The 215,164-nt window shown below is 73.7% G+C and carries 184 protein-coding genes, 5 tRNA genes and 1 riboswitch (1 of these 190 cut by a window edge); of the genes, 118 read left to right on the forward strand and 71 right to left on the reverse strand.

All coding sequences use genetic code 11. The features are described 5' to 3' along the window. From CLV35_RS11215 to CLV35_RS11225, 3 genes are all read right to left on the reverse strand, one after another. Positions 1-319, reverse strand: the 5' end (the start) of a protein-coding gene (locus CLV35_RS11215) for a glycoside hydrolase family 2 TIM barrel-domain containing protein (RefSeq protein ID WP_121193593.1). The gene continues 2,021 nt to the left of window position 1, outside the view; only the first 319 of its 2,340 coding nucleotides appear in the window; it begins with the start codon at positions 317-319; its stop codon lies beyond the left edge, outside the window. Between the two features lie 196 nt (positions 320-515). Further along, positions 516-3,584, reverse strand: coding sequence for a S8 family peptidase (locus tag CLV35_RS11220; protein WP_121193594.1), 3,069 nt, complete (start codon positions 3,582-3,584; stop codon positions 516-518). Between the two features lie 176 nt (positions 3,585-3,760). Continuing rightward, the gene (locus CLV35_RS11225; protein ID WP_121193595.1) at positions 3,761-7,543 is read right to left on the reverse strand and encodes a LamG-like jellyroll fold domain-containing protein; all 3,783 of its coding nucleotides are present in this window, start codon (positions 7,541-7,543) and stop codon (positions 3,761-3,763) included. 323 nt (positions 7,544-7,866) lie between these two features. Next, positions 7,867-7,988: riboswitch (cobalamin riboswitch) on the forward strand. Between the two features lie 57 nt (positions 7,989-8,045). Between CLV35_RS11225 and CLV35_RS11230 the strand changes: the two genes are divergently transcribed. The 12 genes from CLV35_RS11230 to cobC are packed head-to-tail and all read left to right on the forward strand — an operon-like array spanning position 8,046 to position 21,041. Beyond that, a complete protein-coding gene (locus CLV35_RS11230) occupies positions 8,046-10,112 on the forward strand; it encodes a putative cobaltochelatase (RefSeq protein WP_121193596.1) in 2,067 nt (688 codons plus the stop codon). After that, positions 10,112-10,726 carry a cob(I)yrinic acid a,c-diamide adenosyltransferase gene (gene cobO / locus CLV35_RS11235; protein ID WP_121193597.1) on the forward strand — a complete coding sequence of 205 codons (615 nt, stop codon included), beginning with the start codon at positions 10,112-10,114 and terminating at the stop codon, positions 10,724-10,726. The genes CLV35_RS11230 and cobO overlap by 1 nt, the downstream gene beginning before the upstream one ends. Next, the gene (locus CLV35_RS11240; RefSeq protein ID WP_121193598.1) at positions 10,720-12,084 is read left to right on the forward strand and encodes a cobyrinate a,c-diamide synthase; all 1,365 of its coding nucleotides are present in this window, start codon (positions 10,720-10,722) and stop codon (positions 12,082-12,084) included. The genes cobO and CLV35_RS11240 overlap by 7 nt, the downstream gene beginning before the upstream one ends. Then, a complete protein-coding gene (gene cobI / locus CLV35_RS11245; protein WP_121193599.1) occupies positions 12,081-12,812 on the forward strand; it encodes a precorrin-2 C(20)-methyltransferase in 732 nt (243 codons plus the stop codon). The genes CLV35_RS11240 and cobI overlap by 4 nt, the downstream gene beginning before the upstream one ends. Further along, positions 12,809-13,624, forward strand: a complete 816-nt coding sequence (cobM, locus tag CLV35_RS11250; protein ID WP_121193600.1) for a precorrin-4 C(11)-methyltransferase — start codon at positions 12,809-12,811, stop codon at positions 13,622-13,624. The genes cobI and cobM overlap by 4 nt, the downstream gene beginning before the upstream one ends. Continuing rightward, positions 13,621-14,763, forward strand: a complete 1,143-nt coding sequence (locus CLV35_RS11255) for a cobalt-precorrin-5B (C(1))-methyltransferase (RefSeq protein ID WP_121193601.1) — start codon at positions 13,621-13,623, stop codon at positions 14,761-14,763. Before cobM ends, CLV35_RS11255 begins: the two co-directional genes overlap by 4 nt. Beyond that, positions 14,760-15,944, forward strand: a complete 1,185-nt coding sequence (gene cbiE / locus CLV35_RS11260; RefSeq protein WP_231121719.1) for a precorrin-6y C5,15-methyltransferase (decarboxylating) subunit CbiE — start codon at positions 14,760-14,762, stop codon at positions 15,942-15,944. The genes CLV35_RS11255 and cbiE overlap by 4 nt, the downstream gene beginning before the upstream one ends. After that, on the forward strand, positions 15,941-17,611 hold the full coding sequence (gene cobJ, locus CLV35_RS11265; protein WP_121193603.1) for a precorrin-3B C(17)-methyltransferase: 1,671 nt from the start codon (positions 15,941-15,943) through the stop codon (positions 17,609-17,611). Before cbiE ends, cobJ begins: the two co-directional genes overlap by 4 nt. Then, positions 17,599-17,778: a 4Fe-4S dicluster domain-containing protein gene (locus tag CLV35_RS11270; RefSeq protein ID WP_231121720.1), complete on the forward strand. Its 180-nt coding sequence runs from the start codon at positions 17,599-17,601 to the stop codon at positions 17,776-17,778. The genes cobJ and CLV35_RS11270 overlap by 13 nt, the downstream gene beginning before the upstream one ends. After that, on the forward strand, positions 17,775-18,350 hold the full coding sequence (locus tag CLV35_RS11275) for a precorrin-8X methylmutase (RefSeq protein ID WP_121193604.1): 576 nt from the start codon (positions 17,775-17,777) through the stop codon (positions 18,348-18,350). Before CLV35_RS11270 ends, CLV35_RS11275 begins: the two co-directional genes overlap by 4 nt. Further along, positions 18,347-19,282 carry a sirohydrochlorin chelatase gene (locus CLV35_RS11280; RefSeq protein WP_121193605.1) on the forward strand — a complete coding sequence of 312 codons (936 nt, stop codon included), beginning with the start codon at positions 18,347-18,349 and terminating at the stop codon, positions 19,280-19,282. The genes CLV35_RS11275 and CLV35_RS11280 overlap by 4 nt, the downstream gene beginning before the upstream one ends. Beyond that, complete coding sequence (gene cobC, locus CLV35_RS20075; protein ID WP_183061931.1) at positions 19,275-21,041, forward strand: Rv2231c family pyridoxal phosphate-dependent protein CobC; 1,767 nt, start codon at positions 19,275-19,277, stop codon at positions 21,039-21,041. Before CLV35_RS11280 ends, cobC begins: the two co-directional genes overlap by 8 nt. A gap of 6 nt (positions 21,042-21,047) precedes the next feature. On the opposite strand, the gene CLV35_RS11290 is transcribed toward cobC, so the two are convergent. Continuing rightward, positions 21,048-22,070 (reverse strand): LacI family DNA-binding transcriptional regulator, encoded by a 1,023-nt coding sequence (locus CLV35_RS11290; RefSeq protein ID WP_231121721.1) that lies wholly within the window; start codon positions 22,068-22,070, stop codon positions 21,048-21,050. An 88-nt stretch (positions 22,071-22,158) separates the two neighbouring features. Here CLV35_RS11290 and CLV35_RS11295 point away from each other — a divergent pair, with 88 nt between their 5' ends. After that, on the forward strand, positions 22,159-23,337 hold the full coding sequence (locus CLV35_RS11295) for an MFS transporter (protein WP_121193607.1): 1,179 nt from the start codon (positions 22,159-22,161) through the stop codon (positions 23,335-23,337). A gap of 5 nt (positions 23,338-23,342) precedes the next feature. Here CLV35_RS11295 and CLV35_RS11300 read toward each other — a convergent pair whose 3' ends face one another. Next, positions 23,343-24,545 (reverse strand): aminotransferase-like domain-containing protein, encoded by a 1,203-nt coding sequence (locus CLV35_RS11300; RefSeq protein ID WP_121193608.1) that lies wholly within the window; start codon positions 24,543-24,545, stop codon positions 23,343-23,345. A gap of 101 nt (positions 24,546-24,646) precedes the next feature. Next, positions 24,647-27,031, reverse strand: coding sequence for a glycoside hydrolase family 3 N-terminal domain-containing protein (locus CLV35_RS11305; protein ID WP_231121722.1), 2,385 nt, complete (start codon positions 27,029-27,031; stop codon positions 24,647-24,649). 233 nt (positions 27,032-27,264) lie between these two features. Between CLV35_RS11305 and CLV35_RS11310 the strand changes: the two genes are divergently transcribed. From CLV35_RS11310 to CLV35_RS11325, 4 genes are all read left to right on the forward strand, one after another. Continuing rightward, positions 27,265-27,774: a single-stranded DNA-binding protein gene (locus CLV35_RS11310; RefSeq protein WP_121193609.1), complete on the forward strand. Its 510-nt coding sequence runs from the start codon at positions 27,265-27,267 to the stop codon at positions 27,772-27,774. Between the two features lie 91 nt (positions 27,775-27,865). Beyond that, positions 27,866-29,542, forward strand: coding sequence for an energy-dependent translational throttle protein EttA (ettA, locus tag CLV35_RS11315; protein WP_121193610.1), 1,677 nt, complete (start codon positions 27,866-27,868; stop codon positions 29,540-29,542). 39 nt (positions 29,543-29,581) lie between these two features. Next, entirely contained in the window at positions 29,582-29,992 is a 411-nt protein-coding gene (locus tag CLV35_RS11320; RefSeq protein WP_231121723.1) for an acyl-CoA thioesterase, read from the forward strand. 349 nt (positions 29,993-30,341) lie between these two features. Next, entirely contained in the window at positions 30,342-35,057 is a 4,716-nt protein-coding gene (locus tag CLV35_RS11325) for an endo-1,4-beta-xylanase (RefSeq protein WP_121193611.1), read from the forward strand. An 83-nt stretch (positions 35,058-35,140) separates the two neighbouring features. Here CLV35_RS11325 and CLV35_RS11330 read toward each other — a convergent pair whose 3' ends face one another. Genes CLV35_RS11330 through CLV35_RS11340 form a run of 3 tightly spaced genes read right to left on the reverse strand, consistent with a single transcriptional unit; the run spans position 35,141 to position 37,514 of the window. Then, complete coding sequence (locus tag CLV35_RS11330) at positions 35,141-35,431, reverse strand: hypothetical protein (RefSeq protein WP_121193612.1); 291 nt, start codon at positions 35,429-35,431, stop codon at positions 35,141-35,143. Positions 35,432-35,475: 44 nt separating this feature from the next. Continuing rightward, positions 35,476-37,080, reverse strand: coding sequence for a glycoside hydrolase family 13 protein (locus tag CLV35_RS11335; protein ID WP_121193613.1), 1,605 nt, complete (start codon positions 37,078-37,080; stop codon positions 35,476-35,478). Further along, the gene (locus CLV35_RS11340) at positions 37,077-37,514 is read right to left on the reverse strand and encodes a globin (RefSeq protein ID WP_231121724.1); all 438 of its coding nucleotides are present in this window, start codon (positions 37,512-37,514) and stop codon (positions 37,077-37,079) included. The genes CLV35_RS11335 and CLV35_RS11340 overlap by 4 nt, the downstream gene beginning before the upstream one ends. 136 nt (positions 37,515-37,650) lie before the next feature. Here CLV35_RS11340 and CLV35_RS11345 point away from each other — a divergent pair, with 136 nt between their 5' ends. Continuing rightward, a complete protein-coding gene (locus CLV35_RS11345) occupies positions 37,651-38,076 on the forward strand; it encodes an OsmC family protein (protein WP_121193615.1) in 426 nt (141 codons plus the stop codon). Between the two features lie 111 nt (positions 38,077-38,187). Here the strand turns inward: CLV35_RS11345 and CLV35_RS11350 are convergent, their stop codons facing one another. Continuing rightward, the gene (locus tag CLV35_RS11350; RefSeq protein WP_121193616.1) at positions 38,188-39,708 is read right to left on the reverse strand and encodes an SDR family oxidoreductase; all 1,521 of its coding nucleotides are present in this window, start codon (positions 39,706-39,708) and stop codon (positions 38,188-38,190) included. 103 nt (positions 39,709-39,811) lie between these two features. Between CLV35_RS11350 and CLV35_RS11355 the strand changes: the two genes are divergently transcribed. After that, positions 39,812-41,053 carry an MFS transporter gene (locus tag CLV35_RS11355; RefSeq protein WP_183061932.1) on the forward strand — a complete coding sequence of 414 codons (1,242 nt, stop codon included), beginning with the start codon at positions 39,812-39,814 and terminating at the stop codon, positions 41,051-41,053. Between the two features lie 35 nt (positions 41,054-41,088). After that, positions 41,089-41,655 (forward strand): GNAT family N-acetyltransferase, encoded by a 567-nt coding sequence (locus tag CLV35_RS11360; protein WP_231121725.1) that lies wholly within the window; start codon positions 41,089-41,091, stop codon positions 41,653-41,655. Here the strand turns inward: CLV35_RS11360 and CLV35_RS11365 are convergent. Beyond that, positions 41,652-42,500 (reverse strand): mechanosensitive ion channel family protein, encoded by an 849-nt coding sequence (locus CLV35_RS11365; protein WP_121193618.1) that lies wholly within the window; start codon positions 42,498-42,500, stop codon positions 41,652-41,654. The genes CLV35_RS11360 and CLV35_RS11365 overlap by 4 nt on opposite strands. 167 nt (positions 42,501-42,667) lie before the next feature. Further along, the gene (locus tag CLV35_RS11370; RefSeq protein WP_121193619.1) at positions 42,668-44,761 is read right to left on the reverse strand and encodes a prolyl oligopeptidase family serine peptidase; all 2,094 of its coding nucleotides are present in this window, start codon (positions 44,759-44,761) and stop codon (positions 42,668-42,670) included. A 185-nt stretch (positions 44,762-44,946) separates the two neighbouring features. On the opposite strand from CLV35_RS11370, the gene CLV35_RS11375 reads away from it, so the two are divergent. The 4 genes from CLV35_RS11375 (at position 44,947) to CLV35_RS11390 (ending at position 48,536) form a co-directional block, all read left to right on the forward strand. Then, complete coding sequence (locus tag CLV35_RS11375; protein WP_121193620.1) at positions 44,947-45,471, forward strand: HNH endonuclease; 525 nt, start codon at positions 44,947-44,949, stop codon at positions 45,469-45,471. A 113-nt stretch (positions 45,472-45,584) separates the two neighbouring features. Next, on the forward strand, positions 45,585-47,747 hold the full coding sequence (malQ, locus tag CLV35_RS11380) for a 4-alpha-glucanotransferase (RefSeq protein ID WP_121193621.1): 2,163 nt from the start codon (positions 45,585-45,587) through the stop codon (positions 47,745-47,747). Between the two features lie 29 nt (positions 47,748-47,776). Then, positions 47,777-48,181 carry an aa3-type cytochrome oxidase subunit CtaJ gene (gene ctaJ, locus CLV35_RS20505; RefSeq protein WP_231121726.1) on the forward strand — a complete coding sequence of 135 codons (405 nt, stop codon included), beginning with the start codon at positions 47,777-47,779 and terminating at the stop codon, positions 48,179-48,181. Further along, complete coding sequence (locus CLV35_RS11390) at positions 48,168-48,536, forward strand: DUF5130 family protein (RefSeq protein ID WP_183061933.1); 369 nt, start codon at positions 48,168-48,170, stop codon at positions 48,534-48,536. The genes ctaJ and CLV35_RS11390 overlap by 14 nt, the downstream gene beginning before the upstream one ends. A gap of 46 nt (positions 48,537-48,582) precedes the next feature. Here the strand turns inward: CLV35_RS11390 and pepN are convergent, their stop codons facing one another. Then, positions 48,583-51,129, reverse strand: a complete 2,547-nt coding sequence (pepN, locus tag CLV35_RS11395) for an aminopeptidase N (RefSeq protein ID WP_121193623.1) — start codon at positions 51,127-51,129, stop codon at positions 48,583-48,585. 109 nt (positions 51,130-51,238) lie between these two features. On the opposite strand from pepN, the gene CLV35_RS11400 reads away from it, so the two are divergent. The 4 genes from CLV35_RS11400 to CLV35_RS11415 are packed head-to-tail and all read left to right on the forward strand — an operon-like array spanning position 51,239 to position 53,687. Beyond that, positions 51,239-51,853, forward strand: a complete 615-nt coding sequence (locus tag CLV35_RS11400) for a mycothiol-dependent nitroreductase Rv2466c family protein (RefSeq protein ID WP_121193624.1) — start codon at positions 51,239-51,241, stop codon at positions 51,851-51,853. Positions 51,854-51,872: 19 nt separating this feature from the next. Beyond that, positions 51,873-52,349 carry a ribose-5-phosphate isomerase gene (locus CLV35_RS11405; protein ID WP_121193625.1) on the forward strand — a complete coding sequence of 159 codons (477 nt, stop codon included), beginning with the start codon at positions 51,873-51,875 and terminating at the stop codon, positions 52,347-52,349. A 32-nt stretch (positions 52,350-52,381) separates the two neighbouring features. Continuing rightward, positions 52,382-53,185, forward strand: a complete 804-nt coding sequence (locus CLV35_RS11410) for an Fpg/Nei family DNA glycosylase (RefSeq protein ID WP_121193626.1) — start codon at positions 52,382-52,384, stop codon at positions 53,183-53,185. A gap of 13 nt (positions 53,186-53,198) precedes the next feature. Further along, entirely contained in the window at positions 53,199-53,687 is a 489-nt protein-coding gene (locus tag CLV35_RS11415) for a glutathione peroxidase (RefSeq protein WP_121193903.1), read from the forward strand. A 7-nt stretch (positions 53,688-53,694) separates the two neighbouring features. Here the strand turns inward: CLV35_RS11415 and CLV35_RS11420 are convergent, their stop codons facing one another. The 5 genes from CLV35_RS11420 to CLV35_RS11440 all read right to left on the reverse strand — a co-directional run bounded on the left by CLV35_RS11420 (position 53,695) and on the right by CLV35_RS11440 (position 58,643). After that, positions 53,695-54,003: a hypothetical protein gene (locus CLV35_RS11420; RefSeq protein WP_121193627.1), complete on the reverse strand. Its 309-nt coding sequence runs from the start codon at positions 54,001-54,003 to the stop codon at positions 53,695-53,697. Between the two features lie 12 nt (positions 54,004-54,015). Then, positions 54,016-54,969: an SPFH domain-containing protein gene (locus tag CLV35_RS11425; RefSeq protein ID WP_231121727.1), complete on the reverse strand. Its 954-nt coding sequence runs from the start codon at positions 54,967-54,969 to the stop codon at positions 54,016-54,018. A gap of 141 nt (positions 54,970-55,110) precedes the next feature. After that, on the reverse strand, positions 55,111-56,466 hold the full coding sequence (locus CLV35_RS11430) for a DNA polymerase IV (protein ID WP_183061934.1): 1,356 nt from the start codon (positions 56,464-56,466) through the stop codon (positions 55,111-55,113). A 42-nt stretch (positions 56,467-56,508) separates the two neighbouring features. After that, positions 56,509-58,356: a CDP-glycerol glycerophosphotransferase family protein gene (locus tag CLV35_RS11435; protein ID WP_183061935.1), complete on the reverse strand. Its 1,848-nt coding sequence runs from the start codon at positions 58,354-58,356 to the stop codon at positions 56,509-56,511. Between the two features lie 213 nt (positions 58,357-58,569). Further along, positions 58,570-58,643 (reverse strand) — tRNA-Gly (locus CLV35_RS11440). A 113-nt stretch (positions 58,644-58,756) separates the two neighbouring features. Between CLV35_RS11440 and CLV35_RS11445 the strand changes: the two genes are divergently transcribed. The 7 genes from CLV35_RS11445 (at position 58,757) to CLV35_RS11475 (ending at position 67,742) form a co-directional block, all read left to right on the forward strand. Beyond that, positions 58,757-58,829 (forward strand) — tRNA-Pro (locus CLV35_RS11445). A 137-nt stretch (positions 58,830-58,966) separates the two neighbouring features. Then, complete coding sequence (tig, locus tag CLV35_RS11450; protein WP_121193631.1) at positions 58,967-60,445, forward strand: trigger factor; 1,479 nt, start codon at positions 58,967-58,969, stop codon at positions 60,443-60,445. Between the two features lie 222 nt (positions 60,446-60,667). Beyond that, on the forward strand, positions 60,668-61,276 hold the full coding sequence (locus CLV35_RS11455; protein WP_121193904.1) for an ATP-dependent Clp protease proteolytic subunit: 609 nt from the start codon (positions 60,668-60,670) through the stop codon (positions 61,274-61,276). A gap of 50 nt (positions 61,277-61,326) precedes the next feature. Next, a complete protein-coding gene (locus CLV35_RS11460) occupies positions 61,327-61,983 on the forward strand; it encodes an ATP-dependent Clp protease proteolytic subunit (protein ID WP_121193632.1) in 657 nt (218 codons plus the stop codon). Between the two features lie 321 nt (positions 61,984-62,304). Beyond that, complete coding sequence (gene clpX / locus CLV35_RS11465; protein ID WP_121193633.1) at positions 62,305-63,594, forward strand: ATP-dependent Clp protease ATP-binding subunit ClpX; 1,290 nt, start codon at positions 62,305-62,307, stop codon at positions 63,592-63,594. Positions 63,595-63,765: 171 nt separating this feature from the next. Beyond that, positions 63,766-66,384 (forward strand): valine--tRNA ligase, encoded by a 2,619-nt coding sequence (locus tag CLV35_RS11470; protein ID WP_121193634.1) that lies wholly within the window; start codon positions 63,766-63,768, stop codon positions 66,382-66,384. Then, positions 66,381-67,742, forward strand: coding sequence for a bifunctional folylpolyglutamate synthase/dihydrofolate synthase (locus CLV35_RS11475; RefSeq protein WP_183061936.1), 1,362 nt, complete (start codon positions 66,381-66,383; stop codon positions 67,740-67,742). Before CLV35_RS11470 ends, CLV35_RS11475 begins: the two co-directional genes overlap by 4 nt. Positions 67,743-67,779: 37 nt before the next feature. Here the strand turns inward: CLV35_RS11475 and CLV35_RS11480 are convergent, their stop codons facing one another. The 5 genes from CLV35_RS11480 to CLV35_RS11500 are packed head-to-tail and all read right to left on the reverse strand — an operon-like array spanning position 67,780 to position 72,480. Beyond that, positions 67,780-68,244 carry a hypothetical protein gene (locus CLV35_RS11480; protein ID WP_121193635.1) on the reverse strand — a complete coding sequence of 155 codons (465 nt, stop codon included), beginning with the start codon at positions 68,242-68,244 and terminating at the stop codon, positions 67,780-67,782. A gap of 32 nt (positions 68,245-68,276) precedes the next feature. Then, positions 68,277-68,933 carry a hypothetical protein gene (locus tag CLV35_RS11485; protein WP_147431947.1) on the reverse strand — a complete coding sequence of 219 codons (657 nt, stop codon included), beginning with the start codon at positions 68,931-68,933 and terminating at the stop codon, positions 68,277-68,279. A gap of 6 nt (positions 68,934-68,939) precedes the next feature. Continuing rightward, positions 68,940-70,214 carry an ABC transporter permease gene (locus CLV35_RS11490; protein WP_183061937.1) on the reverse strand — a complete coding sequence of 425 codons (1,275 nt, stop codon included), beginning with the start codon at positions 70,212-70,214 and terminating at the stop codon, positions 68,940-68,942. Continuing rightward, positions 70,211-70,918 (reverse strand): ABC transporter ATP-binding protein, encoded by a 708-nt coding sequence (locus CLV35_RS11495; protein WP_121193637.1) that lies wholly within the window; start codon positions 70,916-70,918, stop codon positions 70,211-70,213. Before CLV35_RS11495 ends, CLV35_RS11490 begins: the two co-directional genes overlap by 4 nt. Then, a complete protein-coding gene (locus CLV35_RS11500) occupies positions 70,915-72,480 on the reverse strand; it encodes an efflux RND transporter periplasmic adaptor subunit (RefSeq protein WP_147431948.1) in 1,566 nt (521 codons plus the stop codon). Before CLV35_RS11500 ends, CLV35_RS11495 begins: the two co-directional genes overlap by 4 nt. 301 nt (positions 72,481-72,781) lie before the next feature. Here CLV35_RS11500 and CLV35_RS11505 point away from each other — a divergent pair, with 301 nt between their 5' ends. The 8 genes from CLV35_RS11505 to rodA all read left to right on the forward strand — a co-directional run bounded on the left by CLV35_RS11505 (position 72,782) and on the right by rodA (position 80,243). Beyond that, a complete protein-coding gene (locus CLV35_RS11505; RefSeq protein ID WP_121193639.1) occupies positions 72,782-73,243 on the forward strand; it encodes an Hsp20/alpha crystallin family protein in 462 nt (153 codons plus the stop codon). 80 nt (positions 73,244-73,323) lie between these two features. Then, complete coding sequence (locus tag CLV35_RS11510) at positions 73,324-73,668, forward strand: DUF4233 domain-containing protein (RefSeq protein WP_147431949.1); 345 nt, start codon at positions 73,324-73,326, stop codon at positions 73,666-73,668. Between the two features lie 11 nt (positions 73,669-73,679). Then, a complete protein-coding gene (gene ndk / locus CLV35_RS11515; RefSeq protein ID WP_121193641.1) occupies positions 73,680-74,114 on the forward strand; it encodes a nucleoside-diphosphate kinase in 435 nt (144 codons plus the stop codon). 311 nt (positions 74,115-74,425) lie between these two features. Then, on the forward strand, positions 74,426-75,457 hold the full coding sequence (locus CLV35_RS11520; RefSeq protein ID WP_121193642.1) for a rod shape-determining protein: 1,032 nt from the start codon (positions 74,426-74,428) through the stop codon (positions 75,455-75,457). Positions 75,458-75,491: 34 nt separating this feature from the next. Further along, positions 75,492-76,376, forward strand: a complete 885-nt coding sequence (gene mreC, locus CLV35_RS11525) for a rod shape-determining protein MreC (protein WP_121193643.1) — start codon at positions 75,492-75,494, stop codon at positions 76,374-76,376. Next, entirely contained in the window at positions 76,373-76,897 is a 525-nt protein-coding gene (mreD, locus tag CLV35_RS11530) for a rod shape-determining protein MreD (RefSeq protein ID WP_121193644.1), read from the forward strand. Before mreC ends, mreD begins: the two co-directional genes overlap by 4 nt. Beyond that, a complete protein-coding gene (mrdA, locus tag CLV35_RS11535; protein WP_231121728.1) occupies positions 76,894-79,050 on the forward strand; it encodes a penicillin-binding protein 2 in 2,157 nt (718 codons plus the stop codon). Before mreD ends, mrdA begins: the two co-directional genes overlap by 4 nt. Next, positions 79,050-80,243, forward strand: a complete 1,194-nt coding sequence (gene rodA, locus CLV35_RS11540) for a rod shape-determining protein RodA (RefSeq protein ID WP_121193645.1) — start codon at positions 79,050-79,052, stop codon at positions 80,241-80,243. The genes mrdA and rodA overlap by 1 nt, the downstream gene beginning before the upstream one ends. A gap of 60 nt (positions 80,244-80,303) precedes the next feature. Here rodA and CLV35_RS11545 read toward each other — a convergent pair whose 3' ends face one another. Together CLV35_RS11545 and CLV35_RS11550 are read right to left on the reverse strand one after the other, a co-directional pair. Further along, positions 80,304-81,494 carry a Cache 3/Cache 2 fusion domain-containing protein gene (locus tag CLV35_RS11545; protein WP_121193646.1) on the reverse strand — a complete coding sequence of 397 codons (1,191 nt, stop codon included), beginning with the start codon at positions 81,492-81,494 and terminating at the stop codon, positions 80,304-80,306. A gap of 59 nt (positions 81,495-81,553) precedes the next feature. Further along, positions 81,554-83,599 carry a PQQ-dependent sugar dehydrogenase gene (locus CLV35_RS11550; RefSeq protein ID WP_231121729.1) on the reverse strand — a complete coding sequence of 682 codons (2,046 nt, stop codon included), beginning with the start codon at positions 83,597-83,599 and terminating at the stop codon, positions 81,554-81,556. An 85-nt stretch (positions 83,600-83,684) separates the two neighbouring features. On the opposite strand from CLV35_RS11550, the gene CLV35_RS11555 reads away from it, so the two are divergent. The 12 genes from CLV35_RS11555 (at position 83,685) to CLV35_RS11605 (ending at position 96,769) form a co-directional block, all read left to right on the forward strand. After that, the gene (locus CLV35_RS11555; protein ID WP_121193648.1) at positions 83,685-85,619 is read left to right on the forward strand and encodes a TIGR03960 family B12-binding radical SAM protein; all 1,935 of its coding nucleotides are present in this window, start codon (positions 83,685-83,687) and stop codon (positions 85,617-85,619) included. Next, positions 85,619-86,395 (forward strand): TIGR03936 family radical SAM-associated protein, encoded by a 777-nt coding sequence (locus tag CLV35_RS11560; protein WP_121193649.1) that lies wholly within the window; start codon positions 85,619-85,621, stop codon positions 86,393-86,395. Before CLV35_RS11555 ends, CLV35_RS11560 begins: the two co-directional genes overlap by 1 nt. Before the next feature lie 147 nt (positions 86,396-86,542). Beyond that, the gene (locus CLV35_RS11565) at positions 86,543-89,779 is read left to right on the forward strand and encodes an Rne/Rng family ribonuclease (RefSeq protein ID WP_121193650.1); all 3,237 of its coding nucleotides are present in this window, start codon (positions 86,543-86,545) and stop codon (positions 89,777-89,779) included. A 225-nt stretch (positions 89,780-90,004) separates the two neighbouring features. Further along, positions 90,005-90,337, forward strand: coding sequence for a 50S ribosomal protein L21 (gene rplU, locus CLV35_RS11570; RefSeq protein WP_121193651.1), 333 nt, complete (start codon positions 90,005-90,007; stop codon positions 90,335-90,337). Positions 90,338-90,348: 11 nt separating this feature from the next. Continuing rightward, positions 90,349-90,636 (forward strand): 50S ribosomal protein L27, encoded by a 288-nt coding sequence (gene rpmA, locus CLV35_RS11575; protein WP_121193652.1) that lies wholly within the window; start codon positions 90,349-90,351, stop codon positions 90,634-90,636. 123 nt (positions 90,637-90,759) lie between these two features. After that, the gene (gene obgE, locus CLV35_RS11580) at positions 90,760-92,127 is read left to right on the forward strand and encodes a GTPase ObgE (protein WP_121193653.1); all 1,368 of its coding nucleotides are present in this window, start codon (positions 90,760-90,762) and stop codon (positions 92,125-92,127) included. Then, positions 92,127-93,257 carry a glutamate 5-kinase gene (gene proB / locus CLV35_RS11585; protein ID WP_121193654.1) on the forward strand — a complete coding sequence of 377 codons (1,131 nt, stop codon included), beginning with the start codon at positions 92,127-92,129 and terminating at the stop codon, positions 93,255-93,257. Before obgE ends, proB begins: the two co-directional genes overlap by 1 nt. Before the next feature lie 103 nt (positions 93,258-93,360). Continuing rightward, positions 93,361-93,558, forward strand: a complete 198-nt coding sequence (locus tag CLV35_RS11590; protein ID WP_121193655.1) for a hypothetical protein — start codon at positions 93,361-93,363, stop codon at positions 93,556-93,558. Further along, positions 93,558-94,397 carry a class I SAM-dependent methyltransferase gene (locus CLV35_RS11595; protein ID WP_121193656.1) on the forward strand — a complete coding sequence of 280 codons (840 nt, stop codon included), beginning with the start codon at positions 93,558-93,560 and terminating at the stop codon, positions 94,395-94,397. Before CLV35_RS11590 ends, CLV35_RS11595 begins: the two co-directional genes overlap by 1 nt. A 10-nt stretch (positions 94,398-94,407) precedes the next feature. After that, the gene (locus CLV35_RS11600; protein ID WP_121193657.1) at positions 94,408-95,685 is read left to right on the forward strand and encodes a glutamate-5-semialdehyde dehydrogenase; all 1,278 of its coding nucleotides are present in this window, start codon (positions 94,408-94,410) and stop codon (positions 95,683-95,685) included. Between the two features lie 56 nt (positions 95,686-95,741). Then, positions 95,742-95,873, forward strand: coding sequence for a hypothetical protein (locus CLV35_RS20800; protein WP_269203913.1), 132 nt, complete (start codon positions 95,742-95,744; stop codon positions 95,871-95,873). 50 nt (positions 95,874-95,923) lie between these two features. Further along, a complete protein-coding gene (locus CLV35_RS11605) occupies positions 95,924-96,769 on the forward strand; it encodes an alpha/beta fold hydrolase (RefSeq protein ID WP_121193658.1) in 846 nt (281 codons plus the stop codon). 15 nt (positions 96,770-96,784) lie between these two features. On the opposite strand, the gene CLV35_RS11610 is transcribed toward CLV35_RS11605, so the two are convergent. Then, the gene (locus CLV35_RS11610) at positions 96,785-98,017 is read right to left on the reverse strand and encodes an EAL and HDOD domain-containing protein (protein ID WP_183061938.1); all 1,233 of its coding nucleotides are present in this window, start codon (positions 98,015-98,017) and stop codon (positions 96,785-96,787) included. Between the two features lie 129 nt (positions 98,018-98,146). On the opposite strand from CLV35_RS11610, the gene nadD reads away from it, so the two are divergent. From nadD to CLV35_RS11630, 4 genes are all read left to right on the forward strand, one after another. Then, positions 98,147-98,749, forward strand: coding sequence for a nicotinate-nucleotide adenylyltransferase (gene nadD / locus CLV35_RS11615; RefSeq protein ID WP_231121730.1), 603 nt, complete (start codon positions 98,147-98,149; stop codon positions 98,747-98,749). Between the two features lie 24 nt (positions 98,750-98,773). Next, positions 98,774-99,169 (forward strand): ribosome silencing factor, encoded by a 396-nt coding sequence (rsfS, locus tag CLV35_RS11620; RefSeq protein WP_121193660.1) that lies wholly within the window; start codon positions 98,774-98,776, stop codon positions 99,167-99,169. Beyond that, the gene (locus CLV35_RS11625; protein ID WP_121193661.1) at positions 99,166-99,834 is read left to right on the forward strand and encodes a histidine phosphatase family protein; all 669 of its coding nucleotides are present in this window, start codon (positions 99,166-99,168) and stop codon (positions 99,832-99,834) included. The genes rsfS and CLV35_RS11625 overlap by 4 nt, the downstream gene beginning before the upstream one ends. 57 nt (positions 99,835-99,891) lie before the next feature. Then, a tRNA-Ala gene (locus tag CLV35_RS11630) sits at positions 99,892-99,964 on the forward strand. Positions 99,965-99,998: 34 nt separating this feature from the next. Here CLV35_RS11630 and CLV35_RS11635 read toward each other — a convergent pair. Beyond that, the gene (locus CLV35_RS11635; RefSeq protein WP_121193662.1) at positions 99,999-100,532 is read right to left on the reverse strand and encodes a hypothetical protein; all 534 of its coding nucleotides are present in this window, start codon (positions 100,530-100,532) and stop codon (positions 99,999-100,001) included. A gap of 191 nt (positions 100,533-100,723) precedes the next feature. On the opposite strand from CLV35_RS11635, the gene CLV35_RS11640 reads away from it, so the two are divergent. Beyond that, positions 100,724-101,188, forward strand: coding sequence for a hypothetical protein (locus CLV35_RS11640; protein ID WP_121193663.1), 465 nt, complete (start codon positions 100,724-100,726; stop codon positions 101,186-101,188). A 3-nt stretch (positions 101,189-101,191) separates the two neighbouring features. On the opposite strand, the gene CLV35_RS11645 is transcribed toward CLV35_RS11640, so the two are convergent. Then, complete coding sequence (locus CLV35_RS11645) at positions 101,192-102,061, reverse strand: helix-turn-helix transcriptional regulator (protein WP_121193909.1); 870 nt, start codon at positions 102,059-102,061, stop codon at positions 101,192-101,194. A gap of 103 nt (positions 102,062-102,164) precedes the next feature. Between CLV35_RS11645 and CLV35_RS11650 the strand changes: the two genes are divergently transcribed. Together CLV35_RS11650 and CLV35_RS11655 are read left to right on the forward strand one after the other, a co-directional pair. Next, positions 102,165-103,601 (forward strand): MFS transporter, encoded by a 1,437-nt coding sequence (locus CLV35_RS11650; protein ID WP_183061939.1) that lies wholly within the window; start codon positions 102,165-102,167, stop codon positions 103,599-103,601. Positions 103,602-103,743: 142 nt separating this feature from the next. Further along, positions 103,744-107,412 carry a TIM-barrel domain-containing protein gene (locus tag CLV35_RS11655; protein ID WP_121193665.1) on the forward strand — a complete coding sequence of 1,223 codons (3,669 nt, stop codon included), beginning with the start codon at positions 103,744-103,746 and terminating at the stop codon, positions 107,410-107,412. Between the two features lie 87 nt (positions 107,413-107,499). On the opposite strand, the gene CLV35_RS11660 is transcribed toward CLV35_RS11655, so the two are convergent. Both CLV35_RS11660 and CLV35_RS11665 read right to left on the reverse strand, forming a co-directional pair. Further along, positions 107,500-107,913: a PPOX class F420-dependent oxidoreductase gene (locus CLV35_RS11660; protein ID WP_121193666.1), complete on the reverse strand. Its 414-nt coding sequence runs from the start codon at positions 107,911-107,913 to the stop codon at positions 107,500-107,502. A 70-nt stretch (positions 107,914-107,983) separates the two neighbouring features. Beyond that, the gene (locus CLV35_RS11665) at positions 107,984-108,532 is read right to left on the reverse strand and encodes a hypothetical protein (protein WP_183061940.1); all 549 of its coding nucleotides are present in this window, start codon (positions 108,530-108,532) and stop codon (positions 107,984-107,986) included. 204 nt (positions 108,533-108,736) lie between these two features. Here CLV35_RS11665 and CLV35_RS11670 point away from each other — a divergent pair, with 204 nt between their 5' ends. The 3 genes from CLV35_RS11670 to CLV35_RS11680 all read left to right on the forward strand — a co-directional run bounded on the left by CLV35_RS11670 (position 108,737) and on the right by CLV35_RS11680 (position 111,954). Beyond that, positions 108,737-109,798, forward strand: a complete 1,062-nt coding sequence (locus CLV35_RS11670; RefSeq protein ID WP_121193667.1) for a M4 family metallopeptidase — start codon at positions 108,737-108,739, stop codon at positions 109,796-109,798. A 10-nt stretch (positions 109,799-109,808) separates the two neighbouring features. Beyond that, entirely contained in the window at positions 109,809-110,129 is a 321-nt protein-coding gene (locus tag CLV35_RS11675) for a protealysin inhibitor emfourin (protein ID WP_121193668.1), read from the forward strand. A 424-nt stretch (positions 110,130-110,553) separates the two neighbouring features. Continuing rightward, positions 110,554-111,954, forward strand: a complete 1,401-nt coding sequence (locus tag CLV35_RS11680; protein WP_121193669.1) for a DUF2254 domain-containing protein — start codon at positions 110,554-110,556, stop codon at positions 111,952-111,954. Positions 111,955-111,985: 31 nt separating this feature from the next. Here CLV35_RS11680 and CLV35_RS11685 read toward each other — a convergent pair whose 3' ends face one another. Together CLV35_RS11685 and CLV35_RS11690 are read right to left on the reverse strand one after the other, a co-directional pair. Further along, complete coding sequence (locus CLV35_RS11685; protein WP_121193670.1) at positions 111,986-112,471, reverse strand: DUF421 domain-containing protein; 486 nt, start codon at positions 112,469-112,471, stop codon at positions 111,986-111,988. A gap of 83 nt (positions 112,472-112,554) precedes the next feature. After that, positions 112,555-113,028: a hypothetical protein gene (locus CLV35_RS11690; RefSeq protein WP_121193671.1), complete on the reverse strand. Its 474-nt coding sequence runs from the start codon at positions 113,026-113,028 to the stop codon at positions 112,555-112,557. A gap of 142 nt (positions 113,029-113,170) precedes the next feature. Between CLV35_RS11690 and CLV35_RS11695 the strand changes: the two genes are divergently transcribed. Then, complete coding sequence (locus CLV35_RS11695) at positions 113,171-114,151, forward strand: acetylxylan esterase (RefSeq protein WP_121193672.1); 981 nt, start codon at positions 113,171-113,173, stop codon at positions 114,149-114,151. A gap of 184 nt (positions 114,152-114,335) precedes the next feature. Here CLV35_RS11695 and CLV35_RS11705 read toward each other — a convergent pair whose 3' ends face one another. Continuing rightward, positions 114,336-115,919: a RecQ family ATP-dependent DNA helicase gene (locus tag CLV35_RS11705; RefSeq protein WP_231121732.1), complete on the reverse strand. Its 1,584-nt coding sequence runs from the start codon at positions 115,917-115,919 to the stop codon at positions 114,336-114,338. A 117-nt stretch (positions 115,920-116,036) separates the two neighbouring features. Here CLV35_RS11705 and CLV35_RS11710 point away from each other — a divergent pair, with 117 nt between their 5' ends. The 7 genes from CLV35_RS11710 to holA all read left to right on the forward strand — a co-directional run bounded on the left by CLV35_RS11710 (position 116,037) and on the right by holA (position 127,297). Next, positions 116,037-116,975, forward strand: coding sequence for a GGDEF domain-containing protein (locus tag CLV35_RS11710; protein WP_121193674.1), 939 nt, complete (start codon positions 116,037-116,039; stop codon positions 116,973-116,975). 197 nt (positions 116,976-117,172) lie between these two features. Next, positions 117,173-120,046: a leucine--tRNA ligase gene (gene leuS, locus CLV35_RS11715; RefSeq protein ID WP_121193675.1), complete on the forward strand. Its 2,874-nt coding sequence runs from the start codon at positions 117,173-117,175 to the stop codon at positions 120,044-120,046. Positions 120,047-120,072: 26 nt separating this feature from the next. After that, positions 120,073-120,900, forward strand: a complete 828-nt coding sequence (locus tag CLV35_RS11720) for a DegV family protein (protein WP_231121733.1) — start codon at positions 120,073-120,075, stop codon at positions 120,898-120,900. 102 nt (positions 120,901-121,002) lie between these two features. Then, entirely contained in the window at positions 121,003-121,968 is a 966-nt protein-coding gene (locus CLV35_RS11725) for a ComEA family DNA-binding protein (RefSeq protein WP_231121734.1), read from the forward strand. Then, positions 121,965-124,343, forward strand: coding sequence for a DNA internalization-related competence protein ComEC/Rec2 (locus CLV35_RS11730; protein WP_121193678.1), 2,379 nt, complete (start codon positions 121,965-121,967; stop codon positions 124,341-124,343). The genes CLV35_RS11725 and CLV35_RS11730 overlap by 4 nt, the downstream gene beginning before the upstream one ends. Before the next feature lie 42 nt (positions 124,344-124,385). After that, entirely contained in the window at positions 124,386-126,317 is a 1,932-nt protein-coding gene (locus CLV35_RS11735; RefSeq protein ID WP_407938204.1) for an alpha-amylase family protein, read from the forward strand. Further along, positions 126,314-127,297, forward strand: coding sequence for a DNA polymerase III subunit delta (holA, locus tag CLV35_RS11740; protein WP_121193680.1), 984 nt, complete (start codon positions 126,314-126,316; stop codon positions 127,295-127,297). Before CLV35_RS11735 ends, holA begins: the two co-directional genes overlap by 4 nt. A gap of 98 nt (positions 127,298-127,395) precedes the next feature. On the opposite strand, the gene rpsT is transcribed toward holA, so the two are convergent. Further along, on the reverse strand, positions 127,396-127,662 hold the full coding sequence (gene rpsT, locus CLV35_RS11745) for a 30S ribosomal protein S20 (protein WP_121193681.1): 267 nt from the start codon (positions 127,660-127,662) through the stop codon (positions 127,396-127,398). A 254-nt stretch (positions 127,663-127,916) separates the two neighbouring features. On the opposite strand from rpsT, the gene lepA reads away from it, so the two are divergent. Next, the gene (lepA, locus tag CLV35_RS11750; RefSeq protein ID WP_407938206.1) at positions 127,917-129,785 is read left to right on the forward strand and encodes a translation elongation factor 4; all 1,869 of its coding nucleotides are present in this window, start codon (positions 127,917-127,919) and stop codon (positions 129,783-129,785) included. 338 nt (positions 129,786-130,123) lie between these two features. Here lepA and CLV35_RS11755 read toward each other — a convergent pair whose 3' ends face one another. Then, complete coding sequence (locus tag CLV35_RS11755) at positions 130,124-132,622, reverse strand: putative bifunctional diguanylate cyclase/phosphodiesterase (RefSeq protein WP_121193683.1); 2,499 nt, start codon at positions 132,620-132,622, stop codon at positions 130,124-130,126. 7 nt (positions 132,623-132,629) lie between these two features. Beyond that, a complete protein-coding gene (locus CLV35_RS11760; RefSeq protein ID WP_147431950.1) occupies positions 132,630-134,168 on the reverse strand; it encodes a S8 family serine peptidase in 1,539 nt (512 codons plus the stop codon). 138 nt (positions 134,169-134,306) lie between these two features. Between CLV35_RS11760 and hemW the strand changes: the two genes are divergently transcribed. Beyond that, positions 134,307-135,524, forward strand: coding sequence for a radical SAM family heme chaperone HemW (gene hemW / locus CLV35_RS11765; protein ID WP_121193685.1), 1,218 nt, complete (start codon positions 134,307-134,309; stop codon positions 135,522-135,524). 27 nt (positions 135,525-135,551) lie between these two features. Here the strand turns inward: hemW and CLV35_RS11770 are convergent, their stop codons facing one another. Genes CLV35_RS11770 through CLV35_RS20080 form a run of 3 tightly spaced genes read right to left on the reverse strand, consistent with a single transcriptional unit; the run spans position 135,552 to position 137,039 of the window. Beyond that, complete coding sequence (locus CLV35_RS11770) at positions 135,552-136,043, reverse strand: DUF4870 domain-containing protein (protein WP_121193686.1); 492 nt, start codon at positions 136,041-136,043, stop codon at positions 135,552-135,554. Beyond that, positions 136,040-136,861: a DUF3097 domain-containing protein gene (locus CLV35_RS11775; RefSeq protein WP_121193687.1), complete on the reverse strand. Its 822-nt coding sequence runs from the start codon at positions 136,859-136,861 to the stop codon at positions 136,040-136,042. The genes CLV35_RS11770 and CLV35_RS11775 overlap by 4 nt, the downstream gene beginning before the upstream one ends. Before the next feature lie 10 nt (positions 136,862-136,871). Then, positions 136,872-137,039: a hypothetical protein gene (locus tag CLV35_RS20080; protein WP_183061941.1), complete on the reverse strand. Its 168-nt coding sequence runs from the start codon at positions 137,037-137,039 to the stop codon at positions 136,872-136,874. Between the two features lie 140 nt (positions 137,040-137,179). On the opposite strand from CLV35_RS20080, the gene hrcA reads away from it, so the two are divergent. The 5 genes from hrcA (at position 137,180) to CLV35_RS11800 (ending at position 142,700) form a co-directional block, all read left to right on the forward strand. Continuing rightward, on the forward strand, positions 137,180-138,196 hold the full coding sequence (gene hrcA / locus CLV35_RS11780; protein ID WP_121193688.1) for a heat-inducible transcriptional repressor HrcA: 1,017 nt from the start codon (positions 137,180-137,182) through the stop codon (positions 138,194-138,196). Positions 138,197-138,226: 30 nt separating this feature from the next. Continuing rightward, on the forward strand, positions 138,227-139,357 hold the full coding sequence (gene dnaJ / locus CLV35_RS11785; RefSeq protein WP_121193689.1) for a molecular chaperone DnaJ: 1,131 nt from the start codon (positions 138,227-138,229) through the stop codon (positions 139,355-139,357). Beyond that, a complete protein-coding gene (locus CLV35_RS11790; RefSeq protein ID WP_121193690.1) occupies positions 139,354-140,091 on the forward strand; it encodes a 16S rRNA (uracil(1498)-N(3))-methyltransferase in 738 nt (245 codons plus the stop codon). Before dnaJ ends, CLV35_RS11790 begins: the two co-directional genes overlap by 4 nt. A 270-nt stretch (positions 140,092-140,361) precedes the next feature. Further along, on the forward strand, positions 140,362-142,098 hold the full coding sequence (locus CLV35_RS11795; RefSeq protein ID WP_121193691.1) for a PHP domain-containing protein: 1,737 nt from the start codon (positions 140,362-140,364) through the stop codon (positions 142,096-142,098). Between the two features lie 20 nt (positions 142,099-142,118). After that, entirely contained in the window at positions 142,119-142,700 is a 582-nt protein-coding gene (locus CLV35_RS11800; RefSeq protein ID WP_121193692.1) for a hypothetical protein, read from the forward strand. Here CLV35_RS11800 and CLV35_RS11805 read toward each other — a convergent pair. Further along, complete coding sequence (locus CLV35_RS11805; protein ID WP_121193693.1) at positions 142,697-143,935, reverse strand: MFS transporter; 1,239 nt, start codon at positions 143,933-143,935, stop codon at positions 142,697-142,699. The two genes, CLV35_RS11800 and CLV35_RS11805, sit on opposite strands and share 4 nt — an antisense overlap. A 92-nt stretch (positions 143,936-144,027) precedes the next feature. Between CLV35_RS11805 and CLV35_RS11810 the strand changes: the two genes are divergently transcribed. Beyond that, entirely contained in the window at positions 144,028-144,519 is a 492-nt protein-coding gene (locus CLV35_RS11810; RefSeq protein ID WP_121193694.1) for a SigE family RNA polymerase sigma factor, read from the forward strand. After that, a complete protein-coding gene (locus CLV35_RS11815) occupies positions 144,516-145,316 on the forward strand; it encodes a DUF4232 domain-containing protein (protein ID WP_121193695.1) in 801 nt (266 codons plus the stop codon). Before CLV35_RS11810 ends, CLV35_RS11815 begins: the two co-directional genes overlap by 4 nt. A 10-nt stretch (positions 145,317-145,326) precedes the next feature. On the opposite strand, the gene CLV35_RS11820 is transcribed toward CLV35_RS11815, so the two are convergent. From CLV35_RS11820 to CLV35_RS11845, 5 genes are read right to left on the reverse strand one after another with little or no spacing between them, the layout of a single operon-like run. Then, on the reverse strand, positions 145,327-146,397 hold the full coding sequence (locus tag CLV35_RS11820) for an alpha/beta hydrolase family protein (protein ID WP_231121735.1): 1,071 nt from the start codon (positions 146,395-146,397) through the stop codon (positions 145,327-145,329). A 39-nt stretch (positions 146,398-146,436) separates the two neighbouring features. Next, on the reverse strand, positions 146,437-147,285 hold the full coding sequence (locus tag CLV35_RS11830) for a carbohydrate ABC transporter permease (protein ID WP_231121736.1): 849 nt from the start codon (positions 147,283-147,285) through the stop codon (positions 146,437-146,439). Then, complete coding sequence (locus CLV35_RS11835) at positions 147,282-148,241, reverse strand: carbohydrate ABC transporter permease (protein ID WP_231121737.1); 960 nt, start codon at positions 148,239-148,241, stop codon at positions 147,282-147,284. Before CLV35_RS11835 ends, CLV35_RS11830 begins: the two co-directional genes overlap by 4 nt. A gap of 26 nt (positions 148,242-148,267) precedes the next feature. Beyond that, positions 148,268-149,578, reverse strand: coding sequence for an ABC transporter substrate-binding protein (locus CLV35_RS11840; protein WP_121193697.1), 1,311 nt, complete (start codon positions 149,576-149,578; stop codon positions 148,268-148,270). Positions 149,579-149,580: 2 nt separating this feature from the next. Beyond that, positions 149,581-151,491: a glycoside hydrolase family 127 protein gene (locus CLV35_RS11845; RefSeq protein ID WP_121193698.1), complete on the reverse strand. Its 1,911-nt coding sequence runs from the start codon at positions 151,489-151,491 to the stop codon at positions 149,581-149,583. A 277-nt stretch (positions 151,492-151,768) separates the two neighbouring features. Between CLV35_RS11845 and CLV35_RS11850 the strand changes: the two genes are divergently transcribed. The 8 genes from CLV35_RS11850 (at position 151,769) to CLV35_RS11885 (ending at position 159,546) form a co-directional block, all read left to right on the forward strand. After that, positions 151,769-152,782 (forward strand): LacI family DNA-binding transcriptional regulator, encoded by a 1,014-nt coding sequence (locus CLV35_RS11850; RefSeq protein ID WP_121193699.1) that lies wholly within the window; start codon positions 151,769-151,771, stop codon positions 152,780-152,782. A gap of 37 nt (positions 152,783-152,819) precedes the next feature. Next, positions 152,820-153,158, forward strand: coding sequence for a histidine triad nucleotide-binding protein (locus tag CLV35_RS11855; RefSeq protein WP_121193700.1), 339 nt, complete (start codon positions 152,820-152,822; stop codon positions 153,156-153,158). A 22-nt stretch (positions 153,159-153,180) separates the two neighbouring features. Beyond that, positions 153,181-154,188 (forward strand): PhoH family protein, encoded by a 1,008-nt coding sequence (locus tag CLV35_RS11860; RefSeq protein ID WP_121193701.1) that lies wholly within the window; start codon positions 153,181-153,183, stop codon positions 154,186-154,188. A gap of 22 nt (positions 154,189-154,210) precedes the next feature. Continuing rightward, complete coding sequence (ybeY, locus tag CLV35_RS11865) at positions 154,211-154,684, forward strand: rRNA maturation RNase YbeY (RefSeq protein WP_121193702.1); 474 nt, start codon at positions 154,211-154,213, stop codon at positions 154,682-154,684. After that, positions 154,645-156,030: a hemolysin family protein gene (locus CLV35_RS11870; protein ID WP_407938207.1), complete on the forward strand. Its 1,386-nt coding sequence runs from the start codon at positions 154,645-154,647 to the stop codon at positions 156,028-156,030. The genes ybeY and CLV35_RS11870 overlap by 40 nt, the downstream gene beginning before the upstream one ends. After that, positions 156,027-156,383: a cytidine deaminase gene (locus tag CLV35_RS11875; RefSeq protein WP_121193704.1), complete on the forward strand. Its 357-nt coding sequence runs from the start codon at positions 156,027-156,029 to the stop codon at positions 156,381-156,383. The genes CLV35_RS11870 and CLV35_RS11875 overlap by 4 nt, the downstream gene beginning before the upstream one ends. Beyond that, on the forward strand, positions 156,380-157,297 hold the full coding sequence (gene era, locus CLV35_RS11880) for a GTPase Era (protein WP_121193705.1): 918 nt from the start codon (positions 156,380-156,382) through the stop codon (positions 157,295-157,297). Before CLV35_RS11875 ends, era begins: the two co-directional genes overlap by 4 nt. Before the next feature lie 167 nt (positions 157,298-157,464). Further along, entirely contained in the window at positions 157,465-159,546 is a 2,082-nt protein-coding gene (locus CLV35_RS11885) for a S8 family serine peptidase (protein WP_147431951.1), read from the forward strand. Here CLV35_RS11885 and CLV35_RS11890 read toward each other — a convergent pair. Next, positions 159,503-160,153 (reverse strand): pyridoxamine 5'-phosphate oxidase family protein, encoded by a 651-nt coding sequence (locus tag CLV35_RS11890; RefSeq protein ID WP_231121738.1) that lies wholly within the window; start codon positions 160,151-160,153, stop codon positions 159,503-159,505. The two genes, CLV35_RS11885 and CLV35_RS11890, sit on opposite strands and share 44 nt — an antisense overlap. 19 nt (positions 160,154-160,172) lie before the next feature. Between CLV35_RS11890 and CLV35_RS11895 the strand changes: the two genes are divergently transcribed. The 4 genes from CLV35_RS11895 (at position 160,173) to CLV35_RS11910 (ending at position 165,038) form a co-directional block, all read left to right on the forward strand. Beyond that, positions 160,173-161,510 carry an aminotransferase class I/II-fold pyridoxal phosphate-dependent enzyme gene (locus tag CLV35_RS11895; RefSeq protein WP_121193708.1) on the forward strand — a complete coding sequence of 446 codons (1,338 nt, stop codon included), beginning with the start codon at positions 160,173-160,175 and terminating at the stop codon, positions 161,508-161,510. A gap of 189 nt (positions 161,511-161,699) precedes the next feature. Then, a complete protein-coding gene (gene leuA / locus CLV35_RS11900) occupies positions 161,700-163,391 on the forward strand; it encodes a 2-isopropylmalate synthase (RefSeq protein ID WP_121193709.1) in 1,692 nt (563 codons plus the stop codon). Positions 163,392-163,515: 124 nt separating this feature from the next. Continuing rightward, positions 163,516-164,247 (forward strand): DNA repair protein RecO, encoded by a 732-nt coding sequence (gene recO, locus CLV35_RS11905; RefSeq protein WP_121193710.1) that lies wholly within the window; start codon positions 163,516-163,518, stop codon positions 164,245-164,247. Further along, entirely contained in the window at positions 164,244-165,038 is a 795-nt protein-coding gene (locus CLV35_RS11910) for an isoprenyl transferase (RefSeq protein ID WP_121193711.1), read from the forward strand. The genes recO and CLV35_RS11910 overlap by 4 nt, the downstream gene beginning before the upstream one ends. Before the next feature lie 3 nt (positions 165,039-165,041). Here the strand turns inward: CLV35_RS11910 and CLV35_RS11915 are convergent, their stop codons facing one another. After that, positions 165,042-165,770, reverse strand: coding sequence for a ZIP family metal transporter (locus CLV35_RS11915; protein WP_121193914.1), 729 nt, complete (start codon positions 165,768-165,770; stop codon positions 165,042-165,044). A gap of 31 nt (positions 165,771-165,801) precedes the next feature. On the opposite strand from CLV35_RS11915, the gene CLV35_RS11920 reads away from it, so the two are divergent. Beyond that, complete coding sequence (locus CLV35_RS11920; RefSeq protein ID WP_231121741.1) at positions 165,802-166,095, forward strand: antibiotic biosynthesis monooxygenase; 294 nt, start codon at positions 165,802-165,804, stop codon at positions 166,093-166,095. Positions 166,096-166,145: 50 nt separating this feature from the next. After that, positions 166,146-167,531 carry a glycine--tRNA ligase gene (locus tag CLV35_RS11925; RefSeq protein ID WP_121193712.1) on the forward strand — a complete coding sequence of 462 codons (1,386 nt, stop codon included), beginning with the start codon at positions 166,146-166,148 and terminating at the stop codon, positions 167,529-167,531. 91 nt (positions 167,532-167,622) lie between these two features. On the opposite strand, the gene CLV35_RS11930 is transcribed toward CLV35_RS11925, so the two are convergent. Further along, the gene (locus tag CLV35_RS11930; RefSeq protein WP_121193713.1) at positions 167,623-168,597 is read right to left on the reverse strand and encodes a hypothetical protein; all 975 of its coding nucleotides are present in this window, start codon (positions 168,595-168,597) and stop codon (positions 167,623-167,625) included. Between the two features lie 196 nt (positions 168,598-168,793). On the opposite strand from CLV35_RS11930, the gene dusB reads away from it, so the two are divergent. From dusB to CLV35_RS11955, 5 genes are all read left to right on the forward strand, one after another. Continuing rightward, positions 168,794-169,945, forward strand: a complete 1,152-nt coding sequence (gene dusB, locus CLV35_RS11935; RefSeq protein ID WP_183061942.1) for a tRNA dihydrouridine synthase DusB — start codon at positions 168,794-168,796, stop codon at positions 169,943-169,945. Next, entirely contained in the window at positions 169,942-171,195 is a 1,254-nt protein-coding gene (locus CLV35_RS11940) for a deoxyguanosinetriphosphate triphosphohydrolase (RefSeq protein ID WP_121193916.1), read from the forward strand. The genes dusB and CLV35_RS11940 overlap by 4 nt, the downstream gene beginning before the upstream one ends. 120 nt (positions 171,196-171,315) lie before the next feature. Further along, positions 171,316-172,503, forward strand: a complete 1,188-nt coding sequence (locus CLV35_RS20085) for a hypothetical protein (protein WP_183061943.1) — start codon at positions 171,316-171,318, stop codon at positions 172,501-172,503. Positions 172,504-172,574: 71 nt separating this feature from the next. After that, positions 172,575-174,416, forward strand: coding sequence for a DNA primase (dnaG, locus tag CLV35_RS11950; protein ID WP_121193714.1), 1,842 nt, complete (start codon positions 172,575-172,577; stop codon positions 174,414-174,416). Between the two features lie 102 nt (positions 174,417-174,518). Then, positions 174,519-175,634: an RNA polymerase sigma factor gene (locus CLV35_RS11955; protein ID WP_121193715.1), complete on the forward strand. Its 1,116-nt coding sequence runs from the start codon at positions 174,519-174,521 to the stop codon at positions 175,632-175,634. A 7-nt stretch (positions 175,635-175,641) separates the two neighbouring features. Here CLV35_RS11955 and CLV35_RS11960 read toward each other — a convergent pair whose 3' ends face one another. The 3 genes from CLV35_RS11960 to CLV35_RS20090 are packed head-to-tail and all read right to left on the reverse strand — an operon-like array spanning position 175,642 to position 177,571. Beyond that, positions 175,642-176,718: a DNA topoisomerase IB gene (locus tag CLV35_RS11960; RefSeq protein ID WP_121193716.1), complete on the reverse strand. Its 1,077-nt coding sequence runs from the start codon at positions 176,716-176,718 to the stop codon at positions 175,642-175,644. Between the two features lie 6 nt (positions 176,719-176,724). Continuing rightward, a complete protein-coding gene (locus tag CLV35_RS11965; protein WP_121193717.1) occupies positions 176,725-177,165 on the reverse strand; it encodes a DUF5709 domain-containing protein in 441 nt (146 codons plus the stop codon). 7 nt (positions 177,166-177,172) lie between these two features. Further along, on the reverse strand, positions 177,173-177,571 hold the full coding sequence (locus CLV35_RS20090; protein WP_183061944.1) for a YtxH domain-containing protein: 399 nt from the start codon (positions 177,569-177,571) through the stop codon (positions 177,173-177,175). Positions 177,572-177,729: 158 nt separating this feature from the next. Here CLV35_RS20090 and CLV35_RS11975 point away from each other — a divergent pair. Then, a tRNA-Asn gene (locus CLV35_RS11975) sits at positions 177,730-177,802 on the forward strand. Positions 177,803-177,813: 11 nt separating this feature from the next. Here CLV35_RS11975 and CLV35_RS19735 read toward each other — a convergent pair. Beyond that, the gene (locus CLV35_RS19735) at positions 177,814-178,128 is read right to left on the reverse strand and encodes a hypothetical protein (RefSeq protein WP_147431952.1); all 315 of its coding nucleotides are present in this window, start codon (positions 178,126-178,128) and stop codon (positions 177,814-177,816) included. 109 nt (positions 178,129-178,237) lie between these two features. Between CLV35_RS19735 and CLV35_RS11980 the strand changes: the two genes are divergently transcribed. Beyond that, a tRNA-Ile gene (locus CLV35_RS11980) sits at positions 178,238-178,311 on the forward strand. Between the two features lie 56 nt (positions 178,312-178,367). Further along, on the forward strand, positions 178,368-178,991 hold the full coding sequence (locus CLV35_RS11985) for an SMI1/KNR4 family protein (protein ID WP_147431953.1): 624 nt from the start codon (positions 178,368-178,370) through the stop codon (positions 178,989-178,991). 24 nt (positions 178,992-179,015) lie between these two features. Here CLV35_RS11985 and CLV35_RS11990 read toward each other — a convergent pair whose 3' ends face one another. After that, positions 179,016-180,908, reverse strand: a complete 1,893-nt coding sequence (locus CLV35_RS11990) for a PD40 domain-containing protein (protein WP_183061945.1) — start codon at positions 180,906-180,908, stop codon at positions 179,016-179,018. A gap of 2 nt (positions 180,909-180,910) precedes the next feature. Then, entirely contained in the window at positions 180,911-181,738 is an 828-nt protein-coding gene (locus tag CLV35_RS11995) for a hypothetical protein (RefSeq protein WP_121193720.1), read from the reverse strand. A gap of 104 nt (positions 181,739-181,842) precedes the next feature. Between CLV35_RS11995 and CLV35_RS12000 the strand changes: the two genes are divergently transcribed. Then, positions 181,843-183,786 (forward strand): putative bifunctional diguanylate cyclase/phosphodiesterase, encoded by a 1,944-nt coding sequence (locus CLV35_RS12000; RefSeq protein WP_121193721.1) that lies wholly within the window; start codon positions 181,843-181,845, stop codon positions 183,784-183,786. Positions 183,787-183,937: 151 nt separating this feature from the next. Here CLV35_RS12000 and CLV35_RS12005 read toward each other — a convergent pair whose 3' ends face one another. Next, positions 183,938-184,330, reverse strand: a complete 393-nt coding sequence (locus CLV35_RS12005; protein ID WP_121193722.1) for a universal stress protein — start codon at positions 184,328-184,330, stop codon at positions 183,938-183,940. Between the two features lie 95 nt (positions 184,331-184,425). On the opposite strand from CLV35_RS12005, the gene CLV35_RS12010 reads away from it, so the two are divergent. Next, positions 184,426-185,223 (forward strand): alpha/beta fold hydrolase, encoded by a 798-nt coding sequence (locus tag CLV35_RS12010; protein WP_121193723.1) that lies wholly within the window; start codon positions 184,426-184,428, stop codon positions 185,221-185,223. Further along, positions 185,216-186,379 (forward strand): SpoIIE family protein phosphatase, encoded by a 1,164-nt coding sequence (locus CLV35_RS12015; protein ID WP_121193724.1) that lies wholly within the window; start codon positions 185,216-185,218, stop codon positions 186,377-186,379. The genes CLV35_RS12010 and CLV35_RS12015 overlap by 8 nt, the downstream gene beginning before the upstream one ends. Here the strand turns inward: CLV35_RS12015 and CLV35_RS12020 are convergent. Beyond that, positions 186,357-187,193: an NAD-dependent protein deacetylase gene (locus CLV35_RS12020; RefSeq protein WP_407938208.1), complete on the reverse strand. Its 837-nt coding sequence runs from the start codon at positions 187,191-187,193 to the stop codon at positions 186,357-186,359. The genes CLV35_RS12015 and CLV35_RS12020 overlap by 23 nt on opposite strands. A gap of 137 nt (positions 187,194-187,330) precedes the next feature. On the opposite strand from CLV35_RS12020, the gene CLV35_RS20095 reads away from it, so the two are divergent. The 5 genes from CLV35_RS20095 to CLV35_RS12040 all read left to right on the forward strand — a co-directional run bounded on the left by CLV35_RS20095 (position 187,331) and on the right by CLV35_RS12040 (position 192,997). Continuing rightward, positions 187,331-187,753, forward strand: a complete 423-nt coding sequence (locus CLV35_RS20095; protein WP_183061946.1) for a hypothetical protein — start codon at positions 187,331-187,333, stop codon at positions 187,751-187,753. 80 nt (positions 187,754-187,833) lie between these two features. Beyond that, complete coding sequence (locus CLV35_RS20100; RefSeq protein WP_183061947.1) at positions 187,834-188,319, forward strand: metal-dependent hydrolase; 486 nt, start codon at positions 187,834-187,836, stop codon at positions 188,317-188,319. Positions 188,320-188,500: 181 nt separating this feature from the next. After that, positions 188,501-189,985, forward strand: a complete 1,485-nt coding sequence (locus tag CLV35_RS12030; protein ID WP_121193726.1) for a DUF4331 domain-containing protein — start codon at positions 188,501-188,503, stop codon at positions 189,983-189,985. Positions 189,986-190,094: 109 nt separating this feature from the next. After that, complete coding sequence (locus CLV35_RS12035) at positions 190,095-191,402, forward strand: tetratricopeptide repeat protein (protein ID WP_121193727.1); 1,308 nt, start codon at positions 190,095-190,097, stop codon at positions 191,400-191,402. After that, positions 191,399-192,997: a nickel/cobalt transporter gene (locus CLV35_RS12040; protein WP_121193728.1), complete on the forward strand. Its 1,599-nt coding sequence runs from the start codon at positions 191,399-191,401 to the stop codon at positions 192,995-192,997. The genes CLV35_RS12035 and CLV35_RS12040 overlap by 4 nt, the downstream gene beginning before the upstream one ends. Before the next feature lie 7 nt (positions 192,998-193,004). Here CLV35_RS12040 and CLV35_RS12045 read toward each other — a convergent pair whose 3' ends face one another. The 3 genes from CLV35_RS12045 to CLV35_RS12055 are packed head-to-tail and all read right to left on the reverse strand — an operon-like array spanning position 193,005 to position 195,493. Continuing rightward, positions 193,005-194,276 (reverse strand): sensor histidine kinase, encoded by a 1,272-nt coding sequence (locus CLV35_RS12045; protein WP_231121744.1) that lies wholly within the window; start codon positions 194,274-194,276, stop codon positions 193,005-193,007. Then, positions 194,273-194,977 (reverse strand): response regulator transcription factor, encoded by a 705-nt coding sequence (locus CLV35_RS12050; RefSeq protein WP_121193729.1) that lies wholly within the window; start codon positions 194,975-194,977, stop codon positions 194,273-194,275. Before CLV35_RS12050 ends, CLV35_RS12045 begins: the two co-directional genes overlap by 4 nt. 48 nt (positions 194,978-195,025) lie before the next feature. Further along, positions 195,026-195,493 (reverse strand): hypothetical protein, encoded by a 468-nt coding sequence (locus CLV35_RS12055; protein ID WP_147431954.1) that lies wholly within the window; start codon positions 195,491-195,493, stop codon positions 195,026-195,028. A 156-nt stretch (positions 195,494-195,649) separates the two neighbouring features. Between CLV35_RS12055 and CLV35_RS12060 the strand changes: the two genes are divergently transcribed. Beyond that, the gene (locus CLV35_RS12060; protein WP_121193731.1) at positions 195,650-196,177 is read left to right on the forward strand and encodes a DUF3145 domain-containing protein; all 528 of its coding nucleotides are present in this window, start codon (positions 195,650-195,652) and stop codon (positions 196,175-196,177) included. Positions 196,178-196,300: 123 nt separating this feature from the next. Here CLV35_RS12060 and fabF read toward each other — a convergent pair whose 3' ends face one another. The 4 genes from fabF to CLV35_RS12080 form a co-directional block, all read right to left on the reverse strand. Then, complete coding sequence (fabF, locus tag CLV35_RS12065; protein WP_121193732.1) at positions 196,301-197,554, reverse strand: beta-ketoacyl-ACP synthase II; 1,254 nt, start codon at positions 197,552-197,554, stop codon at positions 196,301-196,303. A 29-nt stretch (positions 197,555-197,583) separates the two neighbouring features. Next, entirely contained in the window at positions 197,584-197,829 is a 246-nt protein-coding gene (locus tag CLV35_RS12070; RefSeq protein ID WP_121193733.1) for an acyl carrier protein, read from the reverse strand. 79 nt (positions 197,830-197,908) lie between these two features. Beyond that, entirely contained in the window at positions 197,909-198,946 is a 1,038-nt protein-coding gene (locus CLV35_RS12075) for a beta-ketoacyl-ACP synthase III (RefSeq protein WP_231121745.1), read from the reverse strand. Next, the gene (locus tag CLV35_RS12080; RefSeq protein ID WP_121193734.1) at positions 198,943-199,869 is read right to left on the reverse strand and encodes an ACP S-malonyltransferase; all 927 of its coding nucleotides are present in this window, start codon (positions 199,867-199,869) and stop codon (positions 198,943-198,945) included. Before CLV35_RS12080 ends, CLV35_RS12075 begins: the two co-directional genes overlap by 4 nt. Before the next feature lie 142 nt (positions 199,870-200,011). Between CLV35_RS12080 and CLV35_RS12085 the strand changes: the two genes are divergently transcribed. Further along, positions 200,012-200,446, forward strand: coding sequence for a VOC family protein (locus CLV35_RS12085; RefSeq protein ID WP_121193735.1), 435 nt, complete (start codon positions 200,012-200,014; stop codon positions 200,444-200,446). Here CLV35_RS12085 and CLV35_RS12090 read toward each other — a convergent pair. Then, a complete protein-coding gene (locus CLV35_RS12090; RefSeq protein WP_231121746.1) occupies positions 200,433-201,611 on the reverse strand; it encodes a PucR family transcriptional regulator in 1,179 nt (392 codons plus the stop codon). The genes CLV35_RS12085 and CLV35_RS12090 overlap by 14 nt on opposite strands. Positions 201,612-201,670: 59 nt before the next feature. Between CLV35_RS12090 and CLV35_RS12095 the strand changes: the two genes are divergently transcribed. Then, positions 201,671-202,705, forward strand: a complete 1,035-nt coding sequence (locus tag CLV35_RS12095; protein WP_121193736.1) for a PHP domain-containing protein — start codon at positions 201,671-201,673, stop codon at positions 202,703-202,705. A 14-nt stretch (positions 202,706-202,719) separates the two neighbouring features. Here CLV35_RS12095 and CLV35_RS12100 read toward each other — a convergent pair whose 3' ends face one another. Together CLV35_RS12100 and CLV35_RS12105 are read right to left on the reverse strand one after the other, a co-directional pair. Next, the gene (locus tag CLV35_RS12100) at positions 202,720-203,580 is read right to left on the reverse strand and encodes a hypothetical protein (RefSeq protein WP_121193737.1); all 861 of its coding nucleotides are present in this window, start codon (positions 203,578-203,580) and stop codon (positions 202,720-202,722) included. Positions 203,581-203,620: 40 nt separating this feature from the next. Further along, on the reverse strand, positions 203,621-208,912 hold the full coding sequence (locus CLV35_RS12105; protein WP_121193738.1) for a nidogen-like domain-containing protein: 5,292 nt from the start codon (positions 208,910-208,912) through the stop codon (positions 203,621-203,623). A 116-nt stretch (positions 208,913-209,028) separates the two neighbouring features. Here CLV35_RS12105 and CLV35_RS12110 point away from each other — a divergent pair, with 116 nt between their 5' ends. Both CLV35_RS12110 and CLV35_RS12115 read left to right on the forward strand, forming a co-directional pair. After that, positions 209,029-209,430 carry a pilus assembly protein CpaE gene (locus CLV35_RS12110; protein WP_121193739.1) on the forward strand — a complete coding sequence of 134 codons (402 nt, stop codon included), beginning with the start codon at positions 209,029-209,031 and terminating at the stop codon, positions 209,428-209,430. Then, positions 209,417-210,007 carry a pirin family protein gene (locus tag CLV35_RS12115; protein WP_121193740.1) on the forward strand — a complete coding sequence of 197 codons (591 nt, stop codon included), beginning with the start codon at positions 209,417-209,419 and terminating at the stop codon, positions 210,005-210,007. The genes CLV35_RS12110 and CLV35_RS12115 overlap by 14 nt, the downstream gene beginning before the upstream one ends. On the opposite strand, the gene CLV35_RS12120 is transcribed toward CLV35_RS12115, so the two are convergent. From CLV35_RS12120 to CLV35_RS12135, 4 genes are read right to left on the reverse strand one after another with little or no spacing between them, the layout of a single operon-like run. Then, positions 210,004-210,624 (reverse strand): response regulator transcription factor, encoded by a 621-nt coding sequence (locus tag CLV35_RS12120; RefSeq protein WP_121193741.1) that lies wholly within the window; start codon positions 210,622-210,624, stop codon positions 210,004-210,006. The genes CLV35_RS12115 and CLV35_RS12120 overlap by 4 nt on opposite strands. Continuing rightward, positions 210,621-211,745: a sensor histidine kinase gene (locus tag CLV35_RS12125; RefSeq protein ID WP_121193742.1), complete on the reverse strand. Its 1,125-nt coding sequence runs from the start codon at positions 211,743-211,745 to the stop codon at positions 210,621-210,623. The genes CLV35_RS12120 and CLV35_RS12125 overlap by 4 nt, the downstream gene beginning before the upstream one ends. Beyond that, the gene (locus tag CLV35_RS12130) at positions 211,742-212,527 is read right to left on the reverse strand and encodes an ABC transporter permease (protein WP_121193743.1); all 786 of its coding nucleotides are present in this window, start codon (positions 212,525-212,527) and stop codon (positions 211,742-211,744) included. Before CLV35_RS12130 ends, CLV35_RS12125 begins: the two co-directional genes overlap by 4 nt. Beyond that, positions 212,524-213,417, reverse strand: a complete 894-nt coding sequence (locus tag CLV35_RS12135; protein ID WP_121193744.1) for an ABC transporter ATP-binding protein — start codon at positions 213,415-213,417, stop codon at positions 212,524-212,526. Before CLV35_RS12135 ends, CLV35_RS12130 begins: the two co-directional genes overlap by 4 nt. Positions 213,418-213,576: 159 nt before the next feature. On the opposite strand from CLV35_RS12135, the gene CLV35_RS20805 reads away from it, so the two are divergent. Next, positions 213,577-214,092 carry a type II secretion system protein gene (locus CLV35_RS20805; RefSeq protein ID WP_183061948.1) on the forward strand — a complete coding sequence of 172 codons (516 nt, stop codon included), beginning with the start codon at positions 213,577-213,579 and terminating at the stop codon, positions 214,090-214,092. Here the strand turns inward: CLV35_RS20805 and CLV35_RS12145 are convergent. After that, positions 214,079-215,050 (reverse strand): TIGR03557 family F420-dependent LLM class oxidoreductase, encoded by a 972-nt coding sequence (locus CLV35_RS12145; protein ID WP_121193746.1) that lies wholly within the window; start codon positions 215,048-215,050, stop codon positions 214,079-214,081. The genes CLV35_RS20805 and CLV35_RS12145 overlap by 14 nt on opposite strands. Positions 215,051-215,164: the final 114 nt, after the last annotated feature.

Consider the following 215,164-nt stretch of genomic DNA (forward strand, 5'->3'; position numbering starts at 1 on the left):
AGGCGAAGCCGCTGCCGCGGTGCCCGAGGTGGACGCCGTTGAGCCACACGTCGCTGCCGCGGTAGACACCGTCGAAGTGCACGAAGTGGCGGGTGCCGGGCTCAGGGACGAGCTCGAAGGCCACGCGGTACCACCCGATGCCTGCGGGCAGGAAGCCCGTGGCGCTGGCCAAGCCCCGGTCGTGCGGCCCCTCGATGCCCCAGTCGTGCGGCACTGCCTGCGCGCGCCACCCGCTGTCGTCGTGGTCGGGCGACTCAGCGCCCGGCGAGTCGCCCAGGGTGAAGCGCCAACCGGTCAGGAGCGGGGTCTCGCGGCGCACGGGCTGCCTCCTCGGGCTCGAGGGCTACAGCCAAGCACAGCCGGGCTCTCCCAGGGCGATGGGCGTCCACGACGTCGTGGGTTCCGGTGGTCGCTCCAGGGCGACGGCGGTCCACGACGTCGTGGGGGACGAGACAGGCGTCCCCCCGCACCGGCGAGCGGTGCGGAGGGACGCCTGGGTGGAGCGGTGTGCGTGCCTAGCGCAGGCGCACCGTGTCAGCCTGCTCGGAGCCGGACTTGTCCTCGAGCGAGACGACGAGCCAGCCCTTCGCCGGCACGCTGGCCAGGCGAGCCCGGTCGACCGCGGCCGGGATGGCGCCCTTGGCGCCGCCCGGGACGGTGGCGAACTGGCCGGTCTGCAGCGCCGGGTGGAAGGCGTCGAACGAGCCGATCTCGTCGACGATGTCGAACCCTGCTCCGAACAGCGAGAACGCCGTCGTGAAGAAGTCGACCCGCCCGTGGGCGGCCGTCAGGCCGACCGTGCTGAGCGAGAACGGCAACTCCACGACGGAGGTGTTGATCTCGCCGCCGAGGACGTAGCCGCCCACCAGCGCGCCGCTGGCGAGGTCGAGCGTGAACGAGCCGAAGACGCCGTCGGGCGTGCCCGTGGTGAGCAGGCCGTTGTCGACGCCGACGACCACGTAGTCGCCCGAGCCGTCACCGTCGGTGTCGAGGAGCACCTCGGTGTCGGCCGCCGCCGCGTTGGCCAGCCGGTCGTGCAGCGAGACCGCGAAGACGCCGAGGTCGGAGCTCGGGAACGACTGGACGCCGACCTCCCGCACGTCGGGGGCGTCGAACAGCAGCGGCTGGTCGGTCGAGTCGTCGTCGGCCGATGCCCACGAGTAGACGTCGGCCGAACCGGCCACCGGCGAGGAGTTCTTCACGCCGATGGCGACCGAGGAGGCGCCCTTCTTGAGCGACACCGAGTGGTCGGCGCGCACGGCCGAGGTGACCTTCGGGATCATCAGGTAGGGCACGCGCAGCGTCGGAGCACCGCTGGAGACCGGCGTCGCGACGATGTTGCCGGCGACCGCCTCGAGCTGGTTCGCCGAGGGCGAGCCCGCCGGGGTGGTCGTCACCGTGACCTTGACGCGGACCCAGCCGTGGGCGGGGACCGTGACCGTCGAGGGCGAGATCGACACGGTGGTCGCCCCCGAGGCGCGCAGCTCGGCCTCGTCGGTCAGCGCGTAGGTGGCCGCCGAGCCGCTGGTGTTGAGGATGCGCACGTTGTCCGAGCCGGTGAGCGTCTTGGCGCCCTCCTTGTAGCCGAGCGACACGCTGGTCGCCTTACCGTCGTAGGCGAGCACCGGGGTGGTGATCGCCTCGTCGGGGTCGACGAGGCCGGCGCCGGCGAGCACCGGGCTGTAGCCCTTGACGCCCGACGGGTCGGCGGTGTTGACCAGGGCGGCCTTGAGCTGCGCGACCGAGAGGCTCGGTCGGGCCTGCTTGACCAGCGCCGCTGCGCCGGCGACGAACGGCGCCGACATCGAGGTGCCGGACTCGGTCAGCGGCCCCTTGCCCGTGCCGACACCCGCAGAGACGACGGAGACGCCGGGGGCGGTGAGGTCCGGCTTGGCCGCGTCACCGACGAGGCCGGGGCCGGAGGAGGTGAAGCTGGCAGGGGCCAGGTAGTTCGGGTTCGGCAGCCCGGCGCCCTGGGTGAGGCTGGCGGTCTGGCCGTCGAGGCCCTGGAGCTGCACGCCCTGCTCCGGCGTGGCGCCGAGGAAGGGGATGGTGACGCCGGGGATCGGGCCCTCGATCGGCGGGTAGCCGGGCGAGGAGTTGACCATGATGACCGCGGCCGCACCGGCCTGCTGGCCGTACTGCGCGCGGGCCACGCGGTCGCAGTCGCCGCGCACCGTCACGACGATGTCGCCGGCGTAGGGCGTGTAGCTGGCCGGGTCGCAGCCCAGCGACTCGTCGGCCGCCGTCGCCGGGTCGTCCTGCAGCACGACGATCGGCGCGTTGACCGAGGAGACGTCGGCCTGGTTGGAGACCTGCAGGTCGAGGGTGGTGCCCCCGACCGCCAGCCGGGCGTTCGGCAGGACCGGCACGTTGTCGACTGCCGCGACGCTGATGGCGGCCTTAGAGGTGCTGGGTGCGCCCACGATGTAGGGGCTGTCGCCGTCGTTGCCGGCGCTGATGACCGAGACGGTGCCGGCCGCGGCGGCGTTCTCGATCGCCTCGTTCTCGGCGTCGTTGCCGACGCCGTAGGGCGAGCCGAGGCTCAGGTTGATGATGTCGAGGTGGTGCGCGACGGCCCAGTCGATCGCCGAGATCACGATGTCGTCGCCGACGGTGCCCTCGCAGCCGAAGACCTTCAGGCCGTAGAGGGTCGCCTTGGGCGCGACGCCCGGGGAGACGACGAAGTCGGTCGCGTCGTAGCCGGCCTGGGAGTAGGGCCCGGTGTAGGTGCCGTCGGCCGTCACGCCCTCGCCCGCGGCGATGCCGCCGACGTGGGAGCCGTGCCCGTCGCAGTCGAGCGGGTCGGGGTCGGGCTTCGGCACCGGGTTGGTGTCGGCGTCGTAGTCGTTGCCGACGAAGTCGTAGCCGCCCGCGACCTTGGCGGTCGGGAAGGTGCCCGGCTCGATGACGGTCGGGTCGTTCGACTGGTAGGCCGCGACCGTGCCCGGGCCGCCGAAGTCGGCGTGGGTGTAGTCGATGCCGGTGTCGATGATGCCGATCTTGACGCCCGAGCCGTCGTAGCCCAGCGCGTCCCAGACCTGGCTCGGCACGCCGAGCAGCGGCGAGGGCGCGGAGTCGGCCATCGGCTTGGCCGTGGTGACGGCCTGGACGCCGACGACGCCCGGCAGCTTCGCGGCCTTGGCCAGCGCGGAGCGGGTCAGCGACACGGAGACGCCGTTGTAGGCGGTGTGCACGCTGGTGCTGACGCGGCCGCCGAGCGCCTTGAGGCTCTTGATGGTCGTGGCCTGCTGGGCCGTGACGCCGGCGGCGACCGAGCGCTCCTGTGCGGCCGTCAGGGGGGTGCCGGCAGCCTGCGCCGCTGCGGCGGCGACGGCCACCGGGTCCTTGGACAGCTGGAGCAGGACCTGCACGCGGCTGGTGCCCTTGGCGCGCGCGAGGATCTTGTCGACCTCGGCCTTGTCGACCTTGGTGCCCTTCGGCAGCTGGTGGAGGGTCTTGCCGCCGACCTTGACGGTCTTGGTGGGCGGGAGGTGGCCCGGTTCGGCGGCTGCGGCCGCGACCGGCGTGGAGATGACGAGCAGGGCTGCCGCGGCGAGCGGGAGCCTTCGACGGATCTGCACTAGCTGGCCCTCCTGGTGCGAGGTGCGGACGGCGGCGGACCCCGTCCGGCGTGCTGGGTGCTCGGACCATAGCAACGCAACCCCGCCCGGGACAGTGCAGCGCGGAAAAGGGATGCGGACGCGGGAGGACCCGCACGGCGGCGTGCCGTGCGGGTCCTCCTGGGACGTGCGAGCCGCTAGAGCAGCGCGTCCACCAGCGGCAGCAGCGTGCTCTTGGCCGTGGCGCTCACCTTCGATGCCTTGGCCCCCGACACGGCGTCGCGCAGGGCGTGCGCCTTCTGCGTCGCCGTGGCCGAGTCACCGGCCGCCTGCGCCGACTCGATCGAGTCCACCAGCGACTGGAGGTCGTTGGCGGTGCTCTGCACGATGTCGCCGCTGCGGGTCAGCGTGCCGACCTGCTGGCGCACCGCCTGGACCGGCGTGCGCGCCGGGAGGAGGGCGTCGAGCAGGGCGGTCAGCTGCGTACGCGCCGCGACCGTGATGTTTGCCGGTGCCGCGTCGAGGGTGGCCCGGACCGACTGCAGCTTCGCACGCATCGCGCCGAAGTCGTGCGCCGCTTCCGCCGCCGAGGCGGCGGACAGGGTGCTGCGCAGGCTGCGCGCCGTGCTGGCCGGCACGCCGCCCGAGGCGGCGAGACGGTCGAGGGCGGTGCTGACGTCGCTGATGCGCGTCACGCTCGGCTCCCCGGCCGCCAGCGAGGCGATCTCGCTGTCGGAGAGGACCCGGTCGTAGGCGTGCACCGAGTCGATGGCGCCGGGGAAGAAGTCCACGGCACCGCCGTTGAACTTGCCGCGGCCGATGACCAGGTTGCCCGGGTCGTTCGCGCCGCCGCAGACCGACGCGCTGCCGGCGAGCTTGCCGTCGACGTAGATCCGGATCTCACCGGCGGCGAGGTCGCGGACACCGGTCAGGTGGTACCACCGGCCGACCTGCGGGGTGCCGACGCCGGTGGCGAGGGCGCGGGTCTGCGGGTAGCTGAACGCCCACACGTGGTCGGCACCGGAGTACTGCAGGAAGAAGTCGCTGGCCTGCGCCCCGTCCTGGCTCACCACCGTCGCGAAGCCGTCGGTGCGGTCGATCTTCGCCCACGCCGAGACGGTGTAGCTGCCGGAGGTGTCGAGCACCTGCGCGCCGGTGTCGACGAACTGGTTGCTGCCGTTGAACTGCAGCGCCTTGCCGCTCGTGCCGGCCGTCCACGTCGGGCCGTTGACCAGCGTGCCGTCGTGGGCGCCGCCGCTCAGGTCCTCGGTGACCGTGCCGGAGCCCTCGTCGAGCGGCCAGTAGCCGGTGCCGACGAGGCCGGGCTTGCCGGGCTTGACCACGACCGAGCCGGTGCTGGCCCCGGCCGCGATGACCTTCTCGTTGACGGCCTTGACCTGGGCCGGGTCGACCTTCTCGACACGGCGGTCGTAGGTCCACAGACCGTTGAGCTCGGTCTCGACGTCGGTGATCTGCGTGTAGACCGAACCGGACAGCCCGCAGCTCGCAGCACCGATCAGCTGGCTGGTGTTGGAGACGTAGGCGTTGGTCAGGTCAGCAGTGGTCTTGAGGTCGGTGCCGTAGTTGCTCAGCGAGCCGCCAGGCCACGTGTGGCCGGGGATGACCAGGCCGTAGCCGCCGTGCTCGCCGTCCATCGCTGCGCGGTTCGCGTCCGGTGACGGGAACGCCGGGCCGTTGTACATGTGCCAGTCGATGACGTCGCCGTGGCCCGAGTCGCCCTTCGAGGCGCAGCAGTTGACACCGCTGTGGGCGTCGACCAGGCGCGTCGGGTCCTGGGCCTTGACGGAGTCGGCGATCTGACCGGTGACCGTGCGGTCCCACTCGCCCCAGCCCTCGTTGAAGGGGATGAAGCCGATGACCGAGGTGTCGCTGTCGTGCTGGTCGACGATGCGGTGCAGCTGGGTCTGGAAGTTCGCGCGGGCGGTGTCGTTGGTGAAGAAGCCCGCGGGGATGTCCTGCCAGACCATGAGGCCCAGCCGGTCGGCCCAGTAGTACCAGCGGTCGGGCTCCACCTTGATGTGCTTGCGCACGGTGTTGAAGCCCATCTCCTTGTGCTGCACCAGGTCGAAGGCGAGCGCCTCGTCGGTCGGAGCGGTGTAGATGCCGTCCGGCCAGTAGCCCTGGTCCAGGGTGGAGAGCAGGAAGGTCGGCTTGCCGTTGAGCACGATGCGCTGCTTGCCGTTGATGACCTTGAGCCCGATGGAGCGCAGGCCCTGGTAGCTGCCCACGGTGTCGGTCGAGCCGCCGTCGGTCAGCGTGACCTTCAGGTCGTAGAGGTAGGGGTCGTCGGGCGACCACAGGTGCGGGTTGGCGATGGAGAGCGTCAGGGCGGTGTTCGCCGCGCCGGTCACCGAGCCGTACGTCTTGCCGTCCTTCGACGCGACGACCGTGACGCTCGCGCCGGCGGAGGCGCTGGCGGACTCGGCCGTGACCTTGAAGTCCGAGCCGGGCACGTCGGAGGTGATCTTCAGCGAGTCGACGTGGGCGGGCGCGACCGGCTCGAGCCAGACGGTCTGCCAGATGCCCGAGGCCGGCGTGTAGAAGATGCCGCCGGGGTTGTTGGTCTGCTTGCCGGTGGCCTGGTTGCCGGAGTCGGTCGTGTCGACGACGCCGACGATGACCTCCTGCGGGCCGCTGCCCGTGACGGCGTCGGTGATGTCGGCGCTGAACTGGTCGTAGCCGCCGGTGTGCTCGGCCACCTTGGTGCCGTTGACCCACACCGTCGCCGCGTAGTCCACGGCGCCGAAGTTCAGCTTGAGCCGAGCGCCGCTGCCGATGTTCCAGTCGGCCGGCACGGTGAAGGTGCGGCGGTAGAACATCCGGTCCTCGTGGCGCTGGACGCCCGACAGGACGGACTCGACCGGGTAGGGGACGAGGATCTTCTCGCCCAGGGTCTGGCCGACCGGGGGAGTGTCGACCGAGTCGGTCGCCGCGAACTGCCAGGTGCCGTTGAGGTTCTGCCACTTGGTGCGCGTCAGCTGCGGGCGCGGGTAGTCGGGCAGCGCGTTGCTCGGGCTGACCTGCGAGGCCCACGGCGTGGACAGCGTGTAGGTCGAGCCGTTGGTCGCCGCGACGTTGAACTCAGGCAGCGTCTTCTTCGTCGTCGCCAGGGTGCTCTTGCCGTCGTAGGTGATGCGGACCAGCGAGCCCTTGGTGATCGGCGTCGAGGTGGTCAGGATCAGCTTCGAGGCGTCCGACCCGTCGAGGGCCACGCTCGCCAGCGGGAACGCGATGTCGTCGACAGCGACGGTGACGTGCTGCGAGATGTCGGCAGGGAGGGGCTTGAAGTCGGTGTCGATGTCGAGGGTGGCGTGGGTCCCGCTCGCGTCGACCGCCGCGGTGCCGTTGACCGGGGGCTCGTAGCCCTCGGGCAGGTAGAACGCCGACGCGGGGATCGGCTCCGAGGGCGTGCTCGGGCTCGACCACGACAGGTGGAGGTTGGAGCCGCCGAAGTCCTCGAAGTACTCGACCTTGACGTCGTAGCGCTTCCCGGCCTCGAGCTGCACGGGAGCGCTGGTCTGCCGGTTGTCCCAGTCGTCGACCCAGTGGTCGATGACGAGCTGCCCGCCGATCCAGATGCGGAAGCCGTTGTCGCCGATCGCCGAGAACGTGTAGGCCTCGGAGTGGTCGGGCACCAGCTGGCCGGTCCACCGCACCGAGTCCTGGTCGGCCTGCCCGGTGGTGCTCGTGAGCACGCCCTCCAGGCTGCCGAAGTCGAGGTTCGGGTCGATCTGGGTCGTCCGGAACTCGTGGAAGTCGCCGATCCCGGCGCCGCTCGAGCGGTAGTAGTCGCCCTTGAGCCCGTGGAGGGGGTTCGGGTCGGCCTGGGCGGGCGCGGCGGTGGCGAAGGACCCGAGCAGGGCCAGCGCGGCGACGCCGAGCACGCCGCGGGAGAGCAGCGGGCGCCGGCGCCGGAGGGCGGATCGTGGTGGTTCGGGGTGCAGCTGGGCTGGACGCATCAGCGGTCGGCCTCCTGAGCCGTCGTGGGGCAGGGACGTTCGTCTAGCGGGTCGGACGTGGAGCGGATGACAGGGCCTGATCGTTCTGGACCGTTCGTGTCCGGACCCGGTCAACCTCACGGAGTCAAGCGCCTGTCACCGACCGGGGTCAACAGTGCAGAGCGACGAGACCAAATCGTGACCAGTTGCGAAATCGATCACCCGGCGCAGCCCGGGACACCGTCATCCCTGCACGTCGGTGACCGGTTGGGACCGGATCGCGTCGATGGGCGGTGCCCGACGCGCTGCCCGTAGGATGCGCAGGCAAAGCGACGGCAGTGGAGGAAGCCGGTGGGATTCCGGCGCGGTCCCGCCACTGTCACCGGGGAGCGAGGTCCCAGTGAGTGCCACTCCCGCGCGAGCGGGGGGAAGGCAGGGCCCGAGCACTGATCCGGAAGCCAGGATTTCCCTGCCGTCGCCCGACCGACCAGGGGCGTGGACACCCCGGGGAAGGAACCGCGCGGTGGACGTTCGCTACCCGTTCTCGGCCGTCGTCGGCCTCGACGAGCTGAGGCTGGCCCTCCTGCTCAACGCCGTCGACCCCGCGATCGGGGGCGTGCTCGTGCGCGGCGAGAAGGGCACGGCCAAGTCGACCATCGTGCGGGCGCTCGCGGCGCTGCTGCCCGAGCTCGCCGTCGTTCCCGGCTGCCGGTTCTCCTGCGACCCCGCAGCGCCCGACTCCTCCTGCCCCGACGGCCCGCACCCGCTCGACGGCCCGGTCGCCCTGCGCGAGGCGCGGCTGGTCGAGCTGCCGGTCGGCGCCTCCGAGGACCGCGTCGTCGGCTCCCTCGACCTCGAGCGCGCGCTCGCGCAGGGCGTGAAGGCCTACGAGCCCGGCCTGCTCGCCGACGCCCACCGCGGCGTGCTCTACGTCGACGAGGTCAACCTGCTCTCCGACCACCTGGTCGACCTGCTGCTCGACGCCGCCGCGATGGGCCGGGCCCACGTCGAGCGCGAGGGCGTCTCTGTCTCCCACGCCGCCCGCTTCCTGCTGGTCGGCACCATGAACCCCGAGGAGGGCGAGCTGCGCCCGCAGCTGCTCGACCGCTTCGGCCTGACGGTCGAGGTGCGCGCCAGCCGGGAGCCGCGGGAGCGGGCCGAGGTCGTACGCCGCCGGCTCGCCTTCGACGCCGACCCGGCGTCGTTCGCCGCCCGGTGGGCCGAGGGCGACGCCGCCCTCGCCGCCCGCATCGCGGCCGCCCGCGCCGCCCTCCCCGAGGTCGTGCTGTCGGACGCCGCGCTGCGCCAGGTCACCAGCGTGTGCGCGTCCTTCGAGGTCGACGGGCTGCGCGCCGACCTGGTCACCGCCCGCACCGCGGTCGCGCTGGCCGCGTGGCACGGCCGCACCGAGGTGGTGGCCGAGGACGTGCGCCAGGCCGCCCTGCTGGCGCTGCCGCACCGCCGGCGCCGCAATCCGTTCGACGCGCCCGGCCTCGACGAGTCGCAGCTCGACGACGCGCTCGCCGAGGGTGCCGAGCCCCCCGAGCAGGGCCCCGACGACGACGGCGGCCCCAGCGGTGGCGGCGCTCCCGAGCCGGGCCCCGGCGCCGACGCAGGCACGTCCGACACCTCTGGCACCCCCGACACCCCCGAGACCGAGATGATCATGGGGGACTCAGGAGGACACGCCGGCGAGTCGCGCGGAGAACCTCATGATCATCGCGAGGGGGGAGCGGCGGGGGAGCGGGGAGCGGTGGCGGCGTCGCAGCCGTACGCGGTGAAGCCGCTGCGCGTCGCCGGCCTCGGCGACGGGGCTGCGGGACGCCGCTCGCGCGCCCGCACCGCCGACGGGCGCACCGTGCGCTCCGAGGCGCCGCAGGGTCGCGTGAGCTCCCTGCACCTGTCGGCCACCCTGCGCGCGGCGGCCCCCCACCAGGTCGGCCGCGGGCGCCGGGGTGCCGGGCTGGAGCTGCGCCGCGACGACCTGCGCCAGTCGGTGCGCGAGGGGCGCGAGTCCAACCTGGTCGTCTTCTGCGTCGACGCGTCGGGCTCCATGGCCGCGCGCCAGCGGATGGGCGCGGTGAAGGGCGCCGTGCTCAGCCTGCTGCTCGACGCCTACCAGCGCCGCGACAAGGTCGCCGTGGTCACCTTCCGCGGCAGTGCTGCCGAGACCGTGCTGCCGCCGACCTGGTCGGTCGAGGCTGGTGCCGCCCGCCTCCAGCAGCTGCCGACCGGCGGGCGCACGCCGCTGCAGGCCGGGCTGCTCCAGGCGGCCGAGCTGCTGCGCCTCGAGCGGGTCCGCGACCCGCGCCGCCGCCCGCTGCTCGTCGTCGTGACCGACGGACGGCACACCTCGGGGGGCGACCCCTCGCGCGCGGCCGCCCTGCTGCGCCACGCGGGCGTGCACAGCGTGGTCGTCGACTGCGAGTCGGGCCCGGTGCGCCTGGGGCTGGCGGGCGCGCTCGCCGCGGCCCTCGGCGGCGAGGCGCTGCGGCTCGACGAGCTGGCAGCCGAGACACTGGTCTCCGTCGTCCAGTCGAGCACAGTCCGCTCGAGCACGGTCCGCTCGAGCACGAGGAGGGTCGCCTGATGCCGCAGGGCCAGCCGACGAGCGTGCCCGACGACGGGCTCACCACCCGCCAGCGCCGCAACCGCGCGCTGGTGGTCGTGCACACCGGCGAGATGAAGGGCAAGTCGACCGCCGCCTTCGGGCTCGCGCTGCGCGCGTGGCACCAGGGCTGGCCGATCGGCGTCTTCCAGTTCGTGAAGTCGGCCAAGTGGAAGGTGGGCGAGGAGTCCGCGCTGCGCGCGCTCGGCCGCGTCCACGAGCAGACCGGCGAGGGCGGGCCGGTCGCCTGGCACAAGATGGGCGAGGGCTGGTCGTGGATCCAGCGCCCCGGCTCCGAGGCCGACCACGCCGCGGACGCCCTCGAGGGCTGGGAGCAGGTCAAGCGCGACCTCGCGGCGCAGACGTACTCCTTCTACGTCCTCGACGAGTTCACCTACCCCGTGAAGTGGGGCTGGGTCGACGTCGACGACGTCGTCCGCACCCTGCAGGAGCGCCCCGGCACCCAGCACGTCGTCATCACCGGTCGTGACGCCGACCCGCGACTCGTCGAGGCCGCCGACCTCGTGGTCGAGATGACCAAGGTCAAGCACCCCATGGACGCGGGCCAGAAGGGCCAGCGGGGGATCGAGTGGTGAGCACCCCGCGCGTGGTCATCGCCGCTCCCGCCAGCGGGCACGGCAAGACCACCGTCACCACCGGCATCCTGGCCGCGCTCGCGCACCGGGGCCTGGCGGTCTCGCCCCACAAGGTCGGGCCCGACTACATCGACCCGGGCTACCACGCGCTCGCCGCCGGCCGGCTGGGCCGCAACCTCGACGCCTTCCTGTGCGGCGAGGAGCGGATCGTGCCGCTCTTCCTCCACGGTGCGGCCGGCGCCGACATCGCCGTCGTCGAAGGCGTCATGGGCCTCTACGACGGCGCCAGCGGCCACGGTGAGCTCGCCTCCACCGCGCAGGTCGCCAAGCTGCTGCGCGCGCCGGTCGTCCTGGTCGTCGACCCCTCGTCGCAGGGCCGGTCGGTCGCCGCGCTGGTGCACGGCTTCGCGACCTTCGACCCCGGTGTGCGCATCGGCGGCGTCATCCTCAACCGGGTCGCGTCCGAGCGGCACGAGCAGGTCGTGCGCGAGGCGCTCGACGAGATCGGTGTCCCCGTGCTCGGGGCGCTGCCCCGCTCCGACGCGATCGCCGCACCCTCGCGGCACCTGGGGCTGGTGCCCGTCGCCGAGCGCAGCGCCGCCTCAGTCGCCACGGTGCGCGCCCTGGGCGAGCTCGTCGACGCCTGCGTCGACCTCGACGCCGTGCTCGACATCGCCCGCACTGCCGGCAGTCTTCACGCTCCGGCGTGGGACGCTCGCGTCGAGGTCGGCGAGCGCGTCGAGGGACGACCGCGGGTGGCTCTCGCTTCCGGTGCCGCCTTCACCTTCTCCTACGCCGAGACCGCCGAGCTGCTCACCGCCGCGGGTGCCGAGGTCGTCCGCGTCGACCCGCTGCGCGACGAGGCGCTGCCCGAGGGCGTGCAGGCGCTGGTGGTCGGCGGTGGCTTCCCCGAGATGTACGCCGCCGAGCTGTCCGCCAACGTGCCACTGCGTACCTCCGTCCGTGAGCTCGCGGCGACCGGGGCGCCCATCGCCGCCGAGTGCGCGGGCCTGCTCTACCTCGCCCGCTCGCTCGACGGGCAGCAGATGTGCGGCGTGCTCGACGTCGACGCCCGCATGACCGGCCAGCTCTCGCTCGGCTACCGCGACGCGGTGGCCGTCACCGACAGCGTGCTGGCCTCGGAGGGCCAGCGCGTGCGCGGCCACGAGTTCCACCGCACGGCGTGCGACCCCACCCCCGTCGGCACCGCCGGTGCGCCGGCCTGGCGGTGGGCCGGTGGCTCGGGCGAGGGGTTCGTACGCGGTGGCGTGCACGCCTCCTACCTCCACCTGCACTGGGCCGGGGCGCCGCACGTCGCGCGCCGCTTCGTCGCCGCCGCAGCCGGGATCGCGTCGTGAGCCCGCTGCTGGTCGGCGTCGGCATGGGCCCCGGCGACCCGGAGCTGGTCACCGTCAAGGCGGTGCGTGTGCTCGAGTCGGCCGACCTCGTGATCGTGCCCGTGATGGGCGACGACGTCGGCCGCGCCGAGGCGACGGTGCGGGCGCACGTGACGCACGACCGCGTACGCCGCCTGCCCTTCGCCCTCAGCGACCGCGGCGGGGTCACCCAGGCGCGCACGCAGGCGTGGGACGAGGCAGGAAGCGCTGTGGCGCAAGCGTTCGCCGCCGGTGCCTCGGCCGTCGCGTTCGCCACCATCGGCGACCCCAACGTCTACTCGACCTTCTCCTACCTCGCCCAGACCGTGACCGCGCTGGTGCACGACCTCGAGGTGCAGACCGTGCCCGGCATCACGGCGATGCAGGACCTCGCCGCGCGCAGCGGCACCGTGCTCTGCGAGGGCACCGAGTCGCTCGCGCTGCTGCCGATCACGGCGGGTCTCTCGGCCTACGAGGCGGCGCTCGCGTCGTTCGACACGGTCGTCGCCTACAAGGGCGGGCGCCACCTGCGCGAGGTCCGCCACGTCCTCGCGGCCACCGGTCGCAGCGAGGGCGCGGTGTTCGGGTCGGCGCTCGGCCTCGCCGGCGAGGACATCCGTCCGCTCGCCGACGTGCCCGACGACGCCGCCCCCTACCTGTCAACAGTCATCTCCCCGGCGCGCCGGGTCTCGCGCGGAGGAAGCCTGTGAGCGTCGGCAGAGTCGTGTTCGTCGGAGCCGGCCCGGGCGCTGCCGACCTGCTCACGTTCCGGGCGGCGAGGGCGATCGCCTCGGCCGACGTCGTCATCTGGGCCTCCAGCCTGGTCGAGGCCGAGGTCCTCGAGCACGCCCGCGCCGATGCAGAGGTCGTCGACTCCGCGCAGCTGCCGATGGAGGGCGTGCTCCCCATCTACCAGCGCGCCGCGGCCGAGGGCCTGACCGTCGCGCGCGTGCACTCCGGCGACCCGTCGCTGTGGGGGGCCGTGCAGGAGCAGCTCGACCGCTGCCGCGAGCTCGGCCTCGAGACCGAGATCATCCCCGGCGTCAGTGCTTTCTCGGCCGTCGCGGCGATCGTCCAGCGCGAGCTGACGATCCCCGAGGTCGCCCAGTCGGTGATCCTCACGCGCCTCGGCGGCGGCAAGACCCCCATGCCGCCCGGCGAGGAGGTGCGTGACTTCGCCCGCCACGGCACGACGATGGCGGTGTTCCTCAGCGCGGCCCGCTCGGGCCAGCTCCAGGCCGAGCTGCTCGAGGGCGGCTACGCCCCGGAGACCCCCGTCGTCGTCGCCTACCAGGCGACCTGGGCCGACGAGCTCGTCGTGACGTGCACCGTCGAGACGATCGAGCAGACCGTGAAGGCCCACAAGCTGTGGAAGCACACGCTCTTCCTCGTCGGCCCCGCCCTCGGCGCGGCCGGCACTCGCTCGCACCTCTACCACCCCGGCCACTTCCACGGCTTCCGCAAGGCCGACCCCGAGGCGCGCCGCGCGCTGCGGTCGAGCCGCACCACGAGCCCGGGATGAGCGAGGGCCCCGAGCTGCGGGAGCCCGACCTGCCGCGCACGGCGAAGCAGCGGCCGCGCGCTCTCCGCACCGGCTGGACCACGGGCACCTGCGCGTCCGCGGCGGCGAAGGCGGCGGCCACGGCCCTGCGCGACCAGCGGCCGCTCGAGGTCGTCGAGGTGGCGCTGCCCAGCGGTGCGCGCGTCACCTTCGCCGTCGACTCCTGCACGGTGGAGCCGGCCCGCGCGCAGGCCGTCGTGGTCAAGGACGCCGGCGACGACCCCGACGTCACGCACGGGGCCCACCTGACCGCCACGGTGTCGTGGCTGCCCTCGCCCGGCCTCGAGCTCGACGGCGGGGTCGGCGTCGGTGTCGTCACCAAGCCGGGCCTCGGTCTCACCGTCGGCGGGCCGGCCATCAACGACATGCCCCGGGCCATGATCACGCAGGCGGTCCGCGAGGTGATCGACCCGGCCGACCACGGCGTGCGCGTCGTCGTCAGCGTGCCCGAGGGCGAGGTCATGGCGCGCAAGACCACCAACGCGCGCCTCGGCATCCTCGGCGGCATCTCCATCCTCGGCACCACCGGCATCGTGCGGCCGTTCTCGACGGCGTCGTGGCGCGCGAGCGTCGAGCAGGCCGTCTCGGTCATGGCGGCGCAGGGCGAGCAGACCCTCGTGCTCGTGACCGGCGGGCGCACGGAGAAGGGCGCGATGGCGCTGCTGCCCGAGCTGCCCGAGGTCTGCTTCGTCGAGGTCGGCGACTTCACCGGCGCCGCGATCCGACGCGCCCGTGCCGACGGCTTGCGTCGCGTGGTCTTCGTCGGGATGGTCGGCAAGCTGACGAAGCTGGCGGCCGGCGTGCTGATGACGCACTACACCCGCTCCAAGGTCGACCCGCAGGTCCTCGCCGACGTCACGCGAGCGGCCGGCGGCTCCGACGAGCTCGCCGCCTCTGTCGGCGCCGCCAACACCGCACGCCACGCCTACGAGCTGTGGGAGCAGGCCGGGCTGCTCCGCCCCGCCGGCGACGAGCTGTGCCGTCGGGTGGCCGACGTGCTCGTGCGCTTCTCCGAGCAGGAGCTGGCGGCCGAGGTCGCGATGGTCGACTTCACCGGTCGCCGCGTCGTCGCCGCCACCGTCGAGGGGTGGGCGGCGTGATCACCGTCATCGGCTGGGACGGCTCCGAGCTCTCGGCGGAGGCACTGCGTACGTTGGAGAAGGCGACGTTCGTCACCGGCGGATCGCGCCACCTCGACGCGCTCCCGGTGCCTCCTGGCGCGCGCACCGTCGTGATGGGCAACGTCGAGCGGGCGCTCGACGAGCTCGAGCGCCACGACGGCGACGCCGTCGTGCTGGCCAGCGGTGACCCCGGCTTCTTCGGCATCGTGCGCGCGCTGCAGCAGCGGAGCCTGAGGTACGCCGTGGTGCCCGCCGTCTCGTCGGTGGCCCTGGCGTTCGCGCGGGCGGGGCTGCCGTGGGACGACGCACTCGTCGTCAGCGCCCACGGCCGCGACCTCCGACCGGTGGTCAACGCCTGCCGGGCGTTCGGCAAGGTGGCCGTGCTGACGGGCCCGGGAGCCGGACCTTCGGAGCTCGCAGAGGCATTGTCTGGCCTGCCGAGGTCGCTGGTGGTCGGCGAACGGCTCGGCACGGCCGACGAGCGCGTCACGGAGTTCTCCGCTTCGCGCCCGGTCGCCCGCGACTGGGCCGAGCCCAACGTCGTGCTCGTGCTGGCGGTGAAGCCCGGACCGTCGGAGCGCGGCTGGCTGGCGGGTCCCGCCGCGGCCCCCTCCGGCTGGGCGCTGCCCGACGACGACTTCGCCCACCGCGACGGCATGATCACCAAGGCTGAGGTGCGCGCCCTGGTCCTGCCCCGGCTCGCACCGACCGTCGGGACGCTCGTCTGGGACGTCGGCGCCGGCAGTGGCAGCGTGGCCGTGGAGTGCGCCCGCTTCGGTGCCGCCGTGGTGGCCGTGGAGCGTGACGGGCAGCAGGTCGGGCGCATCCGCACCAACGCCGGCCGCCACGGCGTCGACGTGCAGGTCGTCACCGGCGCCGCGCCGGCGGCGCTCGTCGGGCTGCCCGACCCGGACGCCGTCTTCGTCGGTGGCGGCGGTGCTGAGGTGGTCGCCGCCGTCGTCGCCCGGCAGCCCGCACGCGTGGTCGTCGCGCTCGCCGCCCTGGACCGACTCGCCCCCGTCCGCGACCTGCTGCACGACAACGGCTACGACGTCGAAGGAACGCTCATCTCCGCTTCCCGCATCGCCCCCCTGCCCGACGGGTCCTCCCGGCTGGCCGCCACGAACCCCGTCCTCGTCGTGAGCGGGGTGCGGCCGTGATCGGCCTCGTCGCCGTCACGGCCGCCGGGCGTGCAGCGGCCGCGGAGCTCGCCGCCGCCTGGCCCGACGAGACCCGCACCTACGACACGCCCGCCCGTGAGGCGCTCGCCGCCGCCTGGGGCGAGTGCGAGTCGGTCGTGGCCTTCCTGGCGGTCGGTGCCGCGGTCCGGCTGGTGGCACCGCTGCTCGGCGCCAAGGACGAGGACCCCGGTTTGGTCTGCGTCGACGAGGGCCGTCGCTGGGCGGTCGCCGTCGTGGGGGGCCACGCCGGTGGGGCCAACGCCCTGGCCGAGCGAGTGTCCGGAGCCCTGTTGGCACAGCCCGTCGTCACCACCGCCACCGACTCCGCCCGCGTGCAGGCTCTCGACATGCTGGGCTGGCCGGTCGAGGGCGCGGTCGCGCGCGTGTCGCGCGCGCTGCTCGACGGGGAGGCCGTCCGCCTCGAGGCCGACGCTGTCTGGCCGCTGCCTGCCCTGCCGACGACCGTGGGCGACGCGGGGGAGGTCACCCTGCGGGTGACCGACCGGGTGGTGACGCTCGACGCCGCGACCGCGGTGCTGCGGCCGCCGTCGCTGGTCGTCGGGGCCGGTGCCAGCAGGGGAGTGACCGCCGACGAGGTGCTGTCGCTGGTCGACGCCTCGCTGGCTGCGGCCGGCCTCAGCCCGGCGAGCGTGCGCCACCTCGCGACCGTCGAGGCGAAGGCCGACGAGCAGGGCATCGTCGAAGCCGCCAGTACGCGCGGCTGGTCTCTCGTGGTCCACCCCGCCGACGTGCTCGCCGCCGTCGACGTGCCCAACCCGAGCGACGTCGTGCTCGCCGAGGTCGGCACGCCGAGCGTGGCGGAGGCCTCCGCGCTGGTCGAGCCGGGCGCCGAGCTGCTCGTGGCCAAGCAGAAGTCCGCGATGGCGACGGTGGCGGTGGCGAGACTGCGGCCCCGCGGCCGGCTGGCCGTCGTCGGCCTCGGCCCCGGCGCCCGCGACCTCATGGCTCCGCGCGCCGCCGCCGAGCTCGCCCGGGCCTCGGTCGTGGTCGGGCTCGACCAGTACCTCGACCAGGTGCGCGACCTGATCCGGCCCGGCACCCGCGTGCTGTCCTCCGGGCTGGGCGACGAGGAGGCCCGCGCGCTCAGTGCCGTCGCCGAGGCGCGCGCCGGGCACGCCGTGGCGCTGATCGGCTCGGGCGACGCGGGCGTCTACGCGATGGCCTCCCCGGCGCTGGTCGCCGCGGGCGACGACATCGACGTCGTCGGCGTGCCCGGCATCACCGCGGCGCTCGCCGCATCGGCGCTGCTCGGGGCGCCCCTCGGCCACGACGCCGCCTACGTCAGCCTGAGCGACCTCCACACGCCGTGGGACGCGATCGAGCGCCGGGTCCAGGCGTGCGCCGAGGGCGACTTCGTCACCGTCTTCTACAACCCGCGCAGCCGGCAGCGCGACTGGCAGCTGCCGAAGGCGCTGGGGATCCTTGCCGCGCACCGGCCGCCCACCACCCCGGTCGGCGTCGTGCGCAACGCCTCCCGGCCGGGGGAGCGCACGCTGGTCACGACGCTGACCGAGCTCGACCCGGCCGACGTCGACATGTTTTCCGTGGTCTTAGTCGGCTCCACCAACACGACCACGGTCGCCGGCCGCATCGTCACACCACGGGGCTACACGTGGCAGAGCTGAAGGCCGACGTGGGGCCGTGCCAAGGATGCGGCGCGTGCCTGCTCACCTGCCCCGAGCACGCGATCGTCCCGCGCGGCGGGACGCTGGTCGTGCTCGGCCGCTGCTCCGGCTGCGGCGAGTGCGTCGAGGTCTGCCCGGTCGACGCCATCGAGCTGGTGCCGGCATGACCCGCTCGGTCCACCCCATCGAGGTCGAGTCCTACGCGATCCTGCGCTCGCGGGTCGACACGTCGCACCTGCCGCCGCTCACACGGGCCGTCGTGGAGCGCGTGATCCACGCGAGCGCCGACACCGCGTACCTCTCGGAGCTCGTCACCGACGAGCAGTCGCTGCGCCGCGGCTGGGAGGCGCTGCGCGCCGGTGCTCCTGTCGTCGTCGACGCCGAGATGGTCGGCGCCGGCATCACCACCCGGTCCACCGTGTGCCACATACGCACCGCTGTGCCGCTCGAGGGCGAGACCCGCTCAGCCGCCGGCTTCCGGCAGGCGTTCGCGGAGGTCGGCCCGGGCGCGGTCTGGGTGGTCGGCAACGCGCCCACCGCGCTGTTCGCGCTGCTCGAGCTCGACGTCGCGCCCGCCCTCGTGGTCGGGCTGCCCGTCGGGTTCGTCGGAGCCGTCGAGTCCAAGGCAGCCCTGCGAGAGTCGGGACTGCCTGCTGTCAGCAACATCTCGGAGAAGGGCGGGTCCGCCGTCGCCTCGGCAGCGGTCAACGCCCTGCTCTACACGGAGGAGCCGTCGTGACACCCCCACCCCTGCTCATCGTCGGGCACGGGACCCGCAGCGACGACGGCGTCAAGCAGTTCGGGCTGCTGGTCGAGCGCGTGCGCCGCCGGCTCGCCGAGCGCGGCGTCGACGTCGAGGGCGGGTTCATCGAGCTGGCTCCGCCGCCGGTGCGCGAGGCGGTCGGCTCCCTGGTCGAGGCAGGCCACCGGCACGTGGTCGCCGTGCCGCTGGTGCTCGTCGCCGCGGGCCACGGCAAGGGCGACATCCCCGGCGCCATGCAGCGCGAGCAGGAGCGGCACCCCGGGCTGACCTACGCCTACGGCCGCCCGCTCGGCCCGCACCCCGCGCTGCAGCAGGTGATGGAGGCTCGCATCGACGCCGTGCTCGACGGAACCCCGCGCGAGTCGGTCGGCGTCGTGCTGGTAGGCCGAGGGTCCTCGGACCCCGACGCCAACGCCGAGATCGCCAAGGTGGCTCGGCTGCTCTACGAGGGCCGCGGCTACGCCTTCGTCGAGACGGCCTTCATCTCGCTGGCGCAGCCCTCGGTGCCCGAGGCGATGGAGCGCGCCCGCCGGCTGGGTGCGCAGACGGTCGTCGTGGCGCCCTACTTCCTCTTCGACGGCGTGCTGCCCGACCGCATCGTCGAGCAGTCGGTGGCCTACGCCGCCGAGCACCCCGAGCTCGACGTCCGGGTCACAGGGCTCATCGGCGACTGCCACGAGCTCGCCGGCCTGGTGGCCGAGAGGTACGACGAGGCCATCGTCGGCGACATCCGCATGAACTGCGACACCTGCATCTACCGCATCGCGATGCCCGGCAACGAACACCGGGTCGGGGCGGCCCAGGCGCCGCACGACCACCCCGACGACCCGTCGCACAGCCACGGCGACTCCCACGGCCACGGGCACGGGCACGCGCACGGGGAGGGGCACAGCCACTCCCATGGCTGAGGACCTGCGCCACCACGGCGACAGCGACGCGGTGCCGGGTCTGGTCGACCTCGCCGTCAACGTACGCAGCGGTGGCCCGCCGCCGTGGCTGCGCGACCGGCTCGTCGCCTCGCTCGCGTGCATCGACGCCTATCCCGATGCGGGCCCGGCGCGCGCGGCGGTCGCGCGACGCCACGGCCGGGCACCGGAGGAGGTGCTGCTGACAGCGGGCGCCGCCGAGGCGTTCGTGCTCCTGGCGCGGGCGCTGCGCCCCGCCCACGCCGTCGTCGTGCACCCGCAGTTCACCGAGCCGGAGGCAGCGCTGCTCGCCGCCGGTCACGAGGTGCACCGGGTCGTGCTCGAGCCGCCCTTCGTGCTCGACGCCGCGCTGGTGCCCGACGAGGCGGACCTCGTGGTCGTCGGCAACCCCACGAACCCGACCTCGGTGCTGCACCCCGCCGAGCTGCTCGAGCGGCTCTGCCGTCCCGGCCGCACCGTCGTCGTCGACGAGGCCTTCGCCGACGCGGTGCCGGGGGAGCCGGAGTCGCTGGCGGGGCGAGGCGACCTGCCCGGCCTCGTCGTCGTGCGCAGCCTGACCAAGACGTGGGCGCTCGCCGGACTGCGCGTGGGCTACCTGCTGGCCGACGCGTCCACGGTGCAGCGGCTCGCGGAGCTGCAGCCGCTGTGGGCGCTGAGCACCCCGGCCCTCGCCGCCGCCGTCGCGTGCAGCTCGCCCCGTGCGCTGGAGGAGGCCGACGGCTGGGCGCGCGGGCTCGCCGACTCCCGCGACGAGCTCTGCCGGGCGCTCGCCGGTGTGCCCGGCGTAGGGGTGGTGCCGGACGCCAGGGCGTCGTTCGTGCTGCTCCGCACGCCGGTCACCGACCTGCGCGCGCGGCTGGCCGCCGAGGGGTTCGCCGTACGCCGTGGCGAGACCTTTCCCGGCCTCGGTCCCGAGTGGGTGCGGGTCGCCGTGCGCGGCCCGGCCACGAACGCGTCGTTCGCGGCGGCGCTGCACCGGGCGGTGTCGGGCCAGCCGGCCGCCCCGCGGCCCACGCCGGTCGGAAGCGTGGCCCTGGTCGGCGGGGGACCGGGCGAGCGCGGCCTGCTGACCGTGAGAGGCGTGGAGCTGCTCGCCCGCGCCGACGTCGTGGTCGCCGACCGGCTCGCGCCCGACGTGTCGGCCCTGCTCCGTGACGGTGTCGAGGTCATCGACGCCTCCAAGACGCCCGGCGGTCGCAGCGTGCCGCAGGAGCAGACCACTGCAGTCCTCGTGGCGAAGGCGCTCGAGGGCAAGCGGGTCGTGCGCCTCAAGGGCGGCGACCCCTACGTCTTCGCCCGCGGGTTCGAGGAGCGCGCGGCGTGCCTCACGGCCGGCGTGCCGGTGGAGGTGGTGCCCGGGGTGACGAGCGCGCTGGCCGCGCCCGCGGCCGGCGGGGTGCCGGTGACCCACCTCGGCCTGGCGCAGGAGTTCACCGTCGTCTCCGGCCACGTCGCGCCGGGCGACCCGCGCTCGACCGTCGACTGGGACGCCCTCGCCCGGCTCAACGGCACGCTGGTGCTGCTCATGGCCGTCGACCGGCTCGCCGCCATCGCCGCCGCCCTCGTGGCGGGCGGGCGCGACCCGCTCACCCCGGCCGCGGTCGTGAGCCAGGGGACGCTGCCGGGGCAGCGCAGCGTACGCACCTCGCTCGCCGAGCTCGCCGCGACCGTCGAGCGCGAAGGCGTCCGGCCGCCCGCGGTCGTCGTCATCGGCGCGGTGGCGGGCCTACCCGAGGCGTGAGCCCGCTCAGCGCGCAGGCGGTGCGGTGCTCTCGCGCAGCGAGAGCGCGGTGGCCAGCTCGACGCGCGGGCTGACGATGTTCTCGCCCTGGATCATGCGCAGCAGGACGCGGGCGGCGTGCAGCCCCATCTCGGCCAGCGGCTGACGCACGGTCGTGAGCGGAGGGGACGCCCACCGCGCCTCCGGGAGGTCGTCGAACCCGACGACGCTGATCTCGGCGGGGACGTGCAGCCCGCGCTGCCGGACGGCCTCGTAGACGCCGAGGGCCATCTGGTCGCTCGAGGCGAAGATCGCCGTCGGCGGCTCCGGCATCGAGAGCAGCGACATCGCGCCCAGGAAGCCGGACTCGTGGTAGAAGTCGCCGTCGCGCACGAGCGACTCGTCGAACGCGACGCCCGCCGACTCGAGCGCTGCGCGGTGCCCGTCGAGCCGGGCCCGGCTGCACAGCAGGCGCTTGGGACCGGTGATGAAGCCGATGCGGCGGTGGCCCAGCTCGAGCAGGTGGGAGGTGGCCGACATGCCGCCCGACCAGTTCGTGGCGCCGACGGTGGGGACGTCGAGGGTCGGCACGCCCGCGGGGTCGACCACGACGGTCGGCACGTCGAGCTTGCGCAGCTCCTCGTGCAGCGGGGGCTCGATGTCGGAGGTCACCAGGATCACGCCGTCGGAGGCGCGGGCCCGCACCTCGAGCAGCCACGCGCGCGCCGAGGCCTGCCGGTGGTGCACCGCCGAGACGACCGTGCCGACACCTGCGCCGTGGGCGACGTCCTCGACGCCGCGGATGATCTCGACCGCCCAGGGGGAGTCGAGGTCGTTGAACACCAGGTCGATGAGGCCGGCTCCGGAGGGCCGGGTAGAGGGCCTGCGGCGGTAGCCGTGCTCGCGCAGGAGGTCCTCGACCCGCTTGCGCGTCTCGGGCGACACGTCGGCCCGGCCGTTGACGACGCGCGACACCGTCGGCACTGACACCCCTGCGGCGCGGGCGATCGAGGTGATCGTCACGCGCCCGCCGTCGGTCGCCCCGCTCACACCGCCTCCTCCGTCGCCTTCCTGCACTCTAGATCGTCTGGGTCGGCACTCCGGAGCACCGGGTGGGCACCGGTAGCCTGAGGCCATCATGAAAGCGCTTCCGGTCCGGGCGCGGGCCTCGGTCTCCCTGCTGTTCGCCCTGATGGGCTCGACGATGGGCAGCTGGGCCGCCCGCATCCCGACGGTCAAGGCGCACGTCGGGCTCGACGACCGGCACTGGGGCTACGCGAGCATCTCGAGCACCGCCGGCTCGCTGCTCGCGCTGGTGGTGGTCAGCTCGGTCATCGGCCGGCTCGGGCCGCGTCGGCTGGCCCTCACGGGCGCGGTCGTGCTGCTCGTCGACGCCCCGCTGGCCGCCCTCTCGCGCGGGCCGCTGCCCCTGGTGGCCGGCCTGCTCGTGCAGGGCTTCGCAGCGAACCTGCTCTCGACGCCGATGAACGCCCAGGCGGTCGAGGTGGAGAAGGCCTACGGCCGGCGCATCATGGCCAGCTTCCATGCCTGCTTCAGCGTCGGCATGCTCGCCGGCGGCCTCGCGGGTGCCGCCGCCGCGCGGGCGCACGTGTCGCCCAGCGCGCAGCTGGCGACGACGGGCACCGTGCTGGCGCTGCTCCTGGCGCGCAGCGCGGCGTGGCTGCCCGGCGACGTCGTCCGCGAGGCGCACGAGCGCCGCCCGCTGCGCGCCAGGCTCACCCCGCAGCTCGGCCTGCTCGGCGCCGTCGCCTTCGCGTCCTCGCTGGCCGAGGGCACGTGCGTGCAGTGGAGCGCGCTCTACAGCTCGGACGCGCTCGGGAGGGGGGCGGCGGCGGGTGCCACGACGTACGCCTGCTTCTCCGCGACCATGACGCTGACCCGCGCGTGCGGCGACCGCGTCGTGCACCGCGTCGGCCGCGCGCTCTACGTGCGGCTCTCGGCGTGCGTCGCGCTCGCAGGCATCCTGCTCGCGCTCGGGCCGGGCACGCTGCCGACGGCGTACGCAGGGTTCGCCCTCGCCGGCGTCGGCCTGGCCTGCATCGTGCCCACGGTCTACGGCATCGCCGGCAGCCAGCCGGGGATGACGCCGGGCGAGGGCATCTCGGTCGCGACGCTCGGCCAGTGGCCGGCGTTCCTCGTCGGACCGCTGGTCGTCGGTGGTCTCGCCGGGGCGGTCGGCCTGCGCCCGGCGCTGCTCCTGGTCGCCGTCGCTGCCGTCGCCGTCGCGGCGCTCTCGCTGCGGCTGCGGGAGCCGGGTACGCCTGTGGCGCAGTCCCGCGCCCTGCAGCGCGCCTGAGCTCGTCATGCCGCCAGCGCCGCCCCGAGCCGCTCCATGCCCTCCTCGATCTCGCCGGTGGTGTGCGTGGTGAACGACAGGCGCAGGGTGGCGCGGTCCGGTGTGCCGCAGAAGAACGGCGCTCCCGGCACGAAGGCCACGTCGCGCTCGAGCGCCCGGGGCAGCAGCGCTGCGGTGTCCACCTCGCCCGGCAGCCGCACCCACGCGAACATTCCGCCGTCGGGGTCGCTCCAGGTGGCCCCTTCCGGCAGGGTCGCGGGCAGCGCTCCCACCAGCGCGTCACGCCGCTCGCGGTAGGCCGCGCACAGGCGCGCGACGTGCGCGTCGAGGTCGTGGGAGGCGAGGTACGCAGCGGCCGCCGCCTGGTCGACCGTCGAGGTGTGCAGGTCGGCGGCCTGCTTGCCGACCACCAGCGCGGGCCGCACCCGCGCCGGCGCGCGCAGCCAGCCGAGCCGCATGCCGGGCGCCCCGATCTTGGAGAAGCTGCCCATGTGCAGCACGACGTCCTCTGCGCCGGCGTGCGACGCGAGCGCGGGCACCGGCTCGCCGCGGTAGCGCAGCTCGCCGTAGGGGTCGTCCTCGACGACCCACAGGCCCTCGCGCGCCGCGATCCCGGCGACCGCAGCCCGTCGTGCTGCCGGCAGCGTGCGGCCGGTCGGGTTGGCGAAGGTCGGCACGACGTAGAGCAACCTGGGCCGTTCGCGGCGCACCACCTCGGCGAGGGCGTCAGGGAGCAGGCCGTCCGCGTCCGAGGCGACCGGCACCACCCGGGCGCCGGCGAGCGAGAAGCACTGCAGGGCAGCGAGGTAGGTCGGCTCCTCGACCGCCACGGTGTCACCGGGGTCGAGGAGGGCGGCCGCGAGCAGCGTGAGCGCCTGCTGCGACCCGGTCGTGACGAGCAACTGGTCAGCAGTGGTCGGCAGGCCTCGGGCGGTCATCCTGGCCGCCACGAGCGCCCGGAGGTCGGGGTCGCCGTCGGTGGGCGCGTACTGCAGCGCCCGCCGCGCGCCCGGCCCTGAGAGCACCGAGTCGTAGGCCGCACGCATCCCCTCGGTGTCGAAGAGCTCGGGGGCCGGCAGCCCGCCGGCGAAGGAGATCACCCCTGGTCGCGCGACGAGTGCGAGCAGGTCGCGCACGGGCGAGCTGGCGACGCCGGCGAGGCGCCTCGCGAGGACGGGGGGCCGCGCAGCCGGGCTGGACTCGGACATGGTCCGGAGGCTAGGAGCGTGCCGCTGCCCGGCTCAACGGATAACCAGCCAGTGAGACGGCGCAGGTGCCGGGCGGCCGACGCCCGGCACCTGCTGGCGCCTCAGCGCAGGTGCAGGGTGGTGTGCAGCCCGCCGGTGGAGCTGTTGCCCACCCAGATGTCGAACTCGCCCGCCTCGACGCGCTTGCGAGCAGCGTTGTCGAAGAAGCCGAGGTCGCTCCCGCGCACGGTGAAGGTCACCCACCGCGACTGGCCCGGGGCGAGCTGCACCTTGTGGAACCCGGCGAGCCGGCGCACGGGCTGCGTGAGGCTGGCGACCTTGTCGCGGAAGTAGAGCTGCACGACCTCCGCCCCCGCGCTCGTGCCGGTGTTCTTGACCGCCGCGGTCACCGTGACCGACCCTCCCGAACCGATGGTCCGGCGCGAGAGGGAGAGGCGCGACAGCTCGAACGTCGTGTAGGACAGGCCGAACCCGAAGGGGAACTGCGGGCTGTTGTCCACGTCGAGGTAGCGAGACTGGTACTTCTGCGTCGGGTCCGTGAACGGGCGGCCGGTGCTGCGGTGGCTGTAGTAGAGCGGCAGCTGGCCCACCGCGCGCGGGAACTCCGCGGTCAGCTTGCCCGACGGGTTGACCTTGCCGAGCAGCACGTCGGCGATGCCGTTGCCCGCCTCGGTGCCGGGGTGCCACGCGACCAGCAGCGCCGGCGCGTGCTCCGCGATCCACGGGAGGGCGAGCGGGCGCCCTGTCACCAGCACCACGACGTACGGCTTCCCGACCGCCGCCACCGTCTCGACCAGCTGCTCCTGGTGACCGGGCAGCCCGATGTCGCTGCGTGCCGACGCCTCGCCGCTCAGGGCGGCCGGCTCGCCGACCACGAGCACGACGAGGTCCGCGGCGGCGGCGGCCGCCACGGCCGGCGCGAGGTCCGGAGCCGTGGTCGCGACCGGGTCGCAGCCCTGGGTGTAGGTCACGGTCGCCGACGGGTACGCGGCCTTCAGTCCCGCGAGCACGGTGACCGAGTCCTCGGCCCGGCCGTCGCCCGACCACGAGCCGATCATGTCGGCGCCGGAGTCGGCCAGCGGGCCGATGACCGCGATCTTCGCGATGCCCGGCGAGAGCGGCAGGGCGCCGCCCTCGTTGCGGAGCAGCACGACCGAGTCGGCGACCGCCCTGCGCGCCACGGCCCGGTTGGCGGCCGACAGCAGCACCGACTCGCGCGCCGGGGTGGCGAAGGGCCGGTCGAACATGCCGGTCAGGTGCTTCAGCGTCAGCACGCGGCGCACCGCGTCGTCCAGCTGCCTGCGCGTGATCTCCTTCGAGAGCAGCAGCTCGCGGCCGTTGTCGTGGTAGGTCGTGCTCACCATCTCGATGTCGGTGCCCGCGGTCAGCGCGAGGCGGGCGGCGTCGGCGGGGTCCGCCGCGTACCCGTGCGCCACGAGCTCGAGCACCGAGGTGTAGTCGCTGACGACGAGGCCGTCGAACGCCCACCGGCCGCGCAGGATGTCCTGCAGCAGCTCGGGGTTGCCGGTCGAGGGGACGCCGCTGATGTCGTTGAACGACGTCATCACCGTGGCGACCCCGGCGTTGACCGCCGCGTGGTAGGGCGGCAGGTAGGTGTTCCAGAGCCGCTCGACCGACACGTCGACGGTGTTGTACTCCCGGCCGGACTCGACGCCGCCGTAGGCCGCGAAGTGCTTGACGCACGCGGCCATGTTCTGCGGCGCGGAGATGTCGCTGCCCTGGAAGCCGCGCACCCGTGCGACGGCGAAGGCCGAGCCGAGGTACGGGTCCTCTCCCGCCCCCTCGACGATGCGCCCCCAGCGCGCGTCGTGCGTGACGTCCGCCATGGGTGCGAAGGTCCAGCGGATGCCCGCAGCCGTCGCCTCGACCGCGGCGACCCGGGCCGCCGCACGGGCCAGCGACGGGTCCCAGCTGGCCGACTCGCCGAGCGGTGTCGGGAAGATCGTGCGGTAGCCGTGGATGACGTCGAACGCGAACAGCAGCGGGATGCCGAGCCGTGACGCGAGCGCGGCCCGCTGGAGCTTGTTGACGTTCGCAGCTCCGCGCACGCCGAGGGTCGTGCCGACCATGCCGCGGCGCGCCAGCGAGACGAGGTCGTCGTTGGGCGCGCCGTCGACGTCGCCGCCCTGCATCTGGAGCTGCCCGAGCTTCTCCTGCAGGGTCATGCGCGCCAGCAGCGCGTCGACCTTGCGGCGGATCTCGGGGGTGACCGCCGTGGCGGTGCGGTCGACCGCCGTGCTGCCGAGCGCGTCGGCGAGGGCTGCGGAGCCCCCGCTCCCCGCTCCTGCGCTCGCGGTCGATGCTGCCGCCGCGGTGAGCGGGTCGACGAGGCCGGTCAGGCCGGCGCCGGCGAGGGTCGCCCCGCCCACCGTGCCCTTCAGCAGCGTCCGGCGCGAGACCCGCGGCCGGTCGTCGGGGTCGGTGGGCGGCTGTGCGCCGCCAGGGGGCGTGCTGCGTGGAGTCACGTGCTCCTCCTCGTCGAGGTGCGTGCGATCAGACGTTTCGTACCCTTCGCCACTTGCGACCGGCCGTCAAGATCTCCACAGGGGCGGCTCGGGCTGTCCACAGGCCGTCGCCGGGGCGAGGCGCAGAGGCGTACGCAGCGGCTTGGCTGGCGCCCTCGCCCGGGCGTCCGCCGCGGGCGTCACCACAGCGACCGCAGCGGTGCTCCCGCGCGGGCGCGGAGGAGGAGCACCAGATGAACGAGGTCCTCGTCACCGTCGTCGGCAACCTGACCGGTGACCCCGTGCTCAACGAGAACCCGGACGGCTCGAAGCGCGCGACGTTCGGCCTGGCCCACACGCCGCGGCGCCGGGAGCCCGACGGCACCTGGGGCAACGGTGACACCACCTACTACCAGGTGACGTGCTGGCGGGCGCTCGGCGAGAACGCTGCCCACTCCCTGCGCAAGGGCGACCCGGTGCTCGTGCGCGGCACGCTGAAGAACCGCAGCTGGAACACCGAGGGGCGCTCGGGCAGCACCCTCGAGCTGAGCGCCGACGCCGTCGGGCCCGACCTCAGCCGCGGCACGTCGATGTTCCGGCGCACGGCGCGGCAGCAGCCGGCCGGTGAGGCGGCTGCGCCGGGTGGGGAGGGAGCGCAGAGCTGGACCTCCGACGAGCAGGCCGGAGCCGCCGACCTGCCCGGCCAGCTCCGCGCGCCCGACACGGTCGAGTCCCTGACCGCGCTCGACGCGCCGGGGTTCTGAGGCTGCGTCCCGGGCCCGCCGGCGGGCGGGCGGCAGCGGGCGGGGGAGCGCGCCGGTCGGCGCACCCCCGCCCGCCAACTAGGCTGGAGGCATGGCGGAGTTCATCTACACGATGCGCAAGGCTCGCAAGGCGCACGGCGACAAGGTCATCCTCGACGACGTCACGCTCTCGTTCCTGCCCGGAGCGAAGATCGGCGTCGTCGGACCCAACGGCGCCGGCAAGTCGAGCGTGCTCAAGATCATGGCCGGGCTCGACCAGCCGTCCAACGGCGACGCGTTCCTGTCGCCGGGGTACTCCGTCGGCATCCTGCTCCAGGAGCCTCCGCTCAACGAGGAGAAGGACGTCCTCGGCAACGTGCAGGAGGGCGTCGCCGAGACGATGGCCCTGCTCGCGCGCTACAACGAGATCGGCGAGCAGATGGCGGTCGAGTACACCGACGCGCTCGGCGACGAGATGGCCAAGCTGCAGGAGCTCATCGACCACCGCAACGCGTGGGACCTCGACTCCCAGCTCGAGCAGGCCATGGACGCGCTGCGCTGCCCGCCCGGCGACGCCGACGTGACCGTGCTCTCCGGTGGTGAGCGCCGCCGCGTGGCGCTGTGCAAGCTGCTGCTGCAGGCGCCCGACCTGCTGCTGCTCGACGAGCCGACCAACCACCTCGACGCCGAGAGCGTCCTGTGGCTCGAGCAGCACCTCGCCGCCTACGCGGGCACCGTCGTCGCCGTCACCCACGACCGGTACTTCCTCGACAACGTCGCCCAGTGGATCCTCGAGCTCGACCGCGGCCGCGCCTACCCCTACGAGGGCAACTACTCCACCTACCTCGAGACCAAGGCCTCGCGCCTCAAGGTCGAGGGCCAGAAGGACGCCAAGCGCGCCAAGCGGCTCAAGGAGGAGCTGGAGTGGGTGCGCTCCAACGCCAAGGGCCGCCAGGCCAAGTCGAAGGCGCGCCTCGCCCGCTACGAGGAGATGGCGGCCGAGGCCGACCGCACGCGCAAGCTCGACTTCGAGGAGATCCAGATCCCGCCGGGCCCGCGCCTGGGCTCGGTGGTCATCGAGGTCGACGAGCTCGTGAAGGGCTTCGAGGACCGCACGCTCATCGACGGGCTGTCCTTCAGCCTGCCGCGCAACGGGATCGTCGGGGTCATCGGGCCCAACGGCGCCGGCAAGACCACGCTGTTCCGCATGCTGATCGGCGAGGAGACCCCCGACGCCGGCAGCGTGCGCGTCGGCGAGACCGTCAAGGTCTCCTACGTCGAGCAGTCGCGCGGCGGCATCGACCCCAAGAAGACGCTGTGGGAGGTCGTGTCCGACGGGCTCGACTACATCAACGTCGGCCAGGTCGAGATGCCCTCGCGCGCCTACGTCAGCGCGTTCGGCTTCAAGGGCCCCGACCAGCAGAAGCCGGCGGGCGTGCTCTCCGGCGGTGAGCGCAACCGGCTCAACCTCGCGCTCACCCTCAAGCAGGGCGGCAACCTGCTGCTGCTCGACGAGCCGACCAACGACCTCGACGTCGAGACCCTCGGCTCGCTCGAGAACGCGCTGCTCGAGTTCCCCGGGTGCGCCGTCGTGGTCAGCCACGACCGGTGGTTCCTCGACCGCGTGGCCACGCACATCCTCGCCTACGAGGGCACCGACGAGAACCCGGCCAACTGGTTCTGGTTCGAGGGCAACTTCGAGTCCTACGAGGCCAACAAGGTCGAGCGGCTCGGCGCCGACGCCGCCCGGCCGCACCGCATCACCCACCGCCGGCTGAGCCGGGACTAGTACGCCGGGTCGCTCGGCGCGCGGGCTACGGTGGCCCGCGTGCCGAGCCACCGCGTACGCGTCCCCATGCGCTGGGGCGACATGGACGCCTACCAGCACGTCAACAACGTCGCCTACCTCGGCTACCTCGAGGAGGCGCGCATCGACCTGCTGTTCCGGTTGGGTGCCGAGCGCGGCCTGGCCGCGCTGCGCGACGGCCTGGTCGTCGCGCGCCACGAGATCGACTACCTCGCGCCGCTGGTGTGGCACCCGCGCGGCATCGACGTCGAGGTGTGGGTCGAGAAGGTGGGCGGCTCGTCGTTCACGGTGGGCTACCGCGTCCACGACGACGGGCGCACCTACGCCCGCGCCCGCTCGACCCTGGTCTCCTACGACCTGGCCGCCGACCGGCAGCGCCGGCTCACCGCCGACGAGCGCGCCTTCTTCACCAGCTTCACCCTCGACGCCTGAGGCTCGCAGCTGGCGGGCTGCAGCCGGCCGGCCGACCCGGGGTGCCGGGTCTGAGCGGTAGCAACCGCGACCCGGCGGTAGCCCGTCCGCTACCGCCGGCCCACCGCCGCTACCGCCCAGCTCGGGTCTGCTCCCGCTGACCGCCGGTTGCCCCCGCTCGGCGTCGGTGAGCCGAGCGCCCGGATAACACTCTGGTAGCGGTCGCCGCGGATCCGTTGACTCCGCAGCGATCGCATGTTCTCCTGTGCGCGTTCCAGAGTCGTACCGGAAAGTTCCGGAAGGACCTGGAGCCACCGGTGCGCATGCATCGGTGAACCTGTCCACCGCTCGATGGAGAGAACGGCGACACATGAGACGACGCAGATCAGCAGGGCTAGCCCTGCTCGGGCTCACCACCTCGCTCGGGCTCGCGGCCAGTCCCGCAGCCTGGGCGGCGGGAGCGCAGACCGGCGCCGCTACCGGCACCCGCGCGGCCGCAGCGGCCGCGCCCACCACCGTCCTCAGCAGCGACTTCGAGGACGGCAGCTCCGCCCCCTGGACGCAGAACGGCGACGCGTCGCTCTCCGTCGTCGACCTGGGCGGCAACAAGGCGCTCAAGGTGAGCGGCCGGGCCCACGACTACGACGGCATCAAGACGCCGGCCAACCTGCTCAAGGGCGGGGTGGAGTACACCTTCTCGCTCAAGGTCCGGCTCGCCGACGGCACCACCGGCGGCCCCGCCGGCGTGCGCATGGTCGTCGAGCCCGCCTACACCTGGGTCGGCAACACGACGATGTCGACCGGCGCGTGGACGACGGTCACGGGCACCTACACCGCCCCGGCCGACGCCGACCCGGCTACGCTGCGCGCCTACATCGGCACCGCCGACCTGGCCGGGCCCTACGACTACCTCGTCGACGACGTCCTGATCACCGCGCCGCCCTCGGCGCCGCAGGACACCACAGTCGCGTCGGAGGACTTCGAGGACGGCAGCTTCGCCCCCTGGACCCAGAGCGGCGGCCCGAGCCTCTCGGTCGTCGACGTCGACGGCTCCAAGGCACTGCAGGTCGCCGGTCGCGCCAACGACTACGACGGCATCTCCTCGCCGACCGGCCTGCTCGTGCCCGGCGCGCAGTACACCTTCTCGATGAAGGCGCGCCTCGCCCCCGGCACCGCCGGCTCGGCGGGCGTCCGCTTCGTCGTCAAGCCCGACTACACCTGGGTCGGGGACACCACGATGACGGCCGACGCCTGGACCACGGTGACCGGCACCTTCACCGCCCCCGCAGGCGCCGACCCGGCCGCCCTGCAGGCCTACATCGGCACCGGCGACCTCGGCGCGCCCTACACCTACCTGGTCGACGACATCGTCATCACCGGGCAGGCCGCCGGGGGCGGCGACGTCCCGTGGACGCCGACGCCGGACCCGGACTTCGTCCCCGGCGGTGCGGTGAACCCGACGACCACCCCGCTGGCCGCCGCGCGCGGCACCGGCAACGTGGTCGCGATGACCCACGACGACGGCCCGAACCCCGGTGAGACCGAGGCGCTGCTCGACTTCTACAAGGCGCACGGCATCCACGCGACGTTCTGCGTCATCGGCCAGAACATCCAGGCGCCGGGCGGTGCGGAGATCCTCAAGCGGATCGTCGCCGAGGGCCACACCCTCTGCAACCACACCACGACCTACGACGACATGGGCAGCTGGACCCAGTCCCGCGTCGAGGCCGACCTCAAGGCGAACCTGAAGATCATCCGCGACGCGCTCGGCAACCCCAACCAGAAGGTGCCCTACTTCCGCGCACCCAACGGCAGCTGGGGCAAGACCGGCGAGGTCGCCGTGGCCCTCGGCGAGCAGCCGCTCAACCTGGGCAACGTCATCAGCGACTGGGACGGCAACGACCTGTCCGAGGCGACCCTCACCGCCAACCTGCGCAAGGCGATGCAGCCCGGCGCGGTCGTGCTCGTGCACGACGGCGGCGGCAACCGCGAGAACGGCATCAAGGCGGTCCAGACCGTCGTGACCGAGAAGCTCGCGCAGGGCTGGACGTTCACGCTGCCCCAGGGCGGCGTCCCCGGCGGCGAGACCGTGCTGAGCACCGACTTCGAGAACGGGCTCGGTGGCTGGGCACCGCGCGGCGACGCGCAGGGCGACCCGACCGTCGCGGTGACCGACACAGAGGCCCACGGTGGTACGCACGCGGCCCTGGTCAGCGGCCGCACCTCCCAGGGCGACGGCATCGGCCACGACGTGACCGGCCTGCTCACCCCGGGCGTGACCTACGAGATCAGCGCGTGGGTGAAGTTCGCGGCCGGCTCGCCCTCGGGCAACGTGTGGCTGAGCATGCAGCGCACGAACGCCGGCACCGACACCTACGACACCGTCGGGCAGTTCACCGGCGTCACCTCCGGCCAGTGGCAGCAGGTCACCGCGACCTACCAGATGCCGGCCGCCGACAGCGCGCGGCTCTACTTCGAGACCGCCTACCCCGACGGCTCGACCGCTCCGTTCCTCGTGGACGACGTGGTCGTGAAGTCGCAGGCCACCAAGGAGATCCAGAACCTCACGCCGCTCAAGAGCACCGTCGACTTCCCGGTCGGCGTCGCGATCGACAGCCGTGAGACGCAGGGCGCGGCGGGCCAGCTCAACACCCGTCACTTCGACCAGCTGACGCCCGAGAACCACATGAAGCCCGAGGCGTGGTACGACGCGGACCGCAACTTCCGCATCAACCCCGAGGCCAAGACACTGATGGACTTCGCGCAGAAGGAGCACATCCGCGTCTACGGCCACACCCTGGTGTGGCACAGCCAGACCCCGGCGTGGTTCTTCCAGCACGCGGACGGCACGCCCCTGACGACCAGCGCCGCTGACAAGCAGGTGCTGCGCGACCGCATGCGCACGCACATCGACAACGTCGCCAAGGCGTTGAGCACCGGCGGCGGCTACGGCCTGTTCGGCTCGTCCACCAACCCGGTGGTCGCGTTCGACGTGGTCAACGAGGTCGTCTCCGACAGCAGCGACTACGCCGACGGCCTGCGCCGCAGCGAGTGGTACCGCGTGCTCGGCGAGGAGTTCATCGACGACGCCTTCTCCTACGCGGACCAGGCGTTCAACTCCACCTACGCCGCACCCGGCACCACGCGGCCGGTGACCCTCGACATCAACGACTACAACACCGAGCAGGACGGCAAGCAGCAGCGCCTCCACGCGCTGGTCGCCCGCCTGATCGCCCGGGGTGTCAAGGTCGACAGCGTGGGCCACCAGTTCCACGTGAGCCTGGCGACGCCGGTGAGCTCGCTGGAGAAGGCGATCGTGGCCTTCGAGGACCTGCCCGTGAAGCAGGTCGTCAGCGAGTTCGACGTCACGACCGGCACGCCGGTCACCCAGGCGCGGCTGATCGACCAGGGCTACTACTACCGCGACGCGTTCCGGATGTTCCGCGCCCACGCGAAGAGCATCTTCTCTGTGACGGTGTGGGGCCTGACCGACGGTCGCAGCTGGCGCGTCGACAACGGCGCCCCGCTGCTGTTCGACGACGACCTGCAGGCCAAGCCCGCATTCTTCGGTGCCATCGACGGCGACCTGCCGGCGCAGCAGCGGGCGGCGGACGTGTTCCAGGGCAGCATCCCGCTCGGCGCGGCAGCGACCCGCTCGCCGCAGTGGGCACGCCTGCCCCTGCACCCGGTCGGCGCGAACGCGTCGTTCCAACTGCGCTGGGAGGCCGACCACCTCACCGCCTACGTCACGGTGAAGGACGCGAGCGTCCAGGCCGCCGACGGGCTCCGGTTCGTGGTGGGCGGCACGACCTACACCCTGGGTCGCAACGGCTCGGGCTCGGTCCAGGGCGTCGTCACGGAGGTCCCGGGCGGCTACGCGGTCGTGGCGCACCTGCCGGTGCGGGCGGCCCTGGGTGACCAGGTCCAGTTCGACGTCCAGGTCATCGACGGCACGTCGACCAGCGGCTGGAACTCGCCCGGCGCGCTGGGCACCCTGACGCTCGTCGAGCCGCTGTCGTACACCACCGTCGTCGAGGCCCCGACCGCTCCGGCGGTCGACGGCACCGTCGACGCCGCCTGGGCGAAGGCGACGTCGGTCTCGACCGACAAGCTGATCTCGGGCTCGGCGGGCGCGACCGCCAAGGTCCGCACGCTGTGGAAGGGCTCGACGCTCTACGTGCTGGCGGAGGTGAAGGACCCGGTGCTCGACGCGACGGGCTCGGACCCGTGGACGCAGGACTCGGTCGAGCTCTTCGTCGACTCGGGCAACGTCAAGAACGGTCCCTACCGCTACGACGACACCCAGATCCGCATCAACTACAACAACGTCGTGTCCTTCGGGACCGGCGACGAGGGCTTCCAGCGCGGCCGGCTGACCAGCGCCACGAAGGTGGTGCCGGGCGGCTACGTCGTCGAGGCGGCCGTCAGCCTGCTCGAGGCCGGCGGGCTCGGGACGTTCCAGGGCCTGGACTTCCAGGTCAACGACGCCTCGGGCGGTGCCCGTACCGGCATTCAGGCGTGGGCCGACCCGACCGGCCAGGGCTACCAGACGACGGCCCGCTGGGGCGTCGGGGAGCTCGTGCCCGCGCCGCTGCCCTCGGTGGCCACGCTGACCCCGGTCCTCGACCGGCTCGTCGGCACGGGCGACGTCAACAAGAGCACGGCGCGCGACCTGGCCGACCTGCTCGCGAAGGCGTCGGCCGCCGAGAAGGCGGGGAACACGGCTGGGATCCTCACGGCGCTGGGCGACCTGCGCACGGCGGTGACCGGTGCGAAGGCGTCGAAGATCAGCGCTGCGGGCAAGGCTGGGCTCCTCAGCGCGCTGGAGCCGTGGCTCTCGCCGCTGGCCGGGCTCTCGCAGCTCCGGTACTCGGTCAGCGTGCTGGCCGACTCGGGGCAGATCGTGAAGAGCACCGCTGACGACCTGCGCCAGCGGGTGGCGGCGGTGGCGGCAGCGCCCGCGGCCCAGCAGCACGCCCTGCTGCAGTCGCTGCGCACGGAGGTCTCCGGGCTGAAGGCGGCGAAGGCGAGCGCGACTGCTCGCCAGCAGCTGCTCGACTCGATCGACGTGCTGCTCGCCGGCTAGTCCGGCAGACGCACGGCGGCCCCGTCCCTCGCGAGAGCGAGGGGCGGGGCCGTCCGTCGTGCGGGGTTCCGGTCGTGGACCGTCTACTGCTGCTCCAGCCGGTCGGCCGTCTCGCCGTCGGCACCGCGGCCGAGGTTGTCGGTGTCGTCGATCGAGATGTACTCGCTGCGCGCGCCGGCGACCGGCGGGGTGTTGGCGTTGCCGCCGCGGTCGGATCCCGCGATCTCGGGGTCCTGCGGCGACTGGCCGACCGCGCTCGGGTCGACCTCCCGGGCGTAGCCGCCCTGCTCGTCGCCGTCCGGGTCGGCGGCGGTGAAGTCGGGGGCGGGGCCGATGGCGCCACCCATGTCGTGCAGGCTCGGGTCTTCGCTCATGCCCTAGACCTAGCCCGCACCCGGCCCCGCAAACCCGTGCGCGCTCAGCCGGTGGCGTACCAGACCGTCGTGTCGGCGGGCACGACGCCGTCCTCCTCGACCGGGCTGCTCGAGACGAGCACCCTGGCGCCGCGCGCCTGCGCGGGTACGGCAGCCGGCTGCGCGCCGGTGTTGGCGACGCACAGGAAGCCCGGCTCGCGCACGAAGGCCAGCACCTCGGGGGATCCTGTCTCGACCCACGCCAGGGTGCCCTCGCCGAGGGCGGGGGACGCCTTGCGCACGCGGAGCAGCCGGCGGTAGAGCTCGAGCGTCGAGCCCGGGTCGCCGTCCTGCGCCTCGACGGTGAGCGAGCCCCATGACGCCGGCTGCGGCAGCCAGGGGGTCGAGCCGGCCGGCCCGAAGCCGAACGGCGCCTCGGCGCCGGACCACGGGATCGGTACGCGGCACCCGTCGCGCCCCTTCTCCTCGCCGTGGGTGCGGGCGAAGGTCGGGTCCTGGCGGGCCTCGTCCGGCAGGTCCAGGACCTCCTCCAGCCCCAGCTCCTCGCCCTGGTAGACGTAGGCGCCGCCGGGCAGGGCCAGCATCAGCGCGCTCGCGGCGCGAGCCCGCCGGACACCGACCGCGCCGCCGCCGAAGCGGGTCGCGTGGCGTACGACGTCGTGGTTCGAGAGCACCCAGGTGGCCGGTGCGCCGACCTCGCGCAGGGCGTCGAGGGTCTCGTCGATGACGCGCACGAGCTCGGGCGCCGACCACGGCGCGAGCAGGTAGGGGAAGTTGAAGGCGGTGTGCAGCTCGTCGGGACGCAGGTAGAGCGCGAGCCGCTCGGCCGTCGCGACCCACGCCTCGGCGACGAACGTGCGGTCGCCGTCGTAGCGGTCGAGCACCCCCCGCCAGCCGCGGTAGACCTCGTGGACCTCGTCCTGGTCCCAGTGCGGGTGGCCGTGCTCGGCCGGTCCCGAGGTGGCGAACCGGCCGTCGATGTCGGGCATGTCCTGGTCCTTGGCCAGCCCGTGCGCGACGTCGATGCGGAAGCCGTCGACGCCGCGCTCGAGCCAGAACCGCAGGACGTCGTGGAACTCCTCGACCACCTCGGAGTTGGTCCAGTCGAGATCGGGCTGCGTCGCGTCGAACAGGTGGAGGTACCACTGGCCGGGGCGCCCGTCGGGCTCGGTCACCCGCGACCACGCCGGACCACCGAAGACCGAGACCCAGTCGTTGGGCGGCACCGAGCCGTCGTCGCCCCGCCCGTCGCGGAACAGGTAGCGCGAACGCTCGCGGGAGCCCCTCGGCGCGGCCAGCGCCGCGCGGAACCAGACGTGCTCGCTCGAGGTGTGGTTGGGCACGAGGTCGACGATGACGCGCAGCCCGCGCTCGTGGGCCTCAGTGACCAGCGCGTCGGCGTCGGCCAGCGTGCCGAAGCGCGGCTCCACGTCGCGGTAGTCGGAGACGTCGTAGCCCGCGTCGTTCTGGGGCGAGGGGTAGAACGGGTTGAGCCACAGGGCGTCGACGCCGAGGTCGCGCAGGTGGTCGAGGTGCGCCCGCACGCCCGGCAGGTCGCCGAGGCCGTCGCCGTCGGAGTCGGCGAAGCTGCGCACGTAGACCTGGTAGATGACCGCGTCGCGCCACCAGGGCGCGGAGGGAGAGCTCACGAGCCCGATCCTGGCACCACCGGCAGCGGTGCTCCCTCGGGCGCCTCGTTGACCAGGCTGTAGGCCGCCATGACGAGGTAGTCCCAGAGCTCCTTCTCGTCGGCGGGGTCCAGGTGCAGCTCGTCGACGCCGGCGCGCATGTGCGAGAGCCAGGCCTCGCGCTCGCGCTCGCCGATGCGCCAGCCGCCGTGGCGCATCCGCAGCCGCGGGTGGCCGCGCTGCTCGCTGTAGGCGCGGGGCCCGCCCCAGTACTGTTCGAGGAACATCTGCAGGCGGCGGCGCGCCGGCTCGAGGTCCTCCTCAGCGTAGAGCGGGCGCAGCACCGGGTCGTCGGACACGCCGGCGTAGAAGACCTCGGTGAGGCGGCGGAAGGTTTCGGTGCCCCCCACACGTTCGAAGAAGGCAGGAGGGGTGCCGTCGGACGGAGTGCTCACGCGGCCTATCGTCGCAAGCGCCCGCCGGCGGGGCGCCACCGCCCGAGCAGCACCCCGCCCCACCCCCGGCCGACGACGGCCGGGGCACCGCGGTCGGCCCTGAGCCGACCACGTACGTCGACCCTGGAGGTCCAGCATGGCAACCGTCCGCACGGCCAACGCCCACTGGGAAGGCTCGCTGATGGAGGGCAAGGGCACCGTGTCCCTCGACTCCTCGGGCATCGGGTCCTACCCGGTCACCTGGGCTGCGCGCTCGGCCGAGCCGAACGGCGTGACGAGCCCCGAGGAGCTCATCGCCGCGGCCCACTCGACCTGCTTCTCGATGGCGCTCTCGCACGCGCTCGCGGGTGCCGGCACGCCGCCGGAGAAGGTCGACACCAAGGCCGACGTCACCTTCGTGCCCGGCAAGGGCATCACCGGCATCGTCCTGACGGTGCGCGCGGTCGTCCCCGGCCTCGACGCCGACGGCTTCGCCGCCCAGGCCCAGGCCGCCAAGGAGAACTGCCCGGTCTCGCAGGCCCTCGCTGGCACGACGATCACGCTCGACGCCGCCCTGGCCTAGCCCCTCCCCGCCCCGCCTCGTTTGGCACGATGTGCCTTCTTGCCAATCCGATTGGCAAGAAGGCACATCGTGCCAATCAGAGGGGGGCCGCCGAGCGGCGCCGCCGCGCGGTCAGAGGGCGCGGAGCTGCTCGGTGGTGACGCTGCCCGGGTCGACGTGCGTACGCTCCAGCGCCTCCGCGGCGCGGGCGATGTTGCGCTGCATCTCGCCGAACACCACCCCGTGGAACGGGAACACCGACCACCAGTAGGCCCGGCCGGTCAGCCCGTGCGGGTGGAACGTGGCCCGCTGCCGGAACAGCGTGCGGCCCTGCTCGTCCGTGAGGACCTGCAGCTCCAGCCAGGCCAGCCCCGGTAGCCGCATCTCGGCGCGCAGCCGCAGCAGCCGCCCGTCGGACACCTCCTCCACGCGCCAGAAGTCGAGCGCGTCGCCGGTCGACAGGTCGTCCGGGTCGCGCCTCCCGCGCCGCAGCCCCGGGCCGCCGCTGATGCGGTCGAGCACCCCGCGGGCCCGCCAGGCCAGCGGGAAGGAGTACCACCCGTGCTCGCCGCCGATGCCCTCGATCACCCGCCACAGCGCCGCCGGTGACGCCTCGACGACGCGCTCGCGCTCGTCGAGGTAGAGGTCGCCGCCGGCCCAGTCGGGGTCGGTCGGCAGCGGGTCGCTCGGCGCGCCCACCGTCGTCGCCGAGGTCCAGGCGGTCGGCACCTCCTGGTCGCGGATGCGCGCCAGCGCCAGGCGCACCGCCTGGTCGAACCCGAGCAGCCCCTCCGGAGGGTCCGGGACGTACGCCGCGATGTCGTGCTCGCGGCACACCACCGTGTTGCGCAGCGACTCGACCAGCGGGCGGGCGATCGAGCTCGGGACGGGGGTGATGACGCCGACCCAGTGGCTGGACAGCGACGGGCTGAGCACCGGTGTCTTGACGATGCGCCGCCGGGGGAGCCCCTCCACCTCGGCGAAGCGGTGCATCATCTCGGCGTAGGTCAGCACGTCGGGGCCGCCGATGTCGAAGGTGCGGTTGACCTCGGGCGGGAGCTGGGCCGCGCCGACCAGGTAGCGCAGCACGTCGCGCACAGCGATCGGCTGGATCCGCGAGTCGACCCACTTCGGGGTCACCATGGCCGGCAGCCGCTCGGTCAGGTGGCGCAGCATCTCGAACGACGCCGAGCCCGACCCGATGATGACGGCGGCCTGGAGCACGGCGGTGGGCACGCCGGACGCGAGCAGGATCCAGCCCACCTCGGCCCGGGAGCGCAGGTGCGGGGAGAGGTCCTCGTCCTCCGGCAGGAGCCCGCCGAGGTAGACGATGCGCCCGACGCCCTGCTCGCGGGCGGTCTTGCCGAAGCTCAGCGCGTACTTCCGGTCGGTCGCCTCGAAGTGCCCGCCCGTCGCCAGGCTGTGCACGAGGTAGTAGGCGACGTCGACCCCCGCGAGCGCCTTCGCCAGCGACTCGGCGTCGCCGATCTCGCCACGGGCGACCTCCACGCGGTCCGACCACGGGTGGTCCTGGACCTTGCGCGGGTCGCGGGCGAGCACGCGCACCCGGTGACCCGCTGCGAGCAGCTCGGGCACCAGCCGGCCGCCGATGTAGCCGGTGGCGCCGGTGACGAGGCACAGCTTCTCGGTCATGGCGCCATCGTCCACCCGTGCGGTGCCCTGCGCGAGCCGTGCCGAGCCGGCCGACGACGGGGCGAAAGCGGTTCCGGTGCTCGGTGTGCAAGGCTGTCGGACCGTGGCTGCTGGACTCTCCGGATACGTACGAGTGCTGCGCCACCGCCAGGCCGCCGTCCCCTTCGCCGCCTCCCTGATCGCGCGGCTGTCGTTCTCGCTGGCCCCGCTGAGCATGGTGCTGCTCGTCTCTCACGTGCGCGACTCCTACGGCGACGCGGGCCTGGTCACCGGCGCCTACGGCATCGGCACGGCGCTCGGCTCGCCCACGCTGGGCCGCGCCCTCGACCGCTTCGGCCAGCCGCGCGTCGTGGTCCCGGCCGGCGTGCTCTGCGGCGCCCTGCTCGTGGTGCTCGCGCTGCTCGCCGCGGCCGACGCGCCGCTCGCGGTCCTGGTCGCTCTCGCCGCCGTGGCGGGTGCGTCGTTCCCGCCGCTCGGCCCGGCGATGCGTACGGCGTGGCGCGTGATCTTCCCCGACCAGACGCTGCGGCGCGCGGGCTACGCGCTCGACGCGGTCGCCGTCGAGACGATCTTCATCGTCGGGCCGCTGCTGCTCTCCCTGCTCGTCACCCGCACCCCGGCCGCGGTGCCGCTCGTGCTCACGGGCACGCTGCTGGCGGCGGGCTGCGTCGGCTACGCGTCGTGCGCGGCCCCCCGCCAGGTGGTGCCGCACGAGCAGTCGCCGAAGAGCGAGCGAGGGGGCTCGGCCGCCCGGATCGGCGGGATGCCGGCGCTGCTCGTCGTCGTGCTGGGACTGGCGGTCGCGTTCGGCTCGATCGACACCTCGCTCGCCGCCACCGCCCGCGAGGTGCTGCACGACCAGTCGAAGCTGGGCTGGCTGTTCACCGCGATCGCGGGCGGCAGCGCGGTCGGCGGGCTGACCTACGGCGCCCGCGCCAGTCACGCGCCCGGCACCGAGCAGCGCCGCATCCCGTTGCCGCTGCTCACCTTCAGCCTGGCGCTGGTGCCGGTGAGCCTGCTGCTGCACGCGGGCCGGCCACCGCTCGGCGTGCTGCTCCCGATCCTGTTCGTGGCGGGCCTGTCGATCTCGCCGACGATCATCATGTGCCAGAACCTCATCGACGTGCTCTCCCCGCCCGAGCGGGTCAACGAGGCGCAGGCGTGGATGTCCTCGAGCATCACGACGGGGGCCGCCTGCGGCACCGCGGTGGCCGGCGTCGTCATCGACGCGGTCGGCGTGCCCGGCTCGTTCGGCAACGCCGCCGGCGCCACCGCGCTCGCAGCCCTGGCCGCCCTCGCCGCGCAGCGGGTCTGGCGCCGACGCGTCGCCGTCCTCGCCCAATGACGCGGCCTGCCGGCGGGCACGCCACGATGGGGCCCGTGCCTGCGATCCCGCCGACCACCCTGCGCACCGACCGCCTGCTGCTGCGAGCCTTCACCTCCGACGACGAGGACGCGGTGCTCGCCGCGTGCGAGGACGCCGAGATCCAGCGGTGGACGACCGTGCCGTCGCCCTACCGCCGCGCGCACGCCCGCGCCTTCGTGCGCGAGCTGGTGCCGTCGTGGTGGGCGGAGGGCTCCGCCGCCGTCTTCGCGGTCGAGCGCAGGGGCGAGCTCGCCGCCTGCGTCGGGCTGCACCGCCGCCGGCCCGACCCGGCGGTCGCCGAGATCGGCTTCTGGTGCGCGCCGGGCCACCGCGGCCGGGGCGTCGTCACCGAGGCCGTCGCCGAGGTCGCGGCGTGGGGCTTCGACCAGCTCGGCCTCGCCCGGCTCGAGTGGTACGCAGAGGTCGGCAACCTCGCCTCGCGCCGCGTCGCAGACAAGCTCGGGTTCGCGCCCGAGGGCGTGGCACGCGGGCTGATCGCGCACCGCGGCGTACGCGTCGACGTCTGGTGCGCCGCGCTGCTCGCCGGCGAGCTGGTGCGGCCCGGGCCCCCCAGCGACTAGGCCTCGGGCACTGTCGAGGGCGGTGCGCCCGCGGCCGCCGCGCCGGCCCAGAGCCCCGTGCCGGAGCCGGCCGCCGCGGCGTCGGCCGAGAGCGCCTCTCGTACGCGTTGGCGCAGCTCCCGCGCGACCGCCCACTGCTGGAGCGGCTGGGTCTTGACGACCAGGCGCACCACCACCGAGTCGAGCGACATCGTCTCGACGCCCCACACCTCGGGCTCCTCGAGGACGAAGGACGAGAGCTCGGGGTCGGCGGCGACCGAGCTCGCCGCGGCGGCGAGCAGCGCCTTCACCCGCGCCACGTCGCTGTCGGGGGCGACCGGCACGTCGATGACGGCCCGCGCCCAGCCCTGGCTCATGTTGCCGACGCGCAGGATCTCGCCGTTGCGGACGTACCAGACGGTGCCGTTGACGTCGCGGATGCGGGTCACGCGCAGTCCCACCGCTTCGACCACCCCGGTGGCCGGGCCCAGGTCGACGACGTCGCCGACGCCGAACTGGTCCTCGACGATGATGAAGACGCCGGAGAGGAAGTCCTTGACCAGCGACTGGGCGCCGAAGCCGAGCGCGACGCCCACGATCGAGACGCTGGCGAGCAGCGGGGCGATGTCGAGGCCCACCTCGCTGAGCACCATCAGCACGGCGATGCTGACGACGATGCCGGTGACGATGCTGCGCAGCACCGAGCCCATCGTCTGCACGCGCTGGCTGCGCCGCTCCGAGAGCAGCGGGCTGCTCTCGAAGATGCTGGCGCGAGAGGCCTTGGCCAGCACGCCGGGCACGGTGCCCTCGGCCGCGCGGGCGACGAGGCCCGAGATCAGGCGGTGCAGCACCAGGCGCACGAGCACCGCGGCGGCGACGATGACGACGATCTTGAGCGGCTTGGCCAGCAGCCACTCGGCGAGCTGGCCGAGCCACTCGTGACCGGTCCAGCCCGAGACCGAGTCGCAGACGCCGTCGCAGGTGGTGTCGACGTAGGTGACCGGCGAGGGGGACGGGGAGGCGGCTGCGAGGATCAGAGCTGCAACCCCGTCCAGTGCGCGAGGAAGACCGTGGTGTCGACGCTCAGGTCGATCGAGCGCGACAGCGAGCGGGCGCCGTGGCCGACGTCCTTCTCGCGGCGCACGAGCACCGGCCGCTCGCCCGAGGTCGCGTGCTGCAGGGCCGCCGCCAGCTTGCGTGCGTGCAGCGGGTCGACGCGGGTGTCGCTGTCGAACACGGTGAACAGCGTGGCCGGGTAGTCGACGCCGTCGACGACGTGGTGGTAGGGCGAGTAGGACAGCAGCCAGCCCAGCTGCTCGGGGTCGGCGGCCGAGCCGTACTCGACCGCCCACGTGGCGCCGAGGCCGAACTTCTCGAAGCGCACCATGTCGAGCAGCGGCGCGGAGCAGACCACCGCGCCGTAGAGCTCGGGCCGCTGGGTCAGCGCCGCGCCGACCAGCAGGCCGCCGTTGGAGCCGCCGCTGATGCCGAGCTGGGCCGGTGTGGTCCATCCCTCGGCCACGAGCGTCTCGGCGGCCGCGTGGAAGTCGTCGAAGACGTTCTGCTTGTGCCCGAGCATGCCGTCGCGGTGCCACTGCTCGCCCTCCTCGCCACCCCCGCGCAGGCACGCCACGGCGTAGACGCCGCCGGCCTCGACCCACTGGAGGATGCCGGAGGAGTAGCCCGGCGACATGGGGATGCCGAAGCCGCCGTAGCCGTAGAGCACCGTCGGCCGCGGGCGGTCGGGCGCCTCGGTCGGCGAGACGACGAACATCCGGACGGTCGTGCCGTCCTTGGAGGTGTAGGGCACCAGCCGCACCGAGACCTGCGGCACCTCGACCGACCCGGGCGGCGAGGCGTGCAGGGACACCGAGCCGTCGGTCGCGTCGTAGCGGTAGACCGACGAGGGGGTCACGTGGTCGGTGTAGCCGAAGAAGGCCTCGTGGCCGCCCTCGGGATGGGTCGAGAGCCCGCCGAGCGACCCGACCCCGGCCAGCTGCACCGGCCGGGCACCGCCGCCGTCGGCGAGCCGGTGGGCGGTGAGCTCGGAGACCGCGTGCCGGGTCCACGAGCAGAGCAGCACGGGCTCGTCGAGCTCGTCGCCGTCGAGCAGGGCGTAGCCGTCGAGCACGGCCTCGGGGTCCTCGGGCACGAGGTCGGTCCAGCCCGAGACCTGCAGCTCGCCCGGGTCGGCGACGCAGAGCCGGCCGCGGGGCGCGTCGAGGTCGGTGAACACGTAGGCCCGCCCGTCGCGCGCGAAGTGCACGCCGGTCTGGGCGTCGACACCGACCTGCACCTCCTGCAGCGCCGGCGCCTCGAGGCTCGAGGCTCCCAGGTCGGCCACCCAGAGGTCGTTGCGCGGGGCGGTGCCCTCCGAGGCCGAGACCGTGAGCCAGCGGCCGTCCATCGACACCGAGACGCCGTAGTAGTTGGTCTTCTCGAGGCCCTCGCCGAAGACCAGCACGTCGTCCGCAGGGTCGGCGCCCAGCCGGTGGAGCCACACGCGCCGGTGGTACTGCTGCTCCTCGGCCGGCAGCCCCGCAGGGTCGACGCGGCGCACGTAGTAGAACGCCTCGCCGCCCGGCAGCCAGGCCACGGGGGAGTAGCGGGCGCGGTCGATCGGCCCGTCGACGAGCTCGCCGGTGCCCGCGTCGAGCACCCGCAGGACCGACTCCTCGGTGCCGCCCTCGGAGAGCTGGTAGGCGAGCAGGCGGCCCTCCTTGCTGGGCTGCCAGCTGTCGATGGTCGTCTTCCCGCTCGGGTCCACCGCCATCGGGTCGAGCAGCACGCGCTCGCTGCCGTCGGCCTCCTGCACCAGCAGCACGGCGTGCTCCTGCTCGGCGGTGCGCCGCATGAAGAAGCGCCGGTCGCCGCGCAGCGCGGGCGACCCTACGGAGCCGGCCGCGAGGAGCGCGCGCAGGCGCTCGGCGACGTGCTCGCGGCCGGGCAGCGCGTCGAGGTGCTCGCGCACCAGCACGTCCTGGGCGCTCGACCAGGCCTCGACCGCGGGGTCGGCGGGGTCCTCGAGCCAGCGGTAGGGGTCGGCGACCGAGTGGGCCGGCGCGCTCTCGGGCAGCTGCTCCACCAGGTCGAGGCGGGGCGCGGCGGGGTAGTCCGGACGGCTCATGGGGCCGACCCTACGGCCGGGGTCCGACGACGACGCTGGCGGTCGCCCCCGTCGCGCCGGACGACGCACCGCGGGTGAACGCTGCGTGACGCGCTGCCCAAACGTGTGGTGCAACGCGCGGGCGAGGCGCACACTGACCGCAGGACCGACGCGAGCCACGCGCCGGCCGCGGTGCTGGAGGCGACATGGCGCACGCGCTCGTCCTGAACGCCAGCTACGAGCCGCTCTGCGTGGTGCCACTGCGCCGGGCGGTCGTGCTGGTCCTCGCGCAGAAGGCCGTCGTGGTCGAGACGGCCGGCGACCGCGTGCTGCACTCCGAACGCACCAGCATGGACGCCCCGGCGGTGGTCCGGCTCCAGCACTACGTGCGCGTGCCCTACCGCCGCAGCGTGCCGCTGACCCGCCGGGCGGTGCTCGAGCGCGACGCGCACCGCTGCGCCTACTGCCCCAAGCGCGCCGACACCGTCGACCACGTCGTGCCGCGCTCCCGGGGCGGCCAGCACGCCTGGACCAACGTCGTGGCCGCGTGCTGCCGCTGCAACCACCGCAAGGGCAGCACGCTGCTCGCCGAGCTCGGCTGGGAGCTGCCGTTCACCCCCGCCGAGCCGCCGGCGAGCGTGGCGCTGGTCATCGGCTGGGTGCGCCGGCAGCCCGAGTGGGAGGCCTACCTCTCCCTGCCCGCCCCGGTGCAGGAGGCCGTCGCGGGCTGACGGTTACCGGTCGGCCGCAGCGGGGACACGCCCGGCGTGACCGCTGTCCCCGCTGACCCAGCCCGCCGCGACCGCCCGACCGCAGCCGTACGCTGCGGTCGAGGAGGTGCGCGATGAGCGCCCTGAGCGCCGAGCTGTCCGAGCTCGCCGACGCCTACGGCGTCGCGACCGACTTCCACGACTGGCAGGGCGAGCAGCGCCGGCCGAGCGCCGAGACGATCACCGCCGTGCTGGCGGCCCTCGGGGTCGACGCTGCCACGCCCGAGGCGGCGCGGACGGCGTTGGAGCGCGTACGCAGCGCTGCCTGGCGCCGCGTGCTCCCTGCCTGCGTCATCGTCCGGCAGGGAGCCGGTCACGCGAGCGTGGGTGTGCACGTGCCGCACCGGAGCGCCGTGCTGGTGGAGGTCGAGCTCGAAGAGGGCGGCACCCGTCCGCTCGAGCAGGCCGACCGCTGGGTGGACCCGCAGGACGTCGACGGCGTGCTCACCGGCGAGGCGACCTTCACCGTGCCCGACGACCTGCCGCTCGGCTACCACCGGCTGCGCGCCAGCGGCGAGGTGTCGGGCGAGGCGCTGCTGGTGGTCACGCCGCACTCGCTGGGCCTGCCGCCCTCGGTGCGCGGGAGCAGCACCGGGCGGGTGTGGGGCTTCGCCACCCAGCTCTACTCGACGCGCTCGCGCAGCTCCTGGGCGCTGGGCGACCTCGCCGACCTCTCGACGCTGGCTGCGTGGAGCGGGCGCGAGCACGGCGCCGGCTTCGTGCTGGTCAACCCGCTGCACGCTGCCGAGCCGGTGCCGCCGATGGAGCCCTCGCCCTACCTCCCGGCGACACGGCGCTTCTTCAACCCGGTCTACCTGCGGGTGGAGGACGTCGCGGAGCTCGCCGGCGCCCCGGACGACGTGCGCTCGCGCGTCGAGGAGCTCGCCGCCGCCCAGCAGGCGGTCTCGCTCACGCCCGACCCGATCGACCGCGACGCCGTGTGGGCCGCCAAGCGCGAGGCGCTCGAGCTGGTCCACGCGCTCGCGCGCTCGCCCGAGCGCCAGGCCGCCTACGACGCCTTCCGCGAGCGCGAGGGCGACGGGCTCGTCGACTTCGCCACCTGGTGCGCGCTGTCCGCAGAGCTCGACGCGCCCTGGCAGGAGTGGCCGGAGGGCCTGCGCGACCCGGCCTCTGCCGAGGTGGCGGCCGCGCGCGAGCGGCTCGCCGACCAGGTCGACTTCTGGAGCTGGCTGCAGTGGCTGCTCGACGAGCAGCTGACCGCGGCCCAGGCGGCGGCGACCGGCTCGGGCATGGCGCTGGGCATCATGCACGACCTCGCCGTCGGCGTGCACCCGTCGAGCGCCGACGCGTGGGCTCTGCAGTCGGCACTCGCCCAGGGCGTGAGCGTCGGCGCCCCGCCGGACGCCTACAACCAGCAGGGCCAGGACTGGTCGCAGCCCCCGTGGCGTCCCAACGTGCTGGCCGAGACCGGCTACGCCGCCTACCGGGCGATGATCCGCACGATCCTGCGCCACTCCGGCGGCATCCGCGTCGACCACGTGCTCGGGCTGTTCCGCCTGTGGTGGGTGCCCACCGGCTCGGCGCCGACCGAGGGCACCTACGTGCGCTACGACGCCGACGCGCTGGTCGGCATCCTGGCGCTCGAGGCGTCGCGGGCCGGTGCGGTCGTCGTCGGTGAGGACCTCGGCACCGTCGAGCCCGGCGTGCGCGACTTCCTCAAGGACCGCGGCATCCTCGGCACCTCGATCCTGTGGTTCGAGCGCGACTGGGACCGCGGCGTACCCCTGCGCCCCGAGCAGTGGCGCGAGCTCTCGCTCGCGTCCGTCACCACGCACGACCTGCCGCCGACCGCCGGCTACCTCGCCGGCGAGCACATCCGCCTGCGCGACGAGCTCGGCCTGCTCACCCGCCCGGTCGAGGAGGAGCGCGCCGCCGACGCGGAGGAGCAGCGGTCGTGGATCGACGCGCTGCTCTCCGAGGGCTTCCTGCGTGCGGAGGACCGCGACGACGAGCAGGCCGTCGTGGAGGCCCTGCACCGCCTGGTCGTCGCCACACCGGCGCTGCTCGTGGGGGTGGCCCTGCCCGACGCGGTGGGGGAGCGGCGCGCCATCAACCAGCCGGGCACCTTCCGCGAGTACCCCAACTGGAAGCTGCCGCTGTGCGACGGGTCCGGGGAGCCGGTGCTGCTCGAGGACCTCGTCGCCGACGCCCGCGCCAACTCCCTGGCCCGGGTCGTCGACGAGGGGCTGCGCCACGGCGTGGGGCACCGCTCGTGAGCGGGTCCCGGCTCGCTAGGCTGGCGCGCGTGACCCACCGAGCACACGCCTCCGCCCCGGGTTCCGCCGCCATCCTGCGCCGGAGCTTCCGGCGCCGGCTCGGTGCCGCGTACGCCGCGGTGCTGCCGCTGCTGGCGTTGGCGACCGCCTCGCCGGCCTTCGCCGAGACCCACCGCTCCGACGGTGACGACCCCGGCTCCGGCATCGGCGTGCTGCAGACCATCGGCGTCTACATCGGCATCCCGCTCGCGGTCTACCTCGTCGTCGCGCTGCTCACCTTCGCGCCGTCGACGACGCGCGGCCCCCGCTACCGCCCGGGCGCCGGCTGGGACGCCGACGCCACCTGGCTGGGCGGCCCGACCGGCAAGCACGCCGCCCCCGACGCGGACACTCCGCGGGCCCAGGGCTCGGGTGGCGCCAGTGGCTCCTGGTGAGCCCTTCCGCGACCGGCACCGCCAGCAGATAGAGCGCGCCCGCGCCGAGGCAGCCGACCGCTACGGCCTGCCCGTCGCGGTCTTCGTCGGCACGGTGCACTCGCGCGCCTCGGCCGAGGCGATGCTGGCCCGGCTGGGCCCCGAGGCCGCCGAGACCGTGCTGGTCGCGGTCGACCCCGCCTCCCGGCGGGTGGAGGTCGTCACCGGTGCAGCCGCCCGCAGCCGCGTCGACGACCGCGTCGCCGCGCTGGTCACCCTCAGCATGACCGCGTCGTTCGCCGTCGGCGACCTGGCCGGCGGCATCGCCCTGGGCGTGCGCATGCTCGGCGAGCACGCCGGCCGCGCCCGCCGCTGACCCCGTCGCACCCGAGGTCGGGCGCGACGGAGCTGGCGGGCGGGTGTCAGCCCCGGTCGCGCGCCTGGGCGCGCAGGGCGCGGGCGACGCCGTCGCGCGACTCGAGCACCAGCCGGCGCAGCGAGGCGGGCGCGGAGCCGGCCTCGGCGAGCCAGCGGTCGGTGCGGGCGAGCAGCTCCTCGGAGGCGAGCAGCGTCGGGTAGAGCCCGACCACGATGGTCTGCGCGGTCTCGTTGGTGCGCGAGGCCCAGGTCGGCTCGAGCGCCTCGAAGTAGCGCTCGACGTAGGGCGCGACCAGCTGCTCCTGCCCTGCCTGCGCGAAGCCGCCGACGGTCGCGACCAGCAGGGAGTTCGGCAGGTCGGCGTCCTCGAAGATGGCCTTCCACGCCGACGCCTTGGCCTCGGCGGTGGGCCGGGCGGCCCGGGCCGCGGCCGCGTGGCGCTCGCCGGTGGCGGTCTTGTCGCGCTCCAGCTCGGCCTCGACGGCCTCGTCGCCGAGCCGCCCGCCGGCCACGAGGGCGTGCAGCAGGTCCCAGCGCAGGTCGGTGTCGACCTCGAGGCCCTCCCACGCCAGCTCGCCGGTGTAGAGCGCGTGGACGACCTCGAGCTGCTCCTCGCTGCGCGCGGCCGCGGCGAACGCCCGCACGAGCTGGAGCTGGGCGTCGCTGCCCGGCTGCGCGGCCTCGGCCAGCGAGCGGGTGCCGGAGGCGAGCTGGTCGGCCGCCTGCTCCTTGAACGCCGGGTCGACGTAGAGCCGTGACACGACCTCGGCCTGGCGCAGCACCGAGCGCAGCATGGCGCTGTCGTCCTCGGTCTGCGCGCCCTCGAGCGCCAGGGCGAGGTAGTCGCGGGCGCGGATCTCGGTGTCGCGGCACATGTCCCACGCCGCGCCCCAGCACAGCGCGCGGGGCAGCGAGTCGCGGACCTGCGCGAGCGAGGACACCAGCGTGGCGACCGAGCGCTCGTCGAGGCGGATCTTGGCGAAGGCCAGGTCGTCGTCGTTGAGCAGCAGCAGGTCGGGCTGGCGCTCGCCGACGAGCTCTGGCACCTCGGTCGAGGGGCCGTCGACGTCGACCTCGACGTAGCGGCGGCGGGCGAGCCCGCCCTCGGCGAGGTCGTAGAGGCCGATGCCCAGCCGGTACGGGCGCAGCGTCGGCCACTCGGCCGGCGCCTCCTGGAGCACGGCGAAGCGGGAGTAGGTGCCCTCGCCGGCCACCTCGATCGAGGGCCGCAGCGTGTTGACGCCGGCGGTCTCGAGCCAGGTGCCCGACCACGCCGACAGGTCACGCCCGCTGCTGCGCTCGAGCTCGACCAGCAGGTCGCCGAGGGTCGTGTTGGCGTAGGCGTGCTTGGCGAAGTAGGTGCGGATGCCGGCGAAGAACGCGTCGCGCCCGACGTAGGCCACCAGCTGCTTGAGCACCGAGGCGCCCTTGGCGTAGGTGATGCCGTCGAAGTTGACCTCGACGTCCTCGAGGTCGTTGATCTCGGCGACGATCGGGTGGGTGCTCGGCAGCTGGTCCTGGCGGTAGGCCCAGGTCTTCTCCGTGGTGGCGAAGGTGGTCCAGGCCTCGGTGTACTTCGTGGCCTCAGCGGCGGCGACGTGGCTCACGAACTCCGCGAAGGACTCGTTGAGCCACAGGTCGTTCCACCACTTCATGGTCACGAGGTCGCCGAACCACATGTGCGCCAGCTCGTGCAGCACGGTGATGGCGCGGCGCTCGACGGCGGCCTCGCTCACGCGCGAGCGGAAGACGTAGTCCTCGAGGATCGTCACGCAGCCGACGTTCTCCATCGCGCCGGCGTTGAACTCGGGGACGAAGAGCTGGTCGTACTTCTCGAACGGGTAGGCGAGGTCGAACGCCTCCTCGTAGAAGTCGAAGCCCTGCTGGGTCAGGAGCAGGATCTCGTCGGCGTCGAGGTGCTCGGCGAGCGTGCGCCGGCAGAAGACGGCGGCCGGCACGCTGCCCTTGCGGGAGGTGAGCGAGCTGCGCACCACCGCGTACGGCCCGGCGACCAGCGCCGTCACGTAGGACGAGAGCCGCGGTGTCGGCGCGAAGCGCCAGGTCGCGACGCCGTCGCCGGTGGGCTCGGACTCGGGCGTGGCGGAGACCGAGACGACCTGCCAGTGAGCCGGCGCGGTGACCGTGAGCGTGAAGGTGGCCTTGAGGTCGGGCTGCTCGAAGACGGCGAACATCCGGCGCGAGTCGGCCACCTCGAACTGGGAGTAGAGGTAGGTCTCGCCGTCGACCGGGTCGACGAAGCGGTGCAGGCCCTCACCGGTACGCATGTAGGTGCAGTTCGCGACGACCCGCAGCTCGTTCTCGGCGGCCAGGCCGTCGAGGGCGATGCGGGTGCCGTCGAAGACGGTCGCCGGGTCGAGGGCGGTGCCGTTGAGCTCGACGAGCTCGACGCTGTCGGCGACCAGGTCGACGAAGGTCGAGGTGCCCGGAGCGGAGCAGCGGAACCGTGCGGTGGTGCTCGAGCGGAAGGTCGGTCCGCTGCCGGTGACGTCGAGGTCGATCGAGTAGGACTCGGTGGAGAGCACGTCGGCGCGTGCGCTGGCCTCGTCGCGGGTGAGGTTCATGCCGGGCATGCGGGGCATCTTCCCATGCGCCCGCCGCCGGTCCGCCAGCCGGGAATGCGCGTGGCGCGCGCGGTGCTGCCGCTGGTTGGCAACGCCCCCATCAGGAAGGGACTCGTCGATGAGCGAGCGCACCACGGCACACTTCTGGTTCGACCCCCTCTGCCCCTGGGCGTGGATGAGCTCGCGCTGGGTGCGCGAGGTCGAGGAGGTGCGCGAGATCGACGTCGAGTGGCACGTCATGTCGCTCGCCTACCTCAACGAGGGCCGCGAGCTGCCCGAGCAGTACGTCGAGATGATGAAGAAGGCCTGGGGGCCGGTGCGGGTGGTCATCGCCGCCGAGCAGGCCCACGGCAACGAGGTCGTCCTCCCGCTCTACGAGGCGATGGGCCGGCGCATCCACAACGACGGCCGCGGCTCCGACGACTTCGCCGCGATCATCGACGAGGCCCTCGCCGAGGTCGGCCTGCCCGCCGAGCTGGCCTCGGCCGCCACCTCCACCGACTACGACGAGGCCCTGAAGAAGAGCCACCACTCCGGCATGGACCAGGTCGGCATGGACGTCGGCACCCCGGTGATCAGCGTCGACGGCGTCGCCTTCTTCGGCCCGGTGGTCTCGCCGGCACCCAAGGGCGAGGCGGCCGGCCGGCTGTGGGACGGCGTGGTGCTCGTGGCCGGCACCGACGGCTTCTTCGAGCTCAAGCGCACCCGCACCCGCGACCCGATCTTCGACTAGCCAGTGGTTGGATGCGCCTATGCGCGTCCACCTCGGCAGCGACCACGCAGGCTTCGAGCTCAAGCAGGCGGTGGCGGCGTGGCTCACGGCCAACGGCCACGAGCCCGTCGACCACGGCCCGGCAGAGCTCGACCCGCAGGACGACTACCCCCCGTTCGTCCTGCGGGCGGCGGAGGCCGTGGTCGCCGACCCGGGCAGCCTCGGGGCGGTCTTCGGCGGCTCGGGCAACGGCGAGCAGATCGCGGCCAACAAGGTGCGCGGCGTGCGCGCGATCCTCGCGTGGAACTCCGACACCGCGGAGCTGGGCCGGCGCCACAACGACGCCAACGTCATCTCGATGGCGGGCCGGCTCACCTCGGTCGAGGACGCCACCGCGTTCGTGAAGCTGTTCCTCGAGACCGGGTTCGAGGGCGGGCGCCATGCCCGCCGGCTCGAGATGCTCTCGGCCTACGAGGCCGGCGAGGGCCTGCCGCCGCTCCCGGATGCGCTGGGCTGAGCTCTCTGGTGGACTCTGCCGGGTGAGCAGCCGTGCCTGAAGGCCACACGATCCACCGCGCGGCCCGCCACCTGCGCGAGCTGCTGTCGGGTCCGCCCGTGCACGCGACGAGCCCGCAGGGGCGCTTCGCCACCGGAGCCGCGTCGATCGACGGGCTCGAGCTGACCTCGAGCGAGGCCGTCGGCAAGCACCTCCTGCTCGGCTTCGGCGAGCCCCGCGAGCGCCTGCTCCACGTGCACCTCGGTCTCTACGGCAAGTGGCAGACCGGGCACGGCGAGCCGCCCGAGCCGAAGGGCGCCCTGCGGCTGCGGCTCCAGACGCCCGAGGCGTGGGCCGACCTGCGCGGGCCGACGGCGTGCGAGATCTACGACCCGGAGCAGCGGCGCCTGCTCGTGGCCCGGCTGGGCCCCGACCCGCTGCGCCGCGACGCCGACCCCGAGCGCGCCTGGGCGCGCATCTCGCGCACGACGACCTCGATCGGCGCCCTGCTCATGGACCAGTCGACGCTCGCCGGCGTCGGCAACGTCTACCGCGCCGAGGTCCTCTTCCGCGCGCGCATCGACCCGCTGCGCCCGGGCAAGGCGGTGACCCGCGACGAGTGGCTCGCGATGTGGGCCGACCTCGTGACGCTGCTGCGGGCCGGCGTGCGCGCCGGACGCATCGTCACGACCCTGCCGGAGCACCGCGCCCGTCGCTCGGGCCGGGCCCGTCAGGAGGACGCGCACTACGTCTACCGGCGCACCGGGCTGCCCTGCCGCATCTGCGGCACGCCCGTGCTCACCGCGCCGCTGCTGGCGCGCAACCTCTACTGGTGCGCGGTCTGCCAGGCAGCGTGATGGGATGACGGGCATGAGCATCTTCGACATCCCGCTGCACCGGCTCGACGGCACCGAGACCACCTTGGCCGAGCACGCCGGCAAGGCTCTCCTGCTGGTGAACGTCGCCTCGAAGTGCGGCCTGACGCCGCAGTACTCCGCGCTCGAGGCGATGCACGAGGAGCTCGCGCCGCGCGGGTTCGCCGTCCTCGGCTTCCCGTGCAACCAGTTCGGCGGCCAGGAGCCCGGCACCTCCGACGAGATCGCGGAGTTCTGCTCGGCGACCTACGGCGTCAGCTTCCCGATGTACGAGAAGCTCGAGGTCAACGGCCCCGAGCAGCACCCGCTCTACGCCGAGCTCACGGCCGTCGCCGACGACGCCGGTGAGGCGGGCGACGTGCAGTGGAACTTCGAGAAGTTCCTCGTCGCGCCCGACGGCCGCGTCGTTCGCCGCTTCCGTCCGCGCACGGTGCCCGACGCGCCCGAGGTCGTCTCGGCGGTCGAGGACGTGCTGCCGGCGTAGTCGCGGCTCAGTCCTCCTCCGAGGCGAACAGCGCCGCCCGCGCACGCGCCGCGGCCATCGCTGCGAGGAAGCGCTCGTCGTGGTCCGGTGCGCCGCTCGGGATCGCCTCGACGTAGCGCTCCTCCAGCACCTGCCGGGTCTCGAGGGCGATTCGGCGCACCAGCACCACGGTGGTCCCGTCCCGGTCGATGTGCGCCGGCACCCACTGCGAGGGCCCGGGGTCCAGCTCGGCGCGCCTGCGCGGCAGGGCGCCGAGCACGACGGCGAGCAGGACGAGGACGACGAGAAGCGGGAGCAGCACGCGTACGAGTCCCATGCCGCTCCCTCGTCAGCGCGGCGTGGACGGGGTGACGGCGAAGCCGGCGCCGGGCGCGAACGTCGTGATGGTCGGCGGGATCGCCTTGTACTCGTCGATCAGCGCGCACGCGGGGCAGGTGGCGTACCCCCGCTGGCGCTGCTCGTTGGCTTGCGCGTCGGCCTTGGCCTGCGCCACCCGGGCCTGCGCCTCGGTGACCCCGGCGAACGCGGCCTGCGCCTTGTTGATGGCGTCCTGGACCTGCTGCGGCAGGGTGATCTTGGCGAGGTTGAACCGGACGCCGGTGATGAACGGTCCGCCGAGTGTGCTGTTCAGGTCGGCCTGCAGGGAGGCGTTGATCGACTCCTGGATCTTGCTGATGTTGGTGTTGCTCGCCGTGGCGGTGGCCGAGCTTGCACCCGAGCCGGCGTTCTGCACCAGCGAGCAGGAGGCCTGGAGCTCGGCGCAGCGGAAGTCACCGATCTCCTGGCGCAGGTCGTTGCTGATGACCGGTCGCACGATCTGGTCGAGGAACGTCGTCCACCCCGAGTCGCCGTCCCACGCGTACCGGTAGGCGCCGGTGAGCCCGCGGTACTTGCGAGTGCCGTACTTGTCGTCGAAGGACTCCAGCGCCGACGGGTCGCTCGTGAGCGTGAAGTAGACGGTCGCCTCGATGCCCACCTCGACGCCGTCGGCGGTGGGGTCGTTCTCCACGTCGACGCCCTCGCGGTCACCCCGCTTGCTATCGGCTGTGATCGTGTAGAACCGCTGCTGAGCCGGGTACTTGTGCGCCGTCGACCCGATGCCGATCCAGGTGCGCGCGCTGGCCGGAGGCAGGACCTGCCGCACCCTGTTGTTGTCGAGCGGCCCTCCGTTGCGGATCACCGCCACCTCGCCGCCGGCCGTGCGGTCGTAGCCGCTGGCGACGACCGAGCCCGCGATCAGCAGCGCCACGACCAGCGCCGTCCCGGCGACGACAGCGAGCACGACCCGACGGGTCCGCGCTGGCCTGCCAGGCTCCCGGTGCACCGGGAACCGCTCTGACGCACTCCCTGACATGCGCAGTCTCCCCACCCCGGGCGGCTGGCCCGCCGCCGCTTCGACGGGCAGGACGCTACCCGTCGCAGCTCAGGCGTCGGGCTCGGGGCGCGGCGGCTCGGGGGAGGTGTGGCGCAGTGCGTCGCCGAGGGGCACGCCACGCGTACGCGCCGGTGCGGACGTCGAGGTCTCGAACCGTACGCTCGCGACCCCGTGCCCGGCGCCCACCAGCCAGCCGCGCCCGAGCGACTCGTGCAGGACGTCGGCGCCTGGTGCGGAGTCCTCCGCGACGATCGCGCCGGCCGACTGCTCGACCTCGTCGGGGTCCTCGGCCGGCTCGGCGAGGTCGTGCACCACCCGCTCCGGCGCGTCGAGCGTCAGCTGGGTGACCTCGTCGAGCGAGCTGAACGCCACGCCCAGCAGCCGGATGCCGAGCGCACCGGGCCGTGCCGCGCCGGAGGCCACCAGCGAGCGCTGGGCAGCGTCGTGCAGGAGCCGCTCGTCGTCGCTCGGGGCGGCCAGCGAGGTGGCCCTCGTCTCGCCCGTGAAGTCGGCGTAGCGCAGCTTGACCGTCACGGTGCGCGCGGCGCTGCCGCTGCGCACGAGCCTGGAGTACGCGTCGGCGAACACCGGGCCGAGGGCTGCGCGCACCTCGTCGAGGCCGTGCAGGTCGCGGGCGTAGGTGCGCTCGGAGCCCACCGACTTGCGCACCCGCTCGTGCTCGACGGGACGGGTGTCGCGGCCGTGGGCGAGATCCCACATGGCGGTGCCGTGGGCGCTCCCGAGCAGGCCGACCAGCGTGTGCTCGCCGGCCGATCGCAGGTCGCCGACCGTGCGGATGCCGGCGGAGCCGAGCTTCTGGGCGCTCACCGGGCCGATGCCGGGCAGCGCCTTCGCCGGCAGCGCGGCCAGGAAGGCGTCCTCCTCGTCGGCGGCGAGCACCGCGGTGCCGGCCGGCTTGGCGGTCTCGCTGGTGAGCTTCGCGCCCAGCTTGTGGCGCGCGACCCCGACCGAGCAGGTGAGCCCGACTGCCCGGAGCACCGCGCGCTGCAGAGCCCGGGCCGCGCCCGCCGGGTCGCCGGTCCAGTCGTGGCGCAGCTCGGCGCCGGCGCGGGCGGAGGTCAGGTCGATGTAGACCTCGTCGGAGGCGATCTGCTCGATGCGCTCGAACGTGGCGTAGAGCGGGGCGAGCGCGGCGGCCGAGTGCTCGGAGTAGGCCTGCATGCGCGGTGAGATCCACGCCGCGGTCGGCGCCAGCGCCCGCCCCTGCCACGAGGGCATGGCCGAGTGGACGCCCAGCTCGCGCGCCTTGTAGTTGGCGGTCGCGACCACTCCGCGCCCGCCGCGCCCGGCGATCACGACGGCCCGGCCGCGCAGGCTGGGCTTCTGCCGCTCCTCGACCGCGGCGTAGAACGCGTCGAGGTCGAGGTGGGCGACCGGGAGCACGCCGTCCACCTTCCCAGACGCCACCGACAGCGCGAGGTCGTGCTAGCTGCCCGGTCGCTCCCAGGGGACCCACTCGACCGCGTCGGCGCGACGCAGGTCCTCCTCGAAGTCGACCTCCACCGCAGGGAACTGGGAGATGTCGACCGCCAGGACGCGCAGCCCGTCCAGCTCGACCGCGAGCTCGATGCCACGCTCGAAGTAGTCCTGCGGCCCGCACTGCTCGAGCCGCTCGACGAGCAGGTGCTTGTCGTCGGAGGAGACGTAGTTGATGCCGATCGCCTCGCCGAGCCCGCCCGCGACCGCCTTGCTCAGCTCAGCGACGTAGCCGTCGTCGTCGAGGGTGTACTTGACCTCCTCGTCGGCCACCCGCTCGGTGTTGACGCACACGAACGACACGTCCTTCTCCACCAGCGGGAGCACGTGCTGCACGATGCGCGGGTCGAAGACCACGTCGCCGTTGAGCCACAGGACTCCGCCGGCTCGGCTCCCGCGCAGGGCCCGCAGCAGGCTCTTCGACGTGTTGGTCGTCGCGAAGTCGGCGTTGTAGACGAACGAGAGCTGCGGGCCCGCCGCCATGACGTCCTCGGCCATGAAGCCCACCACAGCGGTGATGGAGGTGTCGCGCCCGAGCACCTCGCGCAGGTTCTCGACCTGCTGCTGCAGGATCGAGCGCCCGTCCTTGAGCACCGTCAGTGGCTTGGGGTGCGGGCGGCCGAGGCGCGACCCGAGGCCCGCGGCCAGGACGACCACCTGGACGTCGTGGGCAGCGGCCGCCGGAAGGGCCGGCAGGCCGGCCGCGGCCTCCAGCTCGCGGGCGAGCGGGAGGACGACGGCCTCGAGCACCCGCTCGGAAGCCCGGCCGTCCTCGAGGTGCGAGAACCGCTCGCGGAACGCTGCGTACGCGTCGGCGTGCTCCGCCACCACGGCGTCGAGGCCCTCGAGGGCGCCCAGGACCTCGTCGCTGGTGCGCAGCAGCGGCCCGGGTGCGATCGCGGCGAAGTCGAAGTAGAAGCCGCGCAGCCGGTCGCGGTAGTCCTCGAGGTCGTAGGTGAAGCAGAGGATCGGGCGGCCGGTGACCGCGAAGTCGAACATCGTCGAGGAGTAGTCGGTGATCAGCACGTCGGCTGCGAGGTAGAGCTCGTTGATGTCCGGGTGGTAGGAGACGTCGACGACCCCTGGGCGCTGCTCGTCGCGCAGCCGGGCCGAGAGCATGTAGTGCATCCGCAGCAGCAGGACGTGGTCGTCGCCCAGCCGGCGGGAGAACTCCTCGGCGTCCAGGTGCAGCGAGAAGTCGAGGCGGCCCTCGCCGTCGAGGAGGTCGTCGCGCCAGGTCGGCGTGTAGAGCACGGCGGTCGTGCCCGGCGCGATGCCGAGCTGCGCGCGCACCCGCTCGCGCACCTCTGCGCCGCGCTCGTCCACCAGCACGTCGTTGCGCGGGTAGCCGGTCTCCAGCACCGGCCCGTGGAAGTCGAACGCGTTGCGCAGGTTCTCGGTGCTCGCGACGTTCGGGGACAGCAGGACGTCCCAGCGGCGTACGTCGCGGGTGAGCTCGTCGAGGCGGCCCTCGGGCGCCCAGTAGACGTCGAAGTGGATGTGCTTGAGCGGCGTGCCGTGCCAGGTCTGGAGGTAGCGGGCGCGGGGCGCCTTGGTCCAGTCCAGCTCGATGTGGGTGTTGGAGACGACCAGGTCGGCCGACTCGAGCGCCGCGACGCTCTCGGGCGAGCCGTGGGCCACCTGGGGCGTGCCCTCGGGGAACCCGCCAGCGTGCAGCGGGTCGCTCAGCCAGGTGTGCCGGAAGCCGGCCGCCCCGGGGTGCGCGAGCAGCGCCTCGTAGAGCGCTCGCGGGTTGTCCGAGTAGCGGCCGCCGAAGCTGTTCCAGACGATCTGCACGTGCCGCTCCTCATCAGGAGCCGCGGCGGGGAGGTGGCGGTGCGAGCCAGAGCCCCCCGGCGCGGCGTCGTCGAACGATGCCTTGCCGGCCTGAGGCTCCAGCCGGTGGACCCGGTGCCAACCCCGCGACGGCTCTGCCCACGCGCCCGCCCGCGACGGACCCCTGCGGAGAGGGCCGTGGCACCTGCTGGGGCAGGTGCGGGCAGGGTGCGGTGGAGCGGGTGACGGGAATCGAACCCGCATGGCCAGCTTGGAAGGCTGGAGCTCTACCATTGAGCTACACCCGCAGCGGTCGTCCACGCGCGCCTCGCCGGCGCGCGACGACCGGGGCCCATGCTAGCGGCGGCTGCGCGCACGTCCGCCCACGGGCGGGGCAGGGCTTAGACTCTCGTGCGCGCCGCGGGGCGTAGCGTAGTGGCCAGCGCGCCTGCTTTGGGGGCAGGAGATCGGGAGTTCGACTCTCCCCGCCCCGACTCGCGCGGAGGAGGCCCCGGCCCCTTCCGCGTCCCAGGTGCGCCCGCTGCGCGGCCTGGCTCCGCAGCAGCCGCTCAGCACCGCACCGACCCGCACCGCCCGCCCTGTACGCAGATCCCGAGGAGAGCACCCAGCCGTGAAGACCGACGTCGAGACCCTCAGCCCGACGCGGGTCAAGCTCATCGTCGAGGTGGACTTCGACGAGCTCTCCGCGAGCCTGGACTCCGCCTACAAGAAGATCGCCGGCCAGGTGTCGATCCCGGGCTTCCGCAAGGGCAAGATCCCCAACCGGCTGATCGACCAGCGCTTCGGCCGCGCCGCGGTGCTCGAGGAGGCCGTCAACGAGGCGCTGCCGCGCTTCTACGGCCAGGCCGTCGAGTCCAGCGAGGTCGACGTGCTCGGCCAGCCCGACGTCGACGTCACCGAGTTCGCCGACGGCCAGCCGCTCAAGTTCACCGCCGAGGTCGACGTGCGCCCGCAGGTGGAGCTGCCTGACCTCTCGGGCATCGAGGTCACCGTCGACGACGTCGTCGTCAGCGAGGACGACGTCGAGGAGCAGCTGACCGCGCTGCGCGCCCGCTTCGGCACGCTGACCGGCGTCGACCGCGCCGCCGCCGAGGGCGACTTCGTGGTGCTCGACCTCTCGGCCACCGTCGGCGGCGAGCCGATCGAGGGCGGCACCCTGACCGGCCAGTCCTACGAGCTGGGCTCCGGCGGGCTGCTCGAGGGTCTCGACGAGGCCGTGACCGGCCTGTCGGCCGGGGAGTCCGCCACCTTCACCACCAAGATCGCCGGCGGGCCGCAGGTCGGCCAGGACGCCGAGGTCACCGTGACCGTCCAGTCGGTCAAGGAGCGCGAGCTGCCCGAGGCCGACGACGAGTTCGCGCAGATGGCGAGCGAGTTCGACACCCTCGAGGAGCTCAAGGCCGACGTGCGCACCCGCGTCGAGCGGGCCCGCCGCCTGGAGCAGGGCGCCGAGGCGCGCGACAAGGCGCTCGAGGCGCTGCTCGAGGTCGTCGACGTCCCGCTGCCCGAGGGCATCGTCAAGTCCGAGGTCGACGCGCGCAACCACGACCTGCACCACCAGCTCGAGAACAACGGGCTGACCCGCGAGAGCTACCTCGCGCAGGAGGGCCAGTCCGAGGAGGAGTTCACCGCCGAGCTCGAGGACAACGCCCGCACCGCCGTCAAGGCCCAGTTCGTCCTCGACGCGATCGCCAAGCGCGAGCAGGTCGACGTGTCGCAGGAGGAGCTCACCGAGCACCTCGTGCGCCGCGCCCAGCAGTTCGGCATCCCGCCGGAGCAGCTCGCCCAGCAGGTCATGCAGGCCGGCCAGATCCCCGTGCTGGTCAGCGAGGTCGTCCGCGGCAAGGCGCTCGCCGCGCTGCTCGGCCAGGTCACGATCAAGGACCAGTCGGGCAACGTCGTCGACCTGGAGGAGCTCAGCCCGCAGCTGGCCGCCGAGGCGGCCCTGGGCGACGAGGTGCTCGAGGACGACCACTCGGGCCACGACCACTCGGGCCACGACCACTCGGGCCACGACCACGAGGGCCACGACCACGAGGGCCACGACCACGAGGGCCACGACCACGAGGGCCACACCCACTCGCACTAGCGGTCGGGCGGGATCCATAAGCCGCTGGCGAACACCGGGCGTCCCCGGGATCAGCAGCGCCCGCCACCTGGTTAGTGTCGGTGCCGGCCCCCTTCGCGGGGGCCGGCCCGAACTGCCCACTGCACGTCGTCCAAGGGAGCCGCAGTGACCGCTGGAACCACCCCCGCAGGCACCGGGCTGCACATCGCCAGCCCGGCCCTCGAAGTCCCGCGCCACCAGGGAGTGGCGCACACCTACGCGTCGGCGGGCCAGGCTGAGGCCGGGCTCGACACGCGCGTCTACGACCGGCTGCTGCGCGAGCGCATCATCTTCCTCGGCTCCGTGGTCGAGGACTCCAACGCCAACGCCATCTGCGCGCAGATGCTGCTGCTGGCCGCTGAGGACCCGACGCGCGACATCTGGCTCTACATCAACTCGCCCGGCGGCTCGGTCTCGGCCGGCATGGCGATCTACGACACCATGCAGTTCATCCAGAACGACGTGGCCACCGTCGCCATGGGCCTGGCTGCCTCGATGGGTCAGTTCCTGCTCTCGGGCGGCGCGCCCGGCAAGCGCTACGCCACGCCGCACGCGCGCATCATGATGCACCAGCCCTCGGGCGGGTTCGGCGGCACGGCCTCCGACATCAAGATCCAGGCCGAGCAGATGCTCTACACCAAGCGCAAGATGGCAGAGCTGATCGCCCAGCACACCGGGCAGACGCCCGAGACGATCGAGCGCGACTCCGACCGCGACCGCTGGTTCACGGCCGAGGAGGCCAAGGACTACGGCTTCGTCGACCAGGTCGTGCGCAGCGCCGGCCAGGTCGAGGGCAGCGGGGGCACGGCATGAGCTCGCCGTTCGCCTCGCCCGTCCCCTCTCACGACAGGATGACGACCCCCATGGGGAACCTGCACCTCCCCGCCGGCTACGCGGCGCAGTCCGCGCTCGGCGCCGCCGCGCCCAGCTCCCGCTACGTCCTCCCGCAGATCGAGGAGCGCACCTCCTACGGCTTCAAGCGGCAGGACCCCTACACCAAGCTGTTCGAGGAGCGCATCATCTTCCTCGGGCAGGCGATCGACGACACGATCGCCAACGACGTGATCAGCCAGCTGATCGTGCTCGAGTCGGCCGACCCCGACCGCGACATCGTGCTCTACATCAACTCGCCCGGCGGCTCGTTCACCGCGCTGACGGCGATCTACGACACGATGCAGTTCGTCCGACCGGACGTCCAGACGTTCTGCCTGGGCCAGGCCGCCAGCGCTGCGGCCGTGCTGCTCGCGGCGGGCACCGCCGGCAAGCGCTTCGCGCTGTCGAACTCCCGCGTGCTCATCCACCAGCCCTACAGCGAGGGCGGCGGCCAGGGCTCCGACATCGAGATCCAGGCGCGCGAGATCCTGCGCATGCGCGAGTGGCTCGAGGAGACGCTGGCCAAGCACAGCAACAAGCCGATCGAGGAGATCCGCCGCGACATCGAGCGCGACAAGATCCTCCAGGCGCCCGAGGCGCTCGACTACGGCCTGATCGACCAGGTCCTCACGACCCGCTCGGCCTGACCCGCTCCGCAGCGGTCCCGCCCTCAGGTCCGCGGCCGGCCGGCCGATCAGCTGGTCGTCCAAAGGGCTTGACGGCGGGGCCCGCGTGGCGAAGCGTGGGGTGCGCCAGGGCCGGGTCCCCACCCGGCTCGGCGAGCTCCTCCGAGGCGCCACGTGCGGGCAAGTCGCCGCGGAGCCGACGCCACGACCACCGGTCGGGGTACCGTCGGTCACGTGCAGCCCGGAGCCTCCGGTCCCGGCGCACGCCAGCAGGTCCGGCGCACCGCAGCACGCGGGGCGCAGCAGCAAGCAGTTGGTCCAGCAGAGGGAGTGAGGCACCGCGTGGCACGCATCGGTGACGGCGGCGACCTGCTCAAGTGCTCCTTCTGCGGGAAGAGCCAGAAGCAGGTCAAGAAGCTCATCGCCGGCCCCGGCGTCTACATCTGCGACGAGTGCATCGACCTCTGCAACGAGATCATCGAGGAGGAGCTCTCCGAGTCCTCCGAGGTCAACTGGGACGAGCTGCCCAAGCCGCGCGAGATCTTCGACTACCTCGACCAGTACGTCATCGGCCAGGACACGGCCAAGAAGGCGCTCTCGGTCGCGGTCTACAACCACTACAAGCGCGTGCAGGCGGGCGACAACGGCCCGAAGCACGGCCGCGACGAGTCCGTCGAGCTGGCCAAGTCCAACATCCTGCTGCTCGGCCCCACCGGCTGCGGCAAGACGCTGCTCGCCCAGACGCTGGCCCGCATGCTCAACGTGCCCTTCGCGATCGCGGACGCCACGGCGCTGACCGAGGCCGGCTACGTCGGCGAGGACGTCGAGAACATCCTGCTCAAGCTCATCCAGGCCGCCGACTACGACGTCAAGAAGGCCGAGACGGGCATCATCTACATCGACGAGATCGACAAGATCGCCCGCAAGAGCGAGAACCCCTCGATCACGCGCGACGTCTCCGGCGAGGGCGTGCAGCAGGCGCTGCTCAAGATCCTCGAGGGCACCACCGCCTCGGTGCCGCCGCAGGGCGGGCGCAAGCACCCGCACCAGGAGTTCATCCAGATCGACACCACCAACGTGCTGTTCATCGTGGGTGGTGCCTTCGCCGGCCTCGAGAAGCTGATCGAGGGCCGGGCCGGCAAGAAGGGCCTCGGCTTCGGCGCGCAGCTGCGCTCGACCGACGCCGCAGCGGTCGGCGCCTCGTTCGCCGAGGTCATGCCCGAGGACCTGCTCAAGTTCGGCATGATCCCCGAGTTCATCGGCCGCCTGCCGGTCCTCACGAGCGTCAACCCGCTCGACCGCGAGGCGCTCATCCGCATCCTGACCGAGCCGCGCAACGCGCTGGTCAAGCAGTACTCCAAGCTGTTCGAGCTCGACGGCGTCGAGCTCGAGCTCACCGACGACGCCCTCGAGGCGATCGCCGACCAGGCCATCCTGCGCGGCACGGGGGCCCGCGGCCTCCGCGCCATCATGGAGGAGGTCCTGATGTCGGTGATGTACGACGTGCCGAGCCGCAAGGACATCGCCCGCGTGGTCATCGACCGCGACGTCGTCCTCTCGGGCGTCAACCCCACGCTCGTGCCGCGCGAGGCGACCCCGCCCAAGCGCGAGCGCCGCGAGAAGTCGGCCTGAGCCAGCCGCTCCGGCCCGCCGGCGGGCCCGGCCCACGCCCCCCGCGATGATCATGGGGTTGTCAGGCGACACGCCCGCGCGTCGTGCGGAGATCCTCATGATCGTCGCGCGCGGTGGGGGTGGGGCCGTGGACGCCGCAGCCCTGTCGGCGGCGCTCACTAGACTTGGCGCGTGACCGCAGACCCCACCGCCGCCAGCGCCCGCGACCTCCCGCCGCAGTACGCGCCGGCGCAGGTGGAGGGCCCGCTCTACGAGCGCTGGGTCGAGCGCGGCTACTTCGCCGCCGACCCCAAGAGCGACAAGCAGCCCTACACGATCGTCATCCCGCCGCCCAACGTCACGGGCTCGCTGCACCTCGGGCACGCGTTCCAGCACACGCTCATGGACGCGCTCACGCGCCGCAAGCGCATGCAGGGGTTCGAGGCCCTGTGGCTGCCCGGCATGGACCACGCGGGCATCGCCACCCAGACCCTGGTCGAGCGCCAGCTCATGGAGACCGAGGGGAAGTCCAAGCACGACCTGTCGCGGGAGGAGTTCGTCGAGCGCGTCTGGCGCTGGAAGGAGGACTTCGGCGGTCGCATCCTCGGCCAGATGCGCCGGCTCGGCGACGGCGTCGACTGGTCGCGCGAGCGGTTCACCATGGACGAGGGGCTCTCCCACGCCGTCCAGACCATCTTCAAGCGGCTCTACGACGACGGCCTCGTCTACCGCGCCGAGCGCATCATCAACTGGTGCCCGCAGGACCTCACCGCGCTGTCCGACATCGAGGTCGACCACTCCGACGACGCCGGTGAGCTGGTCTCGATCCGCTACGGCGACGGCGACGCCTCGATCGTCGTGGCCACGACGCGGGCCGAGACGATGCTCGGCGACACCGCGGTCGCGGTCCACCCCGACGACCCGCGCTACGCCCACCTGGTCGGCACCGAGGTCGAGCTCCCGCTGACCGGGCGGCGCATCCCGGTCGTGGCCGACCTGCACGTCGACCCCGACTTCGGCAGCGGTGCGGTCAAGGTCACGCCGGCCCACGACCCCAACGACTTCGAGATCGGCCAGCGCCACGACCTGCCGAGCATGACGGTGCTCGACGAGCGCGGCCGCGTGACCGCGCCGGGTCCCTTCGAGGGGCTCGACCGGTTCGACGCCCGCGCCGCCGTGGTCGCGGCGCTGCGCGAGGAGGGGCGCGTCGTCGACGAGAAGCGCCCCTACGTCCACTCGGTCGGCCACTGCTCCCGGTGCAGCGCGACGGTCGAGCCGCGCCTCTCGCTGCAGTGGTTCGTCAAGGTCGCCCCGCTGGCGCAGGCGGCCGGCGACGCCGTGCGCGACGGCCGCGTCGTGATCTCTCCCGCGTCGATGAGCCAGCGCTACTTCGACTGGGTCGACGACATGCACGACTGGTGCATCAGCCGCCAGCTGCTGTGGGGCCACCGCATCCCGGTCTTCTACGGCCCCGACGGCGAGGTCCGCTGCCTCGGCCCGGGCGAGGAGCCGCCGGGCGAGGGGTGGACGCAGGACCCCGACGTCCTCGACACCTGGTTCTCGAGCGGGCTGTGGCCGTTCTCCACCCTGGGCTGGCCGGAGCAGACCGCCGACCTGGCGAAGTTCTACCCGACCAGCGTCCTGGTCACGGGCTACGACATCATCTTCTTCTGGGTCGCGCGGATGATGATGTTCGGCCTCTACGCGATGGACGGCGTGCCGCCGTTCCACACGATCGCCCTCACCGGGCTGGTGCGCGACGAGCGCGGGCGCAAGATGTCGAAGTCCAAGGGCAACGCGGTCGACCCGCTCACCTGGATGGACGCCTACGGCTCCGACGCGCTGCGCTTCACGCTGGCCCGCGGCGCCAACCCGGGCACCGACGTCCCCATCAGCGAGGAGTGGGTGCAGGGCGGCGGCCGCTTCTGCAACAAGCTCTGGAACGCGACCCGCCTGGCGCTGCTCAACGGCGCCAGCGTCGGAGAGCTGCCCGAGTCCGGTGCGCTCACGGTCGCCGACCGCTGGATCCTCTCGCGGCTGCACGCCACCGTCGCCGAGGTCGACGCGGCCTACGACAGCTACCAGTTCGCCAAGGCGACCGACGCGCTCTACCACTTCACGTGGGACGAGTTCTGCGACTGGTACCTCGAGCTGGCCAAGGTCTCGCTGGCGCAGGGCGGCGAGGAGGCCGACGGCACCCGCCTGGTCCTCGGCCACGTGCTCGACGTGCTGCTCCGCCTGCTGCACCCGATCGTCCCGTTCGTCACCGAGGCGCTGTGGACCGCGCTCACCGGCGGCGAGTCCGTCGTGGTCGCCGAGTGGCCGCAGGCGCTGCCCGAGCGCGCCGACGGCGTCGCCGAGGCCGAGGTCGAGGCGGTGCAGCGCCTGGTGACCGAGGTCCGCCGCTTCCGCAGCGACCAGGGGGTCAAGCCCGGTCAGCGGGTGCCCGCGAAGGTCACCGGGCTCGGAGTGCTCAGCGCGCACGAGGAGGCGATCCGTACGCTGCTGCGGCTCTCCGAGCCGGGCGCGGAGTTCTCCGCCACCGCGAGCCTGCCGATCGGGAAGGTCGTGGTCGAGCTCGACCTCTCCGGCACCATCGACGTGCCCGCGGAGCGCCGCCGCCTCGAGAAGGACCTCGCTGCGGCCCAGGCCGACAACGCGCGGGCGGTGGCCAAGCTGGGCAACGAGGCCTTCCTCGCGAAGGCTCCGGACGCGGTCGTCGACAAGGTGAAGGCCCAGCTGGCGGCGGTCGAGGCCGACATCGCCCGCATCACCCAGCAGCTGCGCGACCTGCCGGGCAGCGGCACGTGAGCGAGCAGACCGGCTCGCCCGCGGAGCTCGCCGCCCGGCTGGCCGAGGTCGAGCTCGCGATCCTGGCGCGCGCGCCCGAGCACGACATCGTGCCCTCGCTCGACCGCATCCGTGCCGTCGTCGAGCTGCTCGGCGACCCGCAGCGGGCCTACCCGGTCGTGCACCTCACCGGCACCAACGGCAAGACCTCGACGACGCGGATGGTCGACGAGCTGCTGCGCGCGTTCGGGATGCGCACCGGGCGGTTCACCAGCCCGCACCTGCACAGCCCGCGCGAGCGCATCAGCATCGAGGGCAAGCCCATCAGCGCTGAGAAGTTCGTCGCCGCCTACGACGACGTGGCGCCCTACCTCGAGCTGGTCGACGCCCGCGGCGGGCACCGCCTGACGTTCTTCGAGACCTTCGTGGCCATGGCCTACGCAGCCTTCGCCGACGCGCCGGTCGACGTCGCGGTCGTCGAGGTGGGCATGGGCGGCGCCTGGGACGCGACCAACGTCGCCGACGGGCAGGTCGCGGTCATCACGCCGGTGGCGATCGACCACACCCGCTACCTCGGCGAGACCGAGGTCGAGATCGCGGCCGAGAAGTCGGGCATCATCAAGCCGGGCGCTCTGGCAGTCCTCGCGCAGCAGGACCTCGACGTCGCAGAAGTGCTGATGCGCAAGGCTTCTGAGGTCGGTGCGACGGTCGCGCGCGAGGGCCTCGAGTTCGGCGTCCTGTCGCGCCAGCCGGCGGTCGGCGGCCAGCTGGTCTCCTTGCGCGGCCTCGGCGGCGACTACGAGGACCTCTTCCTGCCGCTGTTCGGCGCCCACCAGGCGCAGAACGCCGCAGTGGCGCTGGCCGCGGTCGAGGGCTTCCTCGGCGGTGGTCAGGGACAGCTCGACATCGAGGCGGTCCGCGCCGGCTTCGCGGCCGTCACGTCGCCGGGTCGGCTCGAGGTGGCCCGCCGCTCGCCGACGGTGCTGCTCGACGCCGCCCACAACCCGGCCGGCGCGCTCGCGACGGCCGAGGCGCTGCGCGACTCGTTCACGTTCAGCCGCTTGATCGGCGTGCTCGGCGTCATGGGCGACAAGGACGCCCGCGGACTGCTCGAGGCCTTCGAGCCGGTGCTCGACGAGGTCGTCGTCACGGCGGCCCGCACGGAGCGCGCGATGCCCGTCGACGAGCTGGCCGCGCTCGCCGTCGACGTCTTCGGCGCCGACCGGGTCGAGGTGACCCCGGAGCTCGACGCGGCGATCGACACCGCGGTCGCGCTGGCCGAGCAGGACACCGAGCTCGGCGGCGTCGGAGTCCTCGTCACCGGGAGCATCGTCACGGTCGCGCAGGCACGGGGCCTGCTGGGTCGGACCTCCGCCTAGCGGACGTCCGCCCCCGCAGCAGGGCCGCCGCGTACGCCTAGGGCTGGGTGCTCGACGCCGGCGCCTCGCCGCCGGGCGCGCGTCGCGCGCCGAACTGGGGCACCGTCAGCCCGCACGCCGTGATGGCGGCCTGCGCGGCCGCGGTCCGGAGGATGGCGAAGTCCCCGCCGCCACCGCCGAAGCCGCTGCGGGGCATGCCGGTCGGCCGAGCCGTGGGACGGGCCGTGGGCCGGGCACCCGGTGTGGAGCCCCGCCGGGCGGTCGGCGTCGGCAGCGAGATGCCGGCGGCCGAGAGGCACTGCCGGATCTTCGCGAACTCGGCGCCGAACTGGCCGCCCTGCCCGCCGCCCTCCTGGCTCGCGGACGTCGCGCTGGACGACGGCGCCGGAGCCGAGGCAGCCGTCGTGCCGGAGGCGGAGCTCCCGCCGCACGCGGCGAGGCAGGCGAGCGCGGCAGCGCTGAGGACGGCTCCGGCGGGAGCGGCGAGACGGCGCGAGTGCATGGAGGTTCCTCGGGTTCGGGGGGAGGTCGAGCTCATGAGGCGGGCTTGGACGTGGTGATTCCCGACGCGGTCACCGTGCCGTCGGACGCGGTGGTGCCCGACACGACGACCGAGGCGCCTGCCTTCAGCGAGGACAGCGGCGTGGTGGTCGTGGAGGTGACCGACGTGCCGGAGGGCACCGTCACCGTCACCGTCTTGCCGGCGAAGTTCTTGATGGTCAGCGTGCCGCCCTTCACCGAGACGACGGAGCCGATTGCGGCCGGAGCATCGGCCGTGCCGCCGGCGGACTGCGCGGACCCCGCGCCTCGCTGTGCGCCGCCGGGGACAGTGCCTCCCTGTGCGCCGGCGAAGCCGCCGTAGCCGCCGAACGCGCGGCCACCTCCCTGGGCCGGCCCGCCCGGCACGGCGCCGGCCGTCGTCGACCCGCCCGCGCCGCGCTCTACCAGCGCGCCGCCGGCGAAGGCGCCGGTCAGCAGCAGCGCGCCGATCAGCCCGAGGGTCACCGTGGACAGCCGGGGACCGGAGTGCTCGGCCAGCAGCGATCGGAGGTCGTCGTCGCCGCTGGTCTCGTCGACCGGCGTCTCGGCGGCGGGGAGCCGCTCGGTCGCGGGCCCGATGTCATCCCGCGGGGTCACGCCGAGCAGCTCGTCGATGTCGCTCTCTCGCAAGGGGTTCTCCGGTGTGGTCATAGGTGGTCACTCATAGCGGAGCGCATCGATGGGTCGAAGGGACGCCGCCCGGTTGGCGGGGTAGAGACCGAAGACGAGGCCCGTCGCGACGGCGACGCCGAACGCGAGCGCCACGCTGTAGGGCGCGACGACCGGGTGCACGCCGACGATGGTGAAGCGCGACCCCAGCAGTCCGACGGCCACGCCGGCGATCGCACCGAACAGCGAGAGCAGCACCGCCTCGATGAGGAACTGCCCGACGATGTCGCCGCGCCGGGCACCGGTCGCCTTGCGGATGCCGATCTCCCGGGTCCGCTCGGTGACCGTCACCAGCATGATGTTCATGACGCCGATGCCGCCGACGAGCAGGCTGATCGCGGCGACCGAGGCGAGCAGGACCGTGAAGGTCTTGTTGCTCGAGGTGGCCGCGGTGAGGATCGAGGACGACGAGCGGATCGTGAAGTCGGCGTTCGTCGAGCTCACGTGGTGCCGGCCGCGGAGGATCTCGGTGACCTCGGACTCCGCCTCGTCGACGGAGTCGGCCGAGGCGGCCTTGACCGAGATGCTGCTCAGCGAGCCATAGCCGGACAGCGTGTCCTGCACCGCGGGCAGCGGCGCGATGACGCGGTCGTCGAGGCTCGTCGGGCCGGTGCTGCCCTTGTCGGTGAGGATGCCGACCACCGTCCACTGGGCACCGTCGAACTCCACCGTCTTGCCGACCGCGTCGAGCCCGGTGCCTCCCACGAGGTCCTTCGCGACGTCGGTGCCGAGCAGGGCGACGCGACGCCGCTGGGTGAAGTCGGAGTCGGAGAAGGCCGACCCCGCCTGCACGCTGTCGTTGTCGTTGCGCAGGTAGCTCGGCGAGGTACCGATGAAGCTGCTCACGCTGTGCGTCGCGCCGTCGTAGGTCGCGGTGACCGACGACGCGGTCACGACCGGCGCCACCGACAGGACGTCGGGCGCCTCGGTGGCGTCGGTGAGCGCCGCAGCGTCCTCGAGGGTCAGCGTGGCCGTACGCGTCTGGCTGCCCGTGCTCACCCGCGTCCCGCCGCCGAAGCCGCCGAAGCCGCCGAACCCGCCGGCCCGCCCGCCGGTACCCCCCTGCGAGGGGGACACCGAGAGCACGTTGCTGCCCAGCGCGCTGATCGAGTCGGCGACCGACTTGCTGGAGCCGGTGCCGACGGCCACCAGGACGATGACCGCCGCGACGCCGATGAGGATGCCGAGCGTCGTCAGCATCGAGCGCAGCTTGTTGGCGGAGACGCCGCGCACGGCGAACCGCGCGCTCTGACGGACGCTCACGGCGCGAGCTCGCGGGCGGCGCTCCGCACGTCGGTCTGGATCTCGCCGTCGCGCATGCGGACGACCCGGCGCGCACGGGCGGCCACCTCGTCCTCGTGCGTGATGATGACGAGCGTGCGCCCTGACGCGTTGAGCGTGTCGAACAGGTCGAGCATGTCGGCCGTGCTGCGCGAGTCCAGCGCGCCGGTCGGCTCGTCGGCGAGCAGCAGGACCGGCTCGTTGACGATCGCCCGGGCTACCGCCACGCGCTGCTGCTGGCCGCCGGAGAGCTCGTTGGGGTGGTGCCCGACCCGCCCGGCGAGTCCCACCCGGTCGAGCGCGGCGAGCGCACGACGGCGCCGCTCGGCGGGCCGCACCCCCGCGTACGCCAGTGGCAGCTCGACGTTCTCGACCGCCGAGGTGCGCGCCAGCAGGTTGAACGACTGGAAGACGAAGCCGATCTTGCGGTTGCGCACCAGGGAGAGCTGGCGCTCCTGCAGCCGGCCCACGTCGACGCCGTCGAGCAGGTAGCGGCCCGAGCTCGGGGCGTCCAGGCAGCCGACGATGTTCATCAGCGTGGACTTGCCGGAGCCGGAGGCGCCCATCACCGCGACGTAGTCGCCGCGCTCGACCACCAGGTCGACGCCGGCCACGGCGTGGACCGCGGTGTCGCCTGCTCCGTAGGTCTTGGTGACCTGGCGGAGGTCGAGGACCGGACGCCTCACCGTCCGCCGCCCGGTGCGCCGCCGAAGCCGCCGGTCAGCCCGCCGGCACCCGCACCGGGGAAGCCGGTCCGGGTGCTGGTGCCCGTCGAGGTGGTCGCCGTCGGGAGCACCAGCTCGTCGCCGGCTGACACCCCGCTGGTGATCTGGGTGCTCGTGCCGCCCACCAGGCCGAGCTCGACCGGCACCACCGTGCGATGGCCGCCCTTGAGGACCGTCACGGTGCTGCGGTTCCCCAGCGTGGTGACCGCACTGCTCTGCACCGACAGGGCGTCCTGCGCGGTGCCCGTGGTGATCGTGATGCTGCCGGTCGCACCCGGGTGCACGCCCGTCGGCACCTCGTCGACGGCGACGGTGACCGGGTAGCTCACGACGTTGTTGCTCGTCGTGCCGACGAGGCTGACCTCGGTGACGGTGCCCGAGGCGGTCGTGCCGGTCGCCGGGAAGGTGACGGTCGCGGTCTGGCCGACCTTCACCTTGACGGCGTCGGCCTCGGCGACGGTCGCCGCGATCTCGAGCGCGTCGAGGTCGTTGAGCACGATGAAGGCGCTGCTGCTCGAGCTGGTGCTGGTCGTGGTGCCCGTCCCTGAGCCGCCGGTGCCCGACCCGCCGCTGCCGGAGCCGCTGCTGCTCGACCCGACGGTGTCGCCGACGGAGCCGGCCAGAGACATGACGGTGCCGGCGAACGGCGCGGTCAGCGTCGTGCCCGCCCGTGCCGTCTCGGCGTCGGTCAGCGACTCGCGCGCGGTGGTCACGGCCGCCTTCGCCTGGGCGAGCGCGGCGGCGGTGGGCCCGGCGGTGTTGGCGGCGATGGTCGCGCGCTGGCTGGCGAGGGAGTTCTGCGCCTCGGCGAGCGACTGCCGGGCGTTCTGCACCGAGTCTGCATCGCTCAGGGCGACCTGGGCCTGCTGCTGCTCGGCCGCGGTCACCGCGTCGACGGCCGAGCTGCTCGACGAGCCCGAGCCGGTGGCGGCCGATCCGCTGCTGCTGGACCCGCTCGTTGGAGCCGACCCGGCGGGCAGGGTCCCGGCCAGGGCCTTGGCCGCCTCCTGCGCGGCGGCGACGTCCTGGGCCTGCTGCGTCGCGTCGAGCTCCTGCTTGGCGAGCGCCTGGCTCAGCGCCGTCTGCGCCTTGGTGACCGACAGCTTCGCGCTGGCGAGGGACACGGCGTCCTTCGCCGCGTCCGAGCTCGACTGGCCGGCCTCGGTCTGTTCGAGCGAGCTCTGCGCCGACTCGAGCTGCGCGTGCGCGGACGCCACCGCGGCATCCGCGGCGGCCGTGTCGATGGTGGCGAGGACCGCGCCCTCGCGCACCTTCTGGCCGACCCTGACGTCCACCGTCGTGACCTTGCCGCTGCTGGAGAAGCTCAGGTCGGCGATGCTCTGGCTGGTCGCGTTGCCGCTTGCCGACACCGTCTGCGTGACGGTGCCCTGCCGCACGACCGCCGTCCGCGCCGTCGTCGAGCTCGCGGTCGCCGGCTCCTCGACGAGCAGGTAGGCAGCGGCCATCGCCGCGACCAGCACCACCGCGAGGGCGGTGTTGACCGCCATCACCCGGCGCCTCATGCGCCGGTCCCTGTGCGTACGCAGGTGTGCCCGAGCCTCATCGCGTCCCTTCCGGCGTGCCTCCACGCACGGCGGTCCGGGCGCGGTCCACACCGTGCCGGGGGCTTCTGTGCGGACGCTGTGGATCGCCTATGAACCGACTGGGAGAGCCAGAACTGCTGACAGGCATGGAAAACAAGTCCCGCGGGTACTTGGCACTCGTGCCTCGAGAGTGCTAGAACAGAGGCATGGCCGGTGGCACCTACCACCCCGGCGGTGCGGACCGGCTGACGGCACCAGTCCTTCGTTGGGAGGAGTTGTGATGGCTACCCGATTCGACCCGTTCCGCGACATCGACCGGCTCACCGAGCGGCTCTTCGCCTCGGTGGGGGAGGCGCAGCAGGCGATGCGGGCGATGCCCGTCGACCTCTACCGCTCCGGCGACCACTTCGTCCTGCGCTGCGACCTGCCGGGCGTGGACCCCGGCTCGATCGACGTCGGCGTCGACGGCCGCATGCTGACGATCCGCGGCCAGCGCAGCGAGGCCAGCAACGACGTCGAGTGGCTGACCCAGGAGCGCGCCACCGGCACGTTCGCCCGCCAGCTCACGCTCGGCCCGGGCGTCGACCTCGAGCGCATCGAGGCGACCTACACCGACGGCGTCCTGACGCTCACGCTGCCTGTCGCCGAGGCGGCCAAGCCGCGCCGCATCGAGGTCGTCCACGGCACCAGCGGCGCCGTCACCGGCTCGGCGAGCTCCGACTCGCCCGCTCTCTCGAGCTGACGACCGCTGCTCGCACCACGGGCAGGCCCGCGGCGCTCCGCGGGCCTGCGCCACCGCGTACCCGCGCCTAGACTCGGTGCGTGCGCCGCCAACTCGCAGCCAGCTGCCTCGTGCTCGAGGCGATGGTCGTCTTCTTCGCGATCCTGGTGGCCAAGGACCTCTCCGACCTCTCCACCGGGTGGCTGACCGTGCTCGGCGGGGGGCTCGCGCTCGCGTGCCTGCTGCTCAGCGGGCTGCTGCGGCACGAGTGGGCGTTCGTCGCCGGCTCGGTGCTGCAGGTCGTGCTCGTGCTGTGCGGGCTCGTCGTGCCGGTGATGTGGTTCGTCGGGGCGCTGTTCGCCGCGATGTGGTTCGGCTTCCTGTGGCTGTCGGCGAAGGCCGCGCGCCAGGTGGCCGAGATGGAGCGCGCGGCCGCTGGTCGGTAGGGTCGCGGTCTGTGACCGACACCCCGCAGGCCGAACGCACCCTCATCCTCGTCAAGCCCGACGGCGTCGAGCGCGGACTCACCGGCGAGGTGCTGCGCCGAGTGGAGGCCAAGGGCTACACCCTGGTGGCCCTCGAGCTGCGCACCCTCGACCGCGAGACCGCTGCCCGCCACTACGCCGAGCACAAGGGCAAGCCGTTCTTCGAGCCGCTGCTCGAGTTCATCACCAGCGGCCCGCTCGTCGCCGCGGTGTTCGAGGGCCAGCGCGTCATCGAGGGCTTCCGCTCGCTCGCCGGCGCCACCGACCCCACCGTCGCCGCGCCCGGCTCCATCCGCGGCGACCTCGCCCGCGACTGGGGCAAGAAGGTCATCGCCAACATCGTGCACGGCTCCGACTCGCCCGAGTCCGCGGCCCGCGAGATCGCCATCTACTTCCCGGGCCTCTAGCGCCCCCCGTCAGGACGATGTTGATCGCCCAGGGCGATCAACCTCGTGCCAGGCCCATGCAAGTTGGTCGGCCCGGCACGAGGTTCGTGGGCCCGGCCCCCGCATGGAGTTGTTGATCACGTAGGTAGATCAACAGGGCACCAGCCGCAGCAACGCACGTACGGCTGGTGCCCTGTTGATCGTCGTACGTGATCAACGTCCGGGCGGGGGAGACGGGCCGAGGACTCGGTAGAGTGACGGCGTCGACCGCGGGGGCTCGACCTCTGCCCGGCCGCCCCTGACCGAACCACCCCAGGAAGGCCGCCCGCTCGATGGCGAACCACTTCTCCTTCATCGGCCGTGACATGGCCGTCGACCTCGGCACCGCCAACACGCTGGTCTACGTGCGCGGCCGCGGCATCGTGCTGAACGAGCCGAGCGTGGTGGCGATCAACACCACGAGCGGCGGCATCGTGGCGGTCGGGGCCGAGGCGAAGAAGATGATCGGGCGCACGCCGGGCAGCATCGTGGCGATCCGGCCGCTCAAGGACGGCGTCATCGCCGACTTCGACGTGACCGAGAAGATGCTGCGCTACTTCATCCAGAAGGTGCACCGCCGCAGCCGGTTCTCGCACCCGCGGCTCGTCGTGTGCGTGCCCAGCGGCATCACCGGGGTCGAGCAGCGCGCGGTCAAGGAGGCCGGCTACGGCGCGGGCGCGCGCAAGGTCTTCATCATCGAGGAGCCGATGGCCGCTGCGATCGGCGCGGGCCTGCCCGTCTCGGAGCCGACCGGCAACATGATCGTCGACATCGGCGGCGGCACGACCGAGGTCGCGGTCATCTCCCTCGGCGGCATCGTGACGAGCCAGTCGATCCGCACGGGCGGCGACGAGCTCGACACCTCGATCATCCAGTACGTCAAGAAGGAGTACAGCCTGATGCTCGGCGAGCGCACCGCCGAGGAGATCAAGATGACGATCGGCTCGGCGTTCCCGACGCCGGAGGAGCCGAACGCCGAGATCCGCGGGCGCGACCTCGTCAGCGGGCTGCCCAAGACCATCGTGGTGAGCGCCGAGGAGATCCGCCGCGCGATCGAGGAGCCGGTCAACGCCATCGTCGACGCGGTGAAGTCGACGCTCGACAAGTGCCCGCCCGAGCTCTCGGGCGACATCATGGACCGCGGCATCGTGCTGGCCGGCGGCGGCGCGATGCTGCTCGGGCTCGACGAGCGCCTGCGCCACGAGACCGGCATGCCCATCCACATCGCCGACCGGCCGCTCGACTCGGTGGCGCTCGGCTCGGGACGCTGCGTCGAGGACTTCGAGCAGCTCCAGCAGGTGCTCCTGCCCGAACCGCGGCACTAGAGCCCCGCGCTCGCCATGAACAGCGAAGCCCTTCGTGGGACGTGACAGCCGCCGGACCCGGCTCGTCCTCACCCTGCTGCTCCTGACCTCGCTGACCCTGCTGCTGCTCGACGGCCGCTCGGGCGGCTCGTCGCCCGCGTCGAAGGCGCGCGACGCCGCCGGCACCGTGCTCGGCCCGGTCGAGCGCGCCGCCTCCGCCGTGACCCGCGGGCCGCGCAACGTGCTCGGCGGCCTGTCCGACCTCGGCACCAAGGACGCGACGATCCGCGACCTGCGCGCCGAGAACGACCGGCTGCGCCAGGCCCAGGCGCTGCAGGACGACACGGCGCGCCGGCTGCGCGAGTGGGAGCAGCTGACCCGCAGCCCGACGGTCGCCACGTTCCCGGTGGAGCCGGCGCGCGTCATCGCGCTTTCCTCGGCGCAGGGCTTCTCCACGACGGCCACCATCGACGCGGGCTCGGCGGACGGCGTACGCGTCGACACCACCGTCGTCGGCCCGGGCAGCAGCGGGCGTGGGCTCGTCGGCCGGGTGGTCGCGGTGCAGGCGCGTACGTCCACGGTGCTGCTCGCGACCGACCCGGACTGCTACGTCGGCATCCGGCGCGCCAAGGGCGGCGGGCTCTTCGGCGGCGTCGCCGGCACCGGCGGCGGGCGCGACCTCGAGCTGACCGGCTTCGAGCCCGACCCGCCGAAGGTCGGGGAGGCGCTGGTGAGCGCCGGCTCGCCCGGCGACGCACCGTTCGTCAAGGACGTGCTGGTCGGCACGGTGACGGTCGTGCGCACCGCGCCCGGCACCTCCACCACCCGCGCGACGGTCAGGCCCGCCGTCGACTTCGCCCACCTCGACCTCGTCGGCGTCGTCGTCCCGCCCACCGGCGCCGTGCCGCGCGCCAGCGTCCCGCGCTCGAGCCCGCGGTGACGACGCTGCGCGTGCCGCTCGCGGCCCTGCTGCTGCTGAGCGCGGCGGTGCTCCAGGTCTCGGTGCTGGCGCCGCTGCGGCTCCCGGGCGCGACGCCGGACCCGACGCTGCTGGTGGTGGTCGGGCTCGCGCTGCGGTGGGGACCCCTGCCGGGCGCGGTCGCCGGCTTCGCCGGCGGGCTGGTGCTCGACCTGCTGCCCCCGGCGGGGGGCTCGGCAGGGCGCTGGGCGGCAGTGCTGGTCGTGGTCGGGTACGCCGTCGGCCGGGTCTTCGAGACCGTCCGGGACTCGCCCGTCGCAGCGCTGGTGGCGGTCTCGTGCGCCGCCGCCGGCAGCGTCGCGGGCAGCGCGGCCCTCGGCGCGCTGGTGGGCGATCCCGCCGTCTACTGGCCCAGCGTGCCCCGGCTCTGCGCCAGCGCGGTCATCTACGATGTGCTCCTGACCCCGCTCCTGGTGCCGGCCGTGACCTACCTCGCCCGCCGTGCAGATGCCGAACCGGCGGAGAGGAGGGCCCGCAGGTGAACTCGCGCTCGGCGATGCGGCTCGTCGTGCTCCAGGTGCTCGTGATGTCGCTGCTGCTCACCCTCGGCGGCCGGCTGTGGTGGCTGCAGGTCCGCAGCGGCGCGACCTACGAGTCGGCGGCGACGAGCAACCGCGTACGCACCGTCAGCACCGCGCCGACCCGCGGGCTCGTGCTCGACTCCCAGGGACGGGTGCTGGCCGGCAACATCACCAAGATCGTCGTGACGGTCAGCCGCACGGAGCTGCTCTCGTCGCCGCACTCCGGACGCGACCTGCTGACCCGGCTGGCGAAGGTCCTCGGCACCACGTACGCCGAGATGAAGGCCCGCACGACGCTGTGCTCGGAGCCGGGCCGGGTGAAGGGCGTGTGCTGGAACGGCTCGCCGTTCCAGCCGATCCCGGTGTCGGACTTCGGCGACCTGAGCCTCGAGCAGCAGATGCAGGTGGCGCAGCCGATCGCCGAGCGCCCCGAGGACTTCCCGGGCGTCGAGGCGCAGCCGCAGTCGATCCGCAGCTACTCCGGCGGCGGCGTCGGGGCGAACGCGGCCCACGTGCTCGGCTACCTCGGCCCCGTCACCCAGGACGAGATCGACGCGGCCGCGGCCGGCGGCTCGCAGCTCGAAGGCGGCGATCTCGTCGGGCGCTCGGGGCTCGAGAAGGAGTACGACTCTTACCTGCGCGGCGTCCCCGGCTCGAAGAAGCTGGCCGTCGACCACCGGGGCGGGGTCACGGGCACGATCTCGCAGACCGACCCGACGCCGGGCGACTACCTCGTGACCACGATCGACGCCAAGGTGCAGAAGGCCGCCGAGGACGCCCTGGCCGGCGCGATCCGCGGCGCCCGCACCCACGGGGACCCCAACAAGCACGGCCAGAAGTTCAAGGCCGACTCCGGCGCCGTCGTGGTCATGGACGTGAACACCGGCGGGGTGGTGGCGGCGGCGAGCTACCCGACCTACGACCCGAACGTCTGGGTCAACGGCATCTCGACCAAGGAGTACGCGCAGATCACCGGCGCGGCCGGCAACCACCAGATCCTCAACCGGGCGATCCAGGGCCAGTACGCCGCCGGCTCGATCTTCAAGGCGGTGTCGACGCCAGGCGCGGTGAAGGCCGGCTTCTCGGTGCACGCGTCCTACGACTGCCCCGCCTCCTACCCGGTCGGCGGCCACCCGAAGAAGAACTACGAGTCCGAGGCCTACGGCAGGATCACCTTCGAGCGCGCGATCGAGGTCTCGTGCGACACGAACTGGTACCAGTTCGCCGACAAGACTTGGGGCAAGCTCGGCGGCTACCGCGCGACCTCCGACGCCAAGGACCCGTTCATCTCCGTGGCCAAGGGCTACCGCCTCGGCCAGCAGACCGGCATCGACCTGCCGGGCGAGCTGCCGGGCCGCATCCCCGGACGGGAGTGGAAGCGGGCCTACTGGGAGCAGACCAAGGCCGCCAACTGCCTGCGTGCCAAGAAGGGCTACCCCGAGCTCACCGACCGCACCCGGGCCGCGTTCCTGCTCAAGCTCGCCCGCGAGAACTGCACCGACGGCTGGCGCTACGGCCCCGGCGACGAGGCCAACTTCGTCATCGGCCAGGGCGACGTCCTGGTCACCCCGCTGCAGATGGCCCGGGTCTACTCCGCGGTCGCCAACGGCGGGAAGCTCGTCGTCCCGCACCTGGCCAAGGCGGTCGTGACGCCGGCGGGCGAGGTGGTGAAGACCTTCGCGCCGAAGCCGCAGGGCAAGATCCCGGCCAACGACGACACGCTGAGGTTCCTGCACACCGCGCTGCACAACGTGACGATCAGCGGCACGGGCGCCGGCGTCTTCCGGGGCTGGCCCAGCGCCCAGCTGCCGATGGCGGCCAAGACCGGCACCGCCGAGGTCTACGGCAAGCAGTCGACGTCGTGGTTCGCCACCTTCGCGCCCAGCACGAAGCCGCGGTACGCGGTGGTCATGATGGTCTCGCAGGGCGGCACCGGCTCGGGCACCTCCGGGCCCGCGGTGCGCAAGATCTACGAGTCGCTGTTCGGCGTCGCGGGCGGCAAGGTCGTGCCCGGCACGGCGGTCCCGCCGGCGGCCGAGCCGCCCGTCCGCCTGCCCCGCATCAGCGCCGACGGCCGCATCCTGCCGCCGCTGGTCGCCCGGAAGCGCGACTGATGGCCTACTCGCCGACCTACGGGTCGCGCGGCGGCTCGGGCGGGGCGAGGTCGGCCGGCGGCCGCGTGCTCGACCGCGACGCGCCGCTGCGCCGGGTCGACTGGCTGCTGCTGCTGGGCGTGGGCGGGCTGCTCGCGATCGGCTGCGTCCTGGTCTGGTCGGTGACCAGCGGCGGCACCTCCGCCGGCGGCCACGGCTACCTCGACCGCCAGCTGGTCAACACGTCCATCGGCGCCGTGCTCGGCCTGTGCGTCGCGCTCTTCGACTACCGCCGCCTGCGGATGTACGCGCCGGTGGTCTACGGCCTGGCCATCCTCGGCCTGCTCGTGGTGCTCTCCCCGCTCGGTGCGACGATCCGCGGCTCGCACTCGTGGATCCGGCTGCCCGCCGGCTTCTCGCTGCAGCCCTCGGAGCTGGCGAAGGTCGCCCTGGTGGTCGGGCTGGCGATGCTGCTGTCGGAGAAGCGCGACGTCGAGACCGTGCCGCGCGACGGCGACGTCGTGCTCGTGCTGCTCGGCGCCGGCGTGCCGCTAGGGCTGATCATGCTCCAGCCCGACCTCGGCACCGCGCTGATCATCTCGGCCCTGGTGGTCGGCATGATCGCCGTCTCGGGGGCCCGGCTGCGCTGGGTGGTCCTGCTCGTGGGTCTGGCGGTGGTCGCGGGCACCGTGGCCGTCACCGTGCCCGGAGTGCTCGACCCCTACCAGCTCGAGCGGCTCACCAGCTTCACCGACCCGCACGCCGACCTCGGCGGGGCGGCCTACAACGTGCACCAGGGCGTCATCGCCATCGGCGGCGGCGGGCTCGACGGCTACGGGCTGTTCTCCGGCCCGCAGACCCAGGGCGGCTTCGTCCCCGAGCAGGAGACCGATTTCATCTTCACGGCTGCGGGCGAGGAGCTCGGCTTCCGCGGCGGCCTGGCCATCATCGTGCTGCTCGGCCTCGTGCTGTGGCGGGCCTGCCGCATCGCCTGGGACGCCGAGGACCTCTTCGGCCGGCTCGTCGCCACCGGGGTCGTCGTGTGGTTCTCGTTCCAGGCGTTCGAGAACATCGGGATGACGCTGGGGATCATGCCGGTGACCGGTGTCCCGCTGCCCTTCGTCTCCTACGGCGGGTCCTCGATGTTCGCCAACCTGGTGGCGGTCGGGCTGCTCGAGAACGTCCACCTGCGTACCTCCGCCGCGCCCGACTGAGGTGTGTCCGAACGCGCCGCGCCGTCGCCGCAGGCCGGCGCGCCGCGCGTTCGGACACACCTAGCCCTCCTTGGGCACCCCGACGTAGAGCGCGCCGACGACGCGCCCGTCCTGGTGCAGCGGCGTGTACGCCGTGACGAACGTGCGCCCGACGACGACCGCCTCGCCGTAGTACGTCTCGCCGCGCAGGAGCTGGGTGACCACCACGTTGGCGCCGCCGTCGGCGCCGCAGCGGGGGAGCGCCGTGCCGATGTTGCGGCGGCCGCGCTCGTTGACGATGGTGGTCGCGATCCGGACGAACGAGTCGTCCGCGTCGTTGCGCTGGAACAGCGTGCAGGTGCCGCCCACCCGCTCGACGATGGCGTCGACGACCGGCGTGCGCACCCGGGGGTCCGCGTTCGCGCCGAGCGGGGTCCCGCCGACCAGCAGCGTGGGCAGCTCCGCGCGCGAGGTGGCGCCGCTGAACTGGTCCGTGACGGTCCACGCCTCCGACCCGTCGGCGAAGCTCACGCCTCCGGCCTCGAGCACCATGGTGAGCGCCGAGCGGATCGCCGAGCTCACGTAGGCCAGCTGCTGGGCGGAGACCAGGCGCTCGACGGAGCCGTTGATGGCGGAGGCCGCGGACGAGGCCTCCGAGAAAGTGCTCGCGATGGTCGCGACCTGCGTGCTCTGCTCCTCCATGGCCGCTGCGGTGGCCGACTGCATCTCGCTCATCTGCGCCACGTTGCCGCGGATCTCGTCGATGGCGCGCGCTGCGTGGGCCGTCTCCTCCTGCACGGCGCCCACCTGCTGGGCGATGCGCCCGGCAGCCTCGGCGGTGCGGCGGGCCAGGCCCTTGACCTCGTCGGCCACGACCGCGAAGCCGCGGCCGGCGTCGCCGACCCGCGCCGCCTCGATCGTCGCGTTGAGGGCCAGCATGTGGCTCTGCTGGGTGATCGAGGAGATCACGGAGACGACCTCGCCGATCTCCGCCGCCGCCCGCTGCAGCCGGGTCACGCGGTCGCTGGTCGCCTCGGCGTTCTCCACCGCGGTGCTGGCGACCGCGAGACCCTGCTGGGCCGTGCGCGAGATCGCCTCGATCGACTCGTGCATCTCGCGGACCTCCGAGACGATCGCCGCGAAGCTCGCGGACACCTGTCCGCTGGCAGCGCTGAGGGCGACGGTCTCGGCGATGACCTGCTCGCGGGCGCGGTCGGACTGCGGGTCGTCACGGAGCAGGGTGGGCACACCGGTGGTGCTGAGTGAGCTCATGGTCGCTGCATCGGTGCTCAGGGACACCGACCTGAGGTCACCGACCCGAGGCGGGCGGGTCAGCCGCCCAGCGCCACGTGCAGGACGCGTTCGTCGCTGTTGCCGGCCGTGCTGTCCTTGTCGCCGAGGTTGGTCGTGGTCAGCCAGAGCCCGCCGTCGGCCGCCGGCTCCACCGTACGCAGCCGGCCGTAGGTGCCGACGAGCAGCTGCTGGCGGTCGGTGAGGCTCGTGCCGCTGATGACCTCGCGGTAGAGGCGCTGGCCGCGCGCGCACGCGACGTAGAGGGCGCCGCGCACCACCGCGATCCCGCTGCACGAGCCCTCGGCGACCGGGTAGGTCTGCTTCGGCGCGACCAGCCCGGCGTCGGAGCACCCGGCGCCCGTGGTGCCCTCGCACTGCGGCCAGCCGTAGTTGCCGCCGCGGGCGATCAGGTTGGTCTCGTCCATGACGTTGTTGCCGAACTCCTGCTCCCACAGCCGGCCCTGCGCGTCGAACGCGAGCCCCTGGGGATTGCGGTGGCCGTAGCTCCAGACGTAGCTGCCGAACGGGTTGTCGGCCGGCACGCCGCCGGTCGGCGTCAGGCGCAGCACCTTGCCGTTGAGCGAGCCGGTGCCGGTCAGCCGCTGGGCGTAGGCGCCGTTCTGGGCGTCGCCGGTCGAGGCGTAGAGCATGCCGTCGGGGCCGAACCGCAGCCGGCCGCCGTTGTGGTACTTGTTGCGCAGGATCCCGGTGAGCAGCACCTGCTCGCCGGCGACGTCGAGCTTCCCGCCGGTGTAGGGCACCCGCACGATGCGGTTGTCGGTCGCCGTCGAGTGCATGACGTAGAGCCAGTGGTCGCTGGCGAAGCTGGGCGAGACCGCGAGGCCGAGCAGGCCGCCCTCGCCGCCGGTCGACTCGACCCCTGGGAGCGTCCCGAGCGAGGTCGTCGTGCCCGTGGCCGGGTCGAGGCGGACGACCTGGTGGGCGTCGCGCCGCGCGTAGAGCACCGAGCCGTCGGGCAGCGTGACCAGCCCCCACGGGATGTCGCTGTCGCGGGCCACCTCGGTGACCCCGCAGATCGCGCTGCTGCACGCGCGCCCGGTCGTCGCCGTGACGGCGGCGGACGCGGCCGACACGTTGCCCGCCGCGTCCCTCGCCCGGACCGTCCACGAGTAGCGCTGGAGCGGCGCCAGCCCGCTGTCGGTGTACGCGGTGGTGCCTCCCGGCACGGTGGCGACCGTCGCGCCGTCGCGAGCCACGACGTACGCCGTCACGCCGACGTCGTCGCTGGACGCGCGCCACCCGAGCGTCACGGAGGTGCCGTCGACGGTCGCGGTCAGCGAGGTGGGAGCACTGGGCGGCGTGGTGTCGCTGCCGCAGCGCGGCGGCGTGACGGTCAGCGTCGGGCTGGCCTGCGAGACGTTGCCGGCAGCATCTCGGGCGTCGACGTACCAGCCGTAGGCGACCCCCGGCGTGACCGCCACCGTCACGGGTGCTGCGGCCACGCTGGTGACGAGCTGGCCGTCGTGGAAGACGTCGTAGGCGGTGACCGCGACGTCGTCGGAGGCGGCCGACCAGTCGAGCGTGACCGCGGAGCAGCTGAGCCCCGAGGCGCGCAGGGCGGTGGGGGAGGTGGGCGGCGTGGTGTCGGGGCCGCGCCGCCAGGTCTGGTTGCCGCGCCCGTGGCAGGTCCACACGCCGACCGCCGAGCCCGCGGCGGTGCGCGCCTGGAGCACGTCGAGGCAGAGGCTCGCGGCGGCGTTGACGAGCGTGCCGCCCGAGGTCAGCGTCCAGCGCTGGGCGGGCGACCCCGTGCAGGCCGCGACCTCGACCGCCACGCCGCGGGCCGTCGACCCGCCGGCCGGCTGTGCGCAGCGGCTGCCGGCGAAGACGCGCAGCGTGCCGTCGGACGGCAGGGTCCACCGCTGGTTGGCGGTGCCGTGGCAGTCCCAGACGATGAGCGGCGTGCCGGCCGTCGTCGAGCCGCGGTAGACGTCGAGGCAGCGCCCCGACGCCGCGCCGACCAGGGTGGTGCCGGGAGTCGCGGCGTCGGCCACCCCCGCCCAGGTGAGGCCGCTGACGAGCACGGCGAGCAGGGCGGTGATCACGGTCCCACGACGGCGCACAGGACACCTCCAGTCGGGGACGAGTATGCACCGGTCTGAACTACCCTGGACCCGCACGCCCGCAGTCGAGGAGAAGGCCCACACCATGCCCGTCGCGTCCGTCTTCCCGCAGCTCGAGCAGCTGCTCACACGGGTGCAGAAGCCGGTGCAGTACGTCGGTGGCGAGCTCAACGCGCAGGTCAAGGACTGGGACGCCGCCACGGTCCGCTGGGCGCTGATGTACCCCGACGCCTACGAGGTCGGCCTGCCCAACCAGGGCCTGCAGATCCTCTACGAGGTGCTCAACGAGCAGCCCGACGTCCTCGCCGAGCGCACCTACAGCGTGTGGCCCGACCTCGAGGCGCTGATGCGCGAGCACGCCGTCCCGCAGTTCACCGTCGACGCCCACCGCCCGGTCGGCGCGTTCGACCTGTTCGGCATCTCGTTCGCGACCGAGCTCGGCTACACCAACATGCTGGCCGCGCTCGACCTCGCCGGCATCCCGCTCTCCGCGGCCGACCGCGACGAGTCGCACCCCGTCGTGGTCGCAGGTGGTCACGCCGCCTTCAACCCGGAGCCCATCGCCGAGTTCATCGACGCGGCGGTCCTGGGTGACGGCGAGGAGGCCGTGCTCCTGATCTCCGCGATCGTGCGCGACTGGAAGGCCGAGGGCCGCCCCGGCGGTCGCGAGGAGCTGCTCTTCCGCCTGGCGCAGACGGGCAACCTCTACGTACCACGCTTCTACGACGTCGACTACCTCCCCGACGGCCGCATCCAGCGCGTGGTGCCCAACCGCTCCGGCGTGCCGTGGCGCGTCAGCAAGCACACGGTCATGGACCTCGACTCGTGGCCCTACCCCAAGCAGCCCCTGGTGCCGCTGGCCGAGACCGTGCACGAGCGCATGAGCGTCGAGGTGTTCCGCGGCTGCACGCGGGGTTGCCGCTTCTGCCAGGCCGGCATGATCACGCGCCCGGTGCGCGAGCGCAGCATCACCACGATCGGCGAGATGGTCGACGCCGGGCTGAAGGCGACCGGCTTCCAGGAGGTCGGCCTGCTCTCGCTCTCGAGCGCCGACCACACCGAGATCGCCGAGGTGACCAAGGGCCTCGCCGACCGCTACGAGGGCACCAACACCTCGCTCTCGCTGCCGAGCACCCGCGTCGACGCCTTCAACATCGACCTGGCCAACGAGCTGACCCGCAACGGGCGGCGCTCGGGGCTGACCTTCGCCCCCGAGGGCGGCACCGACCGCATGCGCCAGGTCATCAACAAGATGGTGACCGAGGACGACCTGATCGCGACGGTCGCCGCGGCCTACGGCGCCGGCTGGCGCCAGGTCAAGCTCTACTTCATGTGCGGGCTGCCGACCGAGACCGACGAGGACGTCGTCGCCATCGCCCGGGTCGCCAAGCGCGTGATCGAGACCGGGCGCCAGGTGAGCGGCACCCGCGACATCCGGTGCACCGTCTCGATCGGCGGGTTCGTGCCCAAGCCGCACACGCCGTTCCAGTGGGCGGGGCAGCTCGACCACGAGACCACCGACGCCCGCCTGCTCAAGCTGCGCGACGCGATCCGCGCCGACCGCAACTACGCCAAGGCCATCGGCTTCCGCTACCACGACGGCAAGCCGGGCATCGTCGAGGGCCTGCTCTCGCGCGGCGACCGCCGCGTCGGTGCGGTCATCCGCCGGGTCTACGAGCTCGGCGGGCGGTTCGACGGCTGGAGCGAGCACTTCTCCTACGACCGGTGGATGGGCGCCGCGGCCGAGGTCCTCGCAGACGGCCCCGTCGACGTCGACTGGTTCACCCTGCGCGAGCGCGAGCAGCTCGAGGTCCTGCCCTGGGACCACCTCGACTCGGGGCTCGACAAGGAGTGGCTCTGGCAGGACTGGCAGGACGCGATCGACCCCGACGGCGGCGTCGAGGTCGACGACTGCCGCTGGAACCCGTGCTTCGACTGCGGCGTGTGCCCGCAGATGGGGACCGAGATCCAGGTCGGCCCGACCGGCCAGAAGCTGCTGCCGCTCACCGTGGTCGGCTGATGCCCCGGCAGCCCGAGGGGCCGCCGCCCCCTCCCGCGGTGCAGAAGCTGCGCATCCGGTGGGCCAAGCGCGGCCGGCTGCGCTTCACCAGCCACCGCGACTTCCAGCGCGCCTTCGAGCGGGCGGTGCGCCGCGCCGGGCTGCCGGTCGCCTACTCCGCCGGCTTCAACCCGCACCCCAAGATCTCCTACGCCAACGCCGCGCCGACCGGCACGGCGAGCGAGGCCGAGTACGTCGAGGTCTCGGTCGCCGAGCGCGTCGACCCCGAGGCGGTGCGCCTGGCGGTCGACACCGCGCTGCCGCCCGGTCTCGACGTGCTCGAGGTCGTCGAGGCCGGGCCCGGCTCGCTCGCCGACCGGCTCGAGGCCTCCGTCTGGCAGATCACGCTGCCGGGCGTCGACCTGGCCGCGGCGCAGGCCGCCGCGACCGCCTTCCTCGCTGCGCCCGAGGTGCTGGTCGAGAGGCTGACGAAGGACGGCGTACGCAGCTTCGACGCCCGCGGCGCGGTGGCGCGGCTCGCCGTCGGTCCCGGTCCGGAGGCCGGTGGCGACCCGTGTGCGATACTCGGCGTGGTCGTACGGCACGGGACGCCGACCGTTCGACCCGACGATGTCCTCTCCGGACTCCGCCGAGTGGCTGAGCTCGTGCCGCCTGCGCCGCCGATCGCGGTGCGGCTGGCGCAGGGGCCGTTCGACGAGCAGTCCGGCGCGGTGGGCGACCCGCTCTCCGTCGACAGGGACCTCGCCGGCGCACCCGGACTCGCTCGAGGAGCCTGACAGCGGCAGCGTGCCGCCAGCTCCGACCTGCGGTGCACCGGTGCGCGTCCCCACAGGCTTCCGCTCGGTCCGACACCCGGTCCGGGCGGCACGACATGCTCCTGCGCGGCGTCCAGACGCCCGGGAGCCGAAGACGGAGCGGCCCTCATGGTCGAGAACGACAGCACCACCGACACCACGGGTACGCCTGTGGCCGGCGACGAGCCGGCCGCGGCCGCCCGACCCGCGCCCCGGCGCCGCCGGGCGGCCAGCCGCCCGGCCGGTCCGCCGGCCGAGACCAGCGGCGAGCAGCCTGCTGCGGCTGCCGAGCCTGCAGCGGCTGCTGAGCCGGCTGCGGCTGCTGAGCCGGCTGCTGCCGAGGCGCCGACGGGTGACGCGCCCGCCGCCGCGGAGCAGCCCGCCCCGCGCACCCGTGCCCCCCGCAAGGCGGCGACGAAGACAGCGACCAAGCGCGCCAGCAAGAAGGCCGTGGCGCCCACCGAGCTGCAGCCGCTCGCCGAGGAGGCGTCCGCCGAGCTGCCGGCGACGGTCGCCGAGGTCGTGACGGCGGAGCCGGCCGCGCCCGCCGCGCCCGCCGTGGAGCCGGCCGCCGAGGAGGCGCCCGCCCCTCGCGCCCGCCGCACCCGGAAGACGGCCGCCAAGAAGGCGGCCCCCTCGACCCCGCCGGCCGCCGACGAGTCGCCCGCTGACGACTCCGCCGTCGAGCCGGCCGCCGAGCTGCGCCCGGAGCCTGCCGTCGAGCTCCCCGCCACCGAGCTCTCTGCCGACGCCCTGCCCGCCGACGCCCTGCCCGCCGACGAGGACACCGCCGAGGAGGACACCGCCGGGGAGGGGACTGGCGCTCCGGCGCCCGCCGCCGAGCCGGTCGTGCCCGCGGTGCTCTTCCAGCCCCCGGTCGACCCCGAGGTCCCGGAGCCCGCGCGTCCGCGCCGCCGCCGCCGGGCCACCGCCGAGGCCGGCCCCGCCCGCGAGGCCGCCCCCGCAGTGGCGGACGCCGCGGCGGCCGACGGGACGGCTGCGGCCGCGCAGGCCCCAGCCGCTGAGGCGCCCGACGCCGGCGACGCGGCCGATGCGGCCGACGCGGCCGATGCGGCCGACGCGGCCGTCGCCGGGGAGGCTGCACCGCGCACCCGTGGTGGCCGTCGCCGCCGCGCCACGCGCGGCCAGGGCGCCGCCGAGCTCGGCACCACGATCGACCCGGTCGCCGAGCAGGCGGTCGCCGCCGCCGAGGTGCTCCTCGACGCTGCGGGCGACGACACCGCCGCGACCGGTGCCGCGGGCGACGCGACCAGCGCCGACGAGCTGGTCGACGCGCTGCTCACCGGGGACGCACCGGCCGAGGGCACGTCCGACGCGGACACCGCCGAGGGCGAGCAGGACGACGACGAGCAGCCCGACGGCGGCCGGCGACGCCGCCGCCGCGGCGGCCGCGGCCGGCGCAGCCGCAACCGCGGCGAGGGCGAGCAGGACGAGGCGGCCGACGAGGACGGCACCGAGCGCACCTCCCCGACGGCCGCGTTCGTCGCGCCGGAAGCGGCCGAGCCGGCCGAGGGCGACGCCGGCGAGGGCGCGGAGGCCGACGCGGACACCGACTCGGACGACGAGGGCGCCGGTGGCTCGCGCCGTCGCCGCCGTCGTCGCCGCAGGGGCGGGTCCGACGACACCGAGGCCGCGGTCGAGGAGACCGAGCGCCCGGCGCGCTCGCGCGAGTCGCGCCGCTCGCGCTCGCGCGACGACGGCGACGAGGTGCAGTCGCTGCGCGGCTCCACGCGCCTCGAGGCCAAGAAGCAGCGCCGCCGCGAGGGGCGCGAGCTCGGCCGCAGGCGTACCCCGCTGCTCACCGAGGCCGAGTTCCTGGCGCGCCGCGAGGCCGTCGAGCGGACCATGGTCGTGCGCCAGCGCGGCAAGCGCACGCAGATCGCGGTGCTCGAGGACGGCATGCTCGTCGAGCACTACATCGACAACGGCGACAGCGGCAGCCTGGTCGGCAACGTGTTCCTCGGCCGGGTGCAGAACGTGCTCCCGAGCATGGAGGCCGCGTTCCTCGACCTCGGCAAGGGCCGCAACGCGGTGCTCTACGCCGGCGAGGTCAACTGGGACGCCGTCGGCATGGAGGGCCAGCCCAAGCGCATCGAGCTCGCTCTCAAGAGCGGCGACCCGGTGCTGGTGCAGGTCACCAAGGACCCGATCGGCCACAAGGGCGCCCGGCTCACCAGCCAGATCTCGCTGCCTGGCCGCTTCCTGGTCTACGTGCCCGGGGGCTCCATGACCGGCATCAGCCGCAAGCTGCCCGAGAACGAGCGCACGCGGCTCAAGTCGATCCTGCGCCGGGTCGTGCCCGAGGACGCGGGCGTCATCGTGCGCACCGCGGCCGAGGGGGCCAGCGAGGAGGACATCGCGGCCGACGTCGCGCGCCTGCAGGAGCAGTGGGAGCAGATCCAGAAGGCCGCCTCCACCGCCTCGGCGCCCGCGCTGCTCCACGGCGAGCCCGACCTCACCGTGCGCGTGCTGCGCGACGTCTTCAACGAGGACTTCCGCAAGGTGGTCGTCTCGGGCGACGGCGCGTGGAGCACGGTCGAGCCCTACATCCGCTCGGTCGCTCCTGAGCTCGCCGACCGCGTCGAGAGGTGGACCGGCTCCGGCGACGCCTTCGCCGCCCACCGCATCGACGAGCAGCTGGTCAAGGCGCTCGACCGCAAGGTGTTCCTGCCCTCGGGCGGCTCGCTGGTCATCGACCGCACCGAGGCGATGGTCGTGGTCGACGTCAACACGGGCCGGTTCACCGGCAAGGGCGGCGGCAACCTCGAGGAGACCGTCACCAAGAACAACCTCGAGGCCGCCGAGGAGATCGTCCGCCAGCTCCGGCTGCGCGACATGGGCGGGATCATCGTGATCGACTTCATCGACATGGTGCTCGAGAGCAACCGCGACCTCGTGATGCGACGCCTGCTCGAGTGCCTCGGCCGCGACCGCACCAAGCACCAGGTCGCCGAGGTCACCTCGCTCGGGCTGGTGCAGATGACGCGCAAGCGGGTCGGCACCGGGCTGCTCGAGGCCTTCTCCGAGCCCTGCGAGCACTGCAAGGGCCGCGGCGTCATCGTCCACCTCGACGGCGGCGCAGAGGCACACGAGCAGGAGCAGCGGCGCCGCCCGATGGTCGTGCCCGGGGCGCCGCCGTCGCCCGCGCTGCTCGCGCCGGTGCCGCCCCCCGCTGCGGCCGGTGCGCAGGCGCCCGACGTCGCCTCCGACCCCGTCGCTGCGGAGGACCCGGTGTCGGAGGTCCAGCCCGAGACCGCGCCGGAGCCCGAGACGGCGCCTGCGGCCGAACAGGCCGTCGACGAGGGCCGGCCGCAGCGCCGGCGCCGGCGCGCGACGCGTCCTTAGCCGGCGGCTGGGCAGCCAGCACGAGCGGAGGCGGGACGCCGCCCCCCGGGTTTGACCCCGGGCGGCGGCGTTCCGTACTCTGAGCAGACGGTGCGCCTGTGGCGCGCCACCCCGCGCCTGCGCTGCGCCGGGTTCCCGAGCGACACCCGACCTCGTCGGACGCTGGTGGAGCACGGCCGTGCGTGTCCCGCCGCGGGGCCGTCAGATGTGAGAGTGAGTCCCAGGGTGTACGCGATCGTTCGCGCCGGTGGCCGCCAGGAGAAGGTCGCTGTCGGCGACCTCGTCGTCCTCGACCGTGTGGCCGGCGAGCCCGGGTCGTCGCTGCAGCTGCAGCCGCTCCTGCTCGTCGACGGTGAGACCATCACCTCCGACGCTGCGGCTCTGTCCGGCGTCACCGTGACCGCCGAGGTGGTCGACCACCGCAAGGGTGTCAAGATCGACATCCTGCGCTACAAGAACAAGACCGGCTACCGCCGCCGCCAGGGCTACCGCAGCTCGCTGACGGCGGTCAAGGTCACCGGCATCGAGACCGCTGCATCCGTCGAGACTGCGAACTAGGGGCTGGCGACATGGCACACAAGAAGGGCGCGTCCTCGACCCGCAACGGTCGTGACTCCAACGCGCAGTACCTCGGCGTCAAGCGCTACGGCGGCCAGCTCGTCAACGCCGGCGAGATCCTCGTCCGCCAGCGCGGCACGCACTTCCACCCCGGCCTCGGCGTCGGCCGCGGCAAGGACGACACGCTGTTCGCGCTCGTCCCGGGCCACGTGAAGTTCGGCCAGCGCCGCGAGCGCCGGGTGATCGACATCGTCCCCGCGGTCGAGGTCACCAACCTCGTCGACCCGCTGGCGAAGTAGCTCCCCAGCGCACGAGTTCACAGCGAGGGGCGGACCGGGGCATCCCCGGTCCGCCCTTCTGCGTTCCACCCGGTGGACGCGGCACCAGCCGCCCCTCCACCACCCCACTGAGAGGTCACCCGCATGACGACGTTCGTCGACCGCGTGGTCCTGCACGCGAGCGCCGGTGACGGCGGGCACGGGTGCGCGTCCATCCACCGCGAGAAGTTCAAGCCGCTCGGCGGCCCCGACGGCGGCAACGGGGGCGACGGCGGCGACATCACCCTCGTCGTCGACCCGCAGGTGACGACGCTGCTCGACTACCACCACGGCCCCCACCGCCGCGCCGACAGCGGCAAGCAGGGCGCCGGCAGCAACCGCGACGGCGCCAACGGCACCGACCTGGTGCTCCCCGTGCCCGACGGCACCGTCGTGAAGTCGCTCGACGGCGAGGTGCTCGCCGACCTCGTGGGCGCCGGTGCGTCCTTCGTCGTCGCCGCCGGCGGCCGCGGCGGGCTCGGCAACGCCGCGCTGGCCTCCACCAAGCGCAAGGCGCCGGGCTTCGCTCTGCTCGGCGAGCCCGGCGACGCCCGCGACGTCGTCCTCGAGCTCAAGATCGTCGCCGACGTCGCCCTGGTCGGCTTCCCCAGCGCCGGGAAGTCCTCGCTGGTCGGTGCCCTCTCCGCGGCCAAGCCGAAGATCGCCGACTACCCCTTCACCACCCTGGTGCCCAACCTCGGCGTCGTGATGGCCGGCGAGGCCCGCTTCACCGTGGCCGACGTGCCCGGCCTGATCCCGGGCGCCAGCGAGGGCAAGGGGCTGGGCCTGGAGTTCCTGCGCCACGTCGAGCGCTGCCTCGCCCTCGTCCACGTGCTCGACTGCGCGACGCTCGAGCCCGGCCGCGACCCGCTCAGCGACCTCGACACCATCGAGGCCGAGCTCGCCGCCTACGGCGGACTCGCCGACCGCCCCCGCATGGTGGCGCTCAACAAGGTCGACGTCCCCGAGGCGCGCGAGCTGGCCGAGATGGTGCGCGGCGACCTCGAGGCCCGGGGCCTGGAAGTGCACATCGTCTCGGCGGCCAGTCGCGAGGGCCTGCGCGAGCTGACCTTCGCCATGGCCAAGGTCGTCGCCGAGGCGCGGGCCGCGCTGCCCGAGCCCGAGGCGCAGCGCATCGTGCTGCGGCCGCGGGGCCACAAGGCGGTCGAGTTCACCGTCACGAGCGAGGGCGACAGCTACCGCGTGCGCGGCGACAAGCCGTGGCGCTGGGTGCGCCAGACCGACTTCTCCAACGACGAGGCCGTCGGCTTCCTCGCCGACCGGCTGGCCAAGCTCGGCGTGGAGGCCGCCCTCGTCGAGCAGGGCGCCCAGCCCGGCGACGAGGTCATCATCGGCGAGGGCGACGGCGCCGTCGTCTTCGACTGGGAGCCCAGCATCGAGGCCGGCGCCGAGCTGCTGCACGGCCGCCGCGGGCACGACCTGCGCCTCGAGGGCGAGAGCCGGCGCCGCTGATGCAGCCCGAGCTCGCCGGACGCGGCGCGGTGGCCTCCGCCGCCCGCGTCGTCGTCAAGGTGGGCTCGTCGTCGCTGACCACCACCGACGGCGAGCTCGACGACCTGCGCATCCGCGCCCTGGCCGACGCGCTCGCCGCCCGCCGGCTGGCCGGCTGCGACGTGGTGCTGGTGAGCTCGGGCGCGATCGCGGCGGGGATGCGCCCGCTGGGGCTCACCCGGCGCCCCGGCGACCTGGCCACCAAGCAGGCGGCGGCCAGCGTGGGGCAGGGGCTGCTCGTCCACCGCTACACCGAAGCGTTCGCCCGCCACGGCGTACCGGTGGGGCAGGTGCTGCTGACCGTCGAGGACGTGATCCGCCGCGCGCACTACCGCAACGCGCACCGTACGCTGACCCGCCTGTTCGCCCTGGGCGCGGTCCCGGTGGTCAACGAGAACGACACGGTCGCGACCGCGGAGATCCGCTTCGGCGAGAACGACCGGCTCGCCGCCCTCGTGGCGCAGCTGGTGCAGGCCGACGCGCTGGTGCTGCTCAGCGACGTCGACGCGCTCTACGACACCGACCCGCGCAAGCCCGGCGCCCGCCGCGTCGACTCCGTGACCGACTGGTCGCAGCTCGACGGGCTCGACCTCGGCGGCGTCGGCTCGGGCGTCGGGTCCGGCGGCATGGTCACCAAGGTCGAGTCGGCCCGCATGGCCACCGCCTCGGGCATCCCCACGCTGCTGACCTCCGCTGCGCAGGCCGCCGAGGCGCTCTCGGGCGGCCCCGTCGGCACGCTGTTCGCCGCGGTCGGGCCCCGGCGCCCGGCCCGCCTGCTGTGGCTGGAGCACGCGACTGCGACCCGCGGGCGGCTGGTCCTCGACGCCGGCGCCGTGCGCGCGGTGGTCGAGCGCCAGGCCTCGCTGCTCCCGGCCGGCGTGGTCGGGCTCGCCGGCGACTTCGCCGCCGGCGACCCGGTCGAGCTGGTCGACGAGGCCGGCGCGGTGGTGGCCCGCGGCCTGGTCAACTTCGACGCCTCCGAGCTGCCCGCGCTGCTCGGCCGCACGACCCACGAGCTCGCCGCCGAGCTCGGCCCGGCCTACGAGCGCGAGCTGGTGCACCGCGACGACCTCGTGGTGCTGCGGCCCTAGCCCCGCGGCCCGGTCGGCCCGTCCACGAGCAGGTTTCGCCCGCGGCACCCGGAGCAGGATCCGGGGGACCGACGAGCAGGACGAGAGCTCTGGAGGACCCCGCATGACGAGCGCACCGGACGAACCCACGCTGGGCGACGTGCTGGAGCCCACCGAGGGCGCCTACCGCGACCGCCACGAGCACGGCAAGGCGCCGGCCCACCCGAACGACGACGCCCTGGCCCACCGCACAGAGCAGGAGCGGGTCGAGGCCGGCATCGAGGACTACGACCCCGACCAGGTGCCGCCCGCGGCCGAGTAGTGGCTGACGACGGCGAGGCCGCGCCGCCCGGCGCCGCCGGGCTGTTCGACCGCGTCGCCGACACCTACGACCAGGTCGGCGTCCCGTGGTTCGGCCCGATCGCCGAAGGGCTGGTCGAGCAGCTCGCGCCCCGGTCCGGCGAGCACGCCCTCGACGTCGGCTGCGGTCGCGGGGCGGTCCTGCTCCCGCTCGCCCGGGCCGTGGGAGCGGACGGCTCCGCGGTAGGCATCGACCTCGCCCCCCGCATGGTCGCTGCGGCCGCGCAGGCGGCGCGCGCGGAGCAGCTGCACCACGTCGACGTGCGCGTCGGCGACGCCTCCGCGCCCGAGGTCCCGGCGCGCTCGTTCGACCTGGTCGCCTCCTCGCTCGTGCTCTTCTTCCTCCCGGACCCGCTCGCCGCCGTGCGCGCGTGGGTGCAGCTGCTCCGCCCGGGCGGCCGGCTCGGCGTCTCGACCTTCGGCCCGAACGACCCGCTCTGGGACCGGGTCGACGCCGTCTTCGCGCCCTACCTGCCGCCGGGCCTGCGCGACGCCCGCACCAGCGGGACGCGCGGACCGTTCGGCTCCGACGAGGGCATGGAGCAGCTGCTCGCTGCGGCGGGACTGCGTGCCGTGCGCACCGTCGGCACGACGTGCCCGGTCGTCCTCGCCGGAGCGGACCACTGGTACGAGTTCAGCTGGTCGCACGGCCAGCGCGCGATGTGGGAGGCGGTGCCGCCCGAGCGGCGCGAGGAGGTGCGCGCCGCCGCGTACGCCGTGCTGGAGGAGGGCCGGCGCGCCGACGGCAGCATCCGCTTCGAGCAGCACGTCCGCTACACCCTGGGCTCAGCGCCCCCGTAGGCTGGACGCCATGACCGCGGTCGATGAGCGCACTGACGTCCTCGAGGCAGCCCGACGCGCCAAGGAGGCGAGCGTCGCGCTCGCGCCGCTGGCCCGCGCCCCCAAGGACGCCGCGCTGCACGCCATGGCCGACGCGCTCGAGGCGCGGCTCGACGAGATCCTCGCGGCCAACGCCGACGACGTCGCCCGGGCGCAAGCGAACGGCACGCCGGCCAACCTGGTCGACCGGCTGACCCTGACCGCGAGCCGCGTCGCCGACATGGCGGCCGGCCTGCGCGCCGCCGCGGCGCTGCCCGACCCGGTCGGCGAGGTCGTGCGCGGCTACACCCTGCCCAACGGGCTCGAGGTCCGCCAGGTGCGCGTGCCGCTCGGCGTGGTCGGGATCATCTACGAAGCTCGCCCCAACGTCACCGTCGACGCCGCCGGCCTGTGCCTCAAGTCGGGCAACGCGGCGCTGCTGCGCGGCTCCTCGAGCGCCTACGCCTCCAACACCGCCCTGGTCGCGGTCCTGCGCGACGCGGTCGAGGCCTCGGGGCTGCCGGCCGACTCGGTCGTGCTGGTGCCGGGGGAGTCGCGCGAGTCGGTCAAGCACCTCATGCGCGCCCGCGGCCTGGTCGACGTGCTGATCCCGCGCGGCGGGGCCGACCTGATCCGCTCGGTCGTCGAGGAGTCGACCGTGCCCGTGATCGAGACCGGCGCCGGCAACTGCCACGTCTACGTCGACGCCGAGACCGACGTCGCGATGGCCGTCTCGATCCTGCTCAACTCCAAGACCCAGCGCACCAGCGTGTGCAACGCGGCCGAGACGCTGCTGGTGCACCGCGACGCGGTCGAGGCGTTCCTGCCGGCCGGCATCACCGCGATGACCGGCGCGGGCGTGACCCTGCACGGCGACGAGGCCGTGGTCGCGGCCGCCGCGGAGCTGGGCGTCGAGGCGGTGCCGGCGACCGAGGACGACTGGTACGCCGAGTACTACTCGCTCGACATCGCCGTCCGCGTCGTCGACTCCCTCGACGACGCCGTCGACCACATCCGCCGCTACGGAAGCAGCCACACCGAGGCCATCGTCACCACCTCGCAGGCGGCGGCCAAGCGCTTCGTCGCCCGCGTCGACTCGGCGGCGGTCATGGTCAACGCCTCCACCCGCTTCACCGACGGCGGCGAGTTCGGCTTCGGCGCCGAGATCGGCATCTCGACCCAGAAGCTGCACGCCCGCGGCCCGATGGGCCTGCCCGAGATGACCTCGACGAAGTACGTCGTGGTGGGCGAGGGGCACGTACGCGCCTGATCGCGCCCCTGTGGCACCATGCGGAGGGTTCGAGTCACCGGGTTGAGGAGCAGGGCATGGCAGGCACGTACTTCGCGGCTGAAGAGGTCAACTCCCTGCCGGCGCCGCCCATCGTGCTGGCCCTGATCGCGTTCGGCATCCTGTGCGCACTGCTGCTCGTGACCTGGAGCTTCAACCGCAACCGCTGACGTCCTCGCGCGGCCGACGAGCTGGTCCCGGTCGTCTCGTCACGACCTGCATGCAGCGTCTGCAGCTGGACGACGTCGAGATCTGCGCCGAGGCGTTCGGCGACCCCGCCCTGCCCACGCTCGTCCTGCTCAGCGGGGCGAGCAGCTCGATGGACGCGTGGCCGCCCGACCTCTGTAGGCAGCTCGCCGCGGCCGGGCGCCACGTCGTGCGCTTCGACCCGCGCGACACCGGCGCGTCGACCACGGGGCCGCCCGGGGAGCCCGACTACGACGGTGCGGCTCTCTCGCGGGACGCCCTGGAGGTGGTGAGGCAGCTCGGTCGCGGGCCCGCGCACCTCGTGGGCGTCTCGATGGGCGGCGGGATCGCGCAGGACCTGGCCCTCCGGCACCCGGAGCTCGTCGCGAGCGTGACGCTGGTCGCCACCACCGCCGTCGGCGGAGTCGACGCGGCCGGCCCGCCGCCGGAGCCGGCGCTGCAGGCGCGCTTCGCCGCCCCGCCGCCGGACCCGGACTGGCACGACCGCGAGGCGGTCGTGGAGCACCTGCTCGAGGGGGCGCGCGCCTACGCCGGCCCGCTGGGGACCGACGAGGACGACGTACGCGCCGGTGCCGTCGCGACGTTCGGGCGCAGTCCCGACATGGCGGCGGCCGGCAACCACTGGCGGGTCTCCGGCACGGGCGACGGGCCGGAGCTGGACGTGCACGACATCCGGGTGCCCACGCTCGTCGTCCACGGGACGCACGACCCGCTGTTCCCGCTGCCGCACGGGCGGTCGCTCGCCGCAGCGGTGCCAGGAGCGCGGCTGCTGGTCCTCGAGGGCATGGGGCACCAGGTGCCGCCGCGCAGCACCTGGCCGGAGTTCGTGCCCGCGGTGCTCGAGGTCACGGGACGCTGAGGGCGTCCCGCGGGCTCAGAGCGAGCCGACCTCGACCTTGACCGGACCGATGACGCTCTCCGTCGTGTCCATGGCCCAGCCCATCGCCCCGAGGTAGCAGCGCGTCACCTCGTCGGCGTCGACGGGCAGCTCGTCCAGGGCGGCGGTCAGGGCGTCGTCGTCCCGGTCCTCGAGGGCCAGCACGGTCCGCAGCACGGTGCCCAGCGGGCCGGTGCGGCGGGTCAGGGCCTCGCGCAGCTCGTCGGAGAGCGGCAGCTTCTCGACGACCAGCTCCATGCGCAGGCCGAGCACCGTGTCGAGGCTGCTGAGCAGGCCGACGATGAAGGCCGACTCGGGCCTCACGTCGCCGCACGACTTCGCGACCAGCTCGCACGTGCGGGCGCGGGTCATGGCCGAGGTGAGCTGCTCGGAGTCGGGCTCGGTCGCGTCGGAGAGCACCATCAGCAGCATCCAGGAGCGCAGCGTCTGCATGCCGAGCATGACCAGCGCGTCGCGGATCGACTCGATGCGGCGCACGGTGCCCGACGAGGCGGCGTTGGCGGCTCGCAGCACCCGGTAGTTGAGGCCGAGGTCGGCGCGCACGACGGTCTCGATCTCCCCGAGGTCGATGTCGGGGTCGGCGAGCCGGCCGAGCAGCTGCAGGCAGGCGAGGTGGGCCGGAGCCACGGTCCGCGCGGTGACGACGTCGGGGCGCAGCAGGAAGTAGCCCTGGAACCAGTCGAAGCCTAGCCGGTGGCACAGGTCCATCTCGGCGGCGGTCTCGATGCGCTCGGCGACCAGGGTGAGGTCGTGGCTGCTGCGCAGGCTGCGCACCCGGCGCTCGAGCTCGGTGGCGTCGCAGCTGGAGATGTCGATCTTCACGACGTCGACCAGGGGCAGCAGCGACCGGCGGTCGGGCTCGTCCTCCCAGTCGTCGAGGGCGAGGCTGTAGCCCTGCTCCTTGAGGTTGCGGGCGCCGTCGAGCACCTCCTGGTCGGTGGGGATCGTCTCGAGCACCTCGAGGATCGCCTTGCCGGGCAGGAAGGGCACCGGCAGCTGGCCGACGACGAACGGGCGGGTGAGGTTGACGAAGGCGAGCCGGCGCCCGACCAGGCGCTCGAGGCCGAACTCCATGAACGTGTTGACGATGACCCGCGTGGTGGCCAGGTCGTCGGTGCGCTCCGCCGAGGTCGCGGTGGGGTGGCCGCGGAACAGCAGCTCGTAGCCCACGACGTCGAGAGCCCGGTCGTAGACGGGCTGTCGTCCCACGTGAACTGCCGGCATCGGTGGCGCTCCCCTCGGTCCACGCACCGGGCGCCCCGGGGGAGTGCCCCCGGACCCGTACGCTGCCTTCCTGATCGGGACGAACGGCCCGGTCCTTGAGCGGAGAGGGCCGACGTGGCACGCATCGGAGTCATGGGTGGCACGTTCGACCCCGTGCACCACGGCCACCTCGTCGCCGCCAGCGAGGTCGCCTCCCGCTTCGAGCTCGACGAGGTCGTCTTCGTGCCCACCGGCGAGCCGTGGCAGAAGCCCGAGCGCGCGGTGACGCCGGCCGAGCACCGCTACCTCATGACGGTGATCGCCACGGCGTCGAACCCCCGCTTCACGGTCAGCCGGGTCGACATCGACCGCGCCGGACCGACCTACACGATCGACACGCTGCGCGACCTGCGCACCCAGCGCGACCCCGGTGACGACTTCTACTTCATCACCGGCGCCGACGCCCTGGCGCAGATCCTGTCGTGGAAGGACGCCGACGAGCTGTTCGCGCTCGCCCACTTCGTCGGCGTGACGCGCCCGGGGCACCACCTCAGCGGCGACGGCCTGCCCGTCGGCCGGGTCAGCCTGCTCGAGGTGCCGGCCCTCGCGATCTCCTCGACCGACTGTCGCGCACGGGTACGCGGTGGTGACCCCGTGTGGTACCTCGTCCCCGACGGGGTGGTGCAGTACATCGCCAAGCACGCGCTCTACGCGGGAAGTGACATGCTGGAGGCCTGAGACGTCCCGAACGTGAGGAGCTCCGTGCCTGCCAGCCCCCGAGCCGTCGAGCTCATCCGCGCCGCCGCGGTCGCCGCTGCCGACAAGCTCGCCGACGAGCTGGTCGCCGTCGACGTCAGCGACCAGCTGGTCATCACCGACGCCTTCCTGCTCTGCTCCGGCACCAACGACCGCCAGGTCGCGGCGATCGTCGACGCCGTGCAGGAGGAGCTCCTGAAGCACGGTGCCAAGCCCGTGCGCCGCGAGGGCGAGCGCGAGGGCCGCTGGGTCCTGCTCGACTACCTCGACGTGATCGTCCACGTGCAGCACGCCGAGGAGCGCGTCTACTACGCGCTCGAGCGGCTCTGGCGCGACTGCCCGCTGATCGAGCTGCCCGAGGAGGCGCGGCAGGGCCGCTCCGGCGTCTCCGCCGGTTCGTGACCACCGTCCCGCGTCCCGGCGGCCGCCGGATCGTGCTCTGGCGCCACGGCCGCACCGAGTGGAACGCCGACGAGCGATTCCAGGGCCAGACCGACGTGCCGCTCGACGGCACCGGCCGCGAGCAGGCCCGCACGGCCGCGCGGCTGCTCACCGGCCTGCGACCGAGCGTGATCGTCTCCTCCGACCTCGTCCGCGCCCGTGACACCGCGGCCGCGCTCGCCGAGCTGACAGGGGTGCCGGTCGACACTGATCCCGGGCTGCGCGAGACCTTCGCCGGCAGCTGGCAGGGGCTGACGGGCGCCGAGATCGCCGCGGTCGACGCGGAGAGCTGGGAGGCCTGGGTCGCCGGCGTGCCGGACGCACGGCCTGGCGGCGGCGAGACCCGCTGGGAGGTCGCAGAGCGCACGTCCGAGGCCCTGCAGAAGGCGCTCGCGCGCGTCGAGCCCGGCGGCACCCTCGTCGCGGTCACCCACGGGGGAGCGGCGCGCACCGCGCTCGCGATGCTGCTCGCCCTGCCGCCCGAGCTGTGGGGCTGCCTCGGCGGGCTGTCGAACTGCTGCTGGTCGGTGCTCCACGAGGACCCGCGGCGCGGGCCGGACGCCTGGCGGCTCGAGGAGCACAACGCGGGCTCCCTGCCGCAGCCGGTGCTCTCCGAGGAGGGCTGAGCGGGGGCGTCGCCCCCGATGCACTATGCTTCTGCGAGTGCCGCGGCGACGCGGTGCGGGGCTGTAGCGCAGCTGGTAGCGCACCTCCATGGCATGGAGGGGGTCAGGGGTTCGAGTCCCCTCAGCTCCACCTGGTTCCCGCCGCTCTGGCGGGTCTTTCCCGCTCACCGAGCGTCCGTGAACTCCGCGAGCAGCGTGCCGGAGCGCTTCACCACCGACTTGGACGTGTGCGACTGCTGCACTCGCAGCAGGGTGACCAGCCGGCGGCCGGAGAACTCGCCCCTGCGCGTGAACTCCGCCAGCGTGTCCAGGGCGTTGGCGGCCACGATCCAGTCGACGTCGGCGGTCGCCACGAGCTGCTCGAGCCACGCGGCCGCCACCGCCCGCTGTGCCGCTGTCAGCCGGACCTGCCGGTAGACCTGCGCCAGGTGCCACTGCAGGGACGCCTGACGGCTCGCGCCCAGGTCGCGCGCCCACCTGTCGACGAACGGCTCGAGCCAGTCGGGGTGCTCCCGGCACACCTTCTCCAGGGCGTCGGCCGCGCGCATCCGCAGCCAGGCGTCCTGCTCGAACAGGCAGTCGTAGAGCTCCTCGAGCCGGGACCTGTCCGCGAGCACCGCGCGGACGACCTCAGCCGTCCTGCCGAGCGAGTTCGTCCTGCCCCCGACCGCGAGCATCGTGCGGAACGGCTCGTGCACCCGCTCACCGTACGTCCAGACCCGTGCGCGGCCCTGGGCGATCCGCGGCGGCCGGCTGCACGGACGGGCGGGCCTGCAGCAGGCTCTTGACGGCCCCGGCGCGGGGGAGCATGTTGATCATCACGCACCCGGGCCGCGCGCTGCTCCCGCAGCGCCGGTCGCTCCGGGAGCCGGACCGAGGGGGATCCGCTGTGCGCAAGTCTGTGCTGTCCACCGTCCTTGCTGCTGTCCTCGTGCTCGCCATGGCCGGGCCCGCGAGCGCCTCGCCGCACGCGCCGACCCTGCACCTGAAGGGCAAGACGAGCGCGATCTACGGCTTCGACGGCAGCGTCGAAGGCACCGGACCGGTGCTGCCGGCCGCGAACGTCGTCGCCGAGGTGAAGAACTGCCCGCAGGGCGACTGGATGCTCGACGCGACGCTGGTGCAGGACGGCGTCTCCTACTCGTGGGCGACCACAGCACTGGGCGCCGGCTACGGCGAGTGCGGGGTCGACGAGGCGCCCTTCACCGTCGCCATGGGGTTCTACGGCACCGCACTGCACTCGGGACGCGCGACCGCGCACTTCGCCATCTACCACTACGTCTGCAGCGAGGGGATCTGCAGCCCGGAGGCGACCACCACCATGGAGGACACCCGGGTCGTCCGGATCCCCTGACGGCTAGCCGGTCGGGTCGTCGAGCCGGCGCAGCCCGTCGCGGGTCGCGTCGTCGGTCGCCGCGTAGGCGACGACGCGGCAGCCGGGCATCTCGACGACCGCGAGGCTCGTCGTCACGAAGCTGAGCAGGCCGACCTGCGGGTGCACGAACCGCTTCTCGCGCATGCCCGGGCTGGCGACCTCGTGGCGCTGCCACAGCCGCGCGAACTCGGCGCTGCGCCCGCAGAGCTCGGCGACGAAGCGGTCCCAGGTCGGGTCGCCCAGGTTCTCGACGTACGCGCCGCGCAGCGTCGCGACCATGCGGGCCGACTCGTCGTCCCAGCCGAGGAAGCGCGAACGGATCTCGGGCTCGGTGAAGCAGCACCACATCACGTTGTAGTGGTCGCTGGCCACCGTGTGGAAGCGGCGGAACAGCCTGTCGTAGGCCGCGTTGGTCAGCAGGATGTCGTAGCGCGAGTTGAGCAGCGCCGCCGGCATCTCGCCCAGCGCCGCCACGACCTGGGCGACGTGCGGTGAGACGCGCGGGCGGCGCTCGGAGCGCGGCGCCGCGCTGGGCAGCCCGGCGAGGCGGTAGAGGTGGGCGTGCTCGGTCGTGTCGAGCTGCAGCACGCGCGCCACCGCGTCGAGCACCTGGGTGCTCGCGTTGATGGGTCGGCTCTGCTCGAGCCAGGTGTACCAGGTGACGCCCACGCCCGCGAGCTGCGCGACCTCCTCGCGGCGGAGTCCGGGCGTGCGTCTCCGGTTGCCCTGGGGGAGCCCCACCTCGAGCGGCGAGACGCGCGAGCGGCACGCCCGCAGGAAGCTCGCGAGCTCGCTGCGCCGCTGCCCGGCGACCGGCGGCGCAGTGGCGGGAGCGACGGCCAGTGCGGTCATGCGTACCAGCATGGACCGGCCTCGCTGGCGGTGCCAGCTGCTGCCACTACCAGGATCCGCAGGCTCCTGGCACCAGGCTGCGGGGCGGGTGACGGTGGGCGCCATGACCACCCTCTCCACCTCCACCCGCCGACCGGACGCGGCGCCGGAGCGCGCTGCGTCCTCCGGCCTCGTCCTCGGCCTGCTCGTCACCGGCCTGTTCATGGCGCTGCTCGACGCGACCATCGTCAACGTCGCGCTGCCCGACATCCAGCGCGACCTGCACGCCTCAGGCGCCTCGCTCGAGCTCGTGGTGAGCGGCTACACCGTCGCCTACGCCATGCTGCTCGTCACGGGCGCCCGGCTCGGCGACCTGCTGGGAGCGCGCCGGATGTTCCTCACCGGACTGGCGCTCTTCACGGCCGCCTCCCTGCTCTGCGGGCTGGCACCGGGCTCCACCACGCTCGTCCTCGCCCGCTTCCTGCAGGGCGGCGGCGCGGCGGCGATGGTGCCGCAGATCCTCTCGGTCATCCAGCAGCGCTTCGAGGGGCCGGCGCGGGTGCGCGCGATCAGCACCTACGGCGCCGTCATCGCCGCCGGAGCGGTGTGCGGCCAGGTGCTCGGCGGGCTGCTCGTGAGCGCCGACCTGCTGGGCACGGGCTGGCGGCCGGCGTTCCTCGTCAACGTGCCCGTCGGGATCGTGCTCGGCGTCCTCGTGCCGCGCTACGTGCCGGCCGACGTCGTGAAGCCGGGCCGCCGGCTCGACCTGCCGGGGCTCCTCACCGCGAGCGCCGGCGTCCTGCTCGTCGTGCTCCCGCTCGTGCTCGGCCGTCAGGAGGGCTGGCCGGCGTGGACCTGGGTCTCGCTCGTCGCAGGAGCGGTCACGCTGGCGGGGTTCGTGGCGGTCGAGCGCCGGGTAGCCGCGCGCGGCGGCGACCCGCTGCTCGACCTCCAGGTGGTGCGCGCGCGGGGCCTCGCCGGCGGGGTCGCCGCGCTCGCGGCAGGGATGCTGGCGTACGGCGCCTTCCTGTTCGCGACGACGCTGCACCTGCAGGGCGGCCTGGGCGACAGCCCGCTGCGCTCCGGGCTCACCTTCGCCCCTGCGGCGCTCGCCTTCGGCGCGTCCGGCTACTGGTGGCGGCGGACGCCGACCTCGTGGCACCCGTGGCTCGCGGTGGTCGGGCTGCCGGTCTCCGCCATCGGCTACCTCTTGCTGGCGCTCGCCCTGCGCGGCGGCGGCCAGGACCCGTGGCTGCTCGTGCCGGTGCTCGCCCTCACGGGGGTCGGCATGGGCCTCGCCTTCAGCCCGCTGCTCACCCTGAGCCTCGTCGCCGTGCCGCCGGCGCGGGCGGCCGACGCGAGCGGCCTGCTGACCACCGTCTTCCAGCTCTCGATGGTGCTCGGCGTGACCCTGCTGGGCGGTCGCTACCTCGACCGCGCGCCGTCGGGGTCCGCGCACGCTCTGAGCGCCGTGCTCGTCGTCGTCGCTGCGGTGTCGCTGCTCGGGACGGCCGGTGCGTACGCAGTGGCTCGTGTGGTCCGCGCCGCGCGGTCGGCGTGACCGCGTACGCGGACGACAGGTCTGCAACGTTTACCGCGGCACTGTTGACAGGCGCCTGCGGCGGGCCGGAGAGTGGCCCGGCGTGTGATTGCTCAGACACACGGACACCCGGCAAGGCACGGCAACAGAGAGGTCGTCGTAGATGCTCTACCCCCGGAACCCGCGCCACCGGCGCAGGGTGACGCTGCTCGCCACAGCAGCCGCCGCCTCCGCGGCACTCGTGGCACTCCCCTCCGCGGCCGACGCCGCACCCGTCCCGGCCGCAGCGAAGTCGGCCGTCGTCTCCGGGCAGGCCCGGTTCGAGGTGCTGTCGCCGACGCTGGTGCGCACCGAGTACGCCGGTGACTCGCGCTTCGTCGACGCGGCGACCTTCAACGCCATCGGCCGTGATGCGTTCGCCAAGACCTCGTTCACCACGACCCAGCGCGACGGGTGGCTGCAGATCGACACCGCGGCGATGTCGCTGCGCTACCGGGTCGGCTCGGGCAGCTTCTCCTCCGACAACCTGGTCGTCCGGCTGAAGGCCGGGGCGCAGGACGTCGAGGGCCGCCCCTGGGTCGTCAGCGACGTGGCGCCCTGCGCCGCCGGCGCGCTGTGCGAGGCCGAGGACCTCACCCTCAACGGGGTCGGCGTCGCCACGGACCACGGCGGCTTCACCGGCAGCGGGTTCGCGGCCGGCTTCGAGGGCACCGGCAACAGCCTGTCGTTCACCGTCGACGCGGCGGCGGCCGCGACGTACTCGCTCGACCTGCGCTACGCCGACGGCTTGGCCGAGGCGCGCACCCTGAGCCTCAGCGTCGACGGCGGCGCCGCCCGCCAGGTGACGCTGCCCTCGACGGGCAGCTGGGACACCTGGTCGGTGCTGCCGCTCGACCTCGCGCTGACGGCCGGCCACCACACGGTGGCCCTGACGCGCGGGGCGGCCGACACTGGCCAGCTCAACATCGACAGCCTCGCCGTCCTCCCGCAGGGTGCGACCTACCCGGAGCCCCAGGCGGTCTGCGCGTGGGCCAGCCTGTGCGAGGCAGAGGCGCTCGGCCTGCACGGCCGCATGCACCTGGCCACCGACCACGGCGGCTACACCGGCAAGGGCTTCGCTGCCGGCTTCGAGGGCGTCGGCGACGACATCACCTTCACCGTGACCGCGCCGTCAGCGGGCGACTACGAGCTGACCGCGCGCTACGCGAACGGCTTCGGCACCCCGGGCGACGTCTCACTCGCCGTCGACGGCGGGGCCACCACCAGGCTCGCGCTGCCGCCGAGCGGCAGCTGGGACACCTGGGCGCTCGCGACGGCTTCCCTGCACCTGAGCGCCGGCGCGAACCGCGTGCACGTCGTTCGGCAGGCCTCCGACCCGGGCAACGTCAACATCGACAGCCTGGCCGTCGGCCCGGTCGGCACCGGTCTGCCGGCGCCGCGGGCGACGAACGGCGTCGACTGCAGCTTCGGCGCCACCTGCGAGGCGGAGTCGGTCGGCCTGGCCGGCGGCGCCCGCGTGGCGAAGGACCACAACGGCTGGTCCGGCAAGGGCTTCGTCTCGGGTCTCGACGCCCGCGGGGCGGCCACGACGGTCCACGTCGTCGGAGTCCCCAGGGCCGGAACCTACGCGCTGCAGTTGCGCTACGCGGCGAACGCCGGTGCCACGAGCGCCTCGGTCGTCGCGCCGGGCGGTACGAGCTCGACGCTCGCCCTGCCCGCCACCAGCAGCTGGGACAGCTGGCGCACGGTCAGCACGCCGGTGACCCTGCCGGCAGGCGCGTCCGACGTCGCGCTCGCGTGCCCGGCCGACGGCGGGTGCCTCGCCAACATCGACACCGTCGCGGTCGTGGCCCAGGGCTCGCCGCTGCTCGCGCCGCACGCGCCGCTCGGCGGCTACCGCCGCGGGCTCGACGGCTTCAACGGCGACTCGACCCACGGCAACCCGACGCTGAGCCCCGGCATCCTCTACCAGGACGGCTGGTCGCTGCTCGACGACACGACCTCGGCGGTCTACGACACCGCGAGCCGCAAGGTCACCCAGCGCTCGGCGCACGCCGGCGGCTACCAGGACGGCTACGTCTTCGGCTACGGCCAGCAGTACACGAAGGCGCTCGGCGACCTCGCGACCCTGACCGGCCCGTCGAAGCTGCTGCCGCGCTGGACCTACGGCGTCTGGTTCTCCGAGTACCTCGACCGCACGGCAGCCGACTACCAGTCGCTGGTGCAGAAGTTCCGCAGCGAGAGCGTGCCCCTCGACGTGCTCGTCGTCGACACTGACTTCAAGGCGCTCAACGACTGGGACGGCTGGGAGATCGACAGGTCGAAGTTCCCGGACCCTGAGGCGTTCTTCGCGTGGGCGAAGTCGCAGGGGCTGAAGACCACGCTCAACGTCCACCCGGAGATCGCCGAGACCGACCCCCAGTTCCCGGCGGCCATGGCGACGGCGAAGGGCAAGCTCGCCCGGCAGACCTCCTGCAACGGCGGCGCCCCGGTCTGCTACACCTTCGACTTCGGCGACCCCGACCAGCTGAAGGCGTTCTTCGGCCTGCACGACCAGATGAACTCGCAGGGCACCGACTTCTGGTGGCTCGACTGGTGCTGCGACCCCAGCGAGAGCAACCTCGCCGGCGTCACGGGCGACGCGTGGATCAACCAGCAGTACGCCGACTACACCGCGCCGCACGTCGGCCGCGGGTTCGCGTTCTCGCGGGCGTTCGGGTCCCTGCAGGCCGGCGGCTACGGCAACCCGCAGCCGGTCCCGACCGGGCCGTGGGCCGACAAGCGCACGACCCTGCCGTTCACGGGTGACACCACCTCCACGTGGGGGACCCTCGCGGCAGAGGTCGGCTTCACCTCCGGCGAGTCGGCTTCGACCGGCCTGTCGCCGGTGAGCCACGACATCGGCGGCCACAACGGCGGGCAGTACGGCATCCCGGGCTCCGACGTCGTCGACGGCTCGCGCACCGACAAGCTGCCCGACGACCTGTACGCACGCTGGGTGCAGTTCGGCACGTTCCAGCCGATCGACCGGCTGCACAGCAACCACGGCGACCGGCTGCCCTGGCAGTACCCCGGCGCCGCTGGTGCGTCGGCGAACGAGTTCCTGAACCTGCGTGAGGCGCTGGTGCCCTACACCTACACGCTCGCGCAGCAGGCGGAGGCGACCGGCGTGCCGGTCGTGCGACCGACCTACCTCGACCACCCGGGCGAGCAGGAGGCGTACGCGACCGCCGGCAGCGAGTACCTCTACGGTCCCGACGTCCTCGTCGCCCCGGTCACCACGCCCGGGACCACGGCGACGACGCGCGTGTGGTTCCCGAGCGGCAGCTCGTGGACCGACTGGTTCACCGGCAAGACCTACGCCGGGGGCACCAGCGCCGACGTCACGACCGGGCTCGACACGATGCCCGTGTTCGTGAAGGCCGGCGGGATCGTGGCGACCCGCACGGGCAGCGTGACCAACGACCTCCAGAACCCGCTGACCGCCGTGACCCTCACGGTGGCGCCGGGTGCGAAGGCGACGACCACGCTGTTCGAGGACGACGGCACGACCAACGACCGCAAGCAGAGCTCGACCACCGAGTTCCGCTACTCCGAGAGCGCCCACCACGGCACTCTGCAGGTGCGGCCGGTCGACGGCAGCTTCCCCGGCCAGGTCACCAGCCGGGCCTGGACCGTGCGCTTCCTCGACGCCGACAAGCCGGCGTCGGTCACCGTCGACGGCGTTGCGGTCCCCGCGTCGGCGTGGACGTGGGACGCGCAGACCCGCGCGCTCACCGTCACCACGGCGGCGCGGCCGACCAGCTCGCGGCTCGACGTGAGCTACCGCTAGTCCCGCTCGGCCACGACGGCGCCGGCACCCCTCGTGGGTGCCGGCGCCGTCGTGCGTGCGGGGGAGGGCTCGTCCGGCAGTGGACCCTCAGGCGCGGGGCGTCAGCCGGATGACGACCCACTCCTCGGGCGGCTTGCGGCGCAGGCGCTGCACGGTGTGCTCGATGACGAAGAAGAGGCGGAGCTGCACGCCGTACTTCGCTCTGAGCAGGCCGAAGCGCTGGTGCTCCGCCTCGACGCTGCCCAGCACCTCGGCGCTCGCGTCGAAGCGCGGGGCGCCCGGCGCCACCTTCCCCGAGGCGCTGCACGCGGCGACCCTCACGTGCGGGTCGTTGCGGATCCGCTTGGCCTTGCCGCTGCCGAGCGTGGTCATGACGACCAAGGCGTCACCGTCGCGGGCGACCCACACCGGCGTCGAGACCGCCTCGCCGGATCGGCGGAAGGTCGTCAGCGAGATGTAGCGCGAGGCGCCCAGGTCGAGCAGCCCGGCCGGTGTCTCCACGGGTCCTCCTCCAGTGCAGGGAGGGCCAGTCAACCCGAGCCGAGAGCTGCGGTCCACGCCCCGCGCCGCGTCACCCCTCGGGCGGCCGTCTCGGCCGGGTCGGCCGGGTGGTGCGGGCGCGGCTGCGCAAGGCGCCGAGCACCAGCCGCACGATGTGGTTCCAGAAGTGCACCGCGGTCAGGTAGGTCCCCAGGACGCCGATCACACCGAGCGCGACGTCGACGCTGACGCGTCCCTGGCGGCTCCAGTAGACGTCGCTGAGGTTGAGCAGCAGCGCGTACTCGTCGATCACCAGCGCGCAGCCGACGCCGTAGGCCGCGCCGAGCCAGGTGTTGTAGTGCGGGGTGTCGACGATGAGCGACACCAGCTCGACCCCCATGAGCACGCCGATGCCCCAGACGTAGTGGTGCAGGTGCGCGCCGCCGACGGCGACGTCGCCGAAGGGCCCGACGTGCTCGTGGATCGCGAAGTTCAGCAGCCGCAGGAGCCCGAACGTCGCCGAGAAGGTCACCCACGCCGCCAGCAGCGAGCGCCGCGTGCGGTCGACCTCCTGGGCGTAGGCCGCCGACACCTGGCGCGGCAGACCGGTCGCCTCGGCCGGCTCGAGGTGCGCACCCACGGGCCCGACGCTAGAGGACGTCGGAGCCGCGACGGCTGTCGGCTGCGGACACTGCCGACTGTGGACACTGTCGGCTGTGGACACTGCCGACTGTGGACACTGTCGGCTGTGGACCGGTCGGCTGTGGACACTGTCGGACCCGACCGGTAGAACGGCAGTGCCTGCGGACGACCGTCGCAGGGACGCTCGACCGCGGAGGACCGTATGGGCCACCGGACCACCGGGACCTCCACCCGAGGTGCCTGCCAGGGCATCGTCCCTCCCTACCTGCTGGAAGCCCTGGCCCGCAGCGGGTCCCTCGACCCCGAGCGCGTCGACCGCACGCTGCAGGTCGACGCCCGCAACCGGGCGCGGCGGGCCGCGGCGCTCGCGGCCGCACCCTCCCGGCCGTCGCCGCGGGCGGCGCGCGCCGCCGAGGCACGGCCGCAGCGCACGGTCCTCGACGCCAGCTCGGGCGAGCCGCAGCCGGCGCGCGCCGAGGGCGACCCCCCGGTCGGCGACGCCACCGTCAACCGGGCCTACGACGGGCTGGGCGAGACCTTCGCCTTCTACCGCGACGTCTTCGAGCGCGACTCCCTCGACGGCGCCGGCCTGCCGCTGCGCGCGCAGGTGCACGTCGGACGCCGCTGGGACAACGCCGAGTGGGACGGCGAGCAGATGCTGTTCGGCGACGGTGACGGCGAGGTCTTCGGCGACTTCACCGCCTCGCTCGACGTCATCGGCCACGAGCTGACCCACGGCGTGACCCAGTACGAGTCGCAGTTCGTCTACCAGGACCAGTCCGGCGCCCTCAACGAGTCGATGTCCGACGTGTTCGGCTCGATGGTGCGGCAGTACTCCGCGGGCCAGACCGTCGAGCGGGCCGACTGGCTGATCGGTGCCGAGCTGCTCCTCCCGGGCGTGCACGGCGTGGCGCTGCGCTCGATGAAGGCGCCCGGCACCGCCTACGACGACCCGCGGCTGGGCGGCAAGGACCCCCAGCCGGCGCACATGCGCGACTACGTGCGCACCGCCGACGACGAGGGCGGGGTCCACCTCAACTCCGGCATCCCCAACCTCGCCTTCTACCTCGCGGCGAGCGCCCTGGGCGGGCACAGCTGGGAGGGCGCCGGCCGGGTCTGGTACGCCGCGCTGACCGACCCTGCCACCTCGTCCACCTCCACCTTCGCCCAGTTCGCCGCCGCCACCGTGCGGCTGGCCGGCGAGGCGGCCGACGCCGTCGGCTCGGCGTGGACGAAGGTCGGCGTCACGCCGGCCGCGACGTGACGGAGGGGTCGTGGACGAGGAGGCGTTCGGGGCGCTGTCGGTGACGGTGCGCCGCAGCGGCGGGTTCGCGGGCGTCACCCGCGCCTGGGCGCTGAGCCTGGCCGACGCCGACGACGAGGTGGCCGGCCGGCTGCGGTCGCTGGCCTCCAGCGCGGCGGGTGCGCCCGCCGCGGCCCCGGCGCCCGGGCCCGCCGACGGCTTCTCCTACGAGGTGCTGCTCGAGTCCGAGGGCGGATCGTCGGCCCTGCGGGGGAGCGAGCGGACGCTGCCGCCCCCGCTGGCCGAGCTGGTCGAGCTGGTGCGCGCGCACGGGTCGCCGGTCCAGCCCTGACGGTTCGGCCTTGAGCCAGCCGGGGCTCCTCGTGATCCGCAGAGGTACTCGGCGCCCTCTCTCGATGCAACTGGCGGCAACGCGGACCTTCGAGACGCCAGGCTCGGCCGTGGCCGAGGGGCTGGCCAGCCCATGGCTGTCGGCCCCTCGCTGGTGGTCGTCAGCCTCACACTGTGCAGCCGTACCACTCCCGCGGTCAGCGGCGCAGTGAAAGCTCTGAGAGGCACGTCGAGCAGGACGAGCTCGCTGCTTGCGGCAGCAACTGGGCGCGGGCGACCATCAGAGAATGATCGGGCGGCAACGCCACACCACCCCTGACGAGGACGCCGGAGCCGCTGGTCGGGCGGAGGAGTGTCCTTGACTCGACAGCGGCGTGGGAGGGTGGTGCACGGCCGTGCCTCTAGGGACGGCCGCACCTGAGGAGATGGACGTGACGCCGTTGACGGCCTTGACCGCGCGCCTGGGCGGGCTCCGGGAGGCGGTGCGCACGCAGCTGTGGCCGTTGCCCGCGTTGGGTGTGTTGCTGGCCGTTGGCCTCGGCGTGGCGCTCCCGCGGCTGGACGCTCGCCTCGACGACGACCTGCCGTCGGTGGTCACAGCTTACCTCTTCGGAGGCGGTCCGGGGGCGGCGCGCACGGTGCTGGATGCGATCGCCAGCTCGCTGATCACGGTGACGTCACTGACCTTCTCGCTCACGGTGGTGACGCTGCAGCTGGCGAGCAGTCAGTTCTCACCTCGCCTGCTGCGCACGTTCATGCGTGACCGGTTCGTCCACGTGACGCTGGCGCTGTTCCTGGCGACGTTCACCTTCGCTCTTACGGCGTTGCGGACGGTGCGCTCGCCCGAGGAGGGCGCAGTGTTCGTGCCGCAGCTGTCGGTCACCTTGGCGTTTCTGCTCACCCTGGCGAGCGTCGTCGGCCTGGTGCTGTTCCTCGCACACCTAGCCACAGAGATCCGGGTGGAGACGATGCTGCGCAACGTGCACTCCGACGCCAGCGCCACGCTGGGGCGGGTGCTCGGGTCCCCGACCACAGGGGGCTCGGAAGACTCCCAGGACCAGTGGGTGCAGCCCACAGGCGCGTCGCTCTCGGTGACCGCCCGGTCCTCTGGGTTCCTCGTCCGGGTTGACGAGCAGGCTGTGCTGGCCGCAGCGGTGCACGCCGAGGTCGTGGTGGTGCTCGAGCGCACCCCGGGCAGCTGGCTCGTGGCGGGCACCCCCGTCGCCGACGCTTGGCCGTGTGCGGGGACTTCAAGCGGTCCGGCGCGCTCCAGCCGCCCGGACGACGACGAGAAGCTGGCCAACCGCCTGGCCGACGCCCTGTCCACCGGGCCGGAGCGGACGTCCGAGCAGGACATTGGCTACGGCCTGCGGCAGCTCGCCGACGTGACCGCCAAGGCCTTGTCGCCGGGGACGAACGACCCGACGACGGCCGTCCACACGCTGGGTCACACCTCTGCGTTGCTGTGCGAGATGACGGCATACGACCTCAGACCGCATCTGCTGCGTGATGAGCAGGGCAGGGTGCGTGTGGTTGTCCGGCGACCGTCGTTCGTCGACCTGCTTGACCTTGCGGTCACACAGCCCCGCCGCTACGGCGCGGGTGACCCGTTCGTCGTCGCCCGGCTGTTCGCGCTGCTGCAGGAGGTGGCCTGGTCGGCGCGCGAGCCCGAGCAGCGGACCGCCGTCCGCGAGCAACTCGCACGGTTGCGTGCCACCACAGATGGCCAGGATTTCGATGCGTCTGAGCAGGGGCAGCTCGCACTGCTGGCCGAGCAGGTGGACTACGCGTTGGGCGGGCGCTGGGAAACCGCCGGCGGCTTGTGAACCGACCGGTCGACAGACAGGCACTGCGCCGCTACGGGGTGGCGGGAAGTCGTGGCGCCGCACGAAGCACGCTGAAGCTGCCGTCCGTCTCCAGAACTACGGCTGCCACGTCGCTCAGGTCGGAGTGGCTCTGCTCGCGGGCGGCCTGCAGGACCTCTTGGCGGGTCACCCGCTGCCGGCGCAGCGCGTTGTCGAGGAAGCCGTCGCGGTACAGCAGGGTCGGCTCAGACGCCACGACCCGGCGCACTGCGGGCACCCGTACCTGCGTCCATGCCACGACGTACTGCAGACCGACAAGCAGCAGCATGCCCAGCACCCCCTCCGTGATGCTGACGGTCGAGGACAGCAGCACGCTGGCTAGCGTCGAGCCCAACGCGACCGTTACCACCAGGTCAAAGGCGTTCAACTTGGCCAGGGTCCGCTTGCCGCTGATGCGCAGCAGCAGGACCAGGCTGACGTACGCCACCGGCCCTACCACCAAGAGCCGGCCCAGGTCGTACCAGGAGTCGAACCACATGCCGCACCTCTACCCATCGCGGCCGCGGCCGCCCGCGGAAGCCAGACAAACAGCTTATTTCGCCAGGCATCTGATGGAGGCTCTCACTCGCGGTCGAGCGCCCGCAGGACCGCGGTGGTCACCACCGCGTACCCGGCGTGGGGCACCACGTCCGAGACCCAGTCGCCCGCCGACCACTCGCGCGGGTCGGTGACCCCGAGGGTCGTCATCGGCCCGTTGCTGGCGACCAGCACCGTGCCCGTGGCGAGCAGGCTGCCGGCCACGGGACCCGGGCGCACCCCGAGTGCGCGCAGCACGCCCAGCAGCGCGCCGGTCGAGACGCCAGCCGCGATGCCGGTCAGCGGACCGAGGCCGGCGACGCGCGCCTGGCGCTGGTCGTCGTCGCCCGGGACGGTGACGCCGAGCCGGTCGGCCAGCGCCTCGACCGTCTTCTCGGGCGTGCTGCTCGCCGGCCGGGCGCGCACCACCATGTCGAGGTAGGTGATGGCGTTGAGCGCGGTCGTGCCCGCCGCGCCCGCGGCGGCGCCGGCGAGGACCCGGCTCATCAGACGTGTCATGCCGCGCTCCTGCCCGCGCGGCCGCACGACGGAAACGTCCGGGCGGAGCGGCGCGGACGTCGTCGGGACGTCTGCCTAGACTGCGGCCCGATCCCAGCGCTGCCCCCGCACCAGCCTGGCCAGACACCCGGAGGACGTCGCCATGCCGTGGTTCGACCTGCCCGAAGCCGAGCTCCGCACCTACCGCACCGACACCGTCGAGCCCGACGGCCTCGACGCCTGGTGGGCCGCGCGGCTGGGCGAGGCGCAGTCGGCGGCGCGCGAGACGACGCTCACGCGCTACAAGCCCGAGGTCTACGGCGACACCGAGGTCTACGACGTCGAGTTCTCGGGGGCGCGCGGCGACCGCGTACGCGCCTGGTACCTCCGCCCGGCCGGCGCCGGCGACGGCCCGCACCCGGTGCTGGTGACCTACATCGGCTACGGCGGCGGACGCAGCCTGCCGCTCGACCACCTCGTGTGGCCGGGCGTGGGCATCGCCACGCTGGTGATGGACACCCGCGGGCAGGGCGGGCGCTGGTCGGTCGGCGCCACCCCCGACGGCGAGGGCACCTCCTCGGAGCGCTCCGAGGTGATGACGCGCGGCATCGCGAGCCCGGAGACCTACTACTACACGCGCCTCTACGTCGACGCCGCCCGCGCGGTCGAGGTGGCCAAGGGCCTGCCGGGCGCCGACCCCTCGCGCATCGGCGTGACCGGCGGCAGCCAGGGCGGGGCCCTCTCGCTGGCGGCAGCGGCGCTCAAGCCCGCCGACGTGCGGGTCTGCGCGGCCGACGTGCCGTTCCTCTGCGACATCCAGCGGGGCATCACGCTCACCGCCGCGACCCCCTACCGCGAGGTCGCCGACTTCCTCGCGGTGAACGCCGCGCTCGTCGACGCGGCCCGCAACACCCTGCGCTACGTCGACAACGCGCTGCTCGCGTCCCGCATCACGGCCGACACCTACGTCAGCGTCGGGCTCATGGACGAGATCTGCCCACCGTCGACGGTCTTCGCCGCCTACAACGCGGTGGGCGCGCCGAAGCAGATCGAGGTCAACCCGTTCGGCGTCCACCAGCACAGCCGCGTCCACGACGAGGTGAAGGTGGCCTTCGTCCGCGAGCGGCTGCTCGCCGGGAGGTGACGACAGGAAGACGGCAGGGGTGACGCAGCCCACACCGCCGAACTAGGCTGGACCCCGTGAACGGGTCGAGCTGCAGCGGCGGTGCGGTGCTGGCGGTGATCGCCGCCGCGCCGGTGGCCGAGGCGCTGTGCACCGCCCGGCCCGACGACGCGCGGGCGCCCCGGCCGGGCGAGCGCGACGCCGGTCAGCCCGTGACCGGCTCCAGCAGGCCGTGCTCGCGCACCGCCTCGAGCCCGAGGACCTTGTAGCCCTCCTGCTCGAAGAGCACGACGACCTTGTCCTCCTCGTAGCTCATCACCAGCCCGTCGCCGAACGTCGGGTGGCGCACGGTCGACTGCACCGCGTACGGCGCGTCGACCGGGGTCTCGGCGGCGACCTCGGCCGCCTTGCCCGACTCGCAGGTGTCGCAGTAGCCGCACGGCTCGGGCAGGTCCTCGCCGAAGTAGCCCAGCACGAACTGGCGCCGGCAGCCCGAGGTCTCGGCGTAGCCGCGCATCATCTCGATGCGCGAGCGCTCCATCCGGTGGCGGGCCTCGTCCTCCTCGAGCGCTGCCTCGACGCTGCCGGCGCCCTCGAGGGCGTTGATCAGCCGGGGGAGCTTGCGGGGGCCGAAGCCGGTGCGCTCGGCCAGCGCCTCGCGGTCGAGCCCGGCGGCCAGGCCCTTGGCGACGGCCCGCAGGTCGGCCTCCTTGAGCCGGCCGGAGGCGAAGAACGTGCGCAGGCCGAGGTCCTCGGGCCGGTAGAACAGCACGACCTCGGCGGGCTCGCCGTCGCGCCCGGCGCGCCCGACCTCCTGGTAGTACTCGTCGAGCGAGCCCGGCACCGAGGCGTGCAGCACCGTGCGCACGTCGGCCTTGTCGACGCCCATGCCGAACGCGCTGGTCGCCACCATGACGTCGGTGCCGCCCGTCATGAAGTCCTCCTGGACCTGCTCGCGCAGCGACGTGCGCAGGCCGGCGTGGTACGCGGTCGCGCGCAACCCGAGCTCGGCCAGCGAGCCCGCGACCTCCTCGGCCTCGCGCCGGGTCGCGACGTAGACGATCTCGGGCTTCGGCGAGGAGGCCGCGCGCAGCAGCACCTGCTCGCGCTGCTCGGCGGCGTCGGCGCAGCGCACGACCTCGAGGTGCAGGTTGGGCCGGGCGAAGCCCTGGACCAGCAGGAACGGGTCGCGCAGCCGGAGCCGCTCGACGATGTCGTCGCGGACCGGCGGCGAGGCCGTCGCGGTGAGCGCGATGACGGGCGGGTGGCCCAACGCGTCGACGAACTCGCCCAGGCGCAGGTAGTCGGGGCGGAAGTCGTGCCCCCACGACGAGACGCAGTGCGCCTCGTCGACCGCGACCAGCGAGGGCTTGACGCGCACCACGTCCTCGAGCACCTCGGGGTTGGCGAGCTGCTCGGGCGCGAGGAACAGGAACTCGACCTCCCCGGAGGCGAGGTCGGCGAACGCCCGCTCGCGCTCGGCCGCGCCCACCGACGCGCTGACCGTCACCGCCCGCGAGCTGGCGCCCAGCCGGTCGAGCGTGTCGGCCTGGTCCTGCTGCAGCGCGATCAACGGGGACACGACCAGCGTCGGGCCGTCGATCAGCAGCGCCGGCAGCTGGTAGGTCGCCGACTTCCCGCCTCCGGTGGGCATCACGACGAGCGCGTCGCGCCCCTCGAGCACCGCCGCGACCGCCTCCGCCTGGCCCGGCCGCAGCTCGTCCCAGCCGAACACCTCCCGCGCGGTCTCGCGCACCTTCTCGCTCAGCTCCTGCTGCCCTGTGCTCACGAGGGCAGCCTGTGCCCGGGCCGGGCGCCCGGCAACCGCAAGCCGTCGGGGCCGCTCGCGGGGGTTCGCCCGAACAGGCGCTTCAGTTCCTCGGGTCGAGGGCCGAGAATGGCGGGTGTGAGCGGTATCTGGAGCGACGAGCTCGTACGTCTGCGCACGGGTGCGCACGACGCCGTACGCCGTGTGCCGGGAGGCGCGGTCGCCGTCCTGTGCGCGGCGCTGACCCTGGTCACGGTCGTGGCCGGCGGCCTGGCGGTCGCCGTGCCGTCCGCGGCGCCGCTGGTGGTCGTGCCGGTCGCGGTCGCCGCCAGCGCGCTGCTGCCGCCCTCGCGGCCGCGCGTCCTGCTCGCCCTGCTGTGCGGCCTGGCGGCCGCGACAGCGCTGGCCGAGCTGGGCCTCTGGCTCCGCGACGCGCGCACCGTCGGCGGCACGCTCGCGCTGGCCGCTGCGTACGCCATGGCCGGCGCCCTCTCGCTCGTGCTCGGCGCGCGCGAGCGCACCCTGCGCCTCGCGCTCGAGGTGTCGCGGGCAGCGGTCGACGCGGTCAGCGTGAAGGACCCGCTCACCGGCGTCGCCAACCGCCACGGCCTCGACCTGCTGGGCCGCCAGGTCGTCGAGACCGCGCGCCGCCAGGGCGACGCGGCGCACTGCACGTTCGTCGAGATCGGCGGGCTCGCCGAGGCCCGGGTCTCCCACGGCCCGGAGGCCGTGGCCGACGTGCTCGTCGCGCTGGCCGAGGCGATCAAGGGCGTCACCCGCACCACCGACGTCGTCGCCCGCTGGAAGGACCCGGTCTTCTGCGTCGTCGGCCAGGGCGCCGGCATGGACCCGGCCGAGCTCGAGCGCCGGGTGCGCAAGCAGCTCGGCGCCGACGCGGCCCTCGACCGCAGCGTGTGGTCCGGGCGCATCACCGTCGGCGGCGCCATGCTGCCGCCGTGGGACGCCGGCACCCTCGAGACCCTCGTCGTCCGCGCGGCCGAGGAGCTGCGCGCCCGCACCAGCGTGCGCCGCCCCGCCGTGGGCTCGCCCGTCCCGCGCCACGACCCCGCCACCTGACGCCCCGACGCTGCTCCTCGGCGGCTGCTCCCGCTGCGTTAGAGTCGTCCCCATGAGCACCCGGCTCCTCCTCGTCGTGCCGCGCTGAGGCTCGACGCACGACAGGCGAGAGCAGCGCGGCGAGCCCCTCGGTCCTCCGGGGGGCTCTCGCATAGGGGGCCGGTGAGAGCGGACGACACGGAGCGGCAGGCAGCGGGATGACGGCGGAGACAGCGGCAGGCGCGGCAGCGGCACAGGCCCGGCCGGGTGCGCACGGTTCGGGCGCCGAGGGCGTCCCCGCCCACCGCTACACCGCGGCGGTGGCGACCGGCATCGAGGCCCGCTGGCAGGAGCGGTGGGCGCGGGAGGGCACCTTCGAGGCGCCCAACCCGGTCGGTGCCCTGGCCGGGGAGGTCGGCGACCGCCCGCGCCGGTTCGTGATGGACATGTTCCCCTACCCCTCGGGCTCGGGGCTCCACGTCGGCCACCCGCTGGGCTACATCGCCACCGACGTCTACGGCCGCTTCTCGCGCATGGCGGGCTTCAACGTCCTGCACACCCTGGGCTACGACGCGTTCGGGCTGCCCGCCGAGCAGTACGCCGTCCAGACCGGGCAGCACCCGCGCATCACGACCGAGCAGAACATCGCGACCATGCGCGAGCAGCTGCGCAAGCTGGGCCTGGCCCACGACCCGCGCCGCTCGATCTCCACCATCGATCCCGACTACTACCGCTGGACGCAGTGGATCTTCCTGCAGGTCTACGGCGCGTGGTTCGACGAGGTGGCGGGCAGGGCCCGCCCGATCACCGAGCTGGAGGCCGAGTACGCGTCCGGCGAGCGGCCGACCCCCACTGGTGCACCGTGGTCGTCGCTGTCGCCGGCCGAGCGGGCCGACCTGCTCGACGCGCGCCGGCTGGCCTACTCCGCCGAGGCGCCGGTCAACTGGTGCCCCGGCCTGGGCACGGTGCTGGCCAACGAGGAGGTCACCGCCGAGGGCCGCAGCGAGCGCGGCAACTTCCCCGTCTTCAAGCGCAACCTGCGCCAGTGGATGATGCGGATCACCGCCTACGCCGACGCCCTCGTCGACGACCTGGACCAGCTCGACTGGCCTGAGCCGGTCAAGCTCATGCAGCGCAACTGGATCGGGCGGTCGCGCGGTGCGCACGTCGACTTCGCGTTCTCGCCGTCGGTGTCCGTACGCGTGTTCACCACCCGTCCCGACACGCTGTTCGGCGCCACCTACGTCGTGCTGGCGCCCGAGCACGAGCTCGTGGGTGCGCTGACCGCCGCCGAGTGGCCTGCAGAGGTCGACCCGCGGTGGACCGGCGGTGCCGCGACGCCGGCGGAGGCGGTGGCCGCGTACCAAGCCCGTGCCGCCGCCGAGACCGAGGAGGAGCGCACCTCCGAGGCCCGCGAGAAGACCGGTGTCTTCACCGGCTCCTACGTCACCAACCCGCTCTCCGGCGCGCAGCTGCCGGTCTTCATCGCCGACTACGTGCTGGCCGGCTACGGCACCGGCGCGATCATGGCCGTGCCCGCCGAGGACCAGCGCGACTGGGACTTCGCCGCCGTCTTCGGCCTGCCGCACGTGCGCACGGTGCAGCCGCCCGAGGGCTGGGAGGGCGGGGCCTACACCGGCGAGGGCGAGACCATCCACTCCGGCTTCCTCGACGGGCTGTCGCGGACGGAGGCCAAGGCCGCGGCCATCGCGAGGCTCGAGGAGCTGGGCGCCGGGCAGGGCACCACCACCTACAAGCTGCGCGACTGGCTGTTTAGCCGCCAGCGCTACTGGGGCGAGCCGTTCCCCGTCGTCTACGACGAGGACGGCCGCGTCGTGCCGCTGCCCGAGTCGATGCTGCCCGTCACGCTGCCCGAGGTCTCGGACTACTCGCCCCGCACCTACGCCCCCGACGACGCGCAGAGCTCTCCGGAGGCGCCGCTCGGCCGCAACCGGGAGTGGGTCGAGGTCGTGCTCGACCTCGGTGACGGGCCGAAGACCTACCGCCGCGACACCAACACGATGCCCAACTGGGCAGGCTCGTGCTGGTACCACCTGCGCTACATCGACCCCCTCGACTCGGAGCGGCTGGTCGAGCCCGAGAACGAGAGGTACTGGATGGGCCCTGCGGGGTCCGACAGCGTGGGCGGCGTCGACCTCTACGTCGGCGGCGTCGAGCACGCCGTGCTCCACCTGCTCTACAGCAGGTTCTGGCACAAGGTTCTGCACGACCTGGGCCACGTGTCGAGCTCCGAGCCTTACCACAAGCTCTTCAACCAGGGCTACATCCAGGCCTACGCCTACACCGACTCGCGCGGCGTCTACGTGCCCGCGGCCGAGGTCGAGGAGGTCGACGGCGGCTACGTGCACGACGGCCAGCCGGTCACCCGCGAGTACGGCAAGATGGGCAAGTCGCTGAAGAACAGCGTCACGCCCGACGAGATGGCGGCCGACTACGGCGCCGACACGCTGCGCCTCTACGAGATGGGCATGGGCCCGCTCGAGGTGTCGCGGCCGTGGGAGACGCGGGCGGTCGTCGGCTCCTTCCGCTTCCTGCAGCGGCTGTGGCGCGTCGTGGTCGACGAGGAGACCGGCGAGACCGTCGTCTCCGACGAGGCCGCGCCCGACGACCTGCGGCGCGTGCTGCACCGCACGATCGACGGCGTGCGCGCCGACTACGAAGGCCTGCGCTTCAACACCGCCGGCGCCAAGCTCATCGAGCTCAACAACGCCATCACCAAGCGCGGCGGCTCCGCGCCGCGGGAGGTGGTCGAGCCGCTCGTGCTCATGCTGGCCCCGCTCGCGCCGCACATCGCCGAGGAGCTGTGGTCGCGGCTGGGGCACACCGAGACGCTGGCCTACGCGCCGTTCCCCGTCGCCGACCCGGCCTACCTGGTCGAGGACACCGTCACCTGCGTCGTGCAGGTGGGCGGCAAGGTCCGCGACCGGCTCGAGGTGTCGCCGTCGGTGTCCGACGACGAGCTCCGCGCGCTGGCCCTGGCGGCCGAGGGCGCGCGCCGGGCGCTGGGCGACCGCGGCGTACGCACCGTCATCGTGCGCGCGCCGAAGCTCGTCAACATCGTGCCCGCCTGACGCGGGCTCGGGTCCCCGTGGGCGGCGTGGCGGTGGTCACCGACTCGACCGCCTGCCTGCCCGCCGCCCGGGCGGCGGCGGCCGGCGTCACCGTCGTGCCGCTGCGCGTCGTCCTCGGTCCCCGCGAGGGCGCGGAGGACGAGATCGCGCCGGCCGAGGTGGCCGAGGCGCTGCGCCGACGCGTACGCGTGACGACCTCCGCCCCGTCGCCGCGGGCGCTGCGGGCCGCCTACGCCGCGGCGATGTCCGCCGGTGCCACCGGGGTCGTCTCGGTGCACCTGTCGACGTCGTGGTCGGGCACCCTGGCGGCCGCGCAGTCCGCCGCAGCCGAGGCGCCGCTCCCCGTGACGGTCGTCGACGCCGGCACGCTGGCCGGCCCGCTCGCCTGGGCCGCGCTCGACGCCGCCGCCGCTGCCACGGCGGGCGGCTCGCTCGACGAGGTCGCGGCTGCCGCCGGGCGGTCGGCCGAGCGGTCGTCGATGTGGTTCCTGGTGCCGACGCTCGAGCACCTGCGGCGCGGCGGGCGCATCCGCACCGGCTCGGCGCTGCTCGGCACGGCGCTTGCGGTCAAGCCGATCCTGCGGGTGCACGGCGGCGCCCTCGAGACCGTGGACCGGGTGCGCACGCTGGCCCGCGCGCTCGACCGGCTGGTCGAGGTGACCTCCGGGCCGGTGGCCGGCTCGTCGCGGGTGACGGTGCACCACCTGGGCGACGCCGACCGGGCGGCGGAGCTGGTCGCCCGGCTCGCGCCGCTGACCGCCGCGACCGTCGAGGTCGTCGAGGTCGGCGCCGTCATCGGTGCGCACGTCGGCCCGGGCGTGCTCGCGGTGGCCGTCGACGGGGTCGCTCCTTAGCCCTCTCCACTCGCTAGCGCTGTCCACAGGGTGCGCGGGCGCCGTCCCCAGGCCCGCTCGTGCCCGTGGTCCCCGGCTCGTGCGCTGCCTAGCGTCGGGCGGGTGCCAGCACGTACGCGCCGCGACCCCGGCCCCGACGCGGCAGTCCGCCTGCGGCAGGTGCTGGGGCTCGAGGACGACGCCGGTGAGCCCGACGAGCCCTTCGAGGACGCGCCGGTCCCCGAGGACTGGGCGCTCGGCGGTGCGCGGGGGCCGGGTGCGCACCGGGCGCGGCGGCCAGCCCGCTCGACCGGTCGGCTGCGGGCGGCGCTCACCGACCGGCTCCCGGTGACGATCCGCGCCGGGCTGGTCGCCGTGCCTCCAGCAGCGGCCGTGACCCTGGTCGTGGTGGTGGCAGTCGCCGGTCTCGCCGTCGCGGGGCTGTGGGCGCTGCACCGGCCGAGCGTCACCGCAGCGCCGCCGAGGGTCGTCGCGGGCGCGTCCGCTCCGGCGGGCGTCGCGGCGGCGCCTGCTGGCTCCGGACCGTCGGCCTCCGGGGCGGCTCCGCAGCTGTCGTCCGGGACGGCCGCGCAGCCGTCGCCCGGCGCCGCTGCCGGGGCGCCGATCGTGGTGGACGTCGCGGGCCGGGTACGGCGTCCCGGCGTGGTCGACCTGCCCCCCGGCTCGCGGGTCGTCGACGCGATCGACGCCGCAGGCGGCGCGCTGCCGGGTGCCGACCTGCGCCCGCTCAACCTGGCCCGCAAGCTCAGCGACGGCGAGCAGGTGCTCGTGCTGGCCGGGGGAGAGGTGCCTCCGGTGGCAGCGGCGCCCACGGGTGGGGGAGCGTCCGGCTCTGCCGGGGGCGTGCCGTCCGGCGCGACGGGCACCAGCCCCGGGTCGCCGCTCGACCTCAACGCCGCGACGGTGCAGCAGTTCGACGGCCTGCCGGGCGTCGGGCCCGTGCTGGCGCAGCGGATCGTGGACTGGCGCACGGCGCACGGCCGGTTCACCGCTGTCACCGAGCTGCAGGAGGTCACCGGTATCGGCGCCTCCCGCTTCGAGGACCTCAAGGACCTGGTGCGGGTGTGAGCGGGTCGGAGGCGCTCGGGTCGAGCCGGCGCACGGGCCCGCCCGTCGCGTCCGAGCCGGCGGAGCCGCCGGACCTCCGGCTGGTGGGCCCGGCGCTCACCGCGTGGGCGGGGGCCGCGGCCGGGGTGCGCCTGCCGCTCGTCCTCACGGCCTCGCTCGCGGTGGTGCTCGCGGTGACGGGCGTGCCGGCGGTCGTGCGCGGCCGGACCACCCTGGTGCGCGGTGCGGCCCTCTGCGCCGTGGTCGGGGCGGTCGCGCTCGCCGTGGGCGGGCTGCGGCTCGCGCCGGTGCGCTCCGGTCCGGTGGTCCGGCTCGCCCAGGAGTCGGCGAGCGCCTCGGCCGAGCTCGTGGTCACCGGCGACCCCGTGCGCCACGCCGGGCGCACCCACGGCCAGCAGCGCAGCGCCGACCTGGTGGTCGTGCCGGCCCGCGTCGAGCGGGTCGTCTCTCGGGGCCGCGTGGCCGTCGTCCGGCTGCCCCTCACCGTGCTCGCCACCGGCCCGGGGTGGGAGGCGCTCCTGCCCGGCACCCGGGTCGCCGCCGACGGCCGGCTCGGGACGCCGCAGCGCGGGGAGCCGGTCGCCGGAGTCCTCTCCGTCCACACGGCCCCCCGGGTGCTGCGCGGGCCAGGTGCCGCCCAGCGCGCCGCCGGCCGCCTGCGCGCAGGACTTCGCCGGGCCGTCGAGGGGCTGCCTGCACCCGAGCGCGGGCTGGTGCCCGGACTCGTCGACGGCGACACCTCCCAGCTGCCTGACGACGTCGCCCAGGACTTCACGACCGCGGGGCTCACCCACCTCACCGCCGTCTCCGGCGCCAACGTCGCCTTCGTCGTCGGCGCTGCGCTCCTCCTGGCCCGCCGGCTGCGCGTACGCGGTGCAGCCCTCCCGCTCGTCGGCCTCCTCGCGCTCGCAGGCTTCGTCGAGCTGGCGCGCCCGCAGCCCAGCGTCCTGCGGGCCGCCGTCATGGGCGTGGTCGCCCTGGTGGCGCTCGCCTCCGGGCGCGCACGGTCGGGCATCCCCGCCCTGGCGTGCGCGGTGCTGGTGCTGGTGCTGCTCGACCCCTGGCAGTCGGTGTCGTTCGGGTTCGCGCTCTCGGTGGTCGCCACCGCCGCTCTGCTGGTCGTCGCACCTCCGGTCACCGACGCGCTGACTCGCCGCCGCGTACCCCTGCCGGTGGCCGCCGCGCTCGCCGTGCCGGTCGCAGCGGCCCTGCTCACCGCACCGATCACGGTGCTGCTCTCCGGCGGGGTCAGTCTCGCCTCGGTGCCGGCCAACCTGCTGGTCGCGCCCGCCGTGGCGCCCGCGACGCTGCTCGGCGTCGCCGCGGCGGTCGTGTCGGTGCCGCTGCCCCCGGTGGCCGCGGTGCTCGGCAGCCTCGCGGGAGTGCCGGCTGCGGAGATCGTGACGGTCGCCCGGGTCGCGGCCTCCGTGCCGGGCGGCACGATCGCCTGGGCGCCCACCGCCGCGGGTGCCGCGGTGCTCGCCCTGCTGCTGCTCGCCGGGGTGCTCGTCCTGCCGGCGGTGCTGTCGCGACGCCTGCCGCGCGCTGTCGCGGTCGCCGGCGCGTGCGCCCTGCTCGCCCAGCCGGTGGTCGCGCCGCACTGGCCGCCGGGCGACTGGCTGCTGGTGGCCTGCGACGTCGGGCAGGGCGACGCCCTGGTGCTGCGCGGCGACCGCTCGGGAGCGGTCGTGGTCGATGCCGGCCCCGACCCGCGGGCGGTCGACGCCTGCCTGCGCGACCTCGGCGTCCGGCGGGTGGCCGAGGTCGTGCTCACCCACTTCCACGCCGACCACGTCGAGGGCTTGCCGGGCGTGCTGCGCCACCGCAGCGTGGCCGAGGTGACGGTCACGACGCTGCCCGACCCCTCAGCCGAAGTGGCCCGCGTCCGCGGGTGGGCGCGGGCGGCCGGGGTCCCGCTGCGCACGGTGCAGGTCGGCGAGGTCCGCTCGGTCGGTGGCGCCCGGTGGCGGGTGCTGGCCCCGCTGCACGCCGCGGCCGAAGCAGGGCCCAACAACGCCAGCATCGTGCTGCTGGTGCAGGTGGCCGGCCTCCGCGTGCTGCTGACCGGCGACGTCGAGCCGCCCGCTCAGCAGGCTTTGATGGCCCGCGCCGCCGAGACCCTCGGCGGGCCCGTCGACGTGCTCAAGGTGCCGCACCACGGGTCGGCCAACCAGGACCCGGCGTTCCTCTCCTACCTGCACCCGCGCATCTCGCTGGTCAGCGTCGGGCTGGGCAACGACTACGGCCACCCGGCGCCCGCCACAGTGGCGTCGCTGACCCGGCTGGGCTCGCTGGTCGGACGCACCGACCGCGACGGCGACCTCGCCGTGGTCGTCCGCCACGGCTCGCCCGCCCTCGTCCGGCGGGGCACGTAGCCTGTGCACGTCCCCAGCCCGCTCGCCCACGGAGGCAGGACCATGCGCATGGCGCCGCGCTCGGCCCTCGACGTCGCCGAGCGGGTGCTCGCCGACGAGCCGGAGCACCGGCGCGCCACCTTCGGCCTGCGCCTCGACCGCTGGTGGGGCGACCTCGCCGACGGGCTGCGGGCGCCCTACGGCGAGGCCGCCGACGCACTGGCCCTGCGGCTGGTCGAGCTCGCCGCGGGCGCCTTCGCCCGTCGTGACCCCGAGCTGGCCCGCCTCGACGAGGTGCGCACGCTGGCGCCCGACTGGTTCCAGGAGTCCTCGATGCTGGGCTACGCGGCCTACGCCGACCGGTTCGCCGGTGACCTGGCCGGGGTGCGTGCGAAGGTGCCCTACCTGCGCGAGCTCGGTGTCACCTACCTGCACCTGATGCCGCTGCTGCAGCCGCGCGAGGGCGACAGCGACGGTGGCTACGCCGTGGCCGACTACCGCACGGTGCGCCCCGACCTCGGGTCGCTCGCCGACCTGTCGGCGCTCGCCGCCGACCTGCGGGCCGAGGGCGTCAGCCTCGTGCTCGACCTGGTGCTCAACCACGTCGCCCGTGAGCACGAGTGGGCCGAGGCGGCCCGCGCCGGCGATCCCCGCTACCGCGCTTACTTCCGCGTGTTCCCCGACCGCACCGAGCCCGACGAGTTCGAGCGCACGCTGCCCGAGGTCTTCCCCGACTTCGCGCCCGGCAACTTCACCTGGGACGACGGGCTCGACGCGTGGACGTGGACGACGTTCAACGCCTTCCAGTGGGACCTCGACTGGTCCAACCCCGACGTCTTCGCCGAGTACGCCGACATCGTGCTGTTCCTCGCCAACGCCGGCGTCGAGGTGCTCCGCCTCGACGCGATCGCCTTCCTGTGGAAGCGGCTCGGCACCAGCTGCCAGAACCAGCACGAGGTCCACGCCATCACCCAGGCGCTGCGCGCGGTCGTGCGCATCGCCTGCCCCGCCGTGGTGTTCAAGGCCGAAGCGATCGTCGGGCCGGGCGACCTCGTGCACTACCTGGGCACCGGCCAGCACCACGGCAAGGTGAGCGACCTCGCCTACCACAACAGCCTGATGGTGCAGTTCTGGTCGATGCTGGCGGCGCGCGACGTGACGCTGGCGGCGCACGCGCTGAGGGCGCTCCCGCCGGTGCCGAGCACCACTGCCTGGGTCACCTACGTGCGCTGCCACGACGACATCGGCTGGGCGGTCGACGACGCCGACGCCGCAGCGGTCGGGCTCTCGGGGCCCGGCCACCGGGCGTTCCTGTCCGACTGGTACAGCGGGGCGTTCCCCGGCTCGTGGGCACGCGGGCTCGTCTTCCAGGCCAACGAGGCCACCGGTGACCGACGCATCAGCGGCACGGCGGCGAGCCTGCTGGGCGTCGAGGCCGGCGAGCCGGAGCGGGCCGTCGACCGGCTGCTCCTCGGGCACGCGCTCGTGCTCGGGTGGGGCGGTGTGCCCGTCGTCTGGATGGGCGACGAGCTCGCCCTGCCCAACGACCCGGCGTGGGCCGATGAGCCGGGCCACGAGACGGACAACCGGTGGGTGCACCGCCCGCGGATGGACTGGGAGGCGGCGCAGCGGCGCAGCGAGCCGGGCGCGCGAGAGCAGCGGATGTTCGACGGGCTGGCGCGGATGGCGCGGGCGCGCGCCGGTCTCCCGCACCTGCACGCGTCGGTGGCCGCCGAGGTGCTCGAGCCGGCCGACCCGGGCGTGCTGCCCGTCCTGCGCCGTCACCCGGAGGGCCCGATGCTCGGGCTCTACAACGTCACCGACGAGTGGCGCCCGTGGCCGGTCGACCGGCTGGTCGAGCTCGGGCTGCACCGAGACCTGCTCGACGCGCTCGCCGGAGCTGCCGTCGAGCCCTCGCCGGACGGTGCCGTGTGGCTCGCGCCCTACGCAGCGCTCTGGGTGGTGTCGGCACCGGCTCGTACGCTGTCGCCGTGACCCCGCCCGCCGCCCCTCCCAGCGCTCCTCCGGCCGTGACGCTCGTGCTGGGTCCCGATGAGCTGCTGGTCGAGCGCGCGGTCGACGCGGTGGTCCGCCGTGCCCGCGACCTCGACCCCGGCACCGAGCTGCACACGTTCCAGGCCTCCGAGCTGGAGGGCGGCACGCTCGCCGCGGCGGTCAGCCCGTCGCTGTTCGAGGAGCGCCGGGTCGTCGTGGTGCACGGGCTGGCCGAGGCGGGGGAGGCCGCCGTCGCCGAGGTGCTGGCGGCGCTGCGCGACCCGGCCGACGACGTGGCCCTCGTGCTGACGCACCGCGGCGGCGCGCGGGGCAAGAAGGTCGTCGACGCTGCCAAGGCGGTCGGCGCCGCTGTCGTGGCCTGCGACGAGGTGCGCAAGCGCGGCGACAAGCTCGCGTTCGTGCGCGACGAGTTCCGGCGGGCCGGCGGCGGGTCGCGCAGCCGCATCGCCGAGGACGCCGCCGAGGCGCTGCTCGAGTCGGTGGGCGGCGACCTGCGCTCGCTCGCAGCGGCGTGCAGCCAGCTCGCCAGCGACGTGGACGGTCCGGTGACGCTCGCCGCGGTGCGCCGCTACTACGACGGGCGCGCGGAGGTCAGCGGGTTCACGGTCGCCGACGCCGCGGTCGAGGGGCGCACGGGCGACGCGCTGGTCGCGCTGCGCTGGGCGCTGCAGACCGGCACCGACCCCGTGCTCGTGACCGCGGCCGTCGCCGGCGCGCTGCGCAGCATCGTGCGGGTCGGCAGCGCCGGCCGGGGGGCACGCGCGGCCGACGTGGGTCTACCGCCGTGGAAGCTCGAGACCGTGCGCCGACAGGCCCGTGCGTGGAGCCCCGAGGCGCTCGCCGCCGCGATCCGTGAGGTCGCGCGAGCCGATGTGCAGGTCAAGGGCGGCGAGGCCGAGCCGGGGTTCGCCATCGAGCGGGCCGTCGTGGCCGTCGCCCGCCTGCGCGACGCGGGCTGAGCCCAGCGCGACCGCTGCTGAGCCCACCGCTCGGGGACGCCGAAGACCGCCCGGGGGTCCCTGGCGGTCTGGACGTGCAGAGCGGGAGGGTGAGCGCCCTAGGCGCTCAGCGACTCCGAGCGCTTGCTGATCGCGGACTTGCGGTTCGCGGCCTGGTTCTTGTGGATGACGCCCTTGCTGGCCGCCTTGTCGAGCAGGCGGTTGGCCGAGCGGGCCAGCGTCGACGCCTCGGCGGTGTTGCCGGCGTCGGCGGCCTCGCGGAACTTGCGGATCGCCGTCTTGAGGGACGACTTGACGGCCTTGTTGCGCAGGCGCGCCGCTTCGTTCTGCCGGTTGCGCTTGATCTGGGACTTGATGTTCGCCACGGAGTAGTGCCTCGCCGGTGTCGAGCGGACGTCTGGTGTGTCGCAGGAGGGCTCCGGCCCAGGAGGCCGGGTCCATCGGTGCGACTGCTCAGGCTACCAGCCGGCCGCTCCGCCGCCCAAATCCCGGCTGCGCCCCGGGCAGCGCGCCAGCCGGACCCCGCTCGCGGGCGCCCAGCGTGCGACCATGGACGTGCTCGCGCCCGCGCGACCCGCCGGGCGTGGCCCGTTGCGCCCGACTCCCCGAGAGGCCCTGCATCCCCGTGCCGCCGACCGCCCGCAGAGCGACCGATGCGACCCCGCAGCCAGGGCGCACCGATCCTTCGGTGATCCGCAACTTCTGCATCATCGCCCACATCGACCACGGCAAGTCCACGCTGGCCGACCGCATGCTGCAGGTGACCGGGGTCGTCGACGACCGCTCGATGCGGGCGCAGTACCTCGACCGCATGGACATCGAGCGCGAGCGCGGCATCACGATCAAGTCCCAGGCCGTACGCCTGCCGTTCGCGAGCGCCGACGGCACCGACTACGTACTGAACCTCATCGACACCCCCGGCCACGTCGACTTCACCTACGAGGTGTCGCGGTCGCTCGCCGCGTGCGAGGGCTGCATCCTGCTCGTCGACGCCGCGCAGGGCATCGAGGCCCAGACGCTGGCCAACCTCTACCTGGCGCTCGAGAACGACCTGACGATCATCCCGGTCCTCAACAAGATCGACCTGCCGGCCGCGCAGCCGGAGAAGTACGCCGCCGAGCTGGCCCACATCATCGGCTGCGACCCCGGCGACGTGCTCCGGGTCAGCGCCAAGACCGGCGTCGGCGTGAGCGAGCTGCTCGAGGAGGTCGTGCGCCAGGTCCCGGCCCCCACCGGCCGCGCCGAGGGCCCCGCCCGCGCGCTGATCTTCGACTCGGTCTACGACGCCTACCGCGGCGTGGTCACCTACGTCCGCGTCGTCGACGGGCACCTGTCCAAGCGCGAGCGCATCCTCATGCTCTCGACGAAGGCGACCCACGAGATGCTCGAGGTCGGGGTCATCTCGCCCGAGCCGGTGCCGGGCGACGGGCTGGGCGTCGGCGAGGTCGGCTACCTCATCACCGGCGTGAAGGACGTGCGCCAGAGCAAGGTCGGCGACACCGTCACGTCGGTCTCGAAGCCGGCCACCGAGATGCTCGGGGGCTACAAGGATCCGCGCCCGATGGTCTTCTCGGGGCTCTACCCGCTCGACGGCGACGACTTCTCGAACCTGCGCGAGGCGCTCGAGAAGCTCCAGCTCAACGACGCCGCGCTGGTGTGGGAGCCCGAGACCTCCGCGGCCCTGGGCTTCGGCTTCCGCTGCGGCTTCCTCGGACTGCTCCACCTCGAGATCGTGCGCGAGCGGCTCGAGCGCGAGTTCAAGCTCGACCTCATCTCGACCGCTCCGAACGTGGTCTACCGCGTCGTGATGGACGACGGCAGCGAGCGCATAGTCACCAACCCGAGCGAGTTCCCGGGCGGGAAGATCGCCGAGATCCACGAGCCGGTCGTCCGCTCCACGATCCTGGCGCCCACCGAGTTCGTGGGCGCGATCATGGAGCTCTGCCAGACCCGGCGCGGCACGCTGCTCGGCATGGACTACCTGTCCGAGGACCGGGTGGAGATCAAGTACACCCTGCCGCTGGCGGAGATCGTCTTCGACTTCTTCGACCAGCTGAAGTCGCGCACGCGCGGCTATGCCAGCCTCGACTACGAGCCCACCGGCGAGCAGGTGTCGCAGCTGGTCAAGGTCGACATCCTGCTGCAGGGCGAGGCGGTCGACGCCTTCAGCGCGATCGTCCACACCGACAAGGCGTACGCGTACGGCGTCGACATGACGAAGAAGCTGCGCGAGCTCATCCCGCGCCAGCAGTTCGAGGTGCCGATCCAGGCCGCCGTCGGTGCCCGGGTGATCGCCCGCGAGAACATCCGCGCCATCCGCAAGGACGTGCTCGCCAAGTGCTACGGCGGCGACATCACCCGCAAGCGCAAGCTGCTGGAGAAGCAGAAGGAGGGCAAGAAGCGGATGAAGATGGTCGGCCGGGTCGAGGTGCCCCAGGAGGCCTTCATCGCCGCGCTGTCCACCGACGCCGCGCCTGCGAAGAAGTAGCCCGCCCCGCTCGACCCGTCCGCGGCGCGACCAGCGCGTACGAGCGGTGGCAAGGACGCCCCAGCGGTAGCGCAGCTGCCACCGCCGGCCCGCAGCTGCTACCGCTGAGGTCGAGGTTCCTACCTCTGCTAGCACGGCGTACGCCGTGAGGCGGCGTGCCAGCCCTGACGAGCGCGCTGGCGGGTGGGCGGTAGCGGAGCCGGCCCAGCGGTAGCCCTCCCGCTACCGCCGGCCCGCAGCTGCTACCGCCGAAGTCGAGCCTCCAACCGCCGGCCCGCATCTGCTACCGCCGAGGTCGACGTCGCGACCGCCGACCCAGGGCAGAGCGCGGTACGCGGTCAGGCCGTGGGCGCCTGCTGCGCCGTGCCGCCCGCGACGCTGAGCCGGCGGCGGCCGCGCTCGCTGGCGAGCAGGTCGATGTAGCGGTGCGGCGCTCCGAGCCAGCCGGGCACCAGCTCGGGGTCGAGCGGGCGGGAGAGCCAGTAGCCCTGGGCGGTGTCGCAGCCGATCTGGCGCAGCCGCTGCCAGGTGCGCTCGTCCTCGACCCCCTCGGCGACGACCGCCAGGCGCAGCGTGTGCACGAGGTTGACCAGCGCGCAGACGATGGCATCGTCGTCGGCGACCTCCGACATGCCCATGACGAAGGACTTGTCGATCTTGACCTCGTCGACGGGCAGCTGGCGCAGGTAGGTCAGCGAGGACTGGCCGGCGCCGAGGTCGTCGATCGACAGGCGCACCCCCAGCGCCCGCAGGTCGTGGAGCACGCGCAGCGCGTGCGCCGGGTCGCGCATGACCGCGCCCTCGGTGATCTCGAGCGTGAGCCGGTGCGGCGGGATGCCGGCGAGCTCGAGGTGGCGGCGCACGCCCTGCACGAAGTCGGTGTCGTGCAGCGTCGGGGGCGAGACGTTGACGGCGACGGAGACGTAGCTGCCCTGGTCCTGCCACGCGCGGCACTGGCGCAGGCTCGTGGCGAGCACCCAGTCGGTGAGGTCGCTGATGAGCCCGACCTGCTCCGCGACCGGGATGAACGTGTCGGGCCCGACGACCCCGCGCACCGGGTCGTGCCAGCGGATGAGCGCCTCGAGGCTGGTGACCCGGCCCTCGACGATGCTGACCTTGGGCTGGTACTGCAGCCGGAACTCCTCGTTGAGCAGTGCCCAGCGCAGGTCGCTCACCAGGGCCAGGCGGGCGGCGCTGTTGACGTCGGCGCGCGGGGTGTAGACCTGCGCGGGCGTGCGGGTCGACTTGGCGTAGTACATCGCCACGTCGGCGCAGCGCAGCAGCGCCTCGGAGGTCGTGCCGTGCTGCGGGCTCACGGCGATGCCGGTGCTCGCCTCCATCCGGAACGAGATGCCCGACATCGGCAGCGGCGCCATGAGCGCGTCGCGCACCTGCCCGGCGTGCACGAGCGCCTCGTTGGCGCCGGCGCCGCGCAGCAGCACCGCGAACTCGTCGCCGCCGAGGCGCGAGACGCAGGTGTCGGGCGCCGCCATCGCCCGCAGCCGGCGGGCCACCTCGCGCAGCAGGTCGTCGCCGGCGGCGTGGCCGAGGGTGTCGTTGACCTCCTTGAAGCGGTTCAGGTCGAGCAGCAGCACGGCTGCGGTCCCGCGCCCGCACGCGTCGTCGACCGCGCGCGTGAAGAGCACCCGGTTGGGCAGCCCGGTCAGCGGGTCGTGCAGTGCCCGGTAGTCGCTCGCGGCAGCCTGCTCTCGCAGCAGGTCGGCCAGCCGGCTGTTGTGCAGCCAGCTCGCCGCCTGCCCGGCGATCGCCTCGAGCAGCGCCGCGTCCTCGGTGCCGAAGCCGCCGACGTCGCCGAGCCGGTCGTGGACGCTCAGCACGCCGATGCGCCCGTCCGGTCCGTCGAGCGCGCTCTCGAGCTCGTCGGCCGACTCGGGGACCTGCGGGGTGCCGGGGTGGTGCTCGGTGAGCTCCCGCACGCCGGACGCGTCGCAGGCGAAGGTGCGCGAGGTGCCCTCGGCGCCCACGAAGCCGGGGGACAGGACCAGAGCGGCGGAGTCGGCGACGAGCAGCTCGCGGGTGCGCTCGAGCACGTACGCGACGGTCGCCTCGAGCTCGAGCTGCTCGCCGACGCCGTGGCTGAAGCGGTTGAGGCTCTCCACCAGGCGGTGCCGGCGCTGGAGCTTCACGTGCGCACGGGTCGCGGACCAGACGGCGGCGCCCACCACCAGCAGCACCCAGGCGTTGCGCCAGCTCGTGCGCAGCAGGTCGAAGGCCACGAGCCCGAAGCTGACGTTGGTGAGCGAGACGAGCTGGCCCTCGAGCAGCCCGCGGACGGCGAGGCCGGTCGGGACCGCCCCCTCGCGCACCCAGATCGCGGCGAGGATCGCACCGGTGGAGACGAGCTCCGCGACCGCGACGGCGACTATCGCCGCCACCCAGGCGCGCGGGGAGGTCGCGAGGCCGGGGCCGTCGCCGGCGAGCGCGCGCCAGATCGCGACCGCGAGCAGGGTGTCGAGCCACCACTGGGCGCAGTTGAACAGCAGCTTCTCGGCCGGCTGGCGGCGCAGGGCGAGCGCTGCGGCCCCGCCCAGCAGCCGTGCGACGACCACGTGGGTCGGGCTCAGCGTGAACAGCCCGATGACGAGCGGGATCTCCGACAGCGCGAACGAGTGCGCCTCGCGCCCGAACTGCACGTGGACGACGCACAGCTCGGCGAGCACGAAGGCGGGCACGAGCTCCCACCAGTGCCACGACGACGCGACCGCCGCTCCCGCCACCGACCGGGTCACGACGACGTGGAGCACGGCTGAGCAGCCGGCGACCGCCAGGACCAGCGGCCAGGTGCCGCCCCGGCGCGCGAGCTGCGCCCGGGTCATGCGACCGTCACCGCCCCGGCCAGGAGGCGCCGCTCCAGCTCTGGCTGGACCAGCTCTGGCTCGACCAGCTCTGGCTGTGCCAGCCCTCGCCGCTCCAGCTCTGGCTCGACCAGCTCTGGCTCGACCAGTCGTGCCCGGCGAAGTCGTCGCCGGCCCACGACGGCGACCAGGCCGCCCGCGCCCACGCGGTGCCGGCCCACGAGGTGTCGCACCAGCAGTCGCCCGCCCAGCGCGCGCCGCGCCACTGCCCGTCCGACCACGCCGTGCCTGCGCGCGAGTCCGGAGCCCAGTCCGCCGGGGTCCAGGCGTGCCCGAAGATGTCGCGCTCGCCGACCAGCGGGCTGTCGCCGTCGACCACGTGCACGCTGCCGCGCGCGGCCTCGAGCGAGCCGAGCCCCGTGGAGGCGGGCCAGGCCTGCTGGAGCACCGGGACAGGGGCGGCGGCGGCCGCCGCCACGTCGAGCAGACCCGTGCCCGAGGCCCGCGCGCCGGCGAGGAGCAGCGGGCGCGAGGTGCCCATCAGCAGCGCCTTGACCTGGTCGGGGCGCAGCTCCGGACGGGCCTGCAGCAGCAGCGCGGCCGCTCCTGCGGTGACGGCCGCGGCCTGGGAGGTGCCGCTGCCCTTGAAGAACCGGTCGCCGACCCGCGCTCCGGGGTAGGCGGTGTCGACGTACGAGCCGGGGTCGCGCAGCGAGACGATCGACTGGCCCGGCGCGAGCAGGTCGACGTGCCGGCCGGACGAGCCCCGGCTGGAGAACTGCGGCACCGAGTCGTCCAGCGTCGACCGGGTGCCGTGGGTGTCGTCGGCCCCGACGGCGATCACGTAGGGGTCGCTCGCCGGGCTGTCGAGGCGCGGCTGCTCCGAGCCCTTGTTGCCGCCGGCGGAGACGACGGTGATGCCGGCGCGCCATGCGCTCTCGAGCGCGTGGGCGAGCGGGTCCACCGCGTACGCCTGCGTGGAGTCGGTGCCGAACGCGAGGCACAGCACGCGTACGTGGAGGCCGGGGTCGTTCTTGTGCGTCACGACCCAGTCGACGGCGGCGATCACCTGCGAGACGTCGACCGCGCCGTCGGAGGCGCCGACCCGCATGTCGAGCAGCGTCGCGCCGGGCGCGACGCCCGCGAACCCCGTGCTGTCGTCACGACCGGCGATGATCCCGGCCAGGTGCGTACCGTGCCCGAAGGCGTCGAGGTGGCGCAGCTGCGGGTGCGCGCTGTCGAGCGAGAGGTCCGGCCCGCTGACGACGTTGCCCGAGCTCAGGCCCGGCACCGGGACGACGCCGGTGTCGACGAGGGCGACGCCGATGCCGGAGCCGTCGATGCCGCGAGAGCGCAGCACGTCGGCCCCGACCGCCGCCGAGACCTGGTCCAGCGGGGTCTGGGCGGGGGAGTAGCCCCACGCGGCGCCGCGCAGCAGGCCGGCCGTGGTGTCCAGCGCGTCGGTGACCGGGCTGAGCACGGTGCCGAGCAGCGGGTCGAGCAGGCCGGCGTGAGCAGGAGAAGCGGGGGCGAGGGTGAGCGCGCCCGCAACCGCGGACACCGCCACGGCCGAGCACCCGCGCCGCAGAGCTCTCCTCAGCGAGACCATCGAACCCCCCGCACCCTGTGCGTGACCAAGCGTGGTGAAGCAATCACTTCGTGCATGCCTGCCGGGGCATCCGCTCAAACCTGGGAGACTGGGCAGGTGCCCTCGACGCTTCCTGACGGAGCTCCTGCTCCTGCCGACGGCACCCTGCCCCCGGCCTCGCTCGCGCGGCTGGGCAGCTCGCCGCTCGGCGCCTACGTCCACGTGCCCTACTGCGCCACGCGCTGCGGCTACTGCGACTTCAACACCTACACCGCCGCGGAGCTCGGGCCGGGCGTCAGCCGCGCCACGTGGGCGGACTCCCTGACGCAGGAGGTCGCGCTCGCCCGGCGGGTGCTGGGCGCGCCGGCGCCGCCGCTGGAGACCGTGTTCTACGGCGGCGGGACGCCCACGCTGCTCGAGCCGGCCGCCCTGGTCTCCGTGCTCGCCGCGCTGCGCGACGCCTTCGGACTGGCCGAGGGCGCCGAGGTGACGACAGAGGCCAACCCCGACTCGGTCGGTCCCGAAGCCCTGAGCGAGCTGCGCCGCGGCGGGTTCACCCGGGTGTCGTTCGGCATGCAGTCGGCGGTGCCGCACGTGCTGGCGACCCTCGACCGCGTGCACACGCCGGGGCGCGCCGGTGCCGCGGTCGCCGAGGCGCGGGCGGCCGGCTTCGAGCACCTCAGCGTGGACCTGATCTACGGCGCGCCCGGCGAGACGCTCGCCGACTGGGCGGTGTCGCTGGAGGCGGCGCTCGCGTGCGAGCCCGACCACGTCTCGGCCTACGCGCTGATCGTCGAGGACGGCACCCGGCTCGCCGCACGCGTACGCCGTGGCGAGCTCGCCGCGCCCGACGACGACTACATGGCCGACGCCTACGCCCTCGCCGACGCCACGCTCACGGCTGCGGGCTACGAGTGCTACGAGCTGTCGAACTGGGCACGGCCGGGCGGCCGCTGCCGGCACAACGAGCTCTACTGGCGCGGCGCCGACTGGTGGGGCTTCGGGCCGGGCGCGCACAGCCACGTGGGCGGCACCCGGTGGTGGAACGTCAAGCACCCCGCCGCCTGGGCCGGCCGGCTCGAGTCCGGGCAGAGCCCGGCGGCCGCCCGCGAGCTGCTCAGCGCCGAGGACCAGCGGGTCGAGCGCATCCTGCTCGAGACCCGGCTCTCGGCGGGGCTGCCGCTCGAGGTGCTGGCGCCGCAGGGTGCCCGGGCGGCGCGCGGGTTCGTCGACGAGGGGCTGCTGCGCAGCGACGCGTGGCACGACGGCCGGGCCGCACTCACCCTGCGCGGCCGGCTCCTCGCCGACGCGGTCGTGCGCGACCTCGTCGACTGACCCGTTGCCTGGTCAGAGCGTGGGCGGCTACTTCACGAGGCGCAGGTTGACCGGGTAGCGGTAGGCCTGGCCGTTGTTGGCGGCCACCGACGCCAGGACGATGAGCACCAGCGCCACGACAGCGACGACGCCGGCCAGCGGGACGACGACGATCAGGCCGAGCCCGAGGGTCACGACGCTGGCGATGACGGCGACGATGCTCAGGAAGAGCAGCATCAGCTGGAAGTTGAGCGCCTCGACGGCGTGCCCGCGCACGAACGGCGAGCTCGGCCCCTTGACCAGCAGCACGACCAGCGGGCCGAGGAACCCCAGGGCGACGAACGAGGCCAGGATCCCCGACAGGTGCGCGGCGAGGCCCCACAGCCGGTCGTCCTGGGTGGGCTGTCCGTAGCCCGTGCCGAACCCGGGCCCCGGCGGCGGACCCCACCCCGGCGGCGGACCCCACCCCGGCGGCGGTCCTCCGGGCGGCGGGCCCCAGCCGGGCGGCGGTCCCTGCGGCGGGCCGGGAGGCAGGCTCATGGCTCCAGTGTGGCAGTGACGAAGTCGATCAGCTCCTCAACGCGCCCGAGCAGGCTGGGCTCGAGGTCGGCGTAGGTGCGCACGCTGCCGAGGATGCGCCGCCAGGCCGCGGGCGGGTCGACGGGCCAGCCGAGCGCCTCGCAGACGCCCTCCTTCCACGGCACGCCGCGCGGGACGACGGGCCACACCCCGATGCCCAGCACCGACGGGCGCACGGCCTGCCAGACGTCGACGTAGGGGTGTCCCAGGACGAGCACGTGCGGGCCGGCCGCCTGTGCGGCGATCCGCGACTCCTTCGAGCCCGGCACGAGGTGGTCGACGAGCACGCCGAGGCGGGAGTCGGGCCCCGGGTCGAAGGCGCGCGCCCGCTCGGGCAGGTCGTCGACGCCGTCGAGCATCTCGACGACGACGCCCTCGACGCGCAGGTCGTCGCCCCAGACCTTCTCGACGAGCTCGGCGTCGTGCTTGCCCTCGACCCAGATGCGGCTGCCGCGGGCGACGCGCGCGCGGGCGCCGTGGACGGCGACCGAGCCCGAGGCCGTACGCGTGGGTGCCGCGGGCGCCGCCGCGACCGGGCGCACCAGGCGCACGGGCCTGCCCTCGACCAGGAAGCCGGGGCCGGCCGGGAAGGAGCGCCGCTTGCCGTGGCGGTCCTCGAGGACGACGAGCGTGCCGGCCGGCTGCTTCTCGACGACGACCACGGCGCCGCACCACCCGGTCTGGACGTCCTCGACGACCAGGCCGATCTCCGCCGGCACCTCCGGCGGCGGCACCTTGCGGGGCTTGGCGGGCAGGGCGGAGGGACCGTACGGCAGCACCCGCCGGATGCTAGCTGCCGGGAGGCTGCTGGCCCTTGCGACCCGCGCGCACCTTGGCGGCGAGCTGCTGGACCTGGGCGCGGGTGGCGGGGTCCTTGGCCTTGCGCTGGGCCTCGGTGATCAGCTGCTGGCCGGCGGGCGACTTGGCGAAGGCGACGATGCGGGTGAACAGCGGCATGGTGGGGACCTCTCGGTGGGTGGCGCGCGTGCTCTAGGAGTACCCAGACGCCGCAGGGTAGGTAAACTTGGCACTTGCCCGGGCCGAGTGCCAACTCCGCTGCCCGCCCGGGCGCCGTCGACCGCGAGGGAGGGTGCGCCGTGACCGAGGACCGCAAGCTCGCCGTCCTGCGCGCCATCGTGGAGGACTACGTCCGCACCCAGGAGCCGGTGGGCTCCAAGGCGCTGGTCGACCGCCACAACCTGGGCGTCTCGCCGGCGACGATCCGCAACGACATGGCGACGCTGGAGGAGGAGGGCTACATCGCCCAGCCCCACACCAGCGCCGGCCGGGTGCCGACCGACAAGGGCTACCGGCTGTTCGTCGACCGGCTCTCGAGCATCAAGCCGCTCTCGCCCGCCGAGCGCAGGGCGATCCAGGCGTTCCTCGACGGCTCGCTCGACCTCGACGACGTCGTGGCGCGTACGGTCCGGCTGCTCGCCCAGCTCACCCGCCAGGTCGCCGTGGTGCAGTACCCCTCGCTCACGCGCTCGTCGGTGCGCCACGTCGAGCTGGTCGCGCTCGGGCCGGCCCGCGTCATGGTCGTGCTGATCACCGACACCGGACGGGTCGAGCAGCGCATGGTCGACACCGGCGCCACCGCGTCCGAGACGCTGCTCGCCGACCTGCGCTCGAGGCTCAACACCGCCCTCGCCGGCGTGCGGCTTGCCGACGCGCCCGGCCGGGTCGAGCAGCTGGCCGACGCCTTCGGCGCGGACGACCGCACCGTCGTCACGGCCGTCGTGTCGACGCTGCTCGAGACGCTGGTCGAGACCCGCGAGGAGCGGGTCGTCATGGCCGGCACGGCCAACCTGGCGCGCTTCGGACAGGACTTCCCGCTCACCATCCAGCCGGTGCTCGAGGCGCTGGAGGAGCAGGTGGTGCTGATGCGCCTGGTCGGCGAGGCCACCAGCACCTCCTCGCTCACCGTGCGCATCGGCGCCGAGAACCCCGAGGGGCTGACCTCGACCTCGGTGGTGTCGTTGGGCTACGGCAGCGGCGACCAGGCGCTCGCGGGCATCGGCGTGCTCGGCCCCATGCGCATGGACTACGCCTCGACCATGGGCGCCGTGCGGGCCGTCGCGCGCTACGTCAGCCACATCCTCACCGAGTCATGACCCCGTCCTGCAGATTTGGAGCGTTGCCCGGTGGCTTCTGACCACTACGCCGTCCTCGGTGTCTCGAGGGACGCGTCCGCGGACGAGATCAAGCGGGCCTACCGCAAGATGGCCCGCGAGCTCCACCCGGACGTCAACCCCGACCCGGCCACCCAGGACCGGTTCAAGGAGGTGACGCACGCCTACGAGGTGCTCTCCGACCCGGCCAAGCGCGAGCGCTACGACCTGGGCGGCGACCCCAACGGCGCCGGCGGGGGCTTCGGCCAGGGCTTCGGCTTCAACGACATCATGGACGCGTTCTTCGGCGCGGCCTCCGGCGCCGGCCCGGGCGGCCGCGGCCCCCGGCCGCGCCAGCGCCGCGGCCAGGACGCGCTCATCGGCATCGAGCTCGACCTGCGCGAGGCCGCGTTCGGCGCCACCCGCGAGATCCAGGTCGACACGGCCGTCCGCTGCCCCACCTGCGACGGCGCCGGCACCGCACCCGGCACCACGACCCAGACCTGCCAGATCTGCCACGGCCGCGGCGAGACCCAGCACGTGACCCGCAGCTTCCTCGGCCAGGTCATGACCTCGCGGCCGTGCGTCGCCTGCCAGGGCTACGGCACGGTCATCCCCTCGCCCTGCCACGAGTGCGACGGCGAGGGCCGCATACGCACCCGCCGCTCGCTCACCATCAAGATCCCCGCCGGCGTCGACACCGGCACCCGCATCCAGCTGGCCGGCGAGGGCGAGATCGGCCAGGGCGGCGGCCCGGCGGGCGACCTCTACGTCGAGGTCGTCGAGAAGCCCGACGACCTGTTCACCCGCAACGGCGACGACCTCCACGTCACGCTCACGCTGCCCATGACGGCCGCCGCGCTCGGCACCAAGGTCTCCCTCGACACGCTCGACGGGCCCGAGATGATCGAGATCCGCCCGGGCACGCAGCCGGGCCAGACGATCCCGCTCACTGGCCGAGGCATCACGCACCTGCGCGGCGGGGGGCGGGGCGACCTGCTGCTGCACGTCGACGTCGCGACGCCGACCCGCCTCGACGCCGAGCAGGAGGAGCTGCTGCGCCGCCTGGCCGAGCTGCGCGGCGAGGAGCGGCCCGAGGGCGCCTTCCGCGCCGGCCAGTCGGGCTTCTTCTCCCGGCTGCGCGACGCCTTCAACGGGCGGTGACCGCCCCGGTCTTCGTCCTCGCGCCGCTGCCGGCCGTCGTCGGCGGGCGCGTCGAGCTGGCCGGGTCCGAGGGCCGGCACGCCGCACGCGTACGCCGTGTCGAGCCGGGCGAGCACGTCGACCTCGTCGACGGGCGGGGGAGACGGGCCTCGTGCACCGTGGAGTCGGTCGCCGGTGACACCGTGGCACTGGCCGTCGGCTCGCTGGTCGAGGAGCCGGCGCCCGCGCCCCGGGTCGTCGTCGTCCAGGCGCTGCCCAAGGGCGAGCGCGGCGAGCTGGCGGTCGAGCTGATGAGCGAGGTCGGCGTCGACGTCGTCGTCCCGTGGTCGGCCGCGCGCTGCGTGGCGCAGTGGAAGGGCGAGCGCGGCGCGAAGTCGCTCGAGCGTTGGCGCTCGACGGCGCGCGAGGCGGGCAAGCAGTCACGGCGTGCCCGCTTCGCCGAGGTCGCCGACCTCGCGACCACCCGCCAGGTCGCGGCGCTGCTCTCCGGTGCTGCCGTCGCCGCCGTGCTCTCCGAGGAGTCCGCCGCTCCTCTCTCGGGACTCGAGCCGCCCGCGTCGGGCGACGTCGTCCTCGTCGTCGGCCCCGAGGGCGGCATCACGCCCGAGGAGCTGGCCACCTTCGCCGCAGCAGGCGCCACCGCGATGCGCCTCGGCCCGTCGGTGCTCCGCACCTCCACCGCCGGCGCCGCCGCAGCCGCCGTCGTCCTCAGCCGCACCCCCCGCTGGCGCTGACCTCTCGGCTCCCGCCGCGGCGATGTTGATCGGCCAGGGCGATCAACCTCGCGCCAGGCCTATGCGAATTGCTCGGCCCGGCGCGAGGTTCGTGGGCCTCGCCGCCCGCGGACCCGTCCGAGAGGCGCCGGCCGCACGCGTACGCCGCGTGCCGTTCACCGACGCGTCAGGTCGACGTCGGCTGCCCGACCCCTGCCCCTCCTAGCGTCCGGGGTGCTTGCGCACGCGAGCTCTTCCAGCACGCTTGACGGACGTCGAGGAGACGCAGCCATGGGCCACGGCCACCACCACGGGGACCACACGCACGACCACCCGCACGACCACTCGCACGAGTCTTCCGGCCTGGCCGGCGACATCGCCGACCTGAGCATCCCGGACTCGGCGCTCAGCCCGCGCGACCGCTCGCGCCGCGACCTGCTGCGCGGGGCCGGTGTCCTCGGTGCCGGTGCCGCCGCCCTGACGGTCTTCGGCTCGACCGGTGTCGCCGTCGCCGCCGAGACGGGCCACGGCAAGTCCAAGCCGGTCGACGACGACGAGTACACCTACCTCGCCGGTGACCACCACATCCACACCCAGTTCAGCTCGGACGCGCTCTACAAGCCGGAACAGCAGGCCCGCCGCGGCGCGGAGTACGGCCTCGACTGGCTGGTCATCACCGACCACGGCAGCGTCGCGCACGCCAAGCTCGGCGTCGAGAACGTCAACCCGCACGTCAAGAACGCGCGCGTCGAGACGCCCCGCACACTGGTCTTCCAAGGTCTGGAGTGGAACATCCCGGCCGCCGAGCACGGCACCGTGTTCGTCGCCCCCGGCGCGAACGAGGTCGCGGTCCTCAAGGAGTTCGAGAACACCTTCGACGGCGCGGTGACCGGCACGACCGACGGGACCCCCGGCGGCCCGGTGACGCCGGCCAACGAGGCCCTGGCCATCAAGGGCATCGAGTGGATGACCGCGCAGAAGAAGGCCGGCCGTGTCGCCGACGCGATCATGTTCGCGAACCACCCGGCGCGCAAGGGCATCGACTCGCCGCACGAGCTGCGCGCCTGGCGCGACGCTGCTCCCGGCACGTTCGTCGGCTTCGAGGGTGCTCCGGGCCACCAGGCCTCGCAGCTCTCCGGCGGCGCGCGCGGCGAGTACGGCTTCGCGCCCGGCTCGTCGAGCTTCCCGGGCTACCCGATCGAGTCCTACCGCACCCACGGCGGCTTCGACTGGATGACCGCGACCGTCGGAGGTCTCTGGGACTCGCTGCTGGCCGAGGGCAAGCCGTGGTGGATCACCGCGAACTCCGACAGCCACCAGGTCTTCGGCGACACCCTCGTGCGCCCGACCGGGCAGGACGACCAGGCGTGGTTCGACGCCCACGGCCAGTACCCCGACCCGGTCGACAGCGGCACCGCCCAGACCAACCGCGCCGACTTCTTCCCCGGCTACTACAGCCGCACCCACGTCGGCGTGACGAGCTTCGGCTACCTGCCCGTCATGGCCGGCCTGCGCGCCGGCAACGTCTGGGTCGACCACGGCCAGCTCATCGACGGCATCGCCGCAAAGGTCCGCCACCGCGGTCCGGGCGCGCAGACGACCGCCACGCTCGGCGGCGTGCTCACCGCCCGGCGGGGCGACCGGGTGGACCTCGAGGTGACCATCGACCTCGCCAGCCGCCCCAACAACAACGGCGACTGGCCGCTGCTCAAGCGCGTCGACGTCATCCGCGGATTCCTCACCGGCGCGGCGACCGACAAGGACACCTTCCACGCTCCGAGCGCGGCGGTGGTCGAGTCGTTCGACATCACGCAGAAGGCCGGCCGGGTCACGCTCTCGCTGCGCTTCAAGAGCGTCGAGCGCTCGTTCTACCTGCGCCTGCGCGGCACGGACGCACGGCGTACGGCGACCGGCCTGCTCGGCGCGAAGGTCGACCCCGAGGGTCCGGCCATGGACGTCCCCGGTGTCGGGTCGCCGTGGGAGGACCTCTGGTTCTACACGAACCCGATCTGGGTCGCGGTCGCCTGAGCAGCAGGGACCCTGCCGCCATGGGCAACGAGGTGTACGTGGGGGCCAGCAGGTGCGACCGCGAGCTCCACGACGCGGAGCACCTGCTGGGCGGGCTCGTCGCCGCCCTGCGCCCGCTGGGCGAGGTGTCGCTCGCCTGCACGCACGTGGTGACGGTGCCGTGGCGTCACGAAGCCGTTTCCGTGGCGGTGTCGAATGCAGACGACGAGGCGGTCCTCGCCGCGGCGACGGCGGCAGTAGGAGCGGGGGCGACCGTCGTGGTGCTGTCGGGGTCGGCGCGGTCCAGCGCCGGCCCCGACAACGCCGGCGCCGCCGCGGCCGCCGAGTCGCTGCGCGACCGCTCCGGCGGTCGCGCAGTGGTCTTCGCTGGTCAGGAGAGGCTCCTGGGCGAGCTCCCGTTGTCCGAGGCGGTCCAGGTCTCCGACCTCGACGGCGTGCTCAGCATGGCGGGGGAGCCGGCGCCCGACGCGGTGCTCGTCACCCGCGACCACGTGCGTCCCGAGCTCGTCGGCGGGAGGCTGCTGCTGCGTACGCAGCACGAGGACCCGTCGCGCCTGGTCCCGTGGGAGCCGCCGGTCGTCCACCAGTGCGGCGGCCACTAGGACAGCTCGTCGACCTCCCGGGCGCGGCCGACCACGGCCGCGACCGGCAGGCACGACAGGCACATCAGGCCCGCGGCCACCCACAGCGTGGTCCGGGCGCCGACGAGCGACCCCAGCACGCCGCCGAGCAGCGCGCCGAGCGGGAACAGCCCCATGATGAGGAACCGGCTCGTCGCCGACACCCGCGAGAGCAGGTGCTCCGGCACCAGCCGCTGGCGCAGGCTGACGCTGGTCACCGCGTAGACGATCTGGCCCGCCTCGCCGGCAGCGGCGCTCACGACGAGCAGGGCGATCGACGCGGCGCCGGAGTCCCAGGCGAACGGCCCCAGCAACGTCAGCGGTGCGCTCACCGCGACGGACAGCCAGGTCAACCGTGCGGACCCGAACCAACGGCCGAGCGACGGGATGCAGGCGGCCCCCACCATCACGGCCACCGAACCGGCTGCCATGACGGCGCCGATCGCCGCGGGCGAGAGGCCCAGCGTGTGGGCCATGAAGACCACGGTCACCGCGGAGGCGACCGCGAAGGAGAAGTTGCCCAGCGCGCTGCACAGCGCCAGCGCGCGCAGCACGCGGCTGCCGAGCACGAAGCGCAGGCCCTCCTCGACCTCGGCGCGCAGCCGGGTCCGCGCCACCCGGGCGGGCGGGGGAGCCTCCTGCGCACGGATCGCGAGCAGCGACACCGCTGACACCGCGAACGTCGCCGCCTGCACGGCGACGACGTCCGCCGCCCCCAGCACCCCGACCAGCCACCCGCCGAGCCCCGGCCCGGCAACCTGGCCGGTGGCGCGCACGGCCTCGAGCGCCGAGTTGCCGGCCAGCACCCGGTCGCGGCCGACCAGCCCGGGCAGGTAGCTCTGGTAGCCCACGTCGAAGAACACGCGTGCGAAGCCCACCAGCAGCGACACGACCACCAGCTGCCCGATGCCGAGGACGCCTGCTGCGGCGGCGACCGGGATGCTCGCGAGCAGCACCGCCCGCACGAGGTCGCAGGCGACGAGGACCGGGCGGCGGCGTACGCGGTCGAGCCACGCGCCCGCCGGCAGCCCGACCAGCGCGAACGACACGGTCGCCGACGCGCTGACGAGACCGAGCTCGAACGGCGAGGCGTCGAGGACGAGCACGGCGAGCAGGGGGACCGCTACGCCGCTGACCTGCGTGCCGAGCTGGCTCGTGGTCTGGCCCAGCAGGAGCAGCCTGAAGTCGCGGTCGGCGAGCAGCAAGTCCTCGGGCATCGGTCCCGACGCTAGCCGACTGGTAGACCTGAGGGAGGGATGCAACCGGAGCGGCGGGAGGGGCGTACATCCCGGTGACAGGGAGGTGGGGCATGCGCGACAGCGCACGGTTCGACGCGTTCTACGCGGCGACCAGCTCGCGGCTCGTCCGCGACATCTACCTCGCGACGGGCGACCTGGGCCGGGCCCAGGACTGCGCGGCCGAGGCCTACCTCAAGGCCTGGCAGCGCTGGGACTCGCTCGACGACGACCGCGACCCGGTCGCGTGGGTGCACACGGTGGCGTGGAGGTACGCGGTGAGCGACTGGCGCCGCGCGGTCCGGCAGGTGCGCCTGCTCGTCCGCCACGGCCCGCCGCCCGACGTGCCCCCGCCCACCGAGGACGTCGTCGCCGTGCGCGACGCGCTCGCGAAGCTGCCGGAGGCGCAGCGCGTAGCGATCGTCCTGCACCACCTGGAGGACCGCTCCGTCGCGGAGATCGCCGAGCTGCTCGGCGTCCCGACCGGCACGGTCAAGGCGCGCCTCTCCCGGGGCCGCGCCGCCCTGTCGCTCCTGCTCGACGACTCGGAGGAGTCCCTGCCATGACCGACGACCCGAACGACGACCTCTCCGCCCGGCTCCAGCGCGTCCGCGGCGACGGCTGGCCCCCCGCGGGCGCCGGCGCGGCACTGCGCACCCGCGGCGACTCCCGGCGCAGGCGACGCGCCGCGTACGCCGGTGGCGGGCTCGTCGTCGCCGCCGCCGCGGCGGTCGGCCTGACCGCCGCGCTGGGCGACGGCGGCTCCTCGACCTCGGGGCTGCCCGGCGGGACGCTGGTCACGACGAGCGCACAGGCCAGCGGTACCCCGACCTCGAGCGGCACCATCGCGGTCCTGCCCCCGCCGACGAGCGCAGGCACGACCGCCGGGTCGTCGTCCTCGTCGCCGAGCCCGTCGTCGTCCGGCTCCGCGTCCTCGACCGCCGCGTCCACGCCTCGCTGCGTGACGACGCAGCTGTCGGCGAGCATCACCCGCGGCGACCCCGGGGCGGGACAGCGCTACGCCTTCCTCGAGCTCACGAACACCGGCGCCGCCTGCCGCATCCAGGGCTTCGGCGGGGTCGAGCTGCGCGACGCGGCGGGCACCGTGCTCGCCGAGCAGTCGCGCGACCGCAGCGCACCCTCGCCGCTCACCGAGCTCGCGCCCGGTGCTGCCGTGTCCTCGCGCCTGCACTGGGGCGTCGTGCCCGGCACCGGCGACCCCCAGAACGGCGCCTGCTCGCCGGGCGCCAGCGTCCTGGTCGTCACCCCGCCCGACGAGACGCACCCGCTCCAGCTGGCGTGGACCCTCGGACCGGTGTGCGGCATGCGGATCGACCAGCAGCCGTACGTGCCAGTGCAGTGAGGACGCGCGCTCAGGCGTGCAGGGTGCGCTCGAAGAACGCGACCGTGCGCTGCATCGAGCGGGTCCACGACTCGCCGTAGAACGCGTGGTCCTGGCCGGGGTAGGTGAACAGCTGCACGTCGGCGCCCGCGCGGCGCAGACCCGCCACGGTGTCCCTGGACCACTGCGGCGGGCAGGTGCGGTCGACCTCGCCGTGGTGCACGAGCACCGGCACCTGCACGCGGTCGAAGTAGGTCGCGGGGGAGACCTCGCGCCAGAAGCGCGGGTCGGTCTGCGGTGTCCCGTGCGCCGCCAGCACCGGGTCACCGTCGGGGGAGCGGGCGGTCCACCGCTGGAAGTTCTGCCAGGTGGTCGAGCTGACGGAGTCGTAGAGCACGGCGGAGTCGACGAGCCCGGGCTGCGCGACGATCGTGTCGAGCACGACCCCGCCGCCCATCGAGCGCCCGAGCAGCCCGATGCGGTCGGGGTCGACGGCCGCGAGCCCTGAGGCGCGCAGAGCGAGCACGGCGTTGACCACGTCGACCGCGTAGCCGAGCCGCAGGTCGCGCTCGGCGTCCGGGTCCTTGGACGAGGAGGCGTGGTTGCGGTAGTCCGTGTGCAGGACGACGAAGCCCCTGCGCGCCAGGTAGTCCTGCTCCCGCGCGAGGCCGCGCCCGCTGGTGTAGATCGACAGGTCGATGTGCCCGTGCGCCAGCACCACCGTGCGGAACGGCCCCTTGCCGGTCGGCACGTCCATGACGCCGGAGATGCGCAGCCGGCCGCTGAGGTAGGTCACCGCATACCGGGTGTAGGCCGACTGGCGGGACAGCACCCTGCCGAGCCGGAGGTCGCGCCCGTCGTAGCGCCTGGCCATCAGCGCCGGGAGCGACACCGGGTCGTTGACGGCGGGCAGTGCCGCACGGGGTGCAGGGGACGCGGGCGCCGTCGCCGTCGGGGACGAGGAGGGGGCGGGTGCCGGCGTCGTGGTCGCCGCTGCTGGGGGCCGGGAGAGGCTCGCGGCGGGCGCCGACCCGGAGGTGCAGCCGCCCGACGCCAGAGCGGCCGCCGCGCACAGCGCGACGGCCGCGAGGGTACGTCGCATGCATCCCATCGTGCAGGGCGACTCCCCGAGGCGCTACCGCTACTTGACCGCCCCGGCGACCAGGCCGCTCACGTAGTAGCGCTGCAGCAGGAGGTAGAGCACGACGCACGGGATCACCGTGACCGCGACGCCGGCCTGCATGACCCCCCAGTTCAGGGTGCCGAAGCTGTTGGACGACAGGGTGGTGAGCGTGACCGGCAGGGTGAACTTGTCCTCGTCGGTCACGAGGATCAGGGCCGCGAAGAACTCGTTCCAGCAGGTGAAGAACGTGAACAGCGCGGTGCTGATCAGGCCCGGCACGGCGACCGGCAGCAGGACGCGGTACATCGCCCGCAGGGTGCTGCAGCCGTCGATCAGGGCCGCCTCTTCGATGCTCGCCGGCAGCGACGCGAACGAGTTCCGCATGAGGAAGACGCCGAAGGGCAGCTGGAAGGTCATGTAGACGAGCGCCAGGCCGAGCAGGGAGTTCTGCAGGTGCAGGTCGTGCAGGATCGAGAACAGCGGGGTGATGATCGCCTGGAACGGGATCATGAAGGTCGCGAGGATCGCGAAGAAGAGCAGGCCGCTGCCCTTGAAGCGCAGCTTGGCGAACGCGTACCCCGCGAGCGTCGCGAGCACCGCCGTGCCGATCGTCGCGCCGATCGAGACCTGGACGCTGTTCATGACGTGGTGGGTGAAGCTGACGTTGCCGGTGTGCCCGAGCGAGCGGTAGTTCTCCAGCGAGAGCCCGTGCGGGTAGAGCGTCGGCGGCGCCTCAGCAGCCTCCTTGGGCGACTTGAGCGACTGCGCGACCATCACGTAGAGCGGGTAGGCGAACAGCACCGCCAGGCACAGGCAGGCTCCCCACCAGGCCGCGCGGGGGAGGGTTCGCCGGATGTCGGTGATCACGAGTGGTCCGATCCACGCAGGAGCAGCATCTGGACGGCGCTGACGGCGGCGAGCACGAGCATGAGCAGCGCGGAGAGCGCGGCGCCGTAGCCGAGCGAGAAGTTGATGAACGACTGGCGGTAGATCTCGTAGACCGCCGTGATCGTCCCGTTCGACGGGCCGCCGGAGGTCATGATGTAGAACTGGTCGAAGGCCAGCAGCGACCCGGCGACCGAGAACACCAGCACCAGCGCGAGGGTCGGGCGCAGCAGCGGCAGGACGACGAGCCTGAAGGCCTGCCAGCGCGACGCGCCGTCGATCCGGGCCGCCTCCTCCAGCTCACCGGGGATCGACTGCAGGCCCGACATCAGCAGCAGCATCTGCAGCCCGGTGACCTTCCACGTCACGAAGCCGGTGACCACCAGCAGGGCGCTCGTCGCCGTCGAGAACCAGTTGCTCTCGTGGGTGCCGAGTCCGACGTGCGTCGCCAGGTCGGTGAGCGGGCCGAGCCCGGGCTGCGCCAGGTAGAGGAAGAGGTAGGCACCGGAGGCGAAGCCGATGACCACCGGCAGGAAGAACAGCGACTGGAACGCCCGGGCCGGGCGCCCCCCGCGTCGCACGAGGAGCGCCAGGCCGAGGCCGGCGAAGAAGAGCACCGGGGTGATGAGCACGGTGTACTTGACGGTGAAGAGCACCGCGTGGCGCCACTCGGCGTCCTTGAAGGCGCGGGTGTAGTTGTCGAGGCCGATGAACCTGTGGCTGCCGAGGATCGGCCAGTCGTTCAGCGACATCCACAGCATCAGCACGAGCGGCACGAAGAAGAACACGGTGATGACGAGCATCGCCGGTGCCACCAGTGCCATGCCCAGCAGCCTGCGCCGCTGCTGCAGCGTGCGCCGCCGCCGCGGGCGGCCGCCGGGCGCCGCGTCGTGGGTCGTCGCACCCCGCACCCTGGTCAGCATGGATGTCCCTGCCATCGTCGGCCTCCTCGCCACCCGCTGGGTCAGTTGCCCTGGTCGATGATCTGCTGCGCGGCCTTCTGGGCGGTCGCCTGAGCGCCCTTGACGTCGTTGCCGAACACCGCGGTGTTCAGCAGCTTCGCCCACGGGCCGTTGTTGTCGTTGATGATCGCGTTCTCGACCACGCTGTAGGGCGTGCGGCCCTTCGACATCGCGTCGCCGAGCACCTTGTAGCGCGGGTCCAGCGGCGCGTAGATCTTGTCGGTCAGGTCCGTGCGCACCGGCACGATCGCGTTCTTGGCGAGGATCGTCTGAGCCTCCTCGTCGGTGGCCCACTTGACGAACTCCGCCGCCGCCGCCTTGTTCTTGGCGCCCTTGGTCACGGCGATCTCGTCGCCGCCGGCGAAGGAGGCGGTGCCGCCGGTCTTTCCGACGATCGGCGTGGCGCCGAAGTCCACCTTCTTGTCGGCGTTCAGCGTCTGCACGAAGAAGGCGCCGAGGTTGACCATGCCGACCTTGCCCGACTGGAACGCCGCGGCCTGCGCGGTCCCGTTGTCGGTCTTGGCGGCCGGCGGCATGACGCCCGCCGCCGCCATGTCGTGGTAGAACGTCAGCGCGTCGGTGACCTCGGGAGAGTCGAGCTTCGCGGTCTTGCCGTCCTCGCTGAGGATGTCGCCACCGCTGGCCCACACGTGCGGGGCGAACTCGAAGACGTTGCAGCCGCCGCACTGGCCGGCCATGGTGAAGCCGTAGGTGTCGCCGCCCAGCGCACGGATCGCCTTGGCGTCGGCCAGCATCTCGGCGTAGTTGGTCGGGGGCTTCTCGGGGTCGAGGCCGGCCTTCTTGAAGAGGTCCTTGTTCCAGAAGGTCACCGACGCCTCCGCCGTGAAGGGCAGCGCATAGGTCTTGCCCTGGTAGGTCGCGAGCTTGCGGTGCGCCGGGCTCAGCGAGTCCTTGTAGGGCAGGCTGTTCTGGACGTCGGTGATGTCCTCGAGGACGCCCTTCGACGCGAAGTAGGGCAGGTAGACGAGGTCGATGCTGGCGATGTCCGGGCCGGAGCCCGACGCCGACGCCGTGCCGAACTTCTGCACGAAGTTGGCGGCCGGGACGACCGTCACCTTCACCTGCGCCTTGTGGCTCTTGTTGTAGGCGTCGGCGAGCAGGTTGATGAAGCCCTTCTCGTTGTCGCGCGCCCACATCGTGACCGTGCCGCTCGCGCCGCCGGCCGAGGCGCTGCTGCCGCCGCCCGAGCTGGCGGCCGTGCTGTCGCCGCCGCCGCTGCTGCCGCCGCAGGCGGTGAGCACCAGTGCGAGCGAGGCGAGGCCGGCGACGCCGGCGACCTTCGTCCTAGTCATCGTCAGACTGCCTTCTCTGTCGTGGGGATCCAGACGCGCATCGCGTTCGGGCCGCGGTTGGCCCATCGGTAGTAGGGGATCGCGGTGATGTCCACCGGCTGCGGGCTCGTGGTGCGGGGAGCGGCACCCGGGACGTAGAGCTCGTCGACCTCGGGGGCCACGGCCACGCCGGAGCCCGTGAGGACGACGTCGGGGCCGTCGACGTCGCGCGGCTGGGGCAGCTCGCCGGGCACGAGCCGGATGTCCTCGACGACCGCGTCGTGGTCCGCCTGCTCGAGGCAGTAGACGACAGGGCCGCGGGCGAGGGCGAGGCAGCCGCGTACGGCGTCGACCCTCGGGTGCGGGGCGATCGCCCGCACCTGCATCGGGAGGACGAGCGACACCCGCGCGCCGGCGCTCCAGTCTCGCGTGATCCGAAGGTAGGAGTCGCTGCCCACGGCCTCCTCGACCGGGGTGCCGTCGACCGCGACCTGCACCTCGCTCGCCCAGGCCGGGATGCGGACGGCGAGCTCCCACGGAGCCGTGCCACCAGAGACCTCGATGCCGAGTTCGCCGTCCCACGGGTAGCCGCCGGAGACGCGGAGCTCGACGGGGGAGCCGTCGGGAGCAGTCGTACGCACGGCCCCGGCGGTCAGCAGCTGCAGCTGGACGCCGGCCTCCGACGTCGTGGCCACGTAGGCCTGCAGCGATGCCACCAGGCGGGCGAGGTTCGGCGGGCAGCAGGCACAGGCGTACCACGAGAGCCGCTGGTCGGGGCTGTCCTCGGTCGACCCGTCGTGGCCGGTGCGCAGCTGCAGGGGGTTGGAGTAGAAGAACTCCGTGCCGCTCTGCGAGGTCGACGCGGCGATCGCGTTGTAGAGCGCCCGCTCCATCTCCTCGGCGTACTGCGCGTCGCCGGTGGCGAGCAGCATGCGCCAGCCCCACTGGAAGGCGGCGATCGACGCGCAGGTCTCGGCGTAGGCGCGGTCCGGCGGCAGCTCGTACGGGTCGCCGTAGGCCTCGTCGCGGTGGCGTGAGCCGTGGGCGCCGGTGACGTAGACCTTGGTGGCGAAAGCGCTGTGCCACAGCTTCTTCATCACCTCGAGCAGCTCCGTGTCGCCGGTCTCGACGGCGACGTCGGTGGCTCCGGCGGCGAGGTAGAGGTGGCGCACCGAGTGCCCGATGGCCTCGGTGGTCTCACGCACGGGCGCGTGGTCCTGGAAGTACTGCGGCCCGAAGCGGTCCTCGCCCAGCAGTCCCTGCCCGCGCAGGTCGATCTGGCGCTTGGCCAGCTGGAGGTACGGCTCGTGGCCCGTCTCCCGGTAGAGCTCGACGAGCGCGGTCTCCACCTCGGGGTGGCCGTCGTAGAGGTCGCGCGCGCCCTCGCCGAACGTCGCGACCAGCAGGTCGGCGACGCGACGGGCGATGGCGAGCAGGCGATCGTCGCCGGAGCCGCGGTGCACCGCCACGGCTGCCTGGATCAGGTGGCCGGCCACGTACATCTCGTGGCTCCACTTCAGGTTGTCCCAGCGCACCGCGTCAGGCGTGCCCTGCACGTAGCTGTCGAGGTAGCCGTCGTCGGCCTGCGCGCGCTCCATCAGGTCCGCGGCGGTGTCGAGGAACGACTTCCAGCTGGGGTCGCCGCTGCGCCCCGTCTCCCAGCCGACCGCCTCGAGGGTCTTGCCGAGGTCGGAGTCGGCGAACCAGAACCCGGTGAAGGGCTTGTCGGACTCGCCGAGCAGGCGGCGGAAGTTGTCGAGGACGCCCGAGCTCTCGAGGTTGGTCACGCAGTGCGGGATCGTCGCCGAGCGGTTGAGCTGCTGCCAGCGGCCCAGCTGCGACTCGGGCGAGAGCTCCACCTCGTCGAGGCGGAGCGGACGCAGAGGGGTCGGACGCAGCGGTGCCGCGGGTCCTGACCTGGGGATGGCCGTCATGGGTCTCCTCGGACGCGAGGTCGGTGGTGGTCGAGCCGGTCGCACGAGCGGGTGTCGCGGTGCCGTCCAGAGGCGGCGGGGCGAAGCACGTGAGCGTTAACACGGAACGCGGGCGAGAGGCTGCGGCGGGGAGGGAAAATGTCGCGCAACCGTTTTCTCGTCACGGACACTAGGACGGTCGCTCCAGCTCGTCAAGCCCCTGCGTGGGTCTCGTTTCGATCACGGGAAACCGGTTGCGTGCCCTACTCTGTGCGCGGGGACGGGGTGAGGAGAAGCCATGGTCGGGTCAGGACGACGCGTCGGCATCGCCGACGTGGCCGCCCTCGCAGGGGTCTCCGTCGGCACGGTGTCGAAGGCGCTCAACGGGCGCGGCGCGATGCGCGACGAGACGCGCGCCCGGGTGCGGGCCGCCGCCGACGAGCTGGGCTTCGCGCCCAGCGCGGTGGCGCGCAGCCTGCTCAGCGGCCGCACGTTCACGGTTGGCGTCATCACGACCGACAGCTACGGCCGCTTCAGCATCCCGGTCATGCGCGGCGCCGAGGACGCGCTGGGCGTCGGCGAGATGGCGGCGTTCCTGTGCGACAGTCGCGACGACCCGATCCGGGAGCAGCACTACGTGCGCACCCTGCTCGCCCGACGCGTGGACGGGATCATCGTCGCGGGCCGGCGCACCGAGCCGCGCACGCCGATCGGCCACGACCTCCCGGTGCCGGTCGTCTACGCGTTCGCGCGCTCCGCCGACCCCGACGACTGCAGCGTCGTCAGCGACGAGGCGGAGGGCACGCGCAGCGCCGTCGAGCACCTGCTGAAGACCGGGCGCCGGCGCATCGCCCACGTGACCGGCCCGCAGTCGCACGCGTCCGCCGCACTGCGCGCCAGCAGCGCGGTGGAGGCCCTGGAGGAGGCGGGCACCCCGCTGGTCGGCGACGTGTGGTTCGGCGGGTGGAGCGAGGCGTGGGGGCGCTACGCCGTGCGCGCGATGCTGAAGGCCCATCCCGACGTCGACGCCGTCTTCTGCGGCAGCGACACGGTCGCCCGCGGCGTCACCGACGCCCTGCGCGAGGAGGGCCGCTCGGTGCCTCACGACGTGGCCGTCGTGGGCGTGGACAACTGGTCGCTGGTCGCCGAGGCCTGCCGGCCGCCGCTCACCTCCGTCGACCTCAACCTCGAGGCGGTCGGGCGCCGGGCCGGCGAGCTGCTGCTCGCGGCGATCGACGGGCGGCCCTCCCCGGGAGTGCACTCGCTGCCCTGCCGGCTCGTGGTCCGGGACTCCTCCGCCCCGCCGAACTAGCCGCCCGCTCCCGCTCGCCCGCACTAGCCTGCCCCGCATGACCGACTGCCTGTTCTGCCGGATCGTCGCGCGCGAGGTGCCCGCCACCGTCGTGGCGGAGGACGAGCTGGCGCTGGCGTTCCGCGACATCGACCCGCAGGCCCCGACGCACGTGCTCGTCGTGCCCAAGGTGCACGCCCCGGACCTCGCCGCGCTGGCCGAGATCGACCCGGCGGCGCTCGCCGCGGTGGGCCGGATGGTGGCCGCCGTGGCCGCGCAGGAGGGCGCCGAGTCCTACCGGACGGTGTTCAACACCGGCGCCGGTGCGGGCCAGACGGTCTGGCACGCCCACGCCCACGTGCTCGCGGGCCGCTCGATGCAGTGGCCTCCGGGCTGAGCGTGGGTAGCATCGAAGCCATATGAACCACACGTCATCGATCGTCGTGCCGGCCAGCCAGCCCATGGTGGCCCTGCTCGGCCCCGCCGACGAGCTGCTGCGCGTCGTCGAACGGGCCTTCCCCGCGGTCGACATCCTCGTCCGCGGCAACGAGATCACTCTCACCGGTGACCCGGCGGAGTGCGCGCTCGTCGAGCGCCTGCTCGCCGAGCTCGTCGCCGTGCTGCGCACCGGGCAGGGGCTCAGCGCCGACGCGATCGAGCGCAGCGTACGCATGCTGCGCGACGAGACCGAGGAGCGCCCGGCCGAGGTCCTGACGCTCTCGATCCTGTCCAACCGCGGCAAGACGATCCGGCCCAAGACGCTCAACCAGAAGCGCTACGTCGACGCGATCGACCGCCACACGATCACGTTCGGCATCGGCCCGGCGGGCACCGGCAAGACCTACCTCGCCGTCGCCAAGGCGGTGCAGGCGCTCCAGGCCAAGCAGGTCACCCGCATCGTCCTGACCCGGCCGGCGGTCGAGGCGGGGGAGCGGCTCGGCTTCCTGCCGGGCACGCTGAGCGAGAAGATCGACCCCTACCTGCGCCCGCTCTACGACGCGCTGCAGGACATGCTCGACCCGGCGACGATCCCGCGGCTGATGACCGAGGGCGTGATCGAGGTGGCGCCGCTGGCCTACATGCGCGGCCGCACGCTGAACGACGCCTTCATCATCCTCGACGAGGCGCAGAACACCTCCGCCGAGCAGATGAAGATGTTCCTCACCCGGCTCGGGTTCGGCTCCCACATGGTCGTGACCGGCGACGTGACGCAGGTCGACCTGCCCAGCGGGACCCAGAGCGGGCTGCGCGTCGTCCAGGACATCCTCGAGGGCGTCGACGACGTCGCCTTCTGCCGGCTGACCGGCCACGACGTCGTGCGCCACCGGCTGGTCAGCGAGATCGTGTCCGCCTACGAGCGGCACGACGCCACCTCGGCCGCGACGCCCGCCCCGGGCGACCACGGCAGACGAGGTCGTCGGGCGTGAGCACGACGACGGGACTCAGCGCGTGACGATCGAGATCAACAACGAGTCGGGCCACCCCGTCGACGAGGTGGCCCTCTCGGCGCTGGCGCGCCACGTGCTCGACGTGCTCGGCATCCACCCGCAGGCCGAGCTCTCGGTCGTGCTGGTCGACGTGGAGACGATGGAGCGCCACCACATCCAGTGGATGGACGAGCCCGGCCCCACCGACGTGCTCTCGTTCCCCATGGACGAGCTGCGCCCGACGCGCGACGACGAGGAGCCCGAGCCGGGGCTGCTCGGCGACGTCGTGCTCTGCCCGGTGGTCGCCGAGGCGCAGGCGAAGACGGCGGGCCACTCCACCGAGGACGAGCTCCACCTGCTCCTCACCCACGGGATCCTTCACCTGCTCGGCTTCGACCACGCCGAGCCCGACGAGGAGCGCGAGATGTTCGGCCGCCAGCGCGAGCTGCTCGAGTCCTGGCAGGAGGAGCGCCGGCGCACCGGCGGCCGGTTGTGACCACGCTCTGGCTGCTCGTCCTCGCAGCCGTCCTGGTCGTCTCGGCCTTCTCCTTCGCCATGGTCGAGGCGGCCCTCTCGCGGGTCAGCCGGGTCCACGTCGAGGAGGCGGTGCGCGAGTCGCGCCCCGGCGCCCGGTCCCTGCAGGCGATCGAGCAGGACGCCGCGCGCTACCTCAACGTCATCACCTTCCTGCGCATCTGCGCGGAGGTGGTCTCGGCCGCCGTCGTCACCTACGCCTCGCTGCGCGCCTTCGGGACCAGCGTGTGGAGCGTCCTGCTCGCCGCCGCGGTCATGGTCGTCGTGTCGTACGTCGTGGTCGGTGTCTCCCCGCGCACGCTCGGCCGCCAGCACGCCGACTCGGTGGCGCTCTGGGCAGCGCCCGCCGTCCGCCGCACCGCCCTCCTGCTCGCCCCGCTGACCACGGCGCTGATCCTGCTGGGCAACGCGATCACCCCCGGCAAGGGCTTCGCCGAGGGCCCGTTCGCCTCCGAGGCCGAGCTCCGCGACCTCGTCGACCTGGCCGAGGAGAACGCGGTCATCGAGGAGGACGAGCGGGCCATGATCCACGGCGTCTTCGAGCTCGGGGACACCGTGGTCCGCGAGATCATGGTGCCGCGCAACGACATGGTCTGGATCGAGCGCGGCAAGACCCTGCGACAGGGGCTCAGCCTCGCGCTGCGCAGCGGCTTCTCGCGCATCCCGGTCGTGGGCGAGGGCGGGCTCGACGACGTCGTGGGCGTGATCTACCTCAAGGACCTCGTGCGCCGCACGCACGACTACCACGAGGGCGAGTCGACCGAGAAGGTCGACTCGATCATGCGGCCGCCCGCCTTCGTGCCGGAGAGCAAGCCCGTCGACTCGCTGCTGCGCGAGATGCAGGCCGACCGCACCCACCTCGCGGTGGTGATCGACGAGTACGGCGGCGTCGCAGGCCTCGTGACCATCGAGGACGTGCTCGAGGAGATCGTCGGCGACATCGCCGACGAGTACGACCGCGGCGTGCCCGAGGTCCAGCGCCTCGACGACCAGCGGCTGCGAGTCAGCGCGCGGCTCAACCTGGGCGACCTGAGTGAGATCATCGACCTCGACCTCGAGGACGAGGACGTCGACACCGTGGGCGGCCTGCTGGCCAAGCACCTCGGCCGCGTCCCCATCCCTGGGGCTGAGGTGGAGGTCGAGGGCGTACGGCTGACCGCCGAGGCCTCGCTCGGCCGGCGCAACCGCGTCGGCACCGTGCTCGTCGACCTGCCGGTCCCGGCCGAGGCCGCCACCGCCACGGACGGCACGGCGGGCGTCGACGCTCCGCCGTCCTCGCACGACTCCCAGGAACAGGTGCACTCGTGAGCGCAACTCCCACCCTCGAGCCCGAGGACGCCAAGCTCGTGACCCTCGCCCGGTCCACGCGGGCCCGGCTCGGCCGCCCCGAGGGCGCGGCCGTCCGCGACGGCGACGGGCGCACCTACGCCGCCGCGACCGTGGCGCTGCCCAGCCTGCGCCTCAGCGCCCTGCAGGCCGCCGTGGCGGCCGCCGTGTCGAGCGGCGCCGGGGTGCTCGAGGCCGCGGTCGTGGTCACGGAGGCCGAGGCGCTCGGCGCCGAGGACCTGGCCGCGGTCGGCGACCTCGCCGGCCCGGGCTCCGTCGTCCACCGCGTCGGCCCTGACGCCGCTGTGCGAGAGACCGTGGCGGCCGGCCGGTGAGCGCCCACCACTCGGGCTTCGCCTGCTTCGTCGGGCGCCCGAACGCCGGCAAGTCGACCCTGACCAACGCGCTGGTCGGCGAGAAGGTCGCGATCACCTCGAGCCGCCCGCAGACGACCCGCCACGCGGTGCGCGGCGTCGTGCACCGCCCCGACGCCCAGCTGGTGCTCGTCGACACCCCCGGGCTGCACCGGCCGCGCACCCTGCTCGGCCAGCGGCTCAACGACGTCGTCATGACCACGCTGTCGGAGGTCGACATCGTCGGGCTGTGCATCCCGGCCGACGAGAAGATCGGCCCCGGTGACCGCTGGATCGCCACCGAGCTCGCGAAGGCCTCGCGCACCACCAAGGTGGCCGTCATCACCAAGACCGACGCGGCGCCCAAGAAGCGGATCGCCGAGCAGCTGCTCGACGTGGTGCGCCTGGGCCAGGACGTGGGCATCGAGTGGGCCCACGTCGTGCCCGTCTCCGCCGTCGCCGACGACCAGGTCGGCCTGCTCGCCGACCTGCTGGTCGAGCTGCTGCCCGAGGGCCCGCCCTACTACCCCGAGGGCGAGCTCACCGACGAGCCCGAGATCGTCATGGTCGCCGAGCTCATCCGCGAGGCGACGCTCGAAGGCGTCCGCGACGAGCTGCCCCACTCCATCGCGGTCGTCGTCGAGGAGATGGCCTACCGCGAGGACCGCCCGGAGGACCGCCCCCTGATCGACATCGCGGCCACCGTCTTCGTCGAGCGCCCGAGCCAGAAGGCGATCGTCATCGGCACCAAGGGCGCGCGCCTGCGCGAGGTCGGGAGCGCGGCCCGCGCCCAGATCGAGGCGCTCTTCGGCAGCGCCGTCTACCTCGACCTCAGGGTGAAGGTCGCCAAGGACTGGCAGCGCGACCCGCGCCAGCTCGCACGCCTGGGTTTCTGACCCACGGGCGAACGGGGGCAGAACGGTGCACGACTCGGCGCGCCGGGTGCGTGCTCTCCGGGGCCTCGTCTGGAACACTGGGGCCCGACCGTCCTCTGGCCCGAGGCGACGACGCCCCACCGGCGAGACCGAAGCGCCTCGACGCGCCACTGATCCTGGAGTTCTGCATGCCTTTGCGGCCCACCCGCCGTGCGCACCTGCTCGTCGCCGGTCCGTCGGTGGTGGCCCTGGGGCTCCTCGCCGCGGCGCTCCCCGCGCCCGCCGCCTCCGCCCGCCCGGCAGCGGCGAGCGCCGCCGCGGCCTCGAGCGCGCACTCGGTCTTCGTCTGGTACGACCGCGGCGCCACTGCGCAGGAGCGCTCGCTCGCGCTCGGGGCCGTGCGTGCGAGCGCACCCTCGGGCGCCTCCTCCTCGGTGCCCGTGACGGAGTCCGTGCCGGTGCCCGCCGGCAGCTCGGCCGAAGCGGTCGCCGAGTCGCTGCGCGGGGAGCCGGGCGTCCGCTTCGCGATCCCCGACCTGCCGATCCACCGGGAGGCGCTCGCGCCCGACGCGCTGACGGCCGGGCTCCAGTGGGGCCTGCGCAACGACGGCCAGGTGGTCCGCGACGACGACCTCGGCATCGCGCTGCGCGGCGTGCCCAACACCGACATCGACGGCCCCGAGGCGTGGAAGACCACGACCGGCACCCGCTCGACGCTGGTCGGCGTCATCGACTCCGGCATCGACATCACCCACCCCGACCTCGCGCCGGCGATCTGGACCAACCCGAGGCCGGTGGCGCTCGACCCGTCGAAGCCGAAGGAGAAGGACCTCCACGGCTGGGACTTCTGCCACTCGGACGGCTCGGTCTACGACCCGACCGAGTACTTCGACGACGGCGGCACCCGCGAGCTCAACGACCTGCACGGCACCCACGTCGCCGGCACGATCGCCGCCGCGAACGACGGCTCCGGCTCGGTCGGCGCGGCGCCCGGTGTCACGATCGTGCCGCTGAAGGTCTTCGGCGTGAAGGCCGACGGCTCCGACTGCACCTCCGACGGCATCTTCCAGGCGCTCGTCTACGCCGCCCTCCACGGCGTCGACGTGGTCAACGCCAGCTGGAGCATCGAGGCGGCCGACGCCTCCGACCGCGCAGAGATCGACGACCTGTTCACCGCGCTCGGCACCGAGTACGGCATGGTCATCGTCGCGGCGGCCGGCAACGGCGTCGTCGACTCCCACGGGGTCGACGTGCCCGTCGACATCGACCAGGCGCTCGCCGACGAGGCGGCCGGCCGGCGCGGCGTCGAGGTGCCCTACCCCGCGGCGTCCCGTGCCCCCAACGTCATCACCGTCGGCGCGGTCGACAGCCGCGGACGGCTGGCGCCGTTCTCCAACTACGGCCACCACACGGTCGACGTGCTGGCCCCCGGGGTCTCGATCTGGAGCACGGTCCCAGGCGCGCTGAGCAAGGGCGACTACTCGAAGGCCTACGGCTTCCTCTCGGGCACCTCGATGGCGACGCCGCACGTCACGGCCGAGGCCGCGCTGCTGCGCAGCTCGGGCACGCTGCCGGCCGACGAGATCGTGCGCCGCATCGAGACCAACGGCAAGCCGCTGCGCGCGCTCCCGCCGCTGGTCACGCTGACCAACGACATGGCAGACCCCTACCGCGCGCTGCGCCCGGCGAGCGCCATCCGCGTGACCGTCGCGCCGCCCTCGGTGCGCACGTCGGGCCAGTCGCTGGTGACCGCGACGCTGAGCGACGGCGTGAGCTGGAAGCCACGCGCCCGCCAGCTCGTCACCCCCTGCTTCCGCATCCGCGGCACGAGCACCTGGAGCTGCGCGCGGGCCGTGCGCACCGACGCGTCGGGCCGCGCAGCCGTACGCGTGCGCCCCGGTTCCACGCTCGACGTCCAGTGGCGCTTCCGCGGCGTCACGGGCGCGCCGGCGGTCAGCAGCGACGTGGTCGTCGTCGGCGTCACCCGCGGGGTCTCGCTGAGCATCAAGCCCTCGTCGGTGCGCCAGGGCCAGCCCCTTCGTGCGACCGGCCGGGTCACCGACACCGGCTCGGGCGCCCAGGTGCTGCTGCAGCGCTTCGAGGGCGAGCGCTGGCGGACCCTGCTCATCGGCACCACCCGCAGCGACGGCAGCTTCGGCTTCACCGCCCGCCTCTCGCTGCAGGGCACCTGGAAGCTGCGGGCCTACGTGCCGGCGGGCGACGGGTTCACCCACTCGGCCAGCAGCCCGCGGGCGCTGCGCGTCCGCTGACGCCGGCGTCGGGCTGCGGCTCGCCGGCGACCACGGCGAGCGGCACGACCCCGGCCCAGAAGGGCAGGGCCAGGTCCTCGGCGTCGTCGACGACGCCGTGGAGCCGGGCCTTGTGGTCGACCTGGTCCATCGAGAGCGCCAGCACCGCGGTGGACGCGAGCTCCTTGCTGCTGGCCGGCCGGCACTGCGCCGACCGGCCGGCGGCCACCGCGTCGACGAGCACGTCGAACGCCACCCGCTTGGCGTGCTCGTCGGTCACGGTGCTGAGCTCGCCGTGCACCACGACCGAGCGGAACTGCAGGCTGTGGTGCACCGCCGCGCGGGCCAGCACCAGTCCCTCGACCGAGGTGACGCTGAACGACGCCGGCAGCGGCCCGCCGCGGGTGCGCAGCGCCGTGCCCGCACCGGTCGAGCCGTGCAGGTAGACCACGTCGCCCACCCGCGCGTACATCATCGGCACCGCGTGCGGCCGCCCGCCCGCGCTGACGTAGGCCAGGTGGCCGACCAGCTGCGAGTCGAGGAAGGCGCGGGCCTCGTCGTCCGGGCGGTAGCGGTCGAGCTTGCGGTGCGGCCGGGGAGTGTCTGCACTAGTGCAATGAGCGGTCATGGCTAGTACGATAGGGCCCATGACTGTCGACGTCGACCGCATTGCCGAGCTGCTGCGTGCGCCCGGCGCGGCCGGCATCGCCGAGCGTCTCGAGCAGGCGGTGCGCGAAGGCTCGCTCGCCGCCGGGCAGCAGCTGCCCCCGATCCGGACGCTGGCCGGCCTGGTCGGGGTAGACGCCAACACTGTCGCGGCCGCCTACCGCGCGGCGCGCGAGCGCGGCCTCGTCGAGACCGCCGGGCGGGCCGGCACCCGGGTGCGTGCGCGCCCGCCCGTGGCGTCCCGCGGCTCCCTCGGGCTCGGCGCGCTGCCCCCCGGGGTGGTCGACCTGACCCAGGGCGGCCCCGACCCGGCGCTGCTCCCGCCGCTCGAGCTGCCTGCTAGGGGCACAGTGTCCGAGGGCTACCCGCACGGACGGTCGTCCCGGCTGCTGACTGCGCTCGAGCAGGTCGCGCGCCGGCGGTTAGACGCCGTGGGCGTGCCGGCGGACCACCTGGTGGCGGCCTCCGGCGCCCTCGACGGGATCGAGCGCGTCCTGCTCGCCCACCTGCGCCCGGGCGACCGGCTGGCCGTCGAGGACCCCGGCTGGGCGAACGTGCTCGACCTGGCCGGCGCGCTCGGGCTAGTCGCCGAGCCGCTCGAGTGCGACGACGACGGGCCCGTGCCGGGCTCGCTCGCGGCCGCCCTGGCCACTGGCGCCCGCGGCGTCGTGGTCACGGCCCGCGCCCACAACCCGACCGGAGCGGCCGTCAGCGCCGAGCGGGCGGGGGAGCTGCGTACCCTGCTCGCCGGCCGGCCCGGCACGCTGGTCGTCGAGGACGACCACGGCGCCGACCTGACGGCGCTGCCGCTCGCGACGCTGGCCGGCGCGACCGAGCACTGGGCCCACCTGCGGTCCGCGTCCAAGGCCTACGGGCCCGACCTGCGCTGCGCGGTCATGGCCGCCGACGAGACGACCGCCGCACGCGTCGAGGGGCGCTTCCGGCTCGGGCAGGGCTGGGTCAGCCTGCTGCTGCAGGGTGCGACCGCCGCCGCGTGGGAGCGCCACGCCGACGCGGCGCACGCCGCCGGCCGGGTCTACGACGAGCGCCGCGAGGCACTCCGGTCGGCGCTGCGCGAGCGAGGCGTCGCGTCGCACGGCCGCACGGGCCTCAACGTCTGGGTGCCGGTGCGCGACGAGGCCACGGCGCTCGCCGGCACGCTCGCCGGCGGCTACGCAGTGGCGCCCGGCGCCCGCTACCGCCAGCGCAGCGCGCCGGCGGTCCGCATCACCACCGCGTGCCTGCCCGTCGAGCGGGCCCCCGACGTGGCGGCGGCGCTGGCGTCCGCGCTCGAGGGCTCCGGCGCGTACGGCGTGTGAACCGCACCTGCTGGCGCCGGGACGGAGCGGTGGCCTAGGCTGGCTCCGTGCTGGGCACCCTCCTCCTTATCTGCCGCGACGAGGCCGCATAGCGGTCGGGCTCTCGTCGCGGAGTCGTGCATGCCGGCCGCCCGGCGCTCCGACACAGACGAGGAACTCCCCGTGAAGAACCAGCAACAGCCCAGCCCGATGCGCTGGGACCGCTACACCTCCTTCATCCCGGTCGACCTGCCCGACCGCACCTGGCCCTCGAAGCAGATCACCCGGGCCCCGCAGTGGTGCTCGGTCGACCTGCGCGACGGCAACCAGGCCCTGATCGACCCGATGAGCCCCGCCCGCAAGCGCGCGATGTTCGAGCTGCTGGTGCGGATGGGCTACAAGGAGATCGAGGTCGGCTTCCCCTCGGCGAGCCAGACGGACTTCGACTTCGTCCGCCAGCTCATCGAGGAGGACCTCATCCCCGACGACGTGGTCATCCAGGTGCTGACGCAATGCCGCGAGCACCTCATCGAGCGGACCTTCGAGTCGATCCGGGGCGCCAAGCAGGCGATCGTCCACTTCTACAACTCGACCTCGACGCTGCAGCGCCGGGTGGTCTTCGAGCAGGACATGGACGGCATCCAGGCCATCGCGACGCAGGGCGCCGCCCTGTGCCGCAAGTACGCCGAGGAGCTGACCGGCACCGACGTCTACTTCGAGTACTCGCCGGAGTCCTACACCGGCACCGAGCTCGACTACGCGCTGCGCGTGTGCGACGCCGTCAACGACGTGCTGCAGCCGAGCCCCGACCGCAAGACGATCCTCAACCTGCCGGCCACCGTCGAGATGGCGACGCCCAACGTCTACGCCGACTCGATCGAGTGGATGCACCGCAACCTGGCCTACCGCGACTCGGTGACGCTGAGCCTGCACCCGCACAACGACCGGGGCACGGGTGTCGCCGCCGCCGAGCTCGGCTACCTGGCCGGCGCCGACCGCATCGAGGGCACGCTGTTCGGCAACGGCGAGCGCACGGGCAACGTCTGCCTGGTCACCCTCGGCATGAACCTCGTCGCCCACGGCGTCGACCCCATGATCGACTTCCGCGGCATCGACGAGATCCGCCGCACGGTCGAGTACTGCAACCAGCTGCCCGTCGGCGAGCGCCACCCCTACGGCGGCGACCTGGTCTTCACCGCGTTCAGCGGCTCCCACCAGGACGCGATCAACAAGGGCCTGGCCTGGATGGAGCGCGACGCGGCGGCCGCCGGGGTGCCGGTCGACGAGTTCCGCTGGGAGGTGCCCTACCTGCCGGTCGACCCGAAGGACCTCGGCCGCACCTACGAGGCCGTCATCCGGGTCAACTCGCAGTCGGGCAAGGGCGGCGTCGCCTACGTCATGAAGACGGAGCACAAGCTCGAGATGCCGCGCCGCCTGCAGATCGAGTTCAGCCAGGTCGTGCAGCGCCACACCGACGCCGAGGGCGGCGAGGTCAGCCCGAAGCAGATCTGGGACATCTTCACCGACGAGTACCTCCCCAACCCGGCGGCGCCGTGGGGCCGGCTGGCGCTGCGCAGCCACCACGCCTCCTCGGCCGACGGCGAGAAGGACGAGCTGCGCGCCGAGGTCGTGCTCGACGGGGCCGAGGTGACGCTGACGGGGCACGGCAACGGCCCGATCGCCGCCTTCGTCGAGGCGCTCTCGCAGGTCGGCGTCGACGTGCGCGTCCTGGACTACAACGAGCACGCGCTGTCCTCCGGCGGTGACGCGCGCGCCGCCGCCTACCTCGAGTGCGCGGTCGGCGACCGGGTGCTGTGGGGCGTCGGCATCGACGCCAACATCGTCACCGCGTCGCTCAAGGCGGTCGTGAGCGCCGTCAACCGGGCCACCACCCCCCGCTAGCCCACGACATCGTGGTGCCTGGTCGTCGCTATGGGGCAACCAGGCACCACGACGCCGTGGAGGACCGTGTGACGCGCGGCGGTTCGGACACAACGGCTCCGGTTGGGCGTGACAGCATGGGGGTGTGGGTCTCTACCGTGACGAGGGCGTCGTGCTGCGCACCCAGAAGCTGGGCGAGGCCGACCGCATCGTCACGATCCTGACCCGCGGCACCGGCCGCATCCGCGCGGTGGCCAAGGGCGTGCGCCGCACCAGCTCGAAGTTCGGCGCGCGGCTCGAGCCCTTCATGCACGTCGACCTGCAGCTGCACACGGGCCGTACGTTCGACATCGTCACGCAGGTCGAGACCCTCACGCCGTTCGCCAGCGCGGTGAGCGGCGACTACGGCCGCTACACAGCCGGCACCGCGATGCTCGAGGCGGTCGAGCGGCTCACCGACGCCGAGCGCGAGCCCTCGGTGCAGCACTACCTGCTGCTCGTCGGCGCCCTGCGCGCGCTCGCCGCCGGGGAGCACGACCCCGGTCTCGTGCTCGACGCGTTCCTGCTGCGCGCGCTCTCGGTCGCCGGCTGGGCGCCGAGCTTCGAGGCGTGCGCGCGCTGCGGCGAGGTCGGGCCGCACGGCGCGTTCGCCGTCGCCGCAGGCGGCTCGGTGTGCCCCGACTGCCGCCCGGTCGGCGCGGCGTCGCCGTCGCCCGCGACCCTCGAACTGCTCGGCGCGCTGCTCACGGGCGACTGGGCGGTCGCCGACTCCGCCGACGACCGCAGCCGGCGCGAGGGGCACGGGCTGACCGCCGCGTACCTCAACTGGCACCTCGAGCGCGGCCTGCGCTCGCTGCCGCTCGTGGAGCGGGTGTGAGGCGTACGCCGTCGCCGCCCCCGCCGCACCCGTCGGGAGCCCGGCCCCCTGCCGTCCCGCGTGAGTTCGTGCCGCGCCACGTCGCCGTGGTGATGGACGGCAACGGGCGCTGGGCCAAGCAGCGCGGGCTGCCCCGCACCAAGGGCCACGAGGCGGGCGAGGCGAGCCTGTTCGACGTCGTCTGCGGCGCGATCGAGATCGGCGTGACGCACGTGTCGGCCTACGCCTTCTCGACCGAGAACTGGCGGCGCAGCCCCGACGAGGTGCGCTTCCTCATGCAGTTCAACCGCGACGTGATCCGCCGGCGGCGCGACGAGATGGACGCCATGGGCGTCCGGGTCCGGTGGGCCGGGCGGCGCCCGCGGCTGTGGAAGAGCGTGATCTCCGAGCTGGAGGTCGCCGAGGCGCAGACCGCGTCCAACACGACGCTGACGTTGACGATGTGCGTCAACTACGGCGGCCGGGCCGAGATCGCCGACGCGGCCAAGGCCCTGGCGCTCGAGGTCGCGGCCGGGCGGGTCGACCCGCGCAAGATCGACGAGAAGGTGCTGGCGCGCTACCTCGACGAGCCCGACATGCCCGACGTCGACCTGTTCGTGCGCTCGAGCGGCGAGCAGCGCACGTCGAACTTCCTGATCTGGCAGTCGGCCTACGCCGAGCTGGTGTTCGCCGACACGCTGTGGCCCGACTTCGACCGTCGCCACCTGTGGGCGGCGATCGAGGAGTACGCGCGTCGTGACCGCCGCTACGGCGGTGCACTGCCCAACGCGCTGCCGGGGTCGGCGTCCTAGGGCTCAGCTGAGCCCGACCACGAGCCACATGAGGCCCAGGCCGGCGACGGTGCTCATCAGCGTCAGGCGCGAGGGATGGCCGGCGTGCGCCTCCGGCAGGATGTCCGAGGTCGCGAGGTAGACCAGGAAGCCGATGAAGAAGCCGAGGTAGGCCTTCAGCCAGCCCTCCGGCAGCGTGAACAGCAGCGTCGAGGCGGCCCCCAGCAGCGGTGCCGTCGCGTCGGCCACCAGCAGGGCGCGGGCCCGCCCAGGCGTGTTGCCGTGCGCGCGCACGATCGCGACGGTGTTGAGGCCGTCGGCGAAGTCGTGGGCGACGACCGCCACCGCGACCGTGATGCCGACAGCCTCGCCGGCCTGGAAGCCCAGGCCGATGCCGATGCCGTCGAGGAACGAGTGCGTCACCAGCGCCCCGGCGGAGACGAGCCCGATGGTGTGGTCGTGGTGTGCGTGCAGGTCGTACTCGTGCTCGTGCCCCGAGTGGATCGCGAGGCTGCGCTCGGTGACGTGGAGCGCGAGGAAGCCGCCTGCGGCGGTGAGCATCGGCACGGGTACGCCGCCGAACTGCGCCAGGTCGCCGGAGAAGACCTCGGGCAGCAGGTCGAAGAGCACCAGCCCGAGCAGCACTCCGGCCGTCAGGCCGAGGATCAGGTGCAGACGGTCGGGGTTGCGCAGCGCCACCACGCCGCCGAGCGCGGTGCTGAGCACCGAGGCGATGGTGAACACGATAACCATGACGACATCGTAGGGGTAGCGGTGTGCGAGCATGATCGGCGTGCTGTTCGTGACGCGCCACCGCGTACCCGTGTCCGAGGCGGCGGCGTTCGCCGACGCCGCCCAGGTCGCGGTCGACGCGCTCGCCGCGCGCCCGGGGTTCGTCTCCGCGCAGGTCGGCCGCTGCCTCGACGACGCCGAGCTCTGGGTGCTGACCAGCACCTGGGCCACCATCGGGGCCGGGCGTCGGGCGATGAGCTCGGGCGAGACCCGGGTGGCGCTGATGCCGGTCATGGTCAGCGCGCTCGACGAGCCCTCTGCCTTCGACATCGCGGTGCCGCGCTAGCCTGCTTGCTTCCCACCCGCCGACCGCCAGCCGGACTGGAGCACCTCCCTGTGGCCACCGACGCCAAGATCGACACCATCGTCAGCCTCGCCAAGCGCCGGGGGTTCGTCTACCCGAGCAGCGAGATCTACGGCGGCAGCCGCTCCGCGTGGGACTACGGCCCCCTGGGCGTGGAGCTCAAGGAGAACATCCGCCGGCAGTGGTGGAAGACGATGGTGCAGGCGCGCGAGGACGTCGTCGGCATCGACTCCGCGGTCATCCTCAACCGCGAGGTGTGGACGGCGTCCGGCCACATCAGCGCGTTCGTCGACCCGCTGACCGAGTGCCAGTCCTGCCACAAGCGGTTCCGCGCCGACCACCTCGAGGAGTCCTACGAGGCCAAGCACGGCCGGGCTCCCGAGAACGGGCTCAAGGACGTCAACTGCCCCAACTGCGGCACCAACGGCGCGTTCACCGAGCCCCGCATGTTCAACGGGCTGCTCAAGACCTACCTCGGCCCGGTGGAGGACGAGGAGGGCCTGCACTACCTGCGGCCCGAGACCGCCCAGGGCATCTTCGTCAACTTCGCCAACGTCATGCAGTCGGCGCGCAAGAAGCCGCCGTTCGGCATCGCGCAGACCGGCAAGTCGTTCCGCAACGAGATCACGCCCGGCAACTTCATCTTCCGCACGCGTGAGTTCGAGCAGATGGAGATGGAGTTCTTCGTCGAGCCCGGCACCGACGAGACCTGGCACGAGTACTGGCTGCAGCAGCGCTGGGACTGGTACGTCGGGCTCGGCCTCAACGCCGACAACATGCGCTTCTTCGAGCACCCGAAGGAGAAGCTGTCGCACTACTCGAAGCGCACGGTCGACATCGAGTACCGCTTCCGCTTCGGCGGCACCGAGTTCGCCGAGCTCGAGGGCATCGCCAACCGCACCGACTTCGACCTCAGCACCCACTCGCAGCACTCGGGCGCCGACCTGTCGTTCTTCGACCAGGAGAAGGGCGAGCGCTGGGTGCCCTACGTCATCGAGCCCGCCGCCGGCCTGACCCGCGCGACTCTGGCCTTCCTGCTCGACGCCTACGGCGAGGACGAGGCGCCCAACGCCAAGGGCGTCATGGAGAAGCGCACCGTGATGCGGCTCGACCCGCGGCTCGCGCCGGTCAAGGCCGCCGTGCTCCCGCTCTCGCGCAACGCCGACCTCTCGCCCAAGGCCCGCGACCTCGCGGCCACGCTGCGCCGCAGCTGGAACGTCGAGTTCGACGACGCCGGCGCGATCGGCCGGCGCTACCGCCGCCAGGACGAGATCGGCACCCCCTTCTGCATCACCGTCGACTTCGACACCCTCGAGGACGACGCGGTCACCATCCGCTCGCGCGACACCATGGCCCAGGAGCGGGTCGCCATCGGCCAGGTCGAGGCCTGGCTCGCCACCCGCCTGCTCGGCTGCTGACCTTCGGGCTCCGCCGCCCCTGTTTGGCACGATGTGACTTCTTGCCAATGTGATTGGCAAGAAGTCACATCGTGCCAAACGAAGTACGCGTTCAGGCTGCTGCGGGGGAGCGTGTGACCACGATCGGGGGCCGCGGACGGGCAGCGCCTCGCAGGAGGGTCGCCCTCATCGTCGCGACGAAGGCGTCCGGGTCACGGTCGAGGTCGCTAGGGGCCACGGGCACCACCAGCACGCCCGCGGCGGCCATGAGCTTCTGACGGCGTTGGGTGCGCTTGTAGTCCTCGGGGCTGAGGTGCCACTCCATGGAGTCCGACTCGAAGGCGACGGCTTCTGCGTCGAACCACCCGTCGGGCCGGGCGATGAAGTTGCCCTTCTCGTCCCACAGCGAGACGTTCCACTCGCACCGCCCAAGTCCCGCCCGCAGCAGCACCTTGCGAGCACGGGCCTCCGAGACCGAGCGGACGCCCGCGGCGACTTCTCGGACGACAGCCCGGGGTATGCCGCTGCCGCGCCTCTGGCACTCGACCAGCTCCGACTTCAGGTCTGTCACGGTGCAGTGCCCGGCCTGGACCACGGCGGCGACGAGGCTGCGCGTGTCGTCAAGGGGCCGACCTTGCCGGCACTCGTCGATGAGCGCCCGAGCGACGGGCGCGCACGGGATGCCACCCAAGAGCCGCGGTTCCGGAACCCGGTACGAGCGTTCGACGAGCACCTCGGGTCTCGACTGCCGACGCACGGACGCTGCCACGATCACGCGCAAGGCAGCAGGGTGCGGCACTCGGTGAACCCCGGAACGCCTCAGCGCTGCAGCCCCCGTCAGCACCGCACCCTCACCGGCGTACTTCACTGCGGCGATCTCACGCTGGTGCGGCGTCGGCGTGCCTGAATGGGCGATGATCACGCCCGGCAGGTGAGCCTGCCAAGGCCCGCCCACCCGGCAGTGGTAGGTGGCGGTGGACAGCGGGAACCTGAGCGTACGCAGTTCCGAGTGGGTCACCACCCGGTCGTCCCGGGCGAGCAGCATGTCGAGGGCGACGGGGTCGTAGCGGAGCGAGCGACGGGGCATGCCGCATGCTCAGCAGCCGTACGCCGCTCTGCCAACTGGACGACTCGGGCCTGTGGACGCCGAGCCGCCTTCGCGCTCGTCGTCCACAGGCCTTGCGTTGGCACGATGTGACTTCTTGCCAATCCGACTGGCAAGAAGTCACATCGTGCCAACCAAGGAGGCGCTCAGAGGCGGGGGAGGGCGCGGCCCTGGCAGAATGGGTGGCGTGACGGTGACGGCGGAGCGGGCGCAGCTCGCGCTCGGGGGCCTCACCGTCGACCCGCCGGTCGTGCTCGCGCCGATGGCGGGGATCACCAACCCGCCCTACCGCCAGCTGTGCCGCGAGGCGGCGGGGGGACGCGGGCTGTTCGTCAGCGAGATGATCACCAGCCGCGGCCTGGTCGAGGGTGACGCCGAGACGCTGCACCTGCTCGAGCCCGCGCCCGGGGAGTGGCCGCGCAGCGTCCAGCTCTACGGTGTCGACCCCTACTACGTCGGCGAGGCCGTCCGCATCCTCGTCGACGGCCACGGCGTCGACCACGTCGACCTCAACTTCGGCTGCCCCGTGCCCAAGGTGACCAAGCGCGGCGGCGGAGCGGCCCTGCCCTGGAAGCGCACGCTGCTGCGCGACATCCTGCGCGCGGCGGTGAGCGGGGCGGGCGGCCGCGTACCCGTCACCATGAAGACCCGCAAGGGGCTCGACGACGACCACCTCACCTACCTCGACGCCGGCCGCATCGCCGCGGAGGAAGGGGCGGCGGCCATCGCGCTGCACGGGCGCACCGCGATCCAGGGCTACAGCGGCGAGGCCGACTGGGAGTCGGTCGCACGGCTCAAGGAGTCGACCGGCATCCCGGTGCTCGGCAACGGCGACGTGTGGGAGGCCGACGACGCGCTGCGCATGCTGCGCGAGACCGGCTGCGACGGCGTCGTCGTGGGCCGCGGCTGCCTGGGCCGGCCGTGGCTGTTCGGCCACCTCGCGGCGGCGTTCGACGGCCAGCCGCCGCCTGCGCAGCCGACCCTCGGCGAGGTCGCGGCGACCGTGCGCCGGCACGCCGAGCTGCTCGCGGAGTGGACCGGCGAGGACCGCGGTCTGCGCGAGCTGCGCAAGTTCATGGCGTGGTACTTCAAGGGCTTCCCCGTCGGCTCGGAGACGCGCCAGCAGCTCGGCATGGTGTCGAGCTTCGCCGAGCTCGACGCGCTGCTCGCCCGGCTCGACCCCGACGAGCCGTTCCCCGTCGCCGAGCTCGGCCGCCCGCGCGGGCGCACCAGCCCGCAGAAGCGGCTCGCGTTGCCGGACGGCTGGCTCGACAGCGAGTGGAGCGGCCTGCCGTCGGCCGACGCCGAGCTGTCCGTCTCCGGCGGCTGAGCCGGGTGCTGCCGGGCTACCTCGCGCACGACGCCGAGCGCTGGGTCGACGACCCGCCCCGCGATCCCGGCCGGTCGCCGTTCGCCCGGGACCGCGCACGGGTCGTGCACGCGAGCGGACTGCGCCGGCTCGGCGCCAAGACCCAGGTAGTGCACCCGTGGAGCGACGACTTCGTCCGCAACCGGCTCACCCACTCGCTCGAGGTCGCCCAAGTGGGTCGTGAGCTGGGCCGGGCCTTGGGCTGCGACCCCGACGTCGTCGAGACCGCCTGCCTGGCCCACGACCTCGGTCACCCGCCGTTCGGCCACAACGGCGAGCGCGCGCTCGACGAGGTCGCGGCGGGCATCGGCGGGTTCGAGGGCAACGCCCAGACCCTGCGCATGCTGACGCGCCTCGAGCCCAAGGTCTTCGCTCCCGACGGCCGCAGCGTCGGGCTCAACCTCACGCGAGCCAGCCTCGACGCGGCGACCAAGTACCCGTGGTTCGCCACCGACTCCTACGCCGCGCGGGGCAAGTACGGCGCCTACGCCGACGACGCCGACGTCTTCGCCTGGCTGCGGCAGGGCGCGCCCCACCGCGCGCGCTGCATCGAGGCGCAGGTCATGGACTGGGCCGACGACGTGGCCTACTCGGTCCACGACCTCGAGGACGGCCTGCAGGGCGGGCGCATCGACTTCCGGGCGCTCGCCGACGCCGACGAGGTGGCGCAGGTCGCGCGGGTGGCGTGCGACGCGTACGCCCCTGGCTCCGACCCCGCGGCCGTGGCCGCAGCGCTGGGCCGCCTCACCGCCCTGCCCGAGTGGCCGGCCTCCTGCGACGGCAGCCGTCGCGACCTCGCGGCGCTCAAGCGCCTGACCAGCGCGCTCATCGGCCGCTTCTGCCTCGCTGCCGAGCGCGCGACGCGCGCGCAGGCGGGCGACGGCCCGCTGACCCGGTACGCCTGCGACCTCCACGTCCCCGACCCCACCGTCCTGGAGGTGGCGGCGCTCAAGGCCGTCGCCGCGACCTACGTCATGCGCGCCGAGGGCCGCGCGGCCTCGCTCGAGCGCCAGCGCACGGTGCTCGCGGAGATCGCCGCAGCCTGGCTGGAGCGCCCGGAGCTGCTCGCTCGTTCGGCACAGGAGGACTGGGCCGCCAGTGCCGACGACGCTGCCCGGACCCGGGTCGTCGTCGACGCCGTCGCGTCGCTGACCGACACCTCGGCGATCCAGATTTCTGCCTCGCTGCGCGGGTCGGAACCGCAGAAGTAGGCGCAGAGCAGGAAAATTCAGCTCGGGAGACAACCCGGGCACGACCCCGGCGTCTCCCTCCGTGTGTCAGTCGAAATTCCCCTGCGCGTCCTCCCAGACGTGCTTCGAAGGAGGAGCCCCGTGCATCTCGGACGCAAGGCCATGCTGGCCGCCATCCCGACCCTCGCGGTCGCCGCGACCCCGCTGCTGGTCGGCTCGGGCAGCGCTGCTGCCGGTACCCCCGCCCCGGCGCCCGCGCACACCTCGGCCGTCATCCCGGGCATCCCGCGCACGCTCTACGTGACCACGGCCGACAACCGGGTCGAGGTCGCGCCGCTGCTCTACCCGGGCCGCTACCTCGTGCAGCTGCGCACGCGCGACACCAAGCCCAGCCGCCTGCAGGTCGTGCAGCCGCTGACCCCGGCCTACACCAAGACCCGCTTCGTGCTCGACTGGGCGCGCTACGAGGCCGACGTCAAGGCCGGCCAGACCGCCGCAGCGCAGGCCGAGCTCGACAACCTCAACCGGCAGGTGCGCTTCCTGGGCGGCACCTCCGTCGCCCCGGGCGGCCTCGGCGCGTTCGGCGACTACTTCTCGCGCGGCGACTACTGGTTCTTCGAGGACCGCTACGAGGGTCCGACCCACGCCAACCGCATCGTCACGATGAAGGTCAAGGGCGGCGTCGCGTCGGTCAACCACTTCGCTGCGCCCGCGGCGACGCTCGCCTACCGCGGCGAGGCCCTGACGCTCACCCAGACGACGCTGCCGCGCAACGGCTGGCTGATGTCGTCCAACGTGGCGGGCGGCACCCGTGGCTGGACCGTCTGGAAGCTGCCGACGACCGGCATGTCCGAGGCAGCGGTGGCCGAGTGCATCGGCGCTCCCGCTCCCGCGGCGACACCCACGCCGACGCCGACCCACACGACCACGCCGACGCCCACCCCCACGCCGACGCCGACCCCGACGCCGACCCCCACCCCGACGCCGACGCCGACCCCCACCACGACGGCAACGGCCCACGCCGCGGCGGTGGCTGCCGACGTGACGCCGACGCCGACCCCCACCCCGACGCCGACCCCCACGCCGACGCCGACGCCGACGCCGACCCCCACCCCGACCCCGACGGTGACGCCCACCCCGACGCCTGCCGGCCCGGGCAACTGCGAGCCGCAGTTCGTCTCGGCCACGGGCCTCGACAGCGTCGGAGTCGGTACGCCGTTCTACTTCTCGCTGACCGCCGGTGACTACGTCGTCGCCGACAACCGCAGCGACAAGGCCGGCTCCTCGCCGGTGCTCCGCGGCCTCTACGCCCGGTTCACCGTCAAGTAGCTCGACCAGCTCGTCCACAGCAGGGACGGTGCCGCCTCGGCACCGGCCCTCGCTGCGCCTAGACTTCGGGCGTGGCGGGCCGGATTCGTGACGAGGACGTGGCCCTCGTCAAGGAGCGCGTCAACATCGCCGACGTGATCGGCGAGCGGGTCACCCTCCGCAACGCGGGCGGGGGCAACTTCAAGGGGCTCTGCCCCTTCCACGACGAGAAGACGCCCTCGATGTCGGTGCGGCCGAGCCTCGGCACGTTCCACTGCTTCGGCTGCGGCGTCGGCGGCGACGTCATCTCCTTCGTCACGCAGCTCGACTCGCTCTCGTTCGCCGAGGCGGTCGAGCAGCTCGCCGGCCGGGTGGGCATCGCGCTGCGCTACACCGACGGCGAGACGGCCGACCCCCGCCTCGCCGGCCAGCGCAGCCGCCTGATGGAGGCCAACAAGGCCGCCGCCGAGTTCTACGCCGAGCGGCTGCTGCTGGCCGACGCGCTGCCCGGGCGCCGGTTCCTCTCCGAGCGCGGCTTCGACCGTGCGGCGGCAGAGATGTTCGGGGTCGGCTTCGCGCCGCGCGACGGCGAGGCGCTGGTGCGGCACCTGCGCGGCCGCGGCGCGCGCGACGACGACCTGGTCGCCGCCGGCCTGGCCGGCACCGGGTCGCGCGGCCTCTACGACCGCTTCCGCGGCCGGCTGCTCTGGCCGATCCGCGACTCCGCCGGGGCCGTGCTGGGCTTCGGCGCGCGACGCATCTTCGACGACGACCGCATCGAGGCGAAGTACCTCAACACCTCCGAGACGCCGGTCTACAAGAAGTCCTCGGTGCTCTACGGCCTCGACCTCGCCCGCCGCGAGATCGCCAAGCGCTCGCAGGCCGTCGTCGTCGAGGGCTACACCGACGTCATGGCCGCGCACCTGTCGGGGGTGCCGACCGCGGTGGCCACCTGCGGCACCGCCTTCGGCGAGGACCACGCCCGGGTGCTGCGCCGGCTGCTGCTCGTCGACAACGAGCTGCGCGGCGAGGTCGTGTTCACCTTCGACGGCGACGAGGCCGGCCGGCGCGCCGCGCTCAAGGCGTTCGAGCTCGAGGAGAGCTTCGCGACCCAGACCTTCGTGGCCGTCGAGCCCGACGGGCTCGACCCGTGCGACGTCCGCCTCCGCAAGGGCCCGGAGGCCGTGCGCGAGCTGGTCAGCCGCCGCGTACCCCTCTTCGAGTTCGCGATCCGCTCCGCGGTCGCGCGCTACGACGTCGACAGCGCCGAGGGCCGCACCGCCGCGGCGCGCGCCGGCATGGAGGTCGTGCGCCAGATCCGCACCGTCGCGCTGCGCACCGAGTACGCCCGGCGCCTCGCCGGCCTCATCGGCCTGAGCAACCCCGACGAGCTCGTCGCCCGCGCGGGCGGCACGCTGGGCAACGCCCGGCGCCACGTCGCCGCTCCTGCACCGGGCGGCGGCCCGACCGTGTTCGTGCAGCGCGAGGCGCTCAAGCTGCTGCTGCAGTCGCCGCAGGCCGTCGGCAGCGTGCTCGACGGGCTCGACCTCGACGCCTTCGACGACCCTGCCTACGCCGCGGTGGCCGCTGCGGTCTCGACCGCCCGCGCGGGCGGGGCGCCGGCCGGCGGGCCGGTCTGGGTCTCGGCGGTCACGGAGGCCGCCGGCGACGACGAGACGGTGCGCGGTCTGGTCGCCGCGCTGGCCGTCGAGGCGCCGTTCGCCGACGCGACGCAGCTGGCGCGCTACGCGACCGAGGTGTTCGCCAAGCTGGAGATGTACGCGGTGGAGCGTTCGCTCGCCGACGTCTTCCGCCGCATGCAGCAGCTGGAGTCCTCGGGCGACACCGCCCGCCTGCCCGAGGTGTCGAGCGAGTACCTCCGGCTGGAGACGCGGCGCAGGACGCTGCGTGAGCGGTCGATGGGCGAAGCGTGACCTCGATGGTCCACTTGTGCAGTTGTGGCCGTGTCGTGACCTGACGGCGCGCCCATTTCCCCTCCGCCGCGAGCGGCCCGGTAGCAGACTGAGTCCGTGCCGATGAGCGCGCAGCGCAGCGCCCACCCCCAGGAGCCCGCCCCTGTCGTGCCGGCAGTGGTAGCCCCCCGCGAGCCCAGCGACGGCGAGGAGCTCGTCGCCCTCGCCGACATCGAGGTCCCGAACTCGCCCGCCGAGCTCGAGGCGCTGGTCGGTGCCGACGTCGTCGACGACTCCGACGTCACGATCCCCGCGCAGCTCGACGCCACGACCGGCAGCGTCACCGACCTCGTGCGGCTCTACCTGCGCGAGATCGGCCGGGTCAAGCTGCTGACGGCCGAGGACGAGGTCAGCCTCGCCCGCTCGATCGAGGCGGGCCTGTTCGCCGAGGAGCGGCTCTCCCAGGGCGTAGACGACGTGGTGCTGCGCATCGACCTGCAGACCGTCGCCCGCGAGGGCCGGCGCGCCAAGGACCACCTCGTGGCGGCGAACCTGCGCCTGGTCGTGTCGGTGGCCAAGCGCTACGCCGGCCGCGGCCTCCCGTTGCTCGACCTGATCCAGGAGGGCAACCTCGGGCTGATCCGCGCGGTCGAGAAGTTCGACTACGCCCGCGGCTACAAGTTCTCGACCTACGCCTCGTGGTGGATCCGCCAGTCGGTCAGCCGCGCACTGGCCGACCAGGGACGCACGATCCGCGTCCCGGTCCACATGGCCGAGAACATCAACCGCGTCCTGCGCGCCCAGCGCACCCTCGCCCAGGACCTCGGCCGCGAGCCGACGCCGGAGGAGATCGGCGAGCACGTGCAGATCGCCGCGGAGCGGGTGGTGGAGGCGCTGCGTACGGCTGTGGAGCCCGTCTCTCTGCACCTCGCCGTCGGCGAGGACGGCGGCTCGGAGCTCGGCGACCTCATCGAGGACTCGGAGGCGGCGGCGCCCATCGACTCGGTGTGCGCGCAGTTGCTCACCGACCACCTCGAGCAGGTGCTGCAGAAGCTGGGGGAGCGCGAGCGCCAGGTGGTGCGGCTGCGCTACGGGCTCGCCGACGGCGAGGTCCACACCCTGGAGGAGGTCGGCCGGCAGTTCGGCGTGACCCGAGAGCGGGTGCGCCAGATCGAGGCCAAGACGCTGGCAAAGCTGCGCCAGCCGGCCTACGCGGTGCAGCTGCGCGACTACCTCTGAGCGGAGTTCACGCGGCCTTCGTGTGCGAGCTGCGCAGGCGCCGCTGCGACGCGTCGACCTGGCCCGTGAGCAGCGTCAGCACGGCCGCCTCGATCTGACCGTGGGTGGCGGGCTCGCCGAAGACCGCCTCCTCGCCGAGCCGCTCGAGCGCCGGCGCGACCGTGACGCCGTCGTCGAACAGGTCGATGACGCGCGGGTCGATGTAGGACTTGCGGCACACCGCGGGAGTGTTGCCGAGGTAGGTGCTCACCTCCGTCACCCCCCGCGAGACCGCTCGCTTGCGCGCCGACGGGCTCGCCGCCGCGTTCGACGACACCGCGAGCGCCACGGCCATCAGGACGGTGGCGTGCCAGGTGCGGAAGTCCTTGGCGCTCACCTCGCAGCCGGTGACCTGCTTGACGTAGTCGTTGATGTCGACGGACTTCACGTCGCACCACTCGCCGGCGCCGTCGTCGGTGCGGAAGGCCAGCAGCTCGGGGTTCGCGTCGTCGCGGTCCAGCAGCTCCTGCACGACGGCGAGCACGTCGTCGTCGACGATCGACTGCACCCGGTGCTTGGAGCTCTTGGCGGTGTACTCGAACACCACCTCGCGACCGGTGACCGTGACGTGCTCGCGGCGCATGGTGGCGAGGCCGTAGGTGCCGTTCTCCTCGGCGTACTCCTCGCTGCCGACCCGGAAGAACCCGAGGTCGAGCAGCCGGAAGGCGCAGGCGAGCGCGCGCGCGCGGCTCATGGAGGTGCCCGACAGGTCGGCGGCGACGCGGTCGCGCGCCTCGGGCAGGCTCTGGGCGAAGGTGAGCACCCGGTCGTGCTTCGCGCGGTCGCGCTCGATGCGCCACTGCTCGTGGTAGCGGTACTGCCGGCGGCCGGCTGCGTCGGTGCCGAGAGCCTGGATGTGGCCGTTGGGCCACGGGCAGATCCACACGTCCTTCCACGCCGGCGGCAGGACGAGCGCGTCGAGGCGGGCCTTGACCGCGGGGTCGATGATCTTGGACCCGTCGGGGCCGTAGTAGGCCCACCCCTTGCCGGCGCGCCGCCGCCGGATGCCTGGCTTCGAGCAGTCGGCGCGCCGGAGTCGGGGCATCAGGACCTAGGCCTCGCGGACGTGCATGGCGAGCTCCTCGGGAGACGCGTCGGTCTCGCCGTGGAGGTAGGCAGAGGCGACCTCGTCGTCCTCGTCGTCGGAGTGAGCGCCCTCGTCGGGCTGGACCAGCCGCCCGGCGTAGACGTCGCCGGCCTCGAGGGTGTCGGGGTCGCCCGACTCGTCGACGTAGCCCTCGGCCTCGCGGGGCCGGTCGTCGCGCGGGTCGGCGATCGTGTCGGGCACCTCGCGGGCGACCTTCTGGTCGAGCGACTCGCCCTCGATCTCCTCCTCCACGGTCGTGCCCACGGCGTCGACGCCGATGTAGCGGTCGCCGGGGAGCGCGGGCTCCTCCGGGTCGACCAGGCGCTCGCGCTCGGGGTAGGCGTCGTCGACGACGTCGGGGAAGGCCGCGTCGTTGGCCCAGTTCTCAGGGTTCGGGATGCTCACGTGCGGGTCAGAGCCCCATTCGGTCGTTGGTGCCGGTCGGCCCGGTGCCGGTGCCGACGTGGTCGTTGAGGTCGACGACGAAGACGCTGTCGTCGGCCGCGCCGGTGGGCATCGTGCTCGGGGACGTGCTGCTGCCGGACATGCTGCCCGACGAGTCGTCGCCGCCCGAGCGGCGCTCCTCGATCTTGTCGTGGACCCGGGTCTTGGCCGTGTCGGCCAGGCCGGCAGCCTGCGACTTCGCCGTCTCGGCGAGGTCGGCGGCCTGGTGCTTGGCCATGTCGGTGGTCTGCTGCACCTTCGGGTTGCTCATCAGCGTGCGACCGGCGCTGGCGATCTGCTCGTAGCGCTCGCGGCCCGCTCGCGCACCGACGACGTAGCCGGCGGCGAAGCCGGCGAGGAACGTCATCCTTCGCATCATGGGCGTCTCCCTGGCTCGGGTCCGGCCTCGGTGACCGTCCTGTTCCCAGGAGGCATCCCCGCCGCCGGTGCCCGTGACACCTGGCGCCGCGCGCGACTGCCATGCGCTAGTCTGAGTGCCGCGCTGCGGGAGTCTCGGAGCGCTGATCCCGCATAGCTCAATTGGCAGAGCAGCCGGCTGTTAACCGGCAGGTTTTTGGTTCGAGTCCAAATGCGGGAGCCTCCTGCGGCTCACCGGCCGCCCTGCGGCGGCACGCTCACGGCCCGCTCGAACTCCGCCAGGATCCCGCGCCGCTCGAGCTCGAACAGCACCCCGTAGGCGTCGGCGCCCATCGCGTCGAGCTCCTCGTCGCTCGCCAGCCCCCGCCGTGCGGCGAACGAGCACGCGGCCCACGCGTGGAAGGCCAGCGGCGGCAAGGCGGCGTGCGCCTGCACGAACAGCTCGGTCATCTCCGCGTCGTGCTGAGGTGCCTGCATGGGCGCTGCGACGGCGAGCCGGCGCTCGAGGGTGAGCAGCTGCTGTCGGGTCTCGTCGGTGTGGGCCATGCTCGAGCATGCCCCGCCGCGCGGCCACCCGTGCCGTCGTTCACAGGAACGTTACGAGCCGGGTACGTCGGGGTCGCACGCCGCGCCCGTGGGAGCATTGCCCGGCTCCGGGGCGGTAGCTCAGCCGGTCAGAGCAGGGGACTCATAATCCCTCGGTCGTGGGTTCGAGCCCCACCCGCCCCACTGGCTCACATCCCCGACGTCGGGGGATCGAGGAGCTGGCTGCGAAGGAGTGGACCGTGTCCCATGACCCTGTACAGGCGTGGGCTTCGGTCGAAGCCTGGCTGGGCGCTCATGCACCACGAAGCGCGGGCGTGCTGAGTCCTCCTGCCGATCCGGCATCCATCGCTCACGCGGAGGGCGTGACCGGCGTGCCGTGGCCTGACGCCTTGAAGACGCTGCTGCTCGCGCACGACGGCGTGGACGATCCGTACGACGACGCGTCTGGCATCTTCTTCGGCGCTCCACTGTTGAGCGTGCAGGGAATCCTCATTGCCCTGGAGCAGTTGGTGGTCGTCGCGGGGGTCATGGACGACTTCGGCATCCCGGCAGCGATGGACCCAGCGGCTGGAGGACCTGTCGGTCACTACGTCCCCTGGCTGCTGCCCTTCGCTGGGCTGGAGGGCTCCTTCTGGGTGCTCGACCTTCGGCCGGGGGAACAGTCCGGCTGTGTCTGCTACTACTCGCCTGTGGAGCAGTTGGTAGCTCCTGCAGCAGCCGCGAGCCGCGTCGAGTTCACCGCGCAGTTGGCCCTGTGCCTGAGCACGTCGGCACCCTGGAACGGCGTCCTGCGCCCCTTCGTGACCGATGGAGCGCTGGACTGGGCGGAGCTCGACGCGGCGGAGGTCGTCGACCTCAGGTGACGTCCGCTGCCACCTGCCGCATCGTCACGGCGTGACCGTGATGCCGTCGACGGCGAAGGCGGCGTACCTGCCGACGGCGGTGGTGCGCAGGGTCAGCACGTGGCGGCCGCGGCGCAGCGTACGGCTGGTCCACAGCTCCTCGCCGGTGCTCGAGTACGCCGCGTGCGCCACCGCTCGCCCGACCTGCTTGCCGTCGACGAGGACGACGGCTGCGCCGCTGCGCGGTCCGCGGCTGCCCAGGACGCTGACCCGCGTGCCGGTGAAGGCGACGCTCGCCGCGCGCCCGACCGACGACGTGGTGGTCAGCGTGCCGCGCCACGCGTGGCTGGCGCGGAGCCGGCTCCAGCCGCGTGACACGCGCAGCGCCCGGTCGTCGAGCGGGGCCAGGTAGGGGCCGGAGGTGCGCGGCAGCGTCAGGTTGCCGAACTCGTCGGCCCCGCGGGCGCGAACCACGTAGGCGTGGCCGGGGGTCACGACGACCGGCTCGAAGGTGCTCCATCGGCCGTCGGGCGTCCCGGCGACCGCCGTCCACGGCCCCCGCCTCCTGGTGCGCGGGTCGAGCACCGCGTAGTCCAGGGTGCCGACGTCGGACGCGCAGAGCACCGTGCAGGAGACGTACTGCGGCCGGAACTGGCCGTCGGGCGCCTGGGCGCCGAGGTCGCGCAGCGAGACGTCCACCGGCGCGTCGACCGCCTGCACCGGCAGCAGGACCGGTGTGCCGGCGACGCCGCTGACCGTCGCGGTGAGGACGTAGGTGTAGGTGCCGCCCGGCTGGACGCTCGCGTCCGTGGCGGAGCTCCCGCTGACAGCGACCGGAGTGCCAGCACCGGTGCCGAAGGGGCCGTCGGTGCGGGCGACGGTGACGGTCGCGTCGGCCGGGGCGTTCCAGGACAGCGAGATGCGACCGCTGCTGGTGCTGACACCCGCCCCGGTCACCTGCGGCCCGGTGGGAGCGGAGGGGACCGCGGCGACCAGTGAGCCGGTGAGCCGCGCAGGCAGAGCGAGGGCCACGGCCGCGGCTCCGTCGACAGGCGCGCGCCACACCGTCCCTGTGCGCTGCACCTGCTGGCCGGAGTCGCGGCTCTCGACGAGCACCGCACTGCCGTCCGGTGCCCATACGGGTGCCTCCAGGTCAGGGGCGGGCGGCACGGGGAGCACATGGGCGCCTGCGCCGTCGGCGCCGCCGACGACCAGCTCGCTCAGGGAGCTCGTGACCTTGCCGGCGGCGTCCCGCTGCTCGACCGAGCGCAGCCACGCCAGCCTGGACCCGTCGGGCGAGAACGCTGGCTGCCGGACGGCTCCGGTCGCGAGCGGGTCGGACAGCAGCGCAGGAGAGCCCGACGCCGGGAGCGGCACGAGCCCGCCGCCGGAGTCCAGCCACGTCGGACGCACGGCCACCACGTGGGCCGGGTCGCGCGGGTCCACGGTGGGCTGTCCGGTCGGTCCGCTGCCGACGAGCGGAGCGGCGCTGGGAGGCGCCAGCCCTAGGACGGTGATCGCATCGGGGGCGGAGTCCGCGCCCACGTCCTCCGTGGCTGCCAGCAGGCTGGACGGTCCCGACCAGGTGAGGTCCGACGGCGCCCCCCGGCCGTCCGCGTCGGTCCGCGCGACGATGCTCACCGGGCCGCCGCGTACGCCTTGCACGTGGACCTCGGCGAGGGCGTCCCCGGCGGTGAGGTAGGCGAGCCTGGTGCGGTCGGGCGACAGCTCGACCGCCCTGCGCGTCGCGCCGGTCGGGTCGACGGCCGACGCGAGCAGCGTGCGACGGCTGCCGTCCGCCGACACCTGCCAGACCTCTCCGCCCACCGATGTCACGACGAGGTCCTCGAGCGTCGGAGCCTCGTCGGCCGCGGCGACCGGTGCGCACAGCGGCAGCAGGGTCGTGGCGGCCAGCGCGCCCGCCAGCAGCCGCCGCATCATCAGGCACCGGCCGAGGCGTACAGGGCGGTCTGCAACGAGGTGCCGGTCGGGCCGTAGGTCACGCAGACTCCCGAGTCGATGGCGAACGCCGACGTCGAGACGACGGTGGAGAAGGTCCCCGCCCGGCTGGTCCGGACCCGCCGGAGCACCCCGCCGGGACCCTCGATGTCGCCGCAGGTCAGCGCTCGGACCTGCAGGACGATGCCGGCTGCCGGCCGCCGCCCGACTCGCGCGGTCCCGGTGACGCGCAGCGTGTTCTTCCGCACGAGCCGAGCCCGGGCAGTGAGCAGGAGCGGTGCGCGTCCGGTGACCCGCAGCGCGGGCGGCTGCGCCGTGCCCACGTCGCTGAGGCGGACCCACCCGGTGCCACTGGGGAACCCCTGGGCGCGGGTGTCGATCGTCCCGGCGATGAGCGACCGGACCAGCCAGGTGCCGGCGTCCTGGGCCGACACGGGGAAGGTGCCCGACCACGTGCCGTCCTGCGCCGTGCCGCCGGTCAGCCGCAGGACGACCGTGCGCGCGGCGCGGCCGCCCGAGGCACCGCCGAACGGCTGCTCGACCCTGACGCACGGGCAGGAGGTCGAGCGCTCCTCGTCGGTCGAGGCCGGGTGCCGCTGCACGCCCGCCGGGTCGACGAGGTGGACGGAGACGGGCACCAGGCGTACGCGGGCGCCGGTGAGCGAGACCCGCGCGCTCCCGAGCGCGACGCTAGAGACGGTCGTCGCCGGACCGGGTCCGGGCGTCAGCGCCCGGGCCTGCGCGACGCCCACGAGGGCGAGGGGTACGGCGAGGGCGAGGCCGAGCCCCGCGCGACGGAGGTGTGTCACGCCCTAGGGAGCACCTGCGACCACTGCCTGGTTCAGGTGCAGGGGCGAGATGTCACGCTTTCGGGCCCTCCCCGGACCCACTCCGCGCGACTACCCTTCGCAGCGTGGACGCGCCGCGCCGCGAGACCGACACCTCGGGACTCGTCAGCGTGCCGAGCGCGCGAGAGATGTTCCGTTCGCTGGGCGTGCTCTACGTCGTCGGGGGACTGGTCGCGCTCGTCTGGCTGACGCTCCCGCACGGCTCCGACGAGGGCAACGCGGTCATCACCGGCACCGCCGTCCTGGCGGTCACCCTGGGCGCGGTGCTGGCCGTCGGTCTGCTCGACCGGGCGCCGCGCTGGGTCCTGCACGCGGTGCTGGCCGTCGTCCAGGTGCTGATCGCGGCCGGCTACGTCGCGAGCGACGATGCGACCGGCGACCTGCGGTGGTTCTGGGTCTGGGCCACGCCGTACGCCGCGTTCTTCTTCTCGCGCCGCGCGGCCGCAGCGCACACCGCCTGGGTGGCGGTGCTCAACGCGGTGTCGCTCGCGCTGCTGCCCGTCTCTGCGGGCCGGGCGCTGGCCCTGTGGCTGTTCAGCACCGCCACGGTCACCGTCACGGCGATGCTGGTGGGCTGGTCGGCGCACATCGTCCGCACCAGCGAGGGCCGGCTGCGCGACCTGGCCCTCCACGACCCGCTCACCGGGCTGGCCAACCGCCGGCTCTACGCGATGCGCGCGGAGGAGGCGCTCGCCGCGCGCGACCGGTGCGGCGGCTCGGTGGTGGTGACGCTGCTCGACCTCGACGACTTCAAGCTGGTGAACGACACCTACGGCCACGAGACGGGCGACGAGCTGCTCGCCGCGCTGGCCCGGCGCATGCAGGCCGCCCTCCAGCCCGGAGAGGTCGCCGTGCGCCTCGGAGGCGACGAGTTCGCCGTCATCAGCAGGTGCGCCGACGGCGACCCGGACGTCGGGGCGTTCGCCCAGCGGCTCTCGAGCGCCTGGCGCTCGGCCTTCGAGCTGCCCGACGGCGAGGTCTGGGTCTCGGGGAGCATGGGGATCTCGTGCACCTGCGACGCCGGGTCGAGCGCCACTGCGCTGCTCCGGGAGGCCGACGCCGCGATGTACCGCGCCAAGAGCCTCGGCGGGGGAGTCCACGTCGTCTACGACGAGCTGATGCGCGCCGGCGCGCACTACCGCATGGGTCTCGACGCGGCGCTGCGCAAGGGCCTCGACGACCGCCAGCTCCGGCTCTACTACCAGCCGGTGGTCGACGTGGCCGAGCGGCGCTGGCGCGGCGCCGAGGCGCTGCTGCGCTGGCAGCACCCGGAGCTCGGCCTGCTCGAGCCCTCGACCTTCGTCCCGCTGGCGGAGGAGACCCGGCTGGTGGTGCCGATCGGCGACTGGGTGCTGCGCGAGGCGCTCTTCCAGCTCCTCGACTGGCGGCGGGCCGGCGTGGTGCCGGAGACCTTCGTCATGTCGGTGAACGTCTCGCCCCGCCAGCTGCGCTCGGACTTCCCGGCGCAGGTGCGCTCAGCGCTCTCGGACGTGGGGCTGCCGGGCACGTGCCTCGCCTTCGAGCTCACGGAGAACGTGCTGCTCGCCGACTCGGCGCAGACCAGCAAGGTGCTGGGCGACCTGCGCGCGCTCGGCATCGCCCTGCACCTCGACGACTTCGGCACGGGCTGGACCTCGCTGGCCTCGCTCGAGCGCGTGCCCGTAGACGCCATCAAGGTCGACCGCGGCGTCGTCGGCTCCGCGGCCGGCTCGGAGCACGCGGCCGCTGCGATCTCGGCCATCTGCGCGATGGCCGAGACGCTGCGGGTGCCCGTGGTGGCCGAGGGCGTCGAGACCGAGTCGCAGCTCGCGCTGCTCGTGCGCAACCGGTGCAGGTACGCGCAGGGCCGGCTGTTCGCCGCGCCCGCGCCGGGCGACGAGACCGAGCAGGTCCTGGCGCTCGCACCTCCGGCGCCCGCGACGCTGGAGCTGCGGCGCAGCACGCTGGACCTACGACGCCCGGCCCAGCGCAGCGACAGCGGCCCGGCTCAGCGCAACGAGAGCAGCTGACCGGCGACGCCCGGGGCGAGCAGCAGGGCAGCCATGAGCGTGACGGGCAGCAGGCGTACGCCCGAACGGATCGTCCTCATGCGGGCGGATCGGTCGGCCCGGCCGCCCGCTTGAGCGCCGGCGCCCGTGCTCACCCGTCCGGCTCAACCGCTCAGAGCGGCGCCTTCACGGCGAGCACGGGGCACGAGGCCTCGAGCAGGAGGCGCTGGGCGGTGCTGCCCATGACGAGCTTGGCCACGGCCGAGCGGCGTCGCAGGCCGATGACGAGCAGCTCGATGCCCGCTTCCTCCGAGGCGCTCAGCAGCGCGTCGGCCGGGTTGGCGTCGGGGAGCTGGCGCACCGTCACCGAGACGCCCTCCTCCTCGATGGCCGCGACGACCGAGTCGATGTCCTTCTCGTCGGCGAAGGTGCCCGCGGCGAAGTTGCCGCCGGTCGCGGTGTTGACGAGCAGCAGGCCGGTGGAGCGCAGCTTGGCCTCGCTCACCGCCGTGCTCAGCGCCGCGTTCCCGGCGTCGGTCGGGACGTAGCCGACGAGGATGGTCATCCGTGCTCTCCTTCGGTGGGGTTGCTCGGGCGCCATTCAAGGCCACTTCGCACCGCGTGCACAATCGAGGCGCGCGACAGGACTAGCCTTCGTGCATGAAGGCCGTGTCGCGCCACAACGTACGCGTCAGCGGGCCCCCCGGCGCCCAGCCGATGGTCTTCGCGCACGGCTTCGGCTGCGACCAGAACATGTGGCGGTTCGTGGCCCCGCGCTTCGCCGACCGCTACCGCGTCGTGCTGTTCGACCACGTGGGCTGCGGCGGGTCCGACCCCACCGCCTACGACCCCGCACGCTACTCGAGCCTGGAGGCCTACTCCGAGGACCTGCTCGAGATCTGCCGCGAGCTGGAGCTCACCGACGTGGTGCTCGTCGGGCACTCGGTCTCGGCGATGATCGCCGCGCTGGCCGTCAAGGCCGACCCCGAGCGCTTCGCCAAGCTGGTCATGGTGGGCCCGTCGCCCCGCTACGTCGACGACGACGGCTACGTCGGCGGCTTCGCCGACGAGGACATCACCGAGCTGCTCGACTCCCTCGAGAGCAACTACCTCGGCTGGTCCAGCGTCATGGCGCCGGCCATCATGGGCAACCCCGAGCGGCCCGAGCTGGGCGCCGAGCTCACAGCGAGCTTCTGCCGCAGCGACCCGGCCGTCGCGCGCCGCTTCGCCGAGGTGACCTTCCGCTCGGACAACCGGGCCGACCTCGCCGACGTGCGCACCCCGACGCTGGTCCTGCAGTGCAGCGAGGACGTCATCGCACCCGTCGCGGTGGGCGAGTACGTCCGCGACGCCATCCCCGGGGCGCGCCTGGTGGTGCTCGACGCCCGAGGCCACTGCCCGAACCTCAGCGCGCCCGAGCAGACCACCAGCGCCATCGCCGAGTTCGTCGATGCCTGAGGGGCTCGCGGTGGTGCTCGACACCGTGGGAGAGCTCGACGACCTCGCGCCCTGCGGCTACCTCACGACCCGGCCCGACGGCACGCTGCTCTCCGTCAACTCGACCTTCGCCTCGCTGACGGGCTACGCCCGTGGGGAGCTGGTCGGGCGCAAGCGGTTCACCGACCTGCTCACCGGCGGCGGCCGCATCTTCCACGAGACCCACTACGCACCACTGCTGCAGATGAGCGGCAGCGCCAGGGAGATCGCGCTCGACCTGGTGCGTGCCGACGGCACGCGGGTGCCGGTGCTCGTCAACTCGGTGCTGGAGCGCGACGCCGCCGGCGCGCCCGTCGTGGTGCGCACGGCGGTCTTCGACGCCACCGAGCGGCGCAGCTACGAGCGCGAGCTCCTGGCGGCCAAGCAGCGGGCCGAGGAGTCCGAGGCGCGGGCCCGCCAGCTGGCCCGGACGCTGCAGACCACGCTGATCCCCCCGGCGCCGCCGCACGTGCCCGGGCTCGACATCGCGGCGGCCTACCGGCCGGCCGGCTCCGGCGAGGAGGTGGGCGGCGACTTCTACGACGTCTTCGAGCTGAGCGCCGGCTCCTGGGTCGTCGTGGTCGGCGACGTGTGCGGCAAGGGGGTGGAGGCCGCCGTCGTCACCTCGCTGGCGCGCCACACCGTACGAGCCGCGTCGGTCGGCCGCCCCGAGCCCTCGCAGACCCTGCACCTGCTCAACGAGGTGCTCCTGCGCACGGGTGACGAGCGCTTCTGCACCGTGGCGGTGCTGCGCCTGACCCAGGACGACGAGGGCTGGTCGGTGGCGGTCTCCTCCGGCGGGCACCCCCTGCCCCTCCTGCTCAGCCCCGGGGAGGAGCCGCGGCGCGTGGGGAAGCCCGGCTCGCTGGTCGGCGTGCTGCCGGACCCGCGCTTCCGCGACGTCGAGCTGCGCCTGCGGCCGGGGCAGGCGCTGGTGGTGCACACCGACGGGGTCACCGAGGGTCGCCGCGGCGCCGAGTTCTACGGCGAGGACCGCCTCGACGCAGCGCTCCTGCGCTTCGCAGGCAGCGCCGACTCCCTCGTGCACGGGCTGCTCGACGACGTGCTGCTCTTCCAGCAGGGCAACGCCCGCGACGACATCGCGGTCGTCGCCCTCAGCGTGCCGCCAGCCGGCTGAGCACGGCGCCCAGCGGCGCCTCGAGCTTCGCCACCGCGTACGCGTCGCCGCGCGTCGGCCCCTCGTTGACGATCGCGACGGGGATCGGCCGCTTCGCGGCCTGGAGGACGAAGCGGAAGCCCGACATGACGGTCAGCGACGAGCCGAGGACCAGCAGGCTGCGGGCCCCGGCCACCAGCTCGGTCGAGGCGGCGACGCGCTCGGGCGGCACCCGCTCGCCGAAGAACACGACGTCGGGCTTGAGCACCCCGCCGCAGGAGGTGCACGCCACGACCGTGAAGGAGTCGAGGGTGGCGTCGTCGATGTCGGCGTCGCCGTCGGCGTGCACGCCGCGCACCTCCGCGGCCCAGCCGCGGTTGGCCGCGGCCAGCCGGCCGGTCAGCTCCTGACGAGGAGTCACGGCCCCGCAGCCGAGGCAGACCACCCGGCCGAGGTTGCCGTGCAGCTCGACCACGTCGGCCGTGCCGGCCGCCGTGTGGAGGCCGTCGACGTTCTGCGTGACGACGCCGGCCAGGGCGCCGGCGCGCTGCAGCGAGGTCACCGCGAGGTGGCCGGTGTTGGGCGCCGCACCGCCGATGACCTGCCAGCCGACGAAGCTGCGCGCCCAGTAGCGCCGCCGGGCCTGCTCGCTGCCGGTGAACACCTGGTAGGTCATCGGCGTCGACGGGCGCGCCCGGCCCGTCGCGCCTCGGTAGTCGGGGATGCCGGACTCCGTCGAGAGCCCGGCGCCGCTGAGCACGGCGACGCCGCCCTCGGCCACCAGGCTGCCAAGGACGTCGAGCCGGTCGAGGAGTGCTGCGCCCACCCCTCCGATGGTGCCTGACGATCGTCGCGCGTGCACGCTGCGTGAGAGTTGCCGACACGGGCTCCGGATGTCGCACGATCGGCTGTTGCGCAGGCAGCGACCTGGGTACTGTGTGCCCGCACGGGGTGGGCGAGAAGGGGTGCGAGATGCGCAGAGCTGTTGCTGCAGGGGCCGTCCTCGCGGCTGTCGGCCTCGGGCTGCCGGCCGCCACCGCGGCAGAGGCGGCGCCGACCGCCAAGCAGGGCCTCACGGTCGTCAAGTTCGACAACCGCGGCACCCTCAAGGTCCACCTCGACGCGAGCGCGCCGGGTCCGGTGACCGTGACGCTGCTGGCCTACCAGCGCCTGGCCCCGCCGTCGCAGTGGCCGCAGGTGCTCACCGCTGCCCGGACCAAGACGCTGCAGCCCGGAGCGACCGCCACGCTGCACGTGACCGCGCCCGACTGCCCGCAGGTCGACGGCATCGTCGGCACCGCCTACCCCTCGCGCCTCGACCGCGCGATGCTGCAGAAGGTGCTCATCCCGGGCGCCTACACCCACGTCACGGCGTCCTGCACCCCCGAGAGCTGACCTCGCGCCGCTCGCTCGCGCCGCTGCTGCTCGGCGTCGTCCTGATCGACGACGCCGTCATCGAGGCGCGCAGCTGGCCGGTGCCGCTGCTCGGCCCGCTCGACTGGGTGGGGCACCTGGCCACGACCGGCGTGTGCCTCGCCGCGCTCGCTCCCGAGGTGCTGCGCCGGCGACAGCGCCTGCTGGCGCTCACGGCGGCGTGCTCGGTCGCGATCGACGTCGACCACGCGCCCTACTACCTGCACCTGACCGCCCTCGGCGGCGGTGGGCGGCCGGTGACGCACAGCCTCTTCACGCCCGTGGCGCTCGGCGTCGCGGCCCTGCTCGTCCCCCGCTGGCGCGACCTGCTCCTCGCCGCGGCCGCTGGCGTGTGCCTGCACTTCGTGCGCGACGTCGCCACCGGCCCGGGGCTCGCCCTGCTCGCGCCGCTCGACCGGCACCGGACCCTGCTGCCCTACGCGGTCTACGCCGGCGCGCTCGCGGCGCTGTCCGCCTGCGCCGTCCTCCGGGACGCCCGCCGCACGTCGCCGCCGGCTCGTCGCGCCGGGGACCCATCCGCTCGGTGACCGGTTCCGAAGCACCTCTCGGTAGCCGTCGGACGAGTCCGCGCCCAGGGGCGCAGCGGAAGGAGTGCCAGCTTCAGTCGATCGAGTGGCGCCCACCGGAGGTTCCCCCCGCTACCCCGAGGGTAGGGCGCACCCGGGGTCGGCGACGTCGCCGGCCCGAACCGAGGAGGACACCGAGTCCATGACCCGTCCCCACCGCCAGAGAGCACGAGCCACCGCGCTGATCGGCGCAGGTGCCCTGCTGGCCACGACCGGCTTCGCCACCCTCGCCGCGTCGCCCGCTTCTGCGTCCAGCCACCGTGAGGCTCCCCTCATCGCCGGCATGCCGCAGGACGACGCGACCGACACCTACGCGTTCCGCAGTCCGGACAAGCCCGACACGGTCACCCTGCTGGGCAACTGGCTGCCCTTCCAGGACCCGTCCGGCGGCCCGAACTTCTACCCGTGGGACGACAACGCCGCCTACGACCTCAACATCGACAACAACGGTGACGCGAAGGCGGACATCACCTACCGCTTCACCTTCGTCGGGAAGTACAAGAACCCGGGCACGTTCCTCTACAACACCGGCCAGGTCACGGACAAGAACGACCCTGACCTGAACTACACCCAGCGCTACATCGTCCGGAAGATCGAGAACGGCAAGAGCTCGGTCGTCGTGCGCGAGGGCTTCACCGCCCCGTCCTACGTCGGCGCCGCCTCGATGCCGAACTACTGGACCCTGCGCGGCCAGGCCCGGCACTCCATGCCGGGCGGCGGGCTCGCGTTCGCGGGCCAGGCGGACGACCCGTTCTTCGCCGACCTGCGCGTGTTCGACCTGCTCTACGGCGGCAACCTGTCCGAGGTCGGCCACGACACGCTCAACGGCTACAACGTCAACACCCTCGGCGTGCAGGTCCCGATCTCCGAGGTCACCAAGGGCGGGGAGCCGGTCATCGGCGTCTGGACCTCGACCATCAAGAAGAACGCGTCCGGCAAGTGGGTCTCGGTCTCGCGGCTGGGCAACCCGCTGGTCAACGAGGTCGTCATCCCCAGCAAGGACAAGGACGCGTTCAACGCCTCCAGCCCGAGCGGTGACGGCCAGTTCCTGAACTACGTCACGAAGCCCGAGCTGCCCACGCTGCTGCAGGCGATCTACGGGCTCAAGGCTCCGGCGACGCCCCGCAACGACCTGGTCTCGGTGTTCCTCACCGGGGTCAAGGGGCTGAACCAGCCGGCGAACGTCGTGCCGGGTGAGGAGCTGCGGCTCAACACCTCCACGCCGGTCACGGCCAGCCCCAACCGCCTCGGCGTGCTCGGTGGTGACCTGCAGGGCTTCCCGAACGGTCGTCGCCTCGGCGACGACGTCCTGGACATCTCGCTCCAGGCGGTCGCCGGCGAGCTCGTCGGCTCGCCGAACGACCTCGGTGACGGGGTCAACGCCAACGACAAGGCGTTCGACACGGCGTTCCCCTACGTCGCCGCGCCGAACTCCGGCTCGACCGTGCGTCCTGGTCCGAGCGGCATGACCTCGCTGCTCTCCGGTGGCAAGCCCGACGGCTCGCCGTCGGGGCCGGGCTCGTCGCTCCCCGTGGGCGTCGCGGGCCTCGGTCTGCTCACCCTCGTCGCCGGTGGGGCGCTCGCCCTCACCGCGCGCCGCCGTCAGTCCGCGCCTGCCGCGGCCTGATCCGCCCGTAGTCCCTGCCCGGCCGGTGGTCCGCCACCGGCCGGGCGGGACCGCGTACCGCTCGGCGCCACACCAGACCGTGCCTGTCGGCACCCATCGAGGAGCCATCGTGCGTCGCCTCATCCCCGTCGTGGCCGTCGTCGGCCTCGCGTCGGCGCTGTTCCTCGGTGCCGGCATCGGCTGGCCCTCGACACGGCAGTCACCGCCCACGGTCGCCGACTCCGGGGTCGCCGGTCGGGCGTCCGGGGACCCTGCCTCGGTCATCGCCTCGCTGCAGGCCCACCTGCGGGCGCAGCCGAAGGACGCCTCGTCGTGGGCTGCTCTCGGGTCCGAGTACGTCGCACAGGCCCGGGTGACGAGCGAACCGACGTACTACCCGAAGGCCCAGGAGGCGCTCGAGACCTCGCTGCGCGTCCAGCCCGTCGACAACGTCGACGCCTCCATCGGCATGGCCGCGCTGACCGCCGCGCGGCACGACTTCACCGCTGCGCTCGCGTGGTCGCGCAAGGCGCTCGACATCTCGCCCACGAGCCCCGGCGCGCTCGAGGTGCAGGTCGACGCCCTGGACGAGCTCGGTCGCTACGACGAGGCGCTCAAGGCGGCGCACGCCGCCGACGACGTGCGCCCCGGGGTGCCGACGTTCACCCGCCTGTCCTACATCGCCGAGCTGCACGGCGACACCCGAGAGGCGCGCCGGCTCATGACGCTGGCGCTCGAGAACGCCACGCTGCCCGACGACAAGGCCTTCGCCCACTTCCACCTCGGCCAGCTGGCGAAGCAGGACGGCGACAGCCGCACGGCAGCCACGGAGTACGCCGCGGCGCTGCGCGCGGAACCCGGCTACGTCCCCGCCATGGCCTACCAGGCGGTGCTCTACGGCTCCTCCGGCCAGGTCTCGAAGGCCGAGGCGCTGTGGCAGACGGTCGTCGACAAGATGCCGATCCCGGAGTACCTGCTGGCCTACGGCGAGCTGCTCGAGTCGCAGGGGCGCAAGGCCGAGGCGCAGGACCAGTACGCAGTGGTGGCCGCCAGCGCGGAGCTGGCGCGGGCGAACGGCGTCGACTACGACCTCGAGATCGCCCACTACGAGGCGGACCACGGCTCACCGGCCGAGGCGCTGAGGGTGGCGAAGGCCGAGTGGGCCCGCCGCCACAGCATCTCCTCGGCCGACGCGCTCGGCTGGGCCCTCCATGCGGCCGGCCGTGACCGGGAGGCGCTGCCCTACCTCGTCCAGGCGAACCGTCTGGGCACCAAGGACTCCCGCGTCCTCTACCACCTGGGCATGGCGCAGAAGGGCGCCGGCCAGCGAGCCGCCGCCGTGAAGACGCTGCGCCGCGCGCTCGCGCTCGACCCGACCTTCTCGCCGCTCTACGCGCCCGCCGCGCGCCGGGCACTGACCGCCCTGGGGGCCACGTGACGCTCTCGATCCGCCGCGCGCTGCTGCTCGCCGGTGTCACGGCGGCCGCCGTCGTGGTGCCCGCTGCCGCGGCGAGTGCCCATCCGCTGGGCAACTTCACGGTCAACTCCTACTCGGGCGTGGTGGTCTCGCCGAGCGAGGTGCGCGTCGACCACGTCATGGACTACGCCGAGATCCCCACCGTGCAGCAGAAGCGCGCCATCGGCGGGAACCTCGCCGCCTACGCCCCGAAGGCCTGCGCCGCCCAGGCGTCCCTGCTCGGCGTCACCGTCTCCGCGCAGCCGGTCGCGCTCACGGTGCACGGGGCCACCGCGCAGCTGCTGCCCGGCGCCGCCGGCCTGCAGACCCTGCGCCTCGAGTGCGACCTGCGCGCGGCCGTCGAGCTCGAGGAGGCCACTGAAGTCCGCTTCACCGACCGCGCCGCCGCCGACCACGTCGGCTGGCACGAGGTCACGGTCCGCGGCGACTCCGCGACGGTGTCCCGCAGCGACGCCCCGGCCACCAGCGTGAGCAACCGGCTCACCGCGTACCCGCAGGACATGCTCAAGTCACCGGAGGACCGGCGCTCCGCCCGCTTCACCGCCACACCCGGCGGTGCGCGGCTGCTCGAGCCGACCGGCCAGGTCGCGCTGGTGTCGCGGCCTGCCGATGCGCTGTCGAACGCCTTCACCTCCTTGGTCGGCGAGGGCGGGGTAGGCACGGGTGCGGTGGTGCTCGCGCTGCTGCTGGCCGCCGCCATCGGTGCCGCGCACGCCGTCGCCCCCGGCCACGGCAAGACCGTCATGGCGTTCTACCTCGCCGGGCGGCAGGCCCGCTCGCTGCGCGCCGCATTCACGGTGGGCACGACCGTCACGCTGACCCACACGGCGGGCGTGCTCGTCCTGGGGCTGCTCGTGAGCACAGGTGCGGCGTTCACGCCGGCCCACGCGTACCCCTGGCTCAGCATGCTCAGCGGTCTGCTCGTCGTCGCCGTCGGGCTCAACCTCGTGAGGCAGGTGCGTCGCGGACGGGGCCACGAGCACCTGCACGGTGAGCACTCCCACGGCGAGCACTCCCACGGCGGCCACACGCACTCGCACGGAGGGCACACCCACTTGCACGGCGGCCACTCGCACGGTCCTGTCCCAGCGCCGCTGGCGCGTCAGGCGGTGCTCGTACGCGGTGGCACCTCTGCCACGACGCTGACCCTCCCGACCCAGCTGTCATCGCCGGAGGCCGAGCCGGAGCCGCACCCGCACTCCCACGACGAGGTCGACGAGAAGCCGCGCCGGTCGGGGCTGGTGGCGATGGGCCTCGCCGGCGGCCTGGTGCCCAGCCCGACTGCCGTGGTCGTCCTGCTCGGCGCCGTGGCGACCGGGCACTGGTGGCTCGGCGTGGTGCTCGTGGTCGCGTTCGGTCTGGGCATGGCGGTGACGCTGACCGCGGTGGGCATCGCGGTGGCGACCGCGGGGGAGCGGCTGACGCTCGCCGGCACGGGTACGTCGCGGCTGGCCCGCGCCGCAGGGCCGGTGCTGCGCTGGGCGCCCGCGCTGGCTGCGGTGGGCGTCTGCACGCTCGGTGTGGTCGTGGTCGTGCGGGGGCTGCTGGCGCTGTGAGGAGCCGCTAGCCCGTCACGATGTGGCGGCTGACCAGCGGGTCGACGGCCACCGGCACCGGCGTCCCGTCGGCGGTCACGCCGGCCACCGGCAGCCAGATGACGAACGTGCTGCCGACGCCCGGCGCTGAGTGCACGGCCACCGTGCCGCCGTGGCTCTCGACGATCTGCCGGACGATCGCGAGACCCAGCCCGGCGTGGCCGTCGTGGCGGGCGCGGCGGCCGACGACGCGCGAGAAGCGGTCGAAGATGCGCCGGTGGTCGGCAGGGTCGATGCCCGGGCCAGAGTCGCGGACGGCGAGCCACGCCCACTGCCCCAGGCGGCCGCCCGCCAGCAGCACGTCGCTGCCGGGCGGGCTGAAGCGCACGGCGTTGCTCAGCAGGTTGACGACCGCGCGGCGCAGGGCGTCGCGGTCACCGATGACGCTGACCCCGTCGACCAGCCCCGAGCGCAGCAGCACCCCGCTCGCGCCGGCGACGATCTCCTGCTCCTCGAGGGCTTCGCGGCCGACGAGGGCGAGCTCGACGTCGGACTCGACGAACGCCGGGCCTGCGCGGCGCGAGGTTGCGAGCAGGTCGTCGACCAGCCGGGCCATCCGCTCGGCGGCCCGGTCGATGACGGCCACGGCCCGGGCGCGGTCCTCGGCGGGCGCGTCGGGGCGCGAGAGCACGGCGTCGACGTTGGCCCGGATGATGGCGAGCGGGTTGCGCAGCTCGTGGGAGGCGTCGTCGACGATCATCCGCTGCGAGGTGAAGGCGTCGTCGAGGCGGTCGAGCATCGCGTCGATCGTGTCGGAGAGCTGGCGCAGCTCGTCGTCGGGCCCGTCGAGGCGGATGCGGCGCGAGAGGTCGGTCGCCGTGATGTCGCGGGCCGTGGCCGTGATGCGCGCGACCGGTGCGAGCAGCCGTCCCGACAGCCACCAGCCGATCACCAGGCTGGCCACGAGCAGGAGCAGCAGCGCCGAGATGCTGTAGCGGCGCAGCGTGTCGAGCGTCTGCTCGTTGACCGCGCGGGTGAAGCTCGCCTGCGGGATCAGCCGCACGCTGTCGAACGAGATGAGTCGGCCGGTCGTCGGGTCGACCGCCTGGATGTCGGTCAGCCGCGGCCGCGTCGACATCGCGCTGGAGGTCACCCGCGCGCGCACGGCGACGTAGATGATGCCGACGACCAGGCCGGCGAGCCCGAAGAGGACCGCCGACCAGGTCACCGTCAGCCGGAACCGGATCGTGCGCGCCCACTGCGGGCCGTAGCGCGACAGCCCGCCCCAGAGGTGGTTCACCGCGGGCCCCCGGCCGGCTCGCGCAGCCGGTAGCCCTGTCCCACGACCGTCTCGAGCAGCTGCTCCTCGTCGTCGAGCGAGAGCTTGCGCCGCAGCGTGCCGACCGTCACGCGTACGGTCTGGGTGAACGGGTCGGCGTTCTCGTCCCACACGTGCTCGAGCAGCTCCTCGCTCGAGACGACGTGGCCCGGGCGGTGCATGAGGTACTCGAGCACGCCCAGCTCCTTGTTGGTCAGCCGCAGCTCGCGCCCGGAGCGCGCCGCCGTGCGTCGGGCGGTGTCGAGCTCCACCGGCCCGACCCGCAGGACCGCGTCGCCGCCCGCGGTCTCCCGCCGCAGCAACGCGCGGAGCCGCGCCTGCAGTTCCTGGAAGGCGAAGGGCTTGACGAGGTAGTCGTCCGCGCCGGCGTCGAGGCCGCGTACGCGGTGGTCGAGGCTCGATCGCGCGGTCAGCAGCAGCACCCGGGTGTCGGCGCCGCCGGCGGCGTCGAGCTCGCCGGAGCGCAGCGAGCGCAGGATGTCGACGCCGTCGGCGTCGGGCAGGTTGAGGTCGAGCACCACGACGTCGTAGGCGTTGACCGAGAGCCGCTCCTCGGCGTCAGCTCCGGTGAGCGCGACGTCGACGGCGAAGCCGGACGAGGCCAGCCCGAAGCGCAGGGCGTCGGCCAGGTCTTCCTCGTCCTCCACGACCAGCAGGCGCATGGGAGCCACCGTACGCGGGGGCGGGCCCGCGGGAGACGCCCTCGGGCGCTAGTGGCGGAAGGGCTTCGGGGGCGCGAGCAGCGCGGCGCGCGGGCAGTCGGCCAGCGCGATGCCGCCGAAGCCCAGCGCCTCGTCGCACAGCGTCTGGACGGTGAAGCCGAGGTCCGTGCCGTGGCGGGTGACCGTGACGCGGTAGACGGTGATCTCGTAGCGCGTCGGAGTGCCGTAGGCGACCTGGATCGTGCCGACGAGCTGCGAGGCGCCGCGGCCGTCGGCGGACCACGGCGAGTCGTAGCGGCTCCAGAGCTTCGGCTCGGAGGTCCAGAGGCCGCCGCGCGCGACGTCGCGGTCGGCGAGCTCGACGAGCACCGTACGCGCCGCCTCCTCCGGCAGGATCGCCGCCGGCCGGATCACCTCGGTCACGTAGGCGTCCTCGAACCCCTGCTCGGCCAGCGCCGCTGCCTCGCCCACCGCCACCACCTGCTCCTCGCTCGTGCTTGACCCGGTCTTCGGCACGCGGGTGCCTCGACGTGAGCACGACCGTACGGGCGTGGGTACTGGCGTAGTGGGCGGGTCCCGGGGCACAATGGCGGCGAGACGAGTGGAGCACGCACGCCGTCCGGCACGACGAGGTCGCAGGGGAAGGCGCACCTCGAGCCGCCGGGAGGCACAGTGAGCGTCCGATCGTCGCGTCCGCAGGCGCCCGCAACCACGCGTGGTGTCGTGCTGGTGCATGCCACCGCTCCGGCGTTGGTCCCACATCTCGAGTGGGCCATCGGAGCGGTCCTCGGCGTGCGCGTCACCCTCGACTGGACCGCCCAGCCGGCTGCGCCCGGGTCCCTGCGCGCCGAGCTCTCGTGGCAGGGCGCGGCCGGCACCGGTGCGCGACTGACCTCCGCGCTGCGCGACTGCAAGCTGGTGCGCTTCGAGGTGACCGAGGAGCCGAGCCCTGGCGCCGAGGGCGAGCGCTACGCGTTCACGCCGACACTGGGGCTCTTCAGCGCGGTCATGAGCGTCCACGGCGACGTGCTGGTGCCCGAGGAGCGGCTGCGCGCCGTCGTGGCCCGCTCGGCGGTCGACGGCTCCGACCTGGTGGCCGCCCTCGCCGAGCTGATGGGCGCCCCCTGGGACGACGAGCTCGAGGCCTTCCGCGCCGCTGGCGAGGGTGCACCCGTGCGCTGGCTGCACCAGGTCGGCTGAGCCCGCCACCGCCGTACGCTCCCGGCGCCGCGCGCGTCCACCCCCGTTGGCACGATGTGCCTCCTTGCCAATCTGATTGGCAAGGAGGCACATCGTGCCAACGACAGGGCGCGTTCGGGGCGGCTAGACCGAGCGCAGGACGAGGACCACGTTGTGGCCGCCGAAGCCGAACGAGTTGTTCAGGGCGGCGATGTCGCCCTCGGGCAGGGCCCGGGGGTCGACGCGGACGACGTCGAGGGTGAGGTCGTCGTCGGGGTCGTCGAGGTTGATCGTCGGGGGAGCCAGGCGGTTCTTCAGCGCCAGCACGGTGGCGATCGTCTCGATCGCGCCGGCCGCGCCGAGCGTGTGGCCCGTCATCGACTTGGTCGCGGACACCGCGGCGCCGTCGGCGGCGGAGCCGAGCGCGGCGCGGATCGCGTTGATCTCGGCGATGTCGCCGACCGGCGTCGAGGTGGCGTGCGCGTTGATGTGCACGATGTCGGAGGGCTCGAGGCCCGCGTCGCGCAGCGCGAAGCCGATGGCCTGGGAGACGTACTTGCCCTCGGGTTCGGGGGCGGTGATGTGGTAGCCGTCCGAGGTGATGCCCACCCCGGCGACGGCGGCGTAGACGTGGGCGCCGCGGGCCCGGGCGTGCGCCTCGGACTCGAGCACCACGATGCCGGCGCCCTCGCCGAGCACGAAGCCGTCGCGGCCCTTGTCGTAGGGGCGCGACGCGCGCTGCGGCTCGTCGTTGCGGGTCGACATCGCGCGCATGGCCGCGAAGCCGGACACGGGCAGCGGGTGGATGGAGGCCTCCGTGCCGCCGGCGATCACGACGTCGGCGCGGCCCGAGCGGATCATCTCGACGCCCGCGGCGATGGCCTCGGAGCCCGAGGCGCACGCGCTGACGGTGGTGTGCACGCCGGCGTGCGCGCCGAACTCGAGGCCCACCGTGGCCGCCGGCCCGTTGGGCATGAGCATCGGCACGGTGAGCGGGAGCACCCGGCGGGCGCCCTTCTCGAGCAGGATGTCGTAGGCGTCGAGCAGCGTGGTGACGCCGCCGATGCCCGAGGCGACCACGACGCCGAGGCGCTCGCGGTCGACCTCGAGCTCCGCGGCGCGGGAGGCGTCGGCCCAGGCCTCCCGCGCCGCGATGAGCGACATCTGGCTGGAGCGGTCGTTGCGCTTGACCTCCTGGCGGGTGAGCACCTGGTCGGGCTCGACGGCCAGGGTGGCGCCGATCTTGACCGGCAGCTCGAAGCGCTCCACCCACTCGTACGGCAGCAGGCTGGCGCCCGACACCCCCTTCGTCAGCGCGTCCCACGTCGACGGCGCGTCGCCGCCGAGCGGGGTGGTCGCGCCGACTCCGGTGATGACGACGGAGGTCGACTCGCTCATGATCGCTCCAGGGTGTGCAAGGAGGGCGCTCAGCCCTGCTTGACGATGAAGTCCACGGCGTCGCGGACGGTGCGCAGGTCCTTCACGTTGTCGTCGGGGATCTTCACGCCGAACTTCTCCTCGGCGTTGACGACGATCGTCATCATCGACAGCGAGTCGATGTCGAGGTCGTCGGTGAAGGACTTGTCGAGCTCGACCTGGTCGGTCGGCAGGCCGGTCTCCTCGTTGATGAGCTCGGCGAGGCCCGACAGGACCTCCTGCTCGCTGTTCGCCATGGGGATGGACTCCTCGCGTTGCGGGTGGAGGGGGTACGTGCCGCCGCGGCTGCGACGGCAACGGCTCAGGATGCCAGGCTCAGGGCGCTGGTGCGTAGGCGGCAGGCAGCGCGACGACCTGGGCGGCGTGGCTGAGCCCGCCGCCGAAGCCCACGAGCAGCGCCAGGTCACCGGGTGCGGCCTTCCCGTCGCGGAGCACGTGCTCCATGGCCAGGGGGATCGAGGCGGCCGACGTGTTGCCCGTCCAGCGGACGTCGTCGGCGACGACCACCTCGGGGGGCAGCGCCATGGCCTTGACCATCGCGTCGATGATGCGGGTGTTGGCCTGGTGCGGGACGAAGGCGGCGAGCTGCTCGCCCTTGACGCCCGCGGCGTCCAGGGCCTGCTGGCCGACGCGCGGCATCTCGGTGACGGCCCAGCGGAAGACGCTCTGGCCCTTCATCCGCAGCACCGGGTCGCCGGTGGCCTCGCCGCGCACGACGTCGCCCAGCAGCGGCGCCACGTCGAGCGCCTCGGCCTGCTCGCCCCACGACCCCCACGCCACCGGTCCGATGCCGGGGGAGTCGGAGGGGCCGACGACGACCGCGCCGGCGCCGTCGCCGAACAGGAACATCGTGCCGCGGTCGGACAGGTCGAGCAGGTCGGTCATCCGCTCCACGCCGACGACCAGCACGTGCCGGGCGCTGCCGCCGCGCACGGCCTGGTCCGCGACCGCGAGCGCGTAGGGGAACCCGGCGCACGCGGAGTTCATCTCCAGCGCTCCGCCCTGCGAGCCGATCGCCGCCTGCAGCAGGTTGGCCGCGGTCGGCGTCGTCGAGAACGACGTCATGGTCGTCAGCAGCACCAGGTCGATGTCGGAGCCCTGCAGCCCGGCCGCGCCGAGCGCCTGCCGCGAGGCGTGCTCCGCCATGACCAGCAGCGACTCGTCGGGTCCGGCCCAGCGGCGCTCGCGGATGCCGCTGCGCTGCTGGATCCACTCGTCGGTCGAGTCGATCATCGTGCAGATCTCGGCGTTGTCGACGACCCGGGAGGGGCGGTAGACGCCCAGGGACAGCAGCGTCGAGCCCGCCGCCCCGGGAGCGATCCGGATCTCGGGACGTGCCTCGCCGGCGCTCACAGCGCGGCCCCGGCGTGGGTCTCGACGAGCGCTCGGGCCTTGTCGAGGTCGTCGGGCGTGCGCAGGGCGACGACCTCGACGCCGGGCATGGCGCGCTTGGCGAGACCCGCCAGGGTGCCTGCCGGCGGCAGCTCCAGGACGCCGGTCACGCCGAGCGCCTGCATCCGTGCCATGCAGAGGTCCCAGCGCACGGGTCGGGCGACCTGGGCCACCAGGCGCTCGAGCGCGTCGGGGGCGTCGGTGACGACCTCGCCGTCGCGGTTGGACAGCAGCGGCGTACGCGGTGGGCGCGGTGCCAGCCCGGCGGCGTGCGCGGCGAGCACGTCGACCGCCGGCGCCATGAACCCGGTGTGGAAGGCCCCGGCGACGGCGAGCGGGATGACCCGCGCCTTGGCCGGCGGGGCCGCCGCGAAGGCGGCGAGCTGCTCGGTGGTGCCCGCGACGACGACCTGGCCGGCGCCGTTCTCGTTGGCGGCCACGAGCCCGGCCGCCGTCACCGCTGCCTGCACCTCGTCGCGGTCGCCCCCGACGACCGCCGACATGCCGGTGGCGGTGCGCGCGGCGGCCTCGGCCATGGCGCGGCCGCGCACGGCGACCAGCGCGCCGGCCTCGTCGGTGGTCAGGACGCCGGTGGCGGCGAGCGCCGTCACCTCGCCGACGCTGTGGCCGGCCACGACGGCGGCGGCCTCGACGGCCGGCACGACCTCCGGCAGCACGGCCAGACCGGCGCCGACGATCAGCGGCTGGGCGGCGGCGGTGTCGCGGATGGTCTCGGCGTCGGCCTCGGTGCCGAGCGACGCCAGGTCGAGCCCGGTGGCGGCCGAGAGCGCGGCGAGGCGCTCGGCCACGCCGGGCAGGGCGAGCCAGGGGCTCAGGAAGCCGGGCGTCTGGGACCCCTGACCCGGGGCGAGCAGTGCGAGCACGCTGCCAACCTTTCCTTGCCGGGAGTCCGCCACCGGGTGACGACGCGGACGAAACGCCGAGGTCGCCATCGTAGGGTTCCTACAAACCGGCTCGTGGCCGCGGCTACTTCCAGGCGCGTCCGGGGCGCGCCATGCTGCTCGCATGGCGCACTCCTTCAACATGGTGACCCTCGGCGTGCAGGACCTCGCGCGCTCGCGCGCGTTCTACGAGGCGCTCGGCTGGCAGGGCAGGGGCGGCGAGGGCGGCGCCCCCGTGTTCTTCGGCGGCCACGGCACCGTCCTCGCGATCTGGGACCGCAGCAGCCTCGCCGCCGACTCCGCCCTGCCGGAGGGCTCGTCCTCCGGCGCCGACGGCTGGGGCGGCATCACGCTGGCCTGCTGCCTCGGGAGCGAGGCGGAGGTCGACGAGCTGACCGCCACCGCTCGGGGGGCCGGCGGCACCGTCGCGCGCGAGCCGGCCGCCACCTCCTGGGGCGGCTACGACTCGATCGTCGTGGATCCCGACGGCCACCGCTGGGAGATCGCGCACAACCCGGAGTGGCCGGTCTCGCCCGAGGGCGGCGTCAGTCTCGGCTGAGCGGGGCGGGCGGCCGGGTCGGCGGGGACAGCCGCGACCAGGCCAGCGCCAGGCGCAGCGCGAAGGAGTCGCGCGGCTCGGCCGGCGCGTACCCCGTCAGCTCCGACACCCGCCGCAGCCGGTATCGCACGGTGTTGGGGTGCACGAACAGCATCCGCGCCGTGCCCTCCAGCGACCCCGCCTGCTCGAGGTAGGTCGTGAGCGTCTCGAGCAGGACCGCGCCGCCGCCGGCGAGCCGCTCGGCGACCTGCGCGACGAGCGCGGCGCGCGCCTCCTCGTCGCCGTCGAGCGCCCGCTCGGGGAGCAGCTCCTGCGAGGTGGCGGGGCGCGGGCACTCCGGCCACGCGCCGGCTGCGCGTGCTCCGGACGCGGCCGCCCGTGCGGAGCGGGCTGCGCCGGCGAGGTCGTCGGCGGGCGGCCCGACCACGACCGGACCGGGTGCGAACGCGGGCAGCAGGCGGCGTACGAGCTCGAGCGCGTCCTGACCGTCCGGCAGCGCCAGCAGCACGCTGAGCCGGCTGCCCTGCACCCCCGCGAGCAGCTCGGACCCCGCGGCCCGCGCCGCCCGCGCGATCTCGTCGACGACGGCCTGCGGCTCGCCCGCGGGCGCCGAGCCGACCACGGCGACCGACGCCCGGCCGGCCGGCCAGCCGAGCGCGGCGGCCCGCGAGCGGGTCGCCTCGTCGACCTCCCCGCGCAGCAGGGCGTCGACGACCAGGGCTTCCAGGCGCGCGTCCCAGGCGCCGCGGGCCTCGGCCGCCTCCGCGTAGACCTGGGCGGCGGCGAAGGCGACCTCGCGGCTGTAGCGCAGCACCGCCTCGCGCAGGGGTGCCTGCTCGGGCGGGTCGGCGAGGCTGGGGATGGCCTCCTCGACCACGGCGATCGTCAGGCGCACCAGCTCGACGGTCTGCTGCAGCGTGACCGAGCGGGCCAGCTCGCGCGGAGCGGTGCCGAAGACGTCGACGCTCACCCCGCGCTGCGTCGCCGGGTCGCGGACCCACTCGACCAGCGCGGCGATGCCCGCCTGCGCGACCAGCCCGACCCACGACCGGTCGTCGGCCGGCATGGCGGAGTACCACGGCAGCTCGTGCTCCATGCGGGCCGTGGCCGCGGTGCTCAGCGCGCCGATCGAGCGCTCGAGGCGGGCGACGGTGGAGGCGAGCACCGGCGCAGCCTAGAGCGGACCCGTTGTGGGCCGTCGACAAAGCGGGTAGGGATGCCCGCGTGACCGACGTGCTCCCGCCGATCGAGGCCCTGCGCCGCATCGCGTTCCTCCTGGAGCGCGCGCACGAGCCGACCTACCGCGTACGCGCCTTCCGCTCCGCCGCCGCGATGCTCGACGCGCTCCCGCCGGGCGACCTGGAGCGGCGGGCGGCCGCCGGGACCCTCGAGTCGATCAAGGGGATCGGCAAGGTGACCGCGCTCGTCGTGCGGGAGGCGCTGGCGGGAGAGGTGCCGGTCTACCTGCGCCGGCTCGAGGACACGGCCGGTACGCCGGTGGCCGAGGGCGGCGCGGAGCTGCGGGCCGCGCTGCGCGGCGACCTGCACACCCACAGCGACTGGAGCGACGGCGGCTCCCCGCCGCGGGAGATGGCGCTGGCGGCACGGGCACTCGGGCACGAGTACGTCGCGCTGACCGATCACTCGCCGCGGCTGACGGTCGCCAACGGGCTCAGCGTCGACCGGCTGATGCGCCAGCTCGACCTCGTGGCCGAGATCAACGAGGAGCTCGCCCCCTTCCGCGTGCTGACCGGCATCGAGGTCGACATCAACGAGGACGGCTCGCTGGACCAGACCGAGGAGGTGCTCGAGCGGCTCGACGTCGTGGTCGCCTCCGTGCACTCGAAGCTGCGGTCGCCGGCCTCGCAGATGACGCCGCGGATGCTCGCTGCGATCCAGAACCCGCACACCGACGTGCTCGGCCACTGCACCGGGCGCAACGTGACCTCCGGCGGCCGCGGCGGGCGTACGCGCCCCGAGTCGGAGTTCAACGCCGACGCGGTGTTCGCCGCCTGCGCCGAGCACGGTGTGGCGGTGGAGGTGAACTCGCGCCCGGAGCGCCTCGACCCGCCCAAGCGGCTGCTGCGCCTGGCCCTCGAGGCGGGCTGCGTCTTCAGCATCGACACCGACGCGCACGCGCCCGGCCAGCTCGACTGGCAGCCCTTCGGGTGCGAGCGCGCGGCGGCCTGCGCCGTCCCTGCCGAGCGGGTCGTCAACACCTGGCCGCTGGAGCAGCTGCTGGAATGGACGCGCACCTAGCGCGCCCGCAGCGGCTAGAGCCGGTAGACGACCGGGGGTGCGGCGTAGGGGTCCGGTGCCGGTGCCAGGTGCTCGGCCAGCGCGCGGGATCCCCGCGGGAGCACGGGAGCGAGGCGCTCACGCAGGCTCCGCAGCCGGTCGTCCGGCACCTCGCGGACATCGTCGGACAGCCGTATCCACGCGAGGCCACCTGGTCCTCGCAAGACCTCTGTCGCGCCGAGCGACTCCAGGGCCGTGAGGCCGCCCACGGCGTCGACCAGGCGCCCCGAGAGCAGGGTGCCCCAGCCGTAGCCCCATACGGAGGACGTGAAGTCCCTCGCCGAGGGAGGCACCGCGGTCGCCAGCTCCCACGAGCTGCCGGGGTCCCACGCGTCGGCCCGGTCGAGAGCGACGTAGCCGCTGTCGGCGTGCGCGGTGGTCGCTGTGGCGAGCAGCCAGCGCGCCGCGGGCTGCGTCACGGCAGGCTGTGCCGCCCCGTCGCGCAGGGCCCACTGCTGCACCGACACGGCGACGGTAGAGGCGGAGCCCAGCGTGGCGCGGGCGTGCACGGGAGACCTGCGCGGGTCAGGCGGGAACGCCGGTGCGCCGGGGACGTCGCCCTGCAGCGCGAGCGACTCGAGCCCGCCGCCGAAGCCGGTGCGGAGCTCACGGACCACCTGCTGCCAGTCGGCGGCGGCCGGTCGTGCCGCGCGGCCAGGGTCGTCGCTGCGCAGCAGTGGGGTGAGCCGCCACTCCAGCTCGACGCCGAGCACGGGGACCAGCCAGCTCTCGACCGCGTCGGCCAGCGCCGCCGCCGCAGCATCCGGTCCCAGGGGGACCGACTGCGCGGCGACGGCGGCGAGCAGGCGCAGCAGCGGCTCGCCCTGCTCGCTCATGCCTCTGCAGTCCTCTCCTGTCGTGCCCGCCCGCGCGAGCTCAGAAGCCGAAGGCGCCGGCGATGAGCCCCCAGCCCGCGCCGATCGTCGGCACGTCGTCCGCGATGCCGGCCCCGCCGGTGAAGACGTCCTCCACCAGCGTGCCGCCGATGATCAGGATGCCACCGGCCACCGCGACCGGCGCCACCCAGCCGGGCGCGTGCCAGCCGTCGTCGGACGGGTCCGGCACCGGGTTCGGCACCGGGGACGGGCCAGGGACAGGCACAGGGACAGGCACAGGGACCGGGACCGGCACAGGGACGGGGACCGGCACAGGGACCGGGACCGGCCGCGGGCCGAAGCGGAAGTAGTACCACAGCATGCCGGGGTTGTCGTAGGAGTTCACCGCGAGCTCGCCGGGCGGGTAGGGCACCTGGAACGTCATCATCGTGCCGGCCACGGACCCGGGCCGGTTGGCGAGGTAGCGGCCGAGCTGCGCGAGCGGCCCGGGCTGCCCGAACTGGCTGGCGGTCTTCACCTCCCAGATCTCGTTGCCGTAGACCAGGTCGGCCCGGCCGGTCCCGCCGTTGGGGCCGGAGCCTGCGATCGGCACCTCCATCCGGGCGCCCGGGCGCACCACGCGGATGAAGTAGAACTGCACCGCTGCGTGCTGGGCGCTCCACTCGTCGAGGTCCGGGTTCTGCGGAGTGCCCGCGGCCACCGCGGCATCCAGGCCGAAGCCGTTGATGTCGCTGTCGCTGACCGGGCTCAGGCCGAGGGGGTCCTGGCGGTCGAGCGGGTCGTTGGCGGCGTACGCGTACTCGTTCGTCGCGCTCGCCGTCCCGGCCGGCTGGGCCAGCGGGTCGGTCGTGAGCAGCTGCCCGCTCGCCGGGTCGTAGGTGCGCGCCCGCAGGTGCACGTCGTCGCCGAGCGTCAGCTCGCCGCGGTAGCCCAGGGTGGGCGTCAGCGTGAGGTCCGACAGCGAGAGGTCGATGTCGCTGACGCCGTAGGGGTCGTAGGCGTGCGAGGCGACCAGGTCGAGGGTCGCCAGCGTCGTGGTCACCGATCCCTGTGCGTCCTTGGCGAAGACGGCGGTCGTCCCGCCCGGGCGCACCGCGCCGAGCGCGCCGTCCCGGCCGGGGACGAACGTCGTCGTGCGTGCCGCCGTGGTCATGTCGGCGACCTGCGGCACGAGCGAGGTCGGGTCCCACTCGAGGCTGGTGCTGACCTTCTGGGAACCGCGCGTCACGGCGTAGCCGGTGAGGGTGCCGTCACCGTCGTAGGCGCGCCGCTCGGTCGTGGTCAGCGCGCCGCGGACCGTGGTGGTCGTGGCGAGCCGGCCGGCCGCGTCGTAGGCGTAGGCGACCGAGCCCTTGGCTGAGGACTGCGAGACCCGGCGCCCGGCCTTGTCGTAGGCGTACCTCGTGGTGACCCCGCCGACGGTCGAGGTGGCCAGCCGGTGCCCGGAGTCGTAGGTGTAGGTGGTCTTGGCGCTGCCGGACGTGCTGGCCACCCGGCTGCCGGTCGAGTCGTAGGCCCACGACTCGGTGGTCGGCAGGAACGGGGCGAGGCCGGTGGTGGCGGCGCTCGTGAGCTGGCCCGCGGCGTCGTAGCCGTAGCGGGTCGTGCCGACCGACGTGGCCGAGCTGGTCACGCGGCCGGCCGCGTCCCGCCGCAGCGCGGTGGTGCCGGCGGCACCGGCCACTGCCTGCGCCATGCCCGCCACCTGGCCGTCGGCGTCGTAGGTGAACGAGCGCGACTGCCCGGCGGGCAGGCTCTCCTTGACGACCAGGCCGTCCGCGTCGAGCGTCCAGGTCGCCGTGCCCCAGACAGGGTGCTTCTCGCCGACGAGGCGGCCGGCGGCGTCGAAGGAGCGGCTCAGGACCTTGCCGTCGGCGTAGGTGCGCGACGTCTGGCGCCCGGCTGCGTCGTAGGCGAAGCGCAGCGTGCGCCCGCCCGGCAGCACCTGGGTGACGACGTGGCCGTCCGCGTCGTAGGCCCAGCTCGTCGTGCCGGTCGAGTCGGCCATCGAGGTGCGCCGCCCGGCTGCGTCGTAGGCGTAGGTGACCGCGCTGCCGTCACCGTAGGTGCGGGTGGTGAGCCGCCCTGCGGCGTCGTAGCCCCGCTGCTCCGTGCGGCCGGTCGCGTCGGTCACCGAGGTGACCTGGCCGGCGAGGTCGTAGCCGTACGTGGTCGCCGAGCCGGCGCGGTCGGTCGTGCTCAGCAGGCGGCCGGCGTCGTCGTAGGTGCGGCGCTCCGCGGCGCCGGTCGGGTCGACCGTCGAGGTGAGCAGCCCGCCCGTGCGCTCGTAGCGGGTGGTGCGGCCCAGTGCGTCGGTCGCCGCGGTCAGCTGACCGGCGGCGTCGTGGGCGTAGGTGGTGCGGGCGCCGGTGGGGGACACCAGGGCGACCAGCGCTCCGCCCGCGTCGAGCTGGCGGGTCTCCTTGGTCCCGTCGGGGCGGGTGGTCGAGACCAGGTGCCCGGCCGCGTCGTAGGCGTACCGCGTCACGCGGCCCGCGGGGGTCGTCGAGGCGACGGTGAGGCCGTCGCCGTCGTAGGCGGTGCGCTGCACCCCGCCGAGCGCGTCGGTCGCGGTCACCTGGCGGCCGGCCGCGTCGTAGCCGAAGCGGACGGTGACCCCGGTGGCGTCGGCGACCGAGGAGGGCCGCCCGCCCGGCGTGTAGGTGGTGGTGGTGACCCCGCCGCCCGGCGCGGTGACCGTGCGGACGCGGCCCGCCGCGTCGTAGGTCGTCGCCGTCGTGCCCCCGTCGGGTGCGACGGCGGAGACCACGTGGTCGCCAGCGTCGTAGGCCCACCGGCTGGTAGCTCCGGCCGGGTCGGTCTGCGAGACGAGGCGCCCCTTGGCGTCGAAGGACTGCCGGGTCACGCGGCCCAGCGGGTCGGTGACGGTGGCGACGTGCCCGCGGGCGTCATAGGTGTAGCGGGTGACACCGCCGGTCGCGTCGGTAGCGGTCTCGAGCCGGCCGAGCGCGCCGTAGTGGTAGGTCGTGGTGTCACCACGGGGACCGACCTTCTCGGTGACGTGCCCCGCGGCGTCGTAGCTCGAGGTGGTCACCTGGCCCAGGGGGTCGGTGGTGGAGACCAGGCGGCCCGCGTCGTCGTAGGCCGAGGTGGTCTTCCCGCCGGTCGGGCTGGTGACGGTCAGGACGTGGCCGGCGGCGTCGAAGGTGTAGCGCGAGGTGCCGACGCCGTCGCCCGCCGACGTGGTGCGCCCTAGCGCGTCGTAGGTGAAGCTCGTCGTGCGACCCGCCGGCGAGGTCTGGGACACGACCCGGCCCGCGGCGTCGCGGGTGTAGGTGGTGCGTCCGCCGGCGCCGTCGGTGTGCGCGACGACCTGGCGGCGGGCGTCGTAGGTGAACGTCTCGGTCACGCCGTCGGGGTCGGTGACGCTGCGCACCAGCCCGTCACGGACGTCGGCCGTGGTCACACCGCCGTCGGGCGCGGTGGTGCGCGAGGCGACCCGCTCGTCGCCGTCGTAGGCGTAGGTCGTCACCGCGCCGGTGGGCAGGGTGTAGGACGTCACGCGCCCCAGCGAGTCGTAGGCCCACCGCGTGACGCCGCCGACCTCGTCGGTCGAGCTCAGCAGGTGGCCCGCGTCGTCGTAGGTGGCCGCTTCCGTGGAGCCGACCCGGTCCTGCACGCCGACGAGGTTGCCGGTCGAGTCGTAGGTGCGGCTCGCGACGCCACCCGCGGCGTCCGTGACGCTGGTCGGGTGGCCGGAGGTGTCGTGGGCGATCGTCGTGGTCTCACCGGTGGCCGTGTCGGTCACCCGGGTCACGCCGTCGATGTCGTCGTAGGCGAAGGAGACGGCGTTGGTCGGCGTGGTCTGGCTCAGCACCCGGCCGGAGGTGTCGTAGGTGCTGGTCATCACCGAACGGCCGTCGGGCCCGGTCTCGCCGAGCAGGTGGCCGGCGGCGTCGTAGGCGTAGGCGGTGATGCCGCCCGCGGGGTCGGTGACCGACGTGAGGTCGTCACCGGTGTAGCCGTAGGCGACCGAACGGCCGTCGCCGGCGGTGACCGACACGAGGTGCCCGGCCGCGTCGTGCGCCAGCGCCAGCGTCGCACCGGTGCTGCTGTCGAGGGAGGCGATGCGCCCGTCCGTGTCCCGGCGCAGCGTCACGCTCTCGCCGGTCCAGTCGGACATCGCCGCCAGGTCGCCGGAGGCCGCGAACCGCCAGGTGCGCCCGTCCGCGAAGAGCACCGCGTAGGTGCCGTCGAGCTCGTGCGTCAGCGTCCCCGCGAAGTCCTCCGGGTGCGCCCAGCCGCCCCCTGCCTGCGGGGTGAAGGGGACGGTGCGCCCGTCGGCGTCGGTCAGCTCGACGGTCCCCGCGTCACGCTCGTCGACGCGTACGCCCTCGAGGCTCGACCAACCGCGACCGAGGGAGCCGGAGCGGGTGTCGCGGGAGTTGTAGGTGCGCTGCCAGCTCATGCCGAACAGCCCCGACCCTGCGTCCAGGTCCGTGGCGGAGTCGGTCAGGTTGCCCGTGGCGGTGTTGACGGGGTCGCTGACGTAGAACGAGCCCGGGCGCGCGCCGTAGAGCTCGTCGGGGCGGCGCTCGATGTAGTTGGGTGAGCCGTTGCGGATCGAGAAGACGTAGCGGCCGAGCACGGCGCTGCCACGGTCGCCGTTCGCGAGTCCCGTGGTCGGGTTCGAGTCGAGCAGGGCGCCGTTGGTGCCCGAACCGGGCAGCTCGTAGGACGTCTCGGCGCTCCCCGAGCCGCTCGAGAAGCCCGCGTAGGCGGAGCTCCCGCCCAGCCCGCCGGAGCCACCGGACGCGTCGCCGGTCTCCCACTGGATGGAGTCGTAGTCGAAGACGATGTCGAAGTCGCCGTTGCCGCGGTCGGCCCGCTCGACCAGGAGCAGCTGGAACGTGTTGAGCTTGTCGATGGCGTTGGGGAAGTAGCCGACCCGCGGCCACGAGACGCAGAAGGCCCGGTGCCCCTCGTAGGTCGTGACCCCGTAGGACGTCTGCCCCTCGCCGCCACGGGTGTCCACGTCGGCGAAGAACGGCGCGATGATCGGCCGGTAGGTCGCCACCAGTCCGAACGGGGTGTAGGTGCTCATCGGCTCGTCGAAGGTGATGTTGCCGTTGTTGTTGACGAAGACCTTCGAGTAGCCCTGGCCGTAGAAGTTCAGGGTGAAAGGCAGGTCCACGAGCGCCGAGGAGCCGTCGTCGTTGCGCGGGATCACCGTGTCGGTGCAGCCGGGCAGGTCGACGACCGCTCCGACGGCGGCCTGTGCGGCGGGCGCCGCCACGGTCAGGCCGGCGGCGACCAGCGCGCCGGTGAGCAGCGGGCCCGCGAAGGCGCGTCGAAGCAGACTGCGGTGCACGGGATCCCCCTGGTCGTCTTCCCGGACGGGAGCAGTACGGTCGCACGGCGCCACGGGTCTGGGAAGGGCTTTCGCCAGATCTGTGGATCCTCTTTCGGGGGAAGTAGGCTCGCAGCATGGTGAGCTTCGAGCTGGCGCTGCGCCTGCGCGACGCGGGACTCCGGTGGGAGCCCCGGAGCGGTGACCGCTTCGTGCTGCAAGGCCCCGAGATGATCGACGACGTCTTCGTGCTGGCCAACATGGTCGCCGACGTGCACCACTTCAACGAGGGTCCGGTCATCGGGTTCAACGGCACCACCGAGTGGGCGCTCGACAGCGTGAGCAAGGACGACGCGCTGTGGCTGCCCGACGAGGAGCAGCTGCGCGAGCGGCTCGGCGCCGAGTTCGTGCGCCTCGAGCGCGACGGCGATGCCTTCCGCGTGGTGCTGCGCAGCGGCGCCACCGTCTCGGGCGAGGCGGCCGACGAGGCCTACGCACTGGCCCTGCTCGAGCTGATCGAGCCCGGTGCCTCCGGCTGAGCCGGTCGTGCACCGCTCGGCCGACCGCTTCGTGACGCGGCAGCCGGGCATCGAGTCGCGTCACTCGTTCTCCTACGGCCCGCACTACGACCCGGCCAACATCTCGTTCGGGCCGCTGCTCGCCTTCAACGACGAGCGGATCGCCCCCGGGGCCGGCTTCCCCGAGCACCGGCACGCGGCCATCGAGATCGCGACCTACGTCGTGTCCGGCCAACTGGCACACGGTGGTCCGCACCCGAGCGTCCTGCGGGCCGGCGAGACGGCCTGGCTCGACGCTGCTGGCGGGGTGGTGCACTCCGAGATCAACGCCTCGGCACTCGAACCGCTGCGCTTCCTGCAGTCCTGGCTCGTGCCTGGCACCGGTCGGGTCGAGCCGCTCCTCGTGCCGCTCGCTGACCGCGAGGAGTTTCCGTTGCCGAGCAACGCTTTCGTGCACGTGTTCGTCGTAGACGGCTCGGGCGAGCTGCCGTCCGGCGCGCGGCTCGACGCCGGTGATGCGGTGCGCTGCCGAGAGGTACGCAGTGGCTCGTTCACCGCCGGTCCGGACGGTGCGCTGCTGCACGTGTGGGTGCTCTAGCTGCCGAGCAGCCAGCCGTTCTCGAGCGCGATGCGCACCGCTTCGGCGCGCGTGCGGGCGCCGGTCTTGCCCATCGCCGAGGACAGGTGGTTGCGCACCGTGCCCTCCGAGAGGTGCAGCGCGCGGGAGAGGTCGGCCACCGTACCGCCCTCGCGCGCGGCACCGAGGACGTCGCTCTCGCGCTGCGTCAGCGGGCTGCTGCCGCTGGCGAGCGACTCCGCGGCCAGCGCGGGGTCGACGACGCGGAGACCGGCACGGATGCGGCGTACGGCGTCGGCGAGCTGTGCCGCGGGGGTGTCCTTGACGACGAACCCGCTCGCACCGGCCTCCATCGCCCGGCGCAGGTAGCCGGGGCGTCCGAACGTCGTCACGACCAGCACGCGGCACGACGGCAGCGCCGCACGCAGGGCGGCCGTGGCGGCGATGCCGTCGAGCCCGGGCATCTCGATGTCGAGCAGGGCCACGTCGGGACGCGACTCGAGGGCGGCAGCGACCACGGCGTCGCCGCTGCCGACCTCGGCGACGACCTCGAGGTCGGGCTCCAGGGCGAGCAGAGCGGCCAGCGCACCCCGGACCAGCGCCTGGTCGTCGGCGAGCAGCAGGCGGATCGAGCTCACGCGCGCGCCGCCGGCAGCTCGACCCGCAGGGCGAACCCGCCGCTCTCGCTCGCGCGCCCGACGGCCACCTCGCCGCCGGCCTGGCGCACCCGCTCGCGGAGCCCGGCGAGCCCGCTGCCTGCGCCGCCCCCTGGGCAGGGTCCCCGTCCGTCGTCGACGATCTCGACCCCGTCGGCGCGCACCCGCACCCGGCAGTGCCGTGCACCGCTGTGCCGCACGACGTTGGTCACGCCCTCGCGCACGGCCCAGCCGAAGAGCTCGCGCCGGCTGCCGGGGACCTCGTCGACCGCTGTCGGCAGGTCGGCCTCGATGCCGGCGCCGGCCAGGGCGGCCCGGGCGCCCGCGATCTCGCCGGTGAGCGTGACGGTGCGCTGGCCCGAGATGGTCGCCCGGACGTCGGTGAGCGCCTCGCGCGAGAGCCGCTCGATGTCGTGCACCTCCGCGGCGACCCTGGTCGGGTCGGCCTCGAGCAGGCGGCCGGCGAGCTCGGCCTTCACCGTGATGACCGTGAGCGAGTGCCCGAGGATGTCGTGCAGGTCGCGGGCCATGCGGCTGCGCTCCTCCGCGACGGCCAGGCGGGCGATCTCCTCGTGGGCGTGGGCGAGCTGCCGGTTGCGCTCGACCACCTTGAGGACACCGCCGGTGGCCACCGCGGCGAGCACTGTGCCGAGCAGCACGCCCCCGTCGGTGGACCACCCCGGCACCAGCACCTGCGCCAGCCAGGCGCTCGCGAGCAGCAGCGCCAGCGCCACCAGGCGGTGCACCCGCGGCAGCAGCAGCATCACCGAGGCGGCGAGGTAGACGGTGGTCGCCAGGCCGTCCTCGCCGGCACCGGGGAGCGTGAGGAGAGCGAGCCCCGTCATGCCAGCCACTGCGTACCACCCGCGCGGCGTCACCTCGACGCCGCTACGGATCGCGGTGCGGCCCCATCGGAAGACCAGCAGGTAGGTGACCGCGAAGACCGTCAAGGCGGTCAGCGAGACCCACCTGGCGACGACCGAGGGCGAGTGCCACGAGGCGGCGAACGCCTGCTGCAGGTAGACCAGCCACACGGCGGCGAAGACCCAGCGCAGACGCGGCGGCGGCTCCAGCACCCCCATCGACTGCGCGCCGCCGGTCATGCCCGCGCGGTGTCGCGACGGAAGAGCCGGGCGGCGAGCCAGGCGAACACCGATCCCCACAGCACCACGTTAGCGACCAGGCCGATGCCCACGTGCTGCCCGGTGAGCGGAGACCGTGCGATGCTCGAGACGCCGTAGACGGGCAGGAGCCGGGCGAGCTCACGCATGCTGGGGGACATCGACTCCAGCGGCCAGAACAGCCCGCCGAGCATGGCCAGCACGGCCAGCAGCGGCCCGACCACCTGCATGGCGTTGTCGCTCGTGAGCAGGTAGCCGACCGAGAGGCCGAGCGCGGCGAAGACCAGTGCGCCCAGCTCGGCCCCTGCCCACACCGCCAGCCAGTCGAGGGCCGCCATGCGCACCCCACGCAGTGCGCCGGCCGCGAGCGTCAGCGCCGCCGACGCCGACGACAGGGCCAGCGCGCTGAGCACCTTCGCCGCGACGTAGGCGCCGGGCCGCAGCGGGGTCAGGCGCAGCTGGCGGGTCCAGCCCTGCGCCCGCTCGGCGCTCACGGCGGCGCCCGTGCTGGTCGCCGCGACCATGGCGCCATAGACCGCGAAGCTGACCAGCGCGTACGCGTCTCCCGGCACCCCGGCGACGGTGCTGGCGTGCTGCGGCGCGCCGACGCTCAGGAAGAGCACCACGGGCAGGACGAGCGTGAAGACCACGACGCGCCGGTTGCGCAGCTGGCGGCGCAGCTCGGTGCGGACCAGGGTCGGGCTGAGCCCGCCGAGGCGGGGGAGGGTGCGCGGTGCGCGGTCCTCGAGGGTGAGGGCGGTCATGCGGTGCTCCCGGTCAGCGTGAGGAAGGCGTCCTCGAGACCACGCGAGGTGATCTCGACGTCGCAGGCGGCGGTGGCGGTCAGCAGGTGGCGGGCGACCGCGTCGGAGTCGGCGGTGCGCAGGAGGACGGTGTCGCCGCGCACCTCGACCGCGTCGACGCCGGGCACCTGCGCCAGAGCGCGGCGGTCGGCGCCGGGCAGGGTAGCGCGCACCGTACGCCCTGCGGCCTGGGCGCGGACCTGGGCGGCGGTGCCGTCGGCCACGACGCGACCGCCAGACACGAGCACGACCCGGTCGGCGTAGGCGTCGGCCTCCTCCAGGAAGTGGGTGGCGAACAGCACCGTGCGCCCGCGGGCCGCGTCGTCGCGGATGGCGGCCCAGAACGCCCGTCGGCCCTCGACGTCCATCCCGGTGGTCGGCTCGTCGAGCAGCAGCACGTCCGGGTCGGGCAGCAGCGCCAGGGCGAAGCGGAGCCGCTGCTGCTGGCCGCCGGAGCAGACGCCGACGCGGCGGCCGGCGATCCTGGCGATGCCGGCGCGCTCGAGGACCTCGTCGACCGGCCGGGCGTCGGCGAAGAACGAGGCGGTGAGCTCGACGGTCTCGCGCACGGTGAGCTCGCGCAGCAGGCCCCCGCTCTGCATGACCGCGGCGACCCGGCCCTCGCGCACCGCCTGCTCCGGGGTGCGCCCGTGCACCTCGACCGTCCCGGTATCCGGGACGGCGAGGCCGAGGACCATGTCGAGCGTCGTGGTCTTGCCCGCGCCGTTGGGGCCGAGGAAGGCCACCACCTCGCCGGCGCTCACCTCGAGGTCGATGCGGTCGACAGCGCGTACGGCGCCGAAGCTCTTGCTCAGGCCCGCCAGTCGGAGGGCGGGGGCTCTGTCCGTCATGCCGACCAGCGTGTCGCCGGTGGGCCTCGCCCGCCGCTGCCCTCCGTCACGACCCCGCCGTGACAAGTGTCATGCCCCTCATCGCCCAGGTGCTAAGCCGTCCGGGTGGCCTGCCGATAGGGGAAGAGTTGAGAGCTTGCTTCGGGACAGGGGATGCGCATGCGACGGGTCGTTCGACGGGACGACAGCGGGTTCACCCTGCTCGAGCTGCTGATCGTGATGATCATCATCGGCATCCTGGCCGGCATCGCGATCCCGGTCTACCTCAACCAGCGCAAGAGCGCGTGGGACACCCAGGCGCGCCACGACGCCCGGCAGGCCGGCCAGCTCGCGCTGTCGGCGGCCGTCGACAACGGCGGCGTCTACGCCGACGTCGACCTCTCGAGCCCAGCGCTGATCGCGTCCGCACCGGCGCCCTACAACTCCTTCAAGACCAGCCCGACGTCGAAGACCTACGTCAAGGCGACCGAGGTCCTGAACCCGCAGTCGTTCTGCGTGGTGACCAGCAGCAAGAGCGGCAAGTTCTTCGGGTGGGACCCGATGGGCGGTGGTGCGCTGTTCAGCAAGGGGTTCACCTACAACTCGGTGCCGCCGGACAGCGACTTCCCCGCGGGCAGCGCATGCCTGACGCTCAAGGCGAAGTACGCCAGCTTCCTGACCATCATCGCCCAGTAGCGGCGGCGTCGCGCACCTTCGGCAGGACCTCCTTCTCGTAGAACGAGAAGAAGCCCTCCCACTCCGGCCCGATGTTGGAGACGTAGACCTCGTCGAAGCCGGCGTCGGCGAAGGTCCTGAACTGCTCGAGGTGCTCGTCGAGGTCGTTGCCGCAGACGGTGTTCTCGCGGACCATGTCCTCGGTCACGAGCTCGCTGACCTGCTCGAACTGCTTGGGCGAGTAGAGCACCTGCGCCGCCTCGCCGGGGATCTGCTCGTTGGGCCAGAGCCGGTGGGCGGTCTTCACCGCGGCGTCCTTGTCGGTGCCGAAGCAGACCTTGTAGCCGCCCTGGGTCACCTTGCCCGGTGCGTCGCGCTTGAACTGCGCGACCGAGTCGGCGTCGGGCTGCACGGTGACGAAGCCGTCGCCGATGCGCGTCGCGACCTCGAGCGCCTTGGGCCCGAACGCCGACACGTAGACCTGCACGGGCTCCTCGGGCAGGGTGTAGACCTGCGCGTGCTCGACGGTGAAGTGCGTGCCGTGGTGGGTGACGAAGCCCCCGGCCCACAGCTTGCGCATGACCTCGACGGCCTCCTCGAGCATCTCCAGGCGCACCTCGGTGTTGGGCCACGCGTCGCCGAGGACGTGCTCGTTGAGCGCCTCGCCCGTGCCCACGCCGAGGGTGAACCGGCCCTTGGTCAGGACCTTCGCGGTCGCCGCCGCCTGGGCCAGGATCGCCGGGTGGATGCGCATGATGGGCGCCGTCACCGCCGTCGTGATCGGCAGGCTCGTCACCTGCGAGATCGCGCCGATCATCGACCACACGAACGCGCTCTGCCCCTGCTCGTCGTTCCACGGGTGGTAGTGGTCCGAGATCCACAGCGCCTCGAAGCCCGCCCGCTCGGCGCGCACGGCCTGGTCCAGCAGCTCCTGGGGCGAGAGCTCCTCGCAGGACAGGAAGTATCCGACCTTGGGCATGGGGACGAGACCTCCGGCGTACGGCTGCGGACCCTGACGCCCCTGCACCTCCCCCCGCGCCCCCCTCCCCAACCGCCGTGCGGCTGGCTCGACGTTGATCGCCCTAGCCGATCG

The organism is Motilibacter peucedani, assembly GCF_003634695.1.
Lineage (GTDB): Bacteria > Actinomycetota > Actinomycetes > Motilibacterales > Motilibacteraceae > Motilibacter > Motilibacter peucedani.

Excerpts from the sequence above, each read along its gene's own strand:
- CLV35_RS11225 (WP_121193595.1), bottom strand. The coding sequence starts at position 7,543 with ATGCGTCCAGCCCAGCTGCACCCCGAACCACCACGATCCGCCCTCCGG.
- cobO (WP_121193597.1), top strand. The coding sequence starts at position 10,112 with ATGCCGCAGGGCCAGCCGACGAGCGTGCCCGACGACGGGCTCACCACC.
- CLV35_RS11255 (WP_121193601.1), top strand. The coding sequence starts at position 13,621 with ATGAGCGAGGGCCCCGAGCTGCGGGAGCCCGACCTGCCGCGCACGGCG.
- CLV35_RS11275 (WP_121193604.1), top strand. The coding sequence starts at position 17,775 with ATGACCCGCTCGGTCCACCCCATCGAGGTCGAGTCCTACGCGATCCTG.
- cobC (WP_183061931.1), top strand. The coding sequence starts at position 19,275 with ATGGCTGAGGACCTGCGCCACCACGGCGACAGCGACGCGGTGCCGGGT.
- CLV35_RS11295 (WP_121193607.1), top strand. The coding sequence starts at position 22,159 with ATGAAAGCGCTTCCGGTCCGGGCGCGGGCCTCGGTCTCCCTGCTGTTC.
- CLV35_RS11300 (WP_121193608.1), bottom strand. The coding sequence starts at position 24,545 with ATGTCCGAGTCCAGCCCGGCTGCGCGGCCCCCCGTCCTCGCGAGGCGC.
- CLV35_RS11310 (WP_121193609.1), top strand. The coding sequence starts at position 27,265 with ATGAACGAGGTCCTCGTCACCGTCGTCGGCAACCTGACCGGTGACCCC.
- ettA (WP_121193610.1), top strand. The coding sequence starts at position 27,866 with ATGGCGGAGTTCATCTACACGATGCGCAAGGCTCGCAAGGCGCACGGC.
- CLV35_RS11325 (WP_121193611.1), top strand. The coding sequence starts at position 30,342 with ATGAGACGACGCAGATCAGCAGGGCTAGCCCTGCTCGGGCTCACCACC.
- CLV35_RS11330 (WP_121193612.1), bottom strand. The coding sequence starts at position 35,431 with ATGAGCGAAGACCCGAGCCTGCACGACATGGGTGGCGCCATCGGCCCC.
- CLV35_RS11345 (WP_121193615.1), top strand. The coding sequence starts at position 37,651 with ATGGCAACCGTCCGCACGGCCAACGCCCACTGGGAAGGCTCGCTGATG.
- CLV35_RS11350 (WP_121193616.1), bottom strand. The coding sequence starts at position 39,708 with ATGACCGAGAAGCTGTGCCTCGTCACCGGCGCCACCGGCTACATCGGC.
- CLV35_RS11370 (WP_121193619.1), bottom strand. The coding sequence starts at position 44,761 with ATGAGCCGTCCGGACTACCCCGCCGCGCCCCGCCTCGACCTGGTGGAG.
- CLV35_RS11375 (WP_121193620.1), top strand. The coding sequence starts at position 44,947 with ATGGCGCACGCGCTCGTCCTGAACGCCAGCTACGAGCCGCTCTGCGTG.
- malQ (WP_121193621.1), top strand. The coding sequence starts at position 45,585 with ATGAGCGCCCTGAGCGCCGAGCTGTCCGAGCTCGCCGACGCCTACGGC.
- pepN (WP_121193623.1), bottom strand. The coding sequence starts at position 51,129 with ATGCCCGGCATGAACCTCACCCGCGACGAGGCCAGCGCACGCGCCGAC.
- CLV35_RS11400 (WP_121193624.1), top strand. The coding sequence starts at position 51,239 with ATGAGCGAGCGCACCACGGCACACTTCTGGTTCGACCCCCTCTGCCCC.
- CLV35_RS11405 (WP_121193625.1), top strand. The coding sequence starts at position 51,873 with ATGCGCGTCCACCTCGGCAGCGACCACGCAGGCTTCGAGCTCAAGCAG.
- CLV35_RS11415 (WP_121193903.1), top strand. The coding sequence starts at position 53,199 with ATGAGCATCTTCGACATCCCGCTGCACCGGCTCGACGGCACCGAGACC.
- CLV35_RS11420 (WP_121193627.1), bottom strand. The coding sequence starts at position 54,003 with ATGGGACTCGTACGCGTGCTGCTCCCGCTTCTCGTCGTCCTCGTCCTG.
- CLV35_RS11460 (WP_121193632.1), top strand. The coding sequence starts at position 61,327 with ATGGGGAACCTGCACCTCCCCGCCGGCTACGCGGCGCAGTCCGCGCTC.
- CLV35_RS11480 (WP_121193635.1), bottom strand. The coding sequence starts at position 68,244 with ATGCACTCGCGCCGTCTCGCCGCTCCCGCCGGAGCCGTCCTCAGCGCT.
- CLV35_RS11485 (WP_147431947.1), bottom strand. The coding sequence starts at position 68,933 with ATGACCACACCGGAGAACCCCTTGCGAGAGAGCGACATCGACGAGCTG.
- CLV35_RS11500 (WP_147431948.1), bottom strand. The coding sequence starts at position 72,480 with ATGAGGCGCCGGGTGATGGCGGTCAACACCGCCCTCGCGGTGGTGCTG.
- CLV35_RS11505 (WP_121193639.1), top strand. The coding sequence starts at position 72,782 with ATGGCTACCCGATTCGACCCGTTCCGCGACATCGACCGGCTCACCGAG.
- CLV35_RS11520 (WP_121193642.1), top strand. The coding sequence starts at position 74,426 with ATGGCGAACCACTTCTCCTTCATCGGCCGTGACATGGCCGTCGACCTC.
- rodA (WP_121193645.1), top strand. The coding sequence starts at position 79,050 with ATGGCCTACTCGCCGACCTACGGGTCGCGCGGCGGCTCGGGCGGGGCG.
- CLV35_RS11545 (WP_121193646.1), bottom strand. The coding sequence starts at position 81,494 with ATGAGCTCACTCAGCACCACCGGTGTGCCCACCCTGCTCCGTGACGAC.
- CLV35_RS11555 (WP_121193648.1), top strand. The coding sequence starts at position 83,685 with ATGCCCGTCGCGTCCGTCTTCCCGCAGCTCGAGCAGCTGCTCACACGG.
- CLV35_RS11560 (WP_121193649.1), top strand. The coding sequence starts at position 85,619 with ATGCCCCGGCAGCCCGAGGGGCCGCCGCCCCCTCCCGCGGTGCAGAAG.
- CLV35_RS11565 (WP_121193650.1), top strand. The coding sequence starts at position 86,543 with ATGGTCGAGAACGACAGCACCACCGACACCACGGGTACGCCTGTGGCC.
- rpmA (WP_121193652.1), top strand. The coding sequence starts at position 90,349 with ATGGCACACAAGAAGGGCGCGTCCTCGACCCGCAACGGTCGTGACTCC.
- obgE (WP_121193653.1), top strand. The coding sequence starts at position 90,760 with ATGACGACGTTCGTCGACCGCGTGGTCCTGCACGCGAGCGCCGGTGAC.
- proB (WP_121193654.1), top strand. The coding sequence starts at position 92,127 with ATGCAGCCCGAGCTCGCCGGACGCGGCGCGGTGGCCTCCGCCGCCCGC.
- CLV35_RS11590 (WP_121193655.1), top strand. The coding sequence starts at position 93,361 with ATGACGAGCGCACCGGACGAACCCACGCTGGGCGACGTGCTGGAGCCC.
- CLV35_RS11600 (WP_121193657.1), top strand. The coding sequence starts at position 94,408 with ATGACCGCGGTCGATGAGCGCACTGACGTCCTCGAGGCAGCCCGACGC.
- CLV35_RS20800 (WP_269203913.1), top strand. The coding sequence starts at position 95,742 with ATGGCAGGCACGTACTTCGCGGCTGAAGAGGTCAACTCCCTGCCGGCG.
- CLV35_RS11605 (WP_121193658.1), top strand. The coding sequence starts at position 95,924 with ATGCAGCGTCTGCAGCTGGACGACGTCGAGATCTGCGCCGAGGCGTTC.
- CLV35_RS11645 (WP_121193909.1), bottom strand. The coding sequence starts at position 102,061 with ATGACCGCACTGGCCGTCGCTCCCGCCACTGCGCCGCCGGTCGCCGGG.
- CLV35_RS11650 (WP_183061939.1), top strand. The coding sequence starts at position 102,165 with ATGACCACCCTCTCCACCTCCACCCGCCGACCGGACGCGGCGCCGGAG.
- CLV35_RS11655 (WP_121193665.1), top strand. The coding sequence starts at position 103,744 with ATGCTCTACCCCCGGAACCCGCGCCACCGGCGCAGGGTGACGCTGCTC.
- CLV35_RS11670 (WP_121193667.1), top strand. The coding sequence starts at position 108,737 with ATGGGCCACCGGACCACCGGGACCTCCACCCGAGGTGCCTGCCAGGGC.
- CLV35_RS11680 (WP_121193669.1), top strand. The coding sequence starts at position 110,554 with ATGGACGTGACGCCGTTGACGGCCTTGACCGCGCGCCTGGGCGGGCTC.
- CLV35_RS11685 (WP_121193670.1), bottom strand. The coding sequence starts at position 112,471 with ATGTGGTTCGACTCCTGGTACGACCTGGGCCGGCTCTTGGTGGTAGGG.
- CLV35_RS11690 (WP_121193671.1), bottom strand. The coding sequence starts at position 113,028 with ATGACACGTCTGATGAGCCGGGTCCTCGCCGGCGCCGCCGCGGGCGCG.
- CLV35_RS11695 (WP_121193672.1), top strand. The coding sequence starts at position 113,171 with ATGCCGTGGTTCGACCTGCCCGAAGCCGAGCTCCGCACCTACCGCACC.
- leuS (WP_121193675.1), top strand. The coding sequence starts at position 117,173 with ATGACGGCGGAGACAGCGGCAGGCGCGGCAGCGGCACAGGCCCGGCCG.
- CLV35_RS11735 (WP_407938204.1), top strand. The coding sequence starts at position 124,386 with ATGCGCATGGCGCCGCGCTCGGCCCTCGACGTCGCCGAGCGGGTGCTC.
- CLV35_RS11755 (WP_121193683.1), bottom strand. The coding sequence starts at position 132,622 with ATGACCCGGGCGCAGCTCGCGCGCCGGGGCGGCACCTGGCCGCTGGTC.
- CLV35_RS11770 (WP_121193686.1), bottom strand. The coding sequence starts at position 136,043 with ATGAGCCTGCCTCCCGGCCCGCCGCAGGGACCGCCGCCCGGCTGGGGC.
- CLV35_RS20080 (WP_183061941.1), bottom strand. The coding sequence starts at position 137,039 with ATGCCGCTGTTCACCCGCATCGTCGCCTTCGCCAAGTCGCCCGCCGGC.
- CLV35_RS11795 (WP_121193691.1), top strand. The coding sequence starts at position 140,362 with ATGGGCCACGGCCACCACCACGGGGACCACACGCACGACCACCCGCAC.
- CLV35_RS11800 (WP_121193692.1), top strand. The coding sequence starts at position 142,119 with ATGGGCAACGAGGTGTACGTGGGGGCCAGCAGGTGCGACCGCGAGCTC.
- CLV35_RS11805 (WP_121193693.1), bottom strand. The coding sequence starts at position 143,935 with ATGCCCGAGGACTTGCTGCTCGCCGACCGCGACTTCAGGCTGCTCCTG.
- CLV35_RS11810 (WP_121193694.1), top strand. The coding sequence starts at position 144,028 with ATGCGCGACAGCGCACGGTTCGACGCGTTCTACGCGGCGACCAGCTCG.
- CLV35_RS11815 (WP_121193695.1), top strand. The coding sequence starts at position 144,516 with ATGACCGACGACCCGAACGACGACCTCTCCGCCCGGCTCCAGCGCGTC.
- CLV35_RS11820 (WP_231121735.1), bottom strand. The coding sequence starts at position 146,397 with ATGCGACGTACCCTCGCGGCCGTCGCGCTGTGCGCGGCGGCCGCTCTG.
- CLV35_RS11835 (WP_231121737.1), bottom strand. The coding sequence starts at position 148,241 with ATGGCAGGGACATCCATGCTGACCAGGGTGCGGGGTGCGACGACCCAC.
- CLV35_RS11840 (WP_121193697.1), bottom strand. The coding sequence starts at position 149,578 with ATGACTAGGACGAAGGTCGCCGGCGTCGCCGGCCTCGCCTCGCTCGCA.
- CLV35_RS11845 (WP_121193698.1), bottom strand. The coding sequence starts at position 151,491 with ATGACGGCCATCCCCAGGTCAGGACCCGCGGCACCGCTGCGTCCGACC.
- CLV35_RS11850 (WP_121193699.1), top strand. The coding sequence starts at position 151,769 with ATGGTCGGGTCAGGACGACGCGTCGGCATCGCCGACGTGGCCGCCCTC.
- CLV35_RS11855 (WP_121193700.1), top strand. The coding sequence starts at position 152,820 with ATGACCGACTGCCTGTTCTGCCGGATCGTCGCGCGCGAGGTGCCCGCC.
- CLV35_RS11860 (WP_121193701.1), top strand. The coding sequence starts at position 153,181 with ATGAACCACACGTCATCGATCGTCGTGCCGGCCAGCCAGCCCATGGTG.
- CLV35_RS11885 (WP_147431951.1), top strand. The coding sequence starts at position 157,465 with ATGCCTTTGCGGCCCACCCGCCGTGCGCACCTGCTCGTCGCCGGTCCG.
- CLV35_RS11890 (WP_231121738.1), bottom strand. The coding sequence starts at position 160,153 with ATGACCGCTCATTGCACTAGTGCAGACACTCCCCGGCCGCACCGCAAG.
- CLV35_RS11895 (WP_121193708.1), top strand. The coding sequence starts at position 160,173 with ATGACTGTCGACGTCGACCGCATTGCCGAGCTGCTGCGTGCGCCCGGC.
- leuA (WP_121193709.1), top strand. The coding sequence starts at position 161,700 with ATGCGCTGGGACCGCTACACCTCCTTCATCCCGGTCGACCTGCCCGAC.
- CLV35_RS11915 (WP_121193914.1), bottom strand. The coding sequence starts at position 165,770 with ATGGTTATCGTGTTCACCATCGCCTCGGTGCTCAGCACCGCGCTCGGC.
- CLV35_RS11920 (WP_231121741.1), top strand. The coding sequence starts at position 165,802 with ATGATCGGCGTGCTGTTCGTGACGCGCCACCGCGTACCCGTGTCCGAG.
- CLV35_RS11930 (WP_121193713.1), bottom strand. The coding sequence starts at position 168,597 with ATGCCCCGTCGCTCGCTCCGCTACGACCCCGTCGCCCTCGACATGCTG.
- dusB (WP_183061942.1), top strand. The coding sequence starts at position 168,794 with ATGGGTGGCGTGACGGTGACGGCGGAGCGGGCGCAGCTCGCGCTCGGG.
- CLV35_RS11955 (WP_121193715.1), top strand. The coding sequence starts at position 174,519 with ATGAGCGCGCAGCGCAGCGCCCACCCCCAGGAGCCCGCCCCTGTCGTG.
- CLV35_RS11960 (WP_121193716.1), bottom strand. The coding sequence starts at position 176,718 with ATGCCCCGACTCCGGCGCGCCGACTGCTCGAAGCCAGGCATCCGGCGG.
- CLV35_RS20090 (WP_183061944.1), bottom strand. The coding sequence starts at position 177,571 with ATGACGTTCCTCGCCGGCTTCGCCGCCGGCTACGTCGTCGGTGCGCGA.
- CLV35_RS19735 (WP_147431952.1), bottom strand. The coding sequence starts at position 178,128 with ATGGCCCACACCGACGAGACCCGACAGCAGCTGCTCACCCTCGAGCGC.
- CLV35_RS11990 (WP_183061945.1), bottom strand. The coding sequence starts at position 180,908 with ATGCGGCGGCTGCTGGCGGGCGCGCTGGCCGCCACGACCCTGCTGCCG.
- CLV35_RS12005 (WP_121193722.1), bottom strand. The coding sequence starts at position 184,330 with ATGACCATCCTCGTCGGCTACGTCCCGACCGACGCCGGGAACGCGGCG.
- CLV35_RS12010 (WP_121193723.1), top strand. The coding sequence starts at position 184,426 with ATGAAGGCCGTGTCGCGCCACAACGTACGCGTCAGCGGGCCCCCCGGC.
- CLV35_RS12015 (WP_121193724.1), top strand. The coding sequence starts at position 185,216 with ATGCCTGAGGGGCTCGCGGTGGTGCTCGACACCGTGGGAGAGCTCGAC.
- CLV35_RS20095 (WP_183061946.1), top strand. The coding sequence starts at position 187,331 with ATGCGCAGAGCTGTTGCTGCAGGGGCCGTCCTCGCGGCTGTCGGCCTC.
- CLV35_RS12030 (WP_121193726.1), top strand. The coding sequence starts at position 188,501 with ATGACCCGTCCCCACCGCCAGAGAGCACGAGCCACCGCGCTGATCGGC.
- CLV35_RS12050 (WP_121193729.1), bottom strand. The coding sequence starts at position 194,977 with ATGCGCCTGCTGGTCGTGGAGGACGAGGAAGACCTGGCCGACGCCCTG.
- fabF (WP_121193732.1), bottom strand. The coding sequence starts at position 197,554 with ATGAGCGAGTCGACCTCCGTCGTCATCACCGGAGTCGGCGCGACCACC.
- CLV35_RS12070 (WP_121193733.1), bottom strand. The coding sequence starts at position 197,829 with ATGGCGAACAGCGAGCAGGAGGTCCTGTCGGGCCTCGCCGAGCTCATC.
- CLV35_RS12085 (WP_121193735.1), top strand. The coding sequence starts at position 200,012 with ATGGCGCACTCCTTCAACATGGTGACCCTCGGCGTGCAGGACCTCGCG.
- CLV35_RS12100 (WP_121193737.1), bottom strand. The coding sequence starts at position 203,580 with ATGAGCGAGCAGGGCGAGCCGCTGCTGCGCCTGCTCGCCGCCGTCGCC.
- CLV35_RS12110 (WP_121193739.1), top strand. The coding sequence starts at position 209,029 with ATGGTGAGCTTCGAGCTGGCGCTGCGCCTGCGCGACGCGGGACTCCGG.
- CLV35_RS12125 (WP_121193742.1), bottom strand. The coding sequence starts at position 211,745 with ATGACCGGCGGCGCGCAGTCGATGGGGGTGCTGGAGCCGCCGCCGCGT.
- CLV35_RS12130 (WP_121193743.1), bottom strand. The coding sequence starts at position 212,527 with ATGACCGCCCTCACCCTCGAGGACCGCGCACCGCGCACCCTCCCCCGC.
- CLV35_RS12135 (WP_121193744.1), bottom strand. The coding sequence starts at position 213,417 with ATGACGGACAGAGCCCCCGCCCTCCGACTGGCGGGCCTGAGCAAGAGC.
- CLV35_RS20805 (WP_183061948.1), top strand. The coding sequence starts at position 213,577 with ATGCGACGGGTCGTTCGACGGGACGACAGCGGGTTCACCCTGCTCGAG.
- CLV35_RS12145 (WP_121193746.1), bottom strand. The coding sequence starts at position 215,050 with ATGCCCAAGGTCGGATACTTCCTGTCCTGCGAGGAGCTCTCGCCCCAG.